This is a genomic window from Paracoccus caeni (assembly GCF_016629665.1).
GTDB lineage: Bacteria > Pseudomonadota > Alphaproteobacteria > Rhodobacterales > Rhodobacteraceae > Paracoccus > Paracoccus caeni.
Genome location: NZ_JAEPRQ010000003.1, coordinates 222425 through 448120 on the forward strand (window position 1 = coordinate 222425; position 225696 = coordinate 448120).

Here is a 225696-nt window from a genome sequence, read left to right on the forward strand (position 1 = left end):
CAATGCTCGGATGATTCAGGCAATCGACGACATGATGCAACAATTGCTGAGGCTGTGAAGATGAACGTCAACTCAATTGGCGATCAGGCGCGTGCCTTCGCCCTGCAAGCTGCGTCCGGTCGGATCAAGGCGACATTGGCGGTGCTGAGCAAAGAGCTCTCAACGGGTGAAAGCGCAGATCTGGCGGGGCGATTGCGTGGGAATACGCAAGAAATCACCGATATCACTTCGCGTCTTGCGGTGTTGGGTCAGTTTCGAAGGAACGCTGCAGAAATCAGATTCCAGACCGATGCCATGATGCGGACGATGGAAGATGTCAGAACATCGACCGATGAGCTAGCAGTCACCTTAAGTTCGCAACCGCTGACAGCGTCGAACGATTTGGTGTCGTTTCATGCCCAACAGGCGTCGGTCACACTGGATACAGTGATGTCGCGACTGAACATTGCTATCGGGGGAAAGTACTTTTTCGCAGGGGTTAACAGCGATCAGCCGCCGTTGACGACGGCGTCAGAGCTGCTGGACCACCTTGAACAGCTGACTTCGGGAATGACCAGTGCAGCACAAACCGCAACGGCCGTCGCCGACTGGTTTGATAGGCCTATAGGAGGTGGCGGGTTCATGGACCTCGTCTATCGAGGTTCAGTGGGGCAGGGGCAGAGCCTTCCGATAGGTGAAGACATCGTTCTGGAACTGAATTTGACTGCCGCCTCGCCAGAGTTGCGCGATCAGATGAAGGGTCTGGCGATGGCATCACTAGTGGATCGTGGGCAACTGATCGTTGATGTTTCTGAACAACGCGACCTGCTGCACCGGGCTGGGAAGTTGATGACGCAGAATGCCATCAAACTGACCTCAGCGATTGGTCAACTTGGCTTCAGGCAAGCACTGATCTCGCGCACGGAATCGGACGGGAGTGCTGCCATTGCGACGCTGGAACTGGCGCGCAATGAAATACGGCAAGCAGATCCGTACGCGACGGCCACCGCGATCAGTGAGGCCGAGACGCATCTTCAGTCCCTTTATGCGGTGACGGCGAGACTGTCGAAGCTTCGTCTGGTGGACTATTTGCGATGAGATGGCTTTGTCTGTGCTTAATGGCGTTAGTGCTGCCTTTATCGGCGGTGGCGGTCCCGGTGAGAGTGAAGGACCTCGCCGACTTCGACGGCGTGAGGGGAAATGATCTTGTAGGCTATGGTCTTGTCGTAGGCCTGGACGGTACCGGCGATGGGCTTCGCAACGCACCTTTTACGGAAGAGATGCTGGCCGGCCTTCTGGAACGGCTGGGCGTTAACGTGACCGATGAAGCGTTACGCTCAAAAAACGTCGCGGCGGTTGTCGTCACGGCCGCGCTTCCACCTTTCGCGCGCTCGGGCAGCCGGATCGATGTCAGCGTATCAACGATCGGCGATGCCAAAAGTCTGCTTGGTGGAACGTTGGTTATGACTCCGCTGAAGGCCGCGGATGGGAATATCTATGCGGTCGCGCAGGGCTCGATCCTTGCAGGAGGCGTCGCGGTGTCCGGGGACGCTGCCAGAATCGTGGAGGGGGTTCCGACGTCAGGCAAAATACCGGTCGGTGCGCGGGTCGAGCGTGAGGTGGATTTCGACTTTACGCAGATCCAGACGATCAGGATAGCCCTGAGGAATGCAGACTTTACCACGGCAGCGTTGATCGAAGATGCGATCAATCAGGACTTTGACCGTCGGATTGCGACGGCACAGGATAGCGGAACGATCATCGTTGATCACCAATTGCTTGGCGAGGTGAATCCCGCGCGGGTTCTTGGGCGTATCGAGAATCTTTTGGTTGAGCCCCAAGATCGCGCGAAAGTGGTGATAGACCATAGATCCGGCACCATCGTCATGGGTGAACAGGTCCGAATTTCCCGTGTTGCCGTTTCGCAGGGGTCGCTGACGTTGCGAGTAAGCGAAGAGCCGACGGTCTCACAGCCAAATCCGTTTGCTGCGGGAGAAACCGTGACGATTCCTCGCACGACAGCAGAGGTAACTCAGGAACCTGGAATCGGATTCGCCGAAGTCGCCGGAGAGACATCATTGAGCGATTTGGTAGAAGGGCTGAACGCATTGGGCGTCCGCCCCCGCGAGATGATCGACATCTTAAAGTCCGTTCACGCCGCTGGTGCGCTGCACGCAGATCTTGTCATTGAGTAGCGAGTGAAAAAGGCCCGTCGCGTCAATAATATTCAGGAAGCGATGCAGTTCGCAACGAGCGCGGCCAGGCGGCCAGCCTCTGGCGATGAATGATGTCAATCGTCAATGCGTGACAGCCCTTTCCATATCGCGTAAAGGCCTAGCGAAGTAATCTTGTCATGGCGTTCTGAATGCATATCGAAGCCCTGAAACTCGAAGGTGTCCTTCTGCTCAGCCCTCCAAGGTTCGGCGATGACCGCGGCTTCTTTTCTGAAAGCTGGAACCGACGAACGTTGGAGGAAGCCGGTGTCCGCCTGCCTGAATTCGTGCAGGACAACCACTCCATGTCGCATCAGGCGGGGACTTTGCGCGGCCTCCACTATCAGTCGCCGCCATTCGCGCAGGGCAAACTTGTGCGCTGTGGCAGGGGCAGCCTCTATGATGTGGCGGTCGATGTCCGGGCCGGTAGTAAAACCTATGGCGATTGGATTGGAGTCGAGCTGTCCTACGAGAATGGTCGGCAGTTATGGGTGCCGCCCGGCTTTCTGCACGGTTTCGTGACGCATGAACCAGATACAGAAATCATCTATAAATGCACGGCGCATTACGATCGCGCCAGCGACGGCGCCGTCCGATGGGGCAGCCTGGGCATTGAATGGGGTGTTGATGATCCGATCTTGTCAGACAAAGATCGTGCCGCGACCGCGTTTGCGGATTGGACCTCACCGTTTCAGTATGGAGTTGTAGTGTGAAGATTTTGGTGACGGGTGGCGCAGGTTTTATTGGCTCTGCCGTGGTTCGCTTGGCGATTGCGCGTGGACACACGGTGATTAATCTTGACGCTTTAACCTATGCGGCAAACCTTGCAAATGTCGCGTCCGTTGCAGGTGATCCTCGCTATCACTTCGTTCAGGCGGATATTCGGGATCGCACAGCGCTGGACCGTGTGTTTGACGAACATTTGCCGGATGCCGTCATGCATCTTGCAGCAGAAAGTCATGTCGATCGCTCGATCGACGGACCGGCGGCCTTTATAGAAACCAACGTTCTGGGAACACTCGATTTACTCGAGGCGGCGCGTGCTTACTGGCAGGCCGCTGGAAAACCCGAACATTTCCGCTTCCATCATATCTCGACCGATGAGGTGTTTGGTAGCCTGGGTGATACGGGGCAATTCAGCGAAACTACGCCTTACGATCCCCGGAGCCCGTACTCTGCCAGCAAAGCCGGGTCGGACCATCTTGTGCGCGCGTGGCAAGAGACATACGGGTTGCCGACTCTGGTAACCAACTGCTCGAACAATTACGGGCCATATCATTTCCCGGAAAAACTTGTTCCGGTCGCCATCTTGCGTGCCTTGGCGGGCGAGCAAATCCCTGTTTACGGTGACGGCGGAAATGTACGCGACTGGCTCTTTGTCGAAGATCATGCGGATGCGCTGCTGCTGGTGCTAGAGAAAGGTCGTCCGGGTCGCAGCTACAATATCGGCGGTGAGAACGAGGCGCGGAATATCGATCTGGTGCGCGCGATTTGCGCCCATATGGACCAGATGCATCCCCAAGGCGCGCCACACGACCGCCTGATCACTTTTGTCACCGATCGCCCCGGACATGACCGGCGATACGCGATCGATCCAGCCCGCATTCGTAACGAACTCGGCTGGCGCCCTTCGGTGACGGTTGATGAAGGTCTGCGCCGGACGGTCGAATGGTATCTGGCCAATTGCGATTGGTGGGAACCGCTTTTGCAGCGAAACGGGGTCGGAGAACGCTTGGGCGTGTCGGGATGACGGGGCTCCTTGTCTTCGGACGAACCGGGCAGGTCGCCCGAGAGCTGATGAAGCAAGCGCCCGATGCACATTTTCTGGGACGCGATGAAGCGGACTTGACCAATCCTATTGCCGCCGCAGATGTCGTTCGAGAGCGTCGCCCGACCGCTATTATCAATGCTGCAGCCTATACCGCTGTCGACCGAGCTGAGACGGATGAGGAAACGGCGAGCTTGGTCAATGCAGCGGCGCCCGCAGCGATTGCGAATGCAGCGGCAGAGCTTGGCGTGCCGATGCTGCATATTTCCACGGATTATGTCTTCGATGGGACAGGTGACAGCGCTCGTGATGAAGATGCCCCGACGGGACCTTTGGGGGCCTATGGCCGGACAAAGCTGGCGGGCGAACTGGCGATTGCGAAAGCAGGCGGCCAATGGGCGATCCTGCGCACCTCTTGGGTGTTCTCTGCCCATGGCGCGAATTTCGTCAAGACGATGCTGAGGCTTGGGTCCGAGCGGGATGAGATCAGTGTTGTCGCCGACCAGATCGGTGGTCCCACGCCCGCAGCCGCGATTGCCGATGCGCTTCTGAGGATGAGCGAGGCGATAGTGCGAGACAGCAACAGGCGTGGGATCTATCACTTCGCGGGCGCTCCGGATGTGAGTTGGGCGGATTTTGCGCGCGAGGTTTTCGGAAGGGCCGGGTTGCGCTGTCACGTGCGCGATATCGGAACTTCGGAATATCCAACGCCGGCGCGACGGCCTGCCAATTCCCGACTGGATTGTGATTTGATAAAGCGTGATTTTGGCATCGAGCGGCCGGACTGGCGTCTTGGTTTGGATCAAGTATTAAACGATTTACGGATGGTTAAGTGATGCAGCGCAAAGGTATTGTTCTGGCCGGTGGTTCGGGGACGCGACTTTACCCAATCACCATGGGCGTGTCGAAGCAGCTTCTGCCGCTCTATGACAAACCGATGATTTACTATCCGATCAGCGTTCTGATGCTGGCGGGAATTCGCGAAATCGCCATCATTACCACTCCGGAAGATCAGGCGCAGTTTCAGCGTCTGTTGGGGACGGGCGAAAAATGGGGCCTTCGCTTCGAATGGATCATCCAGCCTTCGCCGGACGGGCTGGCGCAGGCTTACCTGCTGGCAGAGGATTTTCTGGCCGGTGCGCCATCAGCGATGGTGCTGGGCGACAATATTTTCTTCGGTCATGGCTTGCCGGTGCTGTTGCAGGCTGCCGATTCCGTGACAACCGGCGGCACCGTTTTCGGCTATCGCGTGTCGGACCCCGAGCGTTATGGCGTGGTGGATTTTGACGAAAGCGGTCGGGCGCGATCGATCATCGAAAAGCCCGCCAACCCGCCTTCGAACTTTGCTGTGACAGGGCTGTATTTTCTCGATGGCACCGCACCGCGCCGCGCCGCAGAGGTGAAGCCGTCGGAGCGCGGAGAGTTGGAGATAACGACGCTTCTGGAATCCTATCTGACGGATGGGACACTGACGGTCGAGAAGATGGGCCGCGGTTTTGCATGGCTGGATACCGGAACTCATGCCAGCTTGCTGGATGCCGGGAATTTCGTCCGAACGCTTGAGAATCGGCAGGGCCTGCAGACGGGTTGCCCCGAGGAAATTGCGTTCGAGGCGGGCTGGATCACTGCTGATGCATTGCGCGAGCAGGCGGCCTATTATTCGAAAAACTCTTACGGGAAGTATCTGGCGGGCCTGTTGCGGGATCGTGACTAAGGTTGATTGCGCAGCAGTCGACCGAATCCCGCTGCGGCGAATAGAGCCGCAGTGCCGATTTTGGTCTGACGATAGAGGCCAAGTCGCCAAAGACTCGCTGCGGAACCGGGGCCGCGCTGGCGCAATGCGTCGGCGAAGCCTTGAAGGGTAGCGGCATTCTCTGATGTAAGCAGATGTTGGCTATCCAACAGCGCGCGGGTATTCGCAGCAAGCCAATCACCGTAGTCACCTGCGAAAAGCATACCGACCCGACGCGCCATCGCACCGGCGGTATCGTTTCGCCCCATCTCACTTTGTGGATGCTGCCGGTAAAGCAGCGCGGGCGTCGCATCGTGGATCATTGTCGCGCCCGCACCGGATGTCAGTTGATAGGCCCACCAGTCATGTGAGATCACACCTGCATCGCGCGCGGAACCAGTCCCCTGTTTCAGGATTGAGGCAGCCGGAGCGTTGAAGACAGAAGTGTTCCCCGCCATGCAGGCCTGCACCAGCGCGTTTCTGAAGGTCAGCGGTCTGCGGAAATGCCGCGTTTCCGTGATAGGGTTCAGGTTTTCATCGGCGACAATGGTCCGCGCCGCGTAATGTGCCGGGCCGGGATGCGACGACAACGCCTTCACCGCATGGGCCAGTTTTTCGGGAAGCCAGCGGTCATCCTGATCGCAGAATGCAAGCATTTGCCCCTCGGGTGCCTGCTGCAGCAGATGCAGGAAATTCTGCGTCGCACCCTTTCGGGGGCCATCGATAAGCTGAACCTGACCCGCGGGTCTGCCCGCCGAGAAGTGCCGCACTTTCTCACGTGTCAGATCATCCGGGCTGTCGTCAGAGACAATCAGTCGCCAATGCGGATGGCTTTGCGCGGCGATGCTGTCCAGTTGCGTGTCGATATAGTCTTCACCGCGATAGGTGGCGAGCAGGATCACGACTGTCTGCGGCAGGTCCTGATCAGGCAAGGCTGGTGTGTTGTGGTCGGGTTGCGTTTGCATGTCCCGCACCTTCTGCCAGCGGCTTCGGAATCATGCAATCCGCCCTAACCCGACTGCCGGGCAATATCCTCGATCAGAATGGCGTTCACGGGCAGGTCGGTCGCATCCCGGGCGGTCTCAAGCAATTTCCGGCGAAGGATGGCAAGGCTGGCTTCGGTGGTGAAGTTGCCGTCGAAGCCGCCGGCATTGGCGTGCATGATCAACTGTCGGAGCAAGGCATCGCGCAGACGGTGTTCCTGTTGGCCCATGGCTTGCAACGACCTGTCATTGGTTTCCAGCGTCAGGGTCAGGACCATCATCGCGTTCAGATCGCCATTCCGCATCATCGGCACGAAGAACTGGTTCGGAAAGGTGAACCAGGCGTCCGCATAAACCTCGCCCAGATGGTTGCGAGCGTCGGGGTCCGCGCCAGGATCTTGCGCGGCGGCTTCGTCTGCGGCGGTGTTCGGTCGAAGCATGTCCCCGGCTGCAAGACCAGCGGCAAGTGCGATCAAGGGAACGATCAGGGTCAGGATTTTCCGCATCTTCTGACCTCAGTAAGGCAGCAGGATATCGGCAACCTGCTGGCCGTAGCGGGGCTGCTGCACATCGGTGATCTGCCCGCGTCCGCCATAGGAAATCCGTGCTCCGGCGATGCGATCATAGGCGATCTCGTTGTCGCGATCGATGTCGGCGGGGCGAACAAAGCCGCTGACCGTCAGTTCGCGCAGCTCATAGTTCACGCGAACCTCTTGCGTGCCTTCGATCTGTAGGCTGCCATTTGGCAGGGTGTCGATCACCGTCGCGGCCACCCGCAGGGTCAGTTTGTCGCGGCGAGAAATGTTTCCGCTGCCTTTGTAGGTTGAGGACGAGGACGCATCGGCCAGATTGTCGAAGCTCGCGCCTTCGGGTAGCCGATTGGCCAGCCGTTGCGGGATGCCGACCATATCGGGGATCGACAGATCCTCACCCGCCGCGCGCGAACGGCCTGAACTGTTGCTGATCTCGGCCCTGTCATCGATCTGGATGACGACCGTCAGGATATCCCCCCGGCTGGCCGCGCGGCGATCGCTGATCAGGGACGAGGTCGTGCCAGCCCAAAGCGACGCCGCAGCCTCGGGGCGACCGGAATCGACCGGGATTTCCAGCGGCGGATTGGTCATCGCAACGAATTCCGGCGTCTGGCGGGGTGAGGTCAGTTCCGGCGGACGGCCAAGATGATCGACGCGGCCGCAAGCGGTCAGTGCCAAGGCGAGGCACAGGAAATGGGAAGATTTCATCGGATATCCTTGCGAGTGACGCGCTAATTCAAGGCCAGCAGCGAGCCGTCGTCCTGCACGACGGCATCGACGCTGCTGCGGGAATCAAGGTTCATGACCCGGATCACCTCGCCCGACGCACCGTCCGACAGGCTGCGTGCACTGGTCACGATGCGCAGCGCGCCACGGGCAAAGGTCAGCCGCACGATCTGGTTACGCTGCACCAGCCGGGGTGGCTGCAGCAGGTTCGACTGGATCGGGCGACCTTCATAGATGGTGATGCGGGTTTGCAGACCGATGGCCTGCGACGGATCGGTGATGCCGGGGCGATTGCTGTCCACTGCGCGCAGATCGGCGGCGGCGATGATGGTGCCAGCGGGAAGGGTCCGGGCGGCGGCAAGCACGCTGGCCTGCGACGGCGCAGCCAGCATCAGCATGAAAACGGCCAGCCAGCGCATCACCGCACCTGCGTCGTTGCCGCCAGCATCTGGTCTGCGGCGGTGATGACCTTGGCGTTCAACTCGTATCCGCGCTGCGCCTTGATCAGTTCGGTAATCTCACGCACTGCATCGACCGAGCTTTCTTCGAGATAGCCTTGCCGCAGCGTGCCAAGCCCTTCCTGACCCGGCGCAAAAACCTGTGGCACCCCGGAAGCCGAGCTTTCCAGAAACAGGTTAGAGCCCATCGCCTCGAGCCCCTTTTCGTTGCTGAAACTGGCCAGGGTGATCTGTCCCAGCATTTCAGGCTCTACCTGATCCGAGAAGTAGGCATAAACCTCACCCCCCGCATTGATCGAGATTGAGCGGGCGTCATCCGGTATGGTCACACCCGGCACGACCGGATAACCGTCCGAGGTCACGATCAACCCATCGGGCGAACGTTTCAGCCCGCCATCGCGGGTATAGGCCGAAATCCCTGAGGGCAGCGTCACCTCAAGATAGCCATTGCCTTCGATGGCAAGGTCCAGATCGCCGCCGGTCTGGCTAAGCGATCCCTGCTGTAGATTGATGCTGACTGCGGCGGGGCGGACGCCAAGGCCAAGCTGCACGCCGGCAGGGATGACGGTTCCGTCCGAGGCGGTCACCGTGCCGGGCCGTGTAGCCTGCTGGTAATGCAGGTCGGCAAATTCCGCGCGGCGGGCGTTGTAGCCGGTGGTGGACATATTGGCGAGGTTGTTCGAGATAACCTCGACGCGCATCTGCTGCGCGCTCATTCCGGTTGCGGCGATCTGAAGCGCTCTCATACTGGCTCCTTTCAGCGGGTCATGGCGGTGATCGCGGCGCGAATGCGCTGATCTTCGCGGTCAAGGAAGGACTGGCCGAGTTCGTAGGCGCGCTGCACCTCGATCATGCGGGTGATCTCGAAGACGGGATCGACGTTGGAATCTTCGAGAAAACCTTGACGAATGCGGGCATCTTCAAGCGGTTCGGGATCGGCGGTCAGTGTAAATTCGGTGCCGCCCTGATGGGTCATCTGTGCATCTTCAGGGGCGGTGAAGACACCGACCTTGGCAAAGGCGATGCCGTTGGCCGACAAGGTGCCGTCGGCACCAATCGCGACATGGCTTGCGCCAGCCGGAACGATGATCGGCGAAAGCCCCTCGTCCAGCAGGCGATGGCCGTTCGCGTTCATCAACTCTCCCTCCGCCGAAGGCATGAACGCGCCTGCACGGCTAAGCCGGTTTCCCTCTGGCGTCTCTAACAGGAAGAACCCTTCGCCCTCGATCGCCATGTCATAGGTGCCGTTGGTCTGGTTCAGCACGCCCTGCTTCAGATCAAGCAGCCGACCGCGCGCATCGGCCATCGACAGTGTGTCACCACGACCGTCCAGCGCTGACAGATGCTCGGCAAAGATGACGCCTTCGCGACGAAAACCGGTGGTGTTGGCGTTGGCGATGTTGTTGGCGACGACGCGCATTTCCTTCATCAGACCGGCCTGACGGGTCAGCGTCGCATAGATTGCGTTATCCATGGCCTAGCTTCCGGCGATCAGGGGAATGACCTGCCCGACATAAAAATCGGACAGGGTGGTCGTCATGAAGCTCATCGTGACCCAGAAGACGGCCAGCATCAGCCCGACCTTTGGCACGAAGGTCAGCGTCATTTCCTGAATCGAGGTCAGCGCCTGAAACAGGCCGATGACCACTCCTGCGATCAGCGCCACCACAAGCAACGGCGCCGACATCCGGACCGAGACCAGCAGCGCCTGACGCAGCATGTCGAAGAGAACGGTTTCGTTCATCGCGCGTCCTCAGACCGGCATCCGCAGGATTTCCTGATAGGCTTCCACGACCTTGTCGCGGATCGCCACGACCGTCTCCATGGCGAGCTGCGCCTCGGTGATGGTCTGGACCAGTTGCTGCGTCTCGACCTGTCCGTTCATCGCGCCGGTTGCGGCATTGTCCACCTGCGACATCTGCCGGGCAAAATCCTCGGCCGCGTTCGAGACCCGTTCGATGGCGCCTGCACCCGGCTGAACAGAGGTGCGGGCCGCATTATAGGCGTCCGCGGCAGTGGTGCTGGAAATCATGTTGGCCCCTTTCTAGCGGCGCAGAAGATCAAGCACGGCCGCGCCCATCTGGCGGGTCTGCTCGAACATCTTCAGATTGGCTTCGTAGCTGCGTCCGGCCTCACGAGAATCGGCGATCTCGATTACCAGATCCACGTTCGAGCCAAGGTAATAACCCTGCTCATCCGCCATCGGATGCGAGGGATCGTGGATGCGCGGCAGTTCGGCCGGGTCAAGCCGGGTCGGCGATACCTGAACCTCGCCGGTTGGACGGCCAAGCCGCGTTGCTTCCTCGAAACTGACCAGCTTGCGGCGATAGCCGGGGGTATCGACATTGGCGATATTCTCGGCCGTGCGGCGCAGGCGCTCGGTTTGCGCCCGCATGCCCGAGGCCGAAAGATGAAGTGGAGAGACGCGATCATTCATCTGTTATCCCCTCCGTCCGATGCTGGTGCGAAGCATGTCCAGCCCCGAGCGATAGATCGCCAGCGACAGGTCGTGGCCGCGCTTCAGTTCTGCAGCTTTCAGAAGCTCTGCTTCCAGCGAGACGGAATTGCCATTCGGTGAGACGCCGGTTTCCCCGCTCATCACCTGCGCGCCTGCGGGCGTCCAATCCGGCACCGACAGGTGGCGCGGATCGGTGGCGCGCATCGGCGCTGCGTTCAATCGGTGATAGGCAGTCTCGAACGGTTCGAGATCGCGGGCCTTGTATCCCGGTGTGTCCGAATTCGCGATGTTCCGGGCGACGATATTCTGCCGCTCGGCAACATGCCGGCCCAAGGCGCGGGCCATTTGCATCATTTCGATCTTTTCAAACATGAGGCTTCTCCTCATTGGCGATAACCGGGTCTTAACCTCAATTGGTTTAGAAACCGTTTCGCGGAATCGACTCCGTGCCTGATCGGAGGAATGCGAAATGGATAAAATTGAATCGATCACCCGCCGGATCGGGCAGTTGCGTATGGCGCGCTATTTTGGCCGCGTTCATTCGATGCGGGCCGGGCTGATACGGATCGAGGGGTTGAACGCGCATGCCTCGGTCGGGGATCGGGTGCGGATCGCGGTTCAGGGGGCCACGGTCACCGCTGAGATCGTCGGTCTGGCGCCGCGCCATGCGGATGCTCTGCCGGAAGGTAATGCCGAGGGGCTTTCGGTCGGCGCCGAAGTGGAGCTGCTGTTCGCGCCGGTGATTGCGCCCTGTGATGACTGGATCGGACGGATCATCGACCCTTTGGGGCAACCGCTTGATGGCAGGCCGCTGCCGACCGGGGGCGAGCCGCGACCCTACCGATCAGAGGCGCCTTCCGCCGTTCGGCGCAAACGGTTGGGTCAGCGGTTGGCGACGGGTCTGGCGGTTTTCGACACGCTTCTGCCGTTGGTCGAAGGACAGCGGATCGGGCTGTTTGCTGGCTCTGGCGTGGGCAAATCGACGCTGCTTTCTCATCTGGCGCGCGGTGTGCAGGCCGATGTGGTCGTGATCGCCATGATCGGTGAACGCGGGCGCGAGCTGCGGGAATTTGTCGAGAAAACCCTTGGCCCGGAGGGGATGGAGCGCGCCGTCATCGTCACCGCGACCTCGGATCGGTCGCCCCTGATCCGGCGTCGCTGCGCCTGGGCCGCGATGGCGGTCGCCGAGCATTTCCGCGATCAGGGGCGTCACGTCCTTTTCCTTGCCGATTCGATCACGCGATTTGCCGAAGCACATCGAGAGATCGCTTTGGCTGCGGGCGAACCGGCAAGCTATCGCGGCTTTCCCCCATCGGTGTCGAACCTGATCATGGCTCTGGCGGAACGCTCGGGGCCGGGGCTTGAGGGGGCGGGCGATATCACCGGCATCTTCAGCGTTCTGGTGGCAGGCTCCGATATGGAAGAGCCTGTGGCCGATATCCTTCGCGGCACGTTGGACGGTCATGTGGTGCTGGACCGCACCATTGCCGAACGAGGGCGCTTTCCGGCAATTGATGTCGTCCGCTCGGTCTCGCGTTCGCTGCCCGACGCCGCGACGGAGGCGGAAAATGCGATGATCGCGAAGGCGCGTGCGGCGCTTGGTGCCTATGCGGAATCTGAACTGATGATCCGTGCAGGCCTCTATGCGCCCGGCTCTGATCCACGGCTGGATGAGGCGGTAAAACTTTACCCGCAACTGGACGATTTCGTCACGTTGAGCAGCCCGGCTATTCAGCAGAGCTTTGAACGGCTGGGCGCCGCGCTGCAGGCAAATGTGCCAAGAAAGCCCCCGACCCGCAGCGGGTGAGTGAAACCTTTAGGTTCAGAAAGAGTTAATGAATGTTAGGTAGGACTGCCCGAGCATTGCGTTGCTATGGGCATTTTGCGACTGTCCGCCGCCTGCGGGACAAGAGGATGTCAATGGCGATCTCAGAGTATTTTATCCGCTATCTTCAAAGGCGTGATACTCTTTCCGAGGATGACCTCGAGCGGTTGAGAACCCTGAAAACGCAGAATGAGCGTTTCTCTCATGGACAGGTCATCGTCCCTATCGAGCGTCATGTGCAGCGCTCGTGCCTTGTTCTGAGGGGTTTCGCCGCGCGTGCGCATCCGTTGGAGGGAAAGCCGGACGAACGGGTTATCACCGCGCTGCATGTGCCGGGTGATTTCGTCGATCTGCATGGCTTCGTTCTGGCCGGTCTTGAACATGCGGTGATCGCCATCGGTCCGACCGAGATCGAGTTCGTCCAGCACTCGGAACTGATCGAAATTACCGAGAATTTTCCGCATCTGACGCGGCTTCTGTGGATGGCGACGTTGATCGATGCCGCAATCCACCGTCAATGGCTGGTCGCCGCGGGTTCATTGCGGTCCAGCGCGCATCTCGCGCATCTTCTTTGCGAGATTTACACGCGGATGAGCGCGGTCGGTGCCGCCTCGAACTACGAATTCACCCTTCCGCTGCTGCAACGAGAATTGGCTGATATCCTTGGCTATTCGCCGATCCATGTGAACCGCGCGGTGCGTGAATTGCGCGATCGCGGGCTGATCCGCTGGACGGGCGCCGAAATTACGGTCCTCGATTGGGCTGGGCTGGTGCGGCTCGCCCGCTTTGATCCCGGCTATCTGGATATGGAGCGGCACAGTCGCTGAGCGTTATTCGCACAGCCTCCAGCCGCCATTCCGCACAGCTACATCGAAATGCAGATGGTCGTCATGCGCGGCATTCGATCCCGGTCCCAGAACCGTGGTGAAGAACAGGCAGCCAGCTTTCTGCACCGCCATCTGAAAGCCCTCGGCGATCTCGCCTGTCTCGAAACGCGGCTCGACCGGCATCGTCTCACCATTGTCGAAGACGAAGGCGGCAATATCGATGGCGTTGCCATAGGCATGCTCGGACAGTTTTGGTTCGGCCTCGCCCGTGCCCACGCGACCACGGCAATCGTAGGTCGTGCCCAGTTGCAGGCTGGTCACGCGCGGCGCGCCGGGCAGCATGGCCGAGGCGGGACGCAGAAATTCCTGCGACCACAGGCCTAGCGCGCGGGCGGTGTCGCAGCGCATGACCGCGCCGCCTTCAAGCGCCAGATCGGGGATGATCTTCTCGACCCGGATCGGGCGCGCGATGCCGCATTCGGGATTATCCTCGCCGGTCATTACTGGTTCTTCGGTATAGGCGGTACCCAGCATCGACAGGGCAAGCTTGCAGGCCGCGTAGTCCTGATCGCTCTCGCGCAGAAGATACCATTGTGGCGGAGGCGGGGGGCCGAACATTTCGGCTGTATCGTTATCAGCGCTGTCGTCTTCAGCGCTTTCCACCTTGTCCCCAGTCGGTTCCGCAACGTCCTCTGCGCCCGTCGCATCCGTCGCCTCATCAGGGGCTTTTTCTTCAGGCTCCGCCGGTCGTTCTGGTGGGCGGGCATCGTCGGGGACGACCTCGGGGGTCTCGGCGGGGGGGCGAGGTGGTGAGGCCGGACGATCTTGCGCGACAGCCAGGGACGCGGACAGGCAGCCAATGATGAGGGCAAGTGCCGCTGACTGACGCATCTGAATCATTGCCCCTCAAGCGGAGGAACGACGAACCCCTCGGGCAGCGCACCAGACAAAGCATCGCTCAGCGGATCGTGCTGCGGTGCAAGCGCATCGGCTGCGTCTTCGCTTGTATCTTCCAAGGGCTGTTCGACCGGAACCGCCCCGGCTGCAGCGGCGGGATCGGGATAGGTCAAACTTGCATCCGGCGTCGTTGTCGTAGTCGTCGTTCCCATCTGGGCTTCGGTTGTCGCGGCAGGCTCGGTCGTGGCGCTATCCGCTGTCTCGAGCTGCTGCGTCGTGACTGGCGCGGGCGTGACGCCGGTTACATCCGCGATGGTCACGCCGGTCGGCAGAAACTCGACCGAGGTGACTCCGCCACGCACCATCGCCGCCAGTTCCTGTGCATCCCAATTGGTCAGCCGCACGCAACCGTTCGACTGGTTGCTGAACAATTGCGACGGGGTCGGGGTGCCGTGGATGCCGTAGGTCGGCTTGGTCAGGCCGATCCAGACGGTGCCGACAGGGCCGTTCGGGCCGGGCGGAATGATCAAAGCGCGCGTATTCTCGCCCTGCTGGAAATTCTTCTGCGGGTTGTAGGTATAGTTCGGGTTCAGCGCCACGGTCGCCACATGATGCGAACCCGAGGGCGAGGGCGTCGCATCAGACCCGATTGTCGCCGGATAATCCACGATCATCCGTCCGCTTGCGTTATAGGCGGCGACCCGGCGTGTGGTCTTGTCGATAATGATCCGCGTCACCTCGCCCCGGATCGGCGAACCGGGTGCCATGACAGCGATCGTGCTTCCGGGCGAAATCGACACGCCAGGATTGAGAAAGGCGATAAACTTTTCATCCATATGGAAACGTTCGCCAAGTTTTTCGGCGATGCTGGTATAAGCCAGCGTGCTCATTTGTGCCTTTTCGGCGTAATCTGTGGGGATGGCATCGACCAATCCCTGAGCATCGTCCTGGGTGATCGTGTAAACAGTCGTCACCGGCTGGGCTGCATAGGCCTGCAACAGGTTCCAGACATGCGGGTCCATCACGCCGTCCATCGGCAGACCGGCCCGCCGCTCAAAGGCCATGATGGCGCTTTGGCTCATCCCGCCTTTGTAGCCGTCGATTACGCCGGGCGATGTGCCTGAACGGTCCAGCAGGACCTGCACCTTCGCAGTTAGGGCCGAGCGGCCCGCCGGAAGATCGCCGCCGCTATAGGTCGCCGCCTCTATATCGGCAGCGCTGAAGGGAAGATCGTTCTGCGCCGTGGCCGGAACAGCCGCTGCCGTCAGAAATGCCAGGGCAAGCGGAATGTGGAACGGGCGAAACGGCAGCATCAAATTCTCCCTGCAAGTGCTATCGCAGCATCCTATCGCGGCATGCGAAAGGCCAGATAGCGCGAGGGTCACATTTCAGTCAATCGGACAGAAAACGGCGGAAAGCTGCGCGTAGAGACAGCGTTTCCGCACGATTTCAACCAGATCCGTGAAGCACTGAAGGGAAAAATTTAATCTGTTGGTGCCGGATTATTCTTCCGACACCAGGCGGTGTTGTGGGCGATAGAACTGCCGGGCGAATGAGACCGGCGAGGCGTCGATCCAGTTGGTGCGTTCGATCGTCAGAACCGGCGTATGTTCGGCAACGCCAAGGTTTTTCGCGCATAGCCCGGTCGCGCCTTCGGCAACGATGGCGTAGCGGGTATGGGTCAGCGGAACCTGCGCGGCCAGCCATTCATGCGCCGGCAATTCGCGGAAGGTGTTCTGCGCCATCCACGGCAGCAGCTTCGGATGCAGCCAGATCGTCTCGCAGCAATGCGGGGTGCCGTTGGCCAGATATTGCGACCGCACCAGGATCAGCCGCTCACCGGAATCCACCTGCAGGGCGTGTCGCGCAATATCGCTGGCCTGCCGTTCCTCGTAAGAGATCATCTGATACGCATATTCCGCGCCCATCGCCTCGATCTCGTCGCGGATCACCGGCATTTCCAGCGTCGTGCGGCGCGAAGCGCTTGCGGTGACGCGGGTGCCGACCTTGCGGCGACGCTCGATAATGCCGCTGTCAGCCAGTTCGCGCAGCGCGCGGTTGACCGTTGCCCGCGCACAGCCAAGCTGGGCGGACAATTGTTCTTCGGTTGGTATCAACTCGCCCGGTTGCCATTCGCGCGCGCGGATACGGGACAGCACCTCGGTCCGAACCGATTGCCATGTATTGACGCGCTTGCTGACGCCGCTGCGATGCGAGGGGCGCAAGGAACGCGCGAAACTTCCGGATATGTTGGTCATGAATATCAATGCTTGGTTTGGATCGTTCATACTTTCGGCATACCGACCGCATAAAGATAGCTGTCCAAATAGCCAAAAAGACCATTTTGCCGGTTAAACTGTCTATAAAGACAGTATCTGAACTTACAAGTTCGGTTCGATTTAGGGCATTTCCAACTCTGCGACGGCTTGATAATTGCATGATCTGCAACACATGCGCGGAGAAGCGGCATGAGCACTTCGGATTCACTGATCCAGAAACGTGATTCAACCTCGGGCGGTGTCGTCTGGGTGATTCTGCTGGCGATCAGCCTGTGCCACATGATCAACGACATCATGCAGTCGATGCTGGCCGCGATCTATCCGCTGCTGCAGGTCGAGTTTTCGCTCAGCTATTCTCAGATCGGCGTGATGACCTTTGCGTTTCAGGTCACGGCATCGCTGTTGCAGCCGGTCATCGGGTTGGTGACGGACAAGCATCCGCAGCCTCGCTCGCTGCCCTTCGGGATGGCCTCGACCTTCTGCGGGGTGCTGCTTCTGGCTTTCGCGCATCACTATGGGATGCTGCTGGCAGGGGCGATGCTGATCGGGATCGGCTCTGCGGTGTTTCATCCTGAAAGCTCACGAGTAGCGCGTCTGGCCTCGGGCGGCAGGTTCGGGACGGCGCAGTCATTGTTCCAGATGGGGGGTAATTTCGGTCAATCGCTTGGCCCGCTGCTGGCCGCTTTCATCGTGGTGCCTCTGGGCCGTCCGGCGGTTGCCGTCTTTGCCTTTTTCGCTGCGGCTGGCGTCGTCATTCTTGCCCGCGTCGGTGCCTGGGCCGAAGGACGCCGCCGCGCCAGTGCAGCCAATCCCGACCGGACACTGAAGCTGCCGCGCGGAGTGGTGATCCGGGCGATTGCCGTTCTTGCCATTCTCGTCTTCACCAAGAACATCTATACTGCGGCGATGAGCAGCTATTTCACCTTCTTCACCATCGAGAAGTTCGGCCTTGGGCCGCAGGGTGCGCAGATCATGCTGTTCCTCTTTCTCGCCGGGATGGCGGCAGGGGTCATGCTGGGCGGGATCGTCGGAGACCGGGTCGGCCCCTTGCAGGTCATCTGGTTTTCGATCCTTGGCGTGCTGCCCTTCACCCTGATCCTGCCGCATGTCGGGTTGGTGGCGACGGGCATTCTGGCCGTGGTCGTCGGGCTGATCCTCGCTTCGGCCTTCCCGGTCATCGTCGTCTTTGCGCAGGAACTGGTGCCGGGCCGGACCGGAACCATTGCCGGGCTGTTCTTCGGCTTTTCCTTCGGCATGGGCGGGATCGCCGCCGCCGCGCTTGGCGTTCTGGCCGATGCCAAGGGGATCGAGGCGGTCTTCTTCTATGTCTCGTTCCTGCCGATCCTTGGCATCCTGACGATCCTGCTGCCACGACCCGGACGCCTTGTCAGCGGATGAGCGACGCGCCGCTTTTCATCCATATCAGCCCCGACTGGTGTGGGCAGGAGAAGCTGGCAGAGTTGTTCCGCCTGAACGGGCACAAGGTCATCCACACACCCGACGGCAGCAACGCCGAGGCTATCCTCTACGCGCAGGGCAGCGGCGCCGAACTGCCACCGGAATGGAATGCGGCCGGGCTGATCACCGGGCTGTCCCGCCATTCGCCGCATTGGCGTCCCCCGCTTGAGGCGTGGCGCAGCTTCACCTTTCTGGCACGGCAACTGCCCGAGGCCCGTTTCATCCTGACCACGCGCGATCTGGACGGATGGCTGCTGGACCTTCTGATCCGCGATGAATCCGCTATTGCGCGCTGCTATGCCCATCATCGCGGCCTGACGACCGAGGAACTGGCGGAGCATTGGGAAACCGGCTGGCACGCCCATCTTTCGGCGGTCGAGGCGCATTTCGGTGATGACCCCCGGCTGATCCGCATTGATCTGGAAAACCAAAGCCCTGCCGACGCTGCCGCGCTGTTGTCGCTCAGCCAGGCGCCAGCCGATTCCCACTGGCACCGGCCTTTCGATGAAGAACCCGAAAGCGCCCTGCGCCGGGCAATCGACCGCGCCGCGCCGGTCACGTCCTTGGATAACGCCTATATCGAGGATGTCGCCGCCTTCTGCCTGCGGGGCATTGATCCGCAGCCGCAGGTGAATACCGGCCTTTCCGGCCTCGCCTGCATCTGGGACGGCGATCATCTGATCTCGCCGGCGCGCGAGGGATCCCGGCGCATGACCGTGGTTAACCAGCCCGGCCTTGGCCGCACGGCAGTCTCTGCGCCCGGCAGGCCGTTCAAGCTGGTGCGGGCCGAGGGTGTGATCAACGACGCGCTGCGCGCGGACCGCGCCATGCCATTGCAGATCGACATGGAGGATTCGCGCTGGCTTGGATCGCCGCAGGGAGGCGAGGTGAACCAGCCCGTCCTTTGCCACAACCGCCGCGAAGGCGCGCGGAACGTGGTGCTGTGGCCGCTGCCCGATCAGCATTCAATCGGGCTGCACGGCTTTGACCCGGATGCGCCGCGCGATCCCATTCCCTTCGATCAGAAGATCGACCAGATCGTCTGGCGCGGCATGATCTCGGGCAGTGAACATCGCACAACGGTCAAACCCGGTCCCGCCTCGCATGTCCTGCTTCGGCACCTTGCCGAGGCGGGCAAGGACGAAGCCGTCCGCGAGGTCATCTGGGACAGGCTTTGCCGCACCTCGCGCCTGTCGTTCATCCGCCGCTGGTTCGATCACCCCGATTGCGATCTGGGCGTGGTAATGGCGTGGCGGTTCCGCGACTTCGCCCGCGATCCGCTGCTGTCGCCCTATTGCAAACCGCGACAGCCGCCTGCTTTCTTCCACAAGTTTCGCTATCAGCTTTGCCTGACCGGCTATGATCACGGCTCGAATTTCATCCCGATGATCGACAGCCAATCGGTGCTGCTGAAAGAAGAAGACGGCTGGGAAGTGTTCTATTCCGGTCGCTTCAAACCGTGGAAACACTATATACCGTTGGAAAAATATTGCGGCGACGTTCTGGAAAAACTTTCCTGGGCGCGGAAAAATCCGAATGAATGCAAGGCGATGTCTGAAGCCGCAAGGGCCGAGGTTGCCCGCCTTCGCGAGCCCCGGACACGCCTTGCGGTGATGGCCCGGATCCTCGACGGACTGGCTGCGGCCCTGTAACACCGGCCCATGCAAAGGGAGGTGCAGATGACCACGATTAAAATCCAGCCGATCACGCCTGAGGCTTTCGCCCCGTTTGGCGATGTCCTGACCCCGCGAGCGACGCCCGACCGTCTGATCAATGCCGGTCGTTGCGAACGCCATCACGCGCTGGCAACGGTGGAACGCGGCGAGGGCGAAGCGATCATCTCGATCTTCCGGTCCGAATCGGTCAGCCTTCCCTATGACTGCCCGATGCTGGAGCGTCATCCGCTGGGCAGTCAGGCCTTCATGCCGCTGGGCGATGATCCGTGGATGACCGTCGTGGCCCATGACGACGGCGGCAAACCCGGTCTGCCTCTGGCTTTTCTGGTTCCCGCAGGTACCGGCATCAACCTGCGCGCCGGGGTTTGGCACGGCGTTCTGACACCGCTCGACAAACCGGCGCAGTTTCTGGTGGTGGACCGCGAGGGTGACGGGGTAAATCTCGAGGAAGCCCAGATCACCCCCGTTCGGATCACCGCATGATATTCACGCCCGACTTCAGCGTCGAACTGGCCGCCCTGTCGCGCGGCGCGAAGCGGGTGGCGGGCGTGGACGAAGCCGGTCGCGGCCCCTTGGCCGGGCCGGTCACGGCGGCAGCGGTGATTCTGGACCCTGACAATATCCCCGATGGCCTCAACGATTCGAAACGCCTGCCCGCGCACCGGCGCGAGCCTTTGGCGGAATGGATCATGACCCATTGCGACTGGGCCGTCGGCCATTGCAGCGTCGAGGAAATCGACCAACTCAACATCTATCACGCCGCGCATCTGGCCATGTGCCGCGCCGTTGCCGGGCTGCGTCAGCAGCCCTGTCACGTCCTGATCGACGGCAACCGAATCCCGAAACCGCTGGACCGCCCGGCCGAAGCCGTGGTCAAGGGCGACGCCCGTTGCCTCAGCATCGCTGCGGCCTCGATCATCGCCAAAGTGTTGCGCGATCGCATCATGGTGGATTTGGCGCAACAGCATCCCGGCTACGGCTGGGAGATCAACGCAGGATATCCGACACCGGCCCATAAACGGGCGCTGCTGGAATTGGGGATAACACCACATCATCGGCGTAGCTTTAAGCCCGTCCACAATATCTTGTGTAAACCCCAATCTGCAAGTCATTGATTCAAAAAAGAAATTGACGACGAATCAGCTCTGACTCATCTTTGTGGACAGATCAGATCGGCAAAAGCCGGCATTCCACGAGGCAGAGATGACGAAGACCAAAGAACAGCGCGCGGATTCCGCGCGGGGGTTACCGCTGAACCAAATTCTGGCGGGCGATTGCATCGAGATCATGAATTCCCTGCCCGAAGGCAGCGTGGACCTGATCTTTGCCGATCCGCCCTATAACCTTCAGTTGAAGGGCGATCTTCATCGTCCCGACAACTCCAAGGTCGATGCCGTTGACGATCACTGGGACCAGTTTTCCAGCTTCGCGTCCTACGATGCCTTCACCCGCGACTGGCTGGCCGCTGCCCGCCGCCTGTTGAAGCCGAATGGGGCCATCTGGGTCATCGGCAGCTATCACAATATCTTCCGCGTCGGGGCAGAGCTTCAGAATCAGGGCTACTGGATCATGAACGACGTGATCTGGCGCAAGTCGAACCCGATGCCGAACTTCCGCGGCAAGCGCCTGACCAACGCGCATGAGACGCTGATCTGGGCGGCGAAGGCCGAAAGCTCGAAATACACCTTCAACTACGAGGCGCTGAAGTCGCTCAACGAAGGCACGCAGATGCGCAGCGATTGGGTGATCCCGATCTGTAACGGCGGTGAGCGGCTGAAGGACGGCAAGGGCGACAAGGCCCACCCGACCCAAAAGCCAGAGGCGCTGCTGCACCGTGTCCTGATCGGCACCACAAATCCCGGCGATGTGGTGCTGGATCCTTTCTTCGGCACCGGCACCACCGGCGCTGTCGCCAAGATGTTGGGCCGCGACTTCATCGGCATCGAACGCGAAGCCGCCTATCGCGACGTGGCCGAGAAACGCCTTGCCCGCGCCCGCCGTCTGGACGCCGAGGTGATCGCCACTACCAAGGCCAAACGTTCCGAGCCGCGCATCCCGTTTGGGCAGGTGGTCGAACGCGGCATGCTGCGTCCGGGGGAAGAGCTTTTCTCGATCGGCAGCCGTCACAAGGCCAAGGTTCGCGCCGATGGCAGCCTGATCGGCCCTGACGTGAAAGGCTCGATCCATCAGGTCGGCGCCGCACTGGAGGGTGCGCCCTCCTGCAACGGCTGGACCTATTGGCATTACCGCCGCGAGGGCAAGATGATGTCCATCGACCTGCTGCGCCAGCAGATCCGGGCCGAGATGGAAGGTGACATCGCGCGCCCCAACTGATCCGATTTTCAGTTTCGCCAGTTCCTCCGCCAGCCGCGCGGACGGGACCGCCTTGCCCCGCCGTCATGTGATGGCGGGGCTTTTTCTGTTTTGAGGTTTGCCCTTTTCTTCTGTCTGTGGCGCGCAGACTTCCAATATCTTCAAGGTCTAAGCTCAGAACCTTCTGCCGACAGATGACAATGGCGGCGAGAGCGATTGCGGGAAACAAGATCTCGGCGCGTTGGCCGTATCGGGCGCGGCGGCGAGGAGGTTGGATGGGGAACCCATCGTCGGACGCACCTTCCGCTATTGGCACAGCGGTTGAACGCCAGTTCCATGGGTCGTCTATCCACCATTACCGAAAGCCTTTGTGGACAGGAAAAACTGGACAGCCATATTCGAGAAGACCCTGCGATAGCCGGGTAGGGCAGGCTTATCGTCGCTCCACACTCCATTCCGCAAGGCAGTCACGCAGATTCTCGGCAAGGGCCGAATAGGTGCGGCTGCGCGGCGCACCCTTCCGCCATACAAGCGAGATTGGACGCACCGGCGCCCTTGCGGCCAAGGGACGCGCCGTCACCTGCTGCTCTCTCAGCACTTCTGAGCGGACATAAAGGGCGGGCAGCAGCGACAGACCCATGCCCGCTGCCACCATCTGCCGCAAAGTGTCCAGCGTGGTGCCCTCATAGTCGCGGGCGTGAATGGCACCGACATCCCGGCACAGCCGGTCGATCTGCGTGTTCAGATACCGGCCTCCCTCCATGCCCAGAATAGTCTGCCCGGAAAGATCTTCGGGTGAGATACTGTCCTGTCGGGCGAGTTCGTGATCGGCCGGCAGGACCATGAGCAGGGGTTCATTCATCAGATGCCGCGATTCAAGATCGTTCCGGTGCAGCGCCTCCGGCAGCAGCAGCGCATCGCGCGCACCATCGGACAATTGCCGGATCAGGGCGTCGGTCGGGTCTTCGTGTACGAAAAGGCGAAGGTCGGGAAAGCTTCTGCGAAGCGACGGCATTGCCACCGCCAGAACATAAGCTCCCACCGTTTTGACCACGCCCATATGCAGGATCGCCTGAGTTGCGTTCGGGTCATCCCGGCGGGCGATTTCGCGGATATCGTCCATCTCGGCCATAATGGCACGGGCACGGCGGGCGATTTCTTGCCCGACCGGGGTCAGCAGGACACGGGCGCGAGTCCGCTCGATCAGGCGCGCAGAAAGGCGCTCCTCCAACTCCTTGATCTGCATGCTGAGTGTGGGTTGAGTGACATGGCAAAGCTCTGCCGCGCGGCTGAAATTCAGCGTATCGGCCACCGCGACAAGATATCGTAGCTGCTGCAAGGTCACCATCTGAGCCAACTTATAGAGATGATCTATAAAGACCAAGCACAGTTTCGATTTCTCTCTAATCAAAGAACTGTTTAACTGTGAGCGTATCGGACGACAGCGTCAGCGGGAGAGGCATGGCTGAACAGAGAACCGGATCGGGCAAGGCTCGGGTCTTCGGCTATGCCGGGGCGATCGCTGCGGCGGTCATGGCGGGGCTGCTGAGCCTTGCGCTACCCGAAGTGCTGGCCGGGGGGCGGGTGCTGTTCGGCATCGACTGGGCGCCTTCGCTGGGCGTGTCGCTGGCCTTCATGCTGGACGGGTTGTCGCTGACCTTCGCGTTGCTGATCACCGGCATCGGCTCTCTGATCTTCCTCTACGCGACCGGCTATATGGGCGATCACCCGCGATTCGGGCGCTTTGTGTTGTTCCTGTTCGCCTTCATGCTGTCGATGCTGGGCGTGGTCATGGCGCGCGATCTGATCACGCTGTTCGTGTTCTGGGAATTGACCAGCGTGACCTCTTATCTGCTGATCGGCTTCGACCACGAGAATGCACAGGCGCGCCGCAATGCGTTGCAGGCGATGCTGGTTACCGCCGCCGGAGGGCTGGCGCTGCTGGCGGGGTTCATCCTTATAGGGTTGGCGGGGGGCAGCTTTGATCTGGCGCAGATCCTGACCGGGCCGGGGTTGCAGGACAGCAGCTATTACACCCCGATCCTGATCCTTGTCCTGCTGGGCGCTTTCACCAAATCGGCGCAGTTTCCGTTCCATTTCTGGCTGCCAAACGCCATGGCCGCGCCGACGCCGGTGTCGGCCTATCTGCATTCCGCAACGATGGTGAAGGCCGGGGTCTATCTGCTGGCGCGGCTGCATCCGGTGCTGGGCGATACGCCCGCATGGCAAGGCTCGCTGACGGCGGCGGGGCTGGTGACGGCGGTGATGGCCTCGATCCTTGCGCTGCGCCAGACCGATCTGAAGCAGGCGCTGGCCTATACCACGCTGATGGCGCTTGGCACGATCACGCTGTTTCTGGCGGGGTCTTCTGAATACGCGCTGACGGCGGCGGTGACCTTCCTGATCGTTCATTCGCTGTACAAGGCGGCGCTGTTCATGGTCGTCGGCGCAATCGATCACGGCACCGGCTCCCGCGATGTCGCCTTGCTGGGCGGGTTGCGCGGCGCGCTGCCGATCACCGCGCTTGCCGCTGCATTGGCGGGGCTGTCGATGGCGGGTGTGCCGCCGCTGATCGGCTGGATCGGCAAGGAACTGCTTTATGCGGGCGCCGCCACGATCTCGCCCGAGCCACTGGTTATCCTTGGCGTTCTGACGGCCAATGCGCTGATGGTCGCAGTTGCTGGCGTCGTCGCCCTGCGCCCATTCTGGGGGGCGCGGATCAAGACGCCCCATATCCCGCATGAGGCACCGTGGCAGATGTGGGTCGGGCCGCTGTTGCTGGGCGGGCTTGGGCTTGTCTTCGGGCTTGGCGCGGGGCTGCTGCAACCGATGATCGAGGCGATGCTGACGACCGGCTTTGGCCGGGATCACGCCGCGGAACTGCACCTCTGGGCCGGATTCAACCTGCCTTTCTTCCTCAGCCTTGCGACCTTCGCGATGGGCATCACGCTTTACCTGATGCGCGACCGCTATCGTCGTGCCATCGCTGACCTATTGGCCCGGTTGCCCGGATTCGATCCGGGTTGGGACCGCTTTCTGGACCATTTCCGCACCTTCGCCGCGTGGCAGACCCGCCTGATCCAGCCGGGTCGCCTGACCGCCTATCTGACGGCAACTTTTGTGGTCATGGTGCTGGCCATCGGCGGCGCGCTGCTCCTGCGCAGGCCCGTCATCGCGATTGATCTGTCGGCGCCGCTGCTGATCTGGGTGATCGCGGCCGTTACCGCAGCGGGTGCGGTGCTGACGCTGGGCACTCGGTCGCGGATCGCGGCGATCAGCGGGATCGGCACCACCGGCATCGGCGTGACTCTGATTTTCATCTTCTTCGGCGCGCCCGATGTCGCCACCACGCAGCTGATGGTCGAGACCCTCTCCGCCGTTCTTTTCGCCATTGCCGCCCTGCGCCTGCCCGCCATTGTCGAGCGGCGCAGCAAGTCGCGCCAGCTTGCCCATGCGGTCCTGGCGGGGGCGGTCGGGCTGACCGTAACGCTGATCGTGCTGGCGGTAACCACGCACCCGCTTGACCGCCACATCACCAGCTTTTTCGAGGAAAACAGCTACAGCCTCGCCCATGGGCTGAACATCGTGAACGTGATCCTAGTCGATTTCCGCGCCTTTGACACCTTCGGCGAATTGACGGTGGTGTTCTTGGCCTCGGTCGGGGCCTATGCCGTGCTGAAACGGCGGTCGCGAAAGGCGGGGCCATGAAATCGCTGATCCTGCTGACCGGCGCCCGCTTTCTGGTGCCGCTGTTTCTGGTCTTCTCGCTTTACGTGCTGCTGCGCGGCCATAATGCTCCGGGCGGTGGCTTCATCGGCGGGCTGATCGCGGCCTGCGGCTTTACCCTCTACGCCTTTGCGGCAGGGGTCGAGGCCGCGCGCAAGGCGCTGCGCATCGATCCCCGCACCATCGGCATCCTTGGCCTGATCTGCGCCCTGATCGGCGCTTTCGCCTCCGCATTCACCGGGCAAGAGCCGTTCGCCGGGGTCTGGGGCGAGGTCTGGGGCTATGCCGTCTCAAGCGTCCTTGTGTTCGATATCGGCGTCTATCTGGCGGTCTTCGGCGGCATGCTGACGCTGATCTTCGCATTGGAGGAGACGGCCTGATGGAAACCGTCCTTGCACTTCTGTCCGGCTTTCTTGTGGCTGCGGCGGTCTGGCTGATGTTGTCGGGGAACCTGCTGCGGTTCCTGTTCGGGCTGCTGCTGCTGTCGAACGCGGTCAATATCGCCATTTTCAGCGCGGGCCGCCTGACCCCCGGCACGCCGCCCTTTCTGGGCGACAAAGGGGCTCTGCCCGATGCCGTGATGGCGAATTCGCTGCCGCAGGCGCTGCTGCTGACCGCCATCGTCATCGGCTTTGGCCTTTTCGCCTTCTCGCTGGCGTTGACCATCCGCGCCTATCGCAGCTTTCACCACCTTGACGTCGATCAGATGCGCCTTGCCGAGCCGAAAGAGGACGCATGAGCTGGCTTCTGGCGCTTCCGATCCTGTTCCCGTTCTGCACCGCCGCCCTGTCGCTTCTGACGCGCAACAGCCGGTGGAGCGCGCGCATCTCGGTCGCAGGCTCGGTGATTTCGCTGATCCTCGCCTGCCTGCTCGTCGGCACGGTCATGCGCGAGGGTGTGATCGCCACGCAGATGAGCACATGGGCCGCGCCTTTCGGGATCACGCTGGTCGCCGATTATCTTGGCGCGGCGATGGTGCTGATTACCGCGATCATCGGGCTGGCAACCGCCATCTGGGCACTGGCCGAGATTGACGACGATACCGCCCGCATGGGCTGGCACGGCGTTTACCAGACGCTTTTGGGCGGCGTTACCGGGGCGTTCCTGACCGGCGACATCTTCAACCTTTATGTCTGGTTCGAGGTGTTGCTGATTTCCTCTTTCGGCCTGCTGATCATGGGCGGACGCAAAGAGGCCATCGACGGCGCGGTGAAATACGTGACGCTGAACCTGATCTCGACCGTGCTGTTCCTGTGCGCGGCGGGGCTGCTTTACGGGGCGACGGGGACGCTGAACATGGCCGATCTGCGGCAGGCGGTGGCCGACCATCCCGATCAAGGGCTGATGACCGCCATCGCAATGATGTTCATGATCGGGTTCGGGCTGAAGGCCGGGGTGTTCCCGCTGTTCTTCTGGCTGCCCGCATCCTATCACACGCCGCATTACGCAGTCTCGGCGGTGTTTGCGGGTCTGCTGACCAAGGTGGGCGTCTATGCGCTGATCCGGGTGTTCACGCTGATCTTCGTGGGCGATCAGGGCTTTACGCATCAAATCCTTTTGTGGGTGGCGCTGGCGACGATGCTGACCGGCGTGCTGGGCGCGGCGGCGCAAAGCGATTTCCGCAAAATCTTGTCGTTCCACATCATCAGCCAGATCGGCTACATGATCCTTGGGCTGGCGCTGATGACGCCGTTGGCGGTGATGGGGGCGATCTTCTATCTCATCCACCATATCATCGTGAAATCGAACCTGTTTCTGATCGCAGGCGTCTCTCGCCGGCTGACCGGATCGTCCGACCTTTACGCGATCGGCGGGCTATACCGCGCCGCGCCGCTTTTGTCGGTGCTGTTCATGATCCCGGCCTTTTCGCTGGCAGGCTTTCCGCCGCTCTCGGGCTTCTGGGCGAAATATGTGCTGGTGCAGGCGTCGCTGGAACTAGAGGCCGCACTGGTCGCAGGCATCGCGCTGCTGGTCGGGCTGCTGACGATCTACTCGATGACGAAAATCTGGGCCGAGGCGTTCTGGAAAGGCCATCCGCAGGGGATCGAGCCTGCGCTTGCCACCATCAGCCCCCGTATCCGCTGGCTGATGCTGTCGCCGGTCATCGCGCTGGCGGTGATGACGGTGATCATCGGGCTTTATCCCGCGCCGTTCCTTGACTACGCCACCACCGCTGCCCAGCAATTGCTGGAGCCCACGGACTATGTGCAGACCGTGCTGAGGGAGGCTGTGAAATGACCCTTTTCGTGCTGAACGTGGTCATTGCCCTGACATGGGCGGCCTTGTGGAACGGTTTTTCGGCGCCGAACCTGCTGGCAGGCTTTGGCCTTGGCTTTGCGGGGCTGTGGTTTGCGCGCGCACTGTTCGGCCCCGGCAATGACCGCTATTTCCGCGCCCTGCCGCAAGGCGCGATCCTGACGGTCTATTTCCTCAGGGAACTGGTCAAATCCTGCATCAACGTGGCCCGCGACTGCATCGCCCCACGCCCGAACCTTCATCCGGCCATCGTTCGGATGCCGCTGACCGTGCAGTCGGATATCGAGATCTTTCTGGTCGCCAACCTGATCTCGCTGACGCCGGGCACGCTGACGCTGGACGTGACCCCGGATCGCAGCGCGCTGCTGATCCATTCGATCTATGCCGAAGACCCCGAGGCGCTGGTCGAAGAGCTGAAATCCGGCATGGAGCACCGCGTAAGAGAGGTTTTCCGATGACCTGCTATCTTGTCGCCAGCCTGAACATCGCCCTTGCGATGGTGGCGCTGGCCATCGCCATCGGGTTCATCCGGCTGTGGCGCGGCCCGACGCTGGCCGACCGGGTGGTCGCGCTGGATATGATGACGGCGGCGGTCATCGCCTTCTGCGGCCTCTTCGCGGTCAGGATGCAGACCGAGGCTTATCTGGACATTGCCGTGGTGCTGGCGCTGGCAAGTTTCGTCTCGGTGGTTGCGCTGGCCCGCTATGCCGAACGGCAGGCGAGAAAGAGCGATACCGATGATTGATCTGATCACCGCGATCCTTGCACTGCTGGCCGGGTTCTTCGCCCTTGTCGCCTCCATCGGCGTGGTGCGGTTTCCTGACGCGCTGTCGCGGATGCATGCCTCGTCCAAGGTCGGCGCCTTCGCCGGGGCGCTGGCGTTGCTGGCGGCGGCGGTCGATATCGGCGGAACCAGCGCCGTTACCCGCGCCATTATCGCGATCCTGTTTCTGTTCCTGACCGCCCCCATCGGCGCGCATCTGCTGGGCCGTTCAGCGGCATGGCGGGCGGGGAAGGGCGAGCGACCCAAGGGTTAAGCGGCGGTCAGGCTTCGGTTTCGGCCGGAAGCCTGCCGGATTTGATTGCCGCTTTCAGCGCATCGTAATCCGCCTCGCATTGATCGGCATAGGCGGCGGACCACGCCGACACCGCTTCGTCGAACTTTGCGCCGCTGCCCAGATAGCCCGCAATCGCAGCCGCCCCCGGCGATTGGCTATGCGCCCGCGCCAATAGCCGCCCGCAAAGCTCGCCATAGGCGGTGAACTGCGTCCCATCCAGCGTTGCCAGATCGATCGAACCTTTCATGTCGCGGAACTGCCGCCAGTAGTAATCGACCCGAAGCCGGTCGTCGGTCTCACCCGCCCAACCGACGATATGGCCGATGAACGGGTCCGACTGCGCCTGCAAAATCCGCTGCCCGGCGACGACGCGGTGGCCTTCGTTGTGATCAGAGGTGCCCTCGGCTCCGGGGATCACCGGCGGCATGCCGCCATAGGTGGTCAGCACCGATGGCTGCGCCTCTTTCGCCTGCAAAAACAGCACCTCGCCCTGCGGCCCTTCAAAGGCCAGCACATAGCAACGTGTGCCGACGCTGCCGACGCCCACCACGCGCAGCACGGAATCGACCAGCTTGAACTGCGACAGCAGCCACGCCGTATCCTCGCGCAGCGTGCCCATATATTGCTGGAACAGAACGCCAAGCTCATCCACATCGCCATGCGAGACATGCCGCGTCACCGGCGGCTGATCGACGATGCACAGCCCGCGACCCTTTTCATCACGCATGGTGATCTTGGCCAGCAACTGATCCGAGGTCCGCTTGCGCGCCTTTTTCACCGCCTTGCGGGTCTGTTCGCTGGCCAACATCTGCTGCACCAGATCGGCATCGACCTTGTAATAATACCGCTCCAGCGCGGTCAGTTGCATCAGGCTTTGCAGGCTTTCGCGATAGGCGGCAACGGTGCGCTGCGTGGCGTCACGACAGGCTTCCTCGGACATGCCGATATCGCGACCGCCCACATGCACACTGGCCGCAAGGCGCTTCACATCCCATTCCCAGGGCGCGATACTCGCCTCATCGAAATCGTTGAGATCGAAAAGCAGCGCGCGTTCGGGCGAGGCGTAGAAGCCGAAATTCGAGACATGGGCATCGCCGCAGCAGACGACGTTGATGCCGGTATGCGGCCCGGCGGCAAGGTCGGCGGCCATCACGGCAGCGGTGCCGCGATAGAAGGCGAAAACCGATTGCGACATCCGCCCGATCCGCACCGGCACCAGCTCCGCCAGACGGCTAAGATGTTGCTCTTCCAGAATGCCGATCGGGTCGCGCCGACGCGGCAAGACCAGCTCTGCCTGACCGGATCTCTTGAGCCGCCCTCTGAGCGAGCGGCCTTGTTCGGTATTGTCCATATCCGTCATCGCAAATCCCCACCCTTTCAATATGAGCAGAGTTTACCGATTCCGCGCCGACAACAAGCCACTTGTCGCCGAGTGACTGGCCCGTCTCAGGAGTCCAGCAGTGTCACCACACGCCTGATCGCGGCGGCATAGCCCTGAATGCCAAAGCCCGCGATGACGCCATCGGCGCGCATCGAGACATAGGAATGGTGCCGGAACGGTTCGCGCTTGTGGATCTGGCTGATATGCACCTCGATCACCGGGCCGTCAAAGGCGTGCAGCGCGTCCAGCACCGCAACCGAAGTATGGGTCAGCGCGCCCGGATTGATGACGATAGCGGCAGCCTTTTCGCGCGCCTCCTGAATCCAGTCGACGATCTGGCCTTCCCAGTTCGATTGCAGGAACCGGATCTCGTGATCGCCGGCAAGATTGCGGCACAGATGTTCGACATCTTCCAGCGTATCGCTGCCATAAATCTCGGGCTGGCGCTTGCCCAGAAGGTTCAGGTTCGGCCCGTTCAGGACATAGATGATCGACATGACCCCTCCGTCGGTTTTGGTATTGCTAACCTGCGCCGCCTGATCTGTCAGCCCCCGCACGGAAGGCGCGATCCCGGAAATGGCGATCAATCAGCGCAGACAACCAGCGTCAGACGGGTTTTTGAAGCGTGAATCGCAAAAAAGACTGCGCAAGATGTAAACCGCGCTGGCTTCTGTGGATTACGCTGAAGGTCGGGCCGAAACACGCAAATCACAATATCGGCCGATCCAACACGGGAGAGAACGTTATGAAGCGCATTCTTGCGGCCGGAATTCTCGCCTCGCTTGCTGCGGCACAATCGGCCAGTGCGGCAGAAGACGCGGGCACCTGTCAGTCGCCGAGTTTCTCGGATGTCGGCTGGACCGATATTTCCGCCACCACCGCCACCGCCTCTCTGGTTCTTCAGGGTCTGGGCTACACGCCGGAAGTTTCGGTCCTGTCGGTCGCGGTCACCTTTGAATCGCTGAAGCAGGGCGACACCGACATTTTCCTTGGCAACTGGATGCCGCTGCAAGAGCCGGTCGCGACGCCACTGATCGAATCCGGCGAGATCGAGGTTGCGGGCGTCAATCTGGAAGGCGCGCTGATTGGCTTTGCGGTGCCCAAGCACACCTATGATGCCGGGCTGAAGACCTATGCCGACATTGCCGGGTTCAAGGACCAGCTTGGCGGGCAGATTTTCAGCATCGAGGCGGGCAGCAGCGCCAATACCACCATGCTGGAGATGATCGACAGCGACAAGTTCGGCCTTTCGGCGTTCGAGCTGGTCGAATCCAGCGAACAGGGGATGCTGGCGCAGGTTGACCGGGCGATCCGTTCGGAAGGCGATATCCTGTTCTTCGGCTGGCGTCCGCATCCGATGAATGTGCGCTATGAGATCGAGTATCTGACCGACGGCGATGATGTCTTCGGACCGAACGACGGCGCTGCGACCGTGCAGACCAATACCCGCGCGGGCTTTTCCACGGATTGCCCGAATCTCGGCAAGTTTCTGTCCAATCTGGTCTTCACCGTCGAGGCCGAGGATCTGATGATGTCCTACATCCTTGACGAAGGTCTGGAGCCCGCCGCCGCCGCCGAGCGCTGGCTGAAGGAAAACCCGGATGTGCTGGAAGGCTGGTTGGCCGATGTCACCACCTTCGAGGGCGAGCCGGGCCTGCCCGCGGTTCAAGAGGCGCTTGGCGTCTGATCCCTGACCCGGCGACGGGCGGCAGAGGGCGGATGCCCGTATTGCCGCCTGAACGCCCGTGAAAGCGACGCGATGGACGAAAACCCGGTGCGAACCGCTGTTTCTGCCATCGACAGATCAGTATCGACCACCAGTCGCCGCGCTGCCTGCAACCTCAGCGACAGGTAATAGGCGCCCGGCGAGGTCTGGACCAGATCGCGGAAAAGCCCCTCCAGCGTCCGGGTGGAACAACCCGCCCGGCGTGCGATCACGCTGACAGGCAGGGGGGCGTCCAGATGTGCCTCCATGATGCGGATCGCCTCGGCCACGCGCGGCTCTCGCCGTCCGATCCGGCCCATCGAGACCAGCGGCTGCGCATCCGAGGGCAGATGCATTTCCTCATAGACATAAAGGCTGGCCACGCTCAGCGCCGCACCATAGCCGCGACGGGCGCGGATCAGTGCCAGCATAAAATCCAGCGCCGGGGCGGCGCCGCCGGTGGTGAAGATATTGCCGTCGATCACCCAACGGTCGGGAATAACCCGGACCTGAGGAAAGCGCGCGGCGAAATCCTCCAGATCCTCCCAATGAGTCGTGGCACGGCGATCATCCAGCAGTCCCGTGCGGGCCAGCACCCATGGTCCGGCCTCGACCCCGCCGATCATCACCGCCCGCCGCGCCGCCGTGCGGATCGCGGCCAGAACCTGCGCTGTTGCATGGCGCATCACGTTGAAAGCCGCGACCACGATCAGCAATTCGCCCGGATCATGCGGGTCAAAGGCCGCATCGACCTGCACCGGCAAGCCGCTGCTGGTCGCGACCGGCCGCCCGTCGATCGAGACGACCTTCCAGTCAAAGACCTGCGTGCCGGTCGTCCGGTTCGCCGCCCGCATCGGGTCCAGTGTCGAGGCAAGGCTCATCAGCGAGGCATCGGGCAGCACCAGCACCGTTGCGGTCAGGGTTTCGTCGGTCGGTTGAAGGATCATGGCTACCGGGTCTGGGTTGCGCAGTTTGCAAAACGGATTGCGTATCATGCTAAAGGCATTCCCCCTGCCTCGGTCAAGCTGGAAGAAGCGAAACACACTGACGAGGATATCGAGATGGCGCTGACCCCGAACCGGGAAGTTTTCATCACCTGCGCCGTGACCGGCTCGGGCGACACGACGGGGCGGTCCGACAAGGTGCCGGTGACGCCGCAGCAGATTGCGGAATCCTCGATTGCGGCGGCGAAGGCCGGGGCCGCCATTGCCCATATCCATGTCCGTGATCCCGAAACGGGAAAGGGCTCGCGCGATCCGGCGCTTTATCGCGAGGTGGTTGAGCGGATCCGGGATTCCGGCGTCGATATGGTGCTGAATCTGACGGCAGGGATGGGCGGCGATCTGGTTCTTGGATCGACCGATGCGCCGTTCCCGGTCGATCCCTCGGGCACCGACATGGTCGGCGCGACCGAGCGTCTGGTCCATATCGCCGAGCTTCGCCCTGAAATCTGCACGCTCGATTGCGGCACGATGAATTTCGGCGAGGGCGATTATGTGATGACCAACACCCCCGCGATGCTGAAGGAAATGGGCCGCCAGATTCAGGCGCTTGGCGTCCGCCCCGAGATCGAGATCTTCGATACCGGCCATCTGTTGCTGGCCAAATGGTTGAAGGCGCAGGGCGTCATCGACGATCCGGTCATGGTGCAGCTTTGCATGGGTATCCCCTGGGGCGCACCCGACGATATCAATACGCTGAAGGCCATCGTGGACAACCTGCCCGACGGCTGGACCTTCTCGGCCTTTTCGATTGGGCGCAACCAGTTGCCCTATGCCGCGCTGGCGATGCTGGCGGGCGGCAATATCCGCGTCGGGCTTGAGGATAATATCTGGCTGGACAAGGGTGTTCTGGCGACCAACGAAGCGCTGGTCGAGCGTGCGGCCAGCGTGGTGACGACGCTGGGCGGGCGGCTGCTGGGACCGGAAGAAGTGCGGCGCAAACTTTCGCTGGAGAAACGCTGGTGAGCATGATCGTGACGAAGGCCGCCTGTATCGGCGGCGGTGTGATCGGGGCCGGTTGGGTGGCGCGGCTGCTGCTGGCGGGTGTCGATGTCGATGTCTTTGACCCCTCGCCCGAGGCAGAGCGTGTCGTGGGTGAGGTTCTTGCCAATGCGGAGCGCGCCATTACGCGACTGGTCGATGCACCGCTTCCGCAACGCGGCAACCTGCGCTTCGCAGCGTCGCTGGAAGAGGCCGTTTCGGGTGCCGGGCTGGTGCAGGAAAGCGTGCCCGAGCGGCTGGACCTGAAACATCGCGTGCTGCAGGCCATCGATGTCGCAGCGCCTGCCGATGCGATCATCGGATCGTCCACCTCGGGGTTGCTGCCCAGCGATTTGCAGCAGGGCATGACCCATCCCGAAAGGCTGGTCGTCGCCCACCCCTATAACCCGGTCTATCTGCTGCCGCTGGTCGAGCTTGTCGGCGGTCAGCAGACCAGCGCCGAGACCATCACCCGCGCCACCGAGATTTATCTGCATCTCGGCATGAAGCCGGTGATCATCAAGCGCGAGATCGAGGCTTTCGTCGGCGACCGCCTGCTTGAGGCGCTGTGGCGCGAGGCGCTGTGGCTGGTCAATGACGACATCGCCAGCGTCACCGATATCGACGATGTCATCCGCTATTCCTTCGGTCTTCGCTGGGCGCAGATGGGTCTGTTCCAGACCTATCGCATTGCGGGCGGCGAGGCCGGAATGCGCCATTTTCTGCATCAGTTCGGTCCGGCGCTGGAATGGAACTGGACCAAGCTGATGGACGTGCCCGATCTGAACGAGGCGCTGATCGACCGCATCGCAAGTCAGTCCGACGACCAGGCCGAAGGTCGCGGCATCCGCGAGCTTGAGCGTATCCGCGACGACAACCTTGTCGCCATCACCCGTGCCTTGGCCGCGCAACAGGGTGGCGCAGGCTGGGGCGCAGGCGCGCTGTTGCGCCAGCACGAACAGGCCTTGCGCGATGGTGCAGCCCGGCATGCTGACCCTGCAGACCTGCTCACCCTGACCAGCGGCAACGTTCCCGAAGAATGGATCGACTATAACGGCCACATGACCGAACACCGCTATCTGGAGGTGTTCGGCTATACCACCGACGCGCTTCTGGAAGAGATAGGCGTGAACGCGGATTACGTTGCCTCGGGACGCAGCTACTACACGGTCGAGACGCACATCATGCATCTGGGACAGGCCATCGCGGGCGATAGCTATGTCACGACCACGCAAATCCTGTCAGCGGATGACAAACGCCTGCAGGTGTTCCACAGCATCCTGAACCGCGAAACGCAGGAGCTTCTGGCGACCGCAGAACAGATGCTGCTGCATGTGGATTCCAACGCGGCGAAGGCAACGCCCGCGCCGGAAGCGATCATGCGTAGGGTGACAGAACTGGCGCGCACACACAGCGCTTTGCCCCGACCCGATTCGGTTGGGCGGCATGTAGGGCAGCGCCGTTCGTGAAACATGCCGAGGTTCGCGCTTCTTCGCGAGCCTCGGTGATGTCAGGCCCCGGCGACCTTCAGGACGATCTTTCCGATATGCTCGCTGCTCTCCATCCGGCGATGGGCCTGCGCCGCGTCTTTCAGGTCGAATTCGCTGTCGATCGTCACCTTGACCGTCCCGCCGGACACCAAGGGCCACAGCTTCTTGCGCAACTGTTCCGCAATCTCGGCCTTGGCGGCATCGGATTGCGGTCGCAGAGTTGAGCCGGTCACCGTCAGACGCCGCGTCATGATCTGGGCAAAGTTCAGCTCGACCTTTGGACCCTCTAGGAACGCGATCATCACTAGACGGCCATCCGGTGCCAGTGCCTTGATATTGCGCGGGATATAGCTGCCGCCAACCATGTCGAGGATCACATCCGCCCCGCCAGCCGCCGACAGGATTTTCACGAAATCTTCGTTGCGATAGTTGATCGCCACCGCGTCCAGCGCCCGGATCGCCTCGCATTTGGCCTCGCTGCCCGCAGTCGCGAAGACTCTGGCGCCCAGAGTCCGGCCAAGCTGGATCGCCATCATGCCGATGCCAGATGTGCCGCCATGGACCAGAAACCGCTCGCCCCCCTTCAGCCCGCCGCGGGTGACGACGTTCGACCAGACCGTGAAGGCCGTCTCGGGCAGGCAGGCGGCTTCCCGCAGCGACAGCCCATAGGGGATACGCAGCGCATGATCCGCATGGCAGAGCACGTATTCCGCATATCCACCGCCTGGCAGAAGCGCACAGACCTGCTCGCCCCGCCGCCAGCGCGTCACGCCCTTGCCCATATCGACGATCTCGCCCGACGCCTCTAGCCCCGGCAGATCGGATGCGCCCGGAGGTGGGGCGTAGCTGCCCTGCCGTTGCAGGACATCGGGCCGGTTTACCCCGGCATAGGCGACCTTGATCAGGATCTGATCGTGACGCGGCACCGGCACCGACCGGGTGACCAGCTTCAAGCCATCGGCGTCGCCGGGCGTAGAAATCTCAACAGCTTGCATCGAATCGGGAAACATGGCGCTGCTTTCAGTAGTTGCTGGATTTTCCGGGCAGGTCACGGCTGCGAGGTGCCTTGATCCATCCGAATGCAAGCCCGGTCAAGGCTTGCGCGCCGGGCAGTTTGCGAAGCGAACCCTTGATCTGCTCGAACCGCATGACCCCATCGATCCGCCGGTCGATGAAATCGCGCGTCTCGGCGTGGCCTTCCGATTCGTCACCCAGCCAGAACAGGACCGAGGCACTGATCACCGCCGACAGCGTCGCCCGTTTCGAATACCAGTTCACGTCGTCCGAGCTATCGCCCAAAGCCGTCCAGATCACATCCGCCGTCTCCCAGACCAACCGTGCCGCCAGCGCTGCATTCTGCGGCAAAGCCAACGTCGCCGCGCCCGCGCGAACCAGCTCCGGTTCGGCCAGTTGCAGGCGCCGCCAGACTGCCTCGGCCACCCGATCCCGGAATCGGCCCTGCGGCGGGTTAGCCTCAAGTTCGGCGCGCAAAGCCGCATCGCCACGCCGGTGATAGGCCGCTGCCAGACCCGCACCGCCCTCGGGGAAATGCACGCGGGCCATATCGTCGCTGATCCCGATATCGCGCGCGCCGGAACGGATGGCGCGGTCGTTCATCCCCTCAAAAGGGACGTGGGTCAGGGCGGCCTCGATCAATGCGTCACGCTCGGTCTGGGTCATGTCAGCCTCATCTGGACAAAGGCGCCCGGTTTTGCTATCGGGGCGCTTCCTGCAATCTTGCAACTCTAACCTAGGAAGGTGGTGACAACCACATGCAGGTCAATGTTCGCGACAATAACGTCGAACAGGCGCTCCGTGCTCTGAAGAAAAAACTTCAGCGCGAAGGTGTCTTCCGCGAAATGAAGCTTCGGCAACATTTCGAGAAGCCGTCGGTCAAGAAAGCCCGTGAAAAGGCCGAGGCCGTCCGCCGTGCCCGCAAGCTGGCCCGTAAAAAGGCACAGCGCGAAGGCGCTCTCTAAGAGCGTTTGCGAAGGCGCACTGTAAGACGACGCGACAAGCGTTATCAGAAAACCCCCGCAGCATCCGCTGGCGGGGGTTTTCTATTGAGTTTTTCCAGGGGCGGGCAGCCTACGTTTAACCGTCAGCGGATTGCGGAAAGTTCTGCGTCGTGGTTGTCGATGCAATCCATACACAATTGCCTGAGCAGTCGATGATAGGCGGGTTGTTCGGAATTCTGGAAGATGGCGGGGAGATGATTTTGCTCTCGATGATGCTGAGCTATGCGGTTGGCACGTTCTGGAACGCTGATGGTCGAGGCTGTCTGTCAGGGGCCCGATAAGTTGCTCAGGTGCGGGTATGGTCCGATGAAATCCGGCTTTTCTGTCGATCAGAACGGGTTGTTTCGCCCTGCCATCGGCAATTAACAACATGAAATAAAACTATATTTTTGTGCTGGCCGCGATCGGTCGGCGGCGCCGGAATCGTATTCTGAAAAGAATCACTTGCAAAACATACCAACCAGTCGGTATGTTAAATGCATGGCAAGGAAAACCAACATAGATCCCGACCGGGGCGATGCGCGGACAAGGCTGCTGGACGCGGCTCGTGACATTGTTCGCAGTCAGGGTTTCGCCGCGACCAGCGTCGATCAGCTTTGCAAGGCTGCGGGGGTCACCAAGGGCGCTTTCTTCCACCACTTCGCCAACAAAGAGGCGTTGGGCGTGGCGGCGGCGCAATACTGGTCCGAGACCACTGGGGCGCTGTTTGCAACGGCGCCTTATCACGACCACGCCGATCCGCTGGATCGTGTGCTGGCCTATGTCGATTTCCGGCGGGACATCATCGCCGGCGATCTGGAGGCGTTCACCTGCCTTGTCGGTACGATGACGCAAGAAGTCTATCACGCCCATCCGGCGATCCGCGAAGCCTGTGCGGCTAGCATCTTTGGCCATGCCGCTACGTTGGAGCCGGATATCGAAGCGGCAATGAAAGCGCGCGGGATCAAGGGCGACTGGACGGCGGCAAGTCTGGCTGCCCACACGCAAGCGGTTCTGCAAGGCGCGTTCATCCTTGCCAAAGCCGCCGATGATCCTGCGGTCGCCATCGACGGGGTCGATCACCTGAAACGCTACATAACCCTTTTATTTCAAGCCAGTCCTATGGGAGGACAACATGACTGACGCAACCAACGAACTGGTTCTGGACCGCATTCTGAACGCCCCGCGCGAAAAGCTGTGGCGCTGCTGGACCGATCCGAAGCTGATGGAGGAATGGTTCTGCCCGAAGCCCTGGTCGGTCAGCGACGCGGTTGTCGATCTGCGCCCGGGTGGTGAATTCTCGACCGTGATGCACGGGCCGGAAGGTGAGGAATTCCCGAATACCGGCGTCTATCTGGAGATCGTCGAGGGCCGGAAACTGATCTTCACCGATGCCTTCGCGCCGGGTTGGCTGCCTTCTGGCCGCCCCTTCATGGTCGCCGAAATCACCTTCGAGGATGCTGGCGAAGGCCGCACCCATTACGTCGCCCGTGCCCGCCATTGGAGCGAAGAGGTCAAGAAGGAACATGAGGCGATGGGCTTCCACGAAGGCTGGAGCGCGGTTGCGGATCAGCTTGAAGCGCTTGCCAATACGTTGTGACAGGAGGATCACATGGAACCGACCATCTATCTGTTTTTCAAGGGCAACTGCCTTGAGGCGATGACGCATTATGCCGATGTTCTGGGCGGAGAGGTCTCTGGCGTATTCCGCAATAAAGATGCGGACCCCGACTCGCGTATGCCCGGCGGCGACGATCTGGTCATGAATATGGCCGTCAAGCTGGGGAATACCACGATCATGGCCTCGGACAATTCCGACGACATGTATGACCGACCGCAGGGTTTTTATGTCACCATCGAAACCCCCTCGCGTGCGGATTTCGACCGGGTCTATGCCGCGTTGTCGGAAGGCGCGGAATCGATCGCGATGTCCCCGGATGAGGCCTTCTGGGCCGAGCGTTTCGCTATGTTCCGCGACCGCTACAACACGCCGTGGATGCTCAGCTTCACCGGATCGAAGAGGGTAGAGCAATGAGCGATAAGGTCAAAACCTGCTTCTGGTTCGACCATCAGGGGCTTGAGGCGGCGGAATTTTATGTCTCGATCATCCCCGGCAGCAGTCTCGGACGGGTGAGCCACTACGCCGATGGTCCCGACAAGGGCAAGGTGCTGACGGTCGAGTTCTCGCTGGCGGGGACGTCCTATATGGCGCTGAATGGCGGGCCGCATTTCACCCTGTCCGAGGCGGCGTCGATTTCGGTCACGACTGAAGATCAGGCCGAGACGGATCGGTTGTGGGCCGCACTGTTGCAAGGCGGCGTTGAATCGCAATGCGGTTGGCTGAAGGATCGGTTCGGCCTGTCGTGGCAGATCGTGCCGCAGCGCGCGATTGAACTGCTGAACGGCCCGGATGCAGCAAAGGTCTGGCCCGTGCTGATGAACATGGTGAAGATCGAGGTCGCCGAGTTGGAAGCGGCGGCGGCATGATCGAACCGGGCCGCGCGGGCAGCCGGGCGGCCCATTGAACGTGCCTCGCGGCGCGGATAGCCTGCCCGAAACGCTTACGCATCGATCCTTGGGGAGGCTGCACATGACAACGCCGCAAAGCTGGGAAGCTCGCGCAGACGAATACTCGTTCTATGGTTTCACCGATTTGCCCAGCGTGCATCAACGCGGTGCCGTGGTGCTGACCCATGGCGAAGGCCCCTATGTCTTCGACGTGAATGGCAAGCGCTATCTAGACGCGAATTCCGGCCTTTGGAACATGGTCGCGGGCTTTGACCACAAGGGATTGGCCGACGCGGCGAAGGCGCAATATGACCGCTTTCCCGGCTATCACTCTTTCTTTGGTCGCCTGTCCGATCAGACCGTGTTGCTGTCTGAAAAGCTGATCGAGGTTTCGCCGTTCGATCACGGAAGGGTTTTCTACACCAATTCCGGGTCCGAGGCGAATGACTCGATGGTCAAGATGCTGTGGTTCCTGCATGCCAGCGAGGGCAATCCAAAGCGGCGCAAGATCCTGACCCGCTGGAACGCCTATCACGGCGTCACGGTCGTTTCCGCCAGCATGACCGGCAAGCCCTATAACGAGGTGTTCGGCCTGCCGATGGACGGGTTCATCCACCTGACCTGTCCGCATTACTGGCGTTTTGGCCAAGAGGGTGAGACCGAACAGGCTTTCACGCAGCGGCTTGCGCAAGAGCTGGAAGATACCATCCAGCGCGAAGGTGCCGACACCATTGCGGGCTTCTTTGCCGAGCCGGTGATGGGCGCAGGCGGGGTGATCCCGCCATCCGCCGGGTATTTCCAGGCGATCCAGCCGATCCTGAAAAAGTATGGTATCCCGTTGATCTCGGATGAGGTCATTTGCGGTTTCGGGCGCACGGGAAATACCTGGGGCTGCCAGACCTTCGACTTCACGCCGGATGCGATCATTTCGTCAAAGAACCTGACCGCCGGGCTGTTCCCGATGGGCGCGGTGATCCTTGGGCCGGAATTAAGCGACCGTCTGCAGGCCGCCGCCGAGAAGATCGAGGAATTTCCGCATGGCTTCACCGCCTCGGGTCATCCGGTCGGCTGTGCCATCGCGCTGAAAGCCATCGACGTGGTGATGAATGAGGGGCTGGCCGAAAACGTCAACCGTCTGTCGCCGCGGCTTGAGGCGGGGTTGCGCGCGATCATGGACCGCAGCGAACATATTGGCGAATTGCGCGGCGTTGGTTTCATGTGGGCACTGGAAGCGGTCAAGGACAAGCCGACCAAGACGCCCTTTGATGGCAGCCTGTCGGTCAGTGAGCGGATCGCGAACACCTGCACCGATCTAGGGTTGATCTGCCGCCCCTTGGGCCAGTCGATCGTGCTGTGCCCGCCGTTCATCCTGACCGAAGAGCAGATGGATGAGATGTTCGAGAAGCTGGAACAGGCGCTGAACAAGGTCTTCGCGGAACTCGCCTGATCAGCCGTCGCTTTGCCGGTTGAAACGGCTGCTATGCAGGCGAGTGGCTGTGCCGCTCGCCTGTTTCTTAGTTGAACAGCCCCTTGCGCGGCTCTTCCGCGTCGCTTTTCCACGCCTCTTCGCTGGCCTTGCCGAAAGTGACCACGCTGATCCGCGGGATCGGCTGGCCTGCCATATCGGGGCTGAACGGCGGGAACGGGCTGGCGCCTTCGACATATCGCTGAACGCTTGCATCGAAGGGGCGCAGGCCCGAGGACGCCGCCAGCTTGATATCGGCGATCCGCCCATCCGGCATGACCACATAGCTGACAATCGCGGGCCGCGCCGGGTTCAGCGACTTCACGTCGTCCATTTGCTCCATACGGCTGCCCGAGGCCTCAAGCCTTGCCGCCGCCGCCTGTTCCCACTCTGCCTTGTTGGCCGGTCGTGGCAACGGAGCCTGCGATACCCGCACCGGCTGTGTCGTCGCGGCAGCAGCGGTGCTGCTGGTCTTCGGTGCGGTGACCGGCGCTGGCGCCCGCACGGCGGTCTGCGCCGGGGGCTCTTCTGCCGAGATTGGCTCGGTCGTGGTCTTGCATCCGGCAACCATGCCGATAGCCGATACCATTAGGATCGTCAGTGCTGATTTCATGCCTGTAGCCCCTCGATGGCCCGGCTTTTCTATGCGGGCTCTTACTCTGCCCATAAGCCGAACAGGCATGTTCAGTAAAGATTTTTTGCGCCCGATGGGGCAAATTCAGCGCCTTCCCAGTCCTATCTCATCCAGCGCCGCCTCGATCCCCGATAGCGGCCCGCCCCTGACTTCGGCCACCAGCGCATCGAATCGCACCCGTAGCGCGGCTTTTTCATCGCCCTTGCAGTCGTTCCATGGCCGCCCCTGCAACGCCATCTGAAGCACGTAATAGCCGATGAAATGCGGCCGCTCTCCGGCATGCAGCAGGGCGCGGTAGGCCTCATGTGCGCCAGTCGCCCTCAGGGTCGCGGCATCGGCGATTCCGGCGGCGATCAGCGCCTTGGCCGTTGCCGGTCCGATATTGCTGATGCTGACCAGATCGCTGTCCATGCCATACCTTCCCAAGAGCCGCGCTTTCCTGTATCAGCGCCGGAACCCCAAGGACAGCACGGTATGACCGACCAAGCCAATACCCCGGTGGCGAAAAAGCTATTCATCAAGACCTATGGCTGTCAGATGAACGTCTATGACAGTCAGCGCATGGCCGAGGCCATGGGTGCAGAAGGCTATGTTCTGACCGAGGATCAGTCGGAAGCCGATATGGTCCTGCTGAACACCTGCCATATCCGCGAAAAGGCTGCCGAGAAGCTTTATTCCGACCTTGGCCGCCTGAAGCCGCTGAAGGCCGAAAAGCCCGACTTGAAGATCGGCGTTGCAGGCTGCGTGGCACAGGCGGAAGGTGAAGAGATCATCCGCCGGATGCCCGTGGTCGATCTGGTCGTCGGTCCGCAGACCTATCACCGCCTGCCCGCGATGGTTCGGGGCGAAGCGCCGAAAATCCTCACCGACTTCCCGGAAGAGGACAAGTTCGATCACCTTCCCGCCCGCCGCGCCACCCGCCGCGCGCCTGCCGCTTTCCTGACCGTGCAAGAGGGCTGTGACAAGTTCTGCGCGTTCTGCGTCGTCCCCTATACCCGTGGGTCCGAGGTCAGTCGCCCGGTCGAACGGATCATGCGGGAAGCCCGCGATCTGGTCGAACGCGGCGTGCGCGAGATCACCTTGCTGGGCCAGAACGTCAACGGCTGGCACGGCGCGGGCGAAGATGGCCGGGAATGGGGCTTCGGGCGGCTGATCCGCGCGCTTGGCGATCTGGATGGGCTGGACCGCATCCGCTACACGACCAGCCATCCCAACGACATGGCCGACGATCTGATCAGCGCTCACCGCGATGTGCCGCAATTGATGCCCTATTTGCATCTGCCGGTGCAGTCGGGCAGCGACCGCATCCTGAAGGCGATGAACCGCAAGCATACGGCGGAGACCTATCTTCGCCTGATCGACCGCATTCGCGACGCCCGCCCCGACATCATGCTGACCAGCGATTTCATCGTGGGCTTCCCCGGCGAGACTGATGAGGATCATCAGGCGACACTGGATCTGGTCGCCAAGGTGAATTTCGGCACCGCCTTCAGCTTCAAATACTCGCCCCGCCCCGGCACCCCCGCCTATGAGCGCGCCGAGGTTGACAGTGCAGTCGCAGACCAGCGCTTGCAGGATTTGCAGGCGCTGCTGACCCGGCAGCAAAAGGCGGCGCAGGAAGGCATGGTCGGGCGCACGCTGGGCGTGCTGTTTGAGAAGCCGGGCCGGAACGAAGGCCAGATGATCGGCAAATCCGACTATCTGCATTCGGTCTTCGTCGATGCACCTGAGGCGCAGGTCGGCGATCTGGTGCAGGTGCGGATCGTCGGAAGCGCGTCGAATTCGTTGCAGGGCGAACTGGCTGCCTGACGGTCCAGGCCTCGGGTAAGGCGCGACGGTCCGTCCCGCGCGGTTAGGGTGTCAGCCCGCACCTTCGCTGGTATTCCGCCCGCGTTTTAAGACTGCGACAAAACGAAGCCGCGCGGTCTTTGGAACGGCTTTCCCCTTGATCCATATCGGATTCGTGCTTTCATCAGAAACAGGGACTTTGCCAGGTCGGAGACGTCCCGATACGCTCCGGCCGTATCCAAGGGAGGCTGCAATGGCCTACAAGACGATCCTGACCGTCCTTTCCGATACCCGCCACATGGCGCAACTGGATGCCGCCGCCAGCCTTGCCGCTGCCGAAGACGGCCATCTTGATGTGCTGTGCCTTGGCGTCGATCATAGCCAGTCGGGTTACTATTTCCCCGGCGGTTCGCCCTATGTGTTCCAGGAGGCGATGGATGCCGCGCTTGAGGACACCAGCACATTGGAAAAATCCGTCCGCGATCATCTGAGCAGTCAAAGCGATCTGCGCTGGTCGGTCGAATCGGCAGTGGCGCAGCTTGGCGGCATCACCAATTTCGTCGGCATGCGGGCACGCTTCTCGGATCTGGTGGTCCTGTCGCGGCCTTATGGGCCGGATACTTCGGGCGATGCCGAGGTCGTGGTCGAAGCCGCGATGTTCGAGGGAGGGTGCCCGGTGCTGATCGTCCCCGAAGGCGCTCCGGTGACGGGGTTCAAACGGGTTCTGATCGCGTGGAATCACTCGCTTGAATCGCTGACCGCGACGCGGCGGGCGTTGGTTCTGTTGCAGGCCGCAGAAGCGGTCGAGATCACCATCATCGATCCGGGCCGCCGCAGCGCCGACGGTGCCGATCCCGGCGCAGATCTTGCGCAGCTATTGAGCCGCCATGGTGTCAACGCAGAGATCACTGTGATCGCGAGGACCGAAGGCACGGTCAGCGACGAGATCAACCGCCACGCGATTGAGATCGGGGCGGATTTGGTCGTCATGGGGGCTTACGGCCATTCGCGTTTCCGTCAGGCAATCCTCGGCGGCGCGACGCGCAGCATGCTGGAGAAAGCAAAGGTGCCGGTATTCATGGCGCGGTAGATCGCCGGACCTGCTCCTAGGCGTTATTCCATCACCGTTGTGATCCGCATTTCTCCGTTGCTGAAGTCGATTGCCACCGCGCCTGTCTGGCGCAATCGAGTGAGATCGAAAAGCAGGCATGTCGGTGCTTTGGGCAAATCGGTCCGGTCGGCGATAACGACGATGCGCTTTGGCTGACATGCGGTATTCGCGCGCTCGGATGCGCCCTTGCCGCTCAGATGTAGGATCTGCCAGCCGCCCGGAAGATCGGCGGTGCGCTCGCCCCGTGGGCCGCTCCAGCCTGACCGGGCTGCCGATTCCTCTTGTGTCGCCATGTCGCCGTCTTCCAGCAGCCAGTTCTCGACCACAAAACCACCGCCTGCGGGTTTTGAGACCGCGCGCCCTTCCGCCGTCATCAACCCCACCGCATCGCCTTCGCCAGCGATCAGCAGGTGCGGGCGGGTGGCGGTCAACCACAGCACCGCAGACAGCGCCAGCATCGCCGCGCCCAGAGTAAAGCCGAAACCAAGGGCGGTGCCCCGCATCCGTCTTGGCCCGTCGCGCCATGTTAGCACCATCAGCACCGCGCCGAAGCCCATCAAGGGCAGGACAGGGCCGGGGGGCATCGGGATCGCCGTGACAGCGCCGCCCAGATCGGCAATGAAACCTGCGACCATCAGCATCCATTTCGTGCCGATCCCCATCACCCACAGCGCCGGTGCCTGCAAACCGAACGGTGCCAGCAGCGCCGCGATCACGCCCGCCGGCATCACCAGCGCGCCCATGACCGGCACGGCCAGCAGATTGGCGATCAGCCCATAATGCGCCGTCCGGTTGAAATGCGCCGCCGCAATGGGCGAGGTTGCCAGTGACGCGACCAATGACGACAGCAGCAGGATCGCCACCGGACGCAGCCACCACGGTAGATATGGCGACAGCCGCGACCACGGACCATAGACCAGCACCAGCGCGACCGTTGCCGAAAAGCTCATCTGAAAGCCGGGGCTGGTCAACGCCTCGGGCGAATAGATCAGGATGATCGTCGCGGCCAGCGCGACCGTCCGCAAAGAGATCGCCCGCCGGTCCACCAGAATCGCCGCCAGCATGACGGCGACCATGACGAATGACCGCTCGGTCGCGACGCCTCCGCCCGATAGCCACAGATAGGCCGCCGCCGCCAGCAGCGCACCAAGGGCAGCGATCTTGTGCAGACCCTGCGGTAGCGGCGCGCCAAGGCCCTGCGTCAGAACCAGCGCAAGCCGCAGCGCCGTATAGACGAAGCCCGTCAGCATGCTCATATGCAGGCCGGAGATCGAGATGATGTGGTAAAGGTTCGAAGCCCGCATCACCTCGTTCGTGGCCTCTTCGATGCCAGAGCGGTCACCCGTCATCAATGCCGATGCAACCGCGCCCTCTTGCTCGCCAATTCCGTCTTGAATCGATCTGCTGATCGCCATCCGGGTGCGATGCATGGTCCAGGCGATGCCTTGGGCTTCGGACACCGACATGACCGGCGTGCGGCTATAGCCGACCGCGCCCAGACGGTCGAACCACGCGAACTGGCGGAAATCGAAACTGCCCGGCGCGGCAGGGCCGGGCGGTGGGCCGAGATGTCCGGTCAGCATGATCCGCTGGCCCAGCGGGGGCAGGGGGTCATCGTCGTTCATCAGCGACATCCGCACCCGTTCGGGCGTGCGGTCCGAGGCCATATCGCGCAAGACCACCTGATCCAAAGTCAGCCTCATCCGGTCGCGGGCCGAGCGGTCGATCTCGATCAGCCGTCCCTCGACCGGGCCGTAATAGCGCCATTCCAGAACCGGCGCCGCGACATCTGCCGAGCGGATGGCAATCAGCGCCATCCCTGCCGCAATCAGTGCCAGCGCCATGCCGCAGACGCGCATGCCGTCCGCCAGATGCCAGCCGATCCGGCCACGCTCGGCCAGCGGAATCGCGACTTTGATCGCGCCGATGCCGACCAGCGCCATGGCTGCCGCGCCGACCCATCCGATGACCGGGATTCGGCCCGTAAGCAGGAACCACAGCCCGATTCCAAGTGACAGGCAAACCGGCACCCAGGGAAACAGCCCCGCCCGGCCTGCCGCGGCCGGACGGGGCAGGCGCGCGGAAGCATGCTTCGGCGCGCGCATCCGGGATGGAGCAAACCCCGGCAATTCCACGGATTGTGACCCGACACGGGGAACCGGCGATGGGCCGGACGTCGCGGTCATTCTTGTCCTTTCCGGGCTGCTTCTTTATCTCTCGCTCACGAAGATGGCATGGACCGCTTACCAATCCGTTAACGCGGACCGGCCGTCGCGAAATTCTGGAAGGCCGCCATGTCCGAGAACGCCCCCGTCGTCACCCGCTTCGCCCCGTCGCCGACGGGTTACCTGCATATCGGCGGCGCGCGCACTGCGCTTTTCAACTGGCTTTACGCCCGGGGTCGCGGAGGAAAATTCCTGCTTCGGATCGAGGATACCGACCGCGCCCGCTCGACCCCCGAGGCGACCGAGGCGATTCTGAAAGGGCTGGAATGGCTGGGTCTGGACTGGGACGGCGAGCCGGTCAGCCAGTTCAGCCGGATCGAGCGTCATGCCGAAGTTGCGCGCGAGATGCTGGAAAAAGGCAGCGCCTACAAATGCTTCTCGACCCCGGAGGAAATCGCGGCATGGCGTGAGGAACATCCCCGCCAGCCGTTCCAAAGCCCGTGGCGCGATGCCACCGATCTGCCGGATGGGCCTTATGCGATCCGGTTGCGGGCTCCGCGCACGGGCGAGACGGTGATCGATGACGCCGTGCAGGGGCCGGTTCGGGTCGCGAACGATCAGCTTGACGACATGGTGCTGCTGCGCAGCGACGGGACGCCGACCTATATGCATGCGGTGGTGGTGGACGATCACGATATGGGCGTGACCCATGTGATCCGGGGCGACGACCACCTGACCAATACCGCGCGGCAAATTCAGGTCTATGATGCGATGGGCTGGAAGCGCCCGGTTTTCGCCCATATCCCGCTGATTCACGGTGAAGACGGCAAGAAACTGTCGAAGCGCCACGGCGCGGTCGGGCTGCACGAATTTGCTGCACTTGGCTATCCGGCGGTCGCGATGCGCAATTATCTGGCACGGCTTGGCTGGAGCCATGGCGACGACGAGTTGTTCGATGACGCGCAGGCGCGCGAATGGTTTGATCTGGCAGGAATCGGCCGCGCGCCGGCCCGGCTGGATTTCAAGAAGCTCGAGCATGTCAGCGGTCACCATATCGGCGTGATGGACGACGAAGACTTGTTGCGAGTGATCGAGGATTATCTGGTCGAGACTGGCGCGAAGCCTTTGACGGACCAACAGAAAAGCCGCCTGCTGCCGGCGCTGCCAGCGCTGAAGGAGAAGGCAAAAACCCTTCCCCAGCTTCTGGAGCAGGCGCGTTTTGCATTGGTGTCACGACCCATTGATATCGAAGAAAAAGCCGCCAAGGCTTTGGATTCGGTATCCCGTGGTATGCTGAAATCATTGACTGCCGCAGTGCAGCATGCTAGCTGGACGCGAGACGAACTGGAGCAGGCGGCCAAGACGGTTGCCGAAGAAAACGGTGTCGGCTTGGGCAAGATTGCGGGGCCCTTGCGCGCCGCTCTGGCCGGGAGAGCCGCTACTCCCAGCGTGTTCGACATGATGACGGCTTTAGGCCGCGAAGAATCTCTGGCCCGGCTTCAGGACCAGATTGAATTGGCAGGCTGACGCCTGCCCCCACTTGCCAGGGTCAACCCGAGCCAGGACGCGCGGATGACCCGGCCCAGCCGGAAAGGACGTGTTGGATGGCCGACTCGAAAACCGCCAAGCTGCTGATTAACAATGCCGAATTCGAGCTTCCCGTGCTCACCCCCACGGTGGGGCCGGAAGTTCTGGATATTCGCAAGCTCTATGGGCAGGCGGATGTCTTTACCTACGATCCCGGTTTCACTTCGACCGCAAGCTGCGATTCCACCATCACCTATATCGATGGTGATGCAGGCGAATTATGGTATCGCGGCTATCCGATCGATCAGCTTGCGGCCAAGTCGCACTATCTCGAAGTCTGCTATCTGCTGCTTTACGGTGAACTGCCGACGGCTGATCAACTGCATGACTTCGAAAGCCGCGTGACCCGTCACACCATGGTGCATGAACAGATGCACTATTTCTTCCGTGGTTTCCGCCGCGACAGCCATCCAATGGCGACGATGGTGGGCGTGGTCGGGGCGATGTCGGCCTTCTATCACGATTCGACCGATATCGGCGATCCCTGGCAGCGTGAGGTTGCCGCGATCCGCCTGATCGCCAAGCTGCCGACGATTGCGGCAATGGCCTATAAATACTCGATCGGCCAGCCCTTCGTCTATCCGAAGAACGAGCTGGATTACGCTTCGAACTTCCTGCACATGTGCTTCTCGGTTCCGGCTGAGACTTATCATGTCGATCCGGCTTTGGCCCGCGCCATGGACCGTATCTTCACGCTGCATGCCGACCACGAACAGAATGCCTCAACCTCGACCGTGCGTCTGGCCGGGTCGTCGGGCGCCAACCCCTTTGCCTGTATCGCGGCGGGCATTGCCTGTCTGTGGGGTCCGGCACATGGCGGTGCGAACCAGGCCGCGCTGGAAATGCTGCGCGAGATCGGGACCGTGGACAATATCCCAGAATATATCGCCAAGGCGAAGGACAAGAACGATCCGTTCAAACTGATGGGCTTCGGCCACCGGGTCTATAAGAACTTTGACCCGCGCGCGAAGGTCATGAAGGAATCGGCCGACGAGGTTCTGGATCTGCTGGGCGTTCACAACAACCCGACGCTGCAGGTGGCGAAGGAGCTTGAGAAGATCGCGCTGGAGGACGAATACTTCATCGAGAAGAAGCTGTATCCGAACGTCGATTTCTATTCCGGCATCATCCTTGAAGCGATGGGCTTCCCCACCTCGATGTTCACGCCGATCTTCGCGCTGTCGCGGACGGTTGGCTGGATCGCGCAGTGGAAGGAAATGATCGGCGACCCGCAGAACAAGATCGGTCGCCCGCGTCAGCTTTATATCGGCAGCCTGAAGCGCGACTATATCGATATCGAAACGCGCTGAGCGGTTCGTTCAATATGAAAAGGGCCTCTGCGGGGGCCCTTTTTCGTGCGCGCCTGCTGCATGCTTGCGTGGGCGGGCGGCTGATGGCATGGGGACGGCATGAGTGAATCGAAACAGATAGACGGGGCGCGGCTGGCGCTGGTGACAGGTGCCTCTCGCGGGTTGGGCGCAGCCTTGGCCGAGCGGCTGGCGGCGCGGGGATATCATGTGCTGGCGGTGGCGCGCACTGTCGGCGCGTTGGAAGAGCTTGACGACCGCATCCGAAAGGCAGGCGGCTCGGCCACGCTGGCGCCGATGGATGTCAGCGAAGCGGCGGCCATGCAGCAGATGGCCGAGGCGATCCTTGGCCGGTGGGGTGGGCTGGATTTCTGGGCGCATTGCGCGATCCATGCGGCACCATTGTCGCCGGTGCCGCAGATCGACGGGAAGGACTGGGCGAAATCCGCGCTGGTCAATATCGAGGTCACACGTGGCCTGATCGCCCTTCTTGAGCCGCTTCTGCGCGAACGGAACGGCACCGCGCTGTTTCTGGACGATCCCCGCGCGGGCGAGAAATTCTTTGGCGCTTACGGGACCAGCAAGGCGGCACAGATCGCATTGGCCCGAAGCTGGCAGAATGAGGCCACGAAGATCGGGCCGAAGGTTGTCATAGCCCAGCCCAATCCGATGCCCACCGCCGTTCGGGCGCGGTTCTTCCCCGGCGAGGATCGTGCGGCGCTGACCGCGCCCATTGACGAGGCCGAGCGGCTATTGGCCGCGCTGGACTGATTGCGTCCCGCGATAACGGGGGGCTACCCGCCCCCCGCACCCCCCGGATGTTGCGCTATGCCGTCGCCGACCCGGCCAAGGGCAGGGTTGCCCGTTCCAGCCAGTCGCGATCTGCCTGATCCAGCAGCGGCGACAGTTCTTCCCTGACCCATGCGTGATAATCATCAAGCCACAGGATTTCGTCGCGCGACATGGCGGCGATATCGATCGCGCGTTTGTCGATGGGGCAGATGGTCAGCGTCTCGAATCCCAGCATTGATCGACCGGGCTCGCCCTCTGCCTCGGAGACGATGATGAGGTTCTCGATCCTGATGCCGAAAGCACCTTCGCGGTAATAGCCGGGCTCGTTCGACAGGATCATGCCGGTTTGCAAAGGCAGATCGCTGATCCGGCTGATCCTGACCGGCCCCTCGTGGACACACAGCGCCGCGCCGACGCCGTGGCCGGTGCCGTGGTCATAATCTTTGCCGTCGAACCAGAGAAACTGTCGTGCCAGCGCGTCCAGATGTGCGCCTGCCACGCCTTTCGGGAAACGGGCGCGGCTGATGGCGATCATCCCGCGCAAGACGGCGGTATAGGGCGCCACGGCCTCTGCCGGGGGCTGGCCCATTGGCAGGGTGCGCGTAATGTCGGTTGTGCCGTCGGGATATTGCCCGCCCGAATCCAGCACCACCATATCGCCGTTCTGCAGTCGCCGGTTGCTGTCCCGCGTCACGCGGTAATGGGCCAAGGCGCCATTCGGACCGGATCCCATGATCGTATCGAAGCTGACATCGGTAATGCCCTGCTCGATCCGAAAGCCCTCCAGCTTTTCGACCACGTCGATCTCGGTCAGGGTTGCTGGCTCTTGTTTGTCCAGCCATGCCAACAGCCTGACCATGGCCGCACCGTCGCGACGATGGGCGTCGCGCATGCCCTGAAGTTCTGCCGGGTTCTTGCGCGCCTTGGGCAGGATGGCAGGATCGGGGGCGGTGATGATCTCTGTCCCTGCAGCCTCGAGAATGCGGAACGCGGCTTCGGGCGCGGAGCCGGCGTCAAGCCGCACCGGACCTTCAAGATTGGCCAGCGCCGCTGTCAGCCCATCAGGTGGCAGGATCGAGACCTGATTGCCCAGCTTGACACGCAATCCGGCGTCGAACTTTGCCGGATCGGCGAATAGCGCAAGCTGCCCGTCATCTGACAGGACCGCAAAGCTTTGAACGATAGGATTGCGGGGGATGTCGGTGCCGCGAATGTTCAGAAGCCATGAGATAGAATCCGGCAGTGACAGGAAGGCGGCGGCCTGACCGGACTGCTTCAATTCAGCGGCAAGCCGCGCCCGTTTCTGTGCCGCAGTTTCCCCGGCAATCGCATCCTCATGGGCGCGCGCCGCGCCGACCGGCGGCTCTGGGCGGTCGGTCCAGATCGCGTCAACAGGGTTTTCCGACACAGCGATCAGGCCGATGCCGCTATCGCCAAGACCCTTCTCGATGCGGGAAATTTCGCTGCGAGTATGAAGCCACGGATCAAACCCGACCCGCCCGCCAGCGGGCAACGCCTCTCGCAGCCATTCGGCTGCAGAAGTCTCGGGCCATGCGACCGGCGTGAAATGCGCGGGATCGATCTGGGCCTTCACCTGCACGCGGTAGCGGCCATCGATGAACACACCGGCACGATCACGGGTGACGATGCAGAACCCCGCGCTGCCGGTGAAGCCGGTCAGCCAGGCCAGCCGGGCATCGCTGTCAGAGACGTATTCCCCCTGATGCGCGTCGGCGCGGGGGATGATGAAGGCGTCAAGATCACCGGCGGCAAGCGCGGATCGCAGGGCGGCAAGACGGGCTGCATGATCGCCGCCGGCAGAGGGGTCGTCAAATGTCTGGAAACTCACAGCTCTATCGCCTTCATGACTTCGGGTTCGATGACATTCACGCCGGGCAATCCCTGCCGCAAGGCATCCGCCGACTGCTCTAGCAGCGGGAAAGTCTTGTAATGACAGGGAATGACCGTCTTGAAGTCGAAATATTTCTTCGCCGCCCAGGCCGCGCGCTTCATATCCATGGTGAAATGCCCGCCCGCACTAAGGATGCCGATATCGGGCTGATGATATTCGCCCATCCACGCCATGTCGGCCATGATATCGGTATCCCCCGAGACATAGATCACATGGCCTTCACCCGCGATCATGTAGCCGGATTCGTGACCCGCATAGATCGGGCCATCCGCACCCTCGATGGAACTGGAATGCGCGGCATTGACCATGGTGACCTGCGCGCGGCCCAGACCGACAGTGCCGCCCTTGTTGAATCCGACGCCATCGATACCCTGATGCGTCATCCATGTGTTGACCAGATCATAGATGCCGACGACCGGGATTTTCAGCTCTTTCGCGATGGCCAGCGTGTCGCCTGAATGGTCGCCATGACCATGGGTCAGCAGAATATGGGTCGCGCCACCGATGGCCTCGGCGCGCTTGCCTTCGGGGAAGACGGGATTCCCCGATAGCCAGGGATCGATCAGGATCACCGCATCTTCAATCTCAAGGCGAAAGCCGGAATGTCCAAGCCAGGTCAGTTTCATCTCTGCCTCCTCTGTCATTTTCGCGAAGGTTAGCCGGGCTGGTGCGGGCTGACCAGAGACGCTCAGAAGTCGCTCAGACCGGCGCGGCGTCATCCAGCCGCAGACGAAGCCGCTCGCGACCGCCCCAGGTGGAAAGATCAAGCTTGCCCGCCAAATGGAAGCGTCGCCCCTTGGCGCCGATCAGTTCCGGGCCAAGCGGGCCGGACATCGCGCCCCATGCGACAGCCTCCAGCGCAGGTGCGCCGGGCGTTCTGAAACCAAGCCGCAGGTGATTGTCACCCATCGTGCTGACGTTTTCGATCAACTGATCGGCAAAGACAAAGCGCGGCGCGGGGGCAGCCTGCCCGAATGGACCCGCATCCTCCAACTGCCGGAAAAGCTGAGGCGTCGCGCCAGCCGTTTCAAGCAACCCAGACACGCGCAGATCCCGCGCGCCGGTCCGCTCGATCAGATCCTTCGCGATCAGTTCGGACAGCCGGGCCATCGCGGCGGGTATCTTGTCTTCCTCGACCGTCAGACCGGCGGCCATCTCATGCCCGCCACCCTTGAGCAGCAACCCCTCGCGCGCGAGCCGTTGAATGGCCCGGCCCAGATCGACACCCGGCACCGACCGGGCCGAGCCCTTGCCGATCCCGCCCTCGACCCCGATCACCACCGAAGGCAGATCGGTCGCTTCCTTCACCCGCGCGGCAACGATGCCGACAACGCCGGGATGCCAGCCGGGACCGGCGGCCCATGACAGGCTGACATCGCCCCGCGCCTCGACCTGCGCCAAGGCCTCGTCCCGCACGGCTGCCTCGATGGTGCGGCGGTCGCGGTTCAGTTCGTCCAGTTGTGCCGCCAATTGCGCGGCTTCCCGTGGATCGCGGGTGGACAGGCACAAGGCGCCCAGATCGGCACGCCCGACCCGCCCGCCAGCATTGATCCGGGGGCCAAGCAGGAAACCAAGATGAAAGGCGCTTGGCGGTCCGTCCAGTCGCGCCACATCCGACAGCGCGACCAGCCCCGGACGCTGCCTCTTCGCCATAATGGTCAGGCCCTGCCGCACAAAGGCCCGGTTCACCCCGACCAAAGGCGCCACATCGGCCACCGTCGCCAGCGCCACCAGATCCAGAAGCGCCATCAGATCCGGCTCGGGCCGCCCCGACCGGCGCAGCACCCGACCGGCCTGAACAAGCGTCAGAAACACCACGCCTGCGGCGCAAAGATAACCGATCTCGCCATCTTCATCGGCGCGGTTCGGATTGACGACGGCCAAGGCAGGCGGCAGCGTCTCGCCGCCAAGGTGGTGATCCAGAACGACCACATCCGCCCCGCTGGCGGCGGCCAGCGCCTCATGGCTCAACGTGCCGCAATCGACGCAGACTATCAGATCATGATCCGCGGCCAGCGCCTGCATTGCCGGAACGTTCGGCCCGTAACCTTCATCGATGCGGTCGGGGATATACAGCGTGGCATCGCGCCCCTGACTGCGCAGCCAATCCAAAAGCAACGCCGCCGACGATCCGCCATCGACATCGTAATCGGCAAAGATCGCGATGCGCTGCCCACCATCGGCAGCGCCCACCAGCCGTTCGGCGGCAATCTCCATGTCGCGCAATGTCAGCGGATCGGGCAGCAGATCGCGCAGACGGGGGGTCAGGAAGCCCGTGGCCTCGGCAGGCTCTATCCCGCGTTCGGCCAGAATGCGGGCGACGGCCAACGGCAGCGTCGCTTGCTGCGCCAGACCTTCCGCCAGTCGCTCGGTTGCGGGGTCGGGGCCGATCCAGCGGCGGCCCGTCAGTGAGTTCTCGATCCCCAGAAACGCCACGCGACCAACCCGATTTCTTCGTTGTGCAAATACCGCGGGGGAGTCCCGCAGGGACGGGGGCAGCGCCCCCGCCTGTCCCGATACCTTACCGGATCGGGTTGCGATAGATCATCCGGCGAACCGAGCCGGTTTTTGACCGCATCAGGATCGTCTCGGTCTGCAGAAAGCCCGGCTCGCGCTTCACGCCTGCCACGATGGAGCCATTTGTCACGCCCGTCGCGGCAAAGATCACATCGGCGGTGACCAGCTCGTCGCGCGAATAGATCCGGTTCAAATCGGCGATCCCGGCTTTCTTCGCCCGGCCCCGTTCGTCATCGTTGCGAAACAGCAGACGGCCCCAGATTTGCCCGCCCATGCATTTCAATGCCGAGGCCGCCAGCACACCCTCGGGCGCGCCGCCTGACCCCATATACATGTCGATGCCGGTCAGTTCGGCCTCGGCGGTGTGGATCACACCCGCGACGTCGCCATCGGTGATCAGACGGATCGCCGCGCCGGTTTCGCGAACTTCGGCGATCATGTCCTCGTGCCGGGGACGTTCCAGAATGCAAACGGTGATGTCGCTGTCCTTCACACCACGGGCTTTCGCCAGCGCACGCACACGCTCGGCCGGGGTCATGTCCAGACTGACGACATCCTTGGCATAGCCCGGCCCGATGGCCAGCTTGTCCATATAGACATCCGGCGCATGCAGCAGCGTGCCGCGCGGAGCCATGGCGATCACGGTCAGCGCGTTCGGCATATCCTTGGCGGTCAGCGTGGTGCCCTCCAGAGGGTCCAGCGCGATGTCAACTTCGGGACCATTGCCGGTGCCGACTTCCTCGCCGATATAGAGCATCGGGGCTTCGTCGCGTTCACCCTCGCCGATCACCACGACGCCTTTGATGTCCAGCATGTTCAACTGATCGCGCATCGCGTTGACAGCGGCCTGATCGGCGGCTTTCTCGTCACCGCGCCCGATCAACAGGGCCGAGGCATGTGCCGCCGCCTCGCTGACGCGGGCCAGTCCCAGAGACAGCATGCGGTCGTTGAAATCCTTCGGCGTGGTCATGGTTCTGTCCTTGTCGTCATCAACAATGCTTGGCCGGGCTTCTACGCGGGGGGCATGACAGCGGCAAGACGATGTGGGCGCTAACGGTTCAGCTTTCCGACAATTCCAGCGCCAAAGCATGGATGCGCGGCACGATATCGCCCAAGGTCTGATGCACCAGCCGGTGCCGCTCTATCCGGCCCAGACCTGCAAAACGCGGGCTCGCCAGACGGATGCGGAAATGCGTCTGGCCCCCTTCGCGATACCCCGCATGGCCGCGATGGCCCTCGCTTTCGTCGATGACGTCGATACTGGTCGGTTCCAGCGCCACCAGCCGGGCCTTCATTTCGTCAGCGATCATCTGCTCCCCTCCGTCAAGACCTTTCATGTCGCGCGAAATACATTAGACTGCCGCCTCCGAGTCGCAAAGGTGCCCCAGAATGAGCAATAACGACCCGTTCGGATTCGACATATCCGCCGCCAAGGACAAGAAGCGGCGGAACAAGGGCAGGCGTGGCATGTCCGGTGCGTTCGAGACCTCGACCCGCGTTTGCGAGAAAGAGGGCTGCAACGAGCCGGGGCAATATCGCGCGCCTAAAAACCCCCGGAATCTGGATGATTATTTCTGGTTCTGCAAAGAACATGTGCGCGAATACAACGCGAACTGGAACTATTTTCAGGGCCAGAGCGAAGAAGAATTCCAGCAATTCATCGATAATGCGACGGTGTGGGAACGTCCGACCAAGCCCTTCGGCCGCGCGGCGCAGGACCAGAAATGGGCGCGCCACGGGGTCAGCGATCCGTTGGAGATCCTTGGCGCCAACGGCACTTCGCCTGAAGCCCGTGCCAAGGCTAGCCGCAAGCTGCCGCCGACCGAACGCAAGGCGCTGGATATCCTTGAGGCCAAGGATAGCTGGACCCGGGCCGAGATCAGGAAGCAGTACAAATCGCTGGTCAAGGATCTGCATCCCGACATGAATGGCGGCGACCGCTCGGACGAGGATCGGCTGGCCGAGGTGGTCTGGGCCTGGGATCAGGTCAAGGAAAGCCGCAACTTTCGCGATTGAGCCGGGGCAGGGGGCTGTCGCCCCCACCGGATTCCGGCAGTGAGGTGGTCAGGCCCGGCGACGGGGCAGGATCAGGGCGGCGGCGAGCGCGATCAGCAGGAATGACAGGATCGGGGCGTTGCCCCATGTGATCCAGAAGGTCGGCGGCAGCGCGCCGGGCAGCGGGGCATCGATCTTGTCGATCTCGCCAAGGCCCAATGAATCGCGGATCTCTCCATGTGGATCGATGACGGCGCTGATGCCGGTATTTGCCGCGCGGACCAGCGGCAGGCCCGATTCGATGCTGCGCAGGCGCGCCTGCGCCAGATGCTGATAGGGCCCCGAGAATTTTCCGAACCACGCATCATTCGTGGATTGCAGCAGCCAGCCGGGGCGGCTCTCGGTGGCGCGCAGATGTTGCGGAAAGATCGCCTCATAGCAGATGAGGGGCTGATAGGCGGGCGCGACATCGCTTGTGATCACGCGGGGGCCGGGGCCGGCGCTGTAGCCCATACCCGCCTGCGCGGCGAAGGCGGTGATGCCGATCTTCGCCATTGCGTCGCCCCAAGGGATGTATTCGCCGAACGGCACCAGATGAAACTTGTCGTAAATCTCGGTCACCGCGCCCGCGCGATCCAGCGTGACGAGGCTGTTATAATAGCGGCTGCCGTCGCGGCGCTGAATGCCGAAGATCAGTTTCGCGCCCGCGGCCTGCGACATGATCGGCAGAACCTCGTCCGCATCCTCCAGCAGGAAATTCACCGCCGTTTCCGGCCAGATCACCAGATCGCGTCTGCCCGGTTGGGCAGAGAGATCAAGCAGGCGACGGAAGAATGTGCCTGACCAGTCGGGGTCCCATTTCAGATGCTGTTCGGCATTTGGCTGAACGATGCGCAGTTGTGTGGTCGTGTCGGCGGGCAAGGGTTCGGCCAGACGGTTCAGGCCGAAGGCCCAGAAACCGACAACCAAGGCAATTGATGCCGCGATACCCGGAAGCAGGCCGGGGAAAGAGCTTCCGGCAGGGCGGCGCAGAACGACCGGCAGCACGGCGATTGTCATGGTCAGGGTGGAAAGGCCGATGGCGCCGATCCACGCCGCCGCCTGCGCGACCGGCGTGCCGATCCAGACATGGCCGGTCAGCGCCCATGGCAATCCGGTGAAAATCCAGCCGCGAAGCCAATCGGACAGCACCAGAAGGATCGCGATGGCGACTGCCTGACTGCGCCAAGTGGGCGCAAGCCTTGCTGCGACCCAGACCGGCAACGCCCAGAACAGCGCCCCACCAAGCGCCATCAGAAACAGCGCGAAGGGGGCCATCCAGCCGTAAATTTCCGGCTCGACCAGAAACGGCTCGACGATCCAGTGCATCGACAGCGCGAACCAGCCAAACCCGGCGGCCAGCGCGTGCCAGAATGCCGCCGCTGGCTGCGCGCGGCAAAGACGCCACAGAAGCAGGCTCAACGCGATGGGCGTTGCGGCCCAGATACCGAAGGGCGGCAGGCCAAGCGCGGCGATCAGGCCAAGCGCCAGATCGGGCCAAAGCTGCCGGAACGGCGGCCTGCGGCGGCGCAGGTGCGGGACGTGGGACGTGTCACGCATGAGCGGGTGTCAGGCTCCGGCGTCGATACTGTCCTGTTCGGGGGTATCTTCAGCCTTCTTCCGACGGGTCCGGCGGGGCTTTTCCGTGGTCGCAGTCGCGGGTTCGGCCTCTGCCGCCGCCTCGGGTGCATCGGCTTTCTTGCGGCGGGTGCGCTTCGGCTTTTCGGCGGTCTCGGCCTCAACTGCCACGGTTGCTTCAGCCGCGGGTTCCGCTTTTTTGCGGGTGCGGCGAGGCTTCTCTGCCGTTTCGGTTACTGCCGGCGCTGCTTCCGCAGGTGCAGCTTCCTCGGCTGTTTCGGTTTTCCTGCGGCGAGTGCGCTTCGGTTTCGCCGGGGCTTCTTCCACGGCTTCCGGCTGCACGACCTCAGCCTCGACCGGGGCCGGTTCGACTACGGGTTCCACCGCCTCGACCTGCGCTGCATCACCTTCGGCCTGTGCCTCCGCTGCCGGTTTGCGGCGCGAGCGGTTGCGGCGGGATTTCGAACGCGGCTCTTCAGCTTTCGGAGCAGGGGTGGCAGCGACGATCTCTTCGACCTCGGTTGCCACATCCTCATCACCAAGGGTCGTCTGACTGCGCAGCTCGACCAGCATGAATTCCGGTACATGATCGCCCATGCCGACGATCACCGGACCGCGATGGTCATCGCGTCCGCGACCGCGCCGGTTTTCGCGGCGGTCATCATGACGATCGTTGCGGCGATCTTCACGGCGGTTCTGTTCCTGCCGCTCTTCCTTGCGCTCATCGCGACGGTCGTCACGGCGGTCTTCACGACGTTCCTCCCGCCGCGGTTCGCGGCGCTCTTCAGAGCGTTGCGGGCGGGCACGGTCTTCGTTCACGGTCTCGATCACACCAGTTTCCTTGCGGGTCTCATCACCACGGCCACGGCGGCGATCACGGTCGCGGCCATTCCGGCGCTCTTCACGATCCGGGCGGGCCGGACGATCCGATTGCGACAGCACGAATCCTTCGGGCATCTCGCCGCGCGGCAGGGTTTGTTTGACCAGATTTTCGATGGCCGACAGGAATTTCTCATCCGACGGGGTGGAGATGCTGAATGCGGTGCCCAGACGACCAGCGCGGCCGGTGCGGCCGATGCGGTGGACGTAATCCTCGGCATGGCTGGGCAGGTCGAAGTTGAAGACATGGCTGACGGCCGGAATATCCAGACCGCGCGCCGCCACATCCGAGGCGATCAGCAGCTTCAACTGCCCGTCGCGGAAACGATCCAAAGTGCGGGTGCGGTGGCTTTGATCCAGATCGCCGTGAATGGCCGCAGCATCATAGCCATGCTTTTGCAGCGATTTCGCGACGATATCCACGTCAGTCTTGCGGTTGCAGAAGATGATCGCGTTGGTCAGCTTTTCGGCTTCCGAATCGATCAGGGCGCGCAGAACCTCGCGCTTCTGCTTGGCGGTCTGGTCGCGGCGGGTCGGCGTGATCTCGATCAGTTTCTGGGTGATCGTTTCGCTGGTCGTCGCCTGACGGGCAACCTCGATCCGCTCGGGGGAATGCAGGAAGGTGTTGGTGATCCGCTCGATCTCAGGCGCCATGGTGGCGCTGAAGAACAGCGTCTGGCGGGTGAACGGGGTCAGTTGGAAGATCCGCTCGATATCGGGGATGAAGCCCATGTCCAGCATCCGGTCGGCTTCGTCCACGACCATGATCTGCACGCCGGTCAACAGCAGCTTGCCGCGTTCGAAATGGTCCAGCAGACGGCCCGGCGTGGCGATCAGCACATCGACGCCACGGTCGATCAGCTTGTCCTGTTCCGCGAACGAGACGCCGCCGATCAGCAGCGCCTTGGTCAGCTTGGTATGCTTGGCATAGGTGTCGAAATTCTCGGCCACCTGCGCGGCAAGTTCGCGGGTCGGGCACAGGACCAGACTGCGCGGCATCCGTGCCCGCGCCCGGCCACGACCCAGAAGCGTGATCATCGGCAGGGTGAAGCTGGCGGTCTTGCCGGTGCCGGTCTGGGCGATCCCAAGCACGTCGCGGCCTTCCAGTGCGGGCGGAATCGCCCCGGCCTGAATCGGCGTCGGGTTTTCATACCCCGCCTCGACAACGGCTTTCAGCACTTTGGGGTCAAGTTTTAGATCGGTAAACTTCGTCATTCGGGGCTTTCCCAGCTTTCGCGCCGCTTGTGACACGATGCGTTCCATAGCCGCGCGCCCGGATCGGCGGTGTTGCGGCCCTTATGGGACGCATGTTCGCACGCCCCTTCGCTAGGCCTGCCGGATGCAGGCGATTATTCGCCTAGCTCAATGAGGCTCCGGCGTCAATTGTCAGGTGAAATCCGCTGCAATGCGGCATTTAGCGCGAATCGAGGTTTCCCGGCGTGAAAAGGGCCATCGCGCCGCGTCGCCCTGTCGAAAAGACAGGGTTTCCTTGACCTTTCCCCCCGGCAGGCGGTAACCCGCGACAAGCATTCAGGAAGCCGATGATGAACCTCTTTACCGATCTTCGTGGCGTCGTTCTGGCCGCGTTGGACCAGATGACACAGGCGGGGGAACTGCCCGCAGGACTGGACTTCGCCAATGTCGCGGTCGAGCCTCCGCGCGATCCGGCACATGGCGACATGGCCACCAACGCCGCGATGGTGTTGGCCAAGCCCGCCCAGATGAAGCCGCGCGACATTGCCGACAAACTGGCCGCGCGCCTGACCGATGACCGTATCTCCAGCGCCGAAGTGGCCGGGCCGGGCTTCCTAAACCTGCGCCTGTCGCCCGCCGTCTGGCAGGGGGTCGTTGCTGCGGCCATCCGCGAAGGTGCGGATTTCGGGCGTTCCGACATCGGCACCGGGCAAAAGGTCAATGTCGAATTCGTCAGCGCCAACCCGACCGGCCCGATGCACGTGGGCCATGTTCGGGGTGCGGTCTTCGGCGATGCTCTGGCCAATCTGCTGGCGTTTTCGGGCCATGATGTCACCCGCGAATACTATATCAATGACGGCGGCGCGCAGGTCGATGTGCTGGCGCGGTCTGCCTATGAACGCTACCGCGAGGCCAATGGCCTTGAACCGGCGATCCGCGAGGGGCTTTATCCCGGCGATTACCTGATCCCGGTCGGCGAAGCGCTGAAGGCCAAATACGGCGACAGCCTGCTGGACAAGCCGGAAGAGGAATGGCTGGTCGAGGTTCGCGAATTCTCGACCGAGGCGATGCTGCAGATGATCCGCGAGGATCTGGCGGCGCTTGGCGTTCGCATGGATCTGTATTCCAGCGAAAAGGCGCTTTATGGCAGCGGCAAGATCGAGGCGGCGATTGCCCGTCTGGAAAGCCTGGGCCTGATCTATCGCGGCGTTCTGGAACCGCCAAAAGGCAAGCTGCCCGAGGACTGGGAAGAGCGCGAGCAATTGTTGTTCCGATCCACTGCGCATGGTGACGATGTGGACCGCCCGATCCAGAAATCGGACGGGGCATGGACCTATTTCGCGCCCGACATTGCCTATCACTGGGACAAGATCGATCGCGGCTTTGATGCGCTGATCGACGTGTTCGGCGCGGATCACGGTGGCTATGTGAAGCGGATGAACGCGGCGGTGAAGGCGCTGTCGAACGGGCGTGTGCCGCTGGACATCAAGCTGATCCAGTTGGTGAAGCTCTATAAGAACGGCGAGCCGTTCAAGATGTCGAAACGGGCGGGCACCTTTGTCACCTTGCGCGACGTGGTGGAAGAGGCTGGGGCCGATGTCACCCGCTTCATCATGCTGACCCGCAAGAACGATGCCACTCTGGATTTCGACTTTGCCAAGGTGCTGGAGCAGTCGAAGGACAACCCGGTCTGGTATGTGCAATACGCCAATGCGCGGGCGAACTCGGTCCTGCGCCGCGCGACCGAGGCGGGAATCGATGTCAGCGATTCTGCGCTGACCGGCGCCGATCTGACCCGGATCAGCCATCCGGCAGAGCTGGAACTGGCCCGCAAGGTCGCCGAATGGCCGCGTCTGGTGGAACATGCCGCCCGCGCGCACGAGCCGCATCGGATCGCGTTTTTCCTGTATGAAATCGCCTCTGACCTGCATTCGCTGTGGAATCGTGGCAATGACGATACCTCGCTGCGTTTCGTGCAGGATGGCGATTTCGCCACGTCGCAAGCAAAAATCGCCCTTGTGCGGTCCGTCGGCGTTGTCATTTCGTCAGGTCTCGCTATCCTTGGCGTCACTCCGATGGAAGAAATGCGCTAAAAAACAGTGCCGCCGTCGGACGTCTGAGAGCAGTCAACGGAAAACATACCGGGGCAACCGGCAGGCAGGCAGACATGGCAGTGATGGATTTCCGCGAAGGCGGTTACGTTTTCTCGCGTCACAAGGTGAAGCGTGAATTTTCTTACGACCAGGACGGTTGGGACGACGAACAGGCCCAATATGACGATCAGCGATTCGCGGCTGACCCGCAGGGCGGGGCCAGTCTATCGGCGCGTGTGGCCCGGCTGACCCATTATTTGGGTGCGCTGGCCTCGGTCGGGCTGATGGTGGCGCTGCTGGCCTGGGGCTGGCAACTGGTGTCGCGGGATGTGTCCGGCGTTCCGCTGATCAGCGCGCTTGAGGGCGAATCGCGCACTACACCGGAAAATCCGGGTGGTGAGCTGACCAGCTATACCGGCCTTGCGGTCAACAACGTCGCCGAAGGGACCGAGCCCGCGCCGACCAATCAGGTCGCCATCGCGCCCGCCGCGACCGGGCTTAATGATGACGACGTGGCAATGGGCGCGCTTGGCGCGACGGCACGGGAACCGACGAACACCTCGGAGATCCCGCTCAGCTTCGATGGTGAGCCGATCATGCCGATGTCGGATTCCGAAGCCCGCGCCCTTGCCGAGGCAGAAGCCGCCGCCGAGGCGCAGCGTCTGGCAATGGAAAGCCTTGCGGCGCAAAACCCGGCTGTGATCGACGCCCCGGCAACCGAAGGCGCGGTGAACGAGGTTGTCACCGATGAGAATGGCGCCCCGGCACAGCCCGATGCCATCAACGCCGCTTTGGCCGAGGCGCAGGCCGCCGCCAATCCCGGCGTGCTGACGGCGTCAAGCCGCCCGGCACCGCGTCCGCGCGCAACCCGCGTGGCCTCGGCTGCGACCACGGCAACCGATGCGCGACCGGCAGCACCTGCCGCAGAGGCGCCCGCCGCCCGTCCGCAAGCCGCCCCGGCAGCGGCCCCGGCCGTCGCAGCATCCTCGGCCAGCGGCGCGGTGGTGCAGCTTGGCGCCTTCGACAGCAATGCCATCGCGGCGAACGAATGGAACCGCCTTGCGGGTAAATTCTCGTCCTTCGGCAGCAAACAGCAGGTGATTCAAGAGCATCAATCGAACGGTCGCACCTTCTGGCGGCTGCGCGTGGCTGGCTTCGGCTCGATCAGCGAGGCACGCGAATTCTGCGCCGCGCTGAAATCGGGCGGCACCGACTGCCTTGCCCTGAACTGAACCCGGACCCGGTGATGAGCCACAGCGCGACGATCCTTGGCGGCATCACCGGAACCGAACTGACAACGGCCGAGCGGGATTTCTTCCGCGCGGCAGACCCTTGGGGGTTCATCCTCTTCGGGCGCAATGTCGAAAGCCCCGATCAGCTTCGCCGCCTGACTGCCGATCTGCGCGAAGCTGTGGGGCGCGACGCCCTGATTACCGTTGATCAGGAAGGTGGCCGCGTCCAACGCCTGCGCGCGCCGCATTGGCAGGAATGGCCCGCGCCGCTGGATCAGGCGGCGGCTGGTCCCCGCGCCATGTGGCTGCGCTATTACCTCATCGGGCAAGAGCTGCGCGATGTCGGCATCGATTCCGATTGCGCCCCCACGCTGGACATCGCTCAAGCGGACACCCACCCGTTTCTGCGCAACCGCTGCTTCGGCACCGACCCGATCAGCGTGGCTGACCTCGGCCGCTCTGCCGCAGACGGGCTGATCGCCGCAGGCGTGGTGCCGGTAATGAAACACATCCCCGGCCATGGCCGCGCCGTCGCCGACAGCCATCTCGGTCTGCCCACCGTGACCGCGACGATGGACGAGTTGGACATCTTCGACTTCGCGCCCTTCCGCGCATTGTCAGACCTGCCCATCGGCATGACCGCCCATATCCGCTTTACCGCGCTGGATGACGCGCCTGCCACGGCCTCGCCGACGGTGATCGATCTGATCCGCCGCCGCATCGGTTTCGACGGTCTGCTGATGACCGACGACATCACCATGAATGCGCTTGCCGGGACCGAGCCTGAACGCGCCACCGCCTCGATCGCGGCGGGCTGCGATATTGTCCTGCATTGCAACGGCACTATCGACAGTATGGAGCCGGTCGTGGCCGCCGCAGGAACCATGTCGCCGCAGGCGCAACGCCGCGCCGATGCTGCTTTGACATGGCGCGATACGCCCGAGGAACTGGACCGCACCGCGCTTCTGGCCGAGTGGCAATCCCTCACCACCGCCTGATTGTGTTCGCTCTGCAAATACCGATGACTATGCGGCCACGCTTGACTCGGGCCCGGCAAGGACAGACCCTGTCCGCCTGAGAACCCCGGAGAGCACGTGGCCAGATCGCCGAAAGATGCGCCCTATCTGAAACCCGTCGCCGGTGACGGGTTCGACGCCGATGCCGTCGCCCTGCGCCGGTCCGAGGAATCGCTGATCATCGATATCGAGGGCTATGAAGGCCCGCTTGACCTGCTGCTGACGCTGGCGCGGACGCAGAAGGTGGACCTGATGAAAATCTCGGTCCTCAATCTGGCCGAGCAATATCTGCAATTCGTCGAACAGGCCCGCGCGTTGCGGATCGAACTGGCCGCTGATTATCTGGTCATGGCCGCGTGGCTGGCCTTTCTCAAATCGCGTCTGCTGCTGCCGCCAGACCCCGAGGCCGAAGGCCCAAGCGCCGAGGATATGGCCGCCCATCTGGCCTTCCAGCTTGAGCGTCTGCAGGCCATGCGCCAATCCGCTACCCGGCTGATGGGCCGTGACCGGCTTGGCATCAGCCGTTTTCAGCGCGGCGCGCCCGAAACCGTTGCCCGCAAGCGTCGCACCGAATGGCAGGCCGGGCTGATCGACCTGATGCGTGCCTATGCGCGGCTGAAAACCAAGGACGAATTTCGCCCCTATGCCTTCGACCGTCAGGACATCTTCACGATGGAGCAGGCCTTGGACCGGATGCGCCGCCTGATCGGCTTTGCGGGCGACTGGACCGAATTGTCGGACTTTCTGCCCAATGGTTGGGAAGCCGACGGCACCCGCCGCCGTTCCGCGACGGCAGCAACCTTTGCCGCTTCGCTGGAACTTGCACGGCAGGGCAAGTTGGAGATACGGCAATCCGACACATTCGCCCCGATCAGCTTTCGTATGAAACCCCCTTCCGAGCGCCATTGACGTGACCGACCTGACCCAAGACGACAGCCCGGAGACGGCAGAACCCACGACCGAAACTGTGGGCGAGCGGATGGCGACCCCTGCCTTCCCGCCGCCCTCGATGGCAGAGCAGGAACGGATGGTGGAAGCGATCCTTTTCGCCTCGGCCCAGCCGGTCTCGGTCCGCGAACTGGCCGACCGGCTGCCTGCCGGAAGCGATCCGGCAGAGGCGCTGGCGGGGCTGCGGAAATTCTACAGTAACCGGGGTGTGGCGCTGGAGCGGCTTGGTGACGGCTATGCCTTCCGCACTGCCGCCGATCTGTCCTTCCTGATGCAGACCGAGACCGTTGAACAGCGCCGCCTGTCCCGCGCGGCCATCGAGACGCTGGCGATCATCGCCTATCACCAGCCGGTCACGCGCGCGGAAATCGAGGAAATTCGTGGGGTTGCGGTCAGTCGCGGCACTTTGGACCAGTTGATCGAGATGGAATGGGTCCGCATTGGCCGTCGCCGCATGACGCCGGGACGCCCGGCGACCTTCGTGGTGACTGAAACTTTCCTTGACCATTTCGGCCTTGAATCCGCCCGCGATCTGCCCGGCCTGACCGAGTTGCGCGCGGCAGGTCTGCTGGATTCCCGACCGCCTGAAAACGCCCTGCCGCCACTGGTGCGGGCGGATGACGACGAAGACGACGCTGGCGGTCCCGCCGACGATCTGTTCGACGATGATTGAGGCACGGCGATGAATGCCAATCAACTGATCAACATGCTGATGCGGATGGTGACGCAGCGGTTGATGAACTGGGGCATCAACAAGGGCGTCGGGCAGATGTCGCGGCGCGGGGGCAAGCAGGCTTCGGGTCGGCAGGTTCAGCAGAACAGCAAGCGTATCCGGCAGGCGATCAACATGATCCGGCGGATGGGGCGCTGACGGCTCTCGCTTTTCTGCGACACGCACGCTAGGGCTGCCGGATGAGCGATCCATTTGACATCTTTCTGGTAGCCACGCCGGGGCTGGAGCAGCCGCTGGCCGCCGAGGTTTCCGAGCTTGGCTTGACCCCCGAAATCCAGCCCGGCGGCATTACCATCCGGGGTGGCTGGGCGGATGTCTGGCGGGCCAATCTGATGCTGCGCGGGGCGACGCGGGTGCTGGCGCGGGTGGGCTCTTTCCGGGCTATGCATTTGGCACAACTGGATAAACGGGCGCGCAAGTTTCCGTGGAAGGATGTGCTGCGGGCCGATCTGCCGGTGAAGGTCGAGACGGTCACGCGGGCCTCGAAAATCTATCACGCCGGGGCGGCGACCCAGCGGATCGAGCGCGCGATTGCCGAGGAACTGGGTGCGCCGATTGCGGCGGATGCGGGGATCGTGGTGAAGGTCAGGATCGAGGATGATCTGGTGACGATCAGCCTCGATACGACCGGGGAATCGCTGCATAAACGGGGACATAAAGAGGCCGTCGCCAAGGCGCCGATGCGCGAGACGATGGCGGCGATGTTCCTGCGCGAGATGGGGTTTGACGGCAGCCAGCCCGTGCTGGATCCGATGTGCGGGTCGGGGACGTTTCCGATCGAGGCCGCCGAGATGGCGATGGGCCTTGCACCGGGGCGGTCGCGCAGCTTTGCCTTTGAAAATCTTGCGAGTTTCGATGCCGCTCGGTGGCAGGGGCTGCGGGACGGCGTCACATTGCGGAAGCCGCTGGTTCGGTTCTTCGGCAGTGACCGGGATGCGGGCGCGATACGGATGAGCCGTGCGAATGCCGAACGGGCAGGGGTGGCGGAAGTGATTGATTTCGCATGCCTTTCGATCAGCGATCTGACCGGGCCTGACGGACCCGCGGGGATCGTCATCATCAATCCGCCTTATGGCGCGCGGGTCGGGAACAAGGGGCCGCTGTTCGGGCTTCATGCGGCGATGGGTGATGTTTTGCGCAGCCGGTTTGGCGGCTGGCGGGTGGGGATCGTGACCAGCGAGGCCGGATTGGCGAAGGCGACCGGGTTGCCGTTTCTGCCGCCGGGGCCGATTGTGGCGCATGGCGGGCTGAAGGTTCGGCTGTGGCAGACAGCGCCTCTTTGAGGCCGCGCGCAACGGGGCGGGCGTTGCTTTTCGGTATTTGGCAACGGAGAAATAGGGTGTGTTGGCGCGGCCAGCAAATGCTGGCGATTTGACCGCACAGCATATGCAACGGGCGTACACAGATTGTGCACAGGCTGTACACCGCTTGCGTGCGGTGGTGTTGCAGGTAGGGCGCGAGGTGATCGAAGCCCTCATCGCTTTGCGGATCGAACCTTCGGGGCTTTTTGCGTGGTTGCTGCGGCAGGATGGCGAGGCGGCGTGGCACACGATGCTGGATTTGGCGCAGGGCAAGCATGTTCGCAGCTATTATGTGCTGGATGATTCTGCCGACGAAGCGGCTTATGCCGAAGCCGTCGCTGCGCTGGACCGACGCGCGAAGGATAGCCTTGCAGCGCATCTTAGCAACGAGGTGCTGACCGAGAAATGGATCGGCTGTGCCGAGACGCATCCGGCCTTGGCCGATCAGATCAGCGCGGCGGAATATCCGATACAGATGTGGCTGTTTCGGTATGAGGCGGGGCAGCGCGAGCGGGATGAGGCGCTGATCCGGCGGATCGTGTCCCGGCGTTCGGCCTGATCGGGTTAGCTGTCACCGTAGTGGCAAAGCGGCGGACGCGGGATGCCCTTCTCGGTCCCGGTCATGCCTTCGTACCAACCTGCGGCCAGAACGATCATCATGCCTTCCATCCACAGCCAGGCATTGGTGTTTGGTCTTCCGTCAAGTTTGGCGATGATGTCATCGAACTTCATGGAATTGGGCGGCGCGTCTTCGGTGCAATTCAGCAGCTTGGCATTCTCACGGATGATGTGGTCGAAATTTTCGATGAGCACGCGGTGGCTGTTGCGGATTTCTTTGATCTGCGGGATTTGGGCGCAGTCGCCGCGAAGAAGGCTGAAACCGACCGGGGTGCGAAGCGGGCTATCTCCGTAGAAGGCCATGTCGCCCGACGCAAGCGAAGCGCCGACAAGGCGGATGTATTCGATGGTCGCCCTGTCGTTGTCCCAGCCACGCGACAGGCGCAGTCCCCGTCGCAGAGCGTCACTGTCAAGGAAACAGCCGGGGTCGCCATCTGCCGCATGGGCATCGATATCGCTGAAGGTGAGCGCCACATCGGGATCGTCGAGATTGAGCGCATGGTCGATCACCGGGACGCGGATCGTGCATTGCGAGGGCGGCAGGACCAGCCAGTCGCCCGTTTCGATGGTCTCGGGGTCCGGCTTTGCCAGTGCTGCAAGGCCGTCGATCTGTTCTTCGGTGAAGCCTGCCGTGATCGCCGCCGCGCGGGTTGAAGGGCCGATGGCGCAGCCCTGACCGGCAAGGAAGTCGATCAGATCGGCGGAATCGGCATGGGCGATTGGGCTGAACGAGAGCAGGTAAGCAGTGGCGAGGATCAGCGGACGGATCATGCGCCTAGCGGAACTGCTTGGCCAGTTTCAGTCCCTGTCCCTGATAGTTGGACTTGATGCCTTCACCATAAAGCCGGTCGGGGCGCGTCGCCATACGCTCATAGACCAGACGGCCGACGACCTGTCCGTCCTCAAGCACGAAGGGGGCTTCGTGGCAGCGCACCTCCAGCACGCCGCGTGCGCCTGCGCCGGTTGCGCCGATGCCGAAGCCGGGGTCGAAGAAGCCTGCATAATGGACGCGGAATTCGCCGACCATGGCGAGATAGGGGGCCATCTCGGCGGCGTAATCGGCGGGAATGGCGACCGATTCGCGGCTGACGAGGATATAGAAGGCGCCGGGGTCGAGGATCAGGCGACCCTCGGTTGTGCGCAGCTCGTCCCAGAACTCGCGGGCGTCGTATTCGCCGATCCGGTCAAGGTCGATGACGCCGCTATGCGGGCGGGCGCGGTAGCCGACCAGATCGCCGGTCTCGGGTTTCAGATCGACCGAGAAGCCAAGACCCTGATCGATCAGCGCCGGGCCGGTTCCGACCAGCGGGTCGCGGGCGTTGAGGTCGCGCAACTGGTCGTCGGTCAGCACCGCCTGTCCCCGACGCAGTCGCAACTGGTTCAGGCGCATGCCGGGGCGGACAAGGACCGAAAAGCTGCGCGGGCAGATTTCGGCGTAAAGCGGGCCGTCATAGCTGTCGGGAAGGCGGTCGAACTCGGTCCCGTCATCGGCGACGAGGCGGGTCAGAAGATCAAGGCGGCCGGTCGAGGATTTGGCATTTGCGACGGCAGAAAGGCCTGTCGGCAGGGTCACACGCTCCATCAGCGGGACCAGATAGACGCAGCCGCGTTCAAGGACGGCGCCGTTGGTCAGGTCCATCTGGTGCATCTGGAAATCGGGCAGGCGGTCAAGGACGCGGCGGCCTTTACCCGCAAGGAAGCTGGCGCGGAGGCGGTAGGCGGTGGTGCCAAGGCGCAGATCCAACGAGGCGGGCTGGATTTGTTCGGGGATAATGGTGGGGCTGGCGGCGATTGCGCTGGTGTCGATCAGGGTCAGGATTTCGCTGTCGGGGAGAACGCCGTTCATGGCAGTGGTTCCTGAGTTGATCGGGTGTCGGAGATAGAGTGCCCGCCCGGAATCAAGGCGCAGAATGCGCCGCCGGGCAGTGCCTGACCGCCCGGACGGGCGGGCACTTCGGTGAGGTTGCACACTACGGCAATGTTCGACGGGGCGGCACCATAAAGTGTGCATGACGACTGATGCGGTGCCCACCCACGGTCGGGCACTGCCCTCATCTCTTGGTCGGAAGCGTCGATTGCGTCAATCACGGTCACTCCGGGGCCAAGGGCGGATAAGGAAACGCCCACCCCCGCAAAGGGATGGGCGTTTTCGAAATGGTCGGGCCGGCGAGATTCGAACTCGCGGCCTTCCGCCCCCCAGACGGACGCGCTAACCAGACTGCGCCACGGCCCGACACGCCGGTCATATAGAGCGAAGCCGAGGCGCTGCACAAGGGTAGGTTTGCGGAAATCTGCACCAAATGCGGTCAGTAGAGCCGGGCAATGGCATCGTTCAGCGATGCACCAAGGGGGCGCGCACGCTGCCAGCCGCGATCCTGCGGGCGGGTGTCGTGCAAAGCCTCGGACAGCGAGACCAGCCGGGCGAGCCACTGAACATCGACGGGTGCCTTGTCCAGTTCGGGAAACAGCGGCAGGACGCCGATGACCGGCAGGGTGCGACGCTTGCGTGGGCGGTTTGGCTGGGCTGCGGCTTCGCGCGGCTGGGCCACAGGAGGATCGGGCAGGAATGTGGGTTCCGACGGCGTTTCGATGATCGGTTGTGCCGTGGTCTCGGCGGTATCAGCGACCTCTTCGACATCCGCATCAGGCTCGGCCAGAATGCCCAGTTCGGACAGACGCTCGGCCCCGCGGGCGCGGACGGATTGGCCGCGATCCTTGGCAAGCATCTTCTTGGCGCCGCGAATCGTCAGGCCTTCGTCACGCAAAATCTCGCACAGACCGGCGGCAAGGCGCACGTCATCGGGGCGGTAATAGCGCCGCCCGTCCGGGCGTTTCATCGGCTTGAGAAGTGAGAACTGGGTTTCCCAATAGCGCAGCACATGGGGCGCAACGCCGATCAGTTTGGCGACTTCGCCAATTGAACGGAATGCCTCCGCGCCCTTCCTCATACCGCCGTCCTAGCGCTTGTTGCCGGCCGCCACGCGATCCTTCATCAGATGCGAGGGCCGGAAGGACAGCACGCGACGCGGCGTGATCGGCACCTCTTCCCCGGTCTTGGGGTTGCGGCCGATCCGCTCATTCTTGTCGCGGACACTGAACGTGCCGAAGGAAGAAATCTTAACCTGCTCACCGCGCACCAGAGCGTCGGAAATGTGGTCGAGCACACTTTCGACAAGCTGGGCTGATTCATGGCGAGACAATCCGACATCGCGAAATACGGCTTCCGCAAGGTCCATCCGGGTCAGCGTCTTGTCGCTCATGATTTATCCTCTTTGATCCCCGCAGGATGGTTATGTTTGCTTTGCCTGTCAACGAGAACAGCGGGGTTTTCGTTCCCATTCCGTGGCTTAGGCACGCGAATGCGCGAATATGCGCGCAAGCCTGCCCGTGCCTCACCGTTTGCGACGAAATTGACACAAAGCATGGCGGGCTGGCTATCGCCTTGCGGGCGAACATGCGGGGATACACGACGATTTGAAAGCGTGGGCGAAAGTGCCCATGTTGTAGATTCGCGAATATTCGGACGGAGGTGTCGCATGGCTGGCGGCTGGGCGCGGGACGACGCGGTGAACGAACAGATCGAGGTCAGCACCGCAGAGGCGGTGGCACGGGCGCGCGAACGCGCCGCCCGGCTTGCGGCGGCTGGCGAAAGCGCGGCGTTCTGCGCGGAGTGCGATGAGCCGATCCCCGAGGCGCGGCGAAAGGCGATTCCCGGTGTGAAGCTGTGCGTCGATTGTCAGGGCGGGCGCGATAAGGCGCATCGGCTGGTCGGTGGGATCAACCGGCGCGGGAGCAAGGATTCGCAATTGAAATAGGGGATGTGGGCTGGAAACCCACCTTACGGGTCGTGGCTGTCACCAGCGCAGGACGACCGAACCCCAGCTCAGGCCGCCGCCAATAGCTTCAGTCACCACTACATCGCCCGGTTTGAAGCGACCTTCGGCATCGGCCACGGCCAGCGCCAGCGGGATCGAAGCTGCCGAGGTATTGCCGTGATCGGCCACAGTCAGCACGACCTTTTCCATCGGCAGGTTCATCTTTTGCGCCGTCGCGCTGATGATGCGCAGGTTCGCCTGATGCGGAACCAGCCAGTCCACTTCGTCCGCCGTCAGCCCGGCCTTGTCCAGCGCGGTATGCGCGGTCTTGGCCAGCTTTTCGACAGCATGGCGGAAGACCAGATTGCCCTGCATCCGCAGATGCCCAGCGGTCCCGGTGGTCGAGACGCCGCCATCCACATATAGCAGATCGCGATACTGCCCGTCACTGTTCAGATCGCTTGCCAGCAGGCCACGATCATTGCTGTCGCCGTTCCCTTCGACCGCTTCCAGAACCACCGCCCCGGCACCATCGCCGAACAGGACGCAGGTGCCGCGATCTTCCCAGTCCATGATCCGCGAGAAGGTCTCGGCCCCGATGACCAGAACCCGGCTTGCCAGCCCGGCGCGGATCATCGCATCGGCATTGGCCAGCGCGAAGACGAACCCGGCGCAGACCGCCTGCACGTCATAGGCAAAGCCGGTTTTCATGCCCAGACCCGCCTGCACCATCGTCGCCACAGCGGGGAAGGTGAAGTCGGGGGTCGAGGTCGCCAACACGATCCCGTCGATATCCGCAGCCACCATCCCGGCGCGGGTCAGCGCATCCTGGGCTGCGCGCAAGGCAAGGTCGCTGGTGGTCTGACCTTCGGCGGCGAAATGACGGCGCTCGATGCCGGTGCGAGAGCGGATCCACTCATCGGTGGTGTCCAGCTTGTCCTCGAACCAGCTATTTTCGACGATCTGATCGGGCAGGTAACATCCGGTAGCCCGGATCATCGAACGACGCATTACGATATTGCCCCCGACTCTGTCGCGACATCCGTCCCGGCTGAAACCGCATTGCCTTGGGCAACACGGGCCGCCAGACGGTCCTGAAAACCTGACTTGGCCAATTGAAAGGCCAGCTTGATCGCGGCCGACACGCCGGTCGCATCAGCAGAACCATGAGATTTCACGACGGTTCCGTTCAGACCAAGGAAAATGCCGCCATTGACCCGGCGCGGATCGATGCGCTTCTGCAGACGTTTCAGCGAAGTCATCGCCAGAAGGGCCGCGAATTTGGACATGATCGAGTTGGCGAAGGCTTCCCGCATGAATTCTCCGACCAGCTTGGCCGTGCCTTCGCCCGTTTTCAAGGCAATGTTGCCGGTAAATCCATCAGTTACGATCACATCGACTTGCGAACCGGGCAGATCGCCGCCTTCGACAAAGCCGACATACTGGAAATTGCCGGCCTCTGCCGCCGCCGCGATCAGGTCGTTGGCCAGCTTCATCTCGGCCCGGCCCTTATGCTCTTCGGTGCCGACATTCAGCAGGCCGACGCGGGGCAGTTCCAGATCCAGCCCGTTGCGGGCGTAAGAAGAGCCCATCAGTGCATATTGCAGCAGATCGGGCGCATCGGCGCGAATATCGGCGCCGACATCCAGCATGATGTTGAAGCCCTGCGGATTGCGCGAGGGCCACAGGCAGGCAATGGCAGGACGGTTCACGCCCGGCAGCTTGCGCAGGCGCAGCATCGACAGCGCCATCAGCGCGCCGGTATTGCCGCAGGACACCGCGGCCCCGGCCTCTGCCGTGCGCACCGATTCGATCGCCGCCCACATCGAGGTATCCGCGCCTTTGCGCGCCACCTGACTGGGCTTGTCGGTCATGGCGACGACGCCCGGCGCATGACGGATATCGCAGCGACCGGCCAGCACCTTGCGGCGCTTGATCAGGCGATCAAGCTGCGCCTCGTCGCCATGGACGATGAAGCGGATCTCGGGGTTCTTGTCTGCGCTTTCGGCCATGCCCGCGACAACGGCGGTGGGACCACGATCCCCGCCCATCGCGTCAACCGAAATCACCACGCTGCCCCCATCTGCGGGGGCGCGCGGTGTCGAATTGCTCGCTGCGTCCGATGTCATCTGGCGGAAGCCGCGCCCTTATCAGGCCGCGTCGTCGTCCAGGTCGATCTCGTTCGCCTGCGCGATGACTTCGCGATCAGCGTAGTGGCCGCAAGACGGGCAGACGTGGTGCGGGCGTTTCAGCTCGCCACAGTTCGGGCATTCGTTCGGGTTACCGGCGACCAGTGCGTCATGGGCGCGGCGCATGTTACGCTTCGAGCGCGTGACGCGATTCTGAGGGACAGCCATGTCTCAACCTCGGTTTGTCGGGGGGTGGACGCGGGACGCGCGCCTGCCTCCACAGGATTTGAATTCGTAAATGAACCGCGCAGATACGCCATGAGCGACGTGCCCGCAAGCCCTTTGGGCGCAGCTTTCCTTGTAATTGCATGGTTGAAAGGGCTTGGGAAAGCGGCGCTTGTGAGAGGACGGCGAAATCAGCGGGATTTCTGTGGCCCGATTGCAACTTTGAAGAGGGTCAGGGATTCGCCAGGCTATTCGTGAGGCGGGATATTTCACCGCCGAAGATGAAGTGCCCGCCCGGAATCAAGGCGCAGAATGCGCCGCCGGGCAGTGCCTGTCCGCCCCACCGGACGGGCACTTCGGTGATGTTGCACGCAACAGCGATGTCCGACGGGATTGCACCATAAAGTGCTATGTAAGGCCGTTGCTGTGCCCATCCGGCGGACATGCCCTGCCCTCTGCTTTAACCGGCAACCCTATCGGCGATTCGCCCTTATTCCGACGCGCCACCCTTCAACAGCTTGTCGAGACCCTCAAACGGACGCCGCGTATCCGCAGGCTCATCGTCCCCTTCCTCCGCCTCGAACTCGGCACCATCGGCGCGCGGATATTCAGGCAAGGCCAGTGCCAGCTCTTCGATCATCGCCGCCGACAGGTCGATGAACTGGCCCAGAGGCTCCAGCGTGTCATCGGGCATTTCGACCTCATCGCCCTCGGGCGCGGCCACATGCGGGGAATAATGACGCTCGACCGTCTCATTCAGCGCGGTCTTGACCGGCTTCAGCGTGACCACACAGGGTTGCACGACACGCGCGGTCAGCCGTCCGGTCAGCGCCCAGGCATCATTGCCCTCGGCCCGGATTTCCCCCTGAAAGGCCAGCTTCGGAAGGCCGCTGATGCCCAGCTCTGCGGCGATGGCCTCGCGCGTCTCGGCGTCGGGGGTCAGCGCGAAGGAGGTAGGGGCGCGGGGGTTAAGGTGGGCCACGCGCAGGCGGGTCTGCTGCGGGTTGGGGCTGGACATGGGAAAGCCTCTGATCTGCTAAATAGGTCTTTTCAGGCGGAATCTCTCGCCCAGGGCGCTCGCGAAGATTGATATTCTTGAGCGTGCTGCCCGAGTTTGCTAAGCCGGGCGGGCCGCGTCAACTCGTCCCAGCAAAGGAACCCTACATGGCAGCCTTCAGGAACCTTCTGATCCTGGCATTCGTGGCCGTGATGGGGCTATCGGCCTGCGCCGCGGTCTATCGCAATCATGGCTATGTCCCGCCCGAGACCGATCTGACCCAGATTGTCGTCGGGCAGACCACCATGGATGAACTGCAGGGCCTGATCGGGCGTCCTTCGGCCCAAGGCCTGCTGACCGGGTCGGGCTGGTATTATGTCGGCTCTCGCTGGCGGCACTATGGCGCGATGGAGCCGCGCGAGATCGAGCGGCAGGTGGTCGCGATCTCGTTCACGCAGAACGGCATCGTGTCGAATGTCGAACGGTTCGGGCTGGAGCGTGGTCAGGTCGTGGTGCTGTCGCGTCGTGTGACCGAAGGCAGCGTCACCGAAATCTCGCTGATTGGCCAACTGCTTGGCAACCTGGGCAACTTCCAGGCTGGCGATTTCATCGACTGATGACGCGGTGATGATGCGACAAGGGCGCTTCGGCGCCCTGTTCGCGCTTCACAAGGTTTCGACAATCTCCTGCGCCAGCCGGTGCAGATCATTGCGATAGCCGGTCCGCGCCGAGGGCTGATCGGGGTCCGAGGTCATGGCAATGGCGGCAGCCGCTTTGCCGCGCGCCGCCGGGAAGACATAGATCATCTGCCCGCCATAGCCCCAGCCATAGCGCACCTCGCGCCCACCGATTCGGTCCAGAAACCAGCCATAGCCGTAACCCTGTCCGGTAAAGATCGACGCCGTCCGATATTCCCAGCTTTCGGCGATCCAGCGCTCGGATACGATCTGCTGCCCGCCCGCCTTGCCGCCGCGCGCGTAAAGCGCACCGAAGGCCAGAAGCGAACGGGTGCTCATCGCCATCTGATTGCCGCCCAGATAAATTCCCTGCGGATCGCGGTCCCAGCCGGAAATGGCGAAACCCTCGACCCCGGCCAGCCATGACCGCGCCAATTCCATCGTCGATTGACCGGAAACTCGGGTGAGAATCGCCGAGACCAGATGGGTCGAAGCGGTCGAATACTGCATCTGCGTGCCGGGATCTTGGGTGAACGGCGCGGCCAAAGCCGCCCGGACCCAGTTGCGACTGCTGACCCAACGGCCGTAATTCGGCCCCGATTGCCGCTCTAGCCCGGCCTGCATCGACAACAGGTTGCCCAGCGTGATCCGCGCCAGACGCGGATCGGGATCGGTGGGCAGATCGTCGCGCAGGATCGGTGCGATCGGCTGATCCGCGCCCTGCAACAAGCCGCGATCAATGGCGATTCCGGCAAGCGCCGAGACGATGGATTTCGAGGCCGACTTGATATTCGTCGGGCGATCCGGGGTGAAGCCGTGATAGCCTCTGGCCTCAATCTCCTCTCCCGCAGCGTCGCCATCGCGCCAGATGGCAACCGCGCGCAGCGGGCCAAGCGTGTCGGCGCCGGACAGGATCGTGGGCAGGCTGGCCCGCGCCAGCCGAGGTGCGGCCAGAAGCGGGGCCAGAATCGGGGTCAGAGCGGCAGTCAGAAGCAGCGATCGTCTTTGCATCTGTGGAATATGCGGCCTGATCGCGCCGCGCGGGAATCACGCTTGCGTCATGGCGCTGCGTGAAAGGCGGGCGAGCCTAGACCCGCCACCCCTGAAGCGCCTCGACGAAGGCCGTCAGCCATGCATTCGTCTGATGCCCGTCCAGCGCGCGGTGATCGATGGTCAGCGAGACATAGGCCATCGGCCTGATCTGGATGCTGTCCACCCCGTCCACTTCGCGCACCACCACCCGCTTTTCCAGCTTGCCGACGCCAAGGATCGCCGATTGCGGCTGATTGATGATGATCGGCGCGGCCAGAAGCGACCCCGAGACCCCGTGATTCGAGATGGTGAAGGTGCCCCCCGCCATATCGGCCGAGGTCAGCGTGCCTTTGCGCGCCCGCTCGGTCTGGTCCTGAAGTGCGGCGGCGATGCCTTTCAGCGACAGGTTCTGTGCCTGCCGGATCACCGGCACCACCAGCCCCTTGTCGCCAAGCGCGGTGCCGATGCCGATATTCATGTCGCGGAAGATCTCCAGCCCGTCGTCATGCCAGCGGCTGTTGATCTGCGGCACCGCGCGCATGGCGGCGACGCAGGCCATCACGATATAGGCGGTATAGCTGAGGTTCACGCCATCACGGGCGAAATCGGCCTTGTGGTGATTGCGATGGGCGATGAGCGGGCCGAAATCCGCCTCGAACACCGCCGTCACTTGCGGCGCCTGCGTGACCGAGGCCAGCATGTTCCGCGCAATCGCCAGCCGCATCCGGTCATGGGGCACGAAGTCCGACCCCTCGGCGCGCGGGGCGGGATTGGCGGCGGGTGTCGGGGCGGGCGTTTCCACTTTCTTCGCCGCGCAAAGCACATCGTCGCGGGTCAGCCTGCCGTCGCGGCCCGTGCCTTCGATTGTCGCGGGATCAAGGCCGGTCTCGGCCAGCGCTTTGCGCACCGCCGGAGAATGTCGCTCGGCGGGCGGGTCAGTGCGATCCTCTGTGACCGGGGCAGGTGTCGCGGGCATCGGCGTGGCGTCGTCGGTGCCGCCCGCGGCCGTGTCGATCCGCGCCAGAACCGCGCCGGGCAGGGCATCCGCGCCCTTTGGAATGATGATCTCGGTCAAGACGCCGGCGACCGGGGATGGAACCTCAAGCGTGACCTTGTCGGTCTCGATCTCGACCAGCGGATCGTTTTCGGCGACGCGCTTGCCGATCTGGACCAGCCAATCCAGAACCTTCGCGGTTGTGCCTTCCTGCTCCAGCGGAACGATGACATCATACATGGCCTAGAACCCCACCAGATCGTCGATCTTCGCCGCGATCCGCGCGACCGAGGGCACCGCATGTTCCAGCAGCACCGGGTTATGCGGCGAAGGGATGTCGGGCATGGTCAGCCGCGACACCGGCGCGTCCAGATCCATGAAGGCGGCATCGGCGATGCGGGCGGCGATTTCCGCACCGAAACCGGCGGTCTGCAAATCCTCGTGGACGATCAGGCACCGCCCGGTGCGTCGGACCGACGCCAGCACGGTTTCCTCATCCCAGGGCATCAACGTGCGCAGATCGATCACCTCGGCATCGCGGCCGTCGGCGGCCTCCTCGCAGCGATGGACCATCGCGCCCCATGTCACCACCGTCGCGCGGTTGCCCGGACGGGTGATCTTCGCCTTACCAAAGGGCAGCGCGAAGGCATCGCCCGGCCATTGCCGCCGCGCCGAAGGATGGTCCAGCATGGCGCGATGTTCGAAGAACACCACCGGATCATTGCCGCGCAGGGCGGTGCGCAACAGTCCCACCGCATCCTCGGCATTCGAGGGGACGGCGACCTTCCAGCCGGGATTATGGATGAAGGCGACCTCGTTGGTTTGGCTGTGCCATGGATCGCCGCATTTGAAGAACCCGCCTGGCATCCGCAGCACCATCGGCGCGGCAAAGCCATTGGCGGTGCGCCAGCGCATCGTGCCGCAGTCGTTGATCTGTTCGGTCGCGGGCTCGGCATATTTGCGGAACTGGATCTCCGGCACCGGCATCAGCCCGGCCAGCGCCATGCCGACCGCGCGCCCGACGATGCCTTCTTCGGACAGGCTGGTGTCGAAGACGCGGGCGGTTCCGTATTTCTCTTGCAGGCCCAGCGTGACCGCATGGACGCCGCCCTTGGGGCCGATATCCTCGCCAAAGAGCAGCACTTTCGGGTTGATCGACATCTCTTGATCCAGCACGCGGCGGATCGCGGTGACCATATTGATGCGCTGGCCTTCGGGCTGCGGAATGTCGGTCGCGGCGGGGGCCTCATATCCCTGCGGGTGAAGCCCGCCCATCTTCTGCATCTCGCCCTCGAAGAAAACGTTCCGGGTGACCAGTTCGGGGTCGGAAACGGGCCGCGCCTCGGCGGTCTCTCGCGCCGCTTCGGCCGACGCCTTGGCCTCATCGGTCAGGCGACCCCATTCGGCCTCTTCCATGATGGCGGGGACCAGATAATCCTTCAGACGGGGCAGGGGATCGCGCGCCCATTCCTCGGCCACGAAATCTTTGGTCTTGTAGGTCTGGGTGTCCTGAAAGCTGTGGCCTTGCAGGCGCGGCACGGTCAGGCGCAGCAAAGCAGGGGTCCGGCTTTTGCGCACATGATCGACTGCGGCGCGGGTCAGTGCGGCGGCCTGTGCCGGTTCCGCGCCATCGCCCGAGATGATCTTCAGCCCCTGCCATGCGGCCAGATTGGCGGCAATATCCCCGCCCGGCGTGTTGAACACCGACGGGACCGAGATGCCGTAGCCATTATCCTCGACATAGAACAGCATCGGCAATTGCTGGGTCGTGGCCATCATCAGCGCGGCCCAGAACCCGTTGGTCGCGACCGAGCCATCGCCGCCCAGCACCACCCCGATCGAGCCTGCATGATCCTTCGATCCCAGTTCCTCGGCATGATAGCGCAACGCCTGCGCCCAGCCCGCCGTGGGCGTATATTGTGCGCCAACGCCGCCGCACATCGGCAATGCCGTGGTGCCGTTCGGGTTCGGATAGTTGAAGACCACGCCGATGTCGCGCCCATCGGAATAGCCGCCCGCGCGCCCCATCGAGGACGACAGCGCCTCAACCGGATCGACGCCAAGCGCCAGCAGCAGCGGTCGTGAACGGTAATAGCCGCAAACCGCGTCATGCCGCCCGGTCAGGTTCTGCGCCAGCAGGATCTGCGCCATGTCGTGACCACGGGCCGAAAACTGATACAGCACCTTTTTCTCCGGGACGAGGCGGGTTTCCTCCATCTCGTCCAGCGCACGGGACAGGGCCAGGGTGCGCACGGTCGCGGCCCAGTCGATACTGGGGTCCGGCGTGTTGAGAAGCTTGTTTCTGACGGTGATCGACATGACGGCTGGCCCTTATCTTGCGCGCGTGTGGGGACGGATCGGCATGTCTTTGAGTCTGCCTGAAAAGGGTGATACGTGCTTATCTGAGTTCTTCGCGGAACGTTAATTTGTGATTTGTTCCATTCGGTATTTTGCAGAAGGTGAAATGAATGTTTCGTCTTGATGATCTGGATGAACGGATAGTTTCTGCGTTGCAGCGTGACGGATCGCTGAGCAGCGCGGCATTGGCCGAGGTGGTGAATGCCTCGCCTGCGTCCTGCTGGCGGCGGGTGAAGGCGCTGGAAGAGGCGGGGATCCTTGGCCCGACCGTTCGCATCGTGAAGCCCGAATCTCTGGGGCGGGGCTTGGATGTGTTCTGCCAGATCCGCATGAAATCGCAGGACGCGGCGGCGCGGATGGATTTTCAGCGGGTGCTTGAGGCAGAGCCGACCATCCTTGAAGTCTATTCGATCTCGGGTGAGTGGGATTATCTGCTGCATCTCGCCGTACGCGGGATGGCGGATTACGAGGAAATCCTGATGCACCGGATTCTGGCGCATCATTCGGTGGCGCAGGCGTCAAGCGTGTTTGCGCTGCGGCGGGTGAAGCATACGAATGTGGTGCCGGTTTAGGTGCGAGACTGATGCTTTTGCCGTCGACGGTGAAGCGCCTGCCCGGAATCGAGGTGCCTGAAAGGCACCGCCGGGCAGTGCCCGTCCGCCCCACCGGACGGGCACTTTGTCGACGTCCCGCGCTACAGTAATGTTCGGCGGGTTGGCGCGATAAAGTGTTCAGAACGACCGTTGTTGTGCCCATCCGGCGGACGGGCCCCGCCCTCTGCTATCCCATCACCGAATTTGACAACAATCCCCCCGCTGACTAACCCCTTTTGAACCCTCACCGTCGGAACGGTCGCGAACGCCATGCCCAGAACCCCCCTGATCGGCACCCTGACCGAGGATCTGACGCTGACCGCAGGCTCTTTCATCGTCACCATCTACGGCGATATCGTCGTCCCGCGTGGCGAGGTGTTGTGGATGGGCAGCCTTATCGAGATCTGCGCCCGGCTGGACATCAGCGAGAACCTTGTCCGCACCGCCGTCTCTCGCCTCGTCTCGGCCGACCGGCTTGAGGGCGAGCGTGTCGGACGGCGCAGCTATTACCGCCTAGCCCCTTCGGCCCGCGCCGAATTTGCCGATGCCGCACGGCTGCTTTACGCCCCCCGCGACCGCGCGAACAAGTGGCTGCTGGTTTTCGATGCAGACCTGCCCGAGGATCAGGCCCGCCGCGCCCGGATGGCCAAAGTCGCGCCGGGCCTGTGGATCAGCCCCGACCGCGCAGACCTGCCCGCGACCCACGCCCCGATCCTGCGTGCCGAACCTGTGGCGGGGATCGACAGGCTGTCGGAACTCGCCCGCTTCTGGGACATGGATGAGCTGCATTCCCGCTACCGTGCCATGCTCGACCGCTTCCGCCCGCTGGCCGACCGTCTGGACGACATCACGCCCGAGGATGCACTGATCGCCCGGCTGCTGCTGGTCCATGTCTATCGCTCGGTCGTTCTGCGCGACCCCGGTTTGCCCGAGGCGGCGTTGCCGGAAGACTGGCCGGGAACCGAGGCGCAGCGCCTGTTCCGACAGCTTTATCTGGCGCTGTCGTCAAATGCCGACCGGCAAATCGCCGCGATGATGGAGGGCGAGGCCGGTCCCCTTTCCGCAACGACCGACCGCACCACAGCCAGACTGGCGGCGCTGACAACGTAGATTTTCGTCGTTGAAAGTTAATTGCCCGCCCGGAGTCAAGGCGCAGAATGCGCCGCCGGGCAGTGCACAGCCGCCCCCCGGCTGGGCACTTTGGTGATGTTGCGCTCCACAGATATGACAGGGGAGGTGGCACCATAAAGTGCCAAGCGCGATCGTTGCAGGTGCCCAACCGCGGCTGTACGCTGCCCTCATCTCTTTATTCTTAAACATTACAGTAAATCTAAAATATTGCTTCACAGTGTAATGTATTAATGCTATAAGGTGACCAAGCGGTCGATGAATTGGGAGAATCATCGGCTTTTCTCGGATCACCGGAGGGCGCATGACCGAAGCATTCATCTGCGACGCAGTCCGCACACCAATCGGGCGCTATGGCGGCTCGCTGGCCCAGATTCGTGCCGACGATCTGGCGGCTTTGCCGCTGAAGGCGCTGATGGATCGCAATCCGGGTGTGAACTGGGCCGAGGCAGATGACCTGATCTTCGGCTGCGCCAATCAGGCGGGCGAGGATAACCGCAATGTTGGCCGGATGGCGCTGCTGTTGGCGGGAATGCCGATCGACGTGCCGGGGACGACGGTGAACCGGCTCTGCGGCTCGGGGATGGATGCGGTCGGCATGGCGGCGCGGGCGATCCGGGCGGGCGATTGCGATTTCGTCATCGCGGGCGGCGTGGAAAGCATGACCCGCGCGCCCTTCGTGATGCCCAAGGCCGACGCGGCCTTTTCGCGCGGCAATGCGGTCTATGACACCACCATCGGCTGGCGCTTCGTCAATCCGAAGATGAAGGCGGAATATGGCATCGATTCCATGCCGCAGACCGCCGACAACGTCGCCGCCGATTATAATATCAGCCGCGCCGATCAGGACGCCTTTGCCGCGCTGAGCCAGGCCCGCTGGACCGCCGCGCAGGAAGCCGGGCTGTTTCGGGATGAGATTGTCCCGGTCCAGATCCCGCAGCGCAAGGGTGATCCGGTCATCTTCGACACCGACGAACACCCGCGCCCCGGCACGACCACCGAGACTTTGGCAAAGCTGAAAGGCATCAACGGCCCCGACCTGTCGGTCACCGCCGGCAATGCCTCGGGCGTCAATGACGGCGCCGCGGCGCTGTTGGTTCTGTCAGCCGAGGCTGCCGCGAAACAGAACCTCACCCCCAAGGCCCGCATCGTCGCCATGACTGCGGCGGGGGTCGAGCCGCGCATCATGGGCATTGGCCCGGCGCCTGCCGCGCGCAAGGTGCTGGCGCGGGCGGGTTTGACCATCGATCAGATGGATGTGATCGAGTTGAACGAGGCTTTCGCCAGTCAGGCGCTTGCCACGCTTCGCGACCTTGGATTGCCCGACGACGCCCCCCATGTGAATCCGAATGGAGGAGCGATTGCGCTAGGCCATCCGCTTGGAATGTCGGGTGCCCGGCTTGTCACGACCGCGATGTATCAGCTTCACCGCACCGGCGGGCGCTATGCGCTTTGCGCCATGTGCATTGGTGTCGGGCAGGGCATCGCGATCATCATCGAACGCGTCTAGGGAAGGAAGCCAGCCATGTATGCACAGCTTGTGAAATCCGAAGGCACTGCCAACCGCGATGAGATGACCCCCGAAGAGGTGGCCTTTCAGGACCGCATCGACCGGAACGAAAAGATCGAGCCGAAGGAATGGATGCCCGACGGTTATCGCAAGACGCTGATCCGCCAGATCGGCCAGCATGCCCATAGCGAGATCGTCGGCCAGCTTCCCGAGGGCAACTGGATCACCCGCGCCCCCACGCTGGAGCGCAAGGCGATCCTGCTGGCCAAGGTGCAGGACGAGGCGGGGCATGGGCTTTACCTCTATTCCGCCGCCGAAACGCTGGGCGTCAGCCGCGATGAGCTGCTGGAGGCGCTGCATGCGGGTAAGATGAAATATTCCTCGATCTTCAACTATCCCACCCTGACCTGGGCCGATATGGGCGCGGTCGGTTGGCTGGTCGATGGCGCGGCGATCATGAATCAGGTGCCGTTGCAACGCACCAGCTATGGCCCCTACAGCCGCGCGATGATCCGCATCTGCAAGGAAGAAAGTTTCCACCAGCGGCAGGGCTACGACATCATGATGAAGATGTGCGCGGGCACGCCGGAACAGAAGGCGATGGCGCAGGATGCGCTGAACCGCTTCTGGTATCCCGCGCTGATGATGTTCGGCCCCTCTGACAAGGACTCGGTCCATTCCGCGCAGTCGATGGCGTGGAGGATCAAGATGAACACCAATGACGAACTGCGCCAGAAATTCGTCGATCAGACGGTGCCGCAGGCCAAGTTTCTGGGCCTGACCGTCCCCGACCCGGACCTGCAATGGAACGAGGAAAAGGGCGGCCATGATTTCAGCGAACCCGATTGGTCCGAATTCTATGCCGTGCTTGCCGGGAACGGTCCCTGCAATGCCGAACGGCTGGGCGCGCGGGTCAAGGCTTGGGACGACGGCGCATGGTTCCGCGAAGGGCTGATGGCCCATGCGGCGAAACATTCAGGCGGGCGCGTCGCGGCCGAGTGACCGCCCCGTCCGCCACGAACATCCAGCTTTCGGGAGGAAGCAAGACATGTCCAGCGAATGGCCCCTGTGGGAAATCTTTATCCGAGGTCAGCACGGCCTGAACCACCGCCATGTCGGCAGCCTGCATGCGCCGGATGCGGAAATGGCGATCCGCAATGCCCGCGATGTCTATACCCGTCGCAACGAGGGGGTGTCGATCTGGGTGGTCCGCTCGAACGACATCACCGCGTCCAGCCCCTCGGACAAGGGGCCGCTTTATGAGCCGTCGAACAGCAAGGTCTATCGCCATCCGACCTTCTACGACATTCCCGATGAAGTGGGGCATATGTGATGCCCTCGCTTCCCGATATGACCACGCCGAACCTTGCCGCGCTGGCAGGCGATGCGACGGCGCAAGGCGGCCATCCCGCCGTGCCTGCCCCGGATGCAGGGCAGCCGGAATTTACCGAATGGCTGCAACGAGTCGGCGATAATTGCCTGATCCTTGGCCATCGGCTGTCCGAATGGTGCGGGCATGGCCCGGCGCTGGAGGAAGACATTGCCATTGCCAATCAGTCGCTTGATCTGATCGGCCAATGTCAGTTGTGGCTGGGTCTTGCCGCCGAGGTCGAGGGCAGGGGCCGCAGCGCCGACGATCTGGCCTATCTGCGCGACGTTCTTGCCTTTCGCAATGTGGTGCTGGTGGAGCGCCCGAACGGTGATTTCGGCCAGACACTGATGCGGCAATTCCTGTTCGATGCTTTCCATCTGGAATTGCTGCGCGGGCTGGAAAGCTCGACCGATGCCCGGGTTGCTGACATCGCGTCAAAGGCCGTCAAAGAGGTCGCCTATCACCTTGAACGCTCGGCCGATCTGGTGATCCGTCTGGGCGATGGAACCGCTGACAGCCATGCCCGGATGCAGAAGGCGCTGGACCTTTTGTTCCCCTATACGGGCGAGATGTTTGCCGATGATGCGACCGACCGCGCGATGGCGAATGCCGGAATCGCGCCGCTGCCCTCGACCCTGAAACCGGCATGGGACGCGGTGGTGGCCGAGGTGCTGACGGCGGCGAGTCTGACCCATCCGGGCGAGGTCTGGCAGCATGGCACGACCGGCACAGGCGGCGGCAAGCGCGGTATCCATTCGGAACATCTGGGCTATCTGCTGGCCGAGATGCAGTTCCTTCAGCGCGCCTATCCGGGCGCGACGTGGTGACGCGATGGAAACCGCGATCCGCCCAGATGAAGCGCAGATATGGGACTGGTTGTCTCAGGTGCCTGACCCGGAAATCCCGGTCATCAGCCTGACCGATCTGGGCATTATCCGCGATGTCGAATGGCAGGATGACACCTTGGTCGTCACCGTCACCCCGACCTATTCCGGCTGCCCGGCGACCACGATCATCAATCTGGATATCGAAAGCGCGCTGCGCGATCACGGCATCGACAAGCTGCGCCTTGACCGCCGCCTGTCGCCGCCCTGGACGACCGACTGGCTGACCAAGGAAGGCCGCCAAAAGCTGGCCGATTACGGCATCGCCGCGCCGATCGACGGCACGGCGGCGGATGGTCGGCTGGTGGGGCGGATCGCCCGGCTGGCGGGCACGTCGAACCTTGTGATCACCTGCCCGCGCTGCGGCTCGAACGCGACCCAGAAGATCAGCCAGTTCGGCTCGACCCCCTGCAAGGCCAGCTATCGCTGCACCGATTGTCTGGAACCCTTCGACTATTTCAAATGCATCTGAACGTGCATCCGGCACACAGGAACACCCAATGGCACGCTTTCATCCGCTGAAGGTCACCGACATTCGCCGCGACACCCGCGACGCCGTGGTGGTGACCCTTGCCCCCCGCGACGAAGACCGGGCGCTGTTCGATTTCACCCAAGGCCAATACCTGACCTTCCGCCGCGACTTCGACGGCGAGGAATTGCGCCGCAGCTATTCGATCTGCGCGGGCCGGGACGAGGGCTTTCTGCGCGTCGGCATCAAGCGCGTCGATGGCGGCGCGTTTTCGACCTGGGCCAACGAAAACCTGACCCCCGGCGACGAGATCGAGGCGATGCCGCCAATGGGCCGCTTCCATACCGAGATTCAGCCCGATGCCGCCCGCCAATATCTTGGCTTCGCGGCGGGCTCTGGTATCACGCCGATCCTGTCGATCATCAAGACCACGCTGGCCCGCGAGCCGAAATCCCGCTTCACGCTGGTCTATGCCAACCGCCAGATCAACTCGATCATGTTCCGCGAAGAGCTTGAGGATCTGAAGAACCGCTACCTTGGCCGCTTCTCGGTCCTGCATGTCCTGAAATCCGAGGCGCAAGAGATCGACCTGTTCACAGGCCGCATCGACGGCGACAAGGTGGCTGCGCTGTTCCGACACTGGATCGACCCCAAAGCCGTCGATACCGTCTTCATCTGCGGCCCCGAGGGGATGATGCTGTCCGTCGCCGACGGCCTGCGTCAGCACGGCCTGACCGACGACCAGATCAAGTTCGAACTTTTCGCCAGCAGCCAACCGGGCCGCGCACGCCAGCCGGTCATCTCTCGCAACGCCGCCGAGGCGGGCACGGGCATCGCCGCCACCGTCACGCTGGACGGCGCCACCCGCAGCTTCGCGATGGCCCGCGAAGGCGAGACGATCCTTGACGCCGCCATCGCCAACAACATGGACGCGCCCTATTCCTGCAAGGCCGGGGTCTGCTCGACCTGCCGCTGCAAGGTGCTGAAGGGCGAGGTCGAGATGGCGGTGAACCACGCGCTGGAAGATTACGAGGTCCGCGCCGGTTACGTCCTGTCCTGCCAGGCCTATCCGATCAGCGACGATGTCGTCGTGACCTATGACGAGTGAGGCGGTGCCATGTCCGACACGATGAATATCGAAGACTATCTGGCAAAGGGCGGCGTCCTGACCGCGCCCGACAATGTCCCCGCCCGCTATCGGGGCGAATTGTTGCGGCTGATGTCCTCTTTCGTGGACAGCGAATTGGCGGCCTCTGCCGGTTTCGCCAATTCCATCAACTTCGCGCCGGGCATCAAGGAACGCATCGCCGCCAGCCGGATCACGCTGGAAAAGGCCGATCATGCCGAACGCGTCCTGCGGATCATGGGCGATTTCGGCACCGATATGGCGCGCTATCAGGCAACCCATGACTGGGCCTCGCGCCAGCCCCGCGACAGCGACATAGGCGCGGCCCGTCAGATGGACGACATGCGCCTGTCGGTCTTTCACTACCCGATCACCGGCTGGGCCGATGCCGTGGTGATGAACGTGCTGCAAGGCCTTGCCACCGGCGTCCAGATGACCGAACTGACCCGCCTTTCCTATGGTCCCTTGGCCGAGGTCTTTCGCGAAATCGCCCCGCGTGAGGCCCGCCATGCCGAACTTGGCCTTGAAGGGTTGGAGCGTCTGGCCGCGACCGACAAAGGCCGCGATGCCGCCCGCGAGGCCATCACCTATTGGCGCCCCCGCGTTGCCGCCGGTTTCGGCACGGCAGGTTCGACACGGTTCGAGCGGCTGAAAACCTTCGGCCTGCGCCACCATGCGAACGAAGACCTGCTGGCCCGCTGGACCCGCCTTGCCGATGGGCATCTGGCGCGTCTGGGCCTGTGATATTTCTGGAAGGACATCCCATGACCATTCACCCGCGCCGTCTTGAAAGCTATGTCTCGGGCCGCTGGACACCGGGCGAGAAAGACGGCCAGACCCTTCTGGACGCCGCGACCGGCGCGCCTGTCGCGGTCATCGATTCCTCGGGCATCGATTTTGCCGCGGCGCTTGCCCATGGCCGCGATGTCGCCGGACCGAAGCTGCGGAAGATGTCCTTCCACGACCGCGCGGCGATGCTGAAGGCGCTTGGCCTTGCGCTGATGGGGATGAAGGAAGAATTCTACACCGAAAGCCTGCATACCGGCGCGACCCGCCCGGATGCTTGGGTCGATATCGAAGGCGGCATCGGCACCATGCTGACCTTTGCGTCCAAAGGCCGCCGCGAATTGCCGAATGCCCGCGTGCTGACCGATGGCGCGGTCGAGCCATTGTCCAAGGATAACAGCTTCTCTGCCCAGCATATCCTGACCCCGCTGCATGGCGTGGCGGTGCATATCAACGCCTTCAATTTCCCGATCTGGGGGATGCTGGAAAAGATCGCGCCGACGCTGCTGGCAGGTGTTCCCTGCGTGGTCAAACCCGCCAGTCAGACTGCATACCTGACCGAGCTGATGGTCCGCCGCATCATCGATACCGGCATCCTGCCCGAAGGCGCGCTGCAACTGATCTGCGGCTCGGTCGGCGATCTTCTGGACCATGTGACCGGGCAGGACGCGGTGACCTTCACCGGCTCGGCCTGGACCGGGCGCAAGCTGCGCGCCCATCCGGCCATCGTCGAAAACTCGGTCCGCTTCACGATGGAGGCAGACAGCCTCAACGCCTCGATCCTTGGCCCCGATGCCGGGCCGGGCACGCCCGAATTCGACCTGTTCGTGCGCGAGGTGGCCCGCGAAATGACCTCGAAAACCGGGCAAAAATGCACCGCCATCCGCCGCGTCATGGTGCCCCGCGCTCATACCGAGGCGGTGATCGCGGCGCTGCGCGACCGTCTTGCCAAAACCGCCATCGGCCTGCCGGGGGATGAGGGCACCCGGATGGGTCCGCTGGCCAGCCTCGATCAGCGCGAGGAAGTCCGCGCCCGCATCCGCGACCTGCAAGCCGTGGCCGAGATTGTCGCAGGCGATCCAGATCAGGTCAGCGTCACCTCGGGGGATGCCGAAGCCGGCGCCTTCCTGACCCCGGTGCTTCTCCACGCCGCCAAGCCGTTCGAGGCAACGGCGGTCCATGATGTCGAAGCCTTCGGCCCGGTTTCGACCGTCATGCCCTATGACGATCCGGCCGAGGCGGTGGCACTGGCACGGATGGGCAAAGGCTCGCTGGTCTCGTCGGTCTTCACCGACGATCCGGCGGTCGCGGAAGAGATCGTCCTTGGCGTTGCGCCCTTCCATGGCCGTGTGCTGATCGGCAACCGCGCTTCGGCGAAATCCTCGACCGGCCACGGCTCGCCCTTGGCGCCGCTGGTTCATGGCGGACCGGGCCGGGCAGGCGGTGGCGAGGAAATGGGCGGCATAAGGGGCGTGAAACACTATATGCAGCGCACCGCCGTTCAGGGGGCGCCGCGCCTGTTATCGGCGGTCACCGGCCGCTGGATCGAGGGGGCGGATGCCCAGCAAGGCACCCACCCGTTCCGCAAATCGCTGGAGGAATTGCGGATCGGCGATCAGTTGGTGACGGCGGCCCGCACCATCACCGAAGAAGATGTCGAACATTTCGCCCATTTCACCGGCGACACCTTCTACGCCCATATGGACAGCGCGGCGGCCAAGGCGAACCCGTTCTTCGACGACCGCGTGGCCCATGGCTACCTGATCGCCTCGTTCGCGGCGGGATTGTTCGTGGAGCCGAACCCCGGCCCGGTCCTTGCGAATTACGGCGTCGATAACCTGCGCTTCCTGACCCCGGTTTATTTCGGCGACAGCCTGCAAGTGCGGCTGACCTGCAAAGAGATCAACCCGCGCGCCAATGCCGATCACGGCGAGGTGCGTTGGGATTGTCAGGTGACGAACCAAAAGGCCGAGATCGTGGCGCAATATGACGTGCTGACGATGGTGGCGAAAACATGGCCGCTGGCTCAGGCGGCGGAATAACCCTGATGGTGCGTGCAAAGCACGCACCCTACACCCACGCAACACCGACCGTTCGCAAGCTGTGTACGCCCTGTGCACATCCGGTGTCTGCGTGGTGCACGCCCTGTGCCGCCAAATTCCCAGCATTTGCTGGCAAAGCCGCACCTGCCGCTTCTTCGTTGCACAAATACCAAAAGCAACGCCCGCAGGTGTTGCGCAGGCTCAGCGAACCGCCTTGATCCCTTCCAGAATCAGCGTTGTCGCCACGTCGGCATAGTCCTGACGGCTGATCCGCCCGCCATCCTTGAACCACATATAGACCCAGTTCATCATCCCGAACAAAGACATGGTGACCGGCATCAAAAGCGGCCTGTCCCTGTCGTTCAAATCCGGGTTGATCTGCTCCAGAACCACCGAAAACCGCCGCACGATCCGCCGCTCGATTGCCATGATCTCGGCCTTCTGCTCATCCGACAGCGCGCTGCTGGCGTTAAGCTGAACCTTGTGCTGATTATCCGCCCCGCGATAGCTTTCCAGCACCGTGCCCACCAGCTTCCGCAACCGCTGCTCGGGCGGCAAAGCCGCGTCATCCGCCGCCTCAATCGCCTCGTCCAGTTCTTCCAGATGGGTGGTGATGATCGCAAAGATCAGCGCGTCCTTGCCGGGATAATAATGATATAACAATGCTTTGCTGACCTGCGCCTGAACGGCGACCTGCGACATGGAAGCCTTTTCCATGCCCTGTTCGGCAAAGACCAGCGCGGCATTGTCCAGAATGCTGCGCTGCTTTTCCTCGAAATCCTGTGCCCGTGTCCGAGCCATAATATCACTTTCCTGCTTGCCCCGGCCCCGCCGCTTTAGAGGCTGACGGGGCCAAAGTCACCAGCGCAGAACGCGCCGGCATTCAGCCCTTCGGTCGGTTATCCACCACCCGCTTCGCCTTGCCTTCGGAACGGGCAACGCTGCCCGGATCCTGCACCTCGATCCGGGTCGAGATCCCCACGATCGACTTGATCTTATGCGCCAGTTCCTTGGCCGAAACCGCCCGCGCATCGCCCGCCACCTGATCCTCGGCGCATTCGACATGGACGATCATGCTGTCCATTCGCCCTTCGCGGGTCAGCTCGATCTGGAAATGCGGCGCAAGGCCGGGACATTTCAGGATCTGCTCTTCGATCTGCGTCGGAAACACATTGACGCCCCGCAGAATGATCATGTCGTCACTGCGCCCGGTGATCTTCTCGATCCGCCGCATCGACCGCGCCGTGCCCGGCAAAATCCGGGTCAGGTCGCGGGTGCGGTAGCGGATCATCGGCAGCGCTTCCTTGGTCAGCGTGGTAAAGACCAGCTCGCCCATTTCGCCATCCGGCAGCACCTCGCCCGTTAGGGGATCGATGATTTCAGGGTAGAAGTGATCTTCCCAGACATGCAGCCCGTCCTTGGTTTCAACGCATTCCTGCGCCACGCCGGGTCCCATCACTTCGGAAAGCCCGTAGATATCAACGGCATGCATATCGAAGGCGTCTTCGATTTCCTGCCGCATGGCGTTGGTCCACGGCTCGGCCCCGAAGATGCCGACCTGTAAGGAGCTGGCGCGCGGGTCCAGCCCCTGACGGCGGAATTCATCAAGGATCGACAGCATATAGCTGGGCGTCACCATGATGATCCGCGGCTTGAAATCGTTGATCAGCGTCACCTGCCGTTCGGTCATGCCGCCCGACATCGGAATGACGGTGCAGCCCAGACGCTCGGCCCCGTAATGTGCGCCAAGGCCGCCGGTGAACAGACCGTAGCCATAGGCGTTGTGCAGAATATCACCGGGCCGCCCGCCCGCCGCACGGATCGAGCGGGCAACCAAAGCGGCCCAGTTGTCGATATCGCTGGCGGTATAGCCGACCACGGTGGGCTTGCCGGTTGTCCCTGACGAGCCGTGGATGCGGCTGAGGCGATCCTGCGGGACGGCGAACATGCCGAAGGGATAGGTGTCGCGCAGATCCTGCTTCACGGTGAAGGGAAATTTCGCAATGTCCTTCAGGGTCTTGAGATCGTCAGGATGCGCGCCCGCCTTGCCAAAGCTGTCGCGGTAGAAGCTGGAATTCTGATAGGCATGGGTCAGCGTCTGCTTCATCCGCTGGAATTGCAGCGCCTCGATCTCATCGCGCGACGCGGTCTCGATCGGGTCGAGATCCGCGCGGCGGGGGGTCAGGTCTTTCATGTTCTCCTCCCTCGAAAACGCGCCGGGTCAGGACCCGGTCGGCAGGTGGGTGCCCTTGACCGTGCGGGAATGGCCGCGAAATTCGGCCACATGCGCGCCGGTCTGATTGGTGATGCGAATGTCGTAGATGCCTGACCGGCCAAGGCGATGCGTCTCGGTCGCGGTGGCGGTCAACCGGTCGCCGATATGGCCGGGGATCAGATAGGTGACCGAGCAATGCTGGGCTACCGCCATCTGGTTGTAGCTGTTGCAGGCAAAGGCAAAGGCGCTGTCGGCCAGCGTGAAGATATAGCCGCCATGACAGGTGCCGTGGCCGTTCGACATATCGGCGGTGATGGTCATCGACAGCGTGGCTTGCCCCGGCGCGATATGGTCAAGGGCCATGTTCAATCGCTGGCTGGCCGAATCGTCGTTCCACATCGCGCGGGCCGAGGCTTCGGCGATCTCTTGCGGGGTCATGTCGGCGACGGGTTTCATTTGCCCTTGAACTCCGGCTTGCGCTTTTCAAGGAAAGCGGTGACGCCCTCGGCATAATCGGCGCTGCGCCCGGCCTGCTGCTGGCAGTCACGCTCCTCATCAAGCTGTTCGTCCAGCGTATTGGTTGCCGCCGCCTGAATAAGTCGCTTCGTCAGCCCCAGACCAAGCGTCGGCCCGGCAGCAAGCGATTGGGCCAAAGCCTGCGCCTCGGGCAACAGCGCGTCGTCATCGACGGCTTTCCAGATTAATCCCCAATCGGCGGCCTTTTCGGCCATCAGCGGCTCGGCGGTCAGGGCCAGCGCTTTGGCGCGCGGTTCGCCAAGGATCCGGGTCAGCGACCATGTGCCGCCTGCATCGGGGACAAGGCCGATCTTGGCGAAGGCCTGAATGAACTTTGCCGATTTGGCGGCCAGAACGATGTCGCAGGCGAAGGCGATATTCGCACCTGCTCCCGCCGCCACGCCATTGACTGCACAGACCACCGGCTTTTCCAGCGACCGGATCAGCCGCAGCGTCGGGTTGTAAAAACTGTCAAGCGTGCGGCCAAGATCGGGGGCGGGGCCACCCTTGCGGGGATCGCGGTCGCCCAGATCCTGACCCGCCGAAAAGCCGCGTCCCGCGCCGGTCAGCAGCACCGCCCGGATCGCGTCATCATCGTGGGCACGCCGGATCGCCGCGCGCAGCGCCAGATGCATGTCTTCGTTAAAGGAATTCAGCTTTTCCGGGCGGTTCAGCGTCACCGAAAGCACACCATCGGACACGGCCTGTAACACCGTTGAAGATGCGGTCATCCTCTCCTCCCTCATGCGCCGATTTCTCGGGCTCCTCGAAGAAATGTGTTGCATAAACCGACCGGCCGGTCAATGATATTCGTTAACCGGAGAGGAGGCCGGTGGAGCGGGTGCTGCGCGCCCGTCTGCCGACAAGGACGACGCACGTATTCTGGGAGGAGATACGCATGAAGACCACACTGATCACGACGGCTGTTGCCATCTGTATCGCCGGGGCGGCCAGCGCCGAGATCCGCATCGGCGCCTCGGTTTCGGCAACCGGACCGGCGGCATTTCTGGGCGATCCCGAGGCGAAAACGCTGGAAATGCTGGTCGAGGCAGCCAATGCCAATGGCGGCATCAATGGCGAGGAAATCGCGCTGGTGCTGTATGACGATGGCGGCGATCCGAACAAGGCCCGCACCTTCGCAACCCGTCTGATCGAGGATGACGAGGTGGTGGCGATTATCGGCGGATCGACCACCGGCACCTCGATGTCGATTCTGTCGGTGGCCGAGGATAACGAGATTCCCTTCATCTCTCTGGCCGGGGCGATTGAGATCATCGATCCGGTGAAGCCTTTCACCTTCAAGACCCCGCATACCGACCGCATGGCCTGCCAGAAGATTTTCGAGGATATGCAAAAGCAGGGCATCACCCAGATCGGGATGATTTCCGGCACGGACGGGTTCGGTGCGTCGATGCAGGCGCAGTGCAAAGAGGTCGTCGGCGAATACGGCATCACCGTGGTCGCGGACGAGACTTACAATCCGACCGATGCCGATATGACCACGCAACTGACCAAGATCCGCAACACCGATGGCGTTCAGGCGGTGCTTAACCCCGGTTTCGGGCAGGGGCCGTCGATCGTGACGCGGAACTACAAGCAGCTTGCCGTCGATCTGCCGCTGTATCAGTCGCATGGCGTCGCCTCGGACGGGTTTATCGAGCTGGCGGGCGCGGATGCTGCCGAAGGCGTTCGCCTGCCGGGCACCGCGCTGCTGATCGCCGGGCTTCTGGCCGATGATGATCCGCAAAAGCCGCTGGTCGAGGCTTACAAGACCGCGTTCGAGGAAAAGACCGGCACCTCGGTCGGCACCTTCGGCGGCTATGCCAATGATGCGTTCCTGATCCTGACCGATGCGATCACCCGCGCCGGTGAGGCCGATCCCACGGCGATCCGCGACGCCATCGAGGCGACCGAAGGGCTGGCTGGCACCACCGGCATCTATTCGATGAACGCCGAGGATCATCTGGGACTGGATCTGTCCGCCTTCCGCATGCTGGAAATCAAGGGCGGCGAATGGACCCTGATCGAGTAAGCCGCAGGGCCGCGCCTTTCCGCGCGGCCTGTCTGCCCTGACACCCCTCAGCCGGAGATATCGATGCCGGAACTGCTGCAATTCCTGTTCTCGGGGGTGACGGTTGGCGCGGTCTATGCGCTGGTCGCGCTTGGTTTCACCATCATCTACAACGCCTCGGATGTGGTGAACTTCGCGCAGGGCGAATTCGTCATGCTGGGCGGCATGATCACCGTGGCGGCCTATGCTGCGGGGGTTCCGCTGCCTCTGGCCGCCGTGATCGCCATCGTGGCGACGGCGGCTATCGGCGTGGCGATGAACAAGCTGGCGATCGAGCCTGCGCGCGGTGCGCCGGTCGTGTCGCTGATCATCATCACCATCGGTGCCTCGATCTTTATCCGGGGCGGGACGCAACTGCTGCTGGGCAAGCAAATCCACACATTCCCCGCATTTTCCGGCGATGCGCCGATACGTATCATGGGCGCGACCATCCTGCCGCAAAGCCTGTGGGTGATCGGTGGCGCGGTGGTCGTGTTCATCGGGCTGTGGCTGTTCTTCACCCGCACGCTGACCGGGCGGGCGGTGCTGGCCACGTCGAACAACCGGCTGGCGGCGCAACTGGTGGGGATCAACACCCGCTTCGTGATGACGCTGTCATTCGCGCTGTCGGCAGGCATCGGCGCGCTGGCCGGGGTGCTGGTGACGCCGATCACGCTGACCTCTTATGATGTCGGGCTGGCGCTGGCGCTGAAGGGCTTTGCCGCCGCCATGCTGGGCGGAATGGGCAACCCCAAGGGCGCGCTGGTTGGCGGCCTGCTGCTGGGGCTGCTTGAATCGATGACGGCGGGCTATCTGTCCTCGCAATACAAGGATGCCGCTGCCTTTGTCGTGATCTTGCTGGTGCTGTTCTTCATGCCGCAGGGCCTGTTCGGCCGCAAATCGACCGAGCGGGTGTGACCATGAAACTGTCACCGAAAACCGCGACGCTGCTGGTTCTGGTCCTGCTGATCGCGCTGTCGCCGCTGCTGTTTCCGTCGGGCTATTACTATCGCGTCGGCGCGCTGATCTTCGTCAATGCCATTGCGGTAACCGGCATTGTCATCCTGACCGGCTATGCGGGCCAGATCAGTCTGGGTCATGCGGGCTTTGCCGGGATCGGCGCCTATGCCTGCGCGCTGGCGCCGGTGCATCTTGGGCTGCATCCGGGGCTGGCAATGGTGCTTGGCGCGGTCATTTCCGGGCTGATGGCCTTTCTGGTCGGGCGTCCGATCCTGCGGCTGAAGGGGTATTACCTTGGCGTGGCGACGCTTGGCTTTGGCATCCTGATTTCGATGGTCCTGAACAACGAACGGCAACTGACCGGCGGCCCGGACGGGATGGAAGTGCCCGATCTTGGTCTGCGCGGTCTGTTGAAAGATGCCGGGCTGGACCTGACCAACGGGCAGTTCTGGTATTGGTTCTGCGGCATCGCCGTGATCATCGGCGCGTGGCTGGCGCTGAACCTGTTCAACAGCCCCTCGGGGCGGGCCTTGCGGGCGCTGCACGGGTCAGAGGTCGCGGCGCGGACCGTGGGCGTCGATGTAACCCGGCTGAAATTGCAGGCTTTCGTGATCTCGGCGGTCTATGCCTCGGTCTCGGGCTCGCTTCTGGCGTTGCAGAACAAGTTCATCACCCCGGACGTGGCAGGCTTCATGCACTCGATCGAGATGGTGACGATGGCGGTTCTGGGCGGCGTTGGCTCGGTCCTTGGCGCAATCTTCGGCGCGGCGGTGCTGACGCTGTTGCCGCAGGTGCTGACGGTCTTTGCCGAATATGAACAGATGGTGCTGGGCCTGGTGATGATGCTGGTGATGATCTTCCTGCCGCAGGGGCTGCTGCCCTCGATCCTGCGCCGCTTTCGGAGGGGTGACGAATGAGCGCGCTTCTGACGGTCGAAGGGCTGGGCATCAGCTTTGGCGGGCTGAAGGCGGTGGATGAGGTGGGCTTTGCCGTTCGTCCGGGCGAGATCGTGTCGATCATCGGGCCGAATGGTGCTGGCAAGACCACGCTTTTCAACATGATCTCTGGGGTCTATCTGCCGGGGCGGGGCCGGGTCACGCTGAACGGCGAGGATGTGACGGGGATGGAGCCGCATCTGCTGGCGGCGCGCGGCCTGTCGCGGACCTTTCAGAATTTGCAGATCTTTCAGTCGATGACGGTGCTGGAAAACGTCATGGCGGGCTTTCACCTGAAAGAGCGTGGCCCGGTTCTGGCCGATCTTTTCAACCTGCCCTCATCCCGCCGCCGCGCCGCCGAGGCGGCATCGGGCGCGATAGAGCTTCTGGCCCGCGTCGGGTTGGACAAGGCGGCCGGGCGCGAGGCGGGGAACCTGTCATACGGCGCGCTGAAACGGCTGGAGATCGCCCGCGCCCTTGCCTTGTCGCCGCGCATCCTGCTGCTGGACGAACCTGCGGCGGGTTGCAATGCGGTCGAAACCGAAGAGATCGACCACCTGATCGCCGAGGTGGCCCGGTCGGGCGTGGCGATCCTGCTGGTCGAGCATGACATGAAGATGGTGATGCGGATTTCCAACCATGTCGTCGTGCTGGACCACGGCCAGAAGATTGCCGAGGGCGATCCGGCCAAAATCAGCCGCGACCCGGCGGTGATCGCCGCCTATCTGGGAACGGAGGCCGCCGATGCTGAAGGTTGAGGGCTTGCGGTCGCGCTATGGCCGGATCGAGGTGCTGCACGGCATCGACCTGACCGTCGAGGCTGGCGAGATCGTGACCGTCGTCGGCGCAAACGGCGCGGGCAAGACGACGCTTCTGCGCTGTCTGTCAGGGGTGCAGCCGGTCTCGGGCGGGTCGATCAGCTTCAAGGGAGAGACGCTGAAGGGCGTCCCTGCGCATCGCCGCCCGGCCCGCGGTCTGACCCAATCGCCCGAGGGGCGGCAGATCTTCACCAATCTGACGGTCGAGGAAAACCTGCGGCTGGGCGCGTTTCTTTACCACGACGACCGGGTGGCGACGGATATGGAGGACGCCTTCCAGATGTTCCCGATCCTGCGCGACAAGCGCAACCTGTCGGCGGGCGGTCTGTCGGGTGGGCAGCAACAGATGCTGGCCATGGCCCGCGCGCTGATGGGGCGTCCGTCCTGTCTGCTGCTGGACGAGCCGTCGATGGGCCTAGCCCCGATCATCGTGCAGCAGATTTTCGATGTGGTCAGCGGGTTAAAATCGCTGGGCGTCACGGTTCTGCTGGTCGAACAGAATGCTTTCGGGGCATTGAAGATTGCCGACCGGGGCTATGTCATGGAAACCGGGCGTATCATCATGTCGGGTGCCGCCGATGACCTGATCGCCGATCCGCGCATCCGCGAAGCCTATCTGGGGATTTGAACATGCCTGTCACCATTGCCCGAGACGCGGAAATCGCCGTCGTTTCGGTGGATAATCCGCCGGTCAATGCGCTGTCGCATGCGGTGCGCCAAGCCTTGTGGGACGCGGTTGACCAGTTGGACGCCGATCCGCAGGTGCGGGCGGTGGTGTTGATCTGCGCCGGTCGGACCTTCATCGCCGGTGCCGATGTGCGCGAATTCGGCCAACCGCCGCAGCCGCCGCATCTGCCCGATCTGGTCGATCATATCGAAGCCGCGCAAAAGCCCTGGACCGCCGCCATCCACGGCTCTGCCCTTGGTGGCGGGTTCGAGGTGGCGATGGGCTGCCGCTTCCGAGTTGCGGTCTCCACAGCCTCGGTCGGTCTGCCCGAAGTTAACCTTGGCATCGTGCCGGGTGCGTCCGGCACCGTCCGCACCCCAAGGCTTGCCGGGGTCGAGTCCGCTGTTTCGCTGGTCACATCGGGCAAGCCGGTGAAGGCCGCGAAGGCGCTGACGATGGGCCTCATCGATGCGGTGTTCGAGGGCGATCTGCAGGCAAATGCAGTCGCGTTCGCCCGCGACGCATTGAGCCGCGATTTGCCGCCGCCGGTCTCCGCGCGCCAAATCGAAGCACCGGATGAGACGTTCTGGGCCGAGACGGCGAAAGCCGTCACCAAGGCCGCAAAGGGGGCCGAGGCACCGCTGCGGGCGTTGGACTGTCTTCGCAAAGCCAGTGAAAGCCCCTTTGCCGAGGCGCTGGCCTATGAGCGGAAAACCTTCCTTGAACTGCGCGATTCCGATCAGGCAGCGGCTTTGCGGGCGGTATTCTTTGCCGAACGCGCCGCACCCCGGCCCGCGCATCTGAAGGATGTGGAACCGCGCGGGCTCAAAAAGGTCGGCGTAATCGGCGGCGGCACCATGGGCGCGGGCATCACCGCCGCCCTGCGCGATGCCGGACTGCCGGTGGTGCTGATCGAGCAGGACGACAAGGCCGTTGCCAAAGGGCTCGCCAATCTGCGCGGGATCTTCGCCGGGGCGGTTAAGCGCGGGCGTCTGTCCGAAGCCGCAGCGACCGAACATCTGGCCGGGGTGACGGCGACCGCCGATTATGCGGAACTGGCCGATGCCGATCTCGTCATCGAAGCCGTGTTCGAGGAGATCGAGGTCAAGCGCGCCGTTTTCGCCCGCCTAGTGACCGCCTGCCGTCCCGATGCCATTCTGGCGACGAATACCTCATATCTCGATCCGCGCCTGATCGCCGAAGGGCTGCCCGGCCCCGACCGCTTCATCGGGCTGCATTTCTTCAGCCCCGCCAATGTGATGAAGCTGATGGAGATCGTGCCGATCCCCGAAACCTCCGATGAGACGCTTGCCACAGGCTTCGCGCTGGCCCGCCTGCTTCGCAAAATCCCGGTTCAGGCTGGCATTTGCGAGGGCTTCATCGGCAACCGTATCTTGAAACGCTATCGGGCCGAGGCCGAGGCGCTGCTGCGCCGGGGAATCCCGGTGGCGCAGGTGGATGCGGCCATGCGGGCCTATGGTTTCGCCATGGGTCCGTTCGAGGCGCAGGATCTGGGCGGGCTTGATATCGCCTATCTGCAGCGTGAAGCCGCGCGCAAGGCGGGTGCAGAGGTGCCGGAGACGCTGGGCGACATTCTGGTGCACAAGGGACGCAAAGGGCAGAAGACCGGCGGCGGCTGGTATGACTACGAGGACGGCGATCGTCACCCCCGACCCTCCGCAACGGTCGATGCCCTTCTGGCCGACCGGATCGAGGCTGGCCCGGCCATGGATGCCGATGCCATCTCGTCGCATCTGGTTGGTGCCATGACCGCCGAAGGGCAGGCGATCCTTGCTGAGGGGATCGCGCGCAGTTCAGCCGAGATCGATCTGGTCGAAATCCACGGCTACGGCTTTCCACGCTGGCGTGGCGGGCCGATGTTTGCGGGTGGCGTCAGGGGGTAGCGTCTAGCAAGCCGGGGTCATTGCGCGCCGCGCATGACCTCAGCCGCCTCGGTGCGATTGCGGACGTTCAGCTTTACGATGATATTGTGAACGTGGTTCTTGATCGTCGAAATCTCCAATCCAAGCTCTCGGGCGATCTGCTTGTTCGACTGACGGTTGGACAGCAGCGACAGAACGTGATGCTCGCGCTGTGACAGTTGTGCCAGACGTTCGGTCTCTTGCCGGGTCTGTGACAGTTCCAGCAGGCGTGTCTGAATCATCCGGCCAATGCGCGGCGGGCAGGCAAGTTCGCCACTGATCGCGGCGCGGACAATCGCCACCAGATCGTCAATGGATTGTTCGCAGGTGACGCAACCCGCCGCCCCCGCCTCGACCGAAGCCAGCAAGGCGCAATCGTCGCTGTCCAACCCAAGGGCGATGACCGGCCGCCCGCAAGAGGCGTCGAAGGCGGATCGCACACCGCCCGCCGCGTCGCCACGGGTGTCGTGGCGAATATCCACCAGAATCGCATCGATCTGATCGGCAGGGATCGAGGCAATATCCTCTGTCCGGCTGCAAACGGTGAACGAGCGGATTTCGGTCCGCTCGCTCAATATCCGCTGCAATCCTTCGCTGTAGATCCTATTTTCTATACATAGCAGTAACGAGAAAGGGGTCATGGAGCTGACGTCTCCGGGCAACCTTCAAAGACATATCGAATCTGACCTTCGCAACACTTGTATCATGAATACATAACGATAGGCGCGAGATTCTGAACCGCGTGAGACAAAATGATGAGCCGGGATGGGCCCGTCCTTTCCGCCTGCCCATATCGCAGTCACACCATCTTCGGCGGCCAGCCATTCGCCCGGTCCACCCAGCATCCCGGTCAGTCCGAACGGCGACTGATCCATCCGCATCGCTGCATTCGTACCCCAAGGGAACCGCCGACCGTCCGCCCCACGCATGGCCGCCTCCCACATGGCCGGTGACGGCAGGGCGACCCTGTGCGACAGGGTACGGGCGATCTCTGCCGCGTTCTCGATGGCGGTGGACAAGGGAGCAGCGGGGCGTGGCTCGGCATCGATGAAGAAGCCTTGCGACAGCCGGAACAGATGCCGCGGATTGGGCAGGCTGTGGCGCAGCGGATAGGGCGTGCCCAGGCGATAGACGCCCGGCGGCACCCAGCAAAGCAATCTGCCATCGGCAAGCCTTGGCCCCCCGGCGCCCGACAAAATCCCCTCAACCTCGGGCGGGGCGGTGCCGACGGGCAGCGGCAGTAGCAGCGCGGCGGCAAAATCGCGGAAGTCAGGCGGCAGGTGGTCGGGATCACCCTCCAGCAGCTCGGCGATACCGGGCGGAGAGGCCTTGCCGACAGGCTGTCCCAGACGGCGCAGGCAGGCGTCCCGCAAGGCAAGCAGCAGGCGTGCCTCGGCCGGTGCCACGCCCTGCTGCGTGCGGTCCGGCAGCGTCAGGCGGCGCACGCGAGAGGAAAGGCGCGACAGACGCAACCGCCCCGCCGCGAGCATCGCGGTAACGGCGATTTCCCAGTCCGGGTCCGTCAGTGCCCGGTCAATCGCGGCCTCGACCGTGCCGGGATCGCTGGGCGGCTCCTGCATCCACCAGCGCATGATCTGCAGCTTTTCCCGCCGCCAGCCCGGCAGCGAAAACAGCGCAGCCGCCGCATCGGATCGTGCCAGCAGGGTGACGGCGACCGCATTCAGGGTCAGAACTTCGCGCGCGCGGTCCGAAATGACCGGATCGGCCGAGGCCGACAGCGCGACAATCGGCGTCAGCAAATCAGCCTCTTCGCGGCCTTCGGCGGCTTGCAGACCAGCAAGATTTTCGACCGGGTCGTTGCACAGAAGCAATCCAATAATCTCGGCGACCGAGGGGCGCGGCAAGTCTTTCGGCAAATCCTCTGGTGCGCCTGTCAGGGTCAGATTGCCCGTGGCGAGATCGCGGATCAACCAGACGGGCGCGGATTTCCCCTGAAAGGCCAGCTTGTCTGGATCGCCCGGATCGCGCCACGTTACCGGAAGCCCGCCTGCTGTCAGCGCGGCCTCTGCCACCGCTATCGGGATGCGGCCAAGAACCTGCGTTTTGGTGATGTTGTGGCTGGCTGTCATGGCGCGGCGGCGGGGATGTCTTCGACCAGCACAAGATCGGCGCCGGAACGAATGAAGACAAGCGGCATCAGCGCAGCCCGCAGCGCGGCGATTTGCGCCGTGCTCAACTGGGTGTCGCGCAGATCGACGATGACGACCTCCTTGTGATCGCGGCGAAAGATGGCGCTTTGCACCTCGCGCAGGAACTCGGTCTGGTCATAGCTGCCGACGGGCGGGACCTCGACAAGCTGCAGGCGCGGGTCGCGGGCGGCGGCGTTCCTGACCTGTTCGGGACTGGCCTCACGCAAGGCGGTCTGGCGCTGCGTCAAGGTGGCCGAGGGCAGCAGATCACGTCGGGTGATGCTGTCGGGCGGTGGGACGATGTTGCGGATCACGTCAAGGAACTGGCGCATTTCCGGGCGAAGCATCGCCACAGCCGCAGGCTCGACCGGGTCGATGGTGATCAGCCGTGAGGCCGCGACCGAACCCGGCTCGACATCTGCGGGCAGCGGCGCGGTGCGAATGCCGAATTCCAGAAACGGCACCCGCTCGCCGTTGATGATCGCATCGACGGCATAGGTCGCCGCGGCAAGCCGGTTCTGGGTCGCCTGTGTGCCGATCTCGATCCGGTAGGCAAAGCTGACGCCGGGTGGGGCGTTGTCGCGCAGGGCGGCGATGTATTTCTCGATCCCGCGCCCCTGCAGTTCTTGGTTCACATAGACCAGCGCGCGACGGATACCGAAGGCGCTTTCCGCGCCAAGACCGGCCCCAAGCGCATGGGCAAGTTCGGTGAACGGCCCCTCCATCTTCGCCTCGGTATGGGTAAGCTGCGAGCGTTCATGATGCTGCCGCCGGACACCCGGCGCGGCGACGGTTTCCAGCACCAGCGTATCGTCGGGCAGACGCCAGACGCGCATGCGTCCATCGGCCAGTTGCAGCACGACCCGGCCTGCCTTGGCATAGGGCGGGAAATCGTGACGGAAGGTGAAGAGACGGTTCCCGGCCTCATCCGTTGCCCGCGCACCGCTGTCCAGCCTGCGCCCGTCCACGATGATCGTGCCCTCGCCCACCCGCAGCGTGCCGGTATCGGGATTGACCACATCGGGCCTTGCGATGCGATTGCCGCGCAGCATCGCCTCTAGCTGGTCCCATGACACATTCTGCAACTCATAATCGCGCGGCGCGGCGGAAAGCGCGTCAAGCTGCGCCTGTGCCGAGGGGTCGCCAGATCTGATCCCGGCGAAAATCTCGTCCATGCTTCGTGAAACAGCCGCGCCATCCTCGCGCGGCATTGCGTTCAGAACCGAGGTCAGGAAATCCTTGTTGCCGACAGGATCGGGCGCAGGCGCGGGGCTTGGCTCGATCGCCAGATCCGGGCGCCGCAGAAGATCGTGGATGCGGGGGTCGCCACCGTCGGCGGTGATGTGGCTGACCAGCAACCGCTGATCCAGATCGAAAAGCCGCGCCGTCTGTTCGATGATCAGCAGCACCTGTGGCGGCACCGGATCGCCGTCGGCCATGCCGTCCAGATGACGGCGCGCGGCGTCCAGCCGCCGGGCAAGATCGACGCGCCCCGCCTCGGTCAGCAGGCGGGTGTCGCCGCTCAGACGCTCGCCAATGTCGATCTGGGACAGTTCCGCCGCTGTCGGCGGCCGGATCGCCTGTGGCCCGCGTGGGGTAACGGCCAAATCGTCGCCCTCGGTCCGGGCAAGCGTCATGTCGGCCTCATCAAGGATCGACAGGCCGTCGAGGCCCTCATCCGCGCGACGTCGGCGCATCGGTCCGCTTTCACCGGCGACGAAGCCCCGGCCCGGTTCGGCCCGCGCGACGGGATCGGAGAGGATCACCTCATGCTGATGGAACTGCGTTTCCAGCGCCACGAAATCGCTCATCATCCGGGCCTGAGCCTGCGGCGACAGACCTGCGCCGGTCATCGCCTCCATACGCTCAAAGACCAGCCCCGGCAGTTTCTCCAGCTCAAGTTGCGCCTCCCATCCGCGCGAGCCGATGGTCATGCCAGAGCCCGACAGTTGCGCCAGCATGTCATGCCAAGCGCGGCGGATATCCCCCAGAAGGCCGCGATATTTTATCATCGCATCGACCGTCGCCATATGCATCGCAATATCCAACGGCGTCGCGTCCGGGCCGATGCGGATATCGACGCCGATGATCTGCTTGCCGATCCGCAGCGGCTCGACCCGGACCGTGCGCCCGGTGAGATCGGGGTCGGGGGTGACGAAACTGCCCTCGCGCAGCTTGGGCGGCAGAACGTTATGCAGCATCTGAACGCGGGCCTCGTCGGGCATGACCCGTGGCGGCACCGCATCAGGCGACGGCGCGTTTCGGCCCGTCGCGGCGGCGGTGACATCCGCATCGGCGCGCACTGCAGGCGGAGGGGCCATCTGATCGGCAAGTTGCGAGGCGTCGCGCATCGCCGACATCAGCCCGCGTTGCTCGATCTCGAATTGCAGGCTGCGGCCATGGGGCGAGGCAAGGAAATCGCCCAGAGAGGCGTGCGGGTTGTCGTGGCGGTAGGTGCCGTAGCTGTCATTCACCAGCCGGTTCAGTTCCAGCAGGCGACCCATGTCACCGCCCTCGCGCCAGATGCCGCGACCCAGATGGAAGGCCGATCCGGCCAGCGACATGCCCGCGCCCAATGTGCGGCCCATCGCGACGGATTGCACGATCGCCATGCCGCCGCCTTCCAGAAAATTCTTCAGCGGATCTCCCTGCCAAGTCTGATCCGCCGCAGCCGTCTGCACCAGCGCCGAGGGCAGGCTACCCGCAGCATCGCCAATCCCTTCGGCGATGAAATTCGCCACCGCCCGTTCGGCCCCCTCGCGGGTCGGAACCACGCTGCGCCCGATCCGGGCCAGCACCCCGCCGCCTTCGGCCTGCGCCAGCCGTTGCGCCATGCCGGTGCGGCCCAGCCGGGCGGCAAGGGCAGGCAGACGGGTGCCGCGCGCCACGCCCTTCAGCGGCTCGATCAGGCGCGAGCCCAGACCGGCGGTGAAATAGGCTGCGACCGCATCGACCACGCCGACGGCGATGTCGATGCCCACTTCCTCGATCCCGTAAGCCCCGCCCTTGATCAGCGCCTTGGTCGCCATCGTCGCCGCCGTCGCCGCGAGCGAGGCTGACACGGCAGCCCAGGCGGCGATGACGGCGGGGGCGGCTGTGCCTGCGGTCGCGACGGTGACGATGGCCCCCACCACCACGGCCACGACGATGCCCACCACCTGCGTGGCGGTGTCGGTCACGCTGTCGATCCGCCTGCGGTGATCCTCGACCGCCGCCTCGACGCGGCTCACGCGGAAATCGACCTCACCGGCCAGCCGCGCCCGGTCGGCGCGACCCTCGGGCGTGTCGGGCCAGTCGGTGCGGTTCAGATCGGTGCGCAGATCCTGCAACCGGCTGAGTTCGGAATTCATCCACTCCGCCTCGCGCCCCGCCGCAGCCCCGCCCAGAACGCCGGTCAGATCCCGCGTCTCGCGCTCGACCCGGCGTTCTTCGCGGGCGATGGCCTCAAGCGAGCTTTCCGGCGCGCCATAGTCATACATGTCAAGAATGTCCGAGGAATCCCGCCCGGACAATTCGCCGACCAGCATGTCACGGAACCGTCGGCCGGGATGCCGCCGCTCCCATTCCGCTGCCATGGCGCGCAGTTCCGCATGGGTCATCCGGCCCAGCACCCGCCGCAACGTATCCTCGTCTGTGCCTTCGGTGCGGGTGGCGTATTCGACCTCTTGCAACGGGTCCAGCCTGCCGCCCTGATCCAGCATGTTGCGGGCCTTGTTCCGATCCTCGCCGGTCATGTTGGTCTCGACCACGAAGCTCAGCGGCCAGAAATACTTGTTCTCGTATATCCGGCCCAGTTCCTGCATCGAGACTTCGGAATCGCGCTGAGCCCCGTCCTCCAGCTCTCGTTCCATCTGGCGTTCCAGCGCCATCCGCCGCCGCGAGATTTCCTCTTCGCTCAGCGGTGGTTGCTGGGCGCGCAGATCGCTGACCAGACGGCTGACACGCATGTTGCGCGCCGGTCCCTCGGCCAGCCGCCGCCCTTCCAGCGCGCGTTCATATTGCGACCGCAGCACCTCGTTGATCTTTTCGTCCGAGGCGTAGAACAGCGAGGTCCGCTCGATCTCGATCTGGGCCGCATCGGCGCGGATCATGTCGTTGTCCTGCAGCGCGTCGGCATAGTCCAGTTGCGCGCCGCTCAGTTCCGAACGGAAAGCGCGCCGCAGGGTGGTTCCGCCGCCAAGGCCGGGCTCGTTATACTGTTCGACCCCGGAATAGCGATCCTCGAACCGGCCTTCGATCGCGCCCAGGCGGCGGCGAACCTCTGCCTCCATCTGCTGCGGCGTCCAGTTCTCGGCCCGCGCCCGTGCAAGCACTTCCGAACGGACGCGGCTTTGCACCTCGGTGATATCTTCCTCGGAGGTGCCAAGCCCCAGAAAGCCGCCACGCATCGCCTCGTCCAGCGCAATCGCATCGGCGGTCGCCGTATCGCCCGAGATCAGCGCCTGCGCCTGATCGATCTCGTTGCCCTCTGACAGGTCGTCCTTAAGATCGGCATCCAGCGTGCGGCCATACATGCGCAGATATTCTGCTCGGATCGCCTCGGCCTCGGCGGGGGTCTTGTTGCGCAAGAGGCGCATGATCGCGGCCTCGTCGGTGCCTGGCCCGGACATGGCGTCGTGCAACGCAATCGCATCGGCGCGGGACTGTTGCCCCTCGATCTGCGCCTGCGCCTGTTCCAGCTCATCGCCGCTCATCTCGTCTTCAAGATCGGCGTCGAGGCTTCGGTGAAACATCGCCATATACATCTTGCGCACCACCGCGCCCTGAAGCGCCGTCAGGCCGCGCAGGTTGTCGAAAATGCGCCGTTCATCCGTGCCGACCTGATCCATCGCCGCATGGACGTTCTGCGCGATAGAGGCGGCGTTGAAGCTGCCGCTTTGGGCGCGGGCGACATCATTCAGCTTGTTGGCGGTTCCGTGATCGCCCGCGCCGACCGGGGTTGCGATCAACTCGCGCTCGAAGATCGCGTTCGCGCCGGGCTGATGGTCGCGGGTCAGGTTGCGGCGCAATCGCGTCTCGGCGAAGTCCAGCGGATGTGTCCCGCGCGGCATGCGGAAATAAGCGGTGATCGCCTCTTTCTGTGCATCGGTCAGCCGGTCTGACTGCATCTCGGCGTTCAGGTCCACACCGTCGCGCACCATGTCGAAGGCCAGTTGCACGGCATCCATATCGGTGGCGATGGCGTCCCGGTTCTCGGTCCCGCGCCGGACGCGCCATTCCTCGTTGACGTTGCGCGCCTCGCCCAGCCAGCGGGTCAGCCGGGCGACGAAGCGGTCCCACCAGCTTTTGTTCGACAGGATCTTGTCCTCGGCCCATTGCCGCGCCGCCTCGATCCCGGCGCTTCCGGCATCCTGAATGGTCGTGCGGTTGGTCCGGGTCGTGATGTCGGCACTTGCCAGAGCCAGCCGGAAATGTTCGCGAACGGCAGCGATCCGTGCGTCCCGCCACGCATTCATCAGGACCGAGACATCCGCCAGCCGCCGTTCCCGCGCCGCATCGGACGTGTTGCGTTCAGGACGCGGCGCGGCAGGCGACATCACCTGATAAACCTCGCGCTGCGTCAGCGTGCGATAGCCGGAAAGCTGGTCGTCGCGCGCCTTGTTCAGCTCTCGCTCGCGCCGGTCATAGGCACGCTGATAGGTGGTGATCTCGGTCGTCACATGTTCGCGGAACCACGCGACGATCCGGTCGCGCCGCCCGTTCACCACCTCGGGGTCCGCCTCGCCCGCGACGGCGGCCTGACGGTTCAACGTCTCCTCTTCGGCCGCATCCGCCGCACCTTCGATGGCATCGGCGGTGCGTTGTCCCTCGTCGGTGACCTCTTCGGTGGCGGTGTCGCCCTCCTCGGTCGCAAGCTCCTCGGCCTCTTCGGCGCTGCGCCGCAGCTGTTCCTGCCGCTCGGACACCATGCGGTCCAGTTCGTCGCCGGCAATGCCCGCCGCATCCGCCATCTCGCGCAGTTCCGAGATCAGCGCGGTCTGTAGATCGGCGCTCATGTCCTGCCCGATGGTTGGGAAGTTCCGCAACAGGACGCCGTCGGCGAAGGCATTGCGGCGCAGATCGTCCATCATCTGCCCGGCGGTTCCCCCCGGATTGGCCAGAAGCCGCGTGACCAGTTCGCCCACATGCGCGCGGTTCGAGGCGGAAAGAGGCGCAGGCCGCAGCGGTCCCAGATCGGGCGAGATGACCTGAGGCCCGCGCCCCTGCCGGTCATCCGTATCCGGCGTTGCGGTCAGCGTTTCCAGCGCCAGCCTGACCCGTCGTTGCTCGGTGGTCTCGGCGACCCCCGGCGCCGCAGCGCCCGGCAGCGCCGCAAGATCACGCGCGCCGGGGGTGATCAGCACTTGAAAAAGGTCGTCGGCGACCGGCTCGACCCCCAAGGGCGGGGCGGTGCCGCCGATGATCTGGCCCTCGACATCGCGCCGCTCCGAGTTGACAAGAACCGGCGCGGACTGATCCGGCAGCCGTTTCCCCGAGGCTGCCAGCACCGCCGCGGTATGTTCCGGCACCGGGTTCGGCGGTGGCGGCGCGGGCGGCGTGGTGTCCAACTCCGGCGCGGCTGGCACGGTGTTGATCGCGTCCTGGGTCAGCCCGTCGCGCGCGGTCTCGTTCCGGGTTCGCGCACCGCCACTGGCCCGGCGCAGGGCAGACCTTCCCTCGGGCGGCACCTCGACATTCGGTTCCGGCAGGCCCGAAGCGGCGGCGCTGACCTGACCCTGCCATCGCTGCACGATCTGGCGCGCACCTGCGCCGCTATCGCCACCGCTGGGGGGCAAGGTTGCCGGGGCACCGGCAGAACTGCCGGTAACAGGCGCGGCTTCGGGAGCGGTGGCGTCAGGCAAAGGTTGATCGCCCTGCGGAAAGGCGGGCATATCGACCGGCCCGGTCGGAAGACCCGGCACCCGGCCTTGCAGAAGATCGACCTCTTCGCCTGCGGGCATAGCCGCGGCGGTTCGGGGCAGGCCCAGCGGATTGTCGGCGCTGTCATCTGTCGCCGTTTGGGCGCCAGGTTCGGGCATAGCTGCCGGTCCGGCAGCGGGATCGCGCGCGGTGTCTGTCCGTTCCGGGTTAGCAAGAAACGCCGTCTCGGGCGGTATTGGTGCTTCAAGCATACGGAGCAGGATCTGCGCCAACTCGCTCCATGCGTCCTCGGTGGTGGTCTGATCCTCATTGCGGGCGTCGGCGATGCGATCCGGGCGGCGCGTGGCGGGTTCGGTATCGGGCCGATGCTGGGCGCGCGCCTGAAGCGGGGCGCGGCTCATAGCGCCCAATCCTCTTCGTCCGAGCCGAAGGCGATTTCGACCCGTCTGTCGAGCCAAGGCAGGTAGCCCGGATTGGCGTCCAGCCCGGCGCGGCGCAGGCCAAGATCGATGGCCCCTAGCGGCAGACAGATGCGGATCAGCGTATCCGTCACCTCTATCCGACCGGGGATTTCCAAAGATGGCGCAGGCTCTGGCGAGAGCAGATCGTGCAGCGTGACGACCAGCGCCGCAACCGCCCATTCGGTCAGCCGCCATGTTTGATCTTCGGCCAGCGCGGCACGTCGCGCCTCGATCCGAACGCTTAGATCGGTCGTATCGGTCAGGCTTCGCACGGCGGTCAGGATCGCCTCGCAGAACTCATCGCGAGCCCATTCTGCGACCATGCCTTGCGGTTTGGGCCGCTGTGGAAAACCCGGAGCGGGGAGGGTGGCGGCGGGGTCTTCATCGGTGCCGCTGGCGATGGCCAGCATCTCGGCCAGCGCTTCGCCTTCGGGGACACCGATCCGCCACAGCGCCTCGGGCATGCCCAATCGCAGCGCCACATTGAGCAGATAGACGAGGCCGCCCCAGCCGGTCTCGAAAACCTGCATCTGATCCGTCGATGCGGGATGAACGGGAGGCACCGTTGGACTGTCGGGTGAATGCGGGGCGTTAGAGGGCTGAGGTTCCTTGTCTGGCGGAGGCGGGGTTGTCCGTGCTGCTTTGCGCGAGGTTTGGGTCGTGGACTGTTGCGACGGGCTGGTTGGCGCGGTTGGTTGGGACGATGCCAGCGGATCACGCCGTTGAGGGGTGTTCGGAGAGACAGCATCGGACTTCGGCGTTTGCGGCTCTGCCTTCTTTGCTCCCTCGGAAGAAGGGATCGGCTTATCTTCGGGCGGCCCTTCGCCCGCCTGCTCGGGCGTGGCCGCTTGAGATCGGGTTCGTTTGCGCGATTCCTTGGACGTCGCCCGGCTCTCAGGTTCTTCCCTTGCCTGCCTTGCCAGATACTCCGCGATGCGTCGGCGGATTGACGGAGCCAGCCCCCCTTCCGCTGCTTTCACCAGTTCCCGCAGCATGGCGTCGGGCAGCGCGGTTAGAACATCCTCAAGCGCATTCGCCTGTTCGCAATGGCTCATCACCGCCTGCACGGTGCCTGCTGGCTCGCGAAGCACCGCGCCGACGGTATCGGCGGCAGGCTCGACCTGACCATCCGGGCCGGGTGCGCGACGAACGGCGGCGATCATTGCCGAAGCCAGAAACGCCGCGCGATCCGGCCACAGTCGGGCTTCGTCAGCGGTGGCATGCTGCGGGCTTCCGGGCCGAACGACGCGGATGCCGTCACGCACCTGTCCCGCAAGGTCGCGGCCAAGCTGACGGGCCAAGGCGGCGGCGTCGCGGTTCTGCGGACCCACATTCAGACGCAGGCGCAGATAGGGGATGCGGATCACCGCGTCCGAGCCATAGGTGGCGTCAAGCTCGGCCCGCAGCGATTGCAGGACGGCTGGCAGGAACCGGCGTTCGACGACGTCCTGCAGGCGTCCGGCCTGATCGCGGCGCTGATCCGGCAGGCGCAGGCCAAGGGCCAGGGATTTCACCCGCAGCCCCGGCATGATCTAGCCCCGGTCGGCGACGCGGGTCGCGATGCCCCTGACGGCGGCGGCGCTAAGCCCGGTGCCCTTCAGATGCACATTCACCGCCTTGCGGATGGCACCCAGCGTCGCCGTCTGCCGCAGATCGGAGCGTGTGAACAGCTCTTCATCCGGGCGACGTTCTGCCTCGGCGACAACGGCGGTGCCGATCGCTTCAAGCGAACGCTGCGCTGCGGTGAAGACCTGCCCGACCGCGCGGTCGGCGGCGGCAGCATCCTCCAGTCCCGGAGAGCCGACCAGTCCGGCGCGCAGCTTCTTCGCGGCAAGATCGGGGTCCAGCGCGAAAAGTTGATCGACATTGTTGACGCCATCTGCCTCCATCGCGGCGATGACGGCGTCGAATGCACCCTCTTCGCCCAAGGGCTTCAGCTCGGCCAGTGCAACGGCGGGGGCGATCTCGCGGATCAGTTCGCGGGCAGGGCCGCGGGCCATCACCGGGGCGGTATCCGTCCGTGCCTCCAGAACCCTGAAATTGGCGTCGGCGATCTGTTTCGTGACTGCTGCAGGCGGTGCCGGCTGAGCCACCGCGCCGCCCTCGCCACCTCCACCTACACCTACACCGCCAAAGGGCAACCCTTCATCCAGAAGACGCTGAATGTTCAGCCTGCGGCGACCGCCCAGACGCAGATCGCCATCGGCCGACAGAAGCTGCGCCCGGATCGCCGCAGCCGCGGCAGCGTCGATAGGAATCAGCGGCGCGCGGGCGACGCAGCAGATCCAGCTTGCCAGTCGCGTTGCCACGGCATCGATTGAGGGAAGACCGAACAGCCCTGCCCAGTGGGTCAGCAAAGGCCCGGTCAGCACGTAGCGGCGGTGCTTCCATTCGTCGAAGCAGATGATCTTGCCCTTGGGCGAAATCAGCACGCTGCCCAGCATGATCCCATGCTGATGGCAGTCGCAGCGCGGTCCCTTGTAGTTGAATTCGGCACACCACGCCTGAAACAGCTTGTGAAGGCACCGTTGGGCACTGGCGGCCAGCGTCGATTCCGCGATGTCGATGCGGAACAGGATGCGCCATGCCAGCCATCCCGCCATCCAGCCGATTGCCGCCCGCGTCGGATCGGGTTCTGCCGTTCCGTCAGCGTTGGGCAGCGCACAGGGGGCGGGGCCGACCAGCCCCTTGAACCACCCCCAGACCGCTGCCAGTAACAACGTCCGCGTGGCGCAAAGCGGGTCCGCGCGATCCGCCCAGACCCGCAACAGCGAGCCGCAATCTTTGACTTTGTGAAGCCTGCGGACCGAGACCACGCGAATAACGGCCTCGACCGCACTTGCCGTGCGCCGCGCCTCGACCGCATAGGCTATCTCGTAGGACTGCCCGCCTGCCAAGGGCGCGATCTCGACCAAGGGGTAGCGCTCCATATGGCCGCCCGCCTTCAGGTCGCTTTCCCGGAAGCTAAGCTCCATCAGGGTTTCGATGGTCTGTTGCGATGTCTCCTGCCCCTGAGCGGTCTTTTCCCATGTCCGCAGGAAGCCGTAACCAAGCGGCGGCGTCAGCGAGAAGACCAGCGGCTGGCTGTCACTGACCGCCAGCGAAAGGGTCCCCTGTGCGCCAGCGCGGCTGGCCAGTTCCTCGCGGGTGGCGCCCTTCAGTGTCTGCGACCCGTTCTCCAGCGAAAGCATGACCGCGACAGGGGGCGCGCCGATTGCGGCGGCATCGGCGGCGGGTGCCGGTGCGGGCGCAGGTGGTGGTGGCAGGCCTTCGGCTGCCAGCATCGCCCGCAATTCCGCGATCTGCTGACAGAAACGCTCCATCGGTTTCGGTGCGGGGGGTGGGGGCGGTGGCACCAGCCGCAGCCGTGTCGTCTCGCGCACGGCGCTGTATTTGCAGCCGGTGGCCTTGGTGGCGCATGGATCTTCGAAGGCCTGTCGGGGAAGGCCGGGGCATTCGACATATTCCAGCATCAACACTGCCTCGACCGGAGCATCGGGGCGGGTGTCGCAAGGATCGGTGCAGGGGCCCTGCGCCGCTTTCAGAATGTCACGGAAATCCTGCGAGCAGGGATCGATCAGATCGCGTTCGGCCACGGTTTCGGTGCATTCGACGACCAGATCGTCTCCGCAGCAGGACAGGCCATAGCCGGGGCAAAGGGTAAAGCTGCGCGCCTTGGCATCCCAGTGCAGCGACAGGCCCCAGACCACGCCCTGACCAAGCGCCCGGTTTGTCAGGCGGCGCTTCATCTGCCAGTAGGACTGTTCGCGCTTCATGTCGGCTTCGCCAAGCACCATGCCGTCATAGAACTCGGTCCGGCTGAGGCCGCCGTTGAAGGCGCCGGGCACGACAGGATGAAATTCATGTCTGGTTCGGGTCATGATCAATCCCCCACGGCAAAGCTGCAGCCGCAGGAATGATCCGCAGGCGCGGGTCCGCAGCAGGGTTCGGCGGCCTCTGGCGGACAGATCGCCTCGGGCAGGCAATGCAGCAGATTACAGATGAAATCCTCGACGCAGGCGCCCAGATCGGGCCTTGTCGTCTCGTCACGGTCGCAAAGCTCGTTCCCCATGCAGCGCAGGAGATCGCAGAACGACATCTTGAAACATTCGCGGATGCGCCAGCGCGTCTCGCACGAGATCGACAGCAGATTGGCGCAGCGACCGTCATCGGTGTAGCGGGCGGGCGAGAAGGCACGCCCATGACCTGAGCCGCATCCACACCCGCAGGAATCATGCGCTCCGCCAGAACTGCCGCCGCATCCGCAGCCGCAATCCGCATGCTGTCTCGCGGCGCTTTGGGATGGCGACCGGGCTGCCGCCGCCCGTCCCGCGCCCGCGACAGCGACCGGCGCGCCAGCCCTTGCCATCGAGGCAGGCGCGAGAACGGAAGGATTGCCGGAATAGGCAAGCATCGCCTGTTGCGGCATGTTCAGGCTGCGCTGACGCATGGCATATCTCCTGATTTCGGCGGGTTGCTGGGGGGCGGACAGATAGCGATATTCGCCCGGAGCCGTGGCGACATAGGCGACGGTGCGGCTGGCCGGATGAAATTCCTCTTCGGGCACTTCCGGCTCCGGGCGTTCCTGTGAGGCATTCCAGCGCGCCCAGATCGCTGCTGCCGCGCGGCCAAGCGCCAGCAGATGCACAAGCTGTGGCGCGTTGCTTTGCTCGTTATCGCCGCGCATCCGATAGACCGGGGCGCCATCGTAAACCGGATAGAGCAGCGAACTGATCTCAATCGATTCCAGCAACGCCTTGCCTGCCGCGCGACGGACGACCAGCGCCTCGCCCCGCGCCATGCCAAGCCGTTCAAGCCTTCCGGCTGGAAGCTTGCCTGCCTGCTGTTCTTCGATCTCCCGCGTCGTCGATGCATAGACCTCCAGCATCGGGACCGAGACGCGCAGCGCCCCGATCGCCGCGCGACCGCCAAGCGCGGCGCCGGCGATGGCGAGTTGGCGCAACATCTCGCTGCCCGCATTCATCCGCGCCTCGGCGGCAGCCTCGCGGGGATCGTTCGCGGTGTTGGTGCGGGTGTTGGGACCGTCTTTTTCGGTTTCGGCCATGATCTTACACTCCCAGCGGATGCATGGTCAGGTCGTCGCCGAGATTCTCTTCGGTCAGGGTGAACCGCCACGAGAATGTCCGGGGCTGCAACCTGCGCAGCAGGGAATCGACGACGGGGTCGGGGTTATCGATGGCGAAAAGCTGGTATTTGCCGTCTTTTTCGATAAAGCCGTCGCCCGCTTTGATGACCAGATAGATCGCCGGTCCGTCCTGGTTCGCATCGCCCGAAACGGTCTCGGAATAGCTGGCGGTCAGCGCCGCCCCCGCCGGGTTCTGCCAGCCGTTCGAGGTCAGCCGCCGCAGCCCGAAATCGCCCTCGGCATCAAGCGTGCTGGCGTCGATCCTTGCGCTGAGCGGCAGGATGAATTGATACCGCTCGGCGTCGAGGCGACGGAACAGGATGCCGGTGATCTGCGGGCCGCCGATATCGGGATCGGTCCCGGCCATCACCGCTGCCAGCAGATGCTGGATCACCTCGGCCGAAAGCAGCACCTGCGTGGCGCAGCCATAGTCGATATCGTCTATCGCGACGATCTCTTCCGGCTTGTCGGCCTTGACGGTGACGTGGAAGCAGCCCAGCAGCAGCCATTCGCTGTCCGGTCGCGGACAAGCCGCGCGGATCGCGGGCGTCAGCGCGCCCAGAAGACCACTGACCCCAAGTCCGGTCGCCAAAGCCTGCTCAATCGCCTCGCTGGTCGGGAACAGGTTCTGCGAGGTCATCTCCTTGGCGGCGTCGGCGAAGGCAAGTCGCAGCTCGAATTCCTCGGTCACGCGCCCGAATTCCGCCTGATGCCCGCAGGGATCGGCACCGCCGCATTCCCCGCCGCAGCCACAGCCGCAATCGTCATGGCCGCCGCCGCAAGGATCAGGCGGCACCTGTTCCGGCGCGCCGCCACATTCGGCATAGCGGATCACGACGCAAAGTTTGACCCGGTTCGTCTCGTCAGGGGTACAGGGACTGCCATCCTGATCGCGCATCTCATAGGCCTGCTGGCGGAACCACGCTGCGACATCGACGCATTGGTCATAGCCCACCACGATCTCGCGCCCGCAATCGTCAAGCGCTGCACCGCGCCCGACGCGCAGCAGCGTACCCTCGGGCTGCATCACCGACAGCTTGAGGCCGCAGAGGATGCCGGTGCCGTGCAGGCGCTGATTGTGGAAGCGATGCTTGCCGGAATGGTAGCGCTGTTCGTCCACGTAATCGGCAAGCCGCATTTCCTTGCCGTGGAAATAGTTCACCCGGTAGAATCCCGACGGCAGGTCGCATCGGGCATTCGTTCCGCAGGTCGTCAGGTTCAGGTCACGCCATTTGGACATTGGCACCTCCTTGCGATCGTGGGTCGGCGGCATGTTCCGCGGCCAGCACTCCGCCAAGACGGATCAGGCCCGCGGTGCCGCAGGATGTCGTGATATCTGTCATCGTCGAGCAGGGATCGGCGGGCTTCGGCCCCGGAATGACGATGGCGCCGATCTGCGTCCCCATGCCGATCCGCGCCGCACCCGCGCCGCCAAGCCGCAACGTGTATTCGGTATGCGCGGGCTTCATATCGTCGATGATCTTGCGCACCGCAGCCAGCTCGGCGCGGCGTTCCGTGCGTCCGGGCAGCGTCACCGTGACCGCGAAGCGATGCGCCAGATCGGTGCCCTGCGTCTCGCCGCCAAGCGGGGCGACGCCAAGCGCGCCGCGTTTGCCAAGCTGGATCGGGGCAGGGGGACGGGTGCGATAGGCCTCGACAATGCCGACCGGGTGGGTGGTGTAGATTTCCAGCGCCCGCCTGAGCGCTTCGACCGTGCCCCGGCCTGCCTGCAAGGCCGCGCCTTCGATCACCAGTTGACGGCGGGCATCGGTGGGCCATGACGGATCGAAATCCAGATCCAGCCAGCTTGCGATGAAGGCCAGCCATTCGTCGGGCGCGCCACGGGGGTTCATCTGTCGCGGAATACGGTCCAGCGCGGTTTCGGCCTCGGTCAGGCGTTCCTCGAAGAGGGACAGGAACCGCTCAAGGAAATTCGCGCCGGGTGGTTCGGCGGTGATGTCATGTTCGGAAAACAGCGGTGGCAGCCATTGCAGCAGGCTGTAGCGCGGCGCGGTGATGCGCAGGCTGCGCAAGACGGGCGACGCGGTGGCGCTGATCGAGGGACCGACGCGACCCGGCGACGGCAGACCGCGCCCGGTCATCCGCAGCCGCAGCCACAGATAGCGACCGCGATCCGTGGCGGCAGGTTCGGGGAACCGGGCATTGGTCCAGTCCTCCGCCGTCACCTTCCCGGCAAGCGGTTCGCTGAGCCAGATCGTCCCGGTCCGCGCATCCGTCCAAAGCGGCGTCGCCACAAGGCTGTCGTCGTCCGAGACGACAACGAGTTGCGATCCCGCCGGAAGCGGCCCGGTTTGCGGCAGGCTTTGATCGAGCGGCAACCGACCGGGTGTCACCTCCAGCGTCACGGTGCAGGTGGAAAAGTCGCCCGCGACCGGCTGGGTCAATGTAACGGTGACGGTCTCGTCCAGCGGCTCGATCAGTTCCAGTCGGGCGCGGTTCGTGCCGTCGCGCAGTTCAAGCACGTCGCCTTCGGCCAGAAGCGCCGCAAGCGCGGCAGGCAGGGGCATCGTCGCGCGACGGGGGTTGCCGGTCAGCACCAGCGCGGGCAAGGGCCGGATCATCATGCCAAGATCGACCGGACCGTAAGGCAGCGGGCTGCCGTCGCGTTGGATCAGGGCAAGGTTCGCGGGGGCGGCCAGCAGCGCCGGGTCGCCATGGGCCGAGACGGTCCATTCGGCAGGGCTGATCGCCTCGATCCGGGCTGTGATCTCATCGCCGGAAAGGGTGGTCAGGCGGATGTCATCGCCCGGCAGCATTTGCCCGGCCAGATCGCGGGGCAGGTCGAAACTTGCGCTGCCATTCGGGCCGCCGCTTTCCAGCATTGCGACAACCGGGCTTCTGCGGCTCATCTGGTCCAGCCGCCACAACGGCCACAGCCGGTCATCGGCGCGGATCAGGCGGTCCATTCCGCCCTCGGCCCGGTCGGTCGGCAGTTGCGGTAACGGCGTCGGCCTTTCGGGCGCCCAGGCGCGCAGCGGGTCGTCCGGATCGTTCGAGGCATAGGTCTGCAACGCGATCCCGGTGCCTTGCGGCAGGTCGGCGTCGATCTCGATCCGGTGCCAGGCGAGGTCGTGGATGCCGCCGTCAATGGGGCCAAGCAGCAGTGTTGCCTCGGCGTCGTGGCGGCGCGGTGTGGGCGACCAGCCGGGGGGCAGGTCGGCATCGTCGAACCAGCCAAGCGCAGGCAGGGCGCGACCGTTGCGGGTCATGTGCCACAGCATCGGCCTCAGCGGATCGAAGGCTGCCAGTGTTCCATCGTCAAGCAGCGCCACTGCCAGCGGACGCGGCGCGGGATCATCGCCCCAAGGCGTGCCGGTCAGCGGGTCCAATGTCTTAAGGGGCAGCGGTTCGCAGGGTTGGAAGCGCTTGGAAAAGACATGCAGCGCGCCGGTTCCCGCATCGGCGACGAAAACGGTGCCGTCCGGCGCAATCGCTGTGTGAACCGGCAGGACCAATCCCGCCTCCAGCACGGCGACGACGTGACCCTCGGCAAGATCGATCACCTGCACCCGCCGATTGCCGGGATCGGCGACATAGAGCCTGCCGTGACCATCCAGTGCCAGACCGGCTGGCGCGCGGAAGCGACCGGTGGCCGAGCCTTCGCCGCCAATGCCGGGCATCGGGATGAAATCCTCATCGCAGGGCAGCTTGCGCAGGATACGCCCCGTCTCAGTGTCGGCGCGGTAAAGCGCACCGCCCGGCCCGTTGACCGGCGCAAGCGGCAACCAGTCCTGTGCAATCTCGGGGCGGGCCTGCGGCGCAAGGATCAGACCGCCGCGCGCCGGGTCCCATGACGCGCCTTCGCCCGCAGCCTTCGCCCAATCCTGCGGATAGCGCAGGACGGCCCAGAAGCTGCCATTCGGATCAAGGCCGGCGCGAAGACGGCGGGCGAGGGTGGAACCGCTCATGGCGCCCCCACCACATTCACCATCAACCCGGCGGGATCGATGAAGACCACTTCGTCCGGCATCAGGACGATCCTGCCATGTTCGGCGTCATCGTCATCGACCGGGCAACTGACCAACCGCTGCGGCAACCGCCGCTCGATCCGCCAGAGGATGTCGCGGGCATCGTCCTCGGGTGAGCGGCCATCGACAAAGGCTTCCAGCGCCTCGACCCGTGCGACGCCAGGCGTGGTCATCACCTCGGTCATCAGATCGGAATGGTGCAGGGGCGCGCCGAAGGGATAGCCGGTGCCGTCCGCGCCGCCGGTCAGGACATGGAAGCGGCGGCGCAGCCGGTTGATGATCGCCTCGCGCACCGCATTTTCGGAATAGCCGGGGGCGGCGCGAACGGCGACGGTCATGTCATAAAGCCGCACATATTGGGGGGCGGCGACGTGAACCTCGGTCGTGATCAGGCGCAGCCGGTCCAGATGTCGGGCGACGAGCGACAGTTCTGACGTGGTCGGCATCGGATAGGGGCCGGGCTGGTCGGGAACGGCGATGACCGTCAGCGCGCCGGGCACATCGGTGTCGAAATCCATGCCAAACGCATCGAGGCCGTCGATTTCATGGCCCATCGGATAGGGCAGGCGGCGCGGAATGACCGTCGCGCGGGCGATACGGACGCCCGGAGCCTCAAGCGTGGCTTCAAGGAAGTCCGCATCGGTGACGGCGCGGCCGCGCCTGCGGAAGGCACCCGGTGCGCGGCGCTTGGCCTGATCGGTGGTCTCGGCCGGGTAGCCGCCGTGGGCCGGGATCACGTTGAAGGCGCCGTCCATGCCGGTCGGCAGCGAGTCGGGCTGCTTCACCGCGCCGGTTTCGCAATTGCCGTCCGGGCCGCCGCCATGGCGATAACGCTCGGCGATCATCACTTCGGTCGCGAAGGGCGGGCGACCGGCCAGACCGTCGCCGAAGATGACCAGCCCGGCCTCGGCATCCAGCGCATAGACCGGATCGCCGGGGGCGGATGCGTCGAAATCCGGCACCTGCCGCCAGTCGAGATATTCCGGCGACCGCGTCGGATCACGGCTGATGATGCGGATGCTGTCCGCCGCCACATTCGGATTGGCCAGCGACATTGTCTGCGCCGAAAGCCCGGTGCCGCGCCCCAGCCTTTCCCCCGTCACCGTTTGCAGGTTCGTCGCAGTCATGCTGTTGAAGGACAGCGAGCGGACGCGGATCTGCGGCGGAATGACGAAAGCAACGCGCAGCCAGCCGCTGATCGGCACTTCCTCAGGCGTATCCGCGACCGGCGTCTTGATCTGGTCGATCAGCGGATGCGCCATGTCGGGCTCGACATCCGCCCAGGCCGCTACGGGAACCGGGCCGATACGTTCGGGGACATCCAGCCGGATCGTGCCCGAGCGCGTCCAGCCATCGGTTTCATCCGACAGGACCATCAGGGGCTGCCACGATCCCGCCGCCTCACCCGTCGCGGGCGGGCGGAAATAGCTGTAGCTGACCAGCGGCGGGCCGTCCTCGAACGCATTGGCGACGGTGAACGGCTTGCCGCCTGCTTGCACCTGAGCGCCGGCTTCGGGCTGCTGATCGCCGTCGATCTGTAGGTGCAGATCGGCCCGCGCGCCCAGAAACCCGGCTGACCGGATCTGGTTGAAGGCAAGGCCAAGATACAGAATCCGGTGCGTCACCTCTTCCGGCTTCTCGAACAGCGCGACTGGCTGCAGGGGCATGTCTTTCAGTTTCGGCTTCTTGCCGTCCCAAGCCAGCGAGAAACGCTGATCGACATAGCTGACCGGATCGTCGCCCGAGGCCGAGGGGCCGGTATCGGGCAGCTCATTGATGTTGAGAAGATCGGCGCGGGCTGTCACCAGCGCGGCAAGCTGAACCGGAAGCACCGACAATTCGGCATCGGTTTCGAAAACGGGCGTGGTGCCGCCGGCGCCCTTGCCGCGAATCCGGCTGCCCGCGGGCAAGGTCATCGCCTGTGCCTCACCCGGTTTCGACAGGGTGAAGGCGATGCGGGTTTCGGCGGCGCGGGCGGGGGCCAGTGTGACGCCGACCAGCTTCAGAAACTCGATATAGGTCTTTTCCGGCACCCGGTTCAGCCGATAGCCAAGCTGATCGGTCAGATGCGCGAAAAGCTGGATCATCGCGATGCCGGGATCGCTGTCGTTATGATCGGTCCATTCCGGCGCGACCAGCGGGATCCGCTCTCGCAGCATCCGTTCGACAACGGCATAGCTCAGATCGGCAACGGTGGGCGGCGTCAGCGGCATCGCTCAGTCCCCCTCGTTCAGATAGAAGGGATAAACCATGTTGTAGAAAGCGTTGGAGCGGCGGACGACATAGTCGATCTCGATCCGCATCAGGTTCGGATCATCGGGATCGGCCAAAGCGGTGACCCGCTCAACAGTGATGCGCGGCTCTTGATCCAGCAGCGCGCTGCGGACGGCATCCTCGACCCGGCGGTGAATGACCGAGGTGTTTGGCGAGAACAGGAACCGCCGCAGGCCCGCACCATGGGCGGGCAGCATCACCCTTTCGCCCGGATTGACGCGCAGGATCATCTCGACCGCCTGTTCGACGTCTTCCTCATAGCGGGCCCAGGTCAGGCGACCGCCGACGGGACGGACGGGAAAGGCCCAGCCGACGCCCAGATAGGGGCGGGGTCCGGTCAGTCTGGGATCCGCTTCGGCCATGATCTCAGCCCCCCACCAGCACTTTCGGAAAACCGCCCAGAACGATGCCCGAGGCATTGCCGCTGTTCTGCATCGTCTGATCTGACAGCCGCACGATGGGCGAGCCTTCGGCAAAGACCGTGGCCGATGCGGTGACGAATTCGACCGGGCCTGAGGTGACACCGGCCTGCCCCGCCGCATCGCCGGTGGTCGAAGAGATCGTATCGGCCTGCCGGACGACATTGCTGCCGCCCGCCTTGACGGTGCCGCTGCCCCCCGCCGCCGAAAGCTGGCCGATCGAGGGATAGGGGATCGGCACAGTCGCCGGTCCGACCTGTGTCAGGCAGACGTTCGGAAAGGCGAAACAGATGCCCCCGGCTGTCGTGGTGATCGGCTTGCCCATGTCAGGACACCTCCAGCGTTGCGTCTTCGAAGCGGTCTTCCCAAGCAAAGGTGACGCGCCAGATCAGGGTGAATTCCTGCCGTCCGCGATCCATCACCACGGTATCGACCAGCGGTGTCAGCGACAGCGGCGGGTCCAGCGGCGCGCCCTCTTTCGTCACCGACAGGACCGGCGCGGTCGGGATGGTCAGCAGCGTCACCGGATGCGGCAGGGGAACGGTCGTGTCTGTCAGCCGCAGACGGTTGCCGGGGGCGAAGGCGGTCTGTCCGCTCAGCGGGCGACCATTCTGGAAACCGTTGTCATAGCCATCGGGCAGCTTGTAGCGCGCGCCATCGAATTCATTGAGCCGCCACGGATCGTTGGTTGTCGCATCTCCGGCCAGCGCCAGCCGCCCGCCCGTTCCCCGCGACTGCCAGCCAAAGGCCACCGCCTGCGCCGGGCCGAAACCCGCGCCGCGATCAATTTCGACCGTGCCGAAGGACGCTGTGGTCAGCACGGCGTCGATATCGGCGGCCAGATCGGCGTCATAGGGCGCAGGTGGCAGCGGTGTCAGCGAAGGGTCGTTCACGACCGCCGGGATCGCTAGAATATCGTCGACCACCACGACATCGGGGGCCGCTTTCCAGACCGAGATATCGGCTTCGTAACGGAACGGCCCGCTTTCGGGCATGCCGTCATATGCCTCGTCCTCGGTCGCCACCTCGCCCGGATCGCGCGGTGCGCCATCAAGGCCAAGCCGGGCGCGGGCGATGAAGCTGCCGACCTCCTGAAAGCTGACGATGTCGGTGCCGGGCTGATAGGTCGCCGCCTGCCCGACAGGCGCGCGGAAGCCGCGCAGGAACATATGCGGCAGGGCGGTATCAGTGGCGTTGACGATCATGATGCCCTCCGTTCAGTTCAGGTTGATGACGGTTCCGGTGACGGTGATGCCCGCCAGCGCGAAGGTGATCTTGTTGCTGTCGTCCAGTTGGATGGTCAGGGTCTTTGCCGCATCGTCCATCTCGATCTTCATGCCGCCTTTGGATTGCAGCAGCACCTTGCCCGCCTGCTTGGTGTCGTCGAAGGTCAGCTGATGCCCCTCACGCGAGACGATGGTGCGGGTGTTGTTCGATGAGGAGGTATCGGCATCCGGCGGCGGCGGGTCTTGCGAGGACCACAGCGCGCCAAGGATGATCGGGTAATTCTCGTCATTATCGACGAAGCCCACCACCACCTCATCCCCCTGCTCGTAGGGGAAATAGGCGCCGCGTTCCTTGCCTGCCATGAAGCTTGCGGCGCGGGCGGGCGCGCTGTCCGAGCGGACATTGCCGCTTAGCCATGTCAGGATATAGCCACGCTCATCGATGGATTTGACCTCGGCCAGCCGCAATCCGCGAACATCGCCGGGGCGGGAGGCGGCATTCATCGCGGTGAAGATGGAATGTCTCATGCAGCGGCCCCCGGATAGGTCGAGGGGTCCAGCATCCCCGGACGGCGCAGCGATGATTTGGTCATGTAGCCAGCGCCGTTCAGCGTGTGAACGGTCTGGGTGACATACCACATGCCGTCGAAAGGGGCGTGGAACCCGGTCAGGTTCAGATGGATGCCGGGCCGAATGCGGGTGAAGCCGATGGTGCTGATCTCGGCCGTCAGAAACTCGCGCAAGCCGGTACGCAACGCGGCGATGGCGGCCAGCCGGGCGCGTTCGATATCAAGGTTCTTGGCATCGACGCTCAGCGAGTTCACCTCTTCGCCCGCATCGCTGAAGGCGGTGCTGCGAGCGGCCACCGGGTCCATCGGTGCGGCGCCGCCTTCGGGCGCGGGATGCAGGTCGGTCAATACCTCGGCGCGGTTATCGGCGACCGAGACACGCTCTTCGATGGTGCCACGGTCGCGGGGGGTGTTTCCGCGCGCCACCGCCTCGGTCGGTATATCCCAGACCTTGAACGCAGGCTTGAAGTCGATGATGTCGCGGCCCCATTTCAGTGTGACGATCCTGTCGGCCTGAGCCGCGCGATTTGGGACGAAGAAGCCCACCGCCTCGCGTCGGGTCGCGCCGGGGGTGGTGATCGGGCTGTCATCCTCGAAGCCTGCGAACAGCTCGAAATCCATGCGCTTGCCGATCTCGGTCAGAAATTCCATCCGCGATTTCGCCTTCTCATGCGTCACCACGTCGATCGGGGTTGAAAAGGGCGATTGCGGGGCGGGTGCGCCGACGCGAAGGCCAGCCTCGGAAAACTCCATCTCGGCGATCTCGACCTCGTTGAAGTCGATATAGAGATGGTCCATCTCGGGCTTGACCTTCAGAAGGCTCAGCATGTCTTCGGTCTTCAGCGTGACCTGCGCCCCGGCATTCGAGGGGAAGTCGAATTCGATGCCGGTGACCTGCGCCATCATCATCGGCGACCAGCCTTCCTGCCCGTAGCGCATATCGATCCGCAGGATGGTGCCGAAGGACAATTCGCCCAGCTTGTTGTAGCGCCAGATCGGCACGATGGGGCGGTGCGCGTCGTCGTGCCGCTGATTGTTCAGCACGATATCGGCCTGACCCACACCGGATGCGGTCAGCGTCACCTTGGCGCTGATGATATCGGCCGATACGGGCTGACCGCCGACGGTCAGTGGCTGCCCGGTTTCGGTCACCAGCCGCACCTGAGGCGCGTGAAAGGCGGTGCCGGGACGCTGGCCTGCGGCGGCCTGAGCCAGATCGCCATCCATCGCCTAGCCCCCCATGATGCGGCGGACGGTGTCATATTCCTCGGCCAGAAGGTCGAGGATCAGCGGCCGCAGAATTTCGCGCAGGCGTGACAGATCGTCGGTCGCCTCGGTCGGCGGCGTTGCGGTGATGATCAGCGGCTCGAAGGTGATTTCGGTGACCATGTTGTCGATTTCGGTGTCAGCCATGATCCCCTCTTACAAAGCCGGAATTTCAACGATGGCGCCGGGGACCAGCAGCCGCGGGCGGTCGTCGCCATTCGCCTCGGCCAGAACCGTCCACAGCGTCGGGTCGCCATATTCCTCGGCGGCGATCAGGTCGTAGCGGTCGCCGTGACGGGCGATGCGGGTCTTGGTACGGTCGGGCGATTGCTGGTTGATCTGCGTGTATTGCAGGTTCGCCGGGGCATAGGCCTTGAGCTTGACCGTCACCCTTGCGCGCAGGATTTTCCCCGCGCTGTCGAACATGCTGAACTTTTCCTTGAACTCGACCATGACGCCGGTGAAGGTCGTATCGCCCCAAGCGAAGCTACAGACCGGCGGTGCATGAAGGTCGCTGTCGATGGTGATGTATTTCCTGAGCTTCGCCAGATCAGCGGTCAGCGATTCCCCGGAATTCGACCTGTCGAGAAACAGCTCTGCCTCCAGCGTCTTCGCCTCGCCGCGCACGAATTGCAGCAGCGGCGTGGAAAGTCCCGGCACCGAGACCTCGGGGTAGAGCATGTTGGTGGTGACCGTCATCTCGGCCGGGTTGAACATGACCGGCACGCCGGGATCGGCGGCGACAGAGGCATTCGAGAGGGTGGCGAGTGTCAATGTCATCCCCGCCCCCTAGAACCCGCCAGCAATGGCCGTGGCACCTGCCGACGCCCCGGCCAATGCCGCACCACCCGCAAGCCCGACCAGACCCGACAGGACCGAATTCAGATCGGCCACGCCGGGGATCAGTGCCAGCGACACCCGCTCGATCTTCTCGGCATGCAGTTCCAGCGCCTCGATGGCGACCGCACCCGCCCCCGCGCCTTCGGTCGCATCCAGTTTGGGACCGGCCAGCTTGGCGGGCAGCGCGTTGTGAAAGGTCCATGAGGCGACCGGGAAGGCCATGCCGGGCAGGCTGGCGCCAAGGCCCGGCACCTCGTAAAGCTTGCGCGTATCCATCAGCACGATGGTGCCGCTTTTGCGGGTCTTGCGCTTGCCGGTGATGACCTGATGCTGCCAGTCCCAGAGATCGGTGTTGAAGGTAACACCGCGCTGCAGCACGATCCGCGCATAGCTTGCCCGGTCGAAAAAGTGCAACTCGCTGTCGTTCTGGCCGCCCTGATGATAGGTCGTCAGCGTGTTCGAGGCGTCCAGCCCCTCGACCGATTTGAAACCGCCCAGAACGAACTGTGTCGCCGCGCTGAGAACCGCCGAGCCGACAGTGCTGAGCGCGCCTTCAAGCCCGCCGCCGTTGGAATCCGGGGTGTCCCACATCGTCACCATGAAGTTGACCTTCAGGACCGGCTGAAACAGCGGGAACACAGCCATCACACAGCCTCCGCCCGTTCGATCACGCCGCCTTCGCGACCGATGCGAAACTCGATGAACTCTGCCGGTTGGGCCAGCGCGACGCCGATGGTGCATTCAAGGTGGCCCTCGGCGGTGCTTTCGACCGTCTCGACCTTGACGAAAAAGGCGTCCTCGGGCTGCGCGCCTTTCAGCGCGCCGGTGGCAAAGACGCGGCGCAGGTAATCGACCATCAGTTGGTGGAATTTGATTCTGAGCAGTGCAGTGTTCGGTTCGAACACCATTGGCTGCCCGACCACTTCGGCGCTACGGGCAATGGCCGAAAGGCAGCGTCGGGCATTGACGAAGGATAGCGGATCGGCGGCGTCCAGCGGTCCCTGCCATAGCAGTGTCCGCGCGCCCCAGACCCGGATGCCCTGACCCGGAAAGCTGCGCAAGAGGTTGATCCCGGCCTCATAGGCGCGGGCATTTTCGCGGTCGCCGATGGGCGTCTCCAGCCCGACCACCCCGCTGACCGGACGGTTCGCCGGTGCGACATGCGGCCCCTCGGCGATATCGGTCGCGGCGAAGATGCCCGCCACCGCCCCGATGGGCGAGCGCAATTCGACCGGCGCGCCGGGGCTGTCCTGAACCAGCAGCCACGGCCAGTAAAGCGCCCCCAGATCCGAGCCGCCCATGGCCTGCGTCAACCGCGTCCGCCAATCCATCGCCCGAGCCAGCGTATAGCCCGAAGGCGGCGCAAGCAGGGCGAACCAGCGCCAGCGTTCGCGTTCCAGCCGGGTCAGCAGATATTGCTGTGCCCAGAGCATGTCGTCAGCCGGGATCGCCCGCCCGAAGGAATGCGCGCTGGCGGCTCCGTGCCCGTTCGCGCCATCGCTGCGGATGGTGCGGCAAGGGCCGAAACAGGGATTGCCGCGCGGCGGGAGGGGCTCGGCGCGGTCATCCTCGACGACGATTTCCGCATCCAGATCGGGCAGGGCGACCAACATCACCTCGGACTGGCGCAGCAGCAGTTCCAGCCCGTGATGTCCGGCCAGATTGTCCAGCCCCAGCATGCGGTTCAACAGTTGCGCCGCAGGCAGCGCATCGACCGAGGCCGCGACATTGACGATCCACAGCCGCCGCCCGCCATTGGCGAAATAGTCGCGAACGGCCTTGTCCAGCACCGCGCCGGGCGGTGGCGGGACGGGATTGCCCAATCCATCCGTGCGATAGGCGGCGACATATCCCTGCCAGTCGTTCACCGCCACGGCCTCGCCCAGATGGCGCGGCCCGGCAATGCCGACGAAGCCCGTCACATCCGTCCGCACGCGCGGGAAACCTTCCGCGCGGGGACGGGGGCGGGCATAGACGCCGGGGATCTGATAGGTCATCGCCATGGGTCAGGGCCTCAGCTTACGTCAAGCCGCTCGTGAATCAGATCAAGCTGCTCGACCGCGAATTCATTGCCCTTGGCGGACAGGGTCGGGCCGGTCAGCTTGGTCGGCCAGGCATTGGTCAGCACCCATGTCATCGCCGGGGCGTTGCGGTCATGCTTTTCGTTCAACAGCTTGATCGTCACCGTCCGCGTGGGCGGGAAGGTGGTGCCGCCGTCGCGGGCCTCTTTCCGCCAGTTCCACAGATAGAGCGAGCCGGTGATCCCCCGCTTCAGCGTTACCGGAGAATATTTCTCGGTCCCCGGCAATTGCCGCATGGCCGAGGTCGGATCGCTGCCTTCACGGTATTCGACCGGGGTGGTTTCGCTGTCGAGGCCGGTGACCTCGGAGAAGCCCAGAACTTCTTCGTTGTCGATCTCGACCACGAAGTTGAAGTTGGAATAGGGGTTCGGTCTTTCGGTTGCCATGTCTCAATGCTCCTAGCTGCTCGACGCAGTGAACTGGCCGATCTTGAAGATGACGAACTCTGCCGGGGCGACGGGGGCCAGGCCGATCTCGCAGACCAGTCTGCCGTTATCGATGTCGTCCTGGCTCATGGTCGAGCGGTCGCAGGTGACGAAGAACCCCTCTTCCGGGGTGGTCCCCATCAGCGCCCCGGATTTCCACACGCCGGTCAGGAAGGACGAGATGGATTGGGTCACTCGTTCCCAAAGCGCTTCGGAATTTGGTTCGAAAACAACCCATTGGGTGCCGATATCGATAGAATGTTCGACATAGATGAACAGCCGGCGGATGTTCAGGTATTTCCATTCCATGTCCGAACTGATGGTCCGCGCGCCCCACATCCTGATGCCGCGCGGTGTCAGATCGCGGATCAGGTTCACGCCTATGGGGTTCAGCACCTCTTGCTCTGGCGCGGTCAACGGCAGCGCCACATCGACGATGTTGCGGACCACCTCGTTCGCGGGGGCTTTGTGGACGCCGACGGAATTGTCGGTGCGGGCATAGATGCCCATCGCGTAGCCCGAAGGCGGGAAGGATGCGATCCTGCCATTCACGCTGTTCAGCGCCCGCAGCCATGGCGCGTAATAGGCCGCGTATTTGCTATCGTAATTGTTCCGATGCGCCTGGATCGAGGTGACATCGGCGGCATCGGGCGGGACATCCAGCACCGCGACGCGATATTTCAACCGCTCGCAATGCGAGATCAGCGCCGCCTGCACCGTTTCGGCGGTCACACCGGGCACCGCGACCATCGAGATGTCGTCGCGTTCGGCCAGCGCCTCGATCCCGGTGCGACGGCCCGGCCCCATATCCTCGCCGATCAGCGACAGATCGGTGATCGCACCGCCATTATCGCCATTGGCCAGATATTTCGGCAACCCGTTCGCCGTCGCCGGAGCGTCGGTGAACCCGATCCCGGCACCCGCGACCGGTGTATCCACCTCGATCAGCTTCGAGCCGATCTCGGGATCGTTCAGCCGCTCGGCGAAATAGCGCAGCCCGGCATCGGTCGCCATGTCGTCGTTCCAGGTCAGCCCCTCGAACGCCTCGGCCAGAACCGGAAGCCCGGATTCTGCATCGTTCTGCCAGATCAGCACATCGATCTCGTGAACGCGCAGATATGCCGCACGCTGGGCCGGATCGGGATCAAGTTGCAGCGGAGCGGCCAGCGTGAGGGGCGGGTCCAGCGTGACCGTTCTGGCGCCACTGTCGATTGCGGCGACGGTCGCCTCGATCTTCTCGGTCCCGGTGTCCAGTTCCACCTTCGCGCCGGTATAGAAGCTGGCGGTCGAGGCGACGGTCAGTGTGTCATCGCCATTGGCCGCAACCTGCAAGCCCTCGAAGCTGACCCAGTTTTCTGAATCGACGCCGCTGGCCGGGAAATCGCCCGCCGTTTCGGTCAGATACAGCGCGCCGCGCGTGGCATCGACCAGCACCACCTGCGCATTGGCAAAGCCGCCCGCATTGCGCACCGCAATCGCCTGCAACGAACCGGCCTGATTGGGCGCGGTCAGGCCCGTGGCATCGTTGACATAGATGCGGTGGAACAGACCCGCGCCGGGCGCGGTGGCGACCAGACGGGTTGGCGTCGCGGCAGGGGCATTTGCGGTCAAGGCGGTGTCGATGGTTGCATGCGCGCCCGCCGCGATGTCCTGCGCGGTGCGGATGGCCGAGACGGTGATCTCGGTCACATTGCCGCCGGTCGTCACCCGAAGCTCATCCCCCGCCTGCAGGGTCATCGCCAGATCATGCGGGATCGTGCCCGGACCGTAGGGGCCAGCACCGCCGGTCATGTCGATGTCGAAGGCCGCCGGGGCCGCGCCCAGATCGACCTCGGTCCCGGCGGGATTGCCGCTGCGGGCAATCAGCGTCAGGGTCGAGCCGCCTGCGCTGTGATCCGCGCCCGCGCCGCCGCCGCTGACCGAGAAGGTTAGGTCGCCGTCCGCGATGGCGGTGATCGTCGCCGCGTCCGCGCCCACCAGAATGCGGTCGCCGACGCGCAGGTTTTGCAGCGCCTGCCCGGTAAAACTTAACGTCGTGTCGCCTGCCGCCGCATCGGCGGCCAGCGGGATCGCCGGATCGACGCGCCTGCCGCTGGCAGTGGTCAGCGCCACCGGCGCACGGTCGCGCGGACGGAACTCGACCGCAAGCCGGTTGCCGTCATTGCCGCGATAGCGCGCCAGAATGACCGGCCCGGTATCGGCCGAGGGTGCGGCGCCCATGATCTGAACCATGGTGTTGTCGGCCTCGAACGTGACGCCAGCCGCGACCGGGTTCGCCAGAACGACTGAATTTTCTTGCGGATTGGTCGAGGCCACGGGAGAGACCAGCCGCTCGGCAAAGGGGCTGGTGGCATTAGGGCGGGTCAGGATCCGCAGAATGGTGCCGGGCACGATCTGCCGCAACGTGTTCAGCCGCAGCGTGTCCGAGGGGCCGCGCACCGTGGCCCCGCGTGCCAGACGGAAGACGGTGCCCTGATCCATGCTCTGCTGCGCGGCGGCAGCGCCGGGGCCAAGCGCGCGAACGACATAGCATCGGCTGCCGCCATTCTCGAAGAACGCCTTGACCGAGTGGCCAAGATAGTCGCCCAGCCCGGACGGCACGGCGACAGGATCGCCAAACAGCCGCCGGAACTGACCATAGCTGCCGATAAAGGTCGGCTTGCCTTCAGGTCCGCTGCGTGCGGCACCGACAAAGCCGGCGGTCGAGGTGCTTACGCCCTGGATCGGCTTGCCGCGAAACGAAGTCTCCTGAATGAAGACGCCGGGGCGGAGATATTCGGGCATCGTATCGTCTCCTTTGCAGAGGCTTTGTCAGGTGAGTTGAAAGACCACCCGCGCCACCGATTGCGGCGCGATGGTGAAATCCTGTCCGGCGAAGGCAGCACCGGCGCTGTCGGGGATGAACCGGCCCGAGGCGACCGGACGTGCCGCGCCGCCGGGAATACGGGCCTCGATTGTCAGGGGAATCCGCCCCGCCATATCCGGGGCCATCGCGCCCGGAGGCAGGAACAGGAACTCGCCACCCTGATCGGTGCGGGTCATTCTGTCGAAGGGCTGTCCCTGCTGGGCGATGCGGATCTCCAGCCCGGCGGTGTCACTGCCCTGCAGCTTGCCACGGATGCCGGTTTGGCCTGCGGTGGCGATGGCATCGGCGGCGGGCCACAGATCGACTTCGACCACCGTGGCGGGGTCGGGCAGGGGCAGCGTCACCTGCGGATCATCGGCGTCCCACCGGACCCAGCCTGCCTCGGCACGGGTCAGCGGCCTGCGCCACAGGATCGTCTGGGCACCCGTGCCTGCGCCAAGGAAGCGATAGCTGCCATCGGCCTGTCGGATGCCCTTGCCATCGGGGCGGCGGACCGGGCGGAGCAGGCTTCCCGCCAACCGCACCGGTAGTTCCTGCGGCACCGGCTGGCCGGTGAAGTGATCGCGGAAGCGGACGATCAGCGACAATTGATGACGGATGCCTGTCATTGCACCACCGACAGTTCGGCTTCGACCACCTGCGGGGCAGGCGGCGGATCGGTCGGATCAAGCGAGGCGACCCTGACGCGGTAAACCAGCGACAACCGATAGCCCAGCTCGGTGGCATCCCAAATCCTGTAATGACCATCCAGCGGCAGGCTTTCCAGCAGCACCTGTAACCCGTCGCCCGGCATCCAGACCGGCATGCCCGGCATTTCGAACAGGTTTGCGCGGGCGATCTCGGCATTGTCGTAGAAGGCTTGCAGGATCGCGCCGTTCAGACGCGCCTCGTCCAGCGTCGCGGGCATGTCGCCGGTCACGTCATCCGTCGCGCGCGCACCCCATGCCGTGACCAGATAGCACAGCTCCAGCGGCAGCGCCTGACGGCCAAGGGTTCCGTCGGGGCGAAGCCGCATCGGATTGCCGCGCATCTCGGCATTGCCGGTGATCTGATAGAGGAACAGCGAGATGAACGGATCGCTGGTTCCGGCAAGGCTGGTGAACGCCGCCGGAGTGACCAGACCGACCCCCACATTCGGGATGCCAAGCGCCACGATATGCCGGTCTAGCACATCGACCAGCGTGCGCCCGGCATTCTCGATGACCCGCCAGTTAGCCATGAACGGGCCTCTCCCGGACGAAGGATCGCGATGTCTGGACATGCATTTGCATGAAGGAACCCCGGTTGGTCGGCGTTTGATCCTTCCGATCCTGCGCCACGCCACGGTCATCGGGCAAAGCGCTCGGAGGTTCAAAATCGGCTCATGGGCGAGCGATTTGAACTTTTATGTTCATTAATCTCTGGTTTTTTTGAGCGATCTGCACCGGGGTTACGGAGCGGGATCGGCAATGCAGGATATGAACCCTATTGTTCAAAAAGATCTGCATCTTTTGATCAAGGTGATCTAGTTCTTTCCGCTGATGCGGAGTGATGCAAAACCGATCAGTTCAAATTTTACCGGGAAAATCTGCGATCATCTGGACCCGGTTCCTGCCATGAGATTTGACATCGGTCTGTCCCAAAGGCCGCAACCTCTGCACGGCAATGCCCGGTCGTCGGATAAACCCGTTTTGCACCCGGCTGAACCCTCGTCACCAATCAGAATCAGCGGCAACTTGCCTTAGCCTGCAGGAAGGCTTTCGCAACATGAGGCGGTCGGGGGCACTGTGCGGATCGGAATCAATCTGTCGGCGGCGCCGACCATGTTGCGCACGATCCTTGATCGCGGTCTGTCGGGGATCGATGGCGCCGAGATCGTGACGCTTCCCGCGAACGGCCCGTTCGATGCTGTGCTGCTATGTGCGGACAGGCCCGATCTGGGGCTTCTGGAGACGGGGCAGACGCAGCGTCTTGTCATCGTCACGCGGCGCGGAGACCGGATGTGGGTGGCCGGGCCGGACATGCATCCGCATCGCTTCGATGATTTCTCGCCCGATATCCTGCACTCTGCCCTGATCGACGATCCGCGCCCCGTCCAGATCAAGCGCGGCGGTTTCCGGCGCTGGTTCGGTCGCAGCGACAGATCGCAGCCCCCTTTGCCCGCGATTGCCCCGCCAAAGCGCAGCGCAAGGCTTGCGCCGCTGAACGCATGGCTTGCCGGGCGCGTTCTGGACAATCGCGGAGCTTCCCTGCCGGTCGAGGGGGCGGCGCTGCTGGAAAGCCTCGCCCGTTCGCAACAGGGTCAGCCGCTGCAGGCTCCATCCTTACCTGGCCTTGACCGTATCGCAGCCGAGTTCGGTCTTGATCCGCCCGGTCGGGAATTGCTGCTGCTGGCCTCGCTGGTCGAGGTCAGCCCCGAAGCCGCCCGTCTGGTCGCGCTTCTGGGTGGCGGCAATCATCTGACATTGGGTCGGGTGGCTGATATAGGCCATGATCCGATAGCCTTCCTGCCGCGCCTGCAACCCGGCGCGCCGCTGATCGACTATGGCTTGATCCGCATCGAGCCTGAAGGCCCGCTGATCAACCGCAGGATCACCGCGCCTGCCGATGTGGTGGCCTATGCGCTGGGGCAGGCGGATGTGACGCCCTTCCCGCTGCGACCGCTTTACGGCACCCCGCCGCCACTGTCCGAGGTTGTGTCCGAGCGCGTCGCCGTGTTGTCGCGGCTTCTGGCCGAACGACGGCTTCCGCCGGATGCAGCGTTCATCGTTACCGGACCTGTCGATGGTGGGCGGGGTGATGTGGCGCGGGTTTTGGCTGCTTCTACCGCGACCGCTGCGGTCGAATTGGATGCCGCCGCCCTGACCGAAAGGGCGGTGAGGAACGATTTGCGGCGGATGGTGCAGCTTTACCGAACGGCGGTGATCCTGACGGTGCCCGAAGAGGGGGCCGAGGCGCTGGACTGGACGGCGTTGCTGCGTGGTCTGGGCGGGCATGTTTTCCTGATCGCCGCGCCTTCGCAGTTTGCGGCGCTGGCGGTCAGGCTGGGGCGACAGGCGGTGCCGGTTGATCTGCCGGGTCGCGACCGTCCGCAGCGGGCAGAGTTATGGCGGCAGGCGATGCCCAGCCTCACCGATGACGAGCGGGATCTGATTTCCGAACGGTTCGATCTTGGCCGCAAGGGGGTCGAGCGTGCGCTTGGTCTGGCGGTGACCGCTGCCCAGCTTCAGGGGCGAAGCGCGCCTGACCAGCAGGATCTGATCAGCGCCTGTGACCGCCTGCGTATCGCCGATTTCCGGGGAACCGCGCAGCGGCTTGATTGCGATCTTTGCCGCGAGGACATCGTCCTGCGCCCGGAGACCGAGGCCGAGATCGATCTTGCCATCGCCTGGGCCCGCCATGGCGCGGGACTGTTCGACACAGGCGGCGCAGGCAGCAACCTGCAGACCGGGCGCGGGCTTGCCTGTCTTTTCACCGGGCCGCCGGGGACCGGGAAAAGCATGGCGGCGCGGATCGTCGCGCGCGAGGTGGATTATGCGCTTTACCGGATCGATATCAGTCAGGTCGTGGACAAGTTTATCGGCGAAAGCGAAAAGCGGCTGGCTACGCTTTTCGATGAGGCCGAGCGGTCGCGCGTCGCGCTGTTCTTCGATGAGGCGGACTGCGTCTTCGGCAAGCGCACCGAACTGCGCGACAGTCATGACCGATATGCCAATATCACCGTCGATTTCCTGCTGCAGCGGCTGGAAAGTTTCGAGGGGCTGGCAATTCTGGCGACGAACCTTGCGGGAAATATGGACGATGCCTTCCTGCGGCGGTTGCGGGTCCGGGCCGAATTTGCACCGCCCGGCCCGGACGAACGCCGCCGGATATGGGAAAAACTGCTACCTGCTGCAGAACAGCGCGCGGGGGATATCGACCTGAATTTCCTGTCGCATTCCTTTCAGATCGTCGGCGGCGAGATCCGAAATGCAATCTATACCGCCCATCTTCTGGCGGCTGCCGAAGGTCAGCAACTGGCGATGCGTCATTGCGTTCGCGGTCTCTGGCGCGAATTGGGCAAGATCGGTCGGCTGTCGGATCGCGGGCTTCTGGGACCGTGGCGTCAGGCGATCGGCTGAGACACCGCCTTGTGAGGCAGGCGCGGAAAGACCCCCGCGCCTGTCATTGTCACCAATCAGACGAAGACGAAGCTGTCATCCTCGATCCGCGTGAAATCAGCGGCTGCGATTTCGAAGGACAGGTTTCCGCTTGTGCGGACAGTTACCTCGTCAAATGCGGCATCGGCCTCGTATGCGATCTTGCCATTGGTGATGGTCAGGCTGGCCTGATCGACCAGCTTGCCGTCATCGTAGAACCCAAGCTGGACCGCGCCCTTGCCTCCCAGATTGACGAACTCGAATGCTGCATCCAGCGCGTCGCCCAGCCGCCCCCGGTCATCCATCGCGAAACGGATCGTTTCGTTCTGGTTAAGCCGCGTGGCCTGGGACCCAAACAGGCTGTCGCCGAAGAGCGAATAGACCCCAAGGCCCTTGCCCGCCAATGTCAGCAGATTGATCCCCTTGCCCTCGGCAGAGACGGTGATGTCCGAGCCGTCGATCTTCAGACGCGGCACCGGCAGCAGCACCAGATCGCTGTCCACCTTCACCCCGTCTTCGGAATAGGTGACGCGGTTCAGCAGGATCGCGGGATCAAGGAAATCGACCCGCGTGGCGATCGTTGTCGTGGGCGCATCCAGTTCCAGCCCGATCAGCAACGGATCATGGTCCGAGACCGCGAAGGGATCGTTGTTGTAAAACGCCGGATCGTTGAATTGCGACGAATAGGAGAACAGGTCTGGCTCATCTGCATTGATATGCCATTCGGCGACGCCGGTGACATTGTCGCGGATACCCTGACTGCCCATGCCATAGTCCAGCGTCCCGCGCTGGCCGTCGAAGACATAGCTATAGGCATCCTCGCCCAGCCATTCCGTCGCCAGATCGACCATGCCGGCATCGGCCAGCGCCTGAAGCGGATCTTCTTTCGCGTAAGAGTTCAGATCCCCCAGAACCAACTGGTTCTCGGTGCTGTCCGCCCCAGTCGGGTTCGAGGCCAGCCATTCGGCAAGCTCCGCCGCCGCCTCGGCACGGACGCCATTCCAGAAAGCCTGTCCGTCGCCCTGATCGTAGTTCGGATCGTTCCGCAGCGCGTCGATCAGTGCGGGGTCCAGCCCGGCATTCTCAGCCGCCTCCAGCAACGAGACCAGACCGCTATCCCCTTTCGATTTCAGGTGGTTCGCGGCGACCGTCACTTCTGCCCCGTTCGCGGTTTCGAAAGTCGCGGCAAGGGCCGGGCGGTTGCGCTGAAGATCGGCGAATTCGGTGCCGGTCGCAGCGGTGATCTGATCGGCAATGGCCTGTGTCGCGGCAGAGCTGTTCTCGGCATATTCCAGCACCGCGGTTCCTTTCAGGCTGACCTGATCGGCGCGATAGATGATGCCGGTGGTGATGGCATCCTCACCCAGAAAGCCGGTGCCGGGATCGGCATAGGCCCAGACACCCGCCCCCTCGGCCGCGTTCAGCGCATCGACCAGGGTGGCAATCGCGCTGTCCGGGCCGAAGCCGTTATTCTCGATCTCCTGCAGGGCGACGATCTCGGCCCCCATCTGGGTCAGCGCGGTGACCAGCTTGTCGGTCTGCCGCGCAAGATCCTCGGCGGTGGTGGCGCCGCGCGGGTCCAGATCGCCGTTCGGGCCGGTGCCGCCGCTGCCATCGTTCAGCGTGGTGAAATAGTTCAGCACGTTGAAGCTGGCCACCTGAATGTCGCCGCCTACATCCGGCACCTCTGACGGGCGCTCGCCGCTGCCCTCGGTCACGTCCAGCGGCTTGTCCACCTGAATCCGGTAGGTGCCGTAACGCTGATCCATGATGCCGGTGACGCCGTCCAGTTCCGTGCCCAGCCGCAGCGTCGGGCCGGTGGCGGTCAGCGGATCGCCTGCTTCCAGCGGGGTGCCGTCGCCGGAATCGATCATCGTCACCCGGTCCGGGTTCTGCGCGGTTGAGCCGTCATCGATCACGAACCGCGCCGCCGCATTGGCCGCCGCCAACTCGGCCACCAGTTCCGCTTGCGTCTGCGGGTCATAGATCTGCGTCGGCTGGACCAGATTGCCCTCGGCCACCTCGATTTCGCCGAAACGGTCGAGGTTGAAGTTTGTCACCACGGTCAGCGGATCTTCCGAGCCGGTCAGAAGCTGGACCCGCATTCCTTCGAAGGTCTCAAAATTGTCGCGCATGCCAAGAGTGATCTGGGTGACGCTGGGCAGCGCCTGCCCGGTCGCCAGCACCTCGACCGATTGCAGGTTCTCAAGCTGGGTGAGGTTGCCGAATTCCGACACCCGCCCGGTGACGCGAAGCTGGTCGCCGACCGTCACAGGCTGGTTCGAGAACACATAGATCGCCTCGGACGTGGCGGCATCGCCGTCGCTGTCGGCATCCTCTTCCTGCAGGTAATAGCCGACCTGCTGGCCGTTCGCGCCGGTAATGATGCCGGTCACCACCGCCTCGACCGTCACTTCATCGCCGACCATCGCCGACGCATCGCCGCTGCCCTGAATGGCCGAGATCAGCGAGACTGCGGCATCGTTATCCTGAATGGTCACGGTCAGATCGCCGACGGTCAACCCGGCATAGGCGGGATCATCGCTGGCGACGGTAAAGCTCAGCGTGCCCTGATGGCTGCTGGCCTCGGCCAGATCGTCGTCAATGGCGCGGACGATCACCTGAACCGGATCAACCCCGGTCAGGGTCGCGGTGACCGAGGCGGCGAAGGTTTCGCCATCAAGGCTGATTTCGCTTTGCCCGTCGGGTGCGGCCACGGTGATCTGAACCGGGGCGGCGGGCTCGGTCGCCAGTTCCAGCGTGAAACTGTCGGTGCCGCCCGATTCCGCGACAGCCAACCCGTCGCCTGCACGCGCGATCACGGCGGGGGCGGTTTCGCCGCCGGAATTGCCCAGCACGCGGAAATCATCGACGGCGAAATCCTCGTCCCCGGCCTCGACACTGGCCGAGAATCGCAGATCCAGAACCGACCCGCTGCCGGTGATCGAGGCGGTGAAATCCTGCAGATCGCCGGTCAGCAGCGCACCATCGCCGCTGCCGTCCAGATCGGTGTCCTGCCGGAAGTTGCCATTGAAATTGCCCGAGGTGAAATCCGCGCCGACAAAGGCCAGCACGGTTTGCCATGCGCCGCCATCGATCCGCGCCTCGACCCGCAGATAGTCATCGGCGTCGATATCGCCGGGCGCATCGAAAAATTCGGCAAAGCGGCCCTGAAAGGTAAGATCAGAGAGGCCGTTGATGTCGATGCCCGACCATTCGGCGGTGACCGGCAGGCTGGCGCCTTCGCCGTCAAGATCATGCCCGGTCAGATAACCGCCATCGGTGCCGCCATAGGATTTCAGCCCGGACGGCGTCGCCCCCTCGCCGAAATCATCGCCGGATGCTGCGCCCGCGATACCGAAATAATCGCCCGAACCGTCCGAGAAGAACGGCACCGAAGTGGCGAACCCGGTCGCGTCGTCAAAGGTTTCGTGCAGGGCGACCTCTGACGTCGCCGCGTCCGAGGCTGCTGAAAATTCGCTGCCGATCCTGTTTGCCATGATTGTCATCCCTGTCGCTGATCCGGCCAGTTTCGATCCATCGACTAGCAGCGCTTTGCGACCATGTGATGACGACGGTCCGGTATGATTGTTGTGCGGAAAAGACCCGCATCGGACGATTATGAGCCGAGCGTCCCGAAACACAACTTGCGCGACAACGCATCGGCGGTTCGTCGCGAAGAGGGGGTATCCGGTGAGTTCGTCAGCAGGGGAAGACAGTCATCTGCGTCTTGTGCCGTCGGGGCCGCCGCACCTCGCGGCAGCCCCGTTGCGTCTTATTGCGCCGTCGCGCCCTCGATCAGTCGCTGAGCCAGCGCGATACCCGCCTCGACCCGGACCTGATTCGGATAGTTGCGGTTCGCCAGAATGACGATGCCGAAATCTTCTTCGGGGATCAGCGCGACATAGCCACCGAAACCGCTGGTCGAGCCGGTCTTGCTCAGCAGCACACCGTCGCTTTTCGTGTCAGGGCTGTCCAACCTGTCCGCAGGCTGGCTTTCCAGCGCCATCGAGCTGTCATTGCCCGCCAGAAGCCGGTTGAGATCGGCGGGCCAGCCATACCGTTCCCAGATCATCGCCTGCTGAAAATGCGCGGTCTGCGTCTGGCCCGCCTGCGTGGCCTGTATCGCCTGCGCCAGATCCTGCGGCACCTGCCCCTGACCCAGTTGCGCGTCCAGATAGGTCAGCATGTCGGTCACGCTGGATTTGACGCCATAGGCCTCGGCGTCCAGCATGCCCGGATTGACCCGGATTGGCATGTTCGTATCCTTGGAATAGCCGAAGGCATAATCGCCCTGCGCCTCTTGCGGCACCACGATATAGGTCGCCTCAAGGCCCAGCGGCGCAAGCACGTTTTCCTGCAAGGCCGTCGGGAAATCTTGCCCGAATGCCATCGCGACAAGGCGGCCCAGCACGCCGATGCTGATGTTGGAATAAGAGCGATCATGCCCCGCGCCCGCCTCGGGCCGCCATTCCGCCAGCCAATCGATCAGACCGGCATTGTCGCTGATCTCATCCGGCACTTGCAGCGGCATGCCGCCCGACTGATGGGTCGCCAGATCCATCAGGCTCAGCCTGCCAAAGGCGGTGCCTTGAAGCGCGGGTGAATGATCGCTGACCGGATCGGCCAGCGACAGCACGCCGCGCTGATCCGCAAGCGCCGCCAGCGTGACGTTGAAGAGCTTGCTGATCGAGCCAAGCTCGAACACCGTGTCCTGATCGACCGGGCGGCCCGCCTCTTGGTCGGCCATGCCGGAGACGTGGACGTAATGCTTGCCGCCCATGGTGACGCCAATTGCCAGACCGGGAATGTCATGTTCCTGCATCACCGGATCGAAGATGCCCGACGCGGCATCCTGAAAATCCTCATCGGTCAGGGCAAAGGCCGGCACCGGAATGCAAAGGCTCAATACGATCAAGCCAAGGCTTGCGCATCCATAATTCATGTTCATGCTTTCTGTTTTGCTGGTCGGCTGGGCCTGTGTCGGCCCCGATAAAATCCTGATAACCGGAATTTTGGTGAGGTTTCAAACGATGATACTTCACCTTCGGAATTAGAAAAACTAATGTCCCCGCATGGACAGACCGCGACTTCCCCTGAACGCCCTGCGCGCCTTTGAAGCCGCCGCCCGGCACCTGAACCTGACCCGCGCCGCGGTTGAGCTTTGCGTGACGCAGGCGGCGCTGAGCCACCAGATCCGCGGGCTTGAAGAGCGTCTGGGCGTGACTCTGTTCCGGCGCGTGCCGCGTGGGCTGGTGCTGACGGATGAGGGGGTGGCGCTGACGCCGGTGCTGACCCGCGCCTTTGACGGGATGTCCGAGGTGCTGGACCGCTTCAGTCGCGGGCGGTTTCACGAGACGGTCAATCTGGGCGTGGTCAGCAGCTTTGCGACGGAATGGCTGATGCCGCGCCTTGCCGATTTTCATGCGCGGCACCCGGCGGTGGATTTGCGCATTCATGCCAACAACAACCGCGTCGATATCGCGGGCGAGGGGCTGGATCTGGCGATCAAGTTCGGCGACGGAAGCTGGCATGGCATCGCGGCGGTGCAACTGATCGAAGCGCCGATGACCCTCTTTTCGCCACCCGCCTGGGCCGACCGGCTGCGCAGCATCAATGATCTGGCCGAGCTGCCGCTGCTCCGCTCATATCGCGGAGGCGAGTGGAAACAGTGGTTCGAGGCGCAGGGCGCGACCTGCCCCCCGCTGCGCGGCCCGGTCTTTGACACCTCTCTGGCCATCGCGGAAATGGCCGCGCGAGGTCACGGTGCTGCGCTTCTGCCGTTGCCGCTTTTCGATCACTGGACCGCTTCCGGCCGCCTGATCCGGCCCTTTGCTGCCTTGGTCAAGGCGGGTGCCTATTGGCTGACGCGCCCGCATTCCACCGTGGAAACGCCGGGGCAGGGCGCGTTTCGCGAATGGCTGGCCGAGCAGGCGGCAGGTCATGCGCTCAGCTAATGCATGTTCGGGCGTGATCTTGCCGCGCATTGCTTTGGGATGTTGTCAGAAGAGCTTGCGACCACGACGCGCGATTTCGAAACCATGGCCGTCTCGGTTGACGCAGGTGACGCCGCTCTCCGCAATCTCGCAGCGATAGCCGAGCACTGACCAACTGGAGCCATAGGATACAACCGGCGTTGGCACCGGCCAGAAGACGTCGCCATGGCAGAACATGCTTTCACTCGGGTTGCCTTTGGGGCCGAGCGCTATCGTGGCCGTTCTATCGAGATCACAGAATTCCTCGGACGGAGGCGTCCAATCGGCCGAGAAGATATGGCAGAAAAGGTCCGCTTCCGCGTCGAAAGAGCCAAGATGGACGGGAACATAGCACAGGATATTGCCGGAAGGGGTGCTGAAGGAGGGCGACTCTGCCCGTGACTGGCTAACGCCGGTCGCAGCGACGGCAAGAAAGATCGCAGAAACCAGTCGCAGTGCATGATACATGTCGGCTCCATCCTGAAAAATGCGAAATCAATTCGTCTGAAGATAGCGATGCGAAATTCGGCTGCGGTCGGCACGTCGGCTGCCCGTCCATTGTTACCCTGCACAACATCGCCCGTTAATCCAGCCCCTTCGCAACGCAGCCGAGCCGCGTCTCAACGCACGGCTCAGCCGACGGCTTGCCACCCATCCATTGCCCTTGTGCATCCGTTTCGACAGGCGTAACGCTATTTCCGAGTGGTTCGGTTGGGTAACCCTTTCGGCCGCCATGACAGGGGGACGCGGTGATGTTGCCGTCATTTCTGATCATGCTTCGCGAGGGGATCGAGGCGGCGCTGATCGTCGGTCTGATCGCGGGCTATCTGGGCCGGACAGGTCGCAGCGCATGGCTTCCCGCCGTCTGGGTTGGCATCCTGCTGGCCGTCGCCCTGTCGCTGTTCGTGGGCGCCGCCGTCATCGCACTTGGCGGACAATTCCCGCAGCGCACGCAGGAATTGTTCGAAGCAATCGTCGGCGCGGTCGCGGTGGTGTTCCTGATCTCGATGGTGTTCTGGATGCGGAAAGCCGCGCGGTCGATGCGCGCCCATATGGAGCATGACATCGACGCCGCACTGACCGAATCCCGCGCGCCGGTCTGGGCGCTGATCGGGATGAGCTTTTTCGCCGTTGCCCGCGACGGGCTGGAATCGGTCTTCTTCCTGCTGGCGATCTTTCAGCAGAACCCAGGTCAGGGCGCGGCTTTGGGCGCGGTCCTTGGCGTCGTTATCGCGCTGGTCATCGGCTATGCGATCTATCGCGGCGGTCTGCGGCTGAACCTGCGCCGCTTCTTCCGCTGGACCGGGGTGTTCATCATCCTTGTCGCCTCGGGCCTTGCCGGATCGGTGCTGCGCAAGCTGCACGAGGCGGGTCTTTGGAATCATCTGCAACAGCCGGCCTGGGACAGTTCGGAATCGCTGCCGATCACCTCGGTCGCGGGCACGGTGCTGAACGCGCTCTTCGGCTATCAGGAAGCGCCGGTTCTGGGCGAGGTGATCGTCTGGGCCGTGGTTCTAATCCTGTCGCTGTGGTTCTTCCTGCGTCCGATGCCCGCGCCGGGCGGAACCCATGTCGAAGGGAGCGCCTGAATGGCCGACCGCAATCCCATGTCGCGCGGCACCGCGATCCTTGCGCTTTCTGCTGCGACGTTTCTGGTGGTGGCGGGCGGCCTTGCGCTGTGGCTGGCCACGCGCCATGCGGGCGAGCCTGTGACCGAGGGTGCGATCAGGGTCACCGTCAACGACCGCACCTGCGATCCCGCCGATCTGACCGTGCCTGCCGGGCAGCCGACCTTCCTGATCCACAACGGCTCGAACCGGACGCTGGAATGGGAAATCCTCGACGGCGTCATGGTCGTGGCCGAGCGTGAGAATATCGTGCCGGGGCTGGACACCACCCTGTCGCCGCGCCTGAAGCCGGGGACGTATGAGATCACCTGCGGCCTGCTGACCAATCCGCGTGGCACCCTGACCGTGACCGCCACAGCGGAATCCGAGGCTGCCCGCGTCAAGCCAGAGCTTCGCGAATTCATCGGCCCGCTGTCGGAATACCGGGTCTATCTGAGCCGCCGCTCCTCGGAACTGGTCGAAACAACCGAGGCGCTGCACGACCGCATTGCCGCAGGCGATCTGGAGGGCGCGAAAGAGGCGTGGCTCGCCGCCCGTCAGCCGTGGTCGCAGATGGCCCCGATCTGGCCCCGGATCGGCGATCTGACGCAGCGGATGGACCCGCTGGCCGCCTATCTGGAACAGCGAGAGGAAGACCCGGCCTTTACCGGCTTCCACCGCATCGAATACGGGCTGTGGGAAAAGGGCTCGACCGAGGGGCTTCAGCCGTTGGCCCAGACCCTCGCCACCGATGCCGAAACCCTGAAACAGCGCATCCGCGAGATGCAGGTCGCGCCCGAAGAACTGGCGGCGAATGCTTCGGCCTTGGCGGGGCGGGTGGCCGATCAATTGCAGGGCGACCATGTCAGCTATGCGGGGGCTGATCTGGCCGAATATGCCGCCGATCTGGACGGCGCGGCCAAATCGGCGCTGCTGATCGACCCGCTGGTCAAGGATGCCGACGCCAAAGTGTCCGAAGGGCTGAACGCAGCGCTTACCGATGCCCGCGCCGCGCTGGACGGGTTGAAGCAGGGCGAGGCTTTCCCGTCATGGGCGGACCTGGCCGAGGCAGACCGCCAGAAGATCGGCGATGCCTTCCGCAAGGTGGCCGATGCCGCCGCTGCCTATAACCCTGCCATCGGTCTGGAATAGCGCCATGACCGACCGCCCCACCCGCCGCCACGTCCTGACCGGAGCCGCCGCATTGGCCGGGATCGTCCCCGGTCTGGCAATGGCGCAGCAGGCGCAGAACGTCGCCGCCGCCCCGGTCGAAGGGACCGAGGATCGCGGCCAGATCATCTCGCCCTATGGCGCGCATCAGGCGGGGATCACCACGCCCCGGCCCGCGCATGGCATGGTCGCCTCCTTCCATGTGATCGCCGCCGATCCCGCCGCGCTGGAAGACCTGTTTCGTCGTCTGACCGACCGGATCGTCTTCCTGACCCATGGCGGCCCGGTGCCTGAACTCGACCCGAAACTACCGCCCGCAGATAGCGGCATCCTTGGGCCGGTGCTGCGGCCCGATGCCTCGACCATCACCGTCGGGCTTGGCAATTCGCTGTTCGAGGGTCGCGATTGGCTGGCGGGGCTAAAGCCCGCGACGCTCAGCCGGATGACCAAATTCCGCAATGACGCCCTTGTCGCCGATATCTGCCACGGCGATCTGGCAATCCAGTTTTGCGCCAATTCGCAGGATACCGTGGTCCATGCCCTGCGCGATATCGTCAAATCGCTGCCCGACCGGCTGGTGCTGCGATGGGCGCAGGTCGGGAATGTCCCGGTGATTCCGCCCCGCCCGGATGGGCAGGTGGAAAGCGCCCGCAACCTGCTGGGCTTCCGCGACGGATCGGCCAATCCCGACAGCGGCGATGTGCCGCTGATGGATCGGATCGTCTGGGCCGATGCGGGCGAACCCACTTGGGCCTCAGGCGGCAGCTATATGGCCGTCCGCATCATCCGCAATCTGGTCGAGCGTTGGGACCGCACCCCCCTGAGCGAGCAAGAGGCGATCTTTGGCCGCACCAAGGCCAGCGGTGCGCCTTTGGACCGACGTGCGGGGACCGAGACCGACGTTCCCGACTATACCGCCGATCCCGAAGGCGCGGTGCTGGCGATGGACAGCCATATCCGGCTGGCCAATCCGCGCACACCGGATTCGGACCGCAATCTGATGCTGCGCCGTCCGTTCAACTATGTGAACGGGGTGCAAAAGAACGGCCAGCTTGATCAGGGGCTGCTGTTCATCGCTTTCCAGTCCGATCTGGAACGCGCCTTCATCGCCGTTCAGCATCGTTTGGATGGCGAGCCGCTAGAGGAATATATCAAGCCCGTCGGCGGCGGTTATTTCTACGCTTTGCCCGGATTTTCCGAGGGCGGCGACTATCTTGGCCGCACCCTAATCGAGGCCATTTAAGATCCCCGACAAGCCACCAGCCAGTCGGAGCATAGCAACGGGACACAGTAACAGGAGGTTCCCATGCGAATTCTGACCCTTGCCGCGATTTGCGGCATGTTAGCCACCCCTGCGGCCTTCGCCGATACGACGCTCGATCTGGTCGGGCCGATCAGCGATTACAAACTTTATGTCTCGGACAAGACCGACGATCTGGTCGGCGCGACCGAGGAATTCGTGGCCGCCGTGAAGGGTGGCGATGTCGAGAAGGCAAAGGAACTGTTCGCGCCCACGCGCCAGCATTACGAGGCGATCGAACCGATTGCCGAACTGTTCTCGGATCTCGACGTGTCGATCGACAGCCGCGCCGACGATTATGAACAGGCTGAGGCCGATCCGGCCTTCCCCGGTTTCCACCGTATCGAATACGGGCTGTGGGAACAGAACTCGACCGAGGGACTGGAGCCTGTGGCAGACAAGCTCTTGGCTGATGTCAAGGAATTGCAGGGCCGCATCGAAGGCCTGACCTTCCCGCCGGAAGTCGTGGTGGGCGGTGCCGCCGCGCTGATGGATGAGGTCGCAGCCACCAAGATCTCGGGCGAGGAAGACCGCTATTCCCACACCGACCTGTGGGATTTCCGCGCCAATTTCGACGGTGCCCGCAAGATCGTGGAACTGGTGCGTCCGCTGGTCACGGATGAGGCGTTCCTGACCAAGGTTGACGGTAATTTCGCCACCATCGACACCACGCTGGACAAATACAAGGAAGGCGATGGCTACGTCACCTATGACAAGCTGACCGAGGATGACCGTGTGGCGCTGTCCGCTGCGGTGAACGCGCTGGCCGAGGATCTTTCGACCCTTCGCGCGCAACTGGGTCTGGGCTGACCGCCCCCACGGCGGCCCTTGCCGGGGCCGCCATCCGGCACATTGTCCGGCAGCGTGACGATGCGGCAGGCGGGTGTCACAACCACTTGATCGAAGCGTCCGCTTGCCGCATTGATGGAAGTATAGATTCTTCCGGTAAATAACTTGCTCTCTCATCTTCTGTCCGCACCTTATCTTCCTTTTTTCTTTGCCTTCGGCCTGCTGATCGCGCTGCTTCTGCTGGAACTGATCGCGCTTCTTCTGGGCGGCTCGCTGATGGCTGCCGAGGCGGACGGCCCCGATTTTGACGCCGATCTTGGCGATGCCTTCGACCTTGACGCCAATGCGATGCCCGACACGGCAGAACTGCTTTCGGCGTCCGACCGAATGGCCGCATCCAGATTGCAGCCGTCCTCGCCACAGGGGCTGGCCGGATGGCTGGGCCTTGGCCATACCCCGTTCATGATCTGGCTGGCGGCGCTGCTGCTGGGCTTCGGGTTGTCGGGCTTTATCCTGCAAACGGCCGCAGAAAACCTGATCGCCGCGCCTCTGACCCGCTGGATCGCTGTGCCGGTCGCCGCCCTGATCGGCGTGACCTTTGCCGCCCGCTTCGCGCGCCTTTTCGCCCGCCTGCTGCCGCGCGTGGAAAGCACCGCGACCTCGGCGCAATTCATGGGCGGGCTGCGCGGTGTCGTCACGCAGGGCACCGCCCGCGCCGGTTCCCCGGCCGAGGTGCGGCTGCGTGATCTTTACGGCAATATCCACCACATGCGCTGCGAGCCGCACCACCCCGACGACGTGATCCCCGAAGGTCGCGAGGTGCTGACCGTGCGGCAACGGATCCCGAACGGCGGCGGCTGGCTGCTGCGCATCATCCCCATCGAATGAACCTGTCCCTAAGGAAGCTCACATGAACATGACCAATTATCTGGTGATCCTTGGGGTCATCGTCGTCTTCTTCCTGCTGATTGGCGTGATCCTTGGCCGCCTTTACCGCCGCGCCACGCGCGAGGTCAGCCTGATCAAGACCGGCGCCGGCGGCAAGCGCGTCATCATGGATGGCGGCGCCATCGTCATTCCGCTGCTGCACGAAATCCGCCCGGTGAACATGCAGACCCTGCGTCTGGAAGTGCGCCGTCAGGGCGATGGCGCGCTGATCACCAAGGACCGGATGCGGGTCGATGTGGGGGTCGAGTTCTACGTCTCGGTTCAGGCGACCGAGGACGGCATTTCCCGCGCCGCGCAGACGCTGGGCGAGCGGACCTTCAACGTCGATCAGTTGCGCGAAATGATCGAGGGCAAGCTGATCGATGGCCTGCGCGCCGTCGCCGCCCGGATGTCGATGGACGAACTGCACGAAAACCGCACCCATTTCGTGCAAGAGGTGCAGAATGCCGTCTCCAACGACCTGCTGAAAAACGGTCTGGAACTTGAAAGCGTCTCGCTGACCGCTTTGGACCAGACGCCCTTCAACGCGCTTGACGAAAACAACGCCTTCAACGCCGTCGGGATGCGCAAGCTGGCCGAGGTGATCGCGACCTCGAAGAAAGAGCGCGCACAGATCGATGCCGATGCCGATGTGGCCGTCCGCCGCGCCGCGATGGAGGCCGAACGTCTGAAGCTGCAAATCGAACGCGACGAGGAAGAGGCGCGGATCGCCCGCACGCAGGAAATCGAGCAGTTGAAGGCGCTGCAAGAGGCCGAGATTTCCCGGTCCCGCGAGGCTGCGGAATCCGAGAAAGAACGCGCCCGCATTCAGCGCGAGCAGGAAATCAACTCTGCCGAGATCGCCCGCGCCCGCACCATCGAGGCTGCGCAGATCACCAAGGAACGCGATATCGAGGTGGCGAACCAGGATCGTCAGATCATCATCGCCGAAAAGTCCGAAGCTGAAAGCCGCGCCCGCGCTTCTGCCGACTCGGCCCGTGCCGAGGCGATGAAGGCGCGCGAGGCGATTGAAACCGCCAGCGCCGTGGCCCGCGCCGAACGCGACAAGGAAATCGCCGTCATCGACGCCCGCCGCGAGGCCGAGCGCGAGGCGACCCGCCTGCGCATCGCCGCCGAGGCTGAACGCAACGCCGCAGCCGACCGCGCCGCAGCCCTGCGCGAAGAGGCACAGGCCGAGGCCGACGCCCTGACCATCCGCGCCGAGGCGAAGAAGCTGGACCTTCTGGCCGAGGCCGAAGGTCGTCAGGCGCTTGCCAATTCCGAGAACACGCTCTCGCCGGAAATCGTCGCCATGCGCGTGGCCTTGGCCCGGCTGGAGGCGTTGCCGCGCATCGTTCAGGAAATGGTCAAGCCGGCCGAAAAGATCGACTCGATCCGCATCAACCAGATCAGCGGTCTGGGCGGCGCGAATGGCGGCGGTGGCTCGGGCGAGGGCAAGGCCCCGGTCAATCAGGCCTTCGACGCCATGCTGGGCGCGGCGCTGCAACTGCCCGCGATGAAAAAGCTTGGCGAAGAGCTGGGAATGAACTTCGAGAACGGGTTGACCGGTATTCTGGATGAACCGGCCGCAAAACCGGCGGCCCCGAAAGAAGGCACGAAGCCCGACGCGCCCGAGTCGCGGTCATAGGGGCGTTTCGTCGCTTTTGATTGGCACGATCCTTTTCTGCCACGGCGGCTGAGGATCGTGTCTGCGCGAAAAGGCCGCGCATCGCCCCTCAGCCAGCCTTTGCTCATCGCCTTAAAATCCCCTTTCTATCGGCGCGCGCCCCGGCTTTGTTGTGGCTGCGAAACTCCTTCGGACGCACGACGCGCAAGGACATTAAATGATTGTAAAACAGCTTTTCACCGCACCCCGCCGCCGCGCTTTGCTGCTTTCGGCAACTGCGCTTTTGCTGGCGCAAGCCGCTCAGGCTCAGGCTCAGGACGCGCCAGAGATCCCGCCAATCCCCGCAATCGTCGTGCCGGACTTTGTCGGCGTCGAGCCCGCGCAGCAAAGTTTTCAGGATGCACTTGGCGATAAACTCGCCGCAATCGACGGCATCCGCATCGCCCCGGCCCGATGCGATGATCAGGGTGCCTTGGTGCCCGGCCTTGGCATGGTTCTGCGCGACGATACCGGGATCACCGCCGATCTGGGCGACGAGGGCACCTATGTGATCGACGAAGGTGGCGCTGGTGTCGCCAATATCGGCGGTGCGCAGTTTACGGTCGAAGAGGATGGATCGGGCACGATCAACCGCGAAGGTGACGATGGCGAGCAGATCACGGTCGAGGCGGATGGCTCGGGAAGCTATAACAGCCAGCGCGATCAGATCACGCTGGATGGCGAAGGCGGCGGTACCTGGAATTCGGATCGCGTAGGTCAGGTGGTCATCGAAGCGGATGGCAGCGGCATCTGGAGCGGTCCTCTTGGCCAGATCATCAATGAAGGCGATGGCAGCGGATCGTGGAATGGCGAACATATCGTCATCAATGACGGCAATGGCAGCGGCAGTGTTGACGGTCAGGATATGGCGATGGAGCCACTGCCGCCGGTGCCGCCAGCGGGCAAGTTCCCATTGCTGACGAAATTCCGTCTGCCGCCTGCTGCTTGCGGTTATCTGATCACGCTAGAAGATCGCATCCTGTTCGACTTCGACAAGGACGATCTGCGCTCCGATGCTGCGGAAACCGTCGATGCGCTGGCAGAAGCCTTCATCAGCGTCTCCCCGGGGCGGCTGGAGATCCGTGGCCATACCGATGCCAAGGGCAGCGACGACTATAATCTGGACCTGTCTCAGCGCCGCGCCCTGACCGTCGAGACCGCGTTGAAGGACCGCGCCGTCACAAGCGACATGGAGGCGGAGGGCTTTGGCGAAAGCCAGCCCGTTGCGCTGAATGAGGTCGACGGCAAGGACAATCCCGCCGGTCGTCAGCTTAATCGCCGGGTCGAAATCTTCGTGCCGAACTGAAAGGCAGGTCCGAACGATGTGTTCGAACCTGATCTCGTTCGAATGATTGCGCGGTCTGTGGTTGACCAAGGCTAGCCGGTGCCGCGGCGACGACCAGTCACAGCGGCACAGACGGTGAGGATTGCGGAAATTTGGATGCCGCCCCGCATTCGCCTAATAAGCATGCCTCAATGATTTACCCTTACGTCAACAGAATGAGCGAACATTCGCTCAATCCAATGGTTCTTGCTCAGTTTGCGCTAACTCCAAATTGACCGAACTCCTTCTTCTCACGAAGAGGTGAGTTGGGATTAAAGAGTTGGGGGGAAACAACATGATCCGCTTATCTGCTTGCTTGCTGGCAGGCTTTCTGCCGCTGTCGGCGATGGCCGCACCTGTCGATATTCTGTTTGTCGGAAACAGCTACACCTTCGGTCGCGTCGATCCGGTGATGAGCTACAACGCCGAAAACGTCACCGACCTGACCTCGCCCGAGCGTGGGGGCACCTTCACCGACACCACCGGCAGCCACGCTTTCGAGCCGCATCCCTGGGGCGGCGTTGCGGGCATCTTCAAACAGTTGGCCGATCAGGCGGGGCTGGATTACAACGTCTCGCTGTCCACCCGGAACGCGGCCTCGCTGCGCGGCCATTTGCTGAACAGCAGCCCTGCCAACTGGGATACGCGCGGCAACATCACCCAGCAGACCTGGGACAAGGTCGTTCTGCAGGAACAAAGCGCCAATTCGCTGGCCTATCAGACCAATGCCAGCGGCAATAATAACGGCGCCGACCGGGAAGGTTTCCGCTACTACGCCAACGCGATCAAGAACCTGGTCCAGTCACCCGGCGGCACCGGCGTATTGCGCGACCGTGACGGCTTTGACGGCGCCACCGCAGCCGAGCGTCAGGCCGCCTGCGAGGCAACCGGCACCTCTTCCGTGACCTGCAGCCGCAGCCGTGGCGAATATGTGAACGCCAATGCCAGCGAAGAGACCGAGGTTTATCTCTATCAGACCTGGGCCCGCCCGAACATGATCCACGGCGCGCCCGAGACGGTTCGCGACGATACCGACGGCTCGATCACCTGGACCGATACGCCGTCGTCGGAAACGTTCTACGACAACTACGCCCAGATGACCGCCGAACTGGTCGAAGGGTATCAGGAAGCCTATGACTATGCGCTTGCGCAAGGCGATACCGGCTATGCCGGGATCGCGCCGGTCGGGCAGGCTTTCCTGCGCGCGCTTGACCAAGGCCTTGCGACCAGCGATTTCTGGGGCCCTGATGCCGGGACCGACGGGCTGATCGATCTGTGGTTCGACGATGGCACCCATGCCAGCAAATACGGCAGCTATCTCAGCGCACTGACGCTTTTCGGGACGATCACCGGGCTGAACCCGGCCATGTTCGGCCTGCACGAGATCGCCGCCCGCGACCTTGGCATCAGCCAGCGCGACTCGCTGATTCTGCAACTCGTCGCCAGCGAGCAGTTGGGCTATACCCAACCCGCCCCGATCCCGCTTCCGGCCAGCTTCCCGCTGATCCTTGCCGGGATGGGCGCGCTTGGCCTGATCGCACGCCGCCGCAAGGCCGCAGCCTGATCCATCACGAACCCGCCTGTCCCTTTCCAAGGGGCAGGCATCCCGGCAGTCCGGCAGGCAGCACCAGCACCGCCCCGGCCCGGTAAAGCGCCAGCCCAAGCCCCGGCTGATCACTGCGCACCGCAATCCAGAACCGTCCCGCGCCAGCCACGCCCGCACCATCGGGCAATTCCGCCACGAAATCCTGCGCCGGGAAGAACGCCACGGCGCCGGGCGCTGCATCGCTAAACAGCATCACCGCCGACAGCACCCCGATCCAGCCGACGAATACCGCCAGCAGATAGAGGCTCCACCGCCTAATAATCGTGAACATGCTCAAGCGTCAGGCCTTCGCCCGACATCTCTCGCAACAGCGAACCCAGATCCGCCACCTTGACCATGATCAGATGCCGGAAATCGCCATATCCCTGCCGCCTGAAGCTGAAGATCGCCCCCGTGGCCTGTTCCTGACCCGAGATTGCGGTGACCAGAATATCGTCATTCCCGGCGATTTCGACAAAGCCCGCCCCCTCTGCCGCCATCTGCGCCAGCAGATGCGTCAGCTCGCGATAACGCGGCGTCTCGATCTCGATCCCCTCTGGTCGCTGGCCGATCACGTTCACGCCGGGCAGAGCGGCCAGCCGCTCGGCATCGATCCCGGCCACGATCATCCGCAGGGTCAGCGCATCCGCCCCGACCTGCGCCACCGCCTGCGCGATCACTCCGGCATAGGCGGCCTTGCCCCGATATTCCAACCCAAGCGCCAGCCGCCTTTCCCGGTCGCGAAAACCCCTGCCGCCTGTCTCATGCAACTCTGCCGCGCTTTTGGCGAAATCCCACTTATACCACGGCACCTGCTGCAAAAACTCTGCGTAATCCGCCGCTTGCAAGGCCGAGAGATCATCCAAAGGCGCCCGCGTATCCCCCCGGATCCATGTGGCCACCCGGCCCAATGTCTCTTCATAGGCCGCCTTCATCAGCATTTCAGCGGTAAAGCTGACGCCGATTGTATAGACCATCTGCTTCGTCTCCCACGGGAAGCCACCATGATCCCCGGTCGCCTCTGACAAGGCGCAAAGCGACGACCAGAAGCCGCCTATCGAGGACAGATAGCCATAATCCTGCGGATCGCCGGTGGTGATGACACGGGCGTAATCGTCATAGGCATGAACGATATGCCATTCGGGATAGGTAAGCAGCGTCCGCGCCTCGGGCCGACGATCCGTTTCGGGCAGGATCGGGCGATAGTCATCGGCGCGCATATCCGGGCGGCAGGCCAGTTCGACATAACCTGCCGGAGCCAGCAGGCACAGGATCAGAGCCACCAGACCGGCCACCAGCCATAGCAGCTTGCGCAGCAGCCAGCGCATTTAACCCGCGACCCCTTGCCGACCCCATTTCAGCCCGGCGAACAGCGCAAATCCACCCAGAACCAGATGCGGCAGGTTGGCAAGGAACCTGAACAGCGTGAAGGACAGCCCCTCTGCCGGATTGGTGAAAATGCCGAAATCCAGATAGCCATAGCCGGTAAAGAACCCGAAGACTCCGTCGCCCAGATAAAGCGCGCCGAAGATCAGCAGGAAATTCCGCGCGGCGCGCCCGCCCATCACCCCGGCTACCAGTGCCCAAAGCGCCGAGGCGACATGCAGCGCGTCATCGAACAGATCCAGTTCGAAGATGCCGAATGCCAGCCCCTCCTGATCGGTCAGTCCGGGGATATAGTTCAACGAGGCCGCGCCCATCAGAGCGATAAAATAGCCGATGCAGATTTTCTGTATGATGCTCATAGCCGATCCAGATAGCTGTCCCACAGATTGTTGCGGAACAGCAGGCCGGGGTCCAGCGCCCGCTTGGCGGCGGCGAATTCCGGCGCACGGGGATAGGCCGCGGTCAACTGTTCGATCCGCGCATGCGGGCGATAGGGCAGGTAATAGCTGCCGCCGATGGCGATGACACCACCGATCAACTCTTGCGTCAGCCGGGCCATATCCGCCTCGGCTCGCGCGGTCATTTCCTGACTGAAGGACATGACGGCGGCGATCCGGGGAACGGTGGCATAGGCCAGTACGCTGTCAGGGTCACGGTCCACGAACCGCAGCGTGACATTCAGAAATTCCTGATACGAGGCCGGGATCACCTTCCGGCACAAATCGACGAACTCCGCGAACCGCTCGGGTGCGACGAAATATTCGTGCAGAATATCGGTTCGGTCGGGATTGCGGTCGTCCAGCGTCACCACCGGCTCGTTGATCAGGCTGTTTCGTGTCACTGGCCCGGCTCCCAGCAAGGGCCCGGTCGTCGTCTCCGTCCACCAGCGCAGCCGCTTGGCGGGCTCATTGCCCAATTGCGCGCGATAAAGGCGGCTTGCCAGCTTCGCCATCCATCCCGACCCGCTGGCCGGGGGCAGGTTGGTCTGATCGGCAACCGGGCGATAGCTGATCATCAGCGCCTTGTCGAAAAAGCCCGCCCGATCCACGCTCAGCCGCCCATAGGCCATATTCACCTCGGGCTGCTGCAATGTGGACAGGAAGCGCGTCCCGAACTCGGCCGCGGGCATTTCCTCGAAACTCGGTTCAAGCCGCAGGTTCGGCGCGATCTCGACCTCCATCGCGATGATCGCCCCTGTCAGCCCGTAACCGCCCATGGTCATGCGGAACAAATCGGCGTTTTCGTTGCGCGAACAAGTGACCAGATCACCGCCGGGCAGGATCATGTCGAAGGACCGCACCGTCGCCCCCATCGGCCCCTTCGGCACCGGCCAGCCATGCGCATTGACGCAAAAGGTCGCGGCGACGCCGAAATCATTGTTCGACTGCATCACCTTCGGCCCAAAGCCCAACGGGTCCAGCGCCGCGATCACCTGCGACCAGCGCGCCCCGGCATGAACCCGCATGGTTCCCGCCGCCTGATCCACCTCGACCTGCCCATTGTCGAAGGTCAGCGCATGGCCATTGCGTGGGATCGCCTGCCCGCCCATCGAATGCCGCGCCGCGCCGACATTGACCGGACGCCCGGCCGCCCGCGCCTCGGCCATCTCGGACCGGATCGCCTCGATCAACGTCTGATCGGGCGGCTGCTTCAGGATCACATGGCGGTGGACCGGCGTGCGGCTTAGCCCGCTGGCATCGTCAAGATGACCGGCATCGGCCTCGGTCCGCAGGATCGGGTTGCCGTCCAGCACCGGCAGGTGCGGACCATAGCGCGCCGTCAGCCATCCGCCGACAATTGCCCCGCTTCCGAACAAAGCCGCGCGCCGTGTGAATTTCAGCATGCTCAAATCGCCGTTCCGTTGAATTGGGATTCATCCTAATTCTCCAACGGCCTGACACAAGCACCGTTTTGCAGGCCCGCCCCCCTGTAACGCAACACCACCGTTCGCAAGCTGTGTACGCGCTGTGCACATCCTGTGCACGGGCGGTGCACAGGATGTGCGGCCCTGTGTCCAGCATTTGCTGGCCCAGACGCACCCCGCCGTTTCTTCGTTGCAAAAATACCGATTGCAACGCCCGCACCCCGTTGCGCGGCCCGATCAGGGGATCGCGACCATATTGTAGCCCGGTCGAAAGGCCAACCTGACCGAGGTGATCGCACCCAGATCGTTCCAAGTCGTCCGCTCCAGCACCAGCAGCGCGGTGCCCTGCCGCGTCTCCAGCATCCGGGCATCGGTTGCGTCGGCATTCTCGGCCCGGAAGTTCATATCCGCCCGCGACCACGGAAAGTTTCTCACGAGCCATTCGTTGGGATTAAGTCGATTGAAATCAACGCTTTCAACGCCCGGTGCCGCGACTGGATTGATCCAGCGATCCTCGAATTGATAGGGCGCATCATCGCCAAAATGAACGCTCCGCACATGGATCAGCGGGCTTCCCGCAGCCAGCGCCATCCGCGCCGCAACCTCGGGCGGCAGCGGCGCGGTCTTTTGGGCGACAAGGCGGTGGCTATAGACCATCCCGGCCTGTTCGACCTGTTCCCGCACGATCGGAATGGTCAGCGTCGCCTTGCGCGCGGGGTTCACCGCCACATGCGTCCCCGCCCGCCTTTTCCGATACAGCAACCCCTCATCCGCCAGCAATTGCAGGGCTTTGTTGACCGTCGCCCGCGCCACACCAAAGCTGACCGCAAGCTCTGCCTCATCAGGAATCCGGTCCCCCTGCCGCCATTCGCGGTCCACGATCCGGCGTCGAACCTCGGCGGCGATGGCCTGAGCCTTGGAGCTGGAGGGAAGGTCTTTCTCGGTCACATCCGGTCCTGAAGTCTGGAGATCGTTGAGAGATATTCGTGGGTTATTTGTTCCCGATGGATGTGTTGGCCATCTTGCACAACATGCCGCCCCGCAGCCCAGACATCCCGGATCAGCCCGTCATGCCCGGCAAAGATGAAGGAATCCAGCATCGCATCGCCACCACGCCCCGCCATGACCGAATTATGCAGATCAACCGCGACCAGATCGGCCCAAAGCCCCTCACGGATCGCCCCGGTCTCGCGCCCCGCAGCGGTTCTGCCGCCATCCAGCCCGGACTCGTAAAGCACCCGCCCGGTCGAACGCTCTTTCGTCGCCAGAACAGCCCGCCCCCGGTCACGCAACCGCTGGCTATATTCCAGCGCCCGCAGCTCTTCTGCCAATGAAATCCGTATGTTGCTGTCCGATCCAAAGCCAAGGCGACCCTCTGCTCCGGCCCAGATCGTGCCGTTGAAGATACCGTCGCCAAGGCTCGATTCCGTGATCGGACACAGTCCCGCAACCGCCCCGGTCGCGGCGAGGTGACGAGTTTCATCCTCGGTCATGTGGGTCAGATGGATCAGCGTCCAGCAGCTGTCCGGCTGATGATTGTCCAGCAACCATTCGACCGGGCGACGACCTGTGGCGGCGCTGATTTGCTCGATCTCGGGGATTTGCTCGGCCAGATGCATGTGCAGTGGACGACCCGGCCGCAGGCTTTCGCACAAAGCCAACCCTTCGGGCGACACCGCGCGCAGCGAATGCGGCGCAACGCCAATCCCGGCATCGGCAGGCAGATGCGCCAGAACCTTCTCGGAAGCGTCCAGAAGGCGCTGAAATTCTTCAGGCGAGGTTCCAAAGCGGTTCTGGCCGGGCCCAAGCGGGCGCTGGTCAATGCCGCCGAACTGGTAATGCACCGGCAGCAGCGTCAACCCGATCCCGGTGCGGCTGGCGGCGGCGGCGATACGCTCGGCCATCTCGGCGATATTGTCGTAATGCCCGCCGCCGGGCCGGTGATGCAGGTAATGAAACTCGACATTGGTGGCATATCCCGCCTCCAGCATCTCCATCTGCACCAGCGCAGCGATGGCTTCGACATCCTCGGGCGTCAGGTGGTCGAGGAAGCGATACATGATCTGCCGCCATGTCCAGAAGGTGTCGCGCGGTTCCGGGCCACGCGCCTCGGAAAGACCGGCCATTGCGCGCTGGAACGCATGCGAATGCAGGTTCGCCATCGCGGGCAGCAACAGTCCCACCCGCTGACCGACCGGCGCTGCGCCCGTCTCGACCGCAGCGATGCGGCCCTGATCCAGCGTCACGCCGACATTTTCGGCCCATCCATCAGGCAACAACGCCCGCTCTGCCCAAATCCGCTGCATGCCACCATCGCAAAATAAGTTTAGACATAGAGTGTTAATAAGTTTAGACATAGAGCCGAGAATAAATCAATGCCGGATGTCAGGGATGCAGCTTTTCAGCAATGCCGGAATTGCGGTGATGGACGCGGAATCAGGCGGTTATGGCCTGATCGGGCGCGGCGCGCTGGTTGTCGAAGATGGTCGAATCGTCTGGGTCGGCGATGCGGCGGGGCTTCCGGACGGCTATCGTCATCTGACGCAGCACGATCTTGAGGGGCGGCTGATCACGCCCGGTCTGATCGATTGCCACACCCATATCGTCTTTGGCGGCGACCGCGCCCGCGAATTCGAAATGCGGCTTGAGGGTGCAGGCTATGAGGAAATCGCTCGCGCGGGCGGCGGCATCCTGTCCAGCGTCCGCGCCACCCGAGAGGCCACCGAGGATGCTTTGCTGACGCAATCCCTGCCGCGCGTCGATGCATTGCTGGCCGAGGGTGTCACGACGCTGGAGATCAAATCCGGCTATGGCCTCGATATCGAGACAGAGCTGAAGATGCTGCGCGTTGCCCGCCGGATTGGGCAGATACGCAAGGTCTCGGTCCGCACGACATGGCTGGCCGCCCATGCACTGCCGCCCGAATATAAGGACGACCGCGCGAGCTATATCCGCGATGTGGTGATTGCCGGGATGGACCGCGCGCATGCCGAAGGGCTTATCGACGCGGTGGACGGGTTCTGCGAAGGCATCGCCTTTAGCCGTAACGAAATGGCGGCGATCTTTGATCATGCGGCCACGCTGGGCCTGCCGGTCAAGCTGCATGCCGAACAGCTTTCCGATCTGGGCGGGGCGGCGATGGCGGCACAGCATGGCGCGATCTCGGCGGATCATCTGGAATATCTGGGGCCGGACGGCATCAGCGCGATGGCGGCGTCCGGCACCGTTGCCGTGCTGTTGCCGGGGGCTTTCTATACGCTGCGCGAGACCAAGCTGCCGCCGATGCAGGCGCTACGCGATGCGCAGGTGCCGATGGCGCTGGCCACCGATTGCAATCCCGGCACCTCGCCGCTGACCTCGATCCTGCTGACGATGAATATGGGTGCAACCCTGTTCCGCATGACCCCCGCCGAATGCCTGACCGGGGTGACCCGCCATGCGGCCACCGCGCTTGGCTTGGCTGATCGCGGCCAGATTCGCCCCGGCATGCGCGCCGATCTGGCGATCTGGAACGTCACCCACCCGGCCGAGCTGACCTATCGCATCGGCTTCAACCCCCTTCACGCCCGCATCATCGGAGGCGAACTTGTCTGACCTGATCCTCATCCCCGGTGAAACCACGCTTGCCCAGCTTGAACGGGTCTGGCGCGAAGGGCTGGCCGTCCGCCTTGACGACAGCGCCCGCGACGGCATCGCCGCATCCGCCGCCCGGATCGCCGCCGCCGCGAACGGCAGCGAGCCGGTTTATGGCGTCAATACCGGCTTCGGCAAGCTGGCCTCGATCAAGATCCGGGCCGAGGATACCGCGACCCTGCAACGAAACCTGATCCTGTCGCATTGCTGCGGCGTCGGTGAGCCGGTCGAGACGCCGACGGTGCGGCTGATCATGGTGCTGAAGCTGTTATCGCTGGGCCGTGGCGCGTCGGGCGTCCGCCCAGAGGTGATCGCGCTGCTTGAAGGGATGCTGGCGAAAGGCGTCTTGCCGGTGATCCCGGCGCAAGGCTCGGTCGGTGCATCGGGCGATCTGGCACCGCTGGCGCATCTGGCGGCCGTGATGCTGGGCGAGGGTTTCGCCACCTATCAGGGCCACAGGATGCCGGGGGCCGAGGCGCTGGCGATGGCGGATCTGTCGCCGATCGTTCTGGCCGCGAAAGAGGGGCTGGCGCTGATCAACGGCACGCAGGTCTCGACCGCTTTCGCACTGGCGGGGCTCTTCGATGCCTTTGCCTCGGTTCGGGCGGGGCTGATTATCTCGGCGCTGTCGACCGATGCGATCATGGGCTCGACGGCGCCTTTCCTTGAGGAAATCCACACGCTTCGCGGCCATCGCGGTCAGATCCTAGCCGCACAGGTGATCCGTGGTCTGATGGAGGGCAGCGAGATCCGCGAGAGCCATCGTGTCGGTGATACCCGTGTGCAGGACCCCTATTGCATCCGCTGCCAGCCGCAGGTGACGGGGGCCTGCATCGATCTGCTATGGCAAGCGGCGCGGACGCTGGAGATCGAATCGAACGCCGCGACCGACAATCCGCTGGTGCTGACGGCAGCGGATCGCATCGTCTCGGGCGGGAATTTCCATGCCGAGCCGGTGGCCTTCGCCGCCGATCAGATCGCGCTGGCCGTGGCCGAGATCGGCGCAATCGCACAGCGCCGTATCGCGCTGATGGTCGATCCGACGCTAAGCCACGACCTGCCGCCCTTCCTGACCCCCGATCCCGGTCTGAACAGCGGCTTAATGATCGCCGAGGTGACCAGTGCCGCGTTGATGAGCGAAAACAAGCATCTGGCGAACCCCTGCAGCACCGATTCCACCCCGACCAGCGCAAATCAGGAGGATCACGTCAGTATGGCGGCCCATGGCGCGCGGCGGCTGAAGCGGATGAATGCCAACCTGTCGCAGATTCTGGGGATCGAGCTGCTTTGCGCCGCTGCCGGGGTCGAGTTCCGCGCGCCGCTGACCACCTCGGCCCCGCTGCAATCGGTGATCGAGACCTTGCGCGATACCGTCCCGGCGCTGGATCAGGACCGCTACCTTGCCCCCGATCTGGCCGAAGCCGCCGATCTCGTTCGTCAGGGCGTGCTGGTCGCCGCGGTCCCCGGTCATCTGCTGGATGAGGTCCGCGTATGATGCCGGTCGAGGTGACGCAAGGCGACAGCCCGGTCATTCTGGGCCTGCCTCATACCGGCACCCATATTCCCGACGACATCTTCGCCCGCCTGAATGCACGGGGGCAGGTGTTGGCCGATACCGATTGGCATATCCACCGGCTTTATGACGGCCTGCTGCCCGGCGCGACAACCGTGCGGGCGACGTTCCATCGCTATGTGATCGACGCCAATCGCGGACCGAATGATGCAAGCCTCTATCCCGGTCAGAACACCACCGGGCTGGTGCCGCTGACCGATTTCGACGGCGAGCCGATCTGGACCACCGCCCCCACACCTGCCGAGATCGAGACCCGCAAGGCGCATTTCCACGCCCCCTATCACGCAGCGCTTTCCGCCGAGATTGAGCGGGTCAGGGCGCTGCATGGGGTGGCGATCCTTTATGATTGCCACTCGATCCGCAGCCATATCCCGTTTCTCTTTGACGGCACCCTGCCGGATTTCAACATCGGTACCAATAACGGCACCACCTGCGATCCAAGGATCGAGGCTGCCGTGGCGCGGATCACCGCAGCTTCGGGGCGGACATCGGTGCTGAACGGCCGCTTCAAGGGCGGCTGGACCACGCGCCATTACGGCCAGCCCGGAAGCGGCACCCATGCGATCCAGATGGAACTGGCGCAATCGACGCATCTGCAATCCGAAACCCCGCCCTTTGCCTATGACGACGCCAAGGCCGCCGCTTTGCGTGTCACTCTGCAAGACATCCTGACCGAAATCGCGGCGCTGGCCGCCGAACTGAAGGCATGATCCGATGAACAATCCCCGCCATAATGCCCGCGACATCTTCCCCGCCACCGGCACCGACATCACCGCCAAAAGCTGGCTGACCGAGGCGCCCCTTCGGATGCTGATGAACAACCTGCATCCCGACGTGGCCGAGAACCCGCATGAACTGGTCGTCTATGGCGGCATCGGTCGGGCGGCGCGGACATGGCGCGACTTCGACCTGATCGTGGACAGCCTGCGCAAGCTGGAAGCGGATGAGACGCTGCTGGTCCAGTCCGGCAAGCCGGTCGGCGTGTTCCGCACCCATAAGGATGCACCCCGCGTGCTGATCGCGAATTCGAACCTTGTCCCGCATTGGGCGAACTGGGACCATTTCAACGAATTGGATAAGAAGGGTCTGGCGATGTATGGCCAGATGACCGCCGGATCGTGGATCTATATCGGCAGTCAGGGCATCGTTCAGGGCACCTATGAAACCTTCGTCGAGGCCGGTCGGCAGCATTACGACGGCAGCCTGAAAGGCCGCTGGATCCTGACCGGCGGGCTTGGCGGCATGGGCGGCGCGCAGCCTTTGGCGGCAGTGATGGCAGGCGCATGTTGTCTGGCGGTGGAATGCGATGAAACCCGCGCCGATTTCCGGCTGCGGACCCGTTATGTCGATGAGAAGACCCATGATCTGGATGAGGCTTTGGCGCTGATCGACCGCTGGACCAAGGCGGGCGAGGCGAAATCCGTCGCTCTGATCGGCAATGCGGCCGATATCTTCCCCGAACTGGTGCGGCGCGGCGTCCGCCCCGATATCGTCACCGACCAGACCAGCGCCCATGATCCGATCCACGGCTATCTGCCGAAGGGTTGGAGCGTGGCCGAATGGCGGGCAAAGCAGGAAACCGATCCGAAGGCGGTCGAAAAGGCGGCGCGGGCCAGCATGCGCGACCACGTTGCGGCGATGGTGGATTTCTGGAACGCCGGCGTGCCGACACTGGATTACGGCAACAACATCCGGCAGGTCGCGCTGGAAGAAGGGCTCGAGAACGCCTTCGCCTTCCCCGGCTTCGTGCCCGCCTATATCCGCCCGCTTTTCTGCCGCGGCATCGGGCCGTTCCGCTGGGCGGCTTTGTCGGGCGACCCCGAGGATATCTATAAAACCGATGCCAAGGTGAAAGAGCTGATCGACGACCCGCACCTGCACAACTGGCTGGACATGGCGCGCGACCGGATCAGCTTTCAGGGCCTGCCCGCCCGTATCTGCTGGGTCGGTCTGGGTCTGCGGCACAAGCTGGGGCTGGCCTTCAACGAGATGGTCAGAAACGGCGAACTGAAAGCGCCCATCGTCATTGGCCGCGACCATCTGGACAGCGGCAGCGTCGCCAGCCCCAACCGCGAGACCGAGGCGATGCGCGACGGCAGCGATGCTGTGTCAGACTGGCCGCTGCTGAATGCGCTGCTGAACACGGCGTCCGGGGCAACCTGGGTCAGCCTGCATCATGGCGGCGGCGTCGGCATGGGCTTTTCGCAGCATTCCGGCATGGTGATCTGCTGCGACGGCAGCGCCGATGCCGACAAGCGTATCGCCCGCGTGTTGTGGAACGACCCGGCAACCGGCGTCATGCGCCATGCCGATGCGGGATACGACATCGCGCTGGACTGCGCGCGAGAGCATCAGTTGAACCTGCCCGGTATCCTCTAAAGGCCGCCCGGGTTCAGCGCGGTGGTTGCAGATTGTTGTCTGCCAGATGCTGAACCCGTGCGAAACCCGCGTTGGCCCCTGCGATCACCCCGGCCCCTTCTGAACTGTCCAACGTGACGGCGTTCAGGCCATCCTTGAAGGCGCGGCCCTCGGGCGCGTCGGCCAGATGGCGGGCGCCGTATTCCGCCGACAGTCCCATCTTACTGACGCGGGACGATACGCAAACGATCCGCAGCAGTTGTCTGCCCAGCCGCAATTCGCGCTTAGACCGCGCGATCAAGCCGGGTCGAGAGATGAACCAGACTTTCCAGCGACCGCACCCCCTCGATCACGCTGATCCGGTCCAGAACCTCGTCCAACTCGGCGGTGGAGTTCGTGGACAGGTGCAGCAGCAGGTCGATCCGACCGCTGGTCGTATGGATGCGCTCGATCTGCGCGATGGCTTTCAGACGCGACAGGATGCCAGCCTGACTGCGCGGCTCTATCGCCAGCAGAACCGAGGCGCGGATGCGGGATGTCCGTGCCGTCTCGCCCAGACGGATGGTGTATCCGGCAATCACGCCGGTCGTTTCCAACCGCTCAAGCCGCGCCTGAATGGTCGAGCGCGCCACCTTCATCCGGCGCGCCAGAACTGCCAGCGATATTCGCGCGTCCTGAGACAGATGGGCAATAATGGTGCGGTCAACGTCGTCCAAAGCGCAAATCCCGCCGGTTTCGTGAAAATGTCATCATTTTCGTCATATTAACGACAATATACGGCGTTTCCACTCTTTTCATCGGTCGGTTTGGAACTCAAAAGCGCGTCTTCTGGTTCGTGCTACCAATCCTTGGAACATAGCCCGGACAAGAGGCCCCTCACATGAATGAAAGGACACCCTCAATGGGAAACATGAAGACCGTCTGGGACAATCCGGCCGAGATCATTAGACATCTTCAGCCCGAAAATCCGGTGATGGTGTTCGCACCGACAGTGTTGCAGGCGCGTGCCCGCAGCTTTGTCGAAGGGTTTCCCGGTCTGGTGACCTATGCCGTCAAATCGAACCCGGAAGAGGCCGTGATCGAGAATCTGGTGACGGCTGGCATTTCCGGTTTTGACGTGGCCTCGCCTGCCGAGATCGATCTGATCGGTCGCATGGCCCCGCGCGCGGCTCGCCATTACCACAATCCGGTCCGCTCTCGCGCCGAAATCGCGCAGGCGATCGAGGCGAAGATTCTGGCATGGTCGGTGGACAGCCGGTCCGAACTGGACAAGCTGCTGGATGCGGTGCCGGTCGAGTTTGACGGCAAGGGGGTCGAGATCTCGCCGCGCTTCAAGCTGCCGGTGATGGGCGCAATTTATGACTTTGGCTCGAAGTTCGGGGCGACACCGGAATATGCGGCCGAGATGCTGAAACTGGTCGCGGATCGCGGCTATATCCCGTCGCTGACCTTCCATCCGGGCACGCAATGCACCGATCCTATCGCGTGGGAAAGCTATATCCACGTTGCGAAGGAAATCTGCGACATGGCGGGGGTGAAGGCACATCGGTTGAATGTCGGCGGCGGTTTCCCGTCGCACCGCGTCGCCGGGGTCGAGCCGGACCTGACATCGATCTTTACCGAGATCGGCGAGACCGTCGCGGAAAGTTTTGGCACGGACGCACCGGATCTGGTCTGCGAGCCGGGCAGGGGGCTTTGCGCCGATGCCTTCTCGCTGATCACGCGGGTCAAGGCGGTGCGCGACGGCATGGCGGTGTTCCTGAATGACGGCGTCTATGGCGGGCTGGCCGAACTGCCCATCGTCGGCAATCTGGACCGGATCGAGGTGCTGGACCCGCAGGGCCGACCGCGTGGCGGCGATGTGACGGGCCGGATCATTTTCGGGCCGACTTGCGACTCGGTGGACCGGCTTCCGGGTGAGTTGCCGTTGCCTGCTGACGTGGTCGAAGGCGACTATGTCATCTTCCACGGCGCGGGCGCCTATTCCGTCGTGACCAATACCCGCTTCAACGGTTTTGGTGCGATGGGCCACGCGACCGTGATGAATCTGTAGCAATCTTTTGCTTAGCTTTGCGTGTTAGCGTCTGGTCATGGACCAGATTCGTACGCCCAATATCCATGTGGTGCTGATCGACGGCACCTTCGCTTCGCTGGCCGATGGTCAGCGAAGCTCTATCGGGCGGATCTACCGGCTGTTGCGGGCACAGGTGGGATCGTTGCGTGGGGCCCGGCTGCGGTTTCATTATGGCTTGGGCCAGCAATGGAACCGCTGGCACACGCTGACCGATCTGGCGATGGGCCGGACGCTCGAGGTACAGATCAGGGATGCCTATGGCTGGCTTGCCTCGGGCTATCGGCCGGGCGATCTGATCTTTTTCTTCGGCTATTCGCGCGGAGCTTTTGCTGTCCGCTCGCTAGCCGGAATGATCGGGCGGGTCGGTCTTCTTCGCCCCGATGTGGCGACCGAACGGAATGTGCGGCTGGCCTGGCGCTATTACAGCGAGGGCGGGTCGAAAAAGGCCATCGGCGCATTCCGCCGACGGCGCTGTATGCCCAACATTCCAATCCGCATGGTGGGCTGTTTCGACACGGTGATGTCGCTCGGCCTTCGGTTGCCGCTGCTCTGGATGCTGACCGAGCCGCGCTTTCGCTTTCATGACTACCAGCTTGGCCCCGATGTCGAATATGGCCTGCATGCTTTGGCGCTGGACGAGACGCGGGCAGCCTTTGCACCGCTGTTATGGGAGGGTGAGCCGGGGCGGATCGAACAGGTCTGGTTCCGCGGGGCACATCCCGATATCGGCGGGCAGCTAAGCGGGATGGAGTTTGCGCGACCGCTGGCGAATATCCCGCTGGTCTGGATGCTGGACCGGGCCGAGCATTTCGGCCTGCCGCTGCCCGAGGGCTGGCGCGACGGTTTTCCCTGCGATCCCACCGCGCCGCCCATCGGCACATGGCGCAACTGGGGCAAGGCGTTTCTGGCCCGCGCCCCCCGCGTCGCAGGCACGAATGCGTCAGAGACGCTGCACCCCTCGGTCGCGTTGCCCTATAGCGGGCCTGCGATTCTGGTGGGGGAACTGGCTGGGGACAAGAAAGAGCCCGCCCGTCGTCGCCGTCGTCCGGCAAAGGCCAAGCCGTTGTCGAAAAAAGCGCGGGGCGGAAGGCCTTAGGCCACGTTTTCCAGATTGCGCGTAGGCTTCACACCCAAAGCGTTGCAGACTTCCAGCGTCAGTTCTGGGCGGTTCAGCGTGTAGAAATGAAGCTGTTCGACTCCGCCCGCGATCAGATCATTGCACAGCTTGATGCAGGTATCGGCGGCCAGCTTGCGTTCAGCCTCGGGGCCATCCGCGGCGGCGGCAGAGAAAGCCTCTTCCGCCCAGAAAGGAATATGCGTGCCGCAGGCGGCTGCAAAGCGCCTTGTCCCGGCCCAGCCCTGAATCGGCAGAATGCCCGGAATCACCGGAGCATCGATCCCCGCCGCCGCACATTTATCACGGAAACGGAAAAAGGTTTCAGCGTCGAAGAAAAACTGCGTCATCGCGCTTGTCGCGCCTGCATCGATCTTGCGCTTCAGCCACGCCACATCGGCATCGGTATCGGGGCTGTCCGGGTGCGGCTCGGGATAGGCGCCGACGCGGATGGTCATGTCGCCCCGCGCCGCGATCGCCTCGATCAGCTCGATCGAGCTGGCAAAACCATCGGGATGCGGGGTGAAATGCGCCTGACCCTTGGGCGCGTCGCCGCGCAGAGCCACGATCTCGCGGATACCGGCATCGGCATAGGCCTGCACGATCTCCATCGTCTCGTCGCGGGTCGCCTCGACGCAGGTCAGGTGCGCCGCAACGTCCAGCCCGTAATGGCGGTTGATCGTCGTCACCGCCTCGTGCGTCAACTGCCGCGTGGTGCCGCCCGCGCCATAGGTGACCGACACGAAATCAGGCGCCAAGGGGGCCAATGCCCGCGCGGTTTCCCACAGCCGGAATGACGCATCGAGCGTCTTCGGCGGGAAGAACTCGAAGCTGATCCGGGGCGTGGTGTCGGAAACGGGGCGCGACATGACGATTCCTTTCATTTGGGCCCTTGTGTCATACGATAACGGATGAGACAAATTCATAATCCTCATGATCAAGTTGAATTCGGCTCACCATGCACCTTGAACTTCGCCACCTTCGGACGGTCCACGCGATCCATGAACAGGGCGGGTTGGCCCGTGCGGCGGATGTGCTGAACATAACACAATCCGCGCTGTCGCATCAGATCAAGGCGTTAGAACAGCAGGCGGGCGTGGAATTGTTCGTCCGTCGTGCCAAGCCCATGCGCCTGTCGCCCGCCGGAATGCGGCTGTTGCGGCTGGCCGAGCAGGTCTTGCCGCTGGTCGGCGCCACCGAGGCCGAATTCAAGGGTGTGGAGCAGGGTCGAATCGGGCGGCTGCATATCGCCATGGAATGCCACGCCTGTTTCGACTGGCTTTTGCCGGTTCTGGACATCTTCCGCCGCACCTGGCCCGAGGTCGATGTGGACATTCGCCAGCGCCTTGCCTTTGGCGCGCTGCCCGCGCTGATGCGGCAAGAGGTGGATATGGTGATCTCATCCGACCCCGATGAAATGGCCGGGATCGCCTATCAGCCGTTGTTCGACTATGCGCCGACGATGGTGGTGCCAGCCGGGCATCCGCTGGTCGAAAAGGGCTTTGTCGAACCTCAGGATTTGGCGCGCGAGACGCTGATCACCTATCCGATGGATCGGGCGCGGCTGGACGTGTTCAGCCAGTTCCTGATCCCGGCGGGGGTCGAGCCTGCCCAGCGGCGGACGGTCGAGTTGACCGATGTGGCGCTGATGCTGGTCGCTTCGGGCCGGGGGGTGGCGGTGATGCCCGATTGGGTGCTGCGGCGGCAGTCCGCCAATCCTGAACTGTCGATGCTGCCTCTGGGGCGCGGGGGTATTCTGCGCAGGCTCTATGCCGCCGTGCGCGAAGAGGATCTGGGTCAGCCTTATATGGCCCATGTCTTGCGACTGGCGCGGACAGAGCCGCTGAGAATGCTGCGCGGCGCGGCGGCTTGATCCGGCTTACTCGATCGAGCGGATCAGTTTCTTCTCCAGCACGCGTAGCACCTGTTGCAGGTCATGGCCGCGTTTCAGCACCCGGCCATCCATGCCGATCACTGCATATGCCCCCTGTGCGGCGCGCTGTTTCGGGCGTTTTTCAATGCGATATAGCGGATGCTCGGCAGCGCGGCGGAAGACGCTGAAAACCGCGACCTCTCGCAGGAAGGACATCGCGTAATCCCGCCATTCGCCGGCTGCGACGAAACGGCCATAGACCGACAGGATCATGCCCAGTTCATGCCGGTCGAAGACCACGCGGTCGGGGTCGGCGTGAAAAGGCGGCAATGCACTCATCATGAAAGAATGGTTACACCGCCATGACGGCAAAGCAACGCGAAAAAGGCGGCACCCGAAGATGCCGCCTTTTCATGCCGTTTCACGAGGCGATGTGCCTAGTAGCAGCTGACTTTCTCGATCCGCCCGCTTTCGCCATATTCGATGTTCAGCCGGTCAGGCCGGAAATCGGCCGTCACTGCATCGTTCGGCCCGATCTGGCGGGTGCCGATGGGGAAATTCATCTGCGCCAGAACATCGCGCGGCTGCCCGACCAATCCCTGATAGGACGAGGCCTTGCATTCGTCGTTCGAAGGCTCGGTCGTGACGTCATCGGCAGGAACCGGCTCACAGGCGGCAAGCGTCAGTGCGGCGACCGGAGCGATAAGAAGGGGCAAAAGGCGCATGGCGATTATCCGCAATCAATGTTGGTGATGACACCCGAGGAATCCAGCCGGAACACGATGCGGTTCGGGTTGTAATCCTGCGGCTCGATCCCGCGATATTCGACGACACGGTAATCTTTGGTGATGCCCAGTGTCGGGATGACGCTGCCCGGCTGCGAGATGCTGCTGGAATAGTTCTTCGCACCGCACAGATCCGGCGTGCGTTCCTGCAGCCCCGAAATTCCCGTCGTCGGGGGCGGGGAGGAAATCACCGGCTCGACGACCGGCGCGGGCATGGGGGCGGCGGGCATCTGGGCCTGCCGCGGGGCGGGCATACACCCGGCCAGAACGGCTGTGGCGGCAAGCGCGGGCAGAAGAAACTTGATCTGGGTCATATGATTACCGGTCATCCCTCGGGCGGACTGCTTCGTTGCAGGTTCTTGTCACGCTTATATGTCGATCAAACCTGCTTGAGAAGCCAAGCGCGCGTCACGATTGCATCATTCCGCGCGCCTGCGGTGTTCATCTGGCCGCCGCCAGCCTGCCGCCAGAGCCAAGACTTGGCGCATAGGCGCGCAGGAAGACGCGAGAGGCGGCCTCGGCGATGCGGTTGACGTCATCTTCGGTTGTCGAACTTCGCTTGCTCAGCAATGCGGTGTCGTGGATCGATGCCCCCGCCATCCGTATCAGCAGATCCGCCGCCATCGATGTGTCGGGGATGTCCAACTGCCCGGCCTGCACCCAGTGATCCAGATAGCCGCGCACCCGGTCGTGCAGAAGGCCCTGCAAGACCGTCTGAAACCCGTTTGCAATCGTAGAGAAGCGAACCGTCTCGGCCACATGGACGCGATAAAGGCGGACGTTCTGCGGCTCGACCAGCCAAACGGCGATCTGGCGGGCGATTTCATGCACGCCGTCATGGGCGTCCATATGCGACGGGATCTCGACCGGCGAGGTCGAGGACAGTTTCTGCAAGGCGATCGACAGCGCTTCCTCGAACATCAGCTTCTTGTCGGGGAAATAGCTGTAGAGCGTCGCCTTGGAGACGGTCGCTGCCTGGGCGATATCATCGACACTGGCGGCTGCATAACCGTCGCGCAGAAAGATCTCTGTCGCACCGGCAATCACCTGGTCGAATTTGCGGCCATAGCTAATCTTTTGTTTCTTGGTCATAAATGGCCCTCACGTCAAAAGCGCAAACTTCTTTTCTCGGTAAAACAATGCTGAAACCGCTTGTTCGGTTTCCACCTTTCCGAGAGTCGGCGGGGAAGCGCGCAGTGCGGCGGCATGTTAGCGCTGCATCACATGATTGCCTGAAAACTGGTCAATCGATTATGGCGTCGTCATGCCGCTTTGGTCTAGCCTTCCCCCAGAAGGCTCACGAATCGCATTATTTTTTGGGAGGGGGATGGCGATGTCTGTTCAGTTGATGTCTTTCCGCGACTCGGTCGAACGCATGTTCACCCACGCTGCCGGCCTGATGGAACTGGCGCCGGGACTGGAAGAAAAAATCCGCGTTTGCAATTCCACCTATACCGTTCGTTTCGGGGTCCGGCTGCGCGGTCAGATCCACACTTTTACCGGCTACCGATCCGTCCATTCCGAACATATGGAGCCGGTCAAGGGCGGTATCCGCTATTCGCTCGACGTGACCCAGGACGAAGTTGAAGCGCTGGCGGCGCTGATGACCTATAAATGCGCGCTGGTCGAAGTTCCGTTCGGCGGGTCCAAAGGCGGCCTCTGCATCGATCCCCGCGCGTGGGAGCCGAGCGAGCTTGAATCCGTCACCCGCCGCTTCACCTATGAACTGTCCCGCCGCAACCTGATCTCGCCCAGCCAGAACGTCCCGGCCCCCGACATGGGCACCGGCGAGCGTGAAATGGCTTGGATGGCCGACGCCTACAAACGCCTGCATCCCGACGACATCAACGCCAAGGCCTGCGTCACCGGCAAGCCGCGAACCGCAGGCGGCATCGATGGCCGTGTCGAGGCGACCGGGCGCGGCGTGCAATATGCCCTGCGCGAGGTATTCCGCCATCCCGACATCCTGAAGCGGACCGGGCTGACGGGCACCTTGGCCGGGAAGCGGGTGATCGTGCAAGGTCTGGGGAATGTGGGCTATCACGCCGCGAAGTTCCTTTCGACCGAAGATGCCGCGCTGGTCATCACGGTGATCGAGCGTGACGGCGCGATCACCAATCCGCAGGGCATCAATATCGACGCACTGCGCGGCCATATTCAGGCAACGGGCGGCATCAAGGGCTTTTCGGGCGGCGAATATCGCAAGAATGGTCTGCAGGCGCTGGAGGATGAATGCGACATCCTGATCCCGGCGGCGGTTGAAAGCGTCATCAACATCGACAATGCCGACCGTATCAAGTGCAACCTGATCATCGAGGCTGCGAACGGTCCCGTCACCGCCGATGCCGATGAAATCCTGAAGAACAAGGGCGTGGTCATCGTGCCCGACATGTATGCCAACGCCGGCGGTGTGACGGTTTCCTATTTCGAATGGGTGAAGAACCTGTCGCAGATCAGCCTTGGCCGACTTGAGCGTCGCCACGAAGAAGCCAAAGCCCGGATGCTGGTCGAAGAACTTGAGCGACTGTCGGCCGATACCGGGCTGAACTGGACCCTGTCCAAGGGCTTCAAAGAGGCGTTCCTGACCGGCGCGGATGAGCTGGAACTGGTCCGCTCGGGCCTTGACGACACCATGCGCGAGGCGTTCGGCAAGATGAAAGAGGTCTGGGACAACAACAACAAGGTCCACGATCTGCGGACGGCGGCCTATGTGGTGGCGATCCGGCGAATTTCGAACGTTTACGGCTCTCTGGGCCTCTGACGCGCGGTCACGACCAAATCGACGCCCCCGTTCCGGCGGGGGCGTTTTTGCGTTCCGGGTCTCAGATCTCGAAATGAATGTGATCGTCGTGACGCGCGGCCCAGCAGCCCTGAAACCTGAACTTGCCTGACACGACGCCCAGCCTGTCCCGCAAATGCGGCTCTAAAAACACTTTCGAGACGCGCGGATCGCGGGCAAGCCAGCGCAGCGCATCCCGCATCCTTGACTGATCCAGCTTGTGTTCAGGAAACAGCGGTTGCAGCCATGCCAGATCCCAACGCAGGCTGAACCTGCGGCGCGGGCAGTCGGAGCGCCCTTCTTCGAAAGCGAAATAGCCGATGGGCGACCGCACCAGCCCCGGCTGATACTGGCCGTCGCTATCCTGATAGAAAAACGCCAGATCCAGCTTGCGCCCATCGTCATGCGACAGATGCGGGATTAGCGGAAAGCCGGTGACGAAGGGAAAATTGCCGTCGAGAACCAGCGTGACCGTCCCCGGACGGGCGCGGTCCAGATCGCGGGCAAGGTCGGTCACGGTCTCTGCCAGCGGCGGGGTGACATAGTTGCGGTTCGTCAGGCAGTAGAACCACGACTGCATCCGCAAGGGACCATCGCCGCCACACTGCATCGCCACCCGCCCAAAGGCCGGCGCGGCGATCTGTGCGGCCAGCATCAGGCACAGATAAATCCCGGCAAAAGCCAGAAACCGCCGCCGGAACCACAGGCTCAAGAGCCAGGCGATACCGCCGATCTGCGTCAAAATGGTTAGCAGCGCGACAATCAGAAAATGCAGAACGATGCGCAATTCAGCCGTTGTTCCTTGGCGCCGCCGCCCGCCGCAGCCGGTCGTTGATGGCGGTGCCCAGACCGTGATCCGGTACCGGATCGACCGCAATCGGCAGCCCTTCACGATCAGCACGGCGCAGCATGTCGAACAGGTTCGCCGCCGCCTCGGTCAGATCGCCATGGGGCGACAGGCTGAACGCGCCGGGCCTGCCGAAGGTGATATGCGTCTCACCCTCCCTCATATCCGGCGCATTGATCCGCAGCGCCGCATTCGGGGCGTAATGGCTGGTCATCTGGCCGGGCGAACTGGGCGAGAAGTCATCGCTTCCGGCCTTCCGCGCCAGCTTGCGGCCAAGCGCCTCTTCCAGCGCTTCGGCAGGCAACCCGCCCGGACGCAGCAAAACCGGGCGATCCCCGTTCCAGCCGATAATCGTCGATTCGACGCCGACCGGACTGGCACCCGCATCCAGCACCGCCGCGATCCGGCCATCCAGACCGCCATCGGGGTCAAGCACATGATCCGGCGAGGTCGGGCTGATCCGCCCCGAAGCGTTGGCCGAGGGCGCGGCCAGCGGCCCGCCGAACCGGCGCAACAATTCCTGCGCCACATCGCTGGCCGGAACCCTGATCGCAATCGTTTCATGCCCCGCTGTCACCAGCGAGGCGATACCCGCATCCGGTCGCAACGGCAGAACCATTGTCAGCGCGCCCGGCCAGAACGCCTGTGCCAGCGCCACCGCTTCGTCCGAAAACACCGCGATCCGCCGGGCTGCGGTCAGATTGGGCAGATGGACGATCAGCGGGTTGAACGAGGGTCGCCCCTTGGCTTCGTAGATCCGCGCGACAGCCTCGCCATTGCGCGCATCGCCTGCCAATCCATAGACCGTCTCGGTCGGGATCGCGACGACCGCGCCCGAGGCAAGCAGGTCGGCTGCACGGGCGATTCCGTCGCCATCGGGCTTAAGTCTTTCAGTCCGCATTTGTGACGCCGGGTTTCGGTTGAGCCTTGCCGCCAGCATCCTACAATGCCAGCAGCAATCAATCTGATAGTCGCGGTGTGGCTTTTTGCCAAGGCGCGGAGGGGAGACAGACAGATGAGCTACAAGGCACCCGTTGACCAGATCCGCTTCATCCTCGATCACGTCGTCGCATTCTCTGACGTCGCCGCGACCGAACGCTATGCCGAGGCGACGCCCGACACCGTCGGCGCGATCCTGTCGGAAGCGGGCAAGATGTGCAGCAATGTCCTTGCCCCTCTGAACCGCAATGGCGACGAAACGCCCGCGCGGCTGGAAAACGGCAAGCTGCGCTCTTCCCCTGGCTATGCCGATGGTTTTCAGGCGATTGCGGAAGGCGGCTGGATCGGGCTGGCCTCGAACCCCGAATATGGTGGCATGGGTCTGCCGCAGGCACTGAACATGTCGGTGGCCGAGATGATGGCAGGGGCCTGTCTGGCGCTGCAACTGAACCCGCTGCTGACGCAGGGTCAGATCGAGGCGCTGGAGCATCACGCCAGTGACGAGATGAAGGCGCTCTATCTGCCGAAGCTGATCAGCGGCGAATGGTCCGGTACGATGAACCTGACCGAGCCGGGGGCGGGCAGCGATGTCGGCGCGCTGACCACCAAGGCCACCCGCAACGACGACGGCACTTATACGATCACCGGCCAGAAGATTTTCATCACCTGGGGCGACAGTGATGTGACCGAAAATGTCTGCCACGCGGTTCTGGCGCGCCTGCCCGATGGCGGCAAGGGAACCAAGGGCATCAGTCTGTTCATGGTGCCGAAATTCCTGCCCGACGATGCTGGCAATCCCGGCGTCGCGAACAGCCTGAAGGTGGTCAGCCTTGAAGAAAAGCTGGGCATCCATGGCAGCCCCACCTGCGTCATGAGCTTCGACGGCGCGACCGGCTGGCTGATCGGGCACGAGCATAAAGGCATGGCCGCCATGTTCACCATGATGAACGCGGCGCGGCTGGGCGTTGGCATTCAGGGCGTCGGCGTGGCCGAAGCGGCGCTGCAGCAGGCCGTGGCTTACGCGACCGAGCGGAACCAGATGGGGCCGATCATCCGCCACCCCGATGTGCGCCGGATGCTGGCGACTGCCCGGGCCGAGGTCTTTGCCGCCCGCGCCATCTGCCTTGCCTGTGCTGCCGCGCTGGATCTGGAACGGGCGACGGGCGATGCCGAACATGCGGCGCGCGCGGCGTTTCTGACGCCGATCGCCAAGGCTTACGGCACCGATGTCGGCTGGCGCGTCGCCGATACCAATGTGCAGGTCCATGGCGGCATGGGCTATGTCGAGGAAACCGGCGCCGCCCAATATCTGCGCGATGTCCGCATCACCCAGATCTACGAGGGCACGAACGGCATTCAGGCGATGGACCTTGTCGGCCGCAAGCTGTCCGATGGCGGCGATGCGGCGATGCGCCTGCTGGACGAAATCCTCGACACCGCGAAATCGGCCCAATCCGCGCTGCCGGAACTGGCGAACCAGTTGTGGCAGGCCGCCGAGACTCTGCGCGAGGCGACGCTGGCCATGCTGGAGCGCGATCTGCCAGAGCGTTTTGCCGGGGCGGTGCCGTTCCTGACTGCCTATGCCCGGCTGCTGGGCGGGGCCTATCATCTGCGTGCGGCGCAAGCGGGCGGGGCGGATCATCTGGCACTGGCACGGGTGTTCATGGCCCGCGTCCTGCCGCGCTACGCCGCCGATCTGGTCGAAGCGCAGGCCGGGCTTGCCGATCTGACAGGCATCGATGATGCGGTTCTGGCCGGCGAATTCGCGTCGTGATCCACGCGCCGATCCCCATGCCCCCGGCCGAGGGCGAGGCGATCACCGTCGCCCCCGGTATCCTCTGGATGCGGCTGTCGCTGCCGATGGCGCTGGATCACGTCAATGTTTATGCGCTTGAGGAAGACGACGGCTGGACCCTGATCGACACCGGCTTCGACAGTAAACACGCCCGCGCCACATGGCAGGCCTTGCGTGACGGCCCGCTTGGCGGTCGCCCGATCCGTCGGGTCATCGGCACGCATCACCACCCCGACCATATCGGCCTTGCTGGCTGGTTCATGGCGACCGATGGCGCGGAACTGATGATGAGCCGCACCGCTTGGCTGACCGCCCGCATGCTGGTTCTGGATCAAGAGCCGCGCCCGACGCCGGAAACCATCGCCTTCTGGCGGCACGCCGGTATGCCCGAAGAGATGGTGGCGAAACGTGCCGCCGAACGCCCGTTCAACTTCGCCGATATGGTCCACCCGCTGCCGCTGGGCTTTCACCGCCTGACAGATGGCGCCAAGATCACCTTTGGTCGCCGCAGCTGGAAAGTGGTGATGGGCCACGGCCACGCCCCCTGCCATGCGACCTTCTGGTCGCAGGACGACGATCTGGTCATCGGCGGGGACCAGCTTCTGCCCTCGATCTCGCCCAATCTCGGCGTCTATGCCAGCGAGCCCGATGCCGATCCGGTCGCCGAATGGCTGGAAAGCTGTGGCGTGATGGCCGATCTGGCCGAGCCGCGCCATTTTGTCCTGCCCGGCCACAAACTGCCTTATACCGGCCTGCCGACCCGGCTGCGGCAGTTGATCGACAACCATCACGGCGCGCTGGACCGCCTGCATGACGCCCTGCGCCAAGGCCCCAGAACCGCGGTCGGCTGCTTCGACATCCTGTTCAAGCGCCGCATCGGCGACAGCGAATTCGGCCTCGCCTTGGTCGAGGCGGTGGCGCATATCAATTATCTGCGCCACCGGGGGATGATACGACAAACGGGTAACACCGGGCCTGCGGCGTTGTGGGGGACGTGACAGGGCCCGCGCTTTCGGCTATCCCGAAATCGCAGACCGACAGGAGATGACGCATGGCCTCGAACTCGCATCACGAAGTGACCGACTACAAACCGGGCGAAATGGATATTACCGAGCATCAGAAGACATTTGCCGGGTTCATCAAAGCCTGTATCTGGGTCTCGACCCTGTCCATCTTGGCGCTGATCTTCATGGCGCTGGTCAATTCCTGATCGCTGACGGACCTTTGCAAAGATGAAAAGACGCGTCTTTCTGGCGGCCTCGTTGCCCGCCCTTCTGGCTGCCTGCGGCGCCGACAATATCTGGGCCAGCGATGAGGCGGTCCGCGCCGCGCGCTTCACCTCGAACGAGCAGCCCTCGATCACGCTTTTCACCGTGATCGGCATCCCGCGTGGCGAAGGCGGTCATTCTGCGCTGATGATCAATGGCAGCCAGCGGGTGATCTACGATCCGGCCGGAAGCTGGAACCACCCGCGTATCCCGGAACGCCATGACGTGCTTTACGGGATCACCGACAATTTCAAGAATTTCTACATCGATTACCACGCCCGCAGCACCTATTGGGTGGCCGAGGATACGGTCTTCGTCAGCCGCGAGGTTGCCGATCTGGCGATCCGCCGGGCCGAGGCGAACGGCGCTGCGAACAAAAGCTTCTGCGCGGTCGAGACTGGCACGGTCCTGAAAGGCGTTCCGGGCTTCGAAGGCTCGCCCACCGGCTTCTCGCCGACGAAGCTGCGCAACTGGTTCCTGACCCTGCCGAATGTGCAGTCGAAGCGTCATCAGGACGGCGATCCGGCCAATAACCACGACGTGCTGATCCGTCAAAAAGACGGCCGGATGACGGGTTACAACCAGTAAAAGCCATCGCCTGAAGTTAAGCACCCGCCCGGAATCAAGTCGCCTTCAGGCGACGCCGGGCATTGCCCGACCGCCCCCAGGGCGGGCAATTCGGTGATGTTCCGCACCACAGAGATGCCCGACGGGGTTGCACGATAAAGTGCCCAGAACGACCGTCGCATTGCCCACCCGCGGTCGGGCAATGCCCTTCGCTCTTAACAGCGCCTTCTCAGATCAAATACAACAACCCGAAGAGCGTGCATCCCCCGGCAAGAATCGCCCAGATTACGCTCTTGGTCAGTACCCCCACGCCAAGTGTCGCCGCCGCTGCGGCCAGCCGTGCCACATCAGGCTCTCCCCCGGTCGCCTGCGGCCACATGACCAGCGGCGCGACCAGCGCAGGCAGCACCGCAACCGGCGTATAGCGCAGCATCCGCAGCACCCATGCAGGCATTGGACGATTGCCAAGCGCGCCAAGGAAAGACCAGCGAATCAGATAGGTGCCGATGCCCAGCAGCACGATGATGATCCAGATCGTCAGATCGGACATGCCCGGCGCGTTCATGTGACCTGCCCCTGCTTCTCGGCCCACATCTCGACCATCGCCCCCGCCGCCATGCCCAGCGGCGCAGCGACCAGCAGGCCCAGCCCCGAGGGCAATCCGGCAAAGATCAGTGCCGCGACGATCGCCACGAAACAGGCGGCCATATGCGCAGGCGTCCGCAGCATCGGCGCGATCATGGCGATGAAGGTGATCGGCATCGCGAAATCCAGCGCAATATCATCCGGGATCGCCTTGCCGATGGTCGCCCCCAGCCACGAACAGATCATCCATGGCACGCACAGGGCGACAGCGGTTCCGCTGAAATAGGCAACCCTTTGCGCCATGCTCAGCCGCGGATGACGCTCGTAATGCTGGATCGACAGCGCATAGGATTGATCGATCAGCGCATAGGCGACCCAGGCCCGCTGCCCCGGCTTGGCCTTTCCAAGCCATGGCACCAGCGAGGCCGAATACATCGCCATCCGCAGATTCACCGCAAGGCTCGACAACAGCACGATCACCGCCGAGGCATGATCGCTGATCAACTGCACCGCCGTGAACTGCGAGGCGCCCGCCAGAACCAGAACCGAAAAGCCCATGACCTGCGCAATATCCAGCCCCGCCTCGGTCGCGACGACGCCGAACAGCATCGCGAAAGGCAGGATCACGATCATGAAGGGCAGCGACTGCACCATGCCATGCCAGAAGGCTTGCATCGGCGTGCGCGCCAATGCGCGGACAGAGGCCGGATCATTGGCAATCGATTGCTGCGCGGCTGGTCTGGGCTCTGGCTGCGGGGACATGGGCTTTCGCTCGGGCTGATTTCGCGCCACCTTGCTGGCACGACCACCCGGCAGAGGCAAGACCGCGACGTGCAGATCAGATCCCCGATCCCCGAGGAACACCGCGACGCGGCGGCTCTGCTTTGGTGGCAGAGCTTCGGCACCGGGTTACGGCGACGCACGCCGCCCGAAATCCGGCCCGCCCACGGCATCGCCGCCATCGACAGACAGGGCACGCTGGCAGGTGTCATGGGTCTGCGCGACGATCAGGGCGGCTTTCTGGTCGCCCGTCCCTCGATCATCGGGTTGCTTTACCGTCCGGCACCGCCGACCTCGGATCTGGTGGTGGACGGGATCGTCTCGGCCCGCCCGCGTCAGGGGGCAGGGCGGGCGATGATGACCGAAGGGCTGGACCGCGCCCGCGCCGCAGGCCGCCCCGGTCTTCGGGTCGAGGTGCAGGCCAGCAACCGCACCGCCATCGCCTTCTATGCCTCACTTGGCTTTGTCGAGATCGCGCGTGGTGGTTATGGCTGGCCGTGGACCGGCCCGGTGATGGTCATGCGCCGCGCCGCCTGATCCGCGCAACGCACGCAAGCGGTGTACAGGCTGTGCACGCCCTGTGCATCTGCGGTGCACGGCTTGTGCCGCCAAAACCCCAGCATTTGCTGGCTCGCGGCGACATACCGTTTCTTCGTTGCATAAATACCGATTGCAACGTCCGCAGGCGTTGCGCCTCAGTCGAACATTCCGGCGACCCGACCCAAAAGCATGAAGGCGCGGGTCGAACGGGTATCTGCCAACGCGCCGATCTGATCCTCATCCAGTTGCGAAATCAGCCGGGTCAGGGCGACGTCATACTGCCGCAGAAAGTGATGCGCGCTATCGCGGAAAATCTCGTCCCCGCGCATCATATGTCCGGCGATTTCCAGCGCGATCTCGTCCCGAACCCCACCGATTCCACTAATCGAACTGCCCCGCACGCCATCCGCAAACCGCAGCCAAAGCGAGGCGGGCGCAGGCTCGGGTTGCAGATCGTCCATATAGACATCCTGCGCGGCAAGCAGTGTGACCACATCCTGCGCGGCACGCAGTACACGGGAATATTGTGGGTCTTTCAACGCCATACGCAGCGCCGAGATGGCCGCATGATCGTCAGGCCCGTCAGGGAAATTCAGCGCCGTCACCATCCTCTCAGGCGGCACGGAAACCGCTTCCGGCCCGTCGAAGCTCATCGCCGTCTGCCGCCCGTCAACGGGTCGCGCCGGGCGAAGTGGGGCAGCTGGTGCAGGCACGGGCGCCGGTTTCGGCGCTGGCGGTGCGGCGCGGAACGCAGGTTCCGGCGGCAGATCGGCATCGCGCATATCCTGCACCGGACGGGCAGGCGGCGGCGTGCCCCGGGTTGCCGCCATCTCGCGCATCTGGGTCAGGCGATAGCGCAGATCATCGGCCTCAGCCCGCAGCGCGGCAATCGCCCGCGCCAGCCCGACCGCCAGCCAGATCAGCACCAGCGGCAGGATCATCCCGACGATCATGACCAGCCGCGCCACCCCTCCGCTGCCCTCGCCCGAGCCGCCGAACAGCCAGAAAAGGAGCAGCAGAACCAGCCACAAAAGGCTCAGCACGGCGCCAATGGCAGAGGCTGCGTCAGCCTGAACGAAGGATGCGATGCGTTGCGACAGCGACATGGTTACTCGAAACGGATCGCGAGGATCTCGTAGCTGCGCTGACCGCCGGGCGTGGTCACCTCGACGCTGTCACCCGCGTCCTTGCCGATCAAGGCGCGCGCAAGCGGCGAGCGGATGTTCAGCAAGCCGCGTTCGATATCCGCCTCGGGCTCGCCGACGATCTGGTAGGTCCGCTCTTCCTCGGTATCCTCGTCGATCAGATCGACGGTTGCGCCGAACTTGACCGAGCCGGACAGCTTCTTCGGATCGATCACCTCGGACCGCGACAGGATCGATTCCAGCTCCTTGATGCGACCCTCGATGAAGCCCTGCTTTTCGCGGGCAGCATGATATTCGGCGTTCTCGGAAAGGTCGCCATGCTCACGCGCCTCGGCGATGGCGCGGATGATGGCGGGCCGCTCCTTCGATTTCAACTCGTTCAACTCGCGTTCAAGCGAGTCGAACCCGCTGCGCGTCATCGGTATCTTGTCCATCGCTGCCCTGTCCTTCCGGGTCTGCGGGTTGTCGTGCAGGTGCTAATCGAACGCCCCCGCCATTCGGAATGACAGGGGCGCGATCTATGTCCTGACGCAACGTGACCCCAAAATCTTGCGCTTTGCAAGCCCGCCGCGTCGGTTTGCAGCAGTTTTCAGCCGCTAACAACTTTGCGTCACAATTGCCCTGCGGATAAACGCGGGTTAGGTCTGCTATAGCTAGAGAGGGAGTTATCAAGCCATGTCCGACGCCGACGCAATCGAACGTGAGTCGATGGAGTATGACGTCGTGATCGTGGGTGGCGGGCCGTCCGGCCTGTCTGCAGCGATCCGGCTGAAGCAGATCGATCCCGAACTGCAGGTGGTGGTTCTGGAAAAAGGTTCCGAGATCGGGGCGCATATCCTGTCCGGCGCGGTGCTGGACCCGTCTGGGCTGAACCGTCTGATCCCCGACTGGAAGGAAAAGGGCGCGCCCCTGAACACCGAAGTCGTCGATGACAATTTTTATGTGCTGGGCGAGGCTGGTCAGGTCCGCGTGCCGAACTGGCCGATGCCGCCGCTGATGAACAACCACGGCAATTACATCGTCAGCATGGGCAATGTGTGCCGCTGGCTGGCCGAACAGGCTGAAGAGCTGGGCGTCGAGATTTTCCCCGGCATGGCCGCCAGCCAGCTTGTCTGGGAGGGTGACCGCGTCAAAGGCGTCGTCGCCGGTGTGATGGGACTGGAAGCCGACGGCACGCCCGGCCCGAACTATGAACCGGGGATGGAGCTTCATGGCAAATATGTCTTCATCGCCGAAGGCGTCCGGGGCAGCCTTGCGAAAGAGATCATTGCCAAGCTGAACCTGTCCGAAGGCCACGAGCCGCAGAAATTCGGCCTTGGCATGAAGGAAATCTGGGAGGTGAAGCCCGAGAAGTTCCAGAAAGGCCGCGTGGTGCACACGATGGGCTGGCCGCTGGGCAGCAATGCAGGTGGCGGTAGCTTCATCTATCATTTCGAGAATAATCAGGTGCTGGTCGGCTTCGTCGTCCACCTGAACTACAAGAATCCGTATCTTTATCCCTACATGGAATTCCAGCGCTTCAAGCATCACCCGATGGTGGCCGAGCTTCTGGAAGGCGGCAAACGCGTGGCTTACGGCGCCCGGGCGATCAGCGAGGGCGGCTGGCAGTCGATCCCCGAGCTTTCGTTCAATGGCGGGCTGCTGCTGGGCTGCTCGGCCGGGTTGGTGAACGTGCCGCGGATCAAGGGCAACCACAACGCCATGCTTTCGGGCATCGAGGCGGCGGAAGCGGCGGCGGCGGCGATTGCGGCGGGCCGTGAAGGTGATCGGCTGGAGGATTACGACAAGGCCGTCCGCTCGGGCGAGATCGCCAAAGATTTGAAGAAGGTCCGCAATGTGAAGCCGATCTGGTCGAAGCTGGGCCTGTGGCCGTCGCTGGCGCTTGGTGGCTTTGACATGTGGGTGGCGAACCTGACCGGCTGGAACCCGCTGGGCACCTGGAAGCATGGCAAGAACGACGCACAGGCGACCGGCAAAGCCGCCGATTTCAAGCCGATCGACTATCCGCGCCCCGATGGAAAGCTGTCTTTCGACCGGCTGACCAACGTCGCCTTCAGCTTTACCAACCATGAGGAAAGCCAGCCCTGCCACCTGAAGCTGAAAGATCCCAGCATTCCGATTGCGGTCAACTTGCCGGAATTTGCGGAACCGGCGCAGCGCTATTGCCCGGCGGGGGTCTATGAGGTGCTGGAAACGCCCGAGGGGGCGAAGTTCCAGATCAACTTCCAGAACTGCGTCCACTGCAAGACCTGCGACATCAAAGACCCGTCGCAGAACATCAACTGGACCACGCCGCAGGGTGGTGACGGGCCGAATTACCCGAATATGTGATAACTGCGGGCAGGCGATGCGATTGCCTGCCCTGTCTCGGAAAGATAGGGTCCGGGAAACGCATTTGTGATTATCCGGGATGGATGCCGTGACCTTGACCCGCCCGAACCTGGCCTTGCTGGTTGCCCTGATGATGGGTGCGGCCCTGCCTCTGCCCGCTCAAGACCGCCCCGAGCCGCGTCCGCAGCAGTTGCAGGGCGGCTCCGAATCCTCGCCCGAAATGGCCGAGGCGGAAGAGGAAGCCGAACCCGAATCGCCGCCCGCGCCGCTGACCTTTGGTCTGGCCGGACCCTATCTGGCCGCCCGCATGGCGGCAGTGGAAAACAATTTCACCGCAGCCGCGCGGTATTTCGTGCAGGCCGTCGCCCATGATCCGCAGGACCGCTATTTGCAGGACAGCGCACTGGTTGCGCTGATCTCGGCCGGAGAGGTCAACCGGGCGGTGCAGTTGGCGAACCAGATTGCGGCTCAGGGTGAGCCGACGGAATTGTCGCAGTTGGTTCTTCGGTCAGAGCTGGTGCATGAGGGCAATTGGGAAGGCCTGATCGCCTCGATCGATGAGACCGGGACGGGCGAGGGCGCGGAAACGCAGCTTCTGGAAGGCATGATGCGCGCCTGGGCGCTGATGGGCGCCGGCCGCGCGCAAGAAGCGCTGGATGAATTCGAGCGTCTGGTGAAGCTGCCGGGTGTCGCGCCGGTGGTGCAATATCATCTGGCGTTGGCGCGGGCGATGGTCGGCGACTACGAAGGGGCCGAGGCGCTGCTGTCAAATTCGGCAATCGGCTCGCATCTGCTGGGCTTCACCGCCCGTGCCGAGATTCTGGCCCAGCTAGAGCGTCGGGACGAAGCGATTGCGATGATCGACTCCGTTCAGGGTGTCGAGGCCGAGCCGCAATTGCTGGCCCTGCGCGCGAAGCTGGAATCGGATGAGCCGATCCCGTTCGACGTGGTCAAGACGCCTGCGGACGGGATCGCGCAGGTCTTCCTGACGCTGGCCTCGGCCCTTGCGAACAGCCCGGATCCCGAACCTTTGGCGCTGATCCACGCGCGTCTTGCGGTGTGGCTGTCGCCCGACACCGCCGAGATCCGGCTGATGATGGCGCAGCTTCTGCAGGACCGTCAGCAATTCGATCTGGCCGAGCCGGAATTTGACGCGCTGCGTCGCATGGGCCAGATGCGCCCGATTGCCGAACTGTCGCGGATCGACGCACTCAGCCGGGCAGATCGCGCGGATGAGGCCGAAAAGGCCGCGCTGTCGTTGACCGCCGCCTATCCCGATTTGCCGCAGGCATGGATCGCGCAAGGCGATCTTCTGCGCCAGCAAGAGAAATTCGCGCAGGCTGTCCCCGCCTATGACAAGGCGCTGACGCTGCTGAAGGACGCCCCGCCCGAGGCGAGCTGGTTCCCGCTTTATGCGCGCGGGATCGCGCTGGAACGATCGGGTCAGTTTGACCGGGCCGAGGAAGATCTTCTGGCGGCAATCGAACTGCGCCCGGATCAGGCGAGCTTGCTGAACTATCTGGGTTATAGCTGGATCGACCGGAGCGAGAACCTCGATCAGGCGCTGGAAATGATCAAGAAGGCGGCAGAGCTGTCGCCGGGCGATGGTTATATCCTCGATTCGCTGGCTTGGGCCTATTACCGGCTGGGCCGCTATGAAGAGGCGGTCGCACCGATGGAGCAGGCGATTGGCACGATGTCGCAAGACCCGTTGGTGAACGACCATCTGGGCGACATCTACTGGAAAGTCGGACGTCATCGCGAGGCCGAGATTCAGTGGAAACGCGCCCTGTCGTTGGAGCCGACTGATTCCGGCGATGTCGATCCCGACCGGATTCGGGCAAAGCTGGACCGGGGTCTGGACGCGATTCTTGCGGAAGAGACCGCGAAGGGTCAGCCCCATGGCACTGCCCATGCCAGCACGCCCGCAAGTCAGGCCGAGGCGTCGAACGATTAAGGCAGCACTGCGCCAACCATGATCGAAGCCGCGCGCGCCAAGCTGAACCTTGCCCTGCATGTCACGGGCCGCCGCGCCGACGGCTATCATCTGCTGGATTCGCTGGTCGCGTTTGCGGCTTATGGCGACGAATTGCGGCTTGAGCCCGGTCCGTTGTCGCTGCGCATCGAAGGGCCATTCGCCGAAGGGCTGGCTGCCGATCCCGACAATCTGTGTCTCCGCGCCGCCCGTCTGGTCGGGGGGGAGGCCGCGATCACGCTGACCAAGAACCTGCCGGTTGCTTCGGGCATCGGCGGCGGCTCCGCCGATGCGGCGGCGGTGCTGCGCGGATTGGAACGGATGGGACATTCGCTTCCCGAGAACCCGGAAAAGCTGGGCGCGGATGTGCCTGTCTGCCTGCTTTCGGCCCCCGCGCGGATGGAAGGGGTGGGCGAGATCGTGACCCCGCTGCCGCCGTTGCCGTCCTTGCCGTTGGTGCTGGTCAATCCGGGCGTGGCGGTCTCGACCCCGCAGATTTTCGCGGCGATGGAGCGGCGGGACAATCCGGTCCTGCCCCCGATCCCGCGGTTCGATTATCTTGATGCGCTGACCGGGTGGCTTCGCCTGACCCGCAACGATCTGGAAGCGCCCGCCCGCGCCGTCTGTCCCGCCATCGACGAGGTATTGGCGGCGCTTGGCTCGACCGGGGCGGCGTTTGCGCGGATGTCGGGGTCGGGGGCGACCTGTTTCGGGCTTTATGACAGCGCAGGCAAAGCTGCGACTGCCGCGAAGATGTTGAAACAGCATGGCTGGTGGGCAGTGGCAACGGAACTGGCACAGCCGCCAGCCGCAGGCTAGATTACCCCGGAGCAAGCGGAGGAAGCCATGCTGCGACTGGGCGTCAATATCGATCACATCGCGACCGTTCGTAACGCGCGTGGCACGCCTTGGCCCGATCCGCTGCGCGCCGCCATGCTGGCCGAGGCGGCGGGTGCCGACGGTATCACCGCCCATCTGCGCGAGGATCGCCGCCATATTCGCGACACCGATATCGACGCGCTGATGGCCGAACTGCGCCTGCCGCTGAACCTTGAAATGGCCGCGACGCCCGAGATGCAGGCCATCGCACTGCGCCACCGGCCCCATGCAGTCTGTGTGGTCCCCGAAAAGCGCGAGGAGCGCACGACCGAGGGGGGGCTGGACGTTGCCGGGAACGAGGGTTTTCTGCGTGACTTCATTGCGCCTTTGCGTGAAGCGGGTTGCCGGGTGTCCATGTTCATCGGTCATGAACCCGCGCAGATCGAAGCCTCGGCCCGGATCGGCGCGGCGGTGGTGGAACTGCATACCGGCGCCTATTGCGATCTGGGGATCGAGGGGCGGCTGGCGGAACGCGACGCCGAACTTGCCGGGTTGATCAAGGGCGCGGAACTGGCCGCGTCGCTTGGGCTAGAGGTTCATGCGGGCCACGGGCTGACTTATGAGAATGTCGGCCCGATTGCCGCGATTCCGCAATTGGCGGAACTGAATATCGGCCATTTCCTGATGGGCGAGGCGATGTTCGTCGGGCTGGCCGAGGCGGTGTGCGAAATGCGCCGCAAGATGGACGAGGCGCGCGCATGAAACGCCTTGCCGCCGCCCTTGCGCTGATCCTTGCGACCCCCGCAGCCGCCGATGACTCGTGGAGCGATGCGGGCGTCGTTCCCTGCGATGATCGCGCCTATGCCGATTTCATCGCCGAGCCGTGGGACCAAAATTCCCGCGTCTTTGCCAATGGCGAGGTGCGGGTGGCGCTGATGGATTTCGTCGAACCCGCGGCAGCCGCCTATTACCTGATGATCCTCAGCCCGCCCTATGATGAGATCGGCATGCGTCAATGCCGGTTGGTGGGGATGGCGGGCGACTTTGGCTTCGGCTCGTTAGATTTCGACGCGCTTGAGGCGGGATATGACCCGGCGACCGGGTTGACGCTGACGCTTCCGGCGAAGATGCCGATGCCTGACGGGGGCGATGACGGCTTGTTTCAGCTTGCCGTCCGGCTTGACCAGAAGACGGGAAAGATCGTCACGCAGGGGATGAAATGATCCTCGGCATCGGCACCGACCTTGCGAATATCGAACGGATTCAGGGCACGCTTGAACGTTTTGGTGACCGTTTCCGCAACCGCGTCTTTACCGAAACGGAACTGGCCAAGGCCCGCCGCCGCAAGGACGAGGCCGGGACATTGGCCAAGCGTTGGGCGGCGAAAGAGGCTTGCTCCAAGGCGCTTGGGACCGGGCTTGCCATGGGAATAAGCTGGCGCGACATGTCGGTCAGCAATCTGCGCTCTGGTCAGCCGATAATGCATCTGACCGGCTGGGCCGCGGACCGGCTGAAGTCGATGACGCCCGAGGGGCACGAGGCCACGGTTCATGTCACCCTGACCGACGATCACCCCTGGGCACAGGCTTTTGTGGTGATCGAGGCGCTTCCCGTCGTTGTGAAACCTGCACAATCTTGACTTTGACCCCCTTGGGGGACCATGAACGCGCGAATGCGGATGACAGGCCGCGCAATGCCAAAGGACGACATCATGGCTCAACGCACGGCCCGCAAGAAGGAAGGCATCTGGGAGACGGTCAAGACGGTCTTCTGGGCGCTGATCATCGCAGGGATTTTCCGCACGCTGTTCTTTCAGCCGTTCTGGATTCCGTCGGGCTCGATGAAGGACACGCTGCTGATCGGCGATTTCCTGTTCGTCAACAAGATGGCTTACGGCTATTCGCAATATTCCTGCCCGCTGACCGGCTCGCATATTCCGGGCACCGATATCCGCATCAACCTGTGCCCGTTCAGCGGCCGGATTCTGGCGTCAGAGCCGACGCGCGGCGATGTGGTGGTGTTCCGCCATCCGACCGCGAATGTCGATTTCATCAAGCGCCTGATCGGCATGCCCGGCGACCGCGTGCAGATGCGCGACGGTATCCTCTATCTGAACGGCGAGGCGGTTCCGCAGACGCCAGCGGGGAACTTCAGCGAAATTCAGGAGCCTCAGGGCCCGCAAGGCTCGCTGCCCTGCCGTGGTGTGCCTCAGGGGCAGGAATGTGTTTCCGAGCGTCTGACCGAGGCTTTGCCGGGCGGACCCAGCCATGACATCCTGAACGCCTTCGACAATGGCGACGGCGATAACACCCCCGAATTCACCGTGCCCGAGGGCAATTACTTCTTCCTTGGCGACAACCGCGACAATTCCGCGGATTCGCGTTGGAATCCGGTATTCGACGGTCAGGGCGTCGGCATGGTTCCGGCGGAATACATCATCGGTCGGGCTGACCGGATCATGTTCTCGTCGGCGGGGCGCTCGTTGCTTTATTTCTGGACGTGGCGAGCCGACCGTTTCCTGAAGGCGGTCGATTAAGGACCATGTCGTCTTGAAGGTGCTACAGCTTGCCGGGACCGCGAGCCGCAAGACGGCATGGATCGCGGTTCTTGCCAATCTGGCTTTGGGTTCTGCCGTCATCTGGGCAGGGCCGGAGGTTCGGAACGGCATCCTTGCGGTTCCGATCTTTCCGCTGCTTGGGCTGGCCGCGATCTGGATGTTCGCGACCCTGATCCGCAGGCTGCACGACATCAACCGATCAGGAGCCTGGGCGCTGCTGTGCCTGTTGCCGATCGTCGGCGTGGTTGTTGTCCTGCTGATCCTTTTCTGGCCGCCGACCGCGCAGAAATTCGTGGGCAGCCCGGCGGGACGGGTAGGGGCATGGCTGCTCTTTGCCGCGCTGATGATCATTTGCGTCTTGCGCGTCTTCCATCATCCCTATCAGATTGTTGCCGAAGATATGGCGCCGACCCTGCTGATCGGGGATTATGTGGTGGTGACCCCTGTGCTTCGCGCGCCGGGACGGGGCGAGGTGGTGCTGATCCGGCAGAATGGCCGTGGCGATGGTCTGCTGAAGCGGATCATCGGTATGCCCGGCGACAGGGTGCAGATGCGCGGCGGGCGTCTTTGGCTGAACGGGGAAGAGGTTGCGATGATGCCTTCGGGTGACTTCGTCCAGATCAAGAAACAATATGGCCCGATGGGAAATATCCCTCGCTGCGCCAATGATCCCGTGCCCGAGGGCGGTGACTGTGTCACGCCCCGGAATATCGAGGAACTGCCTGACGGCCGTTCATATGCTGTCCTGAACCTTGCCGATGGCACCATGCTGGATGACAGTGCCGAGATCACGCTGGCCGGGGATGAATATTACCTGCTGGGCGACAACCGCGACAATTCGGCAGATTCCCGATTGCCGGTTGAGGCGGGCGGGCTTGGCGTCGTCCGTCGTGACGAAATCCGGGGCCGCGCCCGTTGGGTGCTGGTTTCGGCGACAGGCTGGTCGCCCGCTGAATTCTGGACTTGGCGCAAGGGCCGCTTTTTCGAGGCGGTTCAGTGAAGCCCGGCGCCGACATCCGCGCCTTCATGGAGCGGCTGGGCCATGATTTCGGCCACCCGGAACTTCTGATCCGGGCATTGACCCATGGCTCGATCGCCTCATCCACGCGGCCCGATAATCAACGGCTGGAATTTCTGGGTGACCGTGTGCTTGGGCTGGTCATGGCAGAGGCGCTGTTCAAGGCCGACCGCGCCGCCAATGAGGGCCAGCTTGCGCCGCGTTTCAATTCGCTGGTCCGGGGCGAAACCTGCGCCGCCGTCGCGCGCGAGGTGGGGCTGGGCGAGGTGTTGAAGCTGGGCCGGTCCGAGATGCTGTCGGGCGGTCGCCGCAAGGATGCGCTTCTGGCCGACGCGATGGAGGCGGTTTTGGCCGCGATCTACCTTGATGCCGGGTTCAAGGCGGCGGAAGCGGTGATCCTGCGGCTCTGGGCCTCGCGACTGGCAAGCATCGAGGATGACCCCCGCGACGCCAAGACCGCGCTTCAGGAATGGGCGCAGGCGCATGGGATGCCGCCACCGACCTACGAACAGACCGACCGCAGCGGCCCCGACCATGCGCCGGTTTTTCATATCACCGTCCGCCTCAGCGATGGCCGTATGGCCGACGCCAAGGGCGCGGGCACGAAACGCAGTATTGAACAGGAAGCCGCGCAGACGCTGATGTCGCGGCTGGAGAACGGCACATGACCGAAACAGAAACCCGCGCCGGATTTGTGGCGCTGATCGGCGAACCGAATGCCGGCAAATCGACGCTGCTGAACCGTATGGTCGGCGCCAAGGTCAGCATCGTGACCCACAAGGTCCAGACCACCCGCGCCCGGATTCGCGGCATCGCCATCGAAGGCCAAAGCCAGATCGTCTTTGTCGATACGCCCGGCATCTTTCGTCCGCGCCGCAGGCTGGACCGCTCGATGGTCGCTGCCGCCTGGGGCGGGGCGTCCGATGCCGATATCATCCTGCTGCTGATCGAGGCGCATCGCGGCCTGACCGATGGCGGCAAGGCGATCATTGAATCGCTGAAGGCGCTGGACAGCAGGACGCCGGTGGCGCTGATCATCAACAAGATCGACCGGGTGAAGGCCGAGGTTTTGCTGGCCTTGTCGCAAAAGCTGAACGAAACCTATCCCTTTGCCCAGACCTTCATGATCTCGGCCGAGAAAGGCTATGGCTGCGACGATCTGGCGACCTGGCTTGCGGCAGAGGTTCCGGCGGGTCCGTGGCTTTACCCCGAAGACCAGATCGCCGATCTGCCGATGCGGATGATCGCTGCCGAGATTACCCGCGAAAAGCTGACTCTGCGGTTGCACGAGGAAATCCCCTACCAGCTTACGGTCGAAACCGAAGCGTGGGAGGAGAAGAAGGACGGCTCGGCCCGCGTCGATCAGATCGTCTATGTCGCCCGTCCCGGCCACAAGGGGATCGTGCTGGGCAAGGGGGGCGAGACGATCAAGGCGGTCGGTCAAGCCGCCCGTGCCGAGCTGGAAGAATTCATGGGCCGCCGCATCCACCTGTTCCTGCAAGTGAAGGTCCGCGAAAACTGGCTGGACGAGGCAGAACGCTATAACGAAATGGGCCTTGATTTCCGCGACGGCGATGGCTGAGGCGCGGCTGGCAGCGGGCATCTGGGTCAGCGCCTATCTGGCCCGGCTGGGTGCGGCCAATATCCCCGCCTATGTCGCAGCCCACGGCGACGACACGGCGGGCGCGGTGCTGGTGAAATGCGCGCGGCTGGACGGCACCGCGCAGCTTTACGCCCGCGAATGGGATTTCGAGACCGACACCCGCCCTTGGCAGATCACCGCAAACGGTCCCGAGCGCGAGGTGGACGAGGCGATCCGCCGTCAGCGTGGATTTGACCCCGATCTGTGGGTGATCGAGATCGAAAGCCGCGAGGGCCGGACGCTTCTGGACGAGGACGGGCTGGCCTGACCTTCGCCCGGACGCAACCGGCCTGATCTGAAGCGGGCCGATGAAAGGCGCTTGCAAAGGCCGATTTCGTGCTGCTTCAGTGGCGCGCGGGGGGCAGATCATGGCGTTTTATGCGTTTTATTTCACGCTTTATGCGCAGATCGCGATCGGCATCACCTTCATACCCATGTGGCTGCGGGCGCAGGGCCTGAGTGAAACCGATATAGGAACCTGTTTGGCCTTGGCCGCATTCGTCGCGGTCATCATCAATCCGGTCGTGGGATTGATCGCCGACCGCACGCACCAAAACAAGGCGATCCTGACCGGGCTTGTTTTGTGCGCCACGGTCTCGGTCCTTGTGCTGGGCGCAAGCAGCGGGCCGCTTTGGGTTGCGGTCGTCTTTCTTGTTTACCGTTCTATCGTCTCTCCGCTGGTGCCTCTGGCTGAATCGATCCTGATCGCCAACCTGTCCGCCTACAGGCTGAGCTTTGGGACGGTGCGGGCTTGGGGTTCGGCATCGGTCGTCGTGACCACCCTGCTTTGCGGCTTTCTGGTCGACTGGTCGGATACAGGCGCGATCCTTTACCTGCTGATCGTGATCCTGCTGGCGCAGATCGGGACATCGACCGGGCTTCCGTCGCGGGCGGGGGGAATTCGGCCCGCCATCACGACCGCCTCGATCCTGCGCGCCCTGCGCAATCGAGGCTTTCTTTTACTACTGGGAAGCGCGGCAATTTCACAGGCCTGCCACGGGGTTTTCTACGCCTACAGCACCTTCCGCTGGCTGGAGGCCGGGCATTCGACGTCGGCCATTGGCATCTTCTGGGGCATAGGCGTCAGTGCCGAGATTGTCGCCTTCGCGTGCGGTGGACGTATCACCGCCCGTCTTTCGCCCGGCAAGATCATCGCTATCGCCTGCTGCGCTGGCGTTTTGCGGTGGGGAATCTTCGGTCTGTCTGCAGAGCTGATGCCGACGCTTTTTGTCCAAATCCTGCAAGGGGCGACGCTTGGGCTGACCCAGATCGGCGTCGCTGCCTATCTACAGCGGAATATCGCGCCCCAGTTTCTATCAAGCGCTTCGGGAACCTATTGGGCGTTTTCAGGGCTGGCTGCCGCTGTGGCAATTTTCGTCGGCGCGCGCCTTTACCCGATCAGCAGCAGCCACGTCTTTCTGTTCTCGGCCCTGCTTTGTGGGTTTGCCACAATCGTCGCCTCGATGCTGACGAGGTATGAAAGAGGTCATAGTCATGGCAAAGCGGCGTAGCGGCGACACCGTCGCCATTGGATCAGTCCTATGTGTCGCTGCACCTGTAAAGAGCATGACATATCTGGCGCTGCCGTAATTTGCAGCATATGCAATCTCTATGAGCGACTCTCCAAACCAGAACGTCGATTCGCCGCGTGGTTTCACCTACGCGTTCGCGGCCTATTTTCTGTGGGGTTTTCTGCCGATCTATATGAAGGCGCTGTCGCATATCCCTCCGACTGAGGTGATCGCGCATCGGGTCATCTGGTCCCTGCCCATCGCAGCCGCCGTATTGATTTGGCAAAAGCGTACCGGTGAGGTGCTGACCGCTTTGCGCAATCCGCGTCTGTTGGGAATGGCCGCGCTGACGGCGGCGCTGATCTCGGTCAACTGGCTGGTCTATGTCTGGGCGGTCGGCAATGGTCACGCGCTGGATGCAGCACTTGGCTATTACATCAACCCGCTGTTCAGCGTTCTGCTGGGCGCGCTGCTTCTGGGCGAGAAACTGGGCCGTATCCAGTGGATCGCGATTGCATTGGCGGCTGCTGCGGTGGTGGTGCTGACAGTCAATAATGGCCGCCTGCCGCTGGTCGCCGTTGCGCTGACGCTGTCTTGGGGCTTCTATGCCTATTGCAAGAAAAGCCTGCCGCTTGGCCCTAATCAGGGCTTCACGCTTGAGGTGCTGCTGCTGCTGCCGCTTGCAGTCCTGTATCTGCTTTGGATTTGGGTAGGCGAGGGCAGGCTGTTCGGCACCGGCACTCGCTTTGACGTGCTGATGCTGATCGGCTGCGGTCTGGTGACGGCGGTGCCGCTTCTGTTCTATGCCAATGGCGCGAAACTGCTTCGGCTTTCGACCATCGGCATCATGCAATACATCGCGCCGACGCTGATTTTCCTGTGTGCGGTCGTCCTTTTCAAAGAGCCGTTCGGCCGCGCTGAATGGATTGCTTTCCCGATGATCTGGGCGTCGCTGGCGATATATTCGGCGTCACTTCTGCATGAAGCGGGGGCAAGGCGCCGGAAAAAGTCTGATTTGACGCGGCGTATGCAGTAATTACAGCCACCAAAACATACAAATAGGTAAAACTACTGATTTACCGAAAATCCGCAAAGTATTAGCGATGCCAAATTAACCTTGGTTAATATTTGTGTGTTTTGTATGTTTTGCGAGTGATCGAAAATGGCGACGACCTGGAATGCAATCTATTTAGGCCAAGTCTCCACGTCCCTAGACCCGTCTGAAGGCAGCCTGCTTTTAGGTCCAAATTATGTCGCAGAAAATGCTGCGAATGCTGCGTTTGTCGGTCGGACCTTTGGCAGTGCAGCGAACCCTCTCAATCAGAATATTGTTTCGGTCGAGGCCGTGGATAACTTCGGCCCGCTTGTTCAGGGTCAACCCGCGCTCAATCAAAGCGATCGCGATGGGGTAGATCAGATACGTGTGGACCTGAACGGCGACGGGATACGCGAAACATACAATTTCGACGCGACGGTGACTTACAATTCTCGGGTCACCTTCGAAGATGGAACCACAGCCACCCTTATCCTGCCGGTTTTCCAGACATCGAACGGGCATCTCTTTCTTGCACCGGGGCTAAGCGACGCAACAAACAGCATCCTGACCAGCAAGGCGATCACTTCAATCCGGTTCAATTCAGTCGGATCTGACACATTCGGCGGCCTAGCAACGAACCGGCCGGTGATCGACTTTATCTGCTTTGCGGCAGGCACACAGATCCGAACCGTCAACGGCGAAATGAAGGTCGAAGATTTGCTACCTGGCGATCTTGTCGTCACAGCCGATCATGGGCCGCTGCCGATCCGCTGGATCGGGCAGGCCGAGATCGATCTGCAGGCGAACCCGAAACTGCGGCCGATCCGTATTCGCGCCGGAGCACTTGGTCAGGGCATGCCCGAAGCCGATCTTATCGTCTCGCCTCAGCACCGCGTCCTTGTCCGTTCAAAGATCGCCCAGCGGATGTTTGGAACGGATGAGGTGCTGGTGGCGGCGAAACAACTGCTGGAACTGGACGGGATCGATCTGGCCGAAGACCTCGACAAGATCACCTATGTCCACTTCCTTTTCGATCAGCATCAGGTCGTCTGGTCGAACGGCGCACTCACGGAATCGCTGTTCACCGGAGCCGAGGCACTCAAGAGCGTCGGTCCAGTCGCGCGTGAGGAGATTTTCTCGATCTTCCCCGAACTGCGCGATCAGGACGGCAACACGACGCGCGCACCGGTGCGACCGCTGATCGGCGGACGACAGGCCCGTCAGATGGCCAGCCGCCACGCCGGAAACGGCAAAAGACTGGTTGGCTGACTTCAGGCGGCCTGCAGTTGGAAAGCTCCTTGCGGCGTGCCACAGTGCTGGTCTGACCGTGAGGAGCCTTCCATGCCGCTTCCGAAGCAACGTGTAACTTTGATCACCCTTGGCGTGGCCGATCTGGACCGCGCCCGCACCTTCTATGCCGCCTGGGGCTGGCAGCCGCATCCCGGCACTTCGGACGGAGTTTCCTTCTACCAGATGAACGGGGCGGTGCTGGCGCTGTTCGGGCTTCACGATCTGGCCGAGGATCAGGGTCGTCCCGGTGCCACGCTTGCGACGGGCGCGATGACGCTGGCGCAGAACTGTGCCGATGACGCTGAAACGGATGCCGTTTTCGATGCGGCGCTGGCGGCGGGGGCGACGCAGCTGAAGCGGCCCGAAAAGGTGTTCTGGGGCGGCTATTCCGGCTATTTCGCCGATCCCGACGGCCATGTCTGGGAAATCGCCACCAACCCGTTCTGGCCGCTTGGCGAAGACGGCTCGCTGACGCTGCCGGCCGGATAAGTGATGGAGTGGCAGGGGCAGGGCACGGTGATCGCGCGTCGTCCGCATGGCGAGAACGCGGTGATCATCGACGTTCTGACCCTGCAGCATGGCCGCCACTCTGGCATCGTGCCCGGCGGAGCCTCGCAAAAGCGGGCGGCGATGTTGCAGCCCGGCTCGGTTCTGGATCTGCGCTGGCGGGCGCGGCGGGATGATCAGCTTGGCACATTCACCGCGGAAGCTGTGCGGCTGCGGGCAGGCATCATGGGTGATGCGCTTGGCCTTGCCGGGCTGAACGCGATCTGCGCCTTGCTGATCTTCGTCCTACCCGAGCGTGACCCGCATCCGCAACTGGTTCAGGCGACCGAGGCGCTGTTGGACGCGATCGAAGCGGGCAGGGATTGGTCCGGCGATTATCTGCAATGGGAATTGCGGCTGCTGGACGAGATGGGCTTTGGGCTGGACCTGACATCATGTGCGGTCACCGGCGCGACTGAGGGGCTGGCCTATGTCAGTCCACGCTCGGGCCGGGCGGTCAGTCGTGAGGGCGCGGGAGAGTGGGCGGATAGGCTGCTGCCCTTGCCCGCGATCCTTGGCGGGGCGGGCGACAATCGTGGACGGGGGCTGGCCGAAGGGCTGGCGATCACCGGGCATTTTCTGGAAAGCCGGATTGCCGCCGAACTGGTCGGTCGTCCGCTGCCTGCGGCGCGCGACCGTCTGGTCAGGCGGCTGATGCGCGATCAGCCGCCTGAAGCCTATCACTGCTGACCGCGAGCGGCCTCCAGCGCGTTCACGCCGCTGGTGTCGGTGGTGCCGCGTTCAAAGATAAGCCAGGTCGAGGGCGCCTTCACCTTCAGCACGCCGCCGTAATATTCAACCTCGGTCGCGGTTTGCATGACGTGGAAGAAACGCTGCTCGAACGTGGCCTTGTCGCAGGCGACATAGGTGGTGGTCAGCGGCGCCAGCGCCAGCGCGGGCAGTTCGGCACTGTTCGGCGTGGTATAGCCGTTGCACGGACCCTGACCCGACAGCCGTTTTTCCTGCACGTTAAGCGTCACGTTGCGCAGCGGAACGGCAGCGCCATCCATGCCGACCAGAACGTAATTGCCGAACGGAACCCCGCCCAGCGAAGTCTTGGGCGTGGAATCCTGGCAGGCGGCAAGAGTGAGTGTGGCCGCTGCCAGAGTGGCGGCCAAAAGCGGGCGACGGAACATCGGGGAGGGTCTCCTTGGAAAGCGAATGACGTAATCGCGGTTATTCCGCAAATTCCGCCACTTAATAGCCGCTTCCTTGTCACCCCAAAAGACGGCGCGCAATCACCTGTGCTTGAATTTCGGCGGCACCTTCAAAAATATTCAGGATGCGTGCGTCACAAAGCACACGGCTGATCTGATATTCCAGTGCAAACCCATTTCCGCCGTGAATTTGCAGCGCATTATCGGCGCTGGACCATGCGACCCGCGCCGCCAGAAGTTTCGCCATGCCTGCCTGCAAATCACAGCGGTGTCCCTGATCCTTTTCACGCGCGCTGAAATAGGTCAGTTGCCGGGCGATCATGATTTCCACGACCATCATCGCCAGTTTGTCCGCGACACGCGGGAAATGGATCAGCGATTTGCCGAATTGCTTGCGGTCCAACGCATAGCGCAGCCCCAGTTCCAGCGCATTCTGCGCCACCCCGATGGCCCGCGCCGCCGTCTGTATCCGCGCCGATTCAAAGGTCTGCATCAATTGTTTGAAGCCCTGACCCGGCTCGCCGCCCAGAAGGTTTTCGCCCTTCACCTCGAACCCGTCGAAGCCAAGTTCGTATTCCTTCATCCCGCGATAGCCCAGAACCTCGATCTCGCCGCCGGTCATGCCGGGGGTGGGGAAGGGGTCATCAACGGTGCCCGGTGTCTTTTCGGCAATGAACATCGACAACCCGCGATAATCCGAGGTCTCGGGATCGGTCCGGGCCAGCAGCGTCATGATATGCGTGCGGGCAGCGTGGGTGATCCATGTTTTGTTGCCGGTGACTTTCCAGTTCTCGCCATCACGCACAGCCCGCGTCCGTAGGCTGCCGAGATCGCTGCCGGTATTCGGCTCGGTAAAGACGGCGGTGGGAAGGATCTCGCCGCTGGCCAGTTTCGGTAGCCAATGGGCCTTCTGATCCTCGGTGCCGCCACCGATGATCAACTCTGCCGCGATCTCGCTGCGGGTGCCTAGGCTGCCGACGCCGATATAGCCGCGCGACAGTTCCTCGCTGACCACGACCATCGCGGCTTTTGGCATGCCAAGCCCGCCGTATTCCTCGGGGATGGTCAGGCCGAACACGCCTAGCCCAGACAGTTCCTCGATGATCTCCATCGGGATCAACTGGTCCTTCAGGTGCCAGTCATGGGCATGGGGCACCACCTTGTCATCGGCCCAGCGGCGGAACTGATGACGGATCATCTCCAGATCTTCGTCCAGCCCGGTCGCGCCAAAGGTGGCGCTGCCGCTATCCGCCGCGATCAGCTCGACCAGCCTTGCCCGCGCCTCGGGCGTGTTGCCGGTCATCAATTCGCGCGCCGCGTCCGAGGGGTGCCACGCGAGGCCAAGATCGGACAGGCGCGCAAATTCCGTCTGACTCATCGGGATGCCGCCCGCGATCTGCACCAGATATTCGGCAATGGCGATCCGCGCGATCAACTGCTCGATCTCGCCGGGCTGATCCTTGGCCCAGGTCGCAATCTGGTGCAAAGATTCCACATAGGTCGCAAGCCAGGACAGCGTATGGGCGGCGTGCTGATGGAGTTCCAGCGCCTCGGCATCGATACGGCCCGATGGCGAAACCAGATCGCGCAAAGCGGTGGTGGCACTGCTTTGCAGATCGTCAAGCTCGGTCAGGACAGAGGCGATTCCGGGTTGCAGATCTTTCATCGGTTCATTCCTTGCGGCGTTGCAGCATAGGTAAAACCTTTGCAGTCGCAGCGCAACTATAATGCTTTACAGCGGTGATGTTTGTTCAAAAATGTCCCAACCGTTTCTTGATCGGTGAAACAACCGGGATTTTCTTTTCCTGTTCCGTTGGATAGCGTGCGCGCCATGTTCGGACTGGATCCCTGGCAGTTCTGGTTAGCTTTCGCCGTCACCGGCTTCGCGGGCTTCGTGAAGGGTGCGATCGGCTTCGCCATGCCGATCATCATGATGTCGGTTTTTGGTTCGATCATGCCGACCACCACGGCGCTTGCGGCGATGATCCTGCCGACGTTGTTCACCAATATTCAGCAGGCTTTCCGCGATGGCCGGGCCGAGGCTTTCGGCGCGATCAGCAAATACCGGCTGCATATCGCGATGGTCGCGATCTTCATCTGCGTCTCGGCGGGTTTTGCCAAGGTGATCCCGCAATGGCTGATGTATGGGCTGCTGGGCATCCCGATCACGCTGTTCGCGCTGTGGCAAATCTCGGGCAGGCCGTTGGTCCTGAACCTGCATCACCGCCGCCGGGCCGAGGCGATCTCTGGCATCATCGGCGGGCTTTACGGAGGAATTTCGGGCATCTGGGGACCGCCGCTAATCGTCTTTCTGCTGTCCTCCGGCACGGACAAGCGCGAACAGATCCGGGTGCAGGGCGTTGTCTTTCTGATCGGCGCAGCGGTGCTGACCGTCGCACATCTGTTCTCGGGGTTGCTCAACGCCCAGACCGTGCCACTGTCGCTGGTCCTCTGCATTCCCGCCTATCTGGGCATGCTGGCGGGGTTTGCCTTGCAGGATCGTCTGGATGTGGTTCAATTCCGTCGCTGGACCCTGATCCTGCTGATCCTGACCGGCCTTAACCTGACCCGCCGCGCATTCGAATATTGGAACGCCTGATGACCGACCCCGCCGACCTGACCGCCCGCCTGATCCGCTGCCCCTCTGTCACCCCGGTTGAGGGAGGTGCGCTGATCCTGCTGGCCGAGATGCTGGAAGCGGCGGGGTTCGAGGTTCATCGGGTTGACCGCAACGGCACCCCTAATCTTTTCGCCCGTTGGGGGGCCAAAGGCGCGCGGACATTCGGCTTCAACGGCCATACCGATGTGGTGCCGCCGGGTGATTTGGGCTCATGGACGCATCCGCCGTTCTCCGGCCATGTCGAGGACGGCATCATCTGGGGCCGTGGCGCGACCGATATGAAATCCGGTGTCGCCGCCTTTGTCGCCGCCGCCATCGATTTCGTCACCGCAACGCCACCCGATGGCGCGGTGATCCTGACCATCACCGGGGACGAGGAAGGTCTGGGTCGCGATGGCACCCTTGCATTGCTGGACTGGATGGCCGCTGAGGGCGAGCGGATGGATGTCTGCATCGTGGGCGAGCCGACCAATCCCGACATCATGGGCGAGATGATGAAGATCGGTCGCCGCGGCTCGGCCACTTACCGCATCGCGGCGAAAGGGGTGCAGGGGCATGCGGCCTATCCGCATCGCGCCAAAAACCCGCTGCACGCGCTGACCCGCTATCTGAACGATCTGATCGCAGCGCCGTTGGATCAGGGAACCGACCATTTCGATCCTTCCGGCTTGCAGATCACCTCGATCGATTGCGGCAACCCGGCCTCGAACGTGATCCCCGAACGGGCGACCGCCGTGGTCAATATCCGCTTCAACGATCTGCATACCGGCACCTCACTTAGCGAAGAACTGAACCGCCGCGCCGCCGCCCTGAGCGCGGAAACCGGGGTCGAACTGACCGTCCAGACCGATATTTCCGGCGAGGCGTTCCTGACCCAACCCGGTCCCTTCGTTGATCTGGTCCGCGATGTGGTCACGCAGGAAACCAACCGTCAGCCGGAACTGTCCACCTCGGGCGGCACCTCGGATGCGCGCTTCGTCAAGGATCACTGCCCGGTGGTGGAATTCGGTCTGGTCGGCCACTTCATGCATCAGGTGGACGAACGCGTCCCGGTGGCTCAAATTCATCAGCTGAAGACCATCTACCAGCGCATACTGGAGAAATATTTCGCATGAGGATCGAACTGACCAACGACATCGCTCTGTGCCACGCCATCCGCCGTGCCGTGTTCATCGAGGAACAGGGCATTGCCGACGCGGATGAATGGGACGATCTGGACGGTCAGGCGATCCATCTGCTGGCATGGCAGGACGGCGAGGCGGTCGGCACCGCGCGCATCCTGCTGGACGGTGCGACCGGCAAGATCGGCCGCGTCTGCGTGCTGCCCGAGGGGCGCGGCACCGGCCTCGGCGCGCAACTGATCCGGGCGGCGGTGGATGTGCTGCGCTCTCGCCCCGGTATCGTGCGCGCGAAACTTGGCGCGCAGGTGCAGGCGATCGGTTTCTACGAAAAGCTGGGCTTTGTGACGGTCGGCGACCTTTATGACGACGCCGGCATCCCCCATCGTGACATGGTGCGCGAGCTTTGATTTCTGCTGCTGCACCCGTTTCCGAAGCCTGCTAGATTGGCCCCATGACCCAGTTACCGAACAAGCAACAGATATTGGATTGGGTCGCCGAACATCCCGACGCCAATTCCAAACGCGACATCGCCAAGGCCTTTGGCATCAAGGGGGCCGAGCGGATCGAGCTGAAGCGCCTTTTGAAAGAGCTTCAGTCCGAAGGCCATCTGGAACGCCGCCGCCGCCACTATCTGGACGCCGAAAAGCTGCCGCCGGTCACGGTGGTCGAATTGCTGGCGCCGGACGGCTCGGGCGATCTTTTCGTGCGGCCGATGGAATGGCGCGGCGACGGCCCGGTGCCGGTGATCCTTTATGCGCCGCGCGAGGCTGATCCGGCGCTTGGCCGGGGCGAGCGTTTCCTTGCCCGTCTGGCCGAGGTGCAGGGCGAGGATCATCAATATCAAGCCCGCTATATCCGCCGCATCACCGTGGCGCCGAACCGCATCACCGGCATTTTCCGCAAAGAGGCCGAAGGCGGGCGGATCATGCCCATCGACAAGGGGCAGGACCGCGAATGGCGGGTGCGCCATGACGCCACCCTTGGGGCCGAAAATGGCGAATTGGTGCAGGCCGAACAGGTCGGGCCAAAGAACCGCCTTGGCCTGCCTTCTGCCCGGATCATCGAACGTCTGGGCGATCCCTCTGCACCGCGCGCGGTCAGCCTGATCGCGATCCACCAGCACGGCATTCCCGACGAGTTTCCGCTGAAGGTCATCGAAGAGGCCGAGGCGCAAAAGCCCGCCAGCCTTAAGGGACGCGACGATCTGCGCGATCTGCCGCTGGTCACCATCGACCCCTCGGACGCGCGCGACCATGACGATGCGGTCGCGGCGTTCATCGAAGAAGATGGCGGCGCGACTATCTGGGTCGCCATCGCCGATGTCGCCTATTACGTCCGCCCCGGCAGCGCGCTGGACCGCGAGGCATGGACGCGCGGCAACTCCACCTATTTCCCCGACCGCGTGGTGCCGATGCTGCCCGAGGCATTGTCGGCGGATCTCTGTTCGCTGCATGAAGAGGTTGACCGTCCGGTGATCGCCGTTCGCATTCGTCTGGACGCGCAGGGCAACAAGGTCAGCCATAATTTCCATCGCGGCATGATGAACAGCCGCGCCTCACTGTCCTATGAACAGGCGCAGGCAGCGGCGGATGGCAATGCCGACGATCAGGCCGCACCGCTGATGGACAGCGTGATCAAGCCGCTATGGCACGCCTATGATTTGCTGAAATCGGCCCGGGACCGGCGGCAACCGCTGGATCTGGACCTGCCCGAACGGCGGATCGAACTGACCCCGGATGGCCGGGTGAAATCAGTGAATTTCCGCGACCGTTTCGACGCCCACAAGCTGATCGAGGAATTCATGGTGCTGGCCAATGTCGCCGCCGCCGAGGAATTGCTGCGTCGTCAACGCCCCCTGCTGTTCCGCGTCCATGAGGAACCCAGCCTCGACAAGATCGATGCTCTGCGAGAGGTCGCACAGGCGTCGGGCTTTGTGCTGGCGAAGGGGCAGGTGCTGCAAACCGGGCAGTTGAACCGGCTTCTGTCGCAGGCCCAGGGCACGGATTTCGACGAACTCATCAATATCTCGACGCTGCGGTCGATGACGCAGGCCTATTATCACCCTGAAAATTATGGCCATTTCGGGCTGGCACTGAAAAGCTACGCGCATTTCACCTCGCCCATCCGACGCTATTCCGACCTGATCGTCCACCGTGCGCTGATCGCGGCCCACGGCTGGAAAGGCGGGCGGGGGAGCAAGCCGGACGGGCTGCAGCCGCAGGATGTTGAACGCCTGCCCGAAACCGCGATCCACATCTCGGAAACCGAGCGGCGCTCGATGGCGGCGGAACGCGACACGACCGACCGTTATCTTGCCGCCTATCTGGCCGACCGGGTGGGCAGCGAAATGACCGGGCGGATCAACGGCGTGCAACGCTTTGGCGCCTTCATCCGGTTGGATGAGACCGGCGCCGATGGCCTGCTGCCGATCCGCGAAATCGGGCAGGAATATTTCCACTACGACGCGGATCAACAGAAACTGATCGGCAGCGATACCGGGCTGGAAATCGGCATTGGCCAGCGGGTCACAGTCCGGCTGTCCGAGGCGATCCCGATGACCGGCGGCCTGACGCTGGAACTGCTGGAACTTGAAGGCAAAACCCTGCCGCGCGGCCCGCAAAAGGGCAAGGGCGGTCGCGGCCCTCGTCGTATGTCCACCAAATCGCGCCTGGCCGAGGTCAAACGCGCCGCCAAACGCAAAAGAAAACGCGGCTGACCACAGCCGCGCCTTTTCTTCTTCATCCCAATATCCCGGGGGTCCGGGGGCAGCGCCCCCGGCTTTATCAGTTGTCGCGGAACGCCCGGCTGAAATAGTCGGTCAACGGCTTCATCAGATATGCCAGCGGACTGCGTTCTCCGGTCTGCACATAAACCTCGACCGGCATGCCCGGGATCAGGGCAAGATCGCCAAGTTTCGCCAGTTGCTCCGGCGGAATGGTGACTTCCGCGCGGTAGTAAGAGGTCCGCGTGGCCTCATCGACCAGCGCATCCGCCGAAATTCGCACAAGAGCGCCGTCGATCTCTGGCGTCGTCCGCGATGAGAAGGCTGAGAAACGCAGCACCACCGGCTGACCAATCTGCACCTCGTCCACATGGATCACCGGCAGACGCGCACCGATGACCAGCGGCCGGTCCTGCGGGATGATGTAAAGCAGGGGGTCCGCAGGCCGAATGACCGAACGCGGCGTGGTGACCTGCATGTTATAGACGATGCCTGCGACAGGGGCGGTGATGTCCAGACGGTTGATCTGTTCGCTTAAGCCCCGCCGACGCTCGGCCAGTTCAAGTTCGCGATAGCCAAGGTCGCGCAGCTCTGTCTCGGCCTGCTCGCGCCGTTCCGAGCCAAGCCGCAGCCGCTGAATGTCCAACTCTGTCTGACGCGATTCCGAGGCAGCACGGTTTGCCTGCAATTCGCCAAGCTGACCGTCCATCCGTGCAGCCTCGCGTTGCAGCGCCAGAACGCGGGATGCCTGCGCCAGCCCGCGATCCAGCAGGCTTTGCTGGTCGGTCAGTTCCTCGCCGATCAATTCGCGCTGCGTCGCCAAGGCCGCAATCTGGGCGTCGATCCCCTCGACCTGCTGCTGGACCTGATCGGATTGCTTCTCAAGCTGCTCGACCGATTGCCGCAACGTATCGCGGCGCGTCTCGAACAGGCTGCTTTGACCCTGAACCAGTTCGGCGACGGTAGGATTGGCCTTCGCGGTCCGTTCAAGCTCTTCGGGGAAGTTCAGAACATGCGAATCGCTGCGCTCGGCCTCAAGACGGCCCCGACGTGCAAGGATTTCGAAATACTGCCCCTCGACGATGGCGAGTTCCGTCCGCAGCATCGTGCCGTCCAACTGGATCAGCAACTGCCCCGCTTCGACCTTGTCGCCGTCCTTGACTGCGATCTCCTGCACGACGCCGCCATCGGGATGCTGCACCACCTGGCGCTGCTGCTCGACCTCGACCTGACCCGAGGCGACGACCGCACCGGCGATCCGGCTTTGGGTGGCCCAGAGGCCGAAGCCGCTGAACAGGACTAGCATCGCCACCAGACCGGCCAACATCGGACCGCGCACGGACCAGCGATTCGGGTCGGGCGGCGCGATCGGCTTGGGCGGCGGCGGCGGCGAGGGCGGATCGACAGGATCGGATGGCGTCACCCGACCGCTGCTGGTCGCAGGCGCGGTCGGCCCCTGCGGACGCGGCTGCTCGGTCGCTGCGGGATCATTGCGCGGAGAAGTGATCGGCGGGCCGATACGGCTGGAGAGAATACCCGATTGCGCGCGACCTGCGGTGGGGCGCTGCTGATCGGGTCCATCCTGACCTGCCGTGTTGCCGGTCGCGTCGGGTTTTTCGCCCGGTTTGTTCTTGTCATCGCTCATGACACACCTCCCGTGCGCCCGGCTTCCTGCGCCTTCATGATCTGGGCCGAGTTCTGCACCATCTCTTGCAGCACCTTGTCGCGCGGCCCGAAGGCGCGCCGCATGCCCTGTTCCATGACCAGCAGCAATTCGCATTCGTTGATGGCGGCGGGGCGGTGCGCCATGATGACGACCACACCGTTCTGCGCCTTGATCCGGCGGATCGCCATGTTCAGCGCCTCGGACCCCTGATTGTCGAGGTTCGAGTTCGGCTCGTCCAGAACCAGCAACACCGGATCGGGATACAGCGCCCGTGCCAGCCCGATCCGCTGAATCTGCCCGCCCGACAGCCGGTCGGTGCTTTGGGTGATGCGGGTGTCGTAACCGTTCGGCAGATCAAGGATCATCTGATGTGCCGCCGCGGCCTTGGCCGCACGCACGACCCGTTCGGGGTCTGGTTCGGGGGCAAGTCGGGCGATGTTTTCGGCGATGGTGCCGTCGAACAGCGTCACCTTTTGCGGCAGATAGCCGATCAGCGCGCCCAGAACGTCTGGATCGTATTGATCCAGCGTCGCCCCGCCAAGCCGCAGCGAACCGCCAACCACGGGCCACGCACCGATCAGCGCGCGGGCCAGCGTCGATTTGCCTGCACCGGACGGCCCGATCACGCCAAGCGCCTGACCCGGTCCAACGGCAAAGCTGACGCCGCGAAGGATGGCGACGTTCTGGCCCGGAGGCGCAACACTTAGCTGACGCCCTTCGATCTGCGCGTCGGGGCGGGGCAGCGGGGTCATGCTGGGCTGCGCCGGGTGACGCGACAGCAACCGCGCCAGCCGGTCCCATGCATCCTGCGCGCCCTGCACCATCGGCCAGCCGCCGACCAATTGCTCGATCGGCTGCAGCGCCCGGCCCATCATGATCGAGCTGGCGATCATCGCGCCCGGGGTAACTTCCTGTTTCAGCACCAGCCATGCGCCGGTGGCCAGCAATGCGCTTTGCAGGAACAGGCGGAAGCTTTTCGAGAAGACGGTGAAGCCGGACGAGACATCGGCACCCTTGACCGCATGGGTCTGCGCCTCGCTTCTGGCCTTGCGCCAGCGGGTATAGGTGGCGCTACGCATGCCAAGCGCGCCGATCACCTCGCCCTCGTCACGATAAAGGTCGGCCATCCGCTGCGCCTGCGCGGCGGAGGCGTTGGATTGCTGCAACGGGCTTTTGGTCATGCTGCGGTTGATGATGGTCGAGATGACCAGAATCGCACCGCCAATCGTCGCGACCACGCCCAGAAGCGGGTGGAAGATATAAACGAAGGCCAGAAAGACCGGGGCCCATGGCAGATCGAAGATCGCCAGAAAGACCGGCGATCCCAGCAGCCGCTGAACCGAATCCAGATCGCGCATGCCACTGGCCGCGGCGGCGGATTCATCGCCGCTGACCGCGCCTTCGCGCAGCGCAGCCTCGAAAACGCGACCCTCCATCCGGTCCTGAAAGCGCGTGGCGACCCGCTGCATCACCCGGCTGCGGATCAGATCGACGATGCCCATCAGCAGGAACAGGAACATGACCAGAAGGAACAAGGCCGTCAGCGTTTCAACCGAACGCGACCCCAGAACCCGGTCATAGACCTGCAGCATGAAGATCGGGCCGGTCAGCATCAACAGGTTGACCACGGCCGAAAAAATTCCGACCGCGATGAACAGCGGCGTCCCGACGGAGCGTGCCTTCTTCAATTCCTTGCTGCCGCTGAGTGCGACCGGCGCTCTACTCATTATACATTGTCCCCGTCTTGGCGGGCATCTTGCCCCCGGCCTTCACAACTGGATGCACCCTTGCCGTGCGGCAATACCGCCTTTATGCCCCTTAGCGCCATTGCTTTCATGATCCGAACGGTCCTGTTTCGCTCTATATCGAAAAGGTTAGAGAGTCCTTTGCGAAGTCTTTATCAAATCGGCCTGCCGCTGGCCTTTGCCTTTGCGACCTTGACGGCGGGTTGTGCGTCGAAACCTGTGATGCAGGATGGCGTCCTCGTCAACGATCCGTATGAGGCACAAAACCGCAGCGTTCACAACTTCAACAAGTCGGTTGACCGGAACGTGATCGCGCCGGTCGGCAATCTGTTGCGCTCGGGCGGTGGTGGAGAGCAGCGGTCGGACCGGATCGGCGCGCGGGATGCGGTGATCAATGTCGGCTCTAACCTGTCGCTGCCGGGCAAGGTCGTGAACAGCGTTTTGCAGGGTCGGCCAGAGCCTGCGATCAAGAACTTGTTCCGATTTGCCGTGAACAGCACCATTGGCATCGCAGGCATATTCGATCCCGCAGGCGAAGGCTTCGGCCTGCCCGAGCAGGATACGGATTTCGGCGAAACACTGGCTGTCTGGGGTATTCCCGAAGGCACCTATGTTGAACTGCCGCTGATCGGTCCATCAACTCAGCGCGATGCCGCCGGGCGTGTGGTCGATATCTTCATAGATCCGCTCAATCATGTGCTGAACCGGGATGAGCGAATGATCGCCCTGGGCTTGCGAATCGGGTCAAAAGCCGGTGAACGCGCGCGATTCGGTGATACGGTGGATAGCATTCTGCAGGACAGCGCGGATAGTTACGCGCAGACGCGGTTGATCTATCTGATGCACCGCCGCCATGAACTGGGAGAAACGCGTGCCGAAATCGATCCTTATGCCGACGCAGATGCAGATGCGGGCAGCGATGTCGGGGCAGATGAGGGCGTCATCGATCCCTATGAGGAATGATCGCCGGGGTTTTCTGACCCTGCTGGGCGGCGCTGCCGCATTGACGCTGTTGCCTGCTGGTCGCGCGGCGGCGCTGGACTCCGATCAGGCGCATGCGCTGATCGATACCGCCTTGGGCGAGGTCTATCAGGTCATCAATGCCGGCCAACCGCCCGAGCAGATGTATGAGCAATTCGAGGATATCTTCGTCCGTTACGCCGATGTCGATGTGATCGCGCGCTCGGCCCTTGGCCCGGCGGCGCGGCAGACCGATGCGTCGGTGCTGGCGGCCTATACACAGGCGTTTCAGGGCTATATCGGCCGCAAATACGGCAAGCGTTTCCGCGAATTCATCGGCTCGCGGATCGAGGTGACTGGTGCGCGACCGTTGAAAAGTTTCTTTGCGGTGACTTCGGTCGCCTATCTGAATGGCCGCGCCCCCATGGAGGTCGAATGGCATGTCTCGAACAGGTCGGGACAGGACCGTTTCTTCAACATCATCATCGAAGGCGTGAACATGCTGGCCAGCGAAAGGGCCGAAGTGACCGCGCTGCTGGCCCGCAATCAGGGCGACGTGACCGCGCTGGCGGCGGAGTTGCAGCAGGCGGGCTGATAATGGGTGGCGGAAGATAAAGCGTCCGACCGAGATTACCCCAGCTTCAGCGTCGCCGCGAAGTCGAGGAAGCTGCGCATCGCTGTCGTCAGCAGCTTGCCGGGCGGATAGACGATGCTGATCGGCAGGTTCGGGATTGTGTAGTCCTGCATCAATGGGATCAGCGTGCCCTTGGCGATCTCGTCGGTGGCGACGAATTCCGGCAGGATGGTGATGCCCCTGCCGCTGACCGCCATCGAGTGCAGCAATTCGGTGTTGTTTGACGAAAATACCGGCTCGATCCGTTGCAGCAATGTTTGCCCGTCGCGGATCAACGGCCAGCTTGTGCCGCGCAGATTGGTATAGTGCAGACAGCCGTGATGCAGCAGGTCGTTCGGTTCGACCGGGGTGCCGTGGAGTTCAAGGTATTCGGGGGAAGCAACCAGCATGATCCGCGCCGAATCCAGTTTGCGCGCTCTGAGCGAGGAATCCTTCAGGAAACCTATGCGAATGACCGCATCAAACCCCTCGCTGACCAGATCGCTGGTGCCGTCATCCAGTGTCAGGTTCAGCTTGATGCCGGGATAAAGCTCCATGAACTTCACCAGATGTGGCTGTAGCACTTTGAGCGTGTAGGCGACGGGCGATCCGATCCGCAAAACTCCGGCAGGTTTGTCCGAAGCGGCCCGCACATTATCTGTCGCGGCGTCCAGTTGCGCCAGGATGAGACGCAGATTTTCGCCGAATTCCGCGCCGACGGCGGTGGCGTGAACCTCTCGCGTGGTGCGGACCAGCAGGCGGGTGCCAAGCTCTTCCTCCAGATCCGAGATATGCTTGCTGGAAAGGCTTCGCGATATGCCCAGCCGCCGGGCGGCGGCGGCAAAACTGCCTTCGTCCAGAATTGCAATAAAGGTCCGTAGTTCAATGATATCCATGATGCCGAAGGTCGTCCTGCCGGGGTGAAATCACCTGTCGCAGGTCAGCATATGGGGCGCCAGTGGCGAAAAACCAAAAACCGCCCGAATGGGGCGGTTTGACGGAGGTGTGATCCACACCCCGAAAGGTTCGGCAGGGCCTTGATCAGATCAAGGCGCAGCCGAAAAACAAATCAGCGTTCGTAGGTGCTGGGCACAGCGCTGGACGAGAAATCGCTGACTTTCACTTTCGCATCGGCTTTCAGACCGGCACGGTTCAGTTCACGCGGGCTCATCACGGTACCAGCATCGACGCTGACGGTTTTGGCGGCTTCGAAGCTGCGGACAGGCAGATCGGGGCTTTCGTTGGTGCCGCCGAAATTGGTGGCCGAAGCGGCGCCTGCAACGAGGCTCAGGGCGGTCAGGGCAATAGCAAAGCGTTTCATGGTCTTCTCTCTTTCGTTTTCGTCGTGAATGTCATTTTTCTTTCACGAGACTGATCTAAGAGCGGGCCAGATCGGGCAGTAGACGCTATTTTGTGGTTTCATTGTTCGATATTGTTGAACAATCCGGCGGATGTGCGCGCACCGAACGGTTTGGTTTACACCATAGCGCGAGCCGCGCGTGATCGGGCCTTGAAATGTCGTGGATTCAATCCACTGCGATGATGTCGACGCTGTGCCGCCCGGACTGGCTGCCATCCACCCGCATTGATCCGGTGATCGGCGCCGTATCCGCATAGTCGCGGCCATAGCCGATGGTCACATGATCGGCGGAAACGAAACAGGCATTGGTCGGATCATATTCGCACCATCCCGCCTCGGTCCCGGTCCAGGCGCGGACCCAGGCATGCATGGCATCGGCACCTTCCAGACGCGGCTTGCCCGGCGGCGGCACGGTGCGCAGAAAGCCCGACACGTAGCCCGCCGGAATACCAAGGCTGCGCAGGGCAGAAATCATGATCTGCGAAAAGTCCTGACAGACGCCCCGCCGCCCGGCAAAGGCTTCTGCGGCGGGGGTGTCCACCTCGGTCGCCTCGGCGTCAAACAGCATGTCGCGGTGCAGGGCCTTGCCCAGAGCCTCAACCACCTGATTGGCCGTTGCCCCCTTTGGACAGTTTGCGAGAGCGTAAGAAGCAATCTGGTCGTCCACGGGAATCCGCAGCGAGGGCGGCAGGAAATGGTGCGGCGAATTGGGTCCAAGATCGGTGACCGCCTGAATTTCATCCGCCAGACGGCTGATCGGCGATGACAGATCCAAGAGCGAGGCCGAGGCATGCCGCAATACCCGCGCCTTCATGTCGAACCGCACTTCACGCAGACCTGCGGGCAGGACCAGTTGAATGACCTCTGTGCCGAAGAAGTCGGCGAAATTGCTGCGCTCCAGCGCCGGGGGCGTGACCATGACGGTGCATTGCTGCACCTCTTGCAGGCCGGGCAGATCGGCGGGGGTGATGCGCAGAAGCTGCCGACCGCCACCAACCGGGCGCTGAAACTTGTAATTAATGGAAAGGTTCAGCCGGTAGAGCATCAGTGAAAATAACTCTCGGTCAGCAAATCAGACAATCCCGCGATCCGTCCACGCAACTCCCACAGGGCGTCCGAATCCAGCGCCGCCGGATCGGCTGTCGCGATCTCGGCATGCAGGCGCAACACTTCGCGCGCAAGGGGCGACAGCGCGCCAAGCTCATTCGCGGCGGGCAGGGCATCGATCTGTTCGCGCAGCCGGTCGATCTGATGGCGCAACGCGCGCGGGTTCATCGGGTCCAGCGCCATCAGGTCGATCACCGTCTCGCGCGAGGTCGCCACACTGAAGCGCCGCCGATGGGTCATCACGCTGTCGCCGATCTCGATGGCGACTTCCAGCGCGCCTTCGGGGGCGTCTGGATCGGCCAGAACCGCCAACAGGGCCGAGATGTTCATCGCCCTTTCGTGCAGGCGACCGATCGACAGGAAACGCCAGCCGGTGAAGCGATACATATTCTCATGCACCAGCCCCGAAATCCCGGCCAGCTTGCGCAGCAGCGCACTCAGCGCGCTGGCCGCATCATCGCCGGGCGTCACCCGGTTCGCCATGTCATCGGCGCTGCGGCGGATATCCTGCAAGGCCGACCAGGCATCCGGGGAAAAGCGGTCGCGCACCGCCCCCGCCGTACCAATCGCCGCCGCAAGGTTTCTGAGCAGCGAAGGCGGGATACCTCTCTCCGGGTCGATGCCCAACGGCTCCAGCAGGGGCGCCATCCCCGCCAGCAGCGCCGCATTGCCCGGACCAGCCTCGGCCAACCGGACGTTATAGGCGCGCATCAGCCGGACGATGCTTTCGCTGCGCTCGATATAGCGACCCAGCCAGAACAGGTTATCGGCGGCGCGGGCGGGCAGGCCGCCGGGATTGCCGCGACTGGCCGCGCCATGCGTGCTGCGCAGCATGCTGACCTCGGCCACCGGGCCGTCGCCGACCACCCAGACATCGGCGGCGGTGCCGCCCTTCTGCATCGCCAGTGCCGACGGGTCGGGCGTGGCACCGATCCGGGCAAAGCCGCCCGGCATCACGGTCCATCCCTCGGATGTGCGGGCCAGAAACACCCGAAGCGTCATCGGGCGCGGCATCAGCAGGCCGTTTACCAGCGTCGGTGCAGTCGAAAGCGTCGCTGTTTCCTGCGCAACCAGATTGCTGCCGTGCTGCGCGATCATGTCGGCCAGTTCTTCGGGGGTCAGATCGCTGGACGGGATCTGCTGGTTCGCCGGATCAAAGGGCAGGCCGGTCGCAAAGGCCGGGCCAAGGCTCATCCTATGCGGGTTCGACAGCACCGCATCCCGCGCCGCCTGATCGCCGCACCACCATGTCGCGATATTCGGCAAAGCCAGCGGCGCCCGCACCAGTTCCGGGGCAAGCTGCGGCAGGAAGGCCATGAAGGCGCGCGATTCAAGGATGCCCGCGCCAAGGCTGTTGATCATGCTGGCCGAGCCCGCCCTGAGCGCCGCGACCATGCCCGGCGTCCCGATCCGCGAGGCCGGGTTCAATTCCAGCGGGTCGGCATAATCCGCATCCAGCCGCCGCCAGATCACATCAGCGGGCATCATCCCTTGCACGGTGCGGATCATCAGCCGGTCGTTGACGACAGCCAGATCGCCACCCTCGACCAGCGTGAAGCCCAGATAGCGGGCGATATAGGCATGCTCGAAATAGGTCTCGTTCAGCGTGCCGGGGGTCAGGATCGCGACCCGACCGTCGCTATCGGTCCGCAAATCCAGCAGCGCATCGCGAAAGTCGCGAAAGAAGCCCGCAAGCCGATGAATATTCGCGTCGGCGTAAAGATCGGCAAAGGCCCGCGCCGTCGCCACCCGGTTTTCCAGCGCATAGCCCGCGCCGGAAGGGGCCTGCGTCCGGTCGGCCAGCACCCACCAGTCGCCATCCGGTCCCCGGCCCAGTTCGAACGCCAGAAAATGCAGATAGTGGCCGGAACGCGGGCGCACCCCGACCATTGGGCGCAGCCAAGCGGGATTGCCCGCCACGATCCCGGCAGGCAGCCGGCCCGAGGCGACCAGCGTATTCGGCCCGTAAAGATCGCCCATCACCGCTTCCAGCAGGTCGGCGCGCTGCCTTAGCGCGGCGGCGATGCCGTTCCATTCGGTCTGTGACAGCAGCATCGGAACATGGCTTAGCGGCCAGGGCCGCTCGGTCGAAATGCCGCTGCCATATTGGCGATAGAACACGCCGCTGTCGCGCAGATAGCGGTCGGCGCGGGCAAGGTTGTCAGACAGATCCGCAGGCGTCAGCGATGCCAGATGCGCGGCCAGACGAGACCAGAGCGGACGGACGCTGCCGTTGGCATCGACCATCTCATCCGGCACGCCGGGCAAGGGACGGTAATCCTGCAATGGCCGCTCTGCCGTGCCTTCTGCCAATTCGCCTGCCATATTCCGTTACACTCCGGCAGCTCGCCTGAGATCCAGCGTCAGCGGGAATTCCCGGTGCCGCCGCTCTTCCACAATGATCCGGTTCTGGCCCGGCTGATGGCCGTTGGCGGTGAATCGCGCCAGCCTGCGCGCCTCGGCCTCGTTGCCGTTGACCGGGAAAGTGTCGTAATTGCGCCCGCCCGGATGCGCAACATGATAGACGCAACCGCCAAGCGCCCGGCCAGACCACGTATCGAAGATGTCGAAGGTCAGCGGCGCATCGACCGGCAGCACCGGATGCAGCGCGGATGACGGCTGCCATGCCTTGAAACGCACCCCCGCCACCGCCTCGCCCGCGCCGATAGCGGTCAGCGGCGTGGCGCGGCCATTGCACAGCACCTGATAGCGCGACGGATCGGCGGCGGAAAGTTTCACCTGCAACCGCTCGGTCGAGCTGTCTGTATAGCGTACGGTGCCGCCGATGGCCCCGGTTTCGCCCAGCACATGCCACGGCTCCAGCGCCTGCCGCAGTTCCAGATGCACCCCGTCAAACTCGGCCTCGCCGCAGAAGGGAAAGCGGAACTCGGCCTGCGCCTTGAACCATTCCTCCTGCATCGGGAAGCCGTGCTGGCGCAGATCGGCCAGCACGTCCAGAAAATCAGCCCAGACGAAATGCGGCAGCATGAAGCGGTCATGCAGCGCCGTGCCCCATCGGGTCAGCTCGCCAGTCGCCGGGGTTTTCCAGAACCGCGCGATCAAGGCGCGCAGCAGCAATTGCTGGGCAAGGCTCATCCGCGCGTCGGGCGGCATTTCGAAGCCGCGAAACTCGACCAGACCAAGACGGCCGGTCGGGCCATCCGGGGAATACATCTTGTCGATGCAGATTTCAGCGCGGTGGGTATTGCCGGTTACATCGGTCAGGATATTTCGCAGCAGCCGGTCGGTCAGCCACGGCAGCGGCGGCGTGCCGCGATCCGGCGAGGGGATCTGCGCCAGCGCGATTTCAAGCTCGTAAAGCGAATCGTGGCGGGCCTCGTCGATACGCGGCGCCTGAGAGGTCGGGCCGATGAACAGGCCCGAGAACAGGTAGGACAGCGACGGATGCCGGTTCCAGTGCAGGATCAGGCTGGCCAGCAGATCGGGCCGGCGCAGGAACGGGCTGTCATTGGTGGTCGCGCCGCCGACCACGACATGATTGCCGCCGCCGGTGCCGGTATGCTTGCCGTCGATCATGAACTTTTCCGCGCCAAGGCGGGACTGCCGGGCATCCTCATAGACGCCCTGGGTGATCTCGACACAGTCCTGCCAGTTGGCGGCGGGATGAATATTCACCTCGATCACGCCGGGATCAGGGGCGACACGGATCACGTTCAGCCGCGGGTCTTGAGGCGGGGCATAGCCTTCGACATGGACCTTGAGATCCAGCCGCAAGGCCGCCGCCTCGACCGCGCGCAGAAGGTCCAGATATTCCTCCAGCGTGGGGACAGGCGGCATGAAGACGCAAAGGCGGCCATTTTTCGGCTCGACCGACAGGGCGGTGCGGACGGTGCCCGACAGGTCGGAGGTGGGTGCCACCTGTTCGACCACGTTCTGAACCGGCCCCGAGGCGACGAAACTGGCCATCGGCTGTGACCTGCGGTCCGGCGATATCGCACCGGGTTGGTCCAGCGGAGCACGCTCGACCGTGGGGTCGGTGGGGTTGATATAGGGATAGACGGATGGCGGCAGATGAGGCAGCGCGCTGAGCGGCAGGCGATAGCCGACCGGGCTGTCGCCGGGCACCAGAAACACATGGCCGCGCCGCAATTGCCATAATTCGGAATGCCAAGTCCGGCCCGCCTTGGTCTGCCAGCTTTGCACCGGCAGCACAAAGCCGGTGGGCGTAGTCAGCCCGCGATCAAAGACGGCGGCGATACGGTGGCGCGCCTCGGGGTCTTCCAGTTTGGAATTCTCGGGCGTGACATTGGGCGGCAGGTTCGCTTCCTTGACCAGCCATTCGGCGGGGTCTTCATAGGCGGGCATGACATTGGCATCATCAACGCCCAGTTCATGCGCCATTTCCCGCAGCAATTCCTGGGCCTGCAGCGGGGTCACCTCGGCCTCGTCGCTTTCCTGTGCGATCAGATCGGGGTTCTGCCAGATCGGCTGCCCGTCCTTGCGCCAGTAAAGCGAAAAGGTCCAGCGCGGCAACGTCTCGCCCGGATACCACTTGCCCTGCCCGTAATGCAGAAAACCATTGGGGGCGAAGCGTTTGCGCAGCTTGCGGACCAGCACATCGGCGCGGTGACGCTTGGTCGGGCCAACGGCATCGGTGTTCCATTCAGGGCTTTCGAAATCGTCGATCGACACGAAAGTCGGCTCGCCGCCCATGGTCAGGCGGACATCGCCTTCGGCCAGCGCGGCATCGACCTGCTGGCCCAACCGGTTCAGATCGGCCCATGCGTCATCGCTGAACGGCTTGGTGATGCGCGGATGTTCGGCCACACGACGCACCTGCATGTCAAAGTCGAAATCGACCTGAGCAAAGCTCGCCACACCAGAAATCGGCGCGCAGGACCGATAATGCGGCGCGGCGGCCAGGGGGATGTGGCTTTCGCCGGTCAACAGGCCAGAGGTCGGGTCAAGACCGATCCAGCCCGCGCCGGGAAGATAGACCTCGGCCCAGGCATGCAGATCGGTGAAATCGACCTCGGTGCCGGAAGGGCCGTCCAGCGCCTTCAGATCGGGTTTCAACTGAATGAGGTAGCCCGACACGAACCGCGCCGCAAAGCCCAGATGCCGCAGCGCATTGACCAGCAACCATGTGGAATCGCGGCAAGAGCCGCTGGCCAGCGACAGGGTTTCCTCGGGCGTCTGCACGCCAGGCTCCATGCGGATCGTATAGGCGGTCTGGCCGGAAATCCGCGCATTCAGATTCACCACGAAATCGACGGTGCGGATTCTGTCGCGCGGGACCGTATCAAGGAACGCCTGCAACAACGGCCCGGCGGGATCTGCCTGACGATAGGGCACCAGTTCCTCGGCCAGTTCGGGGGTATAGCCGAAGGGCCAATGCTCGGCGCTTTCCTCGACGAAGAAATCGAACGGGTTATAGACGGTCATATCGGCGACCAGATCGACCTCGATCTTCAATTCGCGCACGGGTTCGGGAAAGACAAAGCGGGCCAGCCAGTTGCCGAAGGGATCCTGCTGGTGGTTCACGAAATGGCCTTCCGGCGCCACTTTCAGCGAATGCGAGATGACGCGGGTGCGGCTATGTGGCGCCGGGCGCAGGCGGATGATCTGCGGGCCCAGAATCACCGGGCGGTCATATTTGTAATGGGTGAGGTGATAGATACTGGCCTTGATCGACATGCTCGCGCTCCGCCCTGTTCCCTACCCGCATCGGGTGAGTTCTGCTGTTCCTGACCAGAGACAAGGACGCATTCAGCCCTCAGACCAGCCCATTCGTTACTTCACCCCCGGCAACATGCCGCAATGCCTAAATAACGATCAATCTTCCTGCGCGCCATATCTTGGTGCGGACCGCCACGCAGAACGGCACGGTGACAAAGCACTGCGGCTCAACTGATTTGTGTAAAGCATGCTTGACATATGGCCCGCAGTATATGTAAAGCAACCTTGACATCCAAGGAGCTTCCCATGACCCGAAAATCCCTGCCCTTCCTTTTTGCAATGCTGGCCTATGCCGTTGTTCTGGTGATCTCATTGCGCATCCTTGCGGGCGGTATCGCGGACCCCTCGCTGCGCCTGATCATCTCGCTTGCGCCGATGCTGCCTGCGATTGCTGTCTGCCTCAGCGTCCTTTCGGTGATTCGAGGGTTGGATGAAATGCAGCGCCGGTTGCAGCTTGAGGCTTTCGCCTTCGCCTTTGCGGGAACGGCGCTCGTAACCTTTGGCTATGGCTTTCTGGAGAATGTCGGCCTGCCACGGCTGTCGATGTTCGTAGTATGGCCGTTGATGGCAGCTTTGTGGGGCTGTGGTGTCGCCCTTGGTGGTCTGCGCTACAGATGAACAACCGTATTCAGGAACTGCGCCAGCAGCGCGGATGGTCGCAGGCGCATCTGGCCGAAACGCTGGAGGTTTCGCGCCAAACAGTGAACGCGCTGGAGCGGGGGCGCTATGATCCCAGCCTGCCCTTGGCTTTCAGGATCGCGCGGCTGTTTGATCTGACGATCGAGGATATTTTCCAGCCCTGATCGTTGGTTCAACCATCTTCACTCAGGCTACGGAAGGCCGCTGCGACCCTTTGCCATTCTTCGGCATTGCCCGGAATGCCCAGCCGCAGCCAACGGTCTGAATAGGGGAAGCGGCGGCTCCAGATGTGATGGCAGGCCAGCATGTTCTGTGCCGTCTCCGCATTCGGCGTATCGTAAAGGCGGAACAGGTGCGTTCCGCCTGCCTGCACCCAGCCACCGCGCATCGCCAGATGATCAAGCCGCAGGCCCGCTTCGGAATGATAGACCGTCGCATCATCCGCCCAGACCGTATCGGCCATCGCCAGCGCCCCTATCGCCATTGCCGGGCCATTGACGGCCCAAGGGCCCGCTGCCTCGGTCAGACGGGCCAGAATGTCGGGCTGGGCAATGACAAAGCCCAATCGCAAACCCGCAAGGCCCCAGAACTTGCCGAAGCTGCGCAGGATCACGGCATTGTCGGGCATCTGCGGGGCAAGCGACAGGTCGGGCCGGGGATCGGCGAAACTTTCATCGACGATCAGATGACCGACCTTCGCAGCAAGATCGTACAGGCGCGCCGGGGACCATTGGCGCCCGTCCGGGTTGTTCGGGTTTACCACCACGGCCAGATCGGCGCCCGCCATCGCGTCGATTGCGTCCACCTCACTGACGGTCCACCCCGCTGCGCCAAGGCTGGCCGCATGTTCATTGTAGCTGGGCCAGATCACCCCCGCGCGCCCCGCCGGAAACAGTCGCGGCAGCATCTGGATCGCGGCAGAGGCCCCCGCCACCGGCAGCACCCGCTCAGGGTGGCAGCCGAACCAGCGGGCTGCGATCTGGGTCAGGTGCCGCACCGCTTCCGCTGTCGGCAGACTGTGCCAGACATGATCGGGCAGGGACTGAACCGGCCAGGGTCGCCGGTTGATGCCGGTTGACAGGTCGATCCAGTCGCCCGCCCCGAACCGCGCCACCGCCATGTCGATATTTCCGCCGTGATCGCGCCCGGTCATCACCCGCCAAACCCTTGTGTCCGCTGCCCTTTTGCTAGGCCAACAGCCGTTAACCCGCAATCCGTCAGCGAATTTTCACTTTACACCAAGCGGATTCGCGACCACGATATGTTGTAGGAACATTTGAGCACCTATGCTCGGTGTTGTGAGCAGACCAAGGGCTAGCGGCGTCAGAATCGCACCCAAGAGAGGCAGGATGCAGCCATGGCACAGACGGATCATTTCATCGCCAGCGACGAAATCCACCCCATCGACATCGTCGAGGCGGTGGCCGCACATCATGACTGGGATTTCGACCGTCTGGCCGATGACCAGATCGCGATGGTCGTGGCCGGGCAGTGGCGCAGCTATTCGCTGACGCTGGCCTGGTCCCCCCGTGAAGAGGTGCTGCGGCTGATCTGCAGCTTCGACATGGACCCGCCGTCCGAGCGTCTGGCCGAGATTTATGAGACGATCAATCTCGCCAATGATCAGGTCTGGGACGGCGGCTTCACCTTCTGGGCGCCGCAACGGCTGATGGTCTGGCGCTATGGTCTGGTGCTGGCGGGTGAGGCCGTGGCCTCGGCCGAGCAGATCGACCAGATGATCGGCAACGCCCTGATCGCCTGCGAGCGGTTCTACCCGTCCTTCCAGCTTGTCGGCTGGGGCAACTCCACGCCACAAGCCGCGCTGGATATCGCCTTGGGTGAGGCTTACGGGCGGGCCTAAGGCGCGCTCGTCACCATTTCTCGACAGCGAAAGCAGAGGCCGTTCTTGGCCCGGCGATGACTGCGGCACCTTGATTCCGGGCGCGCCTTTATCTTCAATGGCGCCGGTTCAAGATTGGGGAACGGGATGAGCGAATTCGACGATATCAATGCGCGCGGCCTTGTGCTGGTGGGCTGTGGCCGGATGGGCGGGGCGATGCTGAAAGGCTGGCTGGCGCGCGGGCTTGAGCCTTCAGCTGTCACCGTGATCGACCCGAAACTCGCGCCCGAATGGCAGGACAAGGGCCTGCGCGTCAATGCTTCGCTGCCTGACGATCCCGCCGTTCTGGTCCTTGCCGTCAAACCGCAGATGATGGCCGACGCTTTGGGAGAAATCCCGCAGCTTGGCGATGCGCTGATCGTCTCGGTCGCGGCGGGCACCACCATCGCCACCTTTGAGGCTACATTCCCCGGCAAATCCATCGTCCGCGTCATGCCGAACACCCCCGCCGCAATCGGCAAGGGTATCTCGGCCCTGATCGGTAACACCCGGACGACGCCGAAACAGCTCGACCTTGCCGATACGCTTATGCGCGCGGTGGGCCGCACCGTTCGGCTGGAAAGCGAGGATCAGATGGATGCCGTCACCGGCCTTTCCGGCAGCGGCCCCGCCTATGTCTTTCACCTGATCGAGGCGATGGCCAAGGCCGGCGAAGCGCAGGGCCTGTCGCCCGAATTGTCGCTGGAACTGGCGCGGATGACCGTCGCCGGGGCAGGGGCGCTGGCCGTCGATGCCGACGAAGATCCGGGGGTGCTGCGCGAGAATGTGACCTCGCCGGGCGGCACCACCGCTGCCGGGCTGAAGGTGCTGATGGACCCTGAAACCGGCCTGCCGCCGCTGATGGCCCGCACCGTCGCCGCCGCGACCGAACGTGGCCGCGAATTGGGGAAAGCTGCAAAATGATCACTTTCGACGATTTCATGAAGGTCGATATCCGCGTCGCGACCATCACCCGCGCTGAACCCTTCCCCGAGGCGCGCAAGCCCGCGATCAAGCTGTGGCTGGATGTGGGCGATCTGGGCGAAAAGAAATCCTCGGCCCAGATCACCCGCCATTACGACCCGGAAACGCTGATCGGCAAGCAGGTGCTGTGCGTGGTGAACTTCCCCCCGCGCCAGATCGGCCCGGTCATGTCCGAGGTGCTGGTCCTTGGCGTCCCCGACCCCGAAGGCGAGGTCGTGCTGATCCGCCCGGATCTGGATGTCCCGAACGGAGGCAGGCTTTACTGATGAAACTCCTTGTCACCCGACCGATGACGGATCGCGCAACCGCCGCAATAGCCGAGGCGTTCGACGCGACCTTCCACACCGATGGCCCCCTGTCCCCCGATCAGGCCGAACAGGCGATGCGCGATTACGATGCGATCATGCCGACTTTGGGCGATGCCTTCACGGCGGCGGCCTTCAGTGGCGATCTGCGCTGCAAGATCCTCGCCAATTTCGGCGCGGGCTATAATCATATCGATACCGAGGCCGCAAAGACCGCTGGCATCGCGGTCACCAACACTCCTGACGTGGTGACCGATGCCACCGCCGACATCGCGCTGACCCTGATCCTGATGACCATGCGCCGCGCCAGCGAGGGCGAGCGTGTTGTCCGTGCGGGCGAATGGACTGGCTGGCAGCCGACGCAATTCCTGTCGGGCCATGTCACCGGCGCGACTGTCGGCATCATCGGAATGGGCCGCATCGGCAAGGCCATCGCCCGCCGCTGCCATCACGGCTTTGGCATGGAGGTGGTGTTCTATAACCGCTCGCAAGTGACCGATCTGGACTTCCCGGCCCGACCATTGCCCAACCTTGCCACGACGCTTGAGGCCGCCGATGTCGCCGTGATCGCGGTGCCGGGCGGCGCTGGCACGCGCCATCTGATCGGCGCTGAGGAACTGAAGGCACTCGGTCCCGGCAGTTATCTGGTCAACATCTCCCGTGGCGATGTGGTCGAAGAAGCCGCCCTGATCGATGCGCTGAATGCAGGCACGATCGCGGGTGCCGGTCTTGATGTCTATGAACGCGAGCCGCAGGTGCCGCAGGCGCTGATCGACGCGCCCAATGCCTCGCTTCTGCCGCATCTTGGGACCGCGACGGAAAAGGCGCGAACCGCCATGGGGCTGCGCGCGCTGTCGAACTTGACCGCCTTTGCCAAGAGCGATGATCTGCCCGACAGGGTCGCATGATCGTGAGGTATGACATTTGTTAAGTCAGGAACTCTGCCAGATCCCGCGCGTTTCTTCCTCATACGATATGTTTCAAGGAGGACGCTATGAACTGGGATGTCATCCAGGGTAAATGGAAGCAGGTCAAAGGTTCCGTGAAGGAAAAATGGGGCGAGTTGACCGACGACGAACTGGACCAGATCGACGGCAACAAGGATAAGCTCGCCGGCAAACTTCAAGAGAAGTATGGCTGGGCCAAGAACGATGCCGAGCGTGAAATCGACGATTATTTCCGCGACAAAAGCTGATTTTCAGCCAGGCAGAAATACCGGAAAGGGTGCCTTCGGGCACCCTTTTCTTTTTTCCTGCAATGGCTAGCATCCGGTTATGATCACAGATGCCCCCTCCGACCCGCTGGCGCAGCGCGCGTTGAACCTGATCCGTCAGGGCATCGTCGCCGCCGATCCTGCCAAGGCGACCGCCTCTGCCATGGCCGAGGTGCTGGCCGATCCGCCGACCGGGCAGGGCGACTGGCATGTCATCGCGCTTGGCAAGGCCGCGCGGGCGATGGCTGCGGCGGCCCTGTCGGCGCTGCCAAAGGCGCGCGCATTGGTCATCACCAACGCAGGCAATGACGCACCGCTGGACCGGGCCGAGATACTGGTTTCGGGCCACCCCGTCCCCGACGCGGCGGGCGAGGCCGCTGCAAAACGGGTAGAGGCATTGTTGCGCCAGACCCGCCCAGAGGATCGTGTGCTTGCGCTGATCTCTGGCGGAGGTTCGGCGATGCTGCCCGCCCCGGTCGATGGGGTGAGCTTGACGCAGAAACAGCAGGTGAACCGGCTGCTTCTGGGATCCGGCGCGGATATCGCCCAGACCAACCTGATCCGTCAGGCATTGTCGCGGCTGAAGGGCGGCGGCTGGCTGCGGCTTAGCCACGCGCCGGTGACCGCGCTGATCCTGTCGGATGTGCCGGACGACGATCTGCGCGTCATCGCCTCTGGCCCGACCGTCGCCCCCATCGGCACCATTGCCGAGGCGGCGGATATGGCGCGCGCGCTTGGGATTTGGGACGACCTGCCGCCTGCCGTTCAGACCGCGCTGACCCGCCCCGAGGATCGCGGCAGCCTTCCGACCGCGCGCAATCTTCTGATCGGCTCGAACGGTCAAAGCGTTCAGGCGATGATCGAGGCAGGGGCGGTTGATGGCGGCACGGCGCTGTCAGGCGATGTCGAGGCCTGCGCACAGGCGCTGGTTCGCGCGGCGCAGGTGGCAAAACCCGGTCAGGCGCTGGTCTTTGGCGGGGAAACCACCGTCAAGCTGACGGGCGACGGGCAGGGCGGGCGCAATCAGGAACTGGCTTTGCGTTTCGCGCGCGCGGCAGAGCAGGCCGGGCTGACCGGAGACTGGGTCTTTGCCGCGATTGGCAGCGATGGCCGCGATGGGCCGGGCGAGGCGGCGGGCGGTGTCGTCGGGCCGCAGACGCTGGCCCGGATCGCGGAAGCGGGGGTCGATCTGGACGCGTCGCTTGCCCGGAACGATTCAGGCCCGGTGCTTCAGATCGCGAGGGGGCTTGTCATTACCGGCGCAACCGGCACCAATGTCGCCGATCTGGCCGTGTTCATCCGGGCAGAGTGACGCCAGCCACGGGGTTTCGCCGATGATGTATGCCTATACGATCCGCGATGGCCGCATCGTCATGATGGGCAAGGATCAGCCGCTGACCGATGCGGTCTGGATCGACATGATCACCCCCGACAAGTCAGAGACCGCCCGCCTGTCCCAGCTTGGCGTCTTGATCCCGACCCTTGCCGATATGGAGGAAATCGAGATCTCCAACCGGCTCTACCGCGAAAACGGGCTGGATTACATGACGGCGGTGCTGCCGGGCGATAAGGGTGACGGCTCTCGCGCGGCGATGCCGGTCAGCTTCATCCTCTCGGCCACCCGGCTGGTGACGGTGCGCCACCACTCGCCCCGGCCCTTCCTGACCTTCCCCGAACGGGCCGAGCGCAGCAGCCTTGGTTGCACCAATGTGAACCGGCTTTTCGTCGGGTTGATCGAGGAAATCATCGCCCGGCTGGCCGATATCCTTGAAGCCTCGGGGCGGGTGCTGGATGGTAACAATGCCGACATCTTCGAAAGCCGCGCGGGCAGGGGCCACAGTGATCGCCTGCAACAGGGGCTGCGCAAGGTGGGAATCGAGGCCGAGGGACTGGCCCGCGTCCGTCTTGGCCTGCTCAGCATCGAACGGATGCTGGCGTTCCACATGGCGATGATCGACGAATATCCCGATGCGGCGAAACTGCGCCCGGTCGTCCGCAGCCAGATCCGCGACGTTCAGGCGCTGGAGGTTCATGCCGACTTCCTGTCCTCGCGCGTCGGTCTGGCGGTCGATGCGACTTTGGGCCTGATTAATCTGGAGCAGAACAAGACCGTTCGTATGCTGTCGGTGATCGCCGCGCTGTTCCTGCCGCCGACCCTGATCGCCAGCATCTATGGCATGAATTTCGATGTCATGCCGGAACTGCACCTGTCCTGGGGCTATCCGATGTCTCTGGGGCTGATGGTCGGCTCGGTCGTGGCGACGTGGCTGTTCCTGCGCTGGAAGAACTGGCTTTAGGCGATCTTTCACGGCGCGGTGCCGCAGGGCGGTTTTTCAACCAGCCACGCCACAGGCATAATACCGAAGCCTCACACCTGATCGATCAGATCCAGCATTTCCGGCGGCAATTGCTGTTCATGCAGCGTGAAGCTGCTTTCGTGCCCGTCCTCGGTCACGGTGATGTGGTAAGTCATCCGGTCGGCGCAATCGCCGCAGGGTTTGCTTGCCAGCCGCGCCAATTCATCCGGCTCGAAGGCGTCGCATAGCTCTTGCCGGACCGGCTCTGCCTGCTGGTCCACGTCGATGGTCTTGTTCAGCGCGGCCGAGGCGATGCCGCCAAAGCCGCCCTGAGTCTCGATCTCGATAATCATGGCGATCCCACCCCCGATGGTGCATCCGCCATGAATGTAGGATCAGATCGCGATTCCGACAAGTTTCCATGCACGGCGCAGCATGACGCTTTCGATGCTGCCGCGTCCGGTCAACTCGATCGCGGCATCCATCGTCTGGTCCGCCCAGTCCGAGAAACTGGCCATCGGGTTGTTCAGCGTCTGCAGCGCGCGATACCAAATCCGCCCCGGAACCTCCCACGCCTTGCCGCCCAGATAATTGCAGAACAGATAGAAGGCATGGTTCGGAATGCCGGAATTGATATGCACCCCGCCATTGTCATCGCTGGTCGAGACGAAGCCATCCATGTGCCAGGGCTGCGGATCCTGCCCCAGCAGATCATCGGCATAGGCGGTGCCGGGGGCCTTCATGCTGCGCAGGGCAACGCCCTTGATCCCCGGCCCAAGGATGCCCTTGCCGACCAGCCAGTCGGCCTCATGCGCCTCTTGTGCAAGCGCGCGTTGCAGGGCCAGTGAGCCGAATACATCGGCGATGCTTTCATTCAGCGCCCCCGACTGGTTCTCATAGATCAGCCCGCCCGAAAACTGGATGACGCCATGCGACATCTCGTGGCCGATCACCGAAAGCTCAAGGAAGGTCTGGAAGATCTTGCCGTCGCCGGTGCCATAGGCCATCTGGTCGCCGTTCCAGAAGGCGTTGTTGTAATCGCGCCGGTGATGAACCGTGGCGATCAGCGGCATGCCTTCGCCGTCCAACGAATTGCGGCCATATTCCTCGGCATACATCGAAAACACCTGCCCGGCGGCGTCATAGGCGGTGTCGGCGTCCGCAATGCCGGTTGCCGGATCGCCTTCGGAACGGATCAGCTTGCCGGGCAGGGCGGCCTTGTGTTCGCCGTCATGGATACGGCGGTCCGAGCAGCAGATATCTTCAGCCGGACTAACGGCGCGGCTGGCGTAATTGCCGGACAGCAGTTCAGCAGGCGGCAGCCCGGCGCGGTTCAATTCGGCGCGCTCGTCCCGCAGTTTCTCGGTCTGTTTCAGCAGGGTCTTGGCCATCTCGGCCGTGCGGGCATCGCCGCGAAGCGCCAGAACCCGCAGCATATAGGGCGGGACAATGCAGTTGATCGGATGATGGTCAGAGCAGTTCAGCGTAAAGCACATGAAGCGAATCCCGTTAATGAAACTCGCTTCATTTTAGCACAATTTGTATGGAGAACAAAACGGGAATATCCCGTTTTGTTCACACCATTCAGTCGATCCGTTTGCCGGTTTCGCGGTGGAACAGGTGCAATGCGCCGGGGCGATAGGCCAGCCGCAGATTGTCCGACAGCTCGGAATCCGAGGGCAGGGCGACGGTGACCCGCTCGCCTTGGGTGTGACCGTGAACCAACCGTTGCGCGCCCAGTTCCTCGACCGCGGTGACGCTGATCTCTATCGGGCCATCGGCGGCCACGCTCAGATCCTCGGGACGAATGCCGATGGTGCCTGCATGGGCGGTGCCGGGCAGATGCGGCACGGCCTTGGCGTCGATCAGGTTCATCGCCGGGCTGCCGATAAAGCCCGCCACGAAGGTCGAGGCGGGTTTACGGTAAACCTCAAGCGGGGTGCCGATCTGTTCGATCTGGCCCGCGCTCAGCACCACCAGACGGTCGGCCAGCGTCATTGCCTCTAGCTGGTCATGGGTCACGTAAAGCGAGGTGGTGCCCAGCCGTTTTTGCAGCTCCTTGATCTCCAGCCGCATGGTCACGCGCAGCTTGGCGTCAAGGTTCGACAAAGGCTCGTCGAACAGAAACGCCGCAGGTTCGCGGACGATGGCGCGGCCCATGGCGACCCGCTGCCGCTGACCGCCCGATAGGGCGCGGGGCTTGCGGTCCAGATAGGGGCCGATCTGAAGGATCTCTGCCGCCTCGGCCACGCGCTTTTCGATCTCGGGCTTGGGCGTGTTGCGGTTTTTCAGACCATAGGCAAGATTCTGGCGCACCGACATATGCGGATAAAGCGCATAGTTCTGAAACACCATGGCGATGTCGCGGTCGGCGGGTTCGATGTTGTTGACGACCCGGTTGCCGATCTTCACCTCGCCCTCGCTGATCGATTCCAGCCCTGCGACCATGCGCAGAAGCGTGGATTTTCCGCAGCCCGAAGGGCCGACCAGCACGATGAACTCACCATCGGCGATGTCGATATTGACGCCGCCTACGGCACGGGTGCCGCCCGTATAGACCTTGCCGACATTTTCCAGCGTAATCGATGCCAC

216 protein-coding genes, 1 tRNA gene and 1 pseudogene (1 of these 218 running past the window's edge) are annotated in these 225696 nt (G+C 63.4%); 116 read left to right on the forward strand and 102 right to left on the reverse strand.

Translation table 11 applies throughout. The annotated features are described in order from the left end of the window. From flgK to rfbA, 7 genes are all read left to right on the forward strand, one after another. A protein-coding gene (gene flgK / locus JJJ17_RS10605; protein ID WP_200686174.1) for a flagellar hook-associated protein FlgK crosses the window boundary here: on the forward strand, positions 1–58 show its final stretch. The gene continues 1400 nt to the left of window position 1, outside the view; only the last 58 of its 1458 coding nucleotides appear in the window; its start codon lies off the left edge, out of view; it ends in the stop codon at positions 56–58. Positions 59–60: 2 nt separating this feature from the next. Then, positions 61–1077 carry a flagellin gene (locus tag JJJ17_RS10610; RefSeq protein ID WP_200686177.1) on the forward strand — a complete coding sequence of 339 codons (1017 nt, stop codon included), beginning with the start codon at positions 61–63 and terminating at the stop codon, positions 1075–1077. Then, positions 1074–2174 (forward strand): flagellar basal body P-ring protein FlgI, encoded by a 1101-nt coding sequence (locus tag JJJ17_RS10615; RefSeq protein WP_200686179.1) that lies wholly within the window; start codon positions 1074–1076, stop codon positions 2172–2174. Before JJJ17_RS10610 ends, JJJ17_RS10615 begins: the two co-directional genes overlap by 4 nt. A 170-nt stretch (positions 2175–2344) precedes the next feature. Next, positions 2345–2905 (forward strand): dTDP-4-dehydrorhamnose 3,5-epimerase, encoded by a 561-nt coding sequence (gene rfbC / locus JJJ17_RS10620; RefSeq protein ID WP_200686181.1) that lies wholly within the window; start codon positions 2345–2347, stop codon positions 2903–2905. Beyond that, positions 2902–3942 carry a dTDP-glucose 4,6-dehydratase gene (rfbB, locus tag JJJ17_RS10625; protein WP_200686182.1) on the forward strand — a complete coding sequence of 347 codons (1041 nt, stop codon included), beginning with the start codon at positions 2902–2904 and terminating at the stop codon, positions 3940–3942. The genes rfbC and rfbB overlap by 4 nt, the downstream gene beginning before the upstream one ends. Further along, the gene (gene rfbD / locus JJJ17_RS10630; RefSeq protein WP_200686184.1) at positions 3939–4796 is read left to right on the forward strand and encodes a dTDP-4-dehydrorhamnose reductase; all 858 of its coding nucleotides are present in this window, start codon (positions 3939–3941) and stop codon (positions 4794–4796) included. The genes rfbB and rfbD overlap by 4 nt, the downstream gene beginning before the upstream one ends. Next, positions 4796–5674 (forward strand): glucose-1-phosphate thymidylyltransferase RfbA, encoded by an 879-nt coding sequence (gene rfbA / locus JJJ17_RS10635; protein WP_200686757.1) that lies wholly within the window; start codon positions 4796–4798, stop codon positions 5672–5674. The genes rfbD and rfbA overlap by 1 nt, the downstream gene beginning before the upstream one ends. Here rfbA and JJJ17_RS10640 read toward each other — a convergent pair. The 10 genes from JJJ17_RS10640 to JJJ17_RS10685 are packed head-to-tail and all read right to left on the reverse strand — an operon-like array spanning position 5671 to position 11222. Further along, positions 5671–6657 carry a glycosyltransferase gene (locus JJJ17_RS10640; RefSeq protein ID WP_200686186.1) on the reverse strand — a complete coding sequence of 329 codons (987 nt, stop codon included), beginning with the start codon at positions 6655–6657 and terminating at the stop codon, positions 5671–5673. The genes rfbA and JJJ17_RS10640 overlap by 4 nt on opposite strands. Positions 6658–6701: 44 nt before the next feature. Beyond that, complete coding sequence (locus tag JJJ17_RS10645) at positions 6702–7181, reverse strand: hypothetical protein (protein WP_200686188.1); 480 nt, start codon at positions 7179–7181, stop codon at positions 6702–6704. A gap of 9 nt (positions 7182–7190) precedes the next feature. Continuing rightward, positions 7191–7916 carry a flagellar basal body L-ring protein FlgH gene (gene flgH, locus JJJ17_RS10650; protein ID WP_200686190.1) on the reverse strand — a complete coding sequence of 242 codons (726 nt, stop codon included), beginning with the start codon at positions 7914–7916 and terminating at the stop codon, positions 7191–7193. A gap of 23 nt (positions 7917–7939) precedes the next feature. Continuing rightward, entirely contained in the window at positions 7940–8353 is a 414-nt protein-coding gene (flgA, locus tag JJJ17_RS10655) for a flagellar basal body P-ring formation chaperone FlgA (RefSeq protein ID WP_200686192.1), read from the reverse strand. After that, positions 8353–9138, reverse strand: a complete 786-nt coding sequence (gene flgG / locus JJJ17_RS10660; RefSeq protein WP_200686194.1) for a flagellar basal-body rod protein FlgG — start codon at positions 9136–9138, stop codon at positions 8353–8355. The genes flgA and flgG overlap by 1 nt, the downstream gene beginning before the upstream one ends. An 11-nt stretch (positions 9139–9149) precedes the next feature. Further along, positions 9150–9866 (reverse strand): flagellar hook-basal body complex protein, encoded by a 717-nt coding sequence (locus tag JJJ17_RS10665; RefSeq protein ID WP_200686196.1) that lies wholly within the window; start codon positions 9864–9866, stop codon positions 9150–9152. A 3-nt stretch (positions 9867–9869) separates the two neighbouring features. Beyond that, a complete protein-coding gene (locus JJJ17_RS10670) occupies positions 9870–10136 on the reverse strand; it encodes a flagellar biosynthetic protein FliQ (RefSeq protein WP_200686198.1) in 267 nt (88 codons plus the stop codon). 9 nt (positions 10137–10145) lie between these two features. After that, positions 10146–10424, reverse strand: a complete 279-nt coding sequence (locus JJJ17_RS10675) for a flagellar hook-basal body complex protein FliE (RefSeq protein WP_200686199.1) — start codon at positions 10422–10424, stop codon at positions 10146–10148. Between the two features lie 12 nt (positions 10425–10436). Then, complete coding sequence (gene flgC / locus JJJ17_RS10680; RefSeq protein WP_200686201.1) at positions 10437–10829, reverse strand: flagellar basal body rod protein FlgC; 393 nt, start codon at positions 10827–10829, stop codon at positions 10437–10439. Between the two features lie 3 nt (positions 10830–10832). After that, on the reverse strand, positions 10833–11222 hold the full coding sequence (locus tag JJJ17_RS10685) for a FlgB family protein (RefSeq protein ID WP_200686203.1): 390 nt from the start codon (positions 11220–11222) through the stop codon (positions 10833–10835). Between the two features lie 97 nt (positions 11223–11319). On the opposite strand from JJJ17_RS10685, the gene JJJ17_RS10690 reads away from it, so the two are divergent. Continuing rightward, entirely contained in the window at positions 11320–12657 is a 1338-nt protein-coding gene (locus JJJ17_RS10690) for a FliI/YscN family ATPase (RefSeq protein WP_200686205.1), read from the forward strand. Between the two features lie 113 nt (positions 12658–12770). Further along, the gene (locus JJJ17_RS10695) at positions 12771–13502 is read left to right on the forward strand and encodes a Crp/Fnr family transcriptional regulator (protein WP_200686207.1); all 732 of its coding nucleotides are present in this window, start codon (positions 12771–12773) and stop codon (positions 13500–13502) included. A gap of 3 nt (positions 13503–13505) precedes the next feature. On the opposite strand, the gene JJJ17_RS10700 is transcribed toward JJJ17_RS10695, so the two are convergent. The 3 genes from JJJ17_RS10700 to JJJ17_RS10710 all read right to left on the reverse strand — a co-directional run bounded on the left by JJJ17_RS10700 (position 13506) and on the right by JJJ17_RS10710 (position 16657). After that, positions 13506–14393 carry an extensin-like domain-containing protein gene (locus tag JJJ17_RS10700; RefSeq protein WP_200686209.1) on the reverse strand — a complete coding sequence of 296 codons (888 nt, stop codon included), beginning with the start codon at positions 14391–14393 and terminating at the stop codon, positions 13506–13508. A 5-nt stretch (positions 14394–14398) separates the two neighbouring features. Next, positions 14399–15712: a L,D-transpeptidase family protein gene (locus tag JJJ17_RS10705; protein ID WP_200686211.1), complete on the reverse strand. Its 1314-nt coding sequence runs from the start codon at positions 15710–15712 to the stop codon at positions 14399–14401. Between the two features lie 189 nt (positions 15713–15901). After that, complete coding sequence (locus tag JJJ17_RS10710; RefSeq protein ID WP_200686213.1) at positions 15902–16657, reverse strand: GntR family transcriptional regulator; 756 nt, start codon at positions 16655–16657, stop codon at positions 15902–15904. Between the two features lie 210 nt (positions 16658–16867). On the opposite strand from JJJ17_RS10710, the gene JJJ17_RS10715 reads away from it, so the two are divergent. The 5 genes from JJJ17_RS10715 (at position 16868) to JJJ17_RS10735 (ending at position 22146) form a co-directional block, all read left to right on the forward strand. Continuing rightward, the gene (locus JJJ17_RS10715) at positions 16868–18076 is read left to right on the forward strand and encodes an MFS transporter (protein ID WP_200686214.1); all 1209 of its coding nucleotides are present in this window, start codon (positions 16868–16870) and stop codon (positions 18074–18076) included. Then, complete coding sequence (locus JJJ17_RS10720) at positions 18073–19788, forward strand: glycosyl transferase family 90 (RefSeq protein WP_200686215.1); 1716 nt, start codon at positions 18073–18075, stop codon at positions 19786–19788. Before JJJ17_RS10715 ends, JJJ17_RS10720 begins: the two co-directional genes overlap by 4 nt. 27 nt (positions 19789–19815) lie before the next feature. Beyond that, positions 19816–20295 (forward strand): ureidoglycolate lyase, encoded by a 480-nt coding sequence (locus JJJ17_RS10725; RefSeq protein ID WP_200686216.1) that lies wholly within the window; start codon positions 19816–19818, stop codon positions 20293–20295. Next, a complete protein-coding gene (locus JJJ17_RS10730; protein WP_200686217.1) occupies positions 20292–20927 on the forward strand; it encodes a ribonuclease HII in 636 nt (211 codons plus the stop codon). The genes JJJ17_RS10725 and JJJ17_RS10730 overlap by 4 nt, the downstream gene beginning before the upstream one ends. An 88-nt stretch (positions 20928–21015) precedes the next feature. Continuing rightward, positions 21016–22146: a site-specific DNA-methyltransferase gene (locus tag JJJ17_RS10735; protein ID WP_200686218.1), complete on the forward strand. Its 1131-nt coding sequence runs from the start codon at positions 21016–21018 to the stop codon at positions 22144–22146. A gap of 412 nt (positions 22147–22558) precedes the next feature. Here the strand turns inward: JJJ17_RS10735 and JJJ17_RS10740 are convergent, their stop codons facing one another. After that, positions 22559–23473: a LysR substrate-binding domain-containing protein gene (locus JJJ17_RS10740; protein WP_200686219.1), complete on the reverse strand. Its 915-nt coding sequence runs from the start codon at positions 23471–23473 to the stop codon at positions 22559–22561. 113 nt (positions 23474–23586) lie between these two features. Between JJJ17_RS10740 and mbhE the strand changes: the two genes are divergently transcribed. From mbhE to mnhG, 7 genes are read left to right on the forward strand one after another with little or no spacing between them, the layout of a single operon-like run. Continuing rightward, a complete protein-coding gene (gene mbhE, locus JJJ17_RS10745; RefSeq protein ID WP_200686220.1) occupies positions 23587–25833 on the forward strand; it encodes a hydrogen gas-evolving membrane-bound hydrogenase subunit E in 2247 nt (748 codons plus the stop codon). After that, complete coding sequence (locus JJJ17_RS10750; RefSeq protein ID WP_200686222.1) at positions 25830–26231, forward strand: MnhB domain-containing protein; 402 nt, start codon at positions 25830–25832, stop codon at positions 26229–26231. The genes mbhE and JJJ17_RS10750 overlap by 4 nt, the downstream gene beginning before the upstream one ends. Continuing rightward, positions 26231–26590, forward strand: a complete 360-nt coding sequence (locus tag JJJ17_RS10755; protein WP_200686224.1) for a Na+/H+ antiporter subunit C — start codon at positions 26231–26233, stop codon at positions 26588–26590. Before JJJ17_RS10750 ends, JJJ17_RS10755 begins: the two co-directional genes overlap by 1 nt. Then, positions 26587–28089: a Na+/H+ antiporter subunit D gene (locus JJJ17_RS10760; RefSeq protein ID WP_200686226.1), complete on the forward strand. Its 1503-nt coding sequence runs from the start codon at positions 26587–26589 to the stop codon at positions 28087–28089. The genes JJJ17_RS10755 and JJJ17_RS10760 overlap by 4 nt, the downstream gene beginning before the upstream one ends. Next, positions 28086–28565: a Na+/H+ antiporter subunit E gene (locus JJJ17_RS10765; RefSeq protein ID WP_200686228.1), complete on the forward strand. Its 480-nt coding sequence runs from the start codon at positions 28086–28088 to the stop codon at positions 28563–28565. The genes JJJ17_RS10760 and JJJ17_RS10765 overlap by 4 nt, the downstream gene beginning before the upstream one ends. Continuing rightward, on the forward strand, positions 28562–28852 hold the full coding sequence (locus JJJ17_RS10770; RefSeq protein ID WP_200686230.1) for a monovalent cation/H+ antiporter complex subunit F: 291 nt from the start codon (positions 28562–28564) through the stop codon (positions 28850–28852). The genes JJJ17_RS10765 and JJJ17_RS10770 overlap by 4 nt, the downstream gene beginning before the upstream one ends. Beyond that, on the forward strand, positions 28845–29144 hold the full coding sequence (mnhG, locus tag JJJ17_RS10775) for a monovalent cation/H(+) antiporter subunit G (protein WP_234464034.1): 300 nt from the start codon (positions 28845–28847) through the stop codon (positions 29142–29144). The genes JJJ17_RS10770 and mnhG overlap by 8 nt, the downstream gene beginning before the upstream one ends. Before the next feature lie 7 nt (positions 29145–29151). Here mnhG and JJJ17_RS10780 read toward each other — a convergent pair whose 3' ends face one another. Both JJJ17_RS10780 and aroQ read right to left on the reverse strand, forming a co-directional pair. Beyond that, the gene (locus JJJ17_RS10780) at positions 29152–30525 is read right to left on the reverse strand and encodes a DUF2252 domain-containing protein (RefSeq protein WP_200686234.1); all 1374 of its coding nucleotides are present in this window, start codon (positions 30523–30525) and stop codon (positions 29152–29154) included. Between the two features lie 86 nt (positions 30526–30611). Further along, the gene (gene aroQ / locus JJJ17_RS10785) at positions 30612–31043 is read right to left on the reverse strand and encodes a type II 3-dehydroquinate dehydratase (RefSeq protein WP_200686236.1); all 432 of its coding nucleotides are present in this window, start codon (positions 31041–31043) and stop codon (positions 30612–30614) included. Between the two features lie 248 nt (positions 31044–31291). Between aroQ and choX the strand changes: the two genes are divergently transcribed. Next, positions 31292–32233 (forward strand): choline ABC transporter substrate-binding protein, encoded by a 942-nt coding sequence (choX, locus tag JJJ17_RS10790; RefSeq protein WP_200686238.1) that lies wholly within the window; start codon positions 31292–31294, stop codon positions 32231–32233. On the opposite strand, the gene JJJ17_RS10795 is transcribed toward choX, so the two are convergent. Then, complete coding sequence (locus JJJ17_RS10795; protein WP_200686240.1) at positions 32212–33198, reverse strand: GlxA family transcriptional regulator; 987 nt, start codon at positions 33196–33198, stop codon at positions 32212–32214. The two genes, choX and JJJ17_RS10795, sit on opposite strands and share 22 nt — an antisense overlap. A 114-nt stretch (positions 33199–33312) precedes the next feature. Between JJJ17_RS10795 and JJJ17_RS10800 the strand changes: the two genes are divergently transcribed. After that, on the forward strand, positions 33313–34218 hold the full coding sequence (locus JJJ17_RS10800; RefSeq protein ID WP_200686242.1) for a BKACE family enzyme: 906 nt from the start codon (positions 33313–33315) through the stop codon (positions 34216–34218). Between the two features lie 2 nt (positions 34219–34220). Next, the gene (locus JJJ17_RS10805) at positions 34221–35702 is read left to right on the forward strand and encodes a carnitine 3-dehydrogenase (RefSeq protein ID WP_234464055.1); all 1482 of its coding nucleotides are present in this window, start codon (positions 34221–34223) and stop codon (positions 35700–35702) included. 41 nt (positions 35703–35743) lie between these two features. On the opposite strand, the gene JJJ17_RS10810 is transcribed toward JJJ17_RS10805, so the two are convergent. Together JJJ17_RS10810 and JJJ17_RS10815 are read right to left on the reverse strand one after the other, a co-directional pair. Continuing rightward, entirely contained in the window at positions 35744–36733 is a 990-nt protein-coding gene (locus JJJ17_RS10810) for an NAD(P)H-quinone oxidoreductase (RefSeq protein ID WP_200686244.1), read from the reverse strand. A gap of 10 nt (positions 36734–36743) precedes the next feature. Next, positions 36744–37403: a COQ9 family protein gene (locus JJJ17_RS10815; protein ID WP_200686245.1), complete on the reverse strand. Its 660-nt coding sequence runs from the start codon at positions 37401–37403 to the stop codon at positions 36744–36746. Between the two features lie 92 nt (positions 37404–37495). Here JJJ17_RS10815 and rpsU point away from each other — a divergent pair, with 92 nt between their 5' ends. The 6 genes from rpsU (at position 37496) to JJJ17_RS10845 (ending at position 41675) form a co-directional block, all read left to right on the forward strand. Next, complete coding sequence (rpsU, locus tag JJJ17_RS10820) at positions 37496–37702, forward strand: 30S ribosomal protein S21 (RefSeq protein ID WP_022705914.1); 207 nt, start codon at positions 37496–37498, stop codon at positions 37700–37702. Between the two features lie 519 nt (positions 37703–38221). Continuing rightward, positions 38222–38863 (forward strand): TetR/AcrR family transcriptional regulator, encoded by a 642-nt coding sequence (locus tag JJJ17_RS10825; RefSeq protein ID WP_200686248.1) that lies wholly within the window; start codon positions 38222–38224, stop codon positions 38861–38863. Beyond that, positions 38856–39320: an SRPBCC family protein gene (locus JJJ17_RS10830; protein WP_200686250.1), complete on the forward strand. Its 465-nt coding sequence runs from the start codon at positions 38856–38858 to the stop codon at positions 39318–39320. Before JJJ17_RS10825 ends, JJJ17_RS10830 begins: the two co-directional genes overlap by 8 nt. Before the next feature lie 12 nt (positions 39321–39332). Then, a complete protein-coding gene (locus JJJ17_RS10835) occupies positions 39333–39755 on the forward strand; it encodes a VOC family protein (protein ID WP_200686252.1) in 423 nt (140 codons plus the stop codon). After that, on the forward strand, positions 39752–40207 hold the full coding sequence (locus JJJ17_RS10840) for a VOC family protein (protein ID WP_200686254.1): 456 nt from the start codon (positions 39752–39754) through the stop codon (positions 40205–40207). The genes JJJ17_RS10835 and JJJ17_RS10840 overlap by 4 nt, the downstream gene beginning before the upstream one ends. 103 nt (positions 40208–40310) lie before the next feature. After that, the gene (locus JJJ17_RS10845) at positions 40311–41675 is read left to right on the forward strand and encodes an aminotransferase (protein ID WP_200686256.1); all 1365 of its coding nucleotides are present in this window, start codon (positions 40311–40313) and stop codon (positions 41673–41675) included. A gap of 67 nt (positions 41676–41742) precedes the next feature. Here JJJ17_RS10845 and JJJ17_RS10850 read toward each other — a convergent pair whose 3' ends face one another. Together JJJ17_RS10850 and JJJ17_RS10855 are read right to left on the reverse strand one after the other, a co-directional pair. Next, complete coding sequence (locus JJJ17_RS10850; RefSeq protein WP_200686258.1) at positions 41743–42306, reverse strand: TonB family protein; 564 nt, start codon at positions 42304–42306, stop codon at positions 41743–41745. A gap of 105 nt (positions 42307–42411) precedes the next feature. Further along, positions 42412–42738 (reverse strand): TfoX/Sxy family protein, encoded by a 327-nt coding sequence (locus JJJ17_RS10855; protein WP_200686260.1) that lies wholly within the window; start codon positions 42736–42738, stop codon positions 42412–42414. A gap of 63 nt (positions 42739–42801) precedes the next feature. Here JJJ17_RS10855 and miaB point away from each other — a divergent pair, with 63 nt between their 5' ends. Together miaB and JJJ17_RS10865 are read left to right on the forward strand one after the other, a co-directional pair. Further along, positions 42802–44136, forward strand: coding sequence for a tRNA (N6-isopentenyl adenosine(37)-C2)-methylthiotransferase MiaB (miaB, locus tag JJJ17_RS10860; protein ID WP_200686262.1), 1335 nt, complete (start codon positions 42802–42804; stop codon positions 44134–44136). A gap of 232 nt (positions 44137–44368) precedes the next feature. Further along, positions 44369–45205, forward strand: coding sequence for a universal stress protein (locus JJJ17_RS10865; RefSeq protein ID WP_200686264.1), 837 nt, complete (start codon positions 44369–44371; stop codon positions 45203–45205). 23 nt (positions 45206–45228) lie between these two features. On the opposite strand, the gene JJJ17_RS10870 is transcribed toward JJJ17_RS10865, so the two are convergent. Further along, complete coding sequence (locus JJJ17_RS10870) at positions 45229–47412, reverse strand: ComEC/Rec2 family competence protein (RefSeq protein WP_234464035.1); 2184 nt, start codon at positions 47410–47412, stop codon at positions 45229–45231. A gap of 108 nt (positions 47413–47520) precedes the next feature. Here JJJ17_RS10870 and gltX point away from each other — a divergent pair, with 108 nt between their 5' ends. From gltX to JJJ17_RS10885, 3 genes are all read left to right on the forward strand, one after another. Beyond that, positions 47521–48918, forward strand: coding sequence for a glutamate--tRNA ligase (gene gltX, locus JJJ17_RS10875; protein WP_200686266.1), 1398 nt, complete (start codon positions 47521–47523; stop codon positions 48916–48918). 77 nt (positions 48919–48995) lie between these two features. Then, complete coding sequence (gltA, locus tag JJJ17_RS10880) at positions 48996–50288, forward strand: citrate synthase (RefSeq protein ID WP_200686268.1); 1293 nt, start codon at positions 48996–48998, stop codon at positions 50286–50288. Between the two features lie 99 nt (positions 50289–50387). Then, entirely contained in the window at positions 50388–51056 is a 669-nt protein-coding gene (locus JJJ17_RS10885; protein WP_200686270.1) for an SDR family NAD(P)-dependent oxidoreductase, read from the forward strand. 55 nt (positions 51057–51111) lie between these two features. On the opposite strand, the gene JJJ17_RS10890 is transcribed toward JJJ17_RS10885, so the two are convergent. From JJJ17_RS10890 to JJJ17_RS10910, 5 genes are all read right to left on the reverse strand, one after another. Then, the gene (locus JJJ17_RS10890) at positions 51112–52926 is read right to left on the reverse strand and encodes an aminopeptidase P family protein (protein ID WP_200686272.1); all 1815 of its coding nucleotides are present in this window, start codon (positions 52924–52926) and stop codon (positions 51112–51114) included. Continuing rightward, entirely contained in the window at positions 52923–53615 is a 693-nt protein-coding gene (locus tag JJJ17_RS10895) for a metal-dependent hydrolase (RefSeq protein ID WP_200686274.1), read from the reverse strand. The genes JJJ17_RS10890 and JJJ17_RS10895 overlap by 4 nt, the downstream gene beginning before the upstream one ends. 73 nt (positions 53616–53688) lie before the next feature. Beyond that, complete coding sequence (recJ, locus tag JJJ17_RS10900; RefSeq protein WP_200686276.1) at positions 53689–55425, reverse strand: single-stranded-DNA-specific exonuclease RecJ; 1737 nt, start codon at positions 55423–55425, stop codon at positions 53689–53691. A gap of 85 nt (positions 55426–55510) precedes the next feature. Next, positions 55511–56476 (reverse strand): class II fructose-bisphosphatase, encoded by a 966-nt coding sequence (gene glpX, locus JJJ17_RS10905; protein WP_200686279.1) that lies wholly within the window; start codon positions 56474–56476, stop codon positions 55511–55513. An 88-nt stretch (positions 56477–56564) separates the two neighbouring features. Continuing rightward, positions 56565–56816, reverse strand: coding sequence for a BolA family protein (locus JJJ17_RS10910; RefSeq protein WP_200686281.1), 252 nt, complete (start codon positions 56814–56816; stop codon positions 56565–56567). A 79-nt stretch (positions 56817–56895) separates the two neighbouring features. Here JJJ17_RS10910 and JJJ17_RS10915 point away from each other — a divergent pair, with 79 nt between their 5' ends. Next, positions 56896–57522 carry a J domain-containing protein gene (locus JJJ17_RS10915; protein WP_200686283.1) on the forward strand — a complete coding sequence of 209 codons (627 nt, stop codon included), beginning with the start codon at positions 56896–56898 and terminating at the stop codon, positions 57520–57522. Positions 57523–57570: 48 nt separating this feature from the next. Here the strand turns inward: JJJ17_RS10915 and lnt are convergent, their stop codons facing one another. Together lnt and JJJ17_RS10925 are read right to left on the reverse strand one after the other, a co-directional pair. Continuing rightward, positions 57571–59100: an apolipoprotein N-acyltransferase gene (gene lnt / locus JJJ17_RS10920; RefSeq protein ID WP_200686285.1), complete on the reverse strand. Its 1530-nt coding sequence runs from the start codon at positions 59098–59100 to the stop codon at positions 57571–57573. Between the two features lie 513 nt (positions 59101–59613). After that, positions 59614–61212: pseudogene (locus JJJ17_RS10925) on the reverse strand (DEAD/DEAH box helicase); the annotation flags it as partial. Between the two features lie 329 nt (positions 61213–61541). On the opposite strand from JJJ17_RS10925, the gene argS reads away from it, so the two are divergent. The 8 genes from argS to JJJ17_RS10965 all read left to right on the forward strand — a co-directional run bounded on the left by argS (position 61542) and on the right by JJJ17_RS10965 (position 69073). Next, positions 61542–63284 (forward strand): arginine--tRNA ligase, encoded by a 1743-nt coding sequence (gene argS / locus JJJ17_RS10930; RefSeq protein WP_200686289.1) that lies wholly within the window; start codon positions 61542–61544, stop codon positions 63282–63284. Positions 63285–63358: 74 nt separating this feature from the next. Further along, complete coding sequence (locus tag JJJ17_RS10935; RefSeq protein WP_200686291.1) at positions 63359–64516, forward strand: SPOR domain-containing protein; 1158 nt, start codon at positions 63359–63361, stop codon at positions 64514–64516. 14 nt (positions 64517–64530) lie between these two features. Beyond that, entirely contained in the window at positions 64531–65514 is a 984-nt protein-coding gene (locus JJJ17_RS10940; RefSeq protein WP_200686293.1) for a glycoside hydrolase family 3 N-terminal domain-containing protein, read from the forward strand. Between the two features lie 96 nt (positions 65515–65610). Beyond that, positions 65611–66441: a segregation and condensation protein A gene (locus JJJ17_RS10945; RefSeq protein ID WP_407673352.1), complete on the forward strand. Its 831-nt coding sequence runs from the start codon at positions 65611–65613 to the stop codon at positions 66439–66441. Between the two features lie 70 nt (positions 66442–66511). Beyond that, a complete protein-coding gene (gene scpB / locus JJJ17_RS10950; RefSeq protein ID WP_200686765.1) occupies positions 66512–67153 on the forward strand; it encodes an SMC-Scp complex subunit ScpB in 642 nt (213 codons plus the stop codon). Between the two features lie 9 nt (positions 67154–67162). Beyond that, positions 67163–67351 carry a hypothetical protein gene (locus tag JJJ17_RS10955; RefSeq protein WP_200686295.1) on the forward strand — a complete coding sequence of 63 codons (189 nt, stop codon included), beginning with the start codon at positions 67163–67165 and terminating at the stop codon, positions 67349–67351. A gap of 41 nt (positions 67352–67392) precedes the next feature. Further along, positions 67393–68496, forward strand: a complete 1104-nt coding sequence (locus tag JJJ17_RS10960) for a THUMP domain-containing class I SAM-dependent RNA methyltransferase (protein WP_200686297.1) — start codon at positions 67393–67395, stop codon at positions 68494–68496. A gap of 178 nt (positions 68497–68674) precedes the next feature. Continuing rightward, on the forward strand, positions 68675–69073 hold the full coding sequence (locus JJJ17_RS10965) for a hypothetical protein (RefSeq protein ID WP_200686299.1): 399 nt from the start codon (positions 68675–68677) through the stop codon (positions 69071–69073). 5 nt (positions 69074–69078) lie between these two features. Here JJJ17_RS10965 and JJJ17_RS10970 read toward each other — a convergent pair whose 3' ends face one another. The 5 genes from JJJ17_RS10970 to ihfA form a co-directional block, all read right to left on the reverse strand. Beyond that, entirely contained in the window at positions 69079–69903 is an 825-nt protein-coding gene (locus JJJ17_RS10970; RefSeq protein ID WP_200686301.1) for a hypothetical protein, read from the reverse strand. A gap of 4 nt (positions 69904–69907) precedes the next feature. Beyond that, the gene (locus JJJ17_RS10975; protein ID WP_200686304.1) at positions 69908–70978 is read right to left on the reverse strand and encodes a 2'-deoxycytidine 5'-triphosphate deaminase; all 1071 of its coding nucleotides are present in this window, start codon (positions 70976–70978) and stop codon (positions 69908–69910) included. Positions 70979–71287: 309 nt separating this feature from the next. Next, a tRNA-Pro gene (locus JJJ17_RS10980) sits at positions 71288–71365 on the reverse strand. 73 nt (positions 71366–71438) lie between these two features. Continuing rightward, entirely contained in the window at positions 71439–72080 is a 642-nt protein-coding gene (locus JJJ17_RS10985; protein ID WP_200686306.1) for a MerR family transcriptional regulator, read from the reverse strand. A gap of 9 nt (positions 72081–72089) precedes the next feature. Next, positions 72090–72392: an integration host factor subunit alpha gene (ihfA, locus tag JJJ17_RS10990; protein ID WP_200686308.1), complete on the reverse strand. Its 303-nt coding sequence runs from the start codon at positions 72390–72392 to the stop codon at positions 72090–72092. Positions 72393–72668: 276 nt separating this feature from the next. On the opposite strand from ihfA, the gene JJJ17_RS10995 reads away from it, so the two are divergent. Beyond that, on the forward strand, positions 72669–72947 hold the full coding sequence (locus tag JJJ17_RS10995; RefSeq protein WP_200686310.1) for a DksA/TraR family C4-type zinc finger protein: 279 nt from the start codon (positions 72669–72671) through the stop codon (positions 72945–72947). Positions 72948–72986: 39 nt separating this feature from the next. Here JJJ17_RS10995 and JJJ17_RS11000 read toward each other — a convergent pair whose 3' ends face one another. The 4 genes from JJJ17_RS11000 to JJJ17_RS11015 all read right to left on the reverse strand — a co-directional run bounded on the left by JJJ17_RS11000 (position 72987) and on the right by JJJ17_RS11015 (position 76319). After that, positions 72987–73958 carry a beta-ketoacyl-ACP synthase III gene (locus JJJ17_RS11000; protein ID WP_200686312.1) on the reverse strand — a complete coding sequence of 324 codons (972 nt, stop codon included), beginning with the start codon at positions 73956–73958 and terminating at the stop codon, positions 72987–72989. After that, the gene (gene plsX, locus JJJ17_RS11005; protein ID WP_200686314.1) at positions 73958–75076 is read right to left on the reverse strand and encodes a phosphate acyltransferase PlsX; all 1119 of its coding nucleotides are present in this window, start codon (positions 75074–75076) and stop codon (positions 73958–73960) included. Before plsX ends, JJJ17_RS11000 begins: the two co-directional genes overlap by 1 nt. 21 nt (positions 75077–75097) lie before the next feature. Next, positions 75098–75304 carry a 50S ribosomal protein L32 gene (rpmF, locus tag JJJ17_RS11010; RefSeq protein WP_200686316.1) on the reverse strand — a complete coding sequence of 69 codons (207 nt, stop codon included), beginning with the start codon at positions 75302–75304 and terminating at the stop codon, positions 75098–75100. Positions 75305–75791: 487 nt separating this feature from the next. Beyond that, entirely contained in the window at positions 75792–76319 is a 528-nt protein-coding gene (locus JJJ17_RS11015) for a YceD family protein (RefSeq protein ID WP_200686318.1), read from the reverse strand. A 146-nt stretch (positions 76320–76465) separates the two neighbouring features. On the opposite strand from JJJ17_RS11015, the gene JJJ17_RS11020 reads away from it, so the two are divergent. Continuing rightward, positions 76466–76915 carry an outer membrane protein assembly factor BamE gene (locus JJJ17_RS11020; RefSeq protein WP_200686320.1) on the forward strand — a complete coding sequence of 150 codons (450 nt, stop codon included), beginning with the start codon at positions 76466–76468 and terminating at the stop codon, positions 76913–76915. A 48-nt stretch (positions 76916–76963) separates the two neighbouring features. Here the strand turns inward: JJJ17_RS11020 and JJJ17_RS11025 are convergent, their stop codons facing one another. The 3 genes from JJJ17_RS11025 to JJJ17_RS11035 form a co-directional block, all read right to left on the reverse strand. Further along, the gene (locus JJJ17_RS11025) at positions 76964–77986 is read right to left on the reverse strand and encodes a serine hydrolase domain-containing protein (RefSeq protein ID WP_200686322.1); all 1023 of its coding nucleotides are present in this window, start codon (positions 77984–77986) and stop codon (positions 76964–76966) included. A gap of 76 nt (positions 77987–78062) precedes the next feature. Then, a complete protein-coding gene (locus JJJ17_RS11030; RefSeq protein WP_200686324.1) occupies positions 78063–79241 on the reverse strand; it encodes a dihydrolipoamide acetyltransferase family protein in 1179 nt (392 codons plus the stop codon). A gap of 3 nt (positions 79242–79244) precedes the next feature. Beyond that, positions 79245–81320 (reverse strand): alpha-ketoacid dehydrogenase subunit alpha/beta, encoded by a 2076-nt coding sequence (locus JJJ17_RS11035; protein ID WP_200686326.1) that lies wholly within the window; start codon positions 81318–81320, stop codon positions 79245–79247. 149 nt (positions 81321–81469) lie between these two features. On the opposite strand from JJJ17_RS11035, the gene JJJ17_RS11040 reads away from it, so the two are divergent. From JJJ17_RS11040 to paaZ, 10 genes are all read left to right on the forward strand, one after another. After that, complete coding sequence (locus JJJ17_RS11040; RefSeq protein WP_200686328.1) at positions 81470–81931, forward strand: Lrp/AsnC family transcriptional regulator; 462 nt, start codon at positions 81470–81472, stop codon at positions 81929–81931. Between the two features lie 291 nt (positions 81932–82222). Further along, the gene (locus tag JJJ17_RS11045) at positions 82223–83062 is read left to right on the forward strand and encodes a PaaX family transcriptional regulator C-terminal domain-containing protein (RefSeq protein ID WP_200686330.1); all 840 of its coding nucleotides are present in this window, start codon (positions 82223–82225) and stop codon (positions 83060–83062) included. 322 nt (positions 83063–83384) lie between these two features. Next, complete coding sequence (pcaF, locus tag JJJ17_RS11050; RefSeq protein WP_200686332.1) at positions 83385–84590, forward strand: 3-oxoadipyl-CoA thiolase; 1206 nt, start codon at positions 83385–83387, stop codon at positions 84588–84590. Between the two features lie 15 nt (positions 84591–84605). Then, complete coding sequence (paaA, locus tag JJJ17_RS11055; protein WP_200686334.1) at positions 84606–85592, forward strand: 1,2-phenylacetyl-CoA epoxidase subunit PaaA; 987 nt, start codon at positions 84606–84608, stop codon at positions 85590–85592. A gap of 46 nt (positions 85593–85638) precedes the next feature. Next, positions 85639–85923 carry a 1,2-phenylacetyl-CoA epoxidase subunit PaaB gene (gene paaB, locus JJJ17_RS11060; RefSeq protein WP_200686336.1) on the forward strand — a complete coding sequence of 95 codons (285 nt, stop codon included), beginning with the start codon at positions 85639–85641 and terminating at the stop codon, positions 85921–85923. Further along, the gene (gene paaC / locus JJJ17_RS11065; RefSeq protein WP_200686338.1) at positions 85923–86789 is read left to right on the forward strand and encodes a 1,2-phenylacetyl-CoA epoxidase subunit PaaC; all 867 of its coding nucleotides are present in this window, start codon (positions 85923–85925) and stop codon (positions 86787–86789) included. Before paaB ends, paaC begins: the two co-directional genes overlap by 1 nt. A 4-nt stretch (positions 86790–86793) precedes the next feature. Next, complete coding sequence (paaD, locus tag JJJ17_RS11070) at positions 86794–87318, forward strand: 1,2-phenylacetyl-CoA epoxidase subunit PaaD (protein ID WP_200686340.1); 525 nt, start codon at positions 86794–86796, stop codon at positions 87316–87318. 28 nt (positions 87319–87346) lie between these two features. After that, positions 87347–88423: a 1,2-phenylacetyl-CoA epoxidase subunit PaaE gene (gene paaE, locus JJJ17_RS11075; protein ID WP_200686342.1), complete on the forward strand. Its 1077-nt coding sequence runs from the start codon at positions 87347–87349 to the stop codon at positions 88421–88423. 9 nt (positions 88424–88432) lie between these two features. Next, on the forward strand, positions 88433–89185 hold the full coding sequence (locus tag JJJ17_RS11080) for a Phenylacetic acid catabolic protein (RefSeq protein ID WP_200686344.1): 753 nt from the start codon (positions 88433–88435) through the stop codon (positions 89183–89185). A gap of 20 nt (positions 89186–89205) precedes the next feature. Further along, positions 89206–91269 carry a phenylacetic acid degradation bifunctional protein PaaZ gene (paaZ, locus tag JJJ17_RS11085; protein WP_200686346.1) on the forward strand — a complete coding sequence of 688 codons (2064 nt, stop codon included), beginning with the start codon at positions 89206–89208 and terminating at the stop codon, positions 91267–91269. Between the two features lie 201 nt (positions 91270–91470). Here the strand turns inward: paaZ and JJJ17_RS11090 are convergent, their stop codons facing one another. The 4 genes from JJJ17_RS11090 to paaG form a co-directional block, all read right to left on the reverse strand. Beyond that, complete coding sequence (locus tag JJJ17_RS11090) at positions 91471–92070, reverse strand: TetR/AcrR family transcriptional regulator (RefSeq protein WP_200686349.1); 600 nt, start codon at positions 92068–92070, stop codon at positions 91471–91473. An 82-nt stretch (positions 92071–92152) separates the two neighbouring features. Next, positions 92153–93463: a phenylacetate--CoA ligase PaaK gene (gene paaK / locus JJJ17_RS11095; protein ID WP_200686351.1), complete on the reverse strand. Its 1311-nt coding sequence runs from the start codon at positions 93461–93463 to the stop codon at positions 92153–92155. 27 nt (positions 93464–93490) lie between these two features. Beyond that, on the reverse strand, positions 93491–93922 hold the full coding sequence (gene paaI / locus JJJ17_RS11100) for a hydroxyphenylacetyl-CoA thioesterase PaaI (protein WP_200686767.1): 432 nt from the start codon (positions 93920–93922) through the stop codon (positions 93491–93493). Between the two features lie 14 nt (positions 93923–93936). Next, positions 93937–94731 (reverse strand): 2-(1,2-epoxy-1,2-dihydrophenyl)acetyl-CoA isomerase PaaG, encoded by a 795-nt coding sequence (gene paaG, locus JJJ17_RS11105; RefSeq protein WP_200686353.1) that lies wholly within the window; start codon positions 94729–94731, stop codon positions 93937–93939. Between the two features lie 167 nt (positions 94732–94898). Between paaG and JJJ17_RS11110 the strand changes: the two genes are divergently transcribed. From JJJ17_RS11110 to JJJ17_RS11135, 6 genes are all read left to right on the forward strand, one after another. Beyond that, positions 94899–96032 carry an ABC transporter substrate-binding protein gene (locus JJJ17_RS11110; protein ID WP_200686355.1) on the forward strand — a complete coding sequence of 378 codons (1134 nt, stop codon included), beginning with the start codon at positions 94899–94901 and terminating at the stop codon, positions 96030–96032. Between the two features lie 63 nt (positions 96033–96095). Then, positions 96096–96968 carry a branched-chain amino acid ABC transporter permease gene (locus JJJ17_RS11115; RefSeq protein WP_200686357.1) on the forward strand — a complete coding sequence of 291 codons (873 nt, stop codon included), beginning with the start codon at positions 96096–96098 and terminating at the stop codon, positions 96966–96968. Between the two features lie 2 nt (positions 96969–96970). After that, a complete protein-coding gene (locus tag JJJ17_RS11120) occupies positions 96971–97927 on the forward strand; it encodes a branched-chain amino acid ABC transporter permease (protein WP_200686359.1) in 957 nt (318 codons plus the stop codon). Further along, a complete protein-coding gene (locus JJJ17_RS11125) occupies positions 97924–98703 on the forward strand; it encodes an ABC transporter ATP-binding protein (protein WP_200686361.1) in 780 nt (259 codons plus the stop codon). The genes JJJ17_RS11120 and JJJ17_RS11125 overlap by 4 nt, the downstream gene beginning before the upstream one ends. After that, positions 98690–99391 (forward strand): ABC transporter ATP-binding protein, encoded by a 702-nt coding sequence (locus JJJ17_RS11130; RefSeq protein ID WP_200686363.1) that lies wholly within the window; start codon positions 98690–98692, stop codon positions 99389–99391. Before JJJ17_RS11125 ends, JJJ17_RS11130 begins: the two co-directional genes overlap by 14 nt. Positions 99392–99393: 2 nt before the next feature. Further along, a complete protein-coding gene (locus tag JJJ17_RS11135) occupies positions 99394–101334 on the forward strand; it encodes a 3-hydroxyacyl-CoA dehydrogenase NAD-binding domain-containing protein (protein WP_200686364.1) in 1941 nt (646 codons plus the stop codon). Positions 101335–101351: 17 nt separating this feature from the next. Here JJJ17_RS11135 and JJJ17_RS11140 read toward each other — a convergent pair whose 3' ends face one another. The 22 genes from JJJ17_RS11140 to JJJ17_RS11245 all read right to left on the reverse strand — a co-directional run bounded on the left by JJJ17_RS11140 (position 101352) and on the right by JJJ17_RS11245 (position 133144). Beyond that, positions 101352–101927: a helix-turn-helix transcriptional regulator gene (locus JJJ17_RS11140; protein WP_200686366.1), complete on the reverse strand. Its 576-nt coding sequence runs from the start codon at positions 101925–101927 to the stop codon at positions 101352–101354. A 90-nt stretch (positions 101928–102017) separates the two neighbouring features. Continuing rightward, complete coding sequence (locus tag JJJ17_RS11145) at positions 102018–103442, reverse strand: hypothetical protein (RefSeq protein WP_200686368.1); 1425 nt, start codon at positions 103440–103442, stop codon at positions 102018–102020. Beyond that, entirely contained in the window at positions 103439–110764 is a 7326-nt protein-coding gene (locus JJJ17_RS11150; RefSeq protein ID WP_200686370.1) for a hypothetical protein, read from the reverse strand. The genes JJJ17_RS11145 and JJJ17_RS11150 overlap by 4 nt, the downstream gene beginning before the upstream one ends. After that, positions 110761–112338 (reverse strand): contractile injection system tape measure protein, encoded by a 1578-nt coding sequence (locus JJJ17_RS11155; protein WP_200686371.1) that lies wholly within the window; start codon positions 112336–112338, stop codon positions 110761–110763. The genes JJJ17_RS11150 and JJJ17_RS11155 overlap by 4 nt, the downstream gene beginning before the upstream one ends. A gap of 18 nt (positions 112339–112356) precedes the next feature. Then, positions 112357–114705, reverse strand: coding sequence for a hypothetical protein (locus JJJ17_RS11160; RefSeq protein WP_200686373.1), 2349 nt, complete (start codon positions 114703–114705; stop codon positions 112357–112359). 2 nt (positions 114706–114707) lie between these two features. Then, the gene (locus JJJ17_RS11165; protein WP_200686375.1) at positions 114708–115889 is read right to left on the reverse strand and encodes a hypothetical protein; all 1182 of its coding nucleotides are present in this window, start codon (positions 115887–115889) and stop codon (positions 114708–114710) included. Positions 115890–115893: 4 nt separating this feature from the next. Then, entirely contained in the window at positions 115894–117210 is a 1317-nt protein-coding gene (locus JJJ17_RS11170; protein ID WP_200686377.1) for a hypothetical protein, read from the reverse strand. After that, a complete protein-coding gene (locus JJJ17_RS11175) occupies positions 117194–119899 on the reverse strand; it encodes a phage tail protein (RefSeq protein WP_200686379.1) in 2706 nt (901 codons plus the stop codon). The genes JJJ17_RS11170 and JJJ17_RS11175 overlap by 17 nt, the downstream gene beginning before the upstream one ends. Then, complete coding sequence (locus JJJ17_RS11180; RefSeq protein WP_200686381.1) at positions 119896–122172, reverse strand: putative baseplate assembly protein; 2277 nt, start codon at positions 122170–122172, stop codon at positions 119896–119898. The genes JJJ17_RS11175 and JJJ17_RS11180 overlap by 4 nt, the downstream gene beginning before the upstream one ends. A 3-nt stretch (positions 122173–122175) precedes the next feature. After that, complete coding sequence (locus JJJ17_RS11185; protein ID WP_200686383.1) at positions 122176–122595, reverse strand: GPW/gp25 family protein; 420 nt, start codon at positions 122593–122595, stop codon at positions 122176–122178. Between the two features lie 4 nt (positions 122596–122599). Further along, a complete protein-coding gene (locus tag JJJ17_RS11190) occupies positions 122600–122977 on the reverse strand; it encodes a DUF4150 domain-containing protein (protein ID WP_200686385.1) in 378 nt (125 codons plus the stop codon). A 1-nt stretch (position 122978) separates the two neighbouring features. Then, on the reverse strand, positions 122979–123857 hold the full coding sequence (locus tag JJJ17_RS11195) for a DUF2169 family type VI secretion system accessory protein (RefSeq protein ID WP_200686387.1): 879 nt from the start codon (positions 123855–123857) through the stop codon (positions 122979–122981). 12 nt (positions 123858–123869) lie between these two features. Further along, entirely contained in the window at positions 123870–124406 is a 537-nt protein-coding gene (locus JJJ17_RS11200; protein ID WP_200686389.1) for a phage baseplate assembly protein V, read from the reverse strand. Then, positions 124403–125674 (reverse strand): hypothetical protein, encoded by a 1272-nt coding sequence (locus JJJ17_RS11205; RefSeq protein ID WP_200686391.1) that lies wholly within the window; start codon positions 125672–125674, stop codon positions 124403–124405. The genes JJJ17_RS11200 and JJJ17_RS11205 overlap by 4 nt, the downstream gene beginning before the upstream one ends. 3 nt (positions 125675–125677) lie before the next feature. Further along, positions 125678–125860 carry a hypothetical protein gene (locus JJJ17_RS11210; RefSeq protein WP_200686393.1) on the reverse strand — a complete coding sequence of 61 codons (183 nt, stop codon included), beginning with the start codon at positions 125858–125860 and terminating at the stop codon, positions 125678–125680. A 9-nt stretch (positions 125861–125869) separates the two neighbouring features. Then, on the reverse strand, positions 125870–126493 hold the full coding sequence (locus JJJ17_RS11215) for a CIS tube protein (RefSeq protein WP_200686395.1): 624 nt from the start codon (positions 126491–126493) through the stop codon (positions 125870–125872). Between the two features lie 9 nt (positions 126494–126502). Then, on the reverse strand, positions 126503–127198 hold the full coding sequence (locus JJJ17_RS11220; RefSeq protein WP_200686397.1) for a phage tail protein: 696 nt from the start codon (positions 127196–127198) through the stop codon (positions 126503–126505). Continuing rightward, positions 127198–128556 carry a phage tail sheath subtilisin-like domain-containing protein gene (locus tag JJJ17_RS11225; protein WP_200686399.1) on the reverse strand — a complete coding sequence of 453 codons (1359 nt, stop codon included), beginning with the start codon at positions 128554–128556 and terminating at the stop codon, positions 127198–127200. The genes JJJ17_RS11220 and JJJ17_RS11225 overlap by 1 nt, the downstream gene beginning before the upstream one ends. Before the next feature lie 11 nt (positions 128557–128567). Continuing rightward, positions 128568–129020, reverse strand: coding sequence for a phage tail protein (locus JJJ17_RS11230; protein WP_200686401.1), 453 nt, complete (start codon positions 129018–129020; stop codon positions 128568–128570). A gap of 12 nt (positions 129021–129032) precedes the next feature. Beyond that, on the reverse strand, positions 129033–131843 hold the full coding sequence (locus tag JJJ17_RS11235; RefSeq protein WP_200686403.1) for a phage tail sheath family protein: 2811 nt from the start codon (positions 131841–131843) through the stop codon (positions 129033–129035). Between the two features lie 27 nt (positions 131844–131870). Continuing rightward, positions 131871–132533: a hypothetical protein gene (locus JJJ17_RS11240; protein WP_200686404.1), complete on the reverse strand. Its 663-nt coding sequence runs from the start codon at positions 132531–132533 to the stop codon at positions 131871–131873. Beyond that, positions 132530–133144, reverse strand: coding sequence for a DUF4255 domain-containing protein (locus JJJ17_RS11245; RefSeq protein ID WP_200686406.1), 615 nt, complete (start codon positions 133142–133144; stop codon positions 132530–132532). The genes JJJ17_RS11240 and JJJ17_RS11245 overlap by 4 nt, the downstream gene beginning before the upstream one ends. 583 nt (positions 133145–133727) lie before the next feature. Here JJJ17_RS11245 and JJJ17_RS11250 point away from each other — a divergent pair. Continuing rightward, on the forward strand, positions 133728–136025 hold the full coding sequence (locus tag JJJ17_RS11250; RefSeq protein ID WP_200686408.1) for an ATP-binding protein: 2298 nt from the start codon (positions 133728–133730) through the stop codon (positions 136023–136025). Positions 136026–136081: 56 nt separating this feature from the next. On the opposite strand, the gene JJJ17_RS11255 is transcribed toward JJJ17_RS11250, so the two are convergent. Both JJJ17_RS11255 and ampC read right to left on the reverse strand, forming a co-directional pair. Next, entirely contained in the window at positions 136082–139543 is a 3462-nt protein-coding gene (locus tag JJJ17_RS11255; protein WP_200686410.1) for an ExeM/NucH family extracellular endonuclease, read from the reverse strand. Between the two features lie 275 nt (positions 139544–139818). Beyond that, on the reverse strand, positions 139819–140994 hold the full coding sequence (ampC, locus tag JJJ17_RS11260) for a class C beta-lactamase (protein ID WP_200686412.1): 1176 nt from the start codon (positions 140992–140994) through the stop codon (positions 139819–139821). 124 nt (positions 140995–141118) lie between these two features. Here ampC and JJJ17_RS11265 point away from each other — a divergent pair, with 124 nt between their 5' ends. Further along, a complete protein-coding gene (locus JJJ17_RS11265; RefSeq protein ID WP_200686414.1) occupies positions 141119–142000 on the forward strand; it encodes a LysR family transcriptional regulator in 882 nt (293 codons plus the stop codon). Between the two features lie 45 nt (positions 142001–142045). On the opposite strand, the gene JJJ17_RS11270 is transcribed toward JJJ17_RS11265, so the two are convergent. Further along, on the reverse strand, positions 142046–142486 hold the full coding sequence (locus JJJ17_RS11270; RefSeq protein ID WP_200686416.1) for a DUF6636 domain-containing protein: 441 nt from the start codon (positions 142484–142486) through the stop codon (positions 142046–142048). Between the two features lie 284 nt (positions 142487–142770). Here JJJ17_RS11270 and efeU point away from each other — a divergent pair, with 284 nt between their 5' ends. The 8 genes from efeU to JJJ17_RS11310 all read left to right on the forward strand — a co-directional run bounded on the left by efeU (position 142771) and on the right by JJJ17_RS11310 (position 152365). Then, a complete protein-coding gene (efeU, locus tag JJJ17_RS11275) occupies positions 142771–143607 on the forward strand; it encodes an iron uptake transporter permease EfeU (RefSeq protein WP_200686418.1) in 837 nt (278 codons plus the stop codon). Next, positions 143608–144777 carry an iron uptake system protein EfeO gene (gene efeO / locus JJJ17_RS11280; RefSeq protein WP_200686420.1) on the forward strand — a complete coding sequence of 390 codons (1170 nt, stop codon included), beginning with the start codon at positions 143608–143610 and terminating at the stop codon, positions 144775–144777. A 4-nt stretch (positions 144778–144781) separates the two neighbouring features. Continuing rightward, positions 144782–146038: an iron uptake transporter deferrochelatase/peroxidase subunit gene (efeB, locus tag JJJ17_RS11285; protein ID WP_200686422.1), complete on the forward strand. Its 1257-nt coding sequence runs from the start codon at positions 144782–144784 to the stop codon at positions 146036–146038. Between the two features lie 63 nt (positions 146039–146101). Next, positions 146102–146905, forward strand: coding sequence for an iron uptake system protein EfeO (gene efeO / locus JJJ17_RS11290; protein WP_200686424.1), 804 nt, complete (start codon positions 146102–146104; stop codon positions 146903–146905). A gap of 144 nt (positions 146906–147049) precedes the next feature. Further along, complete coding sequence (locus JJJ17_RS11295) at positions 147050–147772, forward strand: OB-fold-containig protein (protein WP_200686426.1); 723 nt, start codon at positions 147050–147052, stop codon at positions 147770–147772. Between the two features lie 22 nt (positions 147773–147794). Then, positions 147795–149459, forward strand: coding sequence for a flotillin family protein (locus tag JJJ17_RS11300; protein WP_234464036.1), 1665 nt, complete (start codon positions 147795–147797; stop codon positions 149457–149459). Between the two features lie 196 nt (positions 149460–149655). Continuing rightward, positions 149656–150783, forward strand: a complete 1128-nt coding sequence (locus tag JJJ17_RS11305) for an OmpA family protein (RefSeq protein WP_200686428.1) — start codon at positions 149656–149658, stop codon at positions 150781–150783. Positions 150784–151096: 313 nt separating this feature from the next. After that, positions 151097–152365, forward strand: coding sequence for a VPLPA-CTERM sorting domain-containing protein (locus tag JJJ17_RS11310; RefSeq protein ID WP_200686430.1), 1269 nt, complete (start codon positions 151097–151099; stop codon positions 152363–152365). A gap of 4 nt (positions 152366–152369) precedes the next feature. Here the strand turns inward: JJJ17_RS11310 and JJJ17_RS11315 are convergent, their stop codons facing one another. The 6 genes from JJJ17_RS11315 to JJJ17_RS11340 all read right to left on the reverse strand — a co-directional run bounded on the left by JJJ17_RS11315 (position 152370) and on the right by JJJ17_RS11340 (position 157942). Next, positions 152370–152678, reverse strand: coding sequence for a hypothetical protein (locus JJJ17_RS11315; protein WP_234464037.1), 309 nt, complete (start codon positions 152676–152678; stop codon positions 152370–152372). Then, a complete protein-coding gene (locus JJJ17_RS11320; RefSeq protein ID WP_200686432.1) occupies positions 152662–153714 on the reverse strand; it encodes a hypothetical protein in 1053 nt (350 codons plus the stop codon). The genes JJJ17_RS11315 and JJJ17_RS11320 overlap by 17 nt, the downstream gene beginning before the upstream one ends. After that, complete coding sequence (locus JJJ17_RS11325; protein ID WP_200686434.1) at positions 153715–154131, reverse strand: hypothetical protein; 417 nt, start codon at positions 154129–154131, stop codon at positions 153715–153717. Then, on the reverse strand, positions 154128–155615 hold the full coding sequence (locus JJJ17_RS11330) for an FAD-binding protein (protein WP_200686436.1): 1488 nt from the start codon (positions 155613–155615) through the stop codon (positions 154128–154130). Before JJJ17_RS11330 ends, JJJ17_RS11325 begins: the two co-directional genes overlap by 4 nt. A gap of 258 nt (positions 155616–155873) precedes the next feature. Beyond that, positions 155874–156584, reverse strand: coding sequence for a GntR family transcriptional regulator (locus JJJ17_RS11335; RefSeq protein ID WP_200686438.1), 711 nt, complete (start codon positions 156582–156584; stop codon positions 155874–155876). Next, a complete protein-coding gene (locus tag JJJ17_RS11340) occupies positions 156581–157942 on the reverse strand; it encodes a formimidoylglutamate deiminase (RefSeq protein WP_200686440.1) in 1362 nt (453 codons plus the stop codon). The genes JJJ17_RS11335 and JJJ17_RS11340 overlap by 4 nt, the downstream gene beginning before the upstream one ends. An 85-nt stretch (positions 157943–158027) precedes the next feature. Here JJJ17_RS11340 and hutI point away from each other — a divergent pair, with 85 nt between their 5' ends. Genes hutI through hutU form a run of 4 tightly spaced genes read left to right on the forward strand, consistent with a single transcriptional unit; the run spans position 158028 to position 163221 of the window. After that, positions 158028–159230 (forward strand): imidazolonepropionase, encoded by a 1203-nt coding sequence (hutI, locus tag JJJ17_RS11345; RefSeq protein WP_200686442.1) that lies wholly within the window; start codon positions 158028–158030, stop codon positions 159228–159230. Then, a complete protein-coding gene (hutH, locus tag JJJ17_RS11350; protein ID WP_200686444.1) occupies positions 159223–160764 on the forward strand; it encodes a histidine ammonia-lyase in 1542 nt (513 codons plus the stop codon). Before hutI ends, hutH begins: the two co-directional genes overlap by 8 nt. After that, positions 160761–161552 (forward strand): N-formylglutamate deformylase, encoded by a 792-nt coding sequence (hutG, locus tag JJJ17_RS11355; protein ID WP_200686446.1) that lies wholly within the window; start codon positions 160761–160763, stop codon positions 161550–161552. Before hutH ends, hutG begins: the two co-directional genes overlap by 4 nt. A 4-nt stretch (positions 161553–161556) precedes the next feature. Further along, a complete protein-coding gene (hutU, locus tag JJJ17_RS11360; RefSeq protein WP_200686448.1) occupies positions 161557–163221 on the forward strand; it encodes a urocanate hydratase in 1665 nt (554 codons plus the stop codon). Between the two features lie 13 nt (positions 163222–163234). Here the strand turns inward: hutU and JJJ17_RS11365 are convergent, their stop codons facing one another. Beyond that, entirely contained in the window at positions 163235–163420 is a 186-nt protein-coding gene (locus JJJ17_RS11365; protein WP_200686450.1) for a heme oxygenase-like domain-containing protein, read from the reverse strand. Between the two features lie 64 nt (positions 163421–163484). Next, positions 163485–163916: an Lrp/AsnC family transcriptional regulator gene (locus JJJ17_RS11370; RefSeq protein WP_200686452.1), complete on the reverse strand. Its 432-nt coding sequence runs from the start codon at positions 163914–163916 to the stop codon at positions 163485–163487. Positions 163917–164101: 185 nt separating this feature from the next. Between JJJ17_RS11370 and JJJ17_RS11375 the strand changes: the two genes are divergently transcribed. Together JJJ17_RS11375 and JJJ17_RS11380 are read left to right on the forward strand one after the other, a co-directional pair. Continuing rightward, entirely contained in the window at positions 164102–165253 is a 1152-nt protein-coding gene (locus tag JJJ17_RS11375) for a type III PLP-dependent enzyme (protein ID WP_200686454.1), read from the forward strand. A gap of 37 nt (positions 165254–165290) precedes the next feature. Then, complete coding sequence (locus JJJ17_RS11380) at positions 165291–166370, forward strand: DUF2235 domain-containing protein (protein ID WP_200686456.1); 1080 nt, start codon at positions 165291–165293, stop codon at positions 166368–166370. On the opposite strand, the gene metF is transcribed toward JJJ17_RS11380, so the two are convergent. Next, entirely contained in the window at positions 166367–167257 is an 891-nt protein-coding gene (gene metF / locus JJJ17_RS11385; protein WP_200686458.1) for a methylenetetrahydrofolate reductase [NAD(P)H], read from the reverse strand. The genes JJJ17_RS11380 and metF overlap by 4 nt on opposite strands. 89 nt (positions 167258–167346) lie before the next feature. Here metF and JJJ17_RS11390 point away from each other — a divergent pair, with 89 nt between their 5' ends. Further along, the gene (locus JJJ17_RS11390; protein WP_200686460.1) at positions 167347–168261 is read left to right on the forward strand and encodes a LysR family transcriptional regulator; all 915 of its coding nucleotides are present in this window, start codon (positions 167347–167349) and stop codon (positions 168259–168261) included. Between the two features lie 6 nt (positions 168262–168267). Here JJJ17_RS11390 and JJJ17_RS11395 read toward each other — a convergent pair whose 3' ends face one another. From JJJ17_RS11395 to JJJ17_RS11410, 4 genes are all read right to left on the reverse strand, one after another. Then, positions 168268–168600 (reverse strand): DUF2794 domain-containing protein, encoded by a 333-nt coding sequence (locus tag JJJ17_RS11395; RefSeq protein WP_200686771.1) that lies wholly within the window; start codon positions 168598–168600, stop codon positions 168268–168270. Between the two features lie 98 nt (positions 168601–168698). Further along, on the reverse strand, positions 168699–168986 hold the full coding sequence (locus tag JJJ17_RS11400; RefSeq protein ID WP_200686462.1) for an I78 family peptidase inhibitor: 288 nt from the start codon (positions 168984–168986) through the stop codon (positions 168699–168701). A gap of 5 nt (positions 168987–168991) precedes the next feature. Continuing rightward, positions 168992–169360, reverse strand: a complete 369-nt coding sequence (locus JJJ17_RS11405) for a hypothetical protein (RefSeq protein ID WP_200686464.1) — start codon at positions 169358–169360, stop codon at positions 168992–168994. Positions 169361–169487: 127 nt separating this feature from the next. Next, positions 169488–170138 carry a TetR/AcrR family transcriptional regulator gene (locus JJJ17_RS11410; protein ID WP_200686466.1) on the reverse strand — a complete coding sequence of 217 codons (651 nt, stop codon included), beginning with the start codon at positions 170136–170138 and terminating at the stop codon, positions 169488–169490. 241 nt (positions 170139–170379) lie between these two features. On the opposite strand from JJJ17_RS11410, the gene JJJ17_RS11415 reads away from it, so the two are divergent. Then, entirely contained in the window at positions 170380–171807 is a 1428-nt protein-coding gene (locus tag JJJ17_RS11415) for a Glu/Leu/Phe/Val family dehydrogenase (RefSeq protein ID WP_200686468.1), read from the forward strand. Positions 171808–171868: 61 nt separating this feature from the next. On the opposite strand, the gene JJJ17_RS11420 is transcribed toward JJJ17_RS11415, so the two are convergent. After that, the gene (locus tag JJJ17_RS11420) at positions 171869–172612 is read right to left on the reverse strand and encodes a hypothetical protein (RefSeq protein ID WP_200686470.1); all 744 of its coding nucleotides are present in this window, start codon (positions 172610–172612) and stop codon (positions 171869–171871) included. Between the two features lies 1 nt (position 172613). Next, positions 172614–173573, reverse strand: coding sequence for an L-threonylcarbamoyladenylate synthase (locus JJJ17_RS11425; protein WP_200686472.1), 960 nt, complete (start codon positions 173571–173573; stop codon positions 172614–172616). A gap of 114 nt (positions 173574–173687) precedes the next feature. Between JJJ17_RS11425 and JJJ17_RS11430 the strand changes: the two genes are divergently transcribed. From JJJ17_RS11430 to JJJ17_RS11445, 4 genes are read left to right on the forward strand one after another with little or no spacing between them, the layout of a single operon-like run. Beyond that, positions 173688–175385: an acyl-CoA dehydrogenase gene (locus JJJ17_RS11430; protein WP_200686474.1), complete on the forward strand. Its 1698-nt coding sequence runs from the start codon at positions 173688–173690 to the stop codon at positions 175383–175385. After that, complete coding sequence (locus tag JJJ17_RS11435) at positions 175373–176404, forward strand: MBL fold metallo-hydrolase (protein WP_407673357.1); 1032 nt, start codon at positions 175373–175375, stop codon at positions 176402–176404. Before JJJ17_RS11430 ends, JJJ17_RS11435 begins: the two co-directional genes overlap by 13 nt. 53 nt (positions 176405–176457) lie before the next feature. Next, positions 176458–176616 (forward strand): aa3-type cytochrome c oxidase subunit IV, encoded by a 159-nt coding sequence (locus tag JJJ17_RS11440; RefSeq protein WP_200686475.1) that lies wholly within the window; start codon positions 176458–176460, stop codon positions 176614–176616. A gap of 22 nt (positions 176617–176638) precedes the next feature. After that, positions 176639–177262 carry a hypothetical protein gene (locus JJJ17_RS11445; protein WP_200686477.1) on the forward strand — a complete coding sequence of 208 codons (624 nt, stop codon included), beginning with the start codon at positions 176639–176641 and terminating at the stop codon, positions 177260–177262. A gap of 208 nt (positions 177263–177470) precedes the next feature. Here the strand turns inward: JJJ17_RS11445 and JJJ17_RS11450 are convergent, their stop codons facing one another. Together JJJ17_RS11450 and JJJ17_RS11455 are read right to left on the reverse strand one after the other, a co-directional pair. After that, positions 177471–177806 carry an AzlD domain-containing protein gene (locus JJJ17_RS11450; RefSeq protein WP_234464038.1) on the reverse strand — a complete coding sequence of 112 codons (336 nt, stop codon included), beginning with the start codon at positions 177804–177806 and terminating at the stop codon, positions 177471–177473. Continuing rightward, the gene (locus JJJ17_RS11455; protein WP_200686777.1) at positions 177803–178501 is read right to left on the reverse strand and encodes an AzlC family ABC transporter permease; all 699 of its coding nucleotides are present in this window, start codon (positions 178499–178501) and stop codon (positions 177803–177805) included. Before JJJ17_RS11455 ends, JJJ17_RS11450 begins: the two co-directional genes overlap by 4 nt. Before the next feature lie 156 nt (positions 178502–178657). Here JJJ17_RS11455 and JJJ17_RS20545 point away from each other — a divergent pair, with 156 nt between their 5' ends. Next, on the forward strand, positions 178658–179143 hold the full coding sequence (locus JJJ17_RS20545) for a GNAT family N-acetyltransferase (RefSeq protein ID WP_200686478.1): 486 nt from the start codon (positions 178658–178660) through the stop codon (positions 179141–179143). 158 nt (positions 179144–179301) lie between these two features. Here JJJ17_RS20545 and JJJ17_RS11465 read toward each other — a convergent pair whose 3' ends face one another. Together JJJ17_RS11465 and greA are read right to left on the reverse strand one after the other, a co-directional pair. Then, a complete protein-coding gene (locus JJJ17_RS11465; protein WP_200686480.1) occupies positions 179302–180252 on the reverse strand; it encodes a hypothetical protein in 951 nt (316 codons plus the stop codon). A 2-nt stretch (positions 180253–180254) separates the two neighbouring features. Beyond that, positions 180255–180725, reverse strand: coding sequence for a transcription elongation factor GreA (gene greA, locus JJJ17_RS11470; RefSeq protein ID WP_200686481.1), 471 nt, complete (start codon positions 180723–180725; stop codon positions 180255–180257). A 241-nt stretch (positions 180726–180966) separates the two neighbouring features. Here greA and JJJ17_RS11475 point away from each other — a divergent pair, with 241 nt between their 5' ends. The 16 genes from JJJ17_RS11475 (at position 180967) to recO (ending at position 195706) form a co-directional block, all read left to right on the forward strand. Beyond that, the gene (locus tag JJJ17_RS11475) at positions 180967–182622 is read left to right on the forward strand and encodes an electron transfer flavoprotein-ubiquinone oxidoreductase (RefSeq protein WP_200686482.1); all 1656 of its coding nucleotides are present in this window, start codon (positions 180967–180969) and stop codon (positions 182620–182622) included. Positions 182623–182701: 79 nt separating this feature from the next. Next, positions 182702–184579: a tetratricopeptide repeat protein gene (locus JJJ17_RS11480; RefSeq protein WP_407673353.1), complete on the forward strand. Its 1878-nt coding sequence runs from the start codon at positions 182702–182704 to the stop codon at positions 184577–184579. An 18-nt stretch (positions 184580–184597) separates the two neighbouring features. Then, the gene (locus JJJ17_RS11485) at positions 184598–185416 is read left to right on the forward strand and encodes a 4-(cytidine 5'-diphospho)-2-C-methyl-D-erythritol kinase (RefSeq protein ID WP_200686483.1); all 819 of its coding nucleotides are present in this window, start codon (positions 184598–184600) and stop codon (positions 185414–185416) included. A 27-nt stretch (positions 185417–185443) separates the two neighbouring features. Further along, complete coding sequence (locus JJJ17_RS11490) at positions 185444–186178, forward strand: pyridoxine 5'-phosphate synthase (RefSeq protein WP_200686484.1); 735 nt, start codon at positions 185444–185446, stop codon at positions 186176–186178. Beyond that, positions 186175–186639 carry a hypothetical protein gene (locus tag JJJ17_RS11495; protein ID WP_200686485.1) on the forward strand — a complete coding sequence of 155 codons (465 nt, stop codon included), beginning with the start codon at positions 186175–186177 and terminating at the stop codon, positions 186637–186639. The genes JJJ17_RS11490 and JJJ17_RS11495 overlap by 4 nt, the downstream gene beginning before the upstream one ends. Continuing rightward, the gene (gene acpS, locus JJJ17_RS11500; protein WP_200686486.1) at positions 186636–187055 is read left to right on the forward strand and encodes a holo-ACP synthase; all 420 of its coding nucleotides are present in this window, start codon (positions 186636–186638) and stop codon (positions 187053–187055) included. Before JJJ17_RS11495 ends, acpS begins: the two co-directional genes overlap by 4 nt. 72 nt (positions 187056–187127) lie before the next feature. Next, the gene (gene lepB / locus JJJ17_RS11505) at positions 187128–187952 is read left to right on the forward strand and encodes a signal peptidase I (protein ID WP_200686487.1); all 825 of its coding nucleotides are present in this window, start codon (positions 187128–187130) and stop codon (positions 187950–187952) included. A gap of 19 nt (positions 187953–187971) precedes the next feature. Next, positions 187972–188973, forward strand: a complete 1002-nt coding sequence (gene lepB / locus JJJ17_RS11510; RefSeq protein WP_325168803.1) for a signal peptidase I — start codon at positions 187972–187974, stop codon at positions 188971–188973. Then, a complete protein-coding gene (gene rnc / locus JJJ17_RS11515) occupies positions 188970–189659 on the forward strand; it encodes a ribonuclease III (protein ID WP_200686491.1) in 690 nt (229 codons plus the stop codon). Before lepB (JJJ17_RS11510) ends, rnc begins: the two co-directional genes overlap by 4 nt. Then, on the forward strand, positions 189656–190573 hold the full coding sequence (gene era / locus JJJ17_RS11520) for a GTPase Era (protein ID WP_200686493.1): 918 nt from the start codon (positions 189656–189658) through the stop codon (positions 190571–190573). The genes rnc and era overlap by 4 nt, the downstream gene beginning before the upstream one ends. Next, positions 190566–190901, forward strand: a complete 336-nt coding sequence (locus tag JJJ17_RS11525; protein WP_200686781.1) for a DUF1491 family protein — start codon at positions 190566–190568, stop codon at positions 190899–190901. The genes era and JJJ17_RS11525 overlap by 8 nt, the downstream gene beginning before the upstream one ends. 100 nt (positions 190902–191001) lie before the next feature. Further along, positions 191002–192144 carry an MFS transporter gene (locus JJJ17_RS11530; RefSeq protein WP_200686495.1) on the forward strand — a complete coding sequence of 381 codons (1143 nt, stop codon included), beginning with the start codon at positions 191002–191004 and terminating at the stop codon, positions 192142–192144. A gap of 100 nt (positions 192145–192244) precedes the next feature. Continuing rightward, a complete protein-coding gene (gene rarD, locus JJJ17_RS11535) occupies positions 192245–193180 on the forward strand; it encodes an EamA family transporter RarD (RefSeq protein WP_200686497.1) in 936 nt (311 codons plus the stop codon). A gap of 126 nt (positions 193181–193306) precedes the next feature. Next, positions 193307–194449: a Hint domain-containing protein gene (locus JJJ17_RS11540; RefSeq protein WP_200686499.1), complete on the forward strand. Its 1143-nt coding sequence runs from the start codon at positions 193307–193309 to the stop codon at positions 194447–194449. Positions 194450–194521: 72 nt separating this feature from the next. Continuing rightward, positions 194522–194959 carry a VOC family protein gene (locus tag JJJ17_RS11545; protein ID WP_200686501.1) on the forward strand — a complete coding sequence of 146 codons (438 nt, stop codon included), beginning with the start codon at positions 194522–194524 and terminating at the stop codon, positions 194957–194959. After that, complete coding sequence (gene recO / locus JJJ17_RS11550) at positions 194960–195706, forward strand: DNA repair protein RecO (protein WP_200686503.1); 747 nt, start codon at positions 194960–194962, stop codon at positions 195704–195706. Here the strand turns inward: recO and JJJ17_RS11555 are convergent. Both JJJ17_RS11555 and JJJ17_RS11560 read right to left on the reverse strand, forming a co-directional pair. Further along, positions 195697–196152: an META domain-containing protein gene (locus tag JJJ17_RS11555; protein ID WP_200686505.1), complete on the reverse strand. Its 456-nt coding sequence runs from the start codon at positions 196150–196152 to the stop codon at positions 195697–195699. The genes recO and JJJ17_RS11555 overlap by 10 nt on opposite strands. Positions 196153–196231: 79 nt before the next feature. After that, complete coding sequence (locus JJJ17_RS11560) at positions 196232–197839, reverse strand: acyl-CoA dehydrogenase family protein (protein ID WP_200686507.1); 1608 nt, start codon at positions 197837–197839, stop codon at positions 196232–196234. A gap of 165 nt (positions 197840–198004) precedes the next feature. Between JJJ17_RS11560 and JJJ17_RS11565 the strand changes: the two genes are divergently transcribed. The 4 genes from JJJ17_RS11565 to rnr are packed head-to-tail and all read left to right on the forward strand — an operon-like array spanning position 198005 to position 202630. Next, the gene (locus JJJ17_RS11565) at positions 198005–198772 is read left to right on the forward strand and encodes a sulfite exporter TauE/SafE family protein (protein ID WP_200686509.1); all 768 of its coding nucleotides are present in this window, start codon (positions 198005–198007) and stop codon (positions 198770–198772) included. Beyond that, positions 198769–199908, forward strand: coding sequence for a succinyl-diaminopimelate desuccinylase (dapE, locus tag JJJ17_RS11570; protein ID WP_407673359.1), 1140 nt, complete (start codon positions 198769–198771; stop codon positions 199906–199908). The genes JJJ17_RS11565 and dapE overlap by 4 nt, the downstream gene beginning before the upstream one ends. Then, complete coding sequence (locus tag JJJ17_RS11575; protein WP_200686514.1) at positions 199905–200321, forward strand: GNAT family N-acetyltransferase; 417 nt, start codon at positions 199905–199907, stop codon at positions 200319–200321. Before dapE ends, JJJ17_RS11575 begins: the two co-directional genes overlap by 4 nt. A 44-nt stretch (positions 200322–200365) precedes the next feature. Next, positions 200366–202630 (forward strand): ribonuclease R, encoded by a 2265-nt coding sequence (gene rnr / locus JJJ17_RS11580; protein ID WP_200686516.1) that lies wholly within the window; start codon positions 200366–200368, stop codon positions 202628–202630. 67 nt (positions 202631–202697) lie between these two features. Here the strand turns inward: rnr and JJJ17_RS11585 are convergent, their stop codons facing one another. Together JJJ17_RS11585 and JJJ17_RS11590 are read right to left on the reverse strand one after the other, a co-directional pair. After that, positions 202698–203963 carry an HlyD family type I secretion periplasmic adaptor subunit gene (locus tag JJJ17_RS11585; RefSeq protein WP_234464063.1) on the reverse strand — a complete coding sequence of 422 codons (1266 nt, stop codon included), beginning with the start codon at positions 203961–203963 and terminating at the stop codon, positions 202698–202700. Between the two features lie 314 nt (positions 203964–204277). After that, positions 204278–206029 (reverse strand): type I secretion system permease/ATPase, encoded by a 1752-nt coding sequence (locus tag JJJ17_RS11590; protein WP_200686518.1) that lies wholly within the window; start codon positions 206027–206029, stop codon positions 204278–204280. 159 nt (positions 206030–206188) lie between these two features. On the opposite strand from JJJ17_RS11590, the gene JJJ17_RS11595 reads away from it, so the two are divergent. Together JJJ17_RS11595 and JJJ17_RS11600 are read left to right on the forward strand one after the other, a co-directional pair. Then, a complete protein-coding gene (locus JJJ17_RS11595) occupies positions 206189–207010 on the forward strand; it encodes an MlaA family lipoprotein (RefSeq protein WP_234464040.1) in 822 nt (273 codons plus the stop codon). Next, positions 207000–207602: an MlaC/ttg2D family ABC transporter substrate-binding protein gene (locus JJJ17_RS11600; RefSeq protein WP_200686520.1), complete on the forward strand. Its 603-nt coding sequence runs from the start codon at positions 207000–207002 to the stop codon at positions 207600–207602. Before JJJ17_RS11595 ends, JJJ17_RS11600 begins: the two co-directional genes overlap by 11 nt. 35 nt (positions 207603–207637) lie before the next feature. Here the strand turns inward: JJJ17_RS11600 and JJJ17_RS11605 are convergent, their stop codons facing one another. The 5 genes from JJJ17_RS11605 to JJJ17_RS11625 form a co-directional block, all read right to left on the reverse strand. Continuing rightward, on the reverse strand, positions 207638–208516 hold the full coding sequence (locus JJJ17_RS11605; protein ID WP_200686522.1) for a LysR family transcriptional regulator: 879 nt from the start codon (positions 208514–208516) through the stop codon (positions 207638–207640). 173 nt (positions 208517–208689) lie between these two features. Further along, entirely contained in the window at positions 208690–208941 is a 252-nt protein-coding gene (locus tag JJJ17_RS11610) for a hypothetical protein (RefSeq protein WP_200686524.1), read from the reverse strand. A gap of 205 nt (positions 208942–209146) precedes the next feature. Further along, the gene (locus tag JJJ17_RS11615; RefSeq protein WP_200686526.1) at positions 209147–210025 is read right to left on the reverse strand and encodes a transglutaminase family protein; all 879 of its coding nucleotides are present in this window, start codon (positions 210023–210025) and stop codon (positions 209147–209149) included. Next, positions 210025–212412: a circularly permuted type 2 ATP-grasp protein gene (locus tag JJJ17_RS11620; RefSeq protein ID WP_200686528.1), complete on the reverse strand. Its 2388-nt coding sequence runs from the start codon at positions 212410–212412 to the stop codon at positions 210025–210027. The genes JJJ17_RS11615 and JJJ17_RS11620 overlap by 1 nt, the downstream gene beginning before the upstream one ends. 6 nt (positions 212413–212418) lie before the next feature. After that, positions 212419–215745, reverse strand: a complete 3327-nt coding sequence (locus tag JJJ17_RS11625) for a transglutaminase family protein (protein ID WP_200686530.1) — start codon at positions 215743–215745, stop codon at positions 212419–212421. A gap of 288 nt (positions 215746–216033) precedes the next feature. On the opposite strand from JJJ17_RS11625, the gene JJJ17_RS11630 reads away from it, so the two are divergent. Together JJJ17_RS11630 and JJJ17_RS11635 are read left to right on the forward strand one after the other, a co-directional pair. Then, positions 216034–216405, forward strand: coding sequence for a hypothetical protein (locus tag JJJ17_RS11630; protein ID WP_200686532.1), 372 nt, complete (start codon positions 216034–216036; stop codon positions 216403–216405). After that, the gene (locus tag JJJ17_RS11635; protein WP_200686534.1) at positions 216402–216590 is read left to right on the forward strand and encodes a helix-turn-helix transcriptional regulator; all 189 of its coding nucleotides are present in this window, start codon (positions 216402–216404) and stop codon (positions 216588–216590) included. The genes JJJ17_RS11630 and JJJ17_RS11635 overlap by 4 nt, the downstream gene beginning before the upstream one ends. Positions 216591–216598: 8 nt before the next feature. Here JJJ17_RS11635 and cobD read toward each other — a convergent pair whose 3' ends face one another. Continuing rightward, a complete protein-coding gene (gene cobD / locus JJJ17_RS11640) occupies positions 216599–217579 on the reverse strand; it encodes a threonine-phosphate decarboxylase CobD (RefSeq protein WP_200686536.1) in 981 nt (326 codons plus the stop codon). 204 nt (positions 217580–217783) lie between these two features. Between cobD and JJJ17_RS11645 the strand changes: the two genes are divergently transcribed. The 7 genes from JJJ17_RS11645 (at position 217784) to JJJ17_RS11675 (ending at position 223104) form a co-directional block, all read left to right on the forward strand. Beyond that, complete coding sequence (locus tag JJJ17_RS11645; protein ID WP_200686538.1) at positions 217784–218287, forward strand: type III secretion system chaperone family protein; 504 nt, start codon at positions 217784–217786, stop codon at positions 218285–218287. Between the two features lie 126 nt (positions 218288–218413). After that, complete coding sequence (proC, locus tag JJJ17_RS11650) at positions 218414–219229, forward strand: pyrroline-5-carboxylate reductase (RefSeq protein WP_200686540.1); 816 nt, start codon at positions 218414–218416, stop codon at positions 219227–219229. Beyond that, the gene (locus tag JJJ17_RS11655) at positions 219226–219555 is read left to right on the forward strand and encodes a tRNA-binding protein (RefSeq protein WP_200686542.1); all 330 of its coding nucleotides are present in this window, start codon (positions 219226–219228) and stop codon (positions 219553–219555) included. Before proC ends, JJJ17_RS11655 begins: the two co-directional genes overlap by 4 nt. Then, a complete protein-coding gene (locus tag JJJ17_RS11660; RefSeq protein WP_200686544.1) occupies positions 219555–220502 on the forward strand; it encodes a 2-hydroxyacid dehydrogenase in 948 nt (315 codons plus the stop codon). Before JJJ17_RS11655 ends, JJJ17_RS11660 begins: the two co-directional genes overlap by 1 nt. Before the next feature lie 86 nt (positions 220503–220588). Next, complete coding sequence (locus JJJ17_RS11665) at positions 220589–220789, forward strand: CsbD family protein (protein WP_200686546.1); 201 nt, start codon at positions 220589–220591, stop codon at positions 220787–220789. 79 nt (positions 220790–220868) lie between these two features. Further along, positions 220869–222119 carry a glycerate kinase type-2 family protein gene (locus tag JJJ17_RS11670; RefSeq protein ID WP_200686548.1) on the forward strand — a complete coding sequence of 417 codons (1251 nt, stop codon included), beginning with the start codon at positions 220869–220871 and terminating at the stop codon, positions 222117–222119. Positions 222120–222141: 22 nt separating this feature from the next. Continuing rightward, entirely contained in the window at positions 222142–223104 is a 963-nt protein-coding gene (locus JJJ17_RS11675) for a magnesium transporter CorA family protein (RefSeq protein WP_200686550.1), read from the forward strand. Positions 223105–223175: 71 nt separating this feature from the next. Here the strand turns inward: JJJ17_RS11675 and JJJ17_RS11680 are convergent, their stop codons facing one another. The 3 genes from JJJ17_RS11680 to JJJ17_RS11690 all read right to left on the reverse strand — a co-directional run bounded on the left by JJJ17_RS11680 (position 223176) and on the right by JJJ17_RS11690 (position 225696). Continuing rightward, positions 223176–223457 (reverse strand): protealysin inhibitor emfourin, encoded by a 282-nt coding sequence (locus tag JJJ17_RS11680; RefSeq protein WP_200686552.1) that lies wholly within the window; start codon positions 223455–223457, stop codon positions 223176–223178. A 42-nt stretch (positions 223458–223499) separates the two neighbouring features. Then, on the reverse strand, positions 223500–224600 hold the full coding sequence (locus JJJ17_RS11685) for a M4 family metallopeptidase (protein ID WP_200686554.1): 1101 nt from the start codon (positions 224598–224600) through the stop codon (positions 223500–223502). Between the two features lie 88 nt (positions 224601–224688). Next, positions 224689–225696 (reverse strand): sn-glycerol-3-phosphate import ATP-binding protein UgpC, encoded by a 1008-nt coding sequence (locus JJJ17_RS11690; protein WP_200686556.1) that lies wholly within the window; start codon positions 225694–225696, stop codon positions 224689–224691.

What these genes read in the sequence shown, in the direction of transcription:
- JJJ17_RS10830 (WP_200686250.1), top strand. Translation starts at nt 38,856, where the DNA reads ATGACTGACGCAACCAACGAACTGGTTCTGGACCGCATTCTGAACGCC.
- JJJ17_RS11340 (WP_200686440.1), bottom strand. Translation starts at nt 157,942, where the DNA reads ATGCAGCGGATTTGGGCAGAGCGGGCGTTGTTGCCTGATGGATGGGCC.
- flgG (WP_200686194.1), bottom strand. Translation starts at nt 9,138, where the DNA reads ATGAGAGCGCTTCAGATCGCCGCAACCGGAATGAGCGCGCAGCAGATG.
- JJJ17_RS11185 (WP_200686383.1), bottom strand. Translation starts at nt 122,595, where the DNA reads ATGGCCGAAGCGGATCCCAGACTGACCGGACCCCGCCCCTATCTGGGC.
- efeB (WP_200686422.1), top strand. Translation starts at nt 144,782, where the DNA reads ATGACCGACCGCCCCACCCGCCGCCACGTCCTGACCGGAGCCGCCGCA.
- JJJ17_RS11485 (WP_200686483.1), top strand. Translation starts at nt 184,598, where the DNA reads ATGATCGAAGCCGCGCGCGCCAAGCTGAACCTTGCCCTGCATGTCACG.
- JJJ17_RS10730 (WP_200686217.1), top strand. Translation starts at nt 20,292, where the DNA reads ATGATATTCACGCCCGACTTCAGCGTCGAACTGGCCGCCCTGTCGCGC.
- JJJ17_RS11330 (WP_200686436.1), bottom strand. Translation starts at nt 155,615, where the DNA reads ATGCTGAAATTCACACGGCGCGCGGCTTTGTTCGGAAGCGGGGCAATT.
- JJJ17_RS11125 (WP_200686361.1), top strand. Translation starts at nt 97,924, where the DNA reads ATGAGCGCGCTTCTGACGGTCGAAGGGCTGGGCATCAGCTTTGGCGGG.
- JJJ17_RS11310 (WP_200686430.1), top strand. Translation starts at nt 151,097, where the DNA reads ATGATCCGCTTATCTGCTTGCTTGCTGGCAGGCTTTCTGCCGCTGTCG.
- JJJ17_RS11630 (WP_200686532.1), top strand. Translation starts at nt 216,034, where the DNA reads ATGACCCGAAAATCCCTGCCCTTCCTTTTTGCAATGCTGGCCTATGCC.
- JJJ17_RS11025 (WP_200686322.1), bottom strand. Translation starts at nt 77,986, where the DNA reads ATGCAAAGACGATCGCTGCTTCTGACTGCCGCTCTGACCCCGATTCTG.
- rfbC (WP_200686181.1), top strand. Translation starts at nt 2,345, where the DNA reads ATGCATATCGAAGCCCTGAAACTCGAAGGTGTCCTTCTGCTCAGCCCT.
- JJJ17_RS11120 (WP_200686359.1), top strand. Translation starts at nt 96,971, where the DNA reads ATGAAACTGTCACCGAAAACCGCGACGCTGCTGGTTCTGGTCCTGCTG.
- JJJ17_RS10995 (WP_200686310.1), top strand. Translation starts at nt 72,669, where the DNA reads ATGGCTGGCGGCTGGGCGCGGGACGACGCGGTGAACGAACAGATCGAG.
- JJJ17_RS11625 (WP_200686530.1), bottom strand. Translation starts at nt 215,745, where the DNA reads ATGTCGATCAAGGCCAGTATCTATCACCTCACCCATTACAAATATGAC.
- JJJ17_RS10960 (WP_200686297.1), top strand. Translation starts at nt 67,393, where the DNA reads ATGAGCGATCCATTTGACATCTTTCTGGTAGCCACGCCGGGGCTGGAG.
- JJJ17_RS11560 (WP_200686507.1), bottom strand. Translation starts at nt 197,839, where the DNA reads ATGAAAGATCTGCAACCCGGAATCGCCTCTGTCCTGACCGAGCTTGAC.
- JJJ17_RS11375 (WP_200686454.1), top strand. Translation starts at nt 164,102, where the DNA reads ATGGGAAACATGAAGACCGTCTGGGACAATCCGGCCGAGATCATTAGA.
- JJJ17_RS11400 (WP_200686462.1), bottom strand. Translation starts at nt 168,986, where the DNA reads ATGCGCCTTTTGCCCCTTCTTATCGCTCCGGTCGCCGCACTGACGCTT.
- JJJ17_RS11315 (WP_234464037.1), bottom strand. Translation starts at nt 152,678, where the DNA reads ATGTTCACGATTATTAGGCGGTGGAGCCTCTATCTGCTGGCGGTATTC.
- flgC (WP_200686201.1), bottom strand. Translation starts at nt 10,829, where the DNA reads ATGAATGATCGCGTCTCTCCACTTCATCTTTCGGCCTCGGGCATGCGG.
- JJJ17_RS10825 (WP_200686248.1), top strand. Translation starts at nt 38,222, where the DNA reads ATGGCAAGGAAAACCAACATAGATCCCGACCGGGGCGATGCGCGGACA.
- JJJ17_RS11675 (WP_200686550.1), top strand. Translation starts at nt 222,142, where the DNA reads ATGATGTATGCCTATACGATCCGCGATGGCCGCATCGTCATGATGGGC.
- JJJ17_RS10690 (WP_200686205.1), top strand. Translation starts at nt 11,320, where the DNA reads ATGGATAAAATTGAATCGATCACCCGCCGGATCGGGCAGTTGCGTATG.
- JJJ17_RS10850 (WP_200686258.1), bottom strand. Translation starts at nt 42,306, where the DNA reads ATGAAATCAGCACTGACGATCCTAATGGTATCGGCTATCGGCATGGTT.
- JJJ17_RS11215 (WP_200686395.1), bottom strand. Translation starts at nt 126,493, where the DNA reads ATGACATTGACACTCGCCACCCTCTCGAATGCCTCTGTCGCCGCCGAT.
- JJJ17_RS10855 (WP_200686260.1), bottom strand. Translation starts at nt 42,738, where the DNA reads ATGGACAGCGATCTGGTCAGCATCAGCAATATCGGACCGGCAACGGCC.
- JJJ17_RS11615 (WP_200686526.1), bottom strand. Translation starts at nt 210,025, where the DNA reads ATGCTCTACCGGCTGAACCTTTCCATTAATTACAAGTTTCAGCGCCCG.
- JJJ17_RS10845 (WP_200686256.1), top strand. Translation starts at nt 40,311, where the DNA reads ATGACAACGCCGCAAAGCTGGGAAGCTCGCGCAGACGAATACTCGTTC.
- JJJ17_RS11395 (WP_200686771.1), bottom strand. Translation starts at nt 168,600, where the DNA reads ATGAGTGCATTGCCGCCTTTTCACGCCGACCCCGACCGCGTGGTCTTC.
- mbhE (WP_200686220.1), top strand. Translation starts at nt 23,587, where the DNA reads ATGGCTGAACAGAGAACCGGATCGGGCAAGGCTCGGGTCTTCGGCTAT.
- lnt (WP_200686285.1), bottom strand. Translation starts at nt 59,100, where the DNA reads ATGCGTGACACGTCCCACGTCCCGCACCTGCGCCGCCGCAGGCCGCCG.
- JJJ17_RS10715 (WP_200686214.1), top strand. Translation starts at nt 16,868, where the DNA reads ATGAGCACTTCGGATTCACTGATCCAGAAACGTGATTCAACCTCGGGC.
- JJJ17_RS10685 (WP_200686203.1), bottom strand. Translation starts at nt 11,222, where the DNA reads ATGTTTGAAAAGATCGAAATGATGCAAATGGCCCGCGCCTTGGGCCGG.
- JJJ17_RS11465 (WP_200686480.1), bottom strand. Translation starts at nt 180,252, where the DNA reads ATGTCGCTGTCGCAACGCATCGCATCCTTCGTTCAGGCTGACGCAGCC.
- JJJ17_RS11405 (WP_200686464.1), bottom strand. Translation starts at nt 169,360, where the DNA reads ATGACCCAGATCAAGTTTCTTCTGCCCGCGCTTGCCGCCACAGCCGTT.
- JJJ17_RS11655 (WP_200686542.1), top strand. Translation starts at nt 219,226, where the DNA reads ATGATCACTTTCGACGATTTCATGAAGGTCGATATCCGCGTCGCGACC.
- JJJ17_RS11220 (WP_200686397.1), bottom strand. Translation starts at nt 127,198, where the DNA reads ATGGCTGTGTTCCCGCTGTTTCAGCCGGTCCTGAAGGTCAACTTCATG.
- JJJ17_RS10675 (WP_200686199.1), bottom strand. Translation starts at nt 10,424, where the DNA reads ATGATTTCCAGCACCACTGCCGCGGACGCCTATAATGCGGCCCGCACC.
- JJJ17_RS11020 (WP_200686320.1), top strand. Translation starts at nt 76,466, where the DNA reads ATGGCAGCCTTCAGGAACCTTCTGATCCTGGCATTCGTGGCCGTGATG.
- JJJ17_RS11325 (WP_200686434.1), bottom strand. Translation starts at nt 154,131, where the DNA reads ATGAGCATCATACAGAAAATCTGCATCGGCTATTTTATCGCTCTGATG.
- ihfA (WP_200686308.1), bottom strand. Translation starts at nt 72,392, where the DNA reads ATGAGCGACAAGACGCTGACCCGGATGGACCTTGCGGAAGCCGTATTT.
- JJJ17_RS11605 (WP_200686522.1), bottom strand. Translation starts at nt 208,516, where the DNA reads ATGGATATCATTGAACTACGGACCTTTATTGCAATTCTGGACGAAGGC.
- JJJ17_RS10725 (WP_200686216.1), top strand. Translation starts at nt 19,816, where the DNA reads ATGACCACGATTAAAATCCAGCCGATCACGCCTGAGGCTTTCGCCCCG.
- JJJ17_RS11565 (WP_200686509.1), top strand. Translation starts at nt 198,005, where the DNA reads ATGTTCGGACTGGATCCCTGGCAGTTCTGGTTAGCTTTCGCCGTCACC.
- JJJ17_RS11575 (WP_200686514.1), top strand. Translation starts at nt 199,905, where the DNA reads ATGAGGATCGAACTGACCAACGACATCGCTCTGTGCCACGCCATCCGC.
- JJJ17_RS11635 (WP_200686534.1), top strand. Translation starts at nt 216,402, where the DNA reads ATGAACAACCGTATTCAGGAACTGCGCCAGCAGCGCGGATGGTCGCAG.
- JJJ17_RS11685 (WP_200686554.1), bottom strand. Translation starts at nt 224,600, where the DNA reads ATGTGCTTTACGCTGAACTGCTCTGACCATCATCCGATCAACTGCATT.
- JJJ17_RS11110 (WP_200686355.1), top strand. Translation starts at nt 94,899, where the DNA reads ATGAAGACCACACTGATCACGACGGCTGTTGCCATCTGTATCGCCGGG.
- JJJ17_RS10840 (WP_200686254.1), top strand. Translation starts at nt 39,752, where the DNA reads ATGAGCGATAAGGTCAAAACCTGCTTCTGGTTCGACCATCAGGGGCTT.
- JJJ17_RS11300 (WP_234464036.1), top strand. Translation starts at nt 147,795, where the DNA reads ATGAACATGACCAATTATCTGGTGATCCTTGGGGTCATCGTCGTCTTC.
- JJJ17_RS11245 (WP_200686406.1), bottom strand. Translation starts at nt 133,144, where the DNA reads ATGGCTAACTGGCGGGTCATCGAGAATGCCGGGCGCACGCTGGTCGAT.
- JJJ17_RS11530 (WP_200686495.1), top strand. Translation starts at nt 191,002, where the DNA reads ATGGCGTTTTATGCGTTTTATTTCACGCTTTATGCGCAGATCGCGATC.
- JJJ17_RS11040 (WP_200686328.1), top strand. Translation starts at nt 81,470, where the DNA reads ATGTTTCGTCTTGATGATCTGGATGAACGGATAGTTTCTGCGTTGCAG.
- hutG (WP_200686446.1), top strand. Translation starts at nt 160,761, where the DNA reads ATGATGCCGGTCGAGGTGACGCAAGGCGACAGCCCGGTCATTCTGGGC.
- rfbA (WP_200686757.1), top strand. Translation starts at nt 4,796, where the DNA reads ATGCAGCGCAAAGGTATTGTTCTGGCCGGTGGTTCGGGGACGCGACTT.
- JJJ17_RS10835 (WP_200686252.1), top strand. Translation starts at nt 39,333, where the DNA reads ATGGAACCGACCATCTATCTGTTTTTCAAGGGCAACTGCCTTGAGGCG.
- paaD (WP_200686340.1), top strand. Translation starts at nt 86,794, where the DNA reads ATGGAAACCGCGATCCGCCCAGATGAAGCGCAGATATGGGACTGGTTG.
- pcaF (WP_200686332.1), top strand. Translation starts at nt 83,385, where the DNA reads ATGACCGAAGCATTCATCTGCGACGCAGTCCGCACACCAATCGGGCGC.
- JJJ17_RS11490 (WP_200686484.1), top strand. Translation starts at nt 185,444, where the DNA reads ATGCTGCGACTGGGCGTCAATATCGATCACATCGCGACCGTTCGTAAC.
- JJJ17_RS11030 (WP_200686324.1), bottom strand. Translation starts at nt 79,241, where the DNA reads ATGTATGATGTCATCGTTCCGCTGGAGCAGGAAGGCACAACCGCGAAG.
- lepB (WP_200686487.1), top strand. Translation starts at nt 187,128, where the DNA reads ATGGCTCAACGCACGGCCCGCAAGAAGGAAGGCATCTGGGAGACGGTC.
- JJJ17_RS11190 (WP_200686385.1), bottom strand. Translation starts at nt 122,977, where the DNA reads ATGGGCAAGCCGATCACCACGACAGCCGGGGGCATCTGTTTCGCCTTT.
- JJJ17_RS11475 (WP_200686482.1), top strand. Translation starts at nt 180,967, where the DNA reads ATGTCCGACGCCGACGCAATCGAACGTGAGTCGATGGAGTATGACGTC.
- JJJ17_RS11115 (WP_200686357.1), top strand. Translation starts at nt 96,096, where the DNA reads ATGCCGGAACTGCTGCAATTCCTGTTCTCGGGGGTGACGGTTGGCGCG.
- greA (WP_200686481.1), bottom strand. Translation starts at nt 180,725, where the DNA reads ATGGACAAGATACCGATGACGCGCAGCGGGTTCGACTCGCTTGAACGC.
- JJJ17_RS11380 (WP_200686456.1), top strand. Translation starts at nt 165,291, where the DNA reads ATGGACCAGATTCGTACGCCCAATATCCATGTGGTGCTGATCGACGGC.
- JJJ17_RS11225 (WP_200686399.1), bottom strand. Translation starts at nt 128,556, where the DNA reads ATGGCGATGACCTATCAGATCCCCGGCGTCTATGCCCGCCCCCGTCCC.
- JJJ17_RS11415 (WP_200686468.1), top strand. Translation starts at nt 170,380, where the DNA reads ATGTCTGTTCAGTTGATGTCTTTCCGCGACTCGGTCGAACGCATGTTC.
- rpsU (WP_022705914.1), top strand. Translation starts at nt 37,496, where the DNA reads ATGCAGGTCAATGTTCGCGACAATAACGTCGAACAGGCGCTCCGTGCT.
- JJJ17_RS10645 (WP_200686188.1), bottom strand. Translation starts at nt 7,181, where the DNA reads ATGCGGAAAATCCTGACCCTGATCGTTCCCTTGATCGCACTTGCCGCT.
- JJJ17_RS11320 (WP_200686432.1), bottom strand. Translation starts at nt 153,714, where the DNA reads ATGCGCTGGCTGCTGCGCAAGCTGCTATGGCTGGTGGCCGGTCTGGTG.
- argS (WP_200686289.1), top strand. Translation starts at nt 61,542, where the DNA reads ATGAACCTCTTTACCGATCTTCGTGGCGTCGTTCTGGCCGCGTTGGAC.
- JJJ17_RS11210 (WP_200686393.1), bottom strand. Translation starts at nt 125,860, where the DNA reads ATGGCTGACACCGAAATCGACAACATGGTCACCGAAATCACCTTCGAG.
- JJJ17_RS10975 (WP_200686304.1), bottom strand. Translation starts at nt 70,978, where the DNA reads ATGAACGGCGTTCTCCCCGACAGCGAAATCCTGACCCTGATCGACACC.
- JJJ17_RS11670 (WP_200686548.1), top strand. Translation starts at nt 220,869, where the DNA reads ATGATCACAGATGCCCCCTCCGACCCGCTGGCGCAGCGCGCGTTGAAC.
- JJJ17_RS11230 (WP_200686401.1), bottom strand. Translation starts at nt 129,020, where the DNA reads ATGGCAACCGAAAGACCGAACCCCTATTCCAACTTCAACTTCGTGGTC.
- JJJ17_RS11195 (WP_200686387.1), bottom strand. Translation starts at nt 123,857, where the DNA reads ATGATCGTCAACGCCACTGATACCGCCCTGCCGCATATGTTCCTGCGC.
- JJJ17_RS11390 (WP_200686460.1), top strand. Translation starts at nt 167,347, where the DNA reads ATGCACCTTGAACTTCGCCACCTTCGGACGGTCCACGCGATCCATGAA.
- JJJ17_RS11205 (WP_200686391.1), bottom strand. Translation starts at nt 125,674, where the DNA reads ATGGATGGCGATCTGGCTCAGGCCGCCGCAGGCCAGCGTCCCGGCACC.
- JJJ17_RS11000 (WP_200686312.1), bottom strand. Translation starts at nt 73,958, where the DNA reads ATGCGTCGTTCGATGATCCGGGCTACCGGATGTTACCTGCCCGATCAG.
- JJJ17_RS11425 (WP_200686472.1), bottom strand. Translation starts at nt 173,573, where the DNA reads ATGCGGACTGAAAGACTTAAGCCCGATGGCGACGGAATCGCCCGTGCA.
- JJJ17_RS10665 (WP_200686196.1), bottom strand. Translation starts at nt 9,866, where the DNA reads ATGGATAACGCAATCTATGCGACGCTGACCCGTCAGGCCGGTCTGATG.
- metF (WP_200686458.1), bottom strand. Translation starts at nt 167,257, where the DNA reads ATGTCGCGCCCCGTTTCCGACACCACGCCCCGGATCAGCTTCGAGTTC.
- JJJ17_RS11540 (WP_200686499.1), top strand. Translation starts at nt 193,307, where the DNA reads ATGGCGACGACCTGGAATGCAATCTATTTAGGCCAAGTCTCCACGTCC.
- JJJ17_RS10885 (WP_200686270.1), top strand. Translation starts at nt 50,388, where the DNA reads ATGAGTGAATCGAAACAGATAGACGGGGCGCGGCTGGCGCTGGTGACA.
- JJJ17_RS11180 (WP_200686381.1), bottom strand. Translation starts at nt 122,172, where the DNA reads ATGCCGCTGACGCCGCCCACCGTTGCCGATCTGAGCTATGCCGTTGTC.
- JJJ17_RS11145 (WP_200686368.1), bottom strand. Translation starts at nt 103,442, where the DNA reads ATGACAGCCAGCCACAACATCACCAAAACGCAGGTTCTTGGCCGCATC.
- rnr (WP_200686516.1), top strand. Translation starts at nt 200,366, where the DNA reads ATGACCCAGTTACCGAACAAGCAACAGATATTGGATTGGGTCGCCGAA.
- JJJ17_RS11590 (WP_200686518.1), bottom strand. Translation starts at nt 206,029, where the DNA reads ATGAGTAGAGCGCCGGTCGCACTCAGCGGCAGCAAGGAATTGAAGAAG.
- JJJ17_RS11545 (WP_200686501.1), top strand. Translation starts at nt 194,522, where the DNA reads ATGCCGCTTCCGAAGCAACGTGTAACTTTGATCACCCTTGGCGTGGCC.
- hutI (WP_200686442.1), top strand. Translation starts at nt 158,028, where the DNA reads ATGCAGCTTTTCAGCAATGCCGGAATTGCGGTGATGGACGCGGAATCA.
- JJJ17_RS11365 (WP_200686450.1), bottom strand. Translation starts at nt 163,420, where the DNA reads ATGGGACTGTCGGCGGAATACGGCGCCCGCCATCTGGCCGACGCGCCC.
- JJJ17_RS11680 (WP_200686552.1), bottom strand. Translation starts at nt 223,457, where the DNA reads ATGATTATCGAGATCGAGACTCAGGGCGGCTTTGGCGGCATCGCCTCG.
- JJJ17_RS11480 (WP_407673353.1), top strand. Translation starts at nt 182,702, where the DNA reads ATGGATGCCGTGACCTTGACCCGCCCGAACCTGGCCTTGCTGGTTGCC.
- JJJ17_RS11045 (WP_200686330.1), top strand. Translation starts at nt 82,223, where the DNA reads ATGCCCAGAACCCCCCTGATCGGCACCCTGACCGAGGATCTGACGCTG.
- JJJ17_RS11080 (WP_200686344.1), top strand. Translation starts at nt 88,433, where the DNA reads ATGTCCGACACGATGAATATCGAAGACTATCTGGCAAAGGGCGGCGTC.
- JJJ17_RS11235 (WP_200686403.1), bottom strand. Translation starts at nt 131,843, where the DNA reads ATGCCCGAATATCTCCGCCCCGGCGTCTTCATTCAGGAGACTTCGTTT.
- JJJ17_RS11555 (WP_200686505.1), bottom strand. Translation starts at nt 196,152, where the DNA reads ATGTTCCGTCGCCCGCTTTTGGCCGCCACTCTGGCAGCGGCCACACTC.
- JJJ17_RS11645 (WP_200686538.1), top strand. Translation starts at nt 217,784, where the DNA reads ATGGCACAGACGGATCATTTCATCGCCAGCGACGAAATCCACCCCATC.
- JJJ17_RS10970 (WP_200686301.1), bottom strand. Translation starts at nt 69,903, where the DNA reads ATGATCCGTCCGCTGATCCTCGCCACTGCTTACCTGCTCTCGTTCAGC.
- paaI (WP_200686767.1), bottom strand. Translation starts at nt 93,922, where the DNA reads ATGACCCCGCAAGAGATCGCCGAAGCCTCGGCCCGCGCGATGTGGAAC.
- JJJ17_RS10640 (WP_200686186.1), bottom strand. Translation starts at nt 6,657, where the DNA reads ATGCAAACGCAACCCGACCACAACACACCAGCCTTGCCTGATCAGGAC.
- flgH (WP_200686190.1), bottom strand. Translation starts at nt 7,916, where the DNA reads ATGAAATCTTCCCATTTCCTGTGCCTCGCCTTGGCACTGACCGCTTGC.
- JJJ17_RS11660 (WP_200686544.1), top strand. Translation starts at nt 219,555, where the DNA reads ATGAAACTCCTTGTCACCCGACCGATGACGGATCGCGCAACCGCCGCA.
- JJJ17_RS11255 (WP_200686410.1), bottom strand. Translation starts at nt 139,543, where the DNA reads ATGGCAAACAGGATCGGCAGCGAATTTTCAGCAGCCTCGGACGCGGCG.
- rarD (WP_200686497.1), top strand. Translation starts at nt 192,245, where the DNA reads ATGAGCGACTCTCCAAACCAGAACGTCGATTCGCCGCGTGGTTTCACC.
- JJJ17_RS11445 (WP_200686477.1), top strand. Translation starts at nt 176,639, where the DNA reads ATGAAAAGACGCGTCTTTCTGGCGGCCTCGTTGCCCGCCCTTCTGGCT.
- JJJ17_RS11430 (WP_200686474.1), top strand. Translation starts at nt 173,688, where the DNA reads ATGAGCTACAAGGCACCCGTTGACCAGATCCGCTTCATCCTCGATCAC.
- JJJ17_RS10940 (WP_200686293.1), top strand. Translation starts at nt 64,531, where the DNA reads ATGAGCCACAGCGCGACGATCCTTGGCGGCATCACCGGAACCGAACTG.
- JJJ17_RS11165 (WP_200686375.1), bottom strand. Translation starts at nt 115,889, where the DNA reads ATGGCCGAAACCGAAAAAGACGGTCCCAACACCCGCACCAACACCGCG.
- JJJ17_RS11170 (WP_200686377.1), bottom strand. Translation starts at nt 117,210, where the DNA reads ATGTCCAAATGGCGTGACCTGAACCTGACGACCTGCGGAACGAATGCC.
- JJJ17_RS10610 (WP_200686177.1), top strand. Translation starts at nt 61, where the DNA reads ATGAACGTCAACTCAATTGGCGATCAGGCGCGTGCCTTCGCCCTGCAA.
- scpB (WP_200686765.1), top strand. Translation starts at nt 66,512, where the DNA reads ATGGCGACCCCTGCCTTCCCGCCGCCCTCGATGGCAGAGCAGGAACGG.
- JJJ17_RS10735 (WP_200686218.1), top strand. Translation starts at nt 21,016, where the DNA reads ATGACGAAGACCAAAGAACAGCGCGCGGATTCCGCGCGGGGGTTACCG.
- rpmF (WP_200686316.1), bottom strand. Translation starts at nt 75,304, where the DNA reads ATGGCTGTCCCTCAGAATCGCGTCACGCGCTCGAAGCGTAACATGCGC.
- JJJ17_RS10935 (WP_200686291.1), top strand. Translation starts at nt 63,359, where the DNA reads ATGGCAGTGATGGATTTCCGCGAAGGCGGTTACGTTTTCTCGCGTCAC.
- JJJ17_RS11175 (WP_200686379.1), bottom strand. Translation starts at nt 119,899, where the DNA reads ATGAGCGGTTCCACCCTCGCCCGCCGTCTTCGCGCCGGCCTTGATCCG.
- JJJ17_RS11090 (WP_200686349.1), bottom strand. Translation starts at nt 92,070, where the DNA reads ATGGCTCGGACACGGGCACAGGATTTCGAGGAAAAGCAGCGCAGCATT.
- JJJ17_RS11450 (WP_234464038.1), bottom strand. Translation starts at nt 177,806, where the DNA reads ATGAACGCGCCGGGCATGTCCGATCTGACGATCTGGATCATCATCGTG.
- paaB (WP_200686336.1), top strand. Translation starts at nt 85,639, where the DNA reads ATGTCCAGCGAATGGCCCCTGTGGGAAATCTTTATCCGAGGTCAGCAC.
- JJJ17_RS11135 (WP_200686364.1), top strand. Translation starts at nt 99,394, where the DNA reads ATGCCTGTCACCATTGCCCGAGACGCGGAAATCGCCGTCGTTTCGGTG.
- gltX (WP_200686266.1), top strand. Translation starts at nt 47,521, where the DNA reads ATGTCCGAGAACGCCCCCGTCGTCACCCGCTTCGCCCCGTCGCCGACG.
- JJJ17_RS10955 (WP_200686295.1), top strand. Translation starts at nt 67,163, where the DNA reads ATGAATGCCAATCAACTGATCAACATGCTGATGCGGATGGTGACGCAG.
- mnhG (WP_234464034.1), top strand. Translation starts at nt 28,845, where the DNA reads ATGATTGATCTGATCACCGCGATCCTTGCACTGCTGGCCGGGTTCTTC.
- JJJ17_RS10780 (WP_200686234.1), bottom strand. Translation starts at nt 30,525, where the DNA reads ATGACGGATATGGACAATACCGAACAAGGCCGCTCGCTCAGAGGGCGG.
- JJJ17_RS11455 (WP_200686777.1), bottom strand. Translation starts at nt 178,501, where the DNA reads ATGCAAGCCTTCTGGCATGGCATGGTGCAGTCGCTGCCCTTCATGATC.
- JJJ17_RS11250 (WP_200686408.1), top strand. Translation starts at nt 133,728, where the DNA reads ATGTTGCGCACGATCCTTGATCGCGGTCTGTCGGGGATCGATGGCGCC.
- flgA (WP_200686192.1), bottom strand. Translation starts at nt 8,353, where the DNA reads ATGCGCTGGCTGGCCGTTTTCATGCTGATGCTGGCTGCGCCGTCGCAG.
- JJJ17_RS11665 (WP_200686546.1), top strand. Translation starts at nt 220,589, where the DNA reads ATGAACTGGGATGTCATCCAGGGTAAATGGAAGCAGGTCAAAGGTTCC.
- JJJ17_RS11610 (WP_200686524.1), bottom strand. Translation starts at nt 208,941, where the DNA reads ATGAAACGCTTTGCTATTGCCCTGACCGCCCTGAGCCTCGTTGCAGGC.
- JJJ17_RS10750 (WP_200686222.1), top strand. Translation starts at nt 25,830, where the DNA reads ATGAAATCGCTGATCCTGCTGACCGGCGCCCGCTTTCTGGTGCCGCTG.
- efeO (WP_200686424.1), top strand. Translation starts at nt 146,102, where the DNA reads ATGCGAATTCTGACCCTTGCCGCGATTTGCGGCATGTTAGCCACCCCT.
- JJJ17_RS11240 (WP_200686404.1), bottom strand. Translation starts at nt 132,533, where the DNA reads ATGACAGGCATCCGTCATCAATTGTCGCTGATCGTCCGCTTCCGCGAT.
- cobD (WP_200686536.1), bottom strand. Translation starts at nt 217,579, where the DNA reads ATGACCGGGCGCGATCACGGCGGAAATATCGACATGGCGGTGGCGCGG.
- JJJ17_RS10710 (WP_200686213.1), bottom strand. Translation starts at nt 16,657, where the DNA reads ATGACCAACATATCCGGAAGTTTCGCGCGTTCCTTGCGCCCCTCGCAT.
- JJJ17_RS11620 (WP_200686528.1), bottom strand. Translation starts at nt 212,412, where the DNA reads ATGGCAGGCGAATTGGCAGAAGGCACGGCAGAGCGGCCATTGCAGGAT.
- miaB (WP_200686262.1), top strand. Translation starts at nt 42,802, where the DNA reads ATGACCGACCAAGCCAATACCCCGGTGGCGAAAAAGCTATTCATCAAG.
- choX (WP_200686238.1), top strand. Translation starts at nt 31,292, where the DNA reads ATGAAGCGCATTCTTGCGGCCGGAATTCTCGCCTCGCTTGCTGCGGCA.
- JJJ17_RS10615 (WP_200686179.1), top strand. Translation starts at nt 1,074, where the DNA reads ATGAGATGGCTTTGTCTGTGCTTAATGGCGTTAGTGCTGCCTTTATCG.
- JJJ17_RS10795 (WP_200686240.1), bottom strand. Translation starts at nt 33,198, where the DNA reads ATGATCCTTCAACCGACCGACGAAACCCTGACCGCAACGGTGCTGGTG.
- JJJ17_RS11585 (WP_234464063.1), bottom strand. Translation starts at nt 203,963, where the DNA reads ATGTTGGCCGGTCTGGTGGCGATGCTAGTCCTGTTCAGCGGCTTCGGC.
- JJJ17_RS10815 (WP_200686245.1), bottom strand. Translation starts at nt 37,403, where the DNA reads ATGACCCAGACCGAGCGTGACGCATTGATCGAGGCCGCCCTGACCCAC.
- JJJ17_RS10800 (WP_200686242.1), top strand. Translation starts at nt 33,313, where the DNA reads ATGGCGCTGACCCCGAACCGGGAAGTTTTCATCACCTGCGCCGTGACC.
- JJJ17_RS10700 (WP_200686209.1), bottom strand. Translation starts at nt 14,393, where the DNA reads ATGCGTCAGTCAGCGGCACTTGCCCTCATCATTGGCTGCCTGTCCGCG.
- glpX (WP_200686279.1), bottom strand. Translation starts at nt 56,476, where the DNA reads ATGACCACGCCGAAGGATTTCAACGACCGCATGCTGTCTCTGGGACTG.
- JJJ17_RS10760 (WP_200686226.1), top strand. Translation starts at nt 26,587, where the DNA reads ATGAGCTGGCTTCTGGCGCTTCCGATCCTGTTCCCGTTCTGCACCGCC.
- rfbD (WP_200686184.1), top strand. Translation starts at nt 3,939, where the DNA reads ATGACGGGGCTCCTTGTCTTCGGACGAACCGGGCAGGTCGCCCGAGAG.
- JJJ17_RS10870 (WP_234464035.1), bottom strand. Translation starts at nt 47,412, where the DNA reads ATGACCGCGACGTCCGGCCCATCGCCGGTTCCCCGTGTCGGGTCACAA.
- hutU (WP_200686448.1), top strand. Translation starts at nt 161,557, where the DNA reads ATGAACAATCCCCGCCATAATGCCCGCGACATCTTCCCCGCCACCGGC.
- JJJ17_RS11265 (WP_200686414.1), top strand. Translation starts at nt 141,119, where the DNA reads ATGGACAGACCGCGACTTCCCCTGAACGCCCTGCGCGCCTTTGAAGCC.
- proC (WP_200686540.1), top strand. Translation starts at nt 218,414, where the DNA reads ATGAGCGAATTCGACGATATCAATGCGCGCGGCCTTGTGCTGGTGGGC.
- ampC (WP_200686412.1), bottom strand. Translation starts at nt 140,994, where the DNA reads ATGAACATGAATTATGGATGCGCAAGCCTTGGCTTGATCGTATTGAGC.
- paaE (WP_200686342.1), top strand. Translation starts at nt 87,347, where the DNA reads ATGGCACGCTTTCATCCGCTGAAGGTCACCGACATTCGCCGCGACACC.
- paaK (WP_200686351.1), bottom strand. Translation starts at nt 93,463, where the DNA reads ATGAAAGACCTGACCCCCCGCCGCGCGGATCTCGACCCGATCGAGACC.
- JJJ17_RS11600 (WP_200686520.1), top strand. Translation starts at nt 207,000, where the DNA reads ATGAGGAATGATCGCCGGGGTTTTCTGACCCTGCTGGGCGGCGCTGCC.
- JJJ17_RS10915 (WP_200686283.1), top strand. Translation starts at nt 56,896, where the DNA reads ATGAGCAATAACGACCCGTTCGGATTCGACATATCCGCCGCCAAGGAC.
- JJJ17_RS11200 (WP_200686389.1), bottom strand. Translation starts at nt 124,406, where the DNA reads ATGAGACATTCCATCTTCACCGCGATGAATGCCGCCTCCCGCCCCGGC.
- plsX (WP_200686314.1), bottom strand. Translation starts at nt 75,076, where the DNA reads ATGACATCGGACGCAGCGAGCAATTCGACACCGCGCGCCCCCGCAGAT.
- JJJ17_RS10810 (WP_200686244.1), bottom strand. Translation starts at nt 36,733, where the DNA reads ATGTTTCCCGATTCGATGCAAGCTGTTGAGATTTCTACGCCCGGCGAC.
- JJJ17_RS10755 (WP_200686224.1), top strand. Translation starts at nt 26,231, where the DNA reads ATGGAAACCGTCCTTGCACTTCTGTCCGGCTTTCTTGTGGCTGCGGCG.
- JJJ17_RS11160 (WP_200686373.1), bottom strand. Translation starts at nt 114,705, where the DNA reads ATGACCCGAACCAGACATGAATTTCATCCTGTCGTGCCCGGCGCCTTC.
- acpS (WP_200686486.1), top strand. Translation starts at nt 186,636, where the DNA reads ATGATCCTCGGCATCGGCACCGACCTTGCGAATATCGAACGGATTCAG.
- aroQ (WP_200686236.1), bottom strand. Translation starts at nt 31,043, where the DNA reads ATGTCGATCATCTATGTCCTGAACGGGCCGAACCTGAACCTTCTGGGC.
- JJJ17_RS10910 (WP_200686281.1), bottom strand. Translation starts at nt 56,816, where the DNA reads ATGATCGCTGACGAAATGAAGGCCCGGCTGGTGGCGCTGGAACCGACC.
- JJJ17_RS11305 (WP_200686428.1), top strand. Translation starts at nt 149,656, where the DNA reads ATGATTGTAAAACAGCTTTTCACCGCACCCCGCCGCCGCGCTTTGCTG.
- JJJ17_RS10805 (WP_234464055.1), top strand. Translation starts at nt 34,221, where the DNA reads ATGATCGTGACGAAGGCCGCCTGTATCGGCGGCGGTGTGATCGGGGCC.
- JJJ17_RS11410 (WP_200686466.1), bottom strand. Translation starts at nt 170,138, where the DNA reads ATGACCAAGAAACAAAAGATTAGCTATGGCCGCAAATTCGACCAGGTG.
- paaC (WP_200686338.1), top strand. Translation starts at nt 85,923, where the DNA reads ATGCCCTCGCTTCCCGATATGACCACGCCGAACCTTGCCGCGCTGGCA.
- gltA (WP_200686268.1), top strand. Translation starts at nt 48,996, where the DNA reads ATGGCCGACTCGAAAACCGCCAAGCTGCTGATTAACAATGCCGAATTC.
- JJJ17_RS11150 (WP_200686370.1), bottom strand. Translation starts at nt 110,764, where the DNA reads ATGAGCCGCGCCCCGCTTCAGGCGCGCGCCCAGCATCGGCCCGATACC.
- JJJ17_RS10865 (WP_200686264.1), top strand. Translation starts at nt 44,369, where the DNA reads ATGGCCTACAAGACGATCCTGACCGTCCTTTCCGATACCCGCCACATG.
- JJJ17_RS10985 (WP_200686306.1), bottom strand. Translation starts at nt 72,080, where the DNA reads ATGAGGAAGGGCGCGGAGGCATTCCGTTCAATTGGCGAAGTCGCCAAA.
- JJJ17_RS10670 (WP_200686198.1), bottom strand. Translation starts at nt 10,136, where the DNA reads ATGAACGAAACCGTTCTCTTCGACATGCTGCGTCAGGCGCTGCTGGTC.
- JJJ17_RS11495 (WP_200686485.1), top strand. Translation starts at nt 186,175, where the DNA reads ATGAAACGCCTTGCCGCCGCCCTTGCGCTGATCCTTGCGACCCCCGCA.
- efeU (WP_200686418.1), top strand. Translation starts at nt 142,771, where the DNA reads ATGTTGCCGTCATTTCTGATCATGCTTCGCGAGGGGATCGAGGCGGCG.
- JJJ17_RS10740 (WP_200686219.1), bottom strand. Translation starts at nt 23,473, where the DNA reads ATGGTGACCTTGCAGCAGCTACGATATCTTGTCGCGGTGGCCGATACG.
- JJJ17_RS11015 (WP_200686318.1), bottom strand. Translation starts at nt 76,319, where the DNA reads ATGTCCAGCCCCAACCCGCAGCAGACCCGCCTGCGCGTGGCCCACCTT.
- JJJ17_RS10770 (WP_200686230.1), top strand. Translation starts at nt 28,562, where the DNA reads ATGACCTGCTATCTTGTCGCCAGCCTGAACATCGCCCTTGCGATGGTG.
- JJJ17_RS10720 (WP_200686215.1), top strand. Translation starts at nt 18,073, where the DNA reads ATGAGCGACGCGCCGCTTTTCATCCATATCAGCCCCGACTGGTGTGGG.
- JJJ17_RS10765 (WP_200686228.1), top strand. Translation starts at nt 28,086, where the DNA reads ATGACCCTTTTCGTGCTGAACGTGGTCATTGCCCTGACATGGGCGGCC.
- JJJ17_RS11525 (WP_200686781.1), top strand. Translation starts at nt 190,566, where the DNA reads ATGGCTGAGGCGCGGCTGGCAGCGGGCATCTGGGTCAGCGCCTATCTG.
- era (WP_200686493.1), top strand. Translation starts at nt 189,656, where the DNA reads ATGACCGAAACAGAAACCCGCGCCGGATTTGTGGCGCTGATCGGCGAA.
- JJJ17_RS10895 (WP_200686274.1), bottom strand. Translation starts at nt 53,615, where the DNA reads ATGAAACTGACCTGGCTTGGACATTCCGGCTTTCGCCTTGAGATTGAA.
- JJJ17_RS10695 (WP_200686207.1), top strand. Translation starts at nt 12,771, where the DNA reads ATGGCGATCTCAGAGTATTTTATCCGCTATCTTCAAAGGCGTGATACT.
- JJJ17_RS11035 (WP_200686326.1), bottom strand. Translation starts at nt 81,320, where the DNA reads ATGTCGATCACCGTCAGAAACAAGCTTCTCAACACGCCGGACCCCAGT.
- JJJ17_RS11440 (WP_200686475.1), top strand. Translation starts at nt 176,458, where the DNA reads ATGGCCTCGAACTCGCATCACGAAGTGACCGACTACAAACCGGGCGAA.
- JJJ17_RS10705 (WP_200686211.1), bottom strand. Translation starts at nt 15,712, where the DNA reads ATGCTGCCGTTTCGCCCGTTCCACATTCCGCTTGCCCTGGCATTTCTG.
- paaG (WP_200686353.1), bottom strand. Translation starts at nt 94,731, where the DNA reads ATGACCGCATCTTCAACGGTGTTACAGGCCGTGTCCGATGGTGTGCTT.
- JJJ17_RS11270 (WP_200686416.1), bottom strand. Translation starts at nt 142,486, where the DNA reads ATGTATCATGCACTGCGACTGGTTTCTGCGATCTTTCTTGCCGTCGCT.
- JJJ17_RS11130 (WP_200686363.1), top strand. Translation starts at nt 98,690, where the DNA reads ATGCTGAAGGTTGAGGGCTTGCGGTCGCGCTATGGCCGGATCGAGGTG.
- paaA (WP_200686334.1), top strand. Translation starts at nt 84,606, where the DNA reads ATGTATGCACAGCTTGTGAAATCCGAAGGCACTGCCAACCGCGATGAG.
- paaZ (WP_200686346.1), top strand. Translation starts at nt 89,206, where the DNA reads ATGACCATTCACCCGCGCCGTCTTGAAAGCTATGTCTCGGGCCGCTGG.
- efeO (WP_200686420.1), top strand. Translation starts at nt 143,608, where the DNA reads ATGGCCGACCGCAATCCCATGTCGCGCGGCACCGCGATCCTTGCGCTT.